Genomic DNA, 224,108 nt, shown 5'->3' with positions numbered 1-224,108 from the left:
CGACGTTGGGCGGGGTGACGGTGATGTAGGGTCTGGCGGACATGGGGGCTCCAAGCAACTTCGCGACGGCCACAACGGCGGATCGTAATGGGGGCGCCATGATGCCATTTCAGACCGCCCAGGCCAAAGCGCCCGTTCTTTAATACCACCCCTATAGGGGCAATGCTTTTTACCTGATACCCCTATTGTCACGAACGGGTCATCAAGGCGGGGTAGTGCTAGCCTTTTTCCGCCAGAGGCCGTTGCCATGTCCCTTATCCGTCCCGATCGTCGTCGCGTTCTGCAAGGCCTGGGTGCCACGCTGCTGTTGCCCGCACTGGGCCAGCGAACCTGGGCCGCACCGGCAGGGCGCCCGGGAATACCCGATGGGGTCCAGGCGGGGGATGTCACCGGCGGGCAGGCGCTGATCTGGAGTCGGACGGATCGTCCGGCGCGGATGCTGGTGGAGTGGGATACCCAGGAGAGCTTTCGCTCCCTGCGCAAGGCGACGGGTCCCGTCACCACGGCGGCCCAGGACTACACGGCCCGCATCGACCTGGCCGGGCTGCCGGCCGATCAGCGCATCTTCTACCGCGTGCGCTTCGAGGACGTAGACAGCGGCGCGCTTAGCGAGCCCGTCATCGGCCACCTGCGCTCGGCACCCAGCCAGCGCGGCGATATCCGCTTCGTCTGGGGCGGCGACACCGTGGGGCAGGGCTTTGGCATCAATCCCGACATCGGCGGCATGCGCATCTACAACGCCATGCGCGAGCGGCGGCCGGACTTCTTCCTGCACAGCGGCGACACCATCTATGCCGACGGCCCGGTCCCGGCCCAGCTGACGGTGGAAGAGGGACGCATCTGGCGCAACCTCACCACCGAGGCCAAGAGCAAGGTGGCGGAAACCCTGGACGAATTCCGCGGCAACTATCGTTACAACCTGATGGACGTCCACCTGAAGAGATTCAACGCCGAGGTACCCCAGGTGTGGCAGTGGGACGACCACGAGACTACCAACAACTGGTCGCCGAGCAAGACGCTGGATGATCGCTACCGGGTCAAGGACATCAATGTCCTGAGCGGTCGGGCCCGCCAGGCCTTCCTGGAATACGCGCCCATGCGGGGCGTCTCGGCCGACGGGGCAGGGCGCATCTATCGACGGATCGCCTATGGCCCCCTGCTGGATGTCTTCGTGCTGGACATGCGCAGCTATCGCGCCGGCAACGACAGCAATCTGGGTAGCGAGGAGGGCGGGCAGGGCGCCTTTCTGGGTCAGGAGCAACTCGACTGGCTGAAGAAGGAGCTGCAGGCGTCCAAGGCGACCTGGAAGGTGATCGCGGCCGATATGCCCATCGGGCTGCAGGTCCCGGATGGCAAGGACGCGCAGGGCCAGGCGCGCTGGGAGGCGATCGCCAACGGCGATCCCGTAGCCCCCAAGGGGCGCGAGCTGGAAACGGCCGACCTGCTGCGCTTCATCGCCCGGCAGGGGATCCGCAACACCGTCTGGCTTACCGCGGACGTGCATTACTGCGCCGCGCACCACTATCACCCGGACAGGGCGGCCTTCCAGGATTTCGAACCCTTCTGGGAATTCGTGGCGGGGCCGCTGAACGCCGGCAGCTTCGGTCCCAACCCGCTGGATGCCACCTTCGGGCCCGAGGTGGTGTTCCAGAAGGCGCCGCCCCAGGCCAACACCTCACCGCTGAGCAACTTTCAATTCTTCGGGGAGGTGGAGATCGACGGCAAGACCGCCGAATTGCAGGTCACTCTCAGGGATCAGGACGGCCGTCCGCAATTTACCCAGAAGCTGCAGCCCCTAAATAGCAATACCACCCCTATGGCATAAATACATTTAGTGATGATCCTCTGCACAGCTATCAAGAAGAGGCCCAAGTTCTTGTAAATGCTACAATCTGGTAGTTATCAGGTTGGAGTTGGCCATGCACGAAGACATCAAGAGCGCGTTCGAAGACCTCAAGCGGAGCATCGCCATCTTCAATGAGCGCTGGCCCGGGAAGGTGATAGCTGCCCGGGTCTGGCGGCTGCCGCTGCTGGCCCAGCAGCGGGTGCCTGACCACATCGCGGCGGAGTCCTTCGAGGGCAGCGCCGCGGTGGAACTCACCCGCGATGCCTTGCTGGCCTTCCATCTGCAACCCGGCCAGGCACCGGGTACGGTCAGCCGACTGCCCGGTTATATCGCCCTGGCCGAGCCGCTGATGGAGGAGATCCTGGCCATCAATACCTGCAAGGCCGCCTTCAGCGCGGCGATCGAGCAGACACGCCTGGAGCTGGAGCTGGCGCCGGAGGCGCGGCCCCGCATCATGCGCAAGGCCCTGGGTGGCGCCTTCAATACCAAGCAGCTGATCCGCAAGGTGCATGGCTTTCCCGATCCGGTCCGGCAGCTGACCTTTACCTGGGCCGGGCACACCGCAGGGGGAGAGCGGGTCAAGGTGGCCAAGGTGCGCGAGCAACTCAAGACCCTGGCCATGGCCCGTGCCGACCGGGAGCGGATCGCCCTGGATCGCACCCCGGAATGGCAGGAACACCAGGCGCTCAATCGCATGGCGGACGATGACATCCTGGTCCGCCACAAGAAGATCGCGCCGCATCCGCGGGCGATGCTCTGGTTCGGCGAGGAGAGTCGCTATGACGCCATGATCCACGCAAACCTGCCGGTGTTCGTGGTACCGGCTCAGGACGGCATGCAGGTCGTCGATCTGCGCGATTTCGACCGGACTCAGCGCGGGGCACTGCGACCCGACATCAAGCCGCGTCGCGAGGTGCTGGCCACGCGGTTGCTGTACCTGCCCACCGATAACCCGGAACGGCCCGCCGCCCAGCGCAACAACGAGGCGACGCTCAAGCGCTCGACCTACAGTCGCTGAGCCCCGATGACGTTACCGAGCGGGTGGATGTCGTAACCAGATCCTTCATGGCCGAGTGAAAAGGTAACGAAATCCTCCGCAACAGTTGCCTGCACACCAGCCTCGAATCAGAGAAACCCAGGATTTTCAACGACTTATGAATGTTGGCACGGCGAGTGCTTTATAACTGGCACAAGAACAACAAGATGCGCCGCTAACCGCCCACAACAAGAACAAGACGGCCAAGGCTCGCGAACCGATCATTTTGGAACGCTCCAGAGCAACCAAAGTAATCTGTTCACTTCCCACCTCGTTGGTGGGGCGTACTAAAGATCGATGACGTCGACGTCCGACAACAAAAACAAGAGGACAGCAGACGTACTTGAACAGGGGAGCCTCGGGGCTCCCTTTTTTCATGCCTGCAAAAAAGTCGCTGGAGGGCAGGGAATGGCCCCTGGCACAGCGCTCAGCGCTCAGCGCTCTGCTCGTGGTCCTCGCAGTACGATTTACCGTCTGGCTTTGGCGCATCTGGCATCCGTGATCTATCGTGAGCGCAGCCCAGCCGCCGCGGATACCTGTCATGACCCTTGCGAAGACCCTGCCTGCCCATTGGCTGAACGAGCCGAGGCGCTGGTCCGATACGGACGGCCTGCTGCATATCAGCACCGATCGCGGGACCGACTTCTGGCAGAAGACCCAATACGGCTTCGAACGTGACAGCGGACATTTCCGGGGTTATGCGGCCGGCGCGGATTTCACCGTGCAGGTGCGGATCACCGGGACCTTTACCGAGCTGTACGACCAGGCCGGCCTGATGGTGCGGCAGGGCAGCGAGCGCTGGTGCAAGACCGGGCTCGAGATCAACGATGGCATCGCCCATCTGGGCAGCGTCCTCACCCTGGGGCATTCCGACTGGGCCCTCGGGCCGATGCCGGATGCGGTCAGGGGATTCTGGCTGCGCATGACGCTGCACGCCGAGGTGCTGCGCCTCCAGTATTCCCTGGATGGCCAGACCTGGCCGCTGTTGCGGCTGTGCCGCTTCGCGAGCGAAGAGGGCGCGGCGCTGCAGGTCGGGCCCTATTGCTGTTCGCCGCAGCGCGAGGGCCTGGAGGTCAGCTTTGCCGACCTGCAGATCGGGCCGGCGATCGTCAAGGAACTGCACGACCTGAGCTGACCGCGCGGCGATCAGCTCATCCAGTTGCCGCCGTCGACGTTGTAGGTCTGGGCCACCACGAAGTCGCTGTCACTGGACGCCAGGAACAGCGCCATGCCGACCAGGTCCTCGGCGGTTCCCATCCGGCCGTAGGGCACGGCTTCGCCGACCAGGCGCTTCTTCTCGCCCAGCGGTCGTTGCTCGTAATGGGCGAAGAGGGCGTCCACACCTTCCCAATGCTCGCCATCGACCACGCCCGGGGCGATGGCATTGACGTTGATGCGGTGCTTGATGAGGTCGAGGCCTGCCGACTGGGTCAGGCTGATCACCGCCGCCTTGGTCGCGCAATAGACGGCCACCAGGGCTTCACCGCGGCGACCGGCCTGACTGGCCATGTTGATGATCTTGCCGCCATGCCCCTGGGCGATCATCTGCCGGGCAGCGGCCTGCAGGGTGAACAGGGGGCCGGCCACGTTGATGGCGAACAGCCGGTCATAGCTTTCCCGCGAGATCTCGACGATGGGCGCCAGGTCGAACAGGGCGGCGTTGTTGACCAGGATGTCGAGCTTGCCGGCGGTAGCGACCACCTGGGCGATGGCCGTGTCGATGGAGGCCTGGTCGGTGACGTCCATGGCCAGGGCGTAGGCGCGCGCGCCCAGTTCCTCGGCCGTTTCGTGGGCTCTTTCGATGTTGATGTCGGCGATGGCCACCGTCGCGCCTTCCCTGAGGTAGGCCTGGGCGAAGGCCTTGCCGATCCCGCGCGCGGCACCGGTGATCAGGGCGCTTTTTCCTTCCAGTCTGTTCATGGTCTTGGCTCCAATCGAGAGAAGCCGACCGCGCGGTCGGCTTCTTGGGGTAGAAAGGGATTACTTGAGATAGCCCGCGCGTTTCATCTCGCGGGTCGTCGAGGTCTGGGCCGCGTTGAGGGCCTGTTCGACGCTCATCTGGCCGGTGAGGGCAGCCGAGAACAGCTTGCCGACCGAGGTGCCGATGGCCTGGAATTCGGGAATGGTCACGTACTGGATGCCCACGTAGGGCACCGGCTTGGCCGAGGGATGGGCCGGGTCGGCGTGCTGCATCATCTCCAGGGTGATCCTGGCGAAGGGCGCAGCGCTCAGGTAGGCCTGGCTGTAGGTGGACTGGCGAGTGCCCGGCGGGACGTTGGAGATGCCGTCCTGCTCGGCCACCAGCTGGATGTATTCCTTGGAAGTCGCCCAGGTGATGAAGGTCTTGGCCGCCTCCTTGTGCTTGGCGCTCGCCGGGATCGCCAGCGACCAGGCATACAGCCAGGACGAGCCCTTGTCGGTGACCTCATGGGGCGAGGCGACGAAGCCGACCTCGTCCGCCACCTTGCTCTGGCTCTTGTCGGTGGTGAAGGAACCGGCGACGCTGGCATCCACCCAGAGCGCGCACTTGCCGCTGTTGAACAGGGCCAGGTTCTCGTTGAAACCGTTGCTGGAAGCCCCGGGCGGGCCGTACTTCTTCATGTTGTCGACATAGAAGTTGGCCGCTGCCGTCCACTCGGGACTGGTCAATTCGGGGTGCCACTGCTCGTCGAACCAGCGCGCGCCGAAGGCGTTGCCCATCAGGCTGAGCAGCGCGACGTTTTCCCCCCAGCCGGCCTTGCCTCTCAGGCAGAGGCCGTATTGCTCCTTGTCCGGCTGGTTGAGCTGACTGGCGAATGCGGCGAGTTGCGACCAGGTCGGCTTGTCGGGCATCTGCAGGCCGGCGGCCTTGAACAGGTCCTTGCGGTAGTAGGTGACGGTGCTTTCGCCATAGAACGGCAGGGCATAGAGATGGTTGTTGACCGACAGCCCCTGGCGGACTGCCGGGAAGATGTCTTCGACGTCATAGCTGGCAGGCAGGTTGTCGAGCGGCTCCAGCCAGTTCTTGGCCCCCCAGAGTGGGGTTTCGTAGGTGCCGATGGTCAGGACATCGAATTGGCCACCACCGGTAGTGATGTCGGTGGTCAGCCGCTGCCGCAGCACGTTTTCTTCGAGCACCACCCAGTTGAGCTTGATGTCGGGGTGCCGTTGTTCGAACACCTGGGACAGCCGCTGCATGCGCACCATGTCGCTGTTGTTGACGGTGGCAACGGTGACCGATTCGACGGCCTGGGCAACACCGGTCAACCCGAGACCGGCCAACAGCAGCAAGGCGATAGGGCGCTTCATCTTCTTCTCTCCGTGACTGCCACGATGGGCAGCTTGTTGTTGTTATGAATGACTGGCCGCCGATATAAATCTGATCTCGACAGCGCAGCTGGAGGGGATTACAACAGCAGGGCCAAGCCGCTGGCTAACCTGGCATTGACCAGTTGCCGATACATTTTTGACCTGGATCGCCGAGCGTACCGACGTCAAAAAAGCATCGATTGCCAGGCCGGCCGGTGCGGGCCTACAAGAACGAGCAGAGGTGCATCATGAAGGCGACCGCCTTCCTCGAGGCGCGGCCGGCAGAGCTGGAAGTGATCTTCGCCGCGCCCGACCAGAGCTTTCGCTGGTACGAGCACGACTATCCCTACGCCTTGGCGCGCTGGAATCATCATCCGGAATACGAGATCCACCTGATCCGCCAGGGCAGCGGCCGGCTGCTGGCCGGCGACTATGTCGGGCCCTTTGCCGCAGGTCATGTGGCCATGATCGGGCCGGATCTGCCGCACGACTGGATCGGTGATCTGCCACCCGGCGAGGTGCTCGCGGGCCGTGACGTGGTCATCCAGTTCAACGGCGAACTGTTGCGCTCGCTGAGCGCCGTGGCGCCGGAACTGGGCGATTATCTGCCGTTGCTGGAACAGGCCCGACGCGGCCTGGAGTTCAGCGGCGACACGGCCCGCGAAGCGGCTGCCTTGATCGAGGCGATCGGCCAGGCCCAGGGCGCCGAGCGGCTACTCAGGCTGTTCGCCTTGCTGGGCTTACTGTGCCGGGCGCCGGGAAGCGAGAGGCTCGTCCTGGCCAGTGCCTGTTATGCGCCGGCGCTGGATGCCCGCAGTTCCGCACGGGTGCATCAGGCCTTCGACTATCTGCTGAGCGAACTCACCGAGGATATCCGACTGCCGGTGATCGCCAGGCGCGTCGGCATGAGCGAGGCGGGGTTTTCACGCTTCTTCAAGAAGGTCACTGGCCACGGTTTCATCGAACTGGCGCGCAAGCTGCGCATCCAGCGGGCCTGTCGGCTGCTGCTGCAGGCGGAGCTGTCCATCGCCGCCATCTGTTTCGAGGTGGGCTATTCCAATCTGTCCAATTTCAACCGGCATTTCCGCAACGAGACCGGACGGACGCCCAGTCAGTATCGCCAGGAGCAGATCGGAACCCGGCGTCAGCAGCCGCATGGGTGAGGGCGGGCGAGGGTGTTTGTGTCCTGGGCCGGTAGGCGCTCATAGAGGTAGGCGTACCTGGCCCCGGAGCGCCAGATACGCCGAACACAGCCTTATTCCGCGCTGGACGGCTTGGCCCAGAGGTTGATGTCGCCTTCGACCGCATGGGTGTCGATCTCGGCCAGTTCCTCGGCGGTAAAGCTCAGGTTGTCCAGGGCCGCGACGTTTTCCACGATCTGTTCGGGCCGACTGGCGCCGATCAGGGCGCTGGTGATGCGCGGATCGCGCAGGGTCCAGGCCAGGGCCAGCTGCGCCAGACTCTGGCCGCGGCGCTTGGCGATGGCATCCAGGGCGCGGACCCGGGCCAGGTTCTCGGCAGACAGATGGCCTTGCTGCAGCGACTGGCCACCGGGCTGATTGACCCGGGCTTCGGCCGGAACGCCATTGAGATACTTGTCGGTCAGCAAGCCCTGGGCCAGTGGCGTAAAGGCGATCACGCCGCTGCCGATTTCCTCGGTCGCATCCAGCAGATCCTTTTCGATCCAGCGATTGAGCAGGTTGTAGGCCGGCTGGTGGATCAGCAGCGGGATCTTCCAGTCGGCCAGCAGCTTGGCCATTTCCCGGGTCTTGGTCCCCGAATAGGAGCTGATGCCGATATAGAGCGCCTTGCCTTGCTGGACCGCGGTGGCCAGGGCGCTGGCGGTTTCCTCCAGTGGCGTGTGTTCGTCGAAACGGTGCGAATAGAAGATGTCGACGTAATCCAGGCCCAGGCGCTTGAGGCTCTGGTCCAGGCTGGCCAGCACGTATTTGCGCGAGCCGCCACCTTGGCCATAGGGCCCGGGCCACATGTCCCAGCCGGCCTTGCTGGAGATGATGAGCTCGTCACGATAGGCGGCGAAGTCTTCGCGCAGCAACCGACCGAAATTGATTTCGGCGCTGCCATAGGGCGGCCCGTAATTGTTGGCCAGGTCGAAATGATTGATGCCCAGATCGAAGGCGGTACGCAGCAAGGCACGCTGACGATCCAGCGGCGTGGTGTCGCCGAAGTTGTGCCAGAGGCCCAGCGACAACGCCGGCAGCACGAGACCGCTGCGACCCACGCGGCGGTATGGAATACGGTCATAGCGATCGGAAGCGGCTTGATAAGCCATTCAAAACTCCTCGGGATGGAATACTTGTTGGAAACCCAGGATATTCGCGCGTGGTGACACAGGCGGAGGCGCGACCATCGAAAAAGAGCTCCGGGAACGGATGCCATCCGATTAAAGCTGTCGACGGCATCTTGTACAAACGGCCGCTGCGGATTTTGCGCTGCAGGTGTGCGGTAAGCGGCGATCTGAATTCCTGAAGCAGTCATGTCTGGCAAACTGGCAAGGCGGTAGCGGATTTCAGAAAGCCGCCAGCGTGAAAAGGCAGACACTCGGTGCAGCGCTCCATAACCACAACTTCGCATAATGTATATTATGTTAAATTGGATATGGACCGAGACTGACAACTGCCCTTTGCCATCCCCTCCAGTCTTTGACCTTATCCCTGATCCGGCCACCTGCTCAGACTCTGACTTCCCTACCCTGGCCCTGTCGATCAGCGATCAGCGATCTCTCGACTGATCACCGGCTGCCATCGAGTCCCTAGTTCGCCAACAGCTGCTCCAGTCGCTGCAGGCGCTCCTTGTACACACGCCGTGCGGCCAACGCGTCTTCCAGGGTTACCGCCACGAATCGCGCCTTCTGGTTGGGCTGCAGCTGGCCGATCAGATCCAGGTCGCTGCTGATGACCGTGCCGATCATGGCGTAGCCGCCGCCAGACACGGCGTCTCGGTGCAGGACGATGGGTTCGAGGCCGGCCGGTACCTGGATCGAGCCGATGGGATAACAGCTGTCGACGATATTGGACGGATCCGAGCCGGCGCCAAAGGGTTGTTCGCGCGGCGTGAATTGCAACGGCCGGCCGCCCTTGAATCTGTAACCGATGCGATCGGCTTCGGAGCCCACCGTCCAGGTATCGGCGAAGAACGCCTCGGCGGCGTCCGCAGTCAGGCGGTGATGATAGAGACCCGGCACGACCCGCAGGGTCACCTCGCCACCGCAAGCCGGCACCAGGTCGACTGGCAACCGGACGCCAGGCTTGGCGCCTGTCGCCGGGGTTCCGACAGTCAGTTCGTCACCCGCGGCGAGCCTTCGGCCCTGGAAGCCACCGAGGCCGCCCAGGGTGTACGTCGAGCGACTGCCCAGCACCTCGGGCACGGCGAAACCGCCCGCCACGGCCAGATAGCCACGGGCGCCGGCCTTGAGGTAATCAAACTTGAGCACCTGGCCGGCGCGCACGCTGAAGGCTTCGTCCAGTGGCATTTCGGCGCCGTCCAGGCGTGGCGTCATGCGCGCGCCGCTCAGGGCAACCAGGGCGTCTTCGGTAAAGTGCAGCTCCGGGCCGAGCAAGGTGCATTCCAGGGCGGCGGCGCCGGGTGCGTTGCCCACCAGCAGATTGGCCGCGCGCAAGGCATAGCTGTCCATGGCCCCGGACGGCGGGATGCCCAGGTGGTAGTAGCCTTCGCGACCAAGATCCTGGATCGAGGTGGCCAGGCCGGGTTTGAGTACCTTGATCATGCCGGCTCCTCCATCAGGGTGCGCGGATAGCCACGGGGATCGTCGAGAAAGGCGTCCAGGGAAAAGTCCACCGGACGGATATTCAGGGTGAAGCTACCCTCCTCTACCTCGGCCAGCATCCGGTCGTATTCGGCGCGGTCGATGGCGCGGAAACGGACGATGTCGCCGGGCCGGAAGAACACCATGTGCTCCTGCAGGTAATCGAGGCGCTGGGCCGGATCGTAGATGGGCGCCGGCGTCACGCCGAACATCTGGTAGCCGCCGGCGCCTCGTACCGAGTAGATGCAGCCGAAGCAGCCGCCGTGGCCGAGGGTCTGCTTGGGCGTGTCGGTGCGGGGTCGCAGGTACTTGGGGACCTGCAGCTGCCGCTCGGCCTCGACCATCTGGAACATGAACGGCAATCCGGCGACGAAGCCCACCATGGAGACGAACCAGGGCGCGCCGCTGTGGGCCTCGATGAAGGCCTCGACGTCGGCCAGGCCGTTGATGCGGGCGGCGTATTCCAGATCGGTAGCGGTCGGATCCTGGTGGCGATCGCGAAAGCGCATCAGCGTCTCGTGGGTCCAGGGGTCGTTGTAGAGCACCGGGATCTCGATCAGCCGCGTGGCCAGTTGGCGCTCGGCCACCGCCTGGTCTTCCACGCCCTGGACGGCGGCCAGCAGCCGGTCGGGCGGCAGGACATCGGGATCGAAGCGGATCTGGAAGGAGGCATTGGCCAGGCAGATGTCGTGGATGCCGGGCAGTTGCAGCGCCTGCACCGCGCGGGTCATGGCCAGGCCACGGAAAAACGCCTCCAGGGACATGCTTTCGGACAATTCGACGAACAGGTGCTCGTCGCCGCCGAAGCTATAGCGGATCGCGGTCGTCATGCGGGAATCTCCTCGGCCAACCAGTGTTCCAGGGTACCGGTGTCGAAGCGGGCTTCGATCACCCAGGGTTCGTCCAGCAGGCGGCGATGCAGACTGGCGGTGGTAGCCATGCCGGTCAGACGCAACTGGTCCAGCGCCTGGCGAGCACGGGCCAGGGCCTCGCCGCGATCGGCGCCATGGGCGATGAGCTTGGCCAGCAGCGAGTCGTAATAAGGCGGCACCCGATAGCCCGCATAGAGATGACTGTCGACGCGGATGCCCGGACCCTGCGGCCAGGCGAGCTGCTCGACGGTCCCGGGGCTGGGAAAGAAATTGCGCGCCGGATCTTCGGCGTTGAGTCTCAGCTCGATGGCGGCGCCCTGCAGATGGATGTCTTCCTGGCGCAGCCCCAGGGATTCACCTCCGGCGATGCGCAACATGGCCTGGACCAGATCGATGCCGGTGACCATCTCGGAGACCGGATGCTCCACCTGGATCCGGGTGTTCATCTCGATGAAGAAGAACTCGCCGCGGGCTTCGTCGAACAGGTATTCCAGGGTGCCGGCGCCCCGATAGCCGAGGCTTTCGGCCAGGCGTACCGCGCTGGCGCAGAGAATCTCGCGCTGGGCAGCGGTAAGGACCGGCGATGGCGCCTCTTCCAGGAGCTTCTGCCGGCGCCGCTGCAGCGAGCATTCGCGCTCGAACAGATGCACGGCGCGCTGGCCATCGCCAAGGATCTGCACCTCTATATGCCGAGCGCGCTCGATGAAGCGCTCCAGATAGAGGGCGCCGCTGCCAAAGGCGGTCTGGGCTTCACGCTGGGCGATGGGAAACTCCCGCGCCAGCTCGGCGGCGTCGCGCGCCAGGCGGATGCCCCGGCCGCCTCCCCCGGCCGATGCCTTGATCAGCAGCGGATAGCCCACCGTCGCGGCTGCCGCTATGGCGGCCTCTATATCGGCCGGTTCGCCGGCAGAGCCCGGTACCACCGGGACGCCAGCCGCCAGCGCGGTCCGCCGTGCCTCGGCCTTGTCGCCCATGCGGCGGATGATGTCACCCGAAGGGCCGACGAAGATGGCACCGGCCTCCTCCACCGCATCGGCAAAGGCGGCATTCTCGGCCAGAAAGCCATAGCCGGGATGCACCGCATCGGCGCCGCTGTCTCGCAAGGCCGTGAGCAGAGCCTCTATATCGAGGTAGCTGCGATCCGCCCGCGCCGGGCCGATCACCACCACGGCATCGGCCTGGCGCGCCGCCAGCGAATCCCGGTCAGCCTCGCTGCAGGCCAGTACCGTCTCGATGTCCAGCGCCTTGGCGGCACGCAGGATACGGACGGCGATCTCGCCGCGATTGGCCACCAGCAGACGGCGGATGCCGCCCCCTGTCGTATTCACGAGGCGGCCCCGTTCAGGGTGGCCAGCAACTGACCCGGCTCGACCGGATCCCCGTCCTCGACGGCAAAGGCCGTCAGGGTCCCGGCGACCTCGGCGTGAACCTCGGAGAATTGCTTCATCACCTCGACCAGGCCGATCACGGTGCCGGCGGTGACGGTTTCCCCGACATCCACATAGGGCGCCGCATCGGGCGTGGGTTTGCGATAGAACGTTCCGGGCAGGGGCGAGAGCACCGAATGTTCGGCCATGACGATTCCTCTTCTGGGCAATGTTGTCGGAAAGGCAGGCGTAGCTAAGGGCAGGAGGACCCGGCATCTTGGCGCCGGTGTCCGCATGGAAAACTAGCCGGCGCCCGGGGCGCGGATGGCGATGCCGGCGGCCTCCAGGCGCTGTCGGATGGCCTGGGCCAGGCCCAGCGCCCCGGGGGTGTCGCTGTGCAGGCAGATGGATTCGAAGGCCACCTCGACCTCGCCCCCCTCCACCGTGGCGACCCGTCCCTGCTGGCAGGCTTTGAGCACCCGGTCGGCCACCGCCTGAGGATCCAGCGCGCCCATGCGCCGGACCAGGACGATGGAGCCGCTGGCGTCGTAGTCCCGGTCGGCATAGAACTCGCGTACCAGGGGCTGGCCCAGCTCGCGACCGATTCGCCAGGTGGCCGAATCGGGCAAGCAATAGAGCAGCAGCCCGGGTTCGAGGCGTTGCAGCGTCTCCACCAGCAGCCGGGCCGCCGCCTCGTCCCGGGCCAGGTGCATGAACAGCGCACCATGGGGCTTGAGGTGCTGCAGCCGCAGGCCATGCAGCCGGGCGAATTCACGCAGGGCGCCCAGCTGATAGACGATATCGGCCACCAGTTCGTCGGCAGGCATCTGCAGGGGCCGACGGCCGAACCCCACCAGGTCGCGATAGCCCGGATGGGCGCCGATGGCCACGTTGCGGGCCTTGGCCTGCTGCACGGTGCGCTGCATGAGGCCGGGATCGCCGGCATGGAAGCCGGTGGCGATATTGGCCGAGCTGACCAGGTCGAGCAGCTGGTCGTCCACGCCGTCGCCCAGCGTCCAGGCGCCAAAGCCCTCGCCCATGTCGGAATTGAAATCCACCTCGATCATTGCGGTATTCCCTGGCAGCGGTGCGTTGTCCTCGACCTTAGGACTGCCCTGCCCCCTTGGGAAGATTTATTATCCAAAGCCCAGTGTTCGGAAAAATCGATACCTCAGGACAGTCGCCATGGCCCTCACCCTGCGCCAACTCCGTTATTTCACCGCGACGGCAGAACTGGGGCAGATCTCCCAGGCGGCCATCCACCTGAACATTTCCCAGTCGGCAGTGACCAGCGCCATCCAGGAACTGGAGGGCCTGCTGAGCACCAGTCTGTTCGTCCGTTCGGCGCAAGGGATGGCGCTGACCGATGCCGGTCGGCATTTCCTCAACCATGCCTATGGCATTCTTCGCGGCGTCGACGACGCCCTCAGCAGCGCCCTGCCCGATCACCGCGCCAGCGGCGAGTTGCGCATTGCCGCCAGCTATACGGTGATCGGCTACTTCCTCCCCCACCACCTGCAACGCCTGGCGCAGCTCTATCCCGAGGTGACGGTGGCGGTACACGAGCAGGAGCGCCAGGCCATCGAAGAGGCGCTGCTGGACAGGCGCATCGACATGGCGGTGGTGCTGACCGCCAACCTGACCCACGAGGACATCGTCTCCGAGACGCTCTTCAATTCCGAACGCCGGCTCTGGCTGCCCAGTGGCCATCCCTTGCGCGATCGACCCAACGTCAGTCTGGCCGATGTCGCCCGCGAGCCCTATGTCCTGCTCACCGTCGACGAGGCCGAACAGAGCGCCATGCGCTATTGGCGCCAGGCCGGTCATGAGCCCCAGGTGCGGTTGCGTACCAGCTCGGTGGAGGCCGTGCGCAGCATGGTGGCCAACGGCAGCGGTGTCGCCATTCTTTCCGATCTGGTCTATCGGCCCTGGTCGCTGGAGGGCAAGCGGCTGGAGACCCGCACCCTGGTGGAGCCCATTACGCCCATGAGCGTGGGGCTGGCCTGGCATAGGGAACATTCGCTGACGCCGGCCATGCAGGCCTTTCGCAGCTACTTCCACAGCGCCTTCCTGGCGCCCCAGCAGTTGGGTGCGCGGCGATGATTGCAGGGATAAATCCTCACGAGCGAAAGGATTCGATCCGTATAACCGTCTGAATAGCTAAAATCCTCACGACCTTGAGGATTGTACCGGCTATCCCTTTGGAGTTAGCCTGATCCTCACACTCGTGAGGATAAATCATGCAGGTGCTACTCAAAAATGCCGCCGACCTCGGTGCCCTCGTCCGCCAGGCGCGCAAGGCCCAGGCCCTGCGCCAGGACGACGCCGCCGGTAGCCTCGGCGTCAGTGAAAACTTTCTCGGCAAGGTCGAGCGCGGCGGCGAAACCGTCCAGTGGGGCAAGCTGTTTCAGGTACTGGAAGGCCTGGGCGTGCGCCTGATCGTGGATCTGCCCCCCGAGGTGGAAGCCCAGCCGGATACCCGGACACCATGAGGCGTGAACTCCTGGCCTGGATCGACGACCAGCTGGTGGGTCGGCTGGCTGACGAGAACGGTATCTGGTCATTCCAGTACGAATCCGGTTGGCAGGCCTTCGGACTCTGTCCGCAATTGCCCTTGCAGCCAGAGCCGCTGATCGATGGCAGTTCGCAGCGACCGGTGCAGTGGTACTTCGACAACCTGCTACCCGAGGAAGGCCAGCGGCAACTGCTCGCCCAGGATGCGCGTCTGGAGGCCGCCGATGCCTTCGCCCTGCTCAGCTGGTACGGCGCCGAGTCCGCCGGCTCCCTTACCCTGCTCGCCGAAGGCCAGCGCCTGCCACCGGGGGATCGCCGCCCCCTGAGCGACGCCGACCTCTCCCGACGGATCAAGGCCATGCCGCAGCTGCCACTGACCCACGAGGCGCACAAGCGCATGTCGCTGGCCGGCGCCCAGCACAAGCTGGCGGTGATCCTTGATGAGCAGGGGCTGCAGGAACCCGTGGGCGCCCTGCCCTCGACCCATATCCTCAAGCCGGACCATCCCCACGAGGCCTTCGCCCATTCGGTGATCAATGAGTGGTTCACCATGCGCCTGGCGGGTATGGCCGGGCTGATCGTTCCTGCCGTCGAGCGCCGCTACGTACCCGAACCGGTCTATCTGATCGAGCGCTTCGACCGCGTCCGCACCCCGGGGGGCTGGCAGCGACGCCATGGCATCGACGCCTGCCAGGTGCTGGGGCTGGATCGTCATTTCAAGTACCAGGCAGGCAGCGTTGAACGCCTGGCCGAGCTGGCCCGGCTGTGCGAGGCGCCCGCCGTGACCCGGACGCGGCTGTTCAATTGGCTGGCGTTCAACGTGCTGGTGGGCAATACCGATGCCCATCTGAAGAATCTGGGCTTTCTGGTCTCACCGCGGGGGCTCGCCCTGGCGCCCTGCTATGACCTGCTCTGTACGGCGGTATACGAGAGTCGCGCCTTCGACCAGCAGCGCTGGCCGGACGCAACCACCCTCGCCTGGCCGATCCTGGGTGAAAACCGGCTGGCGGCCATCGACCGCGAGCGATTGCTGGATACCGCCGAGGTGCTGGGTATCAAGCGCTCGCCGGCTGCGGCCCAGTTGCAACGCCTGCGCCAGCGCCTGCCCTCCCAGGCTCAGCAGTTGCTGGAACAGACCGAGCGGGAGAATCAGGTTCTGGCCGCCACGCGACCGGAGTTGCGGGCAGTCTTCGCCGGCGAGTTGCGCTGCCTGCGGGCGATCAGGGCGCTGATTGCCGAACAGGTCGAGCGGCTGGCCTGACGGACCTGCTGCTGACGGCTACGCTCAAAGCGGCAACACCGCCAGCAGCCGCTCGCGTCTGAGCTGCTGCAGGCGAGCGATCAGCTCGCCCGTAGGCGTGCCGCCCGTGAACCTTTGCAGGCGCTGACCGGCGACCGATCCCAGCCATTCCAGCTCGTTAACGCCTTCCGGCTCGACCGCCAACAGCAGGCAGTCACCGCCCAGCCGGGACAACAACCCCACGATCCGGCTGCGTGGACCCTGCGCCAGCCACTCCTCGTGCAACCCGACGGCGTCCTCCAGCTGCAGCACCGGGAGGTCGCTGCAACCGGGCAAGCCGCTGCGCAGTTCAGCCGTCACTGCAGGGTCGAGATCGCCATGCAGGATGACCAGCGCCACGGCCGGTCGGAGGTCGTCTACCGCTGTCCAGGGTTGGCTCGTCATGCTGGACCTCCTCGTAGCCGGTCGTGGCCTGGGCTCAGGCGAAGGCGTTGTGATAGGCGTTGAGCGCCGGTGCGCCCCCGAGGTGAACATAGAGCACCCGGCTGCCCTTGGCGATCTCGCCACTGCGCGCCATGGCGATCAGACCGGCCATGGATTTACCCTCGTAGACCGGGTCGGTGAGCATCCCCTCCATCTGCGCGGTGTAGCGGATGGCCTCGACGGTGGGGCCATCCGGCAAGCCGTAGTCGGGGCCGCAGAAACGCGGCTCGATGATGACGTCCTCGTCGCGAATCTCCTTGTCCAGGCCAATCATCTCCGCGGTGTTGCGCGCGATCTTGGTCACTGCAGCGCGGGTCATCCCGGCGTCCGCCGCCGTGTCGATACCGATGAGGCGACGCTCGCGCTCCTGGGCGCGAAAGCCCACCACCATGCCGCCCTGGGTCGAACCGGTACAGGTGGCCGTGACTACGGTATCGAAGAAGAGGCCCTGGTCGCGCTCCTGCGCCGCCAGCTCGTCGGCGAAATGGGCATAGCCGAGGCCCCCCAGGGGATGGTCCGAGGCGCCGGCGGGAATGGCGTAGGGCTTGCCGCCCTCACGACGCACTTCGTCCAGGGCGCGCTCCCAGGTCGCCTTCACCGCGGTGGAGTAGCCCTCGCCTTCCAGCAGCGTCTGGGCGCCCATCAGGCGGGACAGCAGGATGTTGCCGACCTTGTCATAGACCGGGTCTTCCCACTTGGTCCATTCCTCCTGGACCAGCCGGCACTTCATGCCCAGCACCGCGGCGACGGCGGCTACCTGGCGCGTGTGGTTGGATTGGATGTTGCCGATGGACACCAGGGTATCGCAGCCCTGCGCCAGGGCGTCGGCGGCCAGCCATTCCAGCTTGCGCACCTTGTTGCCGCCATAGGCGAGACCGGAGGAGACGTCGTCACGCTTGGCCCAGAGTTCGATACCGAGGTCCTTCGACATGCGCTCCAGCTTGTGCAGGGGCGACGGGAAATAACCGAGCTTGACGCGGGGAAAACGTTTTTCGAGATCCAGGGACATAGCAGCGACTCCAGTGGTGAGAGAACGCCTTCAATGCTAGGGAAAACGTTGAAAAAGGTGCTTTCGAATAAGCGGTACGAAATCTGCTTTCCTTTTGGCCATTTCGATTTCTTCCCATAGACGTTCTTCCAGAAACCACTTTTCAAGGAGAATCTTTCGATGAGCGAAGCTGCGGAACTTACCTCGGTCGAACGCAAGATCCTGCGCGCTCTGCAACAGGACGGACGGCTCAGCAATGCCGAGCTGGCGCGCCAGGTTTCCCTGAGCCCGAGCGCCTGCTGGAACCACACGCGCAAGCTGTTCGAGAGCGGGATCATCACCGGTGTCAGGGCCCATGTGGATCCCAAGGCGGTGCAACGGGAGACCGCGGTGCTGGTGGGCGTGGTGCTGGACAGGTCGACCCCCGAATCCTTCCAGGCCTTCGAGGCAGCTGCACGCGCCCTGCCCCCGGTGCTGGAGTGCTACCTGGTGGCCGGCGACGTGGATTACTTCATCAAGCTCAGGGTCAAGGACATCGCGGCTTTCAATCGCCTGCACAGCGAGCGGCTGATCGCCCTGCCCGGCGTGCGCCAGGTGCGCACCTTTTTCGTGCTGAACGAGATCAAGACCGATGGATTGTTGCCCATCTGATTAGGCGGGTGACGCCTAGGGAGGGACGGGTACCGAGCGGCGCCCGTTCAGTACACAGTTGCCTGCGTGCTGTTGGTATCAGTGCCGGGCCCTGACAACCCGTTGGCCGTGGTCTCAGCCAAGAGTGCGTACGGGCCGGAACTCAGGTGATCACTCAAGAACTCCAGGCAGACTCTGATCTTCATCGACCCGGAAGCCCGAATCGTGGTGACGGCGGATACGTCAGCCGGCTGGTAATGTTCAGGTAGGACACGGACAAGCGTGCCATTTCTAATGCTCGGCGCCACGTCCCAGGTCGATGCCATGATGATGCCGAATCCTTCATGGGCCCACTCCCGAACGACATCACTGTGATTGGATGCCATTGGCCCTGTCACCTTTACCGACTCAAGGCCATTTGGCCCCTCCAGCCGCCATACACCGAAACTCTGATCCCTGCCACGAAACAATAGACAATCGTGGCGTTGAAGGTCGCTTAGCGCGGTTGGGCAGCCTCGTTCTTCCAGATAGCTCGGAGCGGCACAGAGAATCCGTTGGCTGTCTGCAATCTTGTGAACAATCAGGTTCTGCTCGTTGATTTCACCCACTCGGATATCGATGTCGAATTGCTCTGCAACCAAGTCAGTTCGACGGTCAACCAGCTCAAGCCAAACCTCCAACTTGGGGTAGCGTTTCCTGAGCAAGGCCAGAACAGGTGCGATGTGAAAGCGCCCCATCCGTTGGCTCGTGCTGATACGCAGCGTGCCTCTGGGTTCGACGCGGTCACCCAGCGACGTTTCAAGCATTCCATTGACGTTTTCCATGATCGTCTGTGCCCAGACAAGCATCGTCTCGCCATCCCTGGTGATCGAAACCCGCCTGGTTGTCCGGTTGAAAAGCTTGCAGCTCAGCGTCTCCTCCAGCGCCAGAACACGCTTGCTGACGTGAGCGGGAGAGATCCCAAGCTCTGTGCCTGCGGCGCTAAAACTGCCGCGTTTGGCGATCACGGAGAACAGGAGCAGATCCCTCAGGAAGGGATCATTGTTCACTAGTGGAGAATTCTGATTTTCCATGACGGACAATTATAGCATTTGGAGTTGATAGTAGCCTTGATCCTAGCAGATCGAATCGCGCCCCCAATTGCGTCGCGATTTACAACAATAACGCTCGCGAAGATCAAAGCATGTCCAAGATCAGAATTGCGGTAGCCGGTGCCGGCCTCATCGGTCGCCGCCATATCGAACTCATCAAGGCGAGTCCTTCTTGTGAACTGGCAGCGGTTGTCGATCCGCTTGAAATCGATGCCCAATACCTGGATTCACTAGGCGTCACGCACTATGCAGATCTTTCTGCCTGCCTCGCCGAAGACAAGCCTGACGGCGTGATTCTTGCCACACCTAACGCTCTACACGTCGAACAGACCCTGCAATGCATTGAAGCGGGTGTTGCCGCGCTGATCGAGAAGCCGGTGGCGCATAGCGTTGCGGAAGGTAAGCGGTTACTCGCGGTCGCCGACGCAACGGGTGCCAGGCTGCTAGTAGGTCATCATCGGGCGCATAGCCCCATCCTTGCCAAGGCGCGAGAGGTCATACGCGACGACATCCTGGGAGACATCGTTGCTGTTCAAGGCAGCGCTTTATTCTACAAACCAGATGACTACTTCGACGCTGCCATCTGGCGGCGCCAGGAAGGCGGCGGCCCCATTCTGATCAACATGATCCATGAAATAGGCAACTTGCGTTCGCTGTGCGGCGAGATTGTTGCCGTTCAGGCGATGCAGTCCAGCGCAGCGCGCGGGTTTCCCGTCGAAGATACCGTGTGTATCGGCCTGCGCTTTGAGAGTGGAGCTCTCGGTTCCTTCCTGCTTTCCGACAGCTCAGGATGCGCCCGCAGTTGGGAACAGACATCGCAAGAAAACGCGAGCTATCCATCCTACGAAGATGAGGACTGCTACGTCATCAGTGGGAAAAACGGCTCGTTGTCAGTGCCCACTATGCGTCTCAAATACTACGAAAGGGTCGAAGACCGATCCTGGTGGAAGCCCTTCCAAACAGGCGTTGCTGGTGTTGAGCGCCACGACCCGCTTGAGATCCAGCTTGAGCACTTCTGCAACGTCATACGAGGCACGGAATCGCCACTGGTTTCTGTGCGCGACGGCCTGCGAAATCTCATCATCACCGAGGCTATCTCAGCAGCCGCGAAGAGCGGCTCGATCATGGAAATCGGCCCTATCTGAGTCTTTGGCATAGCGTCTAGTCATGCGCTGCCTTACGGGTACCACGGCTGTTTTCGCCGCCCTGCCCCATCTATAAAAACAATAACTGGAGCATTCAGTTGACCACGGCAACCGAGACAGAACAGCACCCTACCAAGCAGGCCAGGAAGGCCACCGCGAGTGGTTGGATTGGCTCCGCTTTGGAATGCTACGACCTTTTCATTTATGCCCAAGCAGCAGCATTGATCTTTCCCCAGCTCTTTTTCCCTTCGCCTGATCCGAGCAGCCCTAAACATTGCCAAGAACTGAAGCAGCTCGTCATCAGACCTTTACGGCCAGGGCGAGGATGGTGGCGACCAGCGCCTGGGTGCGCGGAACCAGGGTGTCGAGCACCAGGAATTCGGCATCGGTATGCACCTTGCCACCGACCGGGCCCAGGCCACAGAGGGTGGGCACACCCAGGCTTGCGGTAAAGCCGGAATCGGCGCAACCACCGGTGAACTCCCCCTCCACGCTGAAGCCAAGTGCCTGCGCCTCGCGCTGGTAGAGCGCCAGCAAGTCACGGCTCAGGTGCTCTTCCATGGGCAGGAACAGGCCGGTGATGGTGACGCTGGCCCGGGTTCCCGGCAGCTCTTCTTCGGCGACGATGGCCTCGATGCGCGCCTGCAGTTCGGGCCAGTCGGCCAGGGCGACGAAGCGCACGTCCAGGCGCGCGGTGGCACCGGGCGCGACGGTATTGCTGGAGGTGCCGCCCTCGATGAGGCCGACGTTGGTGGTGATGCCGCGCCCGTAGTCGGTCAGGGCATGCAACTTGATCACCTTGAGCGCCAGGGCCTGGATAGCGCTGGCGCCTTCGGCGTGGTTGACCCCGGAATGAGCCGCCCGCCCGCTGACCTTAATGGTGAGGCTGGCGCCCCCCTTGCGCGCCTTGACCACGTTGCCGCTGACCCGTCCGGGCTCGCAGTTCAGTACCGCCCGGGCCGCGCGCGCCGCGGCTTCCAGATGAGGACGCGCCGTGCCGGAGCCGATCTCCTCGTCACCGGTGTAGAGCACCCGTACCGGGAATGGCAGCTCGCCGGCACGCTTGAGCGCGCGCAAGGCGAAGCAACTCGCCACCAGGCCACCCTTCATGTCCGCGACACCGGGGCCGTAGGCCTGGCGGGCATCCTGGGTGAAGCCGCGGCTGGCCACGGTGCCCGGCGGAAAGACGGTGTCGCGATGGCCCAGCAGCAGCACCGCGGCGCCCGTGGCAGGCCCCACCTGTGCGACGAGGACGTCACCGAAGTCGGTCACCGGCGTCCGGACGACCTCGATGCCATCCTCGGCCAGGGCAGCGGTGAGCACGGCGCCGACTGCATCCACGCCAGCCTTGTCGTAGCTGTTGGAATCGGTATCGACCAGGCGTTGCAGCAGGCGGGTCATCGGCTCGCGCGGGGGGGGGAGCCACTCCAGGGCGGTGGTCTTGGCAAGGGACATCAGCTGCGGCTCCAGCGATCGCCCAGGTCCCAGAACAGCCCGGCCATGAGTTGCAGCCCCTGCCGCACGACCGGGGCCAGGAGATGCTCGTTGGGCGCATGCTGGGAGCAGGCGGGATAGGAATGGGGTACCCACAGGGTGGGCAGTTCGAGGATGTCGGCAAAGATGTCATTGGGCAAGCCACCGCCGAAATTGGGCAGCAAGGCGGGCTTTTCGCCCAGGGTGTGGGTCAGGGACGTCAGGGCCCAGTCCACCCAGGGATTCTCCGGGTCCAGCCGCGAGGCGTGGAGGATCTCGTCCTTGGCCCGGGTGACCCGCACGGCGGCGAAACCCCGCTCGGCCAGGTGCGCCTCGATCAGCGGAATGAAGGTCGTACAGTCGCAGCCGGCGACGAAGCGGATCTGGCAGTGGGCACGGGCAGTGCCAGGAATGGCATTGACCGGTGCCTCGGGATTGCCGGTGGTGAAGGCCAGCAGTTCGAAGGTGTTCCAGCCGTAGACGCGTTCGGCCGGGGTCAGCCCGGGCTCGCCCCAGTGGGGATCGATGGCCGGATCGCCCGGCGCGCCGCCCACCTCGATGTCGGCCAGGGCACGGCGCACCGGTGCGGGCAGCTCGGTGGGCTTGAGCCCCGCGACCTGGATCTGGCCCTGGGCATCCACCAGGCTGGCCAGGGCATGGGCGAGGATGATGCCGGGGTTGGCCAGCAGCCCGCCCCAGTTGCCGGAGTGATGGCCGCCTTCGCGCAGGTCCAGGTGCAGGTCGAAGTTGAAGGTGCCCCGGGCACCCAGGAACAGCGTGGGCCGGGATGCCGAGACCCGCGGACCGTCGGAGGCGATGAACAGGTCGGCGGCAAGGGCCTGGCGCTGCTCCTGGCAGAAGGTGCGCAGGCCGACCGAGCCAATCTCCTCGCCCATTTCCAGCAGCAACTTGACGTTGTAGCCCAGGCGTCCGCCGCGCGCGGCGATCACCTGCTCCAGCGCCGCCAGGTTGAGCAGGTGCTGGCCCTTGTTGTCGGCGGTACCGCGGCCGTACCAGCGTTCGCCCTGCTCCACCAGCGTCCAGGGCGCGAGGCCCTCGCGCCAGCGGCTGGCATCGCCGCGCACCACGTCGCCGTGGCCATAGCTGAGCAGGGTCGGCAGCGTCGGGTCCTCGATCCGCTCGGCGATCAGCAAGGGCCCCTTGCCAGCGACCGGGTTGTCCAGCCGGCGACTGGCGAAGCCGAGACTGGCCACGTAGGGGGCGATGAAGTCATCCAGGTAGCGGCCCAGTTCCGCCTGGCGCTCGGGTTCCTGGCTTTCGGTGGGATGGGCCACGGCGGTGGCGAGCCGGGCACGGAAGGCGCCGCTGTCGAAGTGCGCGGCGGCAAGCTCAAGGGTATGGGTACGGCTGGTCATGGCGGACTCCGGGGTCAGGCGGGTTCGGGCAGGTGGCAGCGCTTGCTGCCGCCGGGGATGGTCTCGCATTCCGGATAGCGCTCGGCGCAGGGGCCGAAGCAGCGCGGGCAGCGGGGATGGAAGGCGCAGCCGCTGGGCGGCGAGATAGGATTGGGAAAGCTGCCGCCCAGGCCCAGCGCCGGGAGCCCCAGCGCCGGATCGGGGGTGAGCACGGCGTCCAGCAGCGCTCGGGTATAGGGATGCGCCGGCTGGGCGAACAGCGCCGCCCGCTCCCGCTCTTCGACGATCTTGCCGAGGTACATCACCGCCACCCGGTCGGCCAGGTGTTCCACCACCGCCAGGTTGTGGCTGATGAGCAGATAGGTCAGGCCGAATTCTCGCTTGAGTTCCAGCAGCAGGTTGAGGATCTGCGCCTGCACCGAGACGTCCAGCGCCGAGGTGGGCTCGTCGCAGATCAGCACGTCCGGGCGCATCACCAGGGCGCGGGCGATGGCCACCCGCTGGCGCTGGCCGCCACTGAGCTGACCGGGATGGCTGTCGGCCGCGCGGCGCGGCAAGCCCACCACGTCGAGCATCTCCGCGACCCGCCGTTGCTGCTCGGCGGGCGTGCCCAGGCCATGCACCTGGAGCGGCAGCGCCACGATCTGGCGCACCGTCTTGCGCGGATTGAGCGACGAATAAGGGTCCTGGAAGATCGGCTGGATGTGCCGGGCCATGCGCTTGCGGTCCACCCCGCGCAGGTGCTCGCCGCCGACCAGGATGTCGCCGCTGGTGGGCGCCAGCAGCCCCAGCAGCAGTTTGGCCAGGGTACTCTTGCCGCACCCCGACTCCCCCACCAGCCCCAGGGTCTCGCCGCGATAGAGTCGCAGCGAGATGCCATCCACCGCCTTGAGGGTGGCGGGCGGGCGGAACAGGCCGCGACCCAGGGTGAATTCGCGGCGGATGTCGCACAGCTCCAGGGCGATCTCGCGGCTCATCGCACACCTCCGACCCGGCGCAGGGGTTCGCTGGGCAGGGCGAAATGACAACGCGCCAGGTGCGCGCCCTCCTCCAGCAAGGGCACGCTGTCGGCGCAGGCCGCCACCGCCTGCGGGCATCTGTTGCGAAAGGCGCAGCCGTGCTGCTCGCCGACCAGGCTGGGTACCAGGCCGGGAATGGCGCCCAGCGGCTGCCCGGGACGGGTCCGGCCCGGAACCGGGATGCTCGCCAGCAGGCCACGGGTATAGGGGTGTCGCGGCGCGGCGAAGAGTTCGGCGGCCGGTGCCTGCTCGACGATCTGGCCGGCATACATCACGGCCACCCGGTCGGCGATGCGCGCTACCAGGCCCAGGTCGTGGGTGATGAAGACAATGGCCGTACCGAATTCCCGCTGCAGGTCGCGCAGCAGGTGCAGGATCTGCGCCTGGATGGTGACGTCCAGCGCCGTGGTGGGTTCGTCGGCGATGATGAGGTCCGGCTCGCAGAGCAGCGCCATGGCGATGACCACCCGCTGGCGCAGTCCGCCGCTGAGCTGGTGCGGATACTGGCGCAGGCGTTCGCCGGCGTTGCTGATGCCGACCTTTTCCAGCATGGCCTCGGCGCGGGCCCAGGCGGCCTTGCGGTCCAGCTTGCGGTGGCGGCGCAGCACCTCGGCGAGCTGGTCGCCGATGCTGTAGGCCGGATTGAGGGCGGTCATGGGCTCCTGGAAGATCATCGCCAGGCGATTGCCGCGCAGGTCGCGCATGCCCCTTTCACCCAGCGTCAGCAGGTCGTGCTCGCCCAGCGTCAGCCGCGCCGCCTGGCGCCGGGCCTGGCGCGGCAGCAGATCCATCAGCGCCAGGGAGGTTAGCGACTTGCCGCAGCCGGATTCGCCCACCAGGCAGAGCATCTCGCCCCGCTCCACCTGCAGGTCCAGGCCGCGCACGGCGTGCAGGGTGTCGTCCCCCAGGGGGATGTCGATGCGCAGGTCTTTAACGTCGAGCAGTGCCATGGTCAGTCCTCCGCTTAGTTGCGCCCGCTGGGCGCGGCAAGATCCCGGATGCCGTCGCCGACCAGGTTGATGGCCAGCACCAGCAGCATCAGGGCGATCCCGGGGATGGCGATCACCCAGGGCGAAAAGAACATGTAGGGCTTGCCTTCGGCGATCATCAGGCCCCAGGACGGCAACGGCGGCTGCACGCCCACGCCGAGAAAGGACAGGGTCGCCTCCAGCAGGATGGCGTGGGCCATCTCCAGGGTGATCACCACGATCAGCGCGCCCAGCAGGTTGGGCAGGATCTCGCCGACGATGACCCGCCAGGGCGAACAGCCCAGGGCCTGGGCAGCGGCGACGTATTCGGCGTCGCGGATCTGCTGCACCGCGGCGCGCACCACCACGGCGAAGCGATCCCACAGCAGGCAGCCGAGCAGGATCACCACCACCTTCAGCGAGCCGCCCACCAGGGAGGCGGCGGCCAGGGCCACCATCACCACCGGCAGGGCCAGGCGGGTGGTCACCAGGTAGCTCACCAGGGCATCGACCTTGCCACCGTAATAGCCGGCGAGCACCCCGAGCAGGGTACCGATGGCGCCGGAAATGAGCGCCGCGGCCAGGCCGATGAACAGCGAGATGCGGGCGCCATAGAGCAGGCGGGACAGGTAGTCGCGGCCGAGCTTGTCGGTGCCCAGCGGATGGGCCCAGGTGCCCTTGGCCATCCATACCGGTGGCTTCATCCGCTGCATCACGTCCTGGGCATAGGGGTCGTGGGGCGCCAGCCAGGGTGCGGCCAGGGCGGCGAACACGATGATGACCAGCAGCACGGCGCCGAGGGCGAAGCCGCGGTGGCCGAACCAGCGGCGCAGCTGGCGACCCAGGGTCGGACGCGGGGGCAGATAGTCGTCGAGCACGAAGGGATTGGCGACGGTCATGGGGCCTCCTAGCGCACGCGAATGCGCGGGTCGAGCAAGGCGTTGAGCAGATCGGCCAGCAGCGTCAGCACGATGTAGATCAACGCGATCAAGAGAACGATGGCCTGCACCACCGGGAAGTCGTTGCGGGCGATGGCGTCCCAGGCCAGCTGGCCAATGCCCTGCAGGGAGAACACCGCCTCGATCACCACCGAGCCGCCCAGCATGAAGCCGAACTCCACCGCGGCCAGGGCCACCACCGGGATCAGCGCATTGCGCAGGGCGTGCTTGAACAGCACCCGTGCCGGACTCAGGCCCTTGGCCCGGGCGGTGCGGATGTAGTCGGCGCCCAGCACGTCGAGCATCCCGGCGCGGGTCAGGCGCATCAGCGAGGGGGTGGCGTAGTAGCCCAGGGCGATCGCCGGCAGGATGAAGTGCTGCCAGCTGGTATTGCCGGACACCGGCAGCCACTTGAGGGTCACGGCGAAGACGACGATCAGCACCAGGGCGAACCAGAAGCTGGGCATCGCCTGGCCAAAGGTCGCCAGGGTCAGCGCCAGGCGGTCGATCCAGGTGTCGCGCTTGACCGCGGCCAGCACCCCGAGCGGGATGGCGATGAGCAGCGCCACCAGCAGCGCGATGGCGCCCAGGGTCAGGGTGATGGGCAGGCGGCTGGCGATGAGATCCCGCACCGACTCCTGGAAGAAAAACGACTGCCCCAGGTCCAGCCGCAGCAACTGCCCGACCCACTCGACGTACTGGGTCGCCAGGGGTTTATCGAGTCCGTGTTGATGACGCACCACCTCGATCTGTTCGGCGGTGGCTTCGGGGCCGGCGATGGCGGTGGCCAGATCGCCGGACAGGTGCAGCAGAAAGAAACTGATGAGGGAAACGGTAAAGGCCACGGCCAGGGCGATACCCAGGCGGCGCAGGAGGTATGCTGACATGCTCGGCTCCTCGGCGAGAGACGCCCCCGTGCGGGGCGCCGGGACGGATCAGTTCCAGTGGGCCAGGGCGAATCGCGGCAACTCGTCCGGATAGGGCTGGAAGGCCAGGTCCGAGGTGAAGGCATAGTTGATGGAATAGTTGAACACCGGCGCCCAGTAGGCCTGCTCGGCGATCCGCTGCAGCGCCTTGCGGTAGTTCTCTTTGCGCACGGCCGGGTCCATGGCGGTGTCGGCCACCTTGAGCCAGTCGATCACCTGGGGATCCTTGGCCACGTCGTCGGCATTGCCCTTGAAATAGACGCCGGTGGCCGCCGAGGCATCGGCGATGGAGAAGGAGCCCCAGGCGAGAAAGGCCATGGGCACCTTGCCGGAGCGCTGCTGGTCACGCAGCGCGGCGTATTTCAGATAGCGCAGCTTGGCGTCGATGCCCACCGCGCGCAGGTCGCCGATCAGCGCCTCGACCACGTCGCGGTCGCGGTAGGCGAAGATCTCGGTGCTGAAACCGTTGGGGTAGCCGGCGGCCTTGAGCAGGGCCTTGGCCTTGGCCGGGTCGTAGGGATAGCCCGGCACCGCCTTGGCGTCGCAACCGAATTGCTCCGGATAGCAGGCCACCTGCAGCGGCTGGCTGCCGCCCCCCATGAGCTGACTGGCGATGGCTTTGCGGTTGATCGCGTAGTTGACCGCCTGGCGCACCTCGGCCTTGGCAAAGGGCGAATCCGGGCTGGAGGCGCCCTGGGCATCCATGCTGAGGAAGCCGATCCTCATGCTGGCCCCGCTCTCCACGGTGAGATTGGGCGCGGCCTTGAGTTGCTCGGCCTGGTCCGGCGCCACGCGCCAGGCCCAGTCGATGCCGCCGGTCATGAGTTCGGCGAGTCGGGTCTCGGCGTCGGGAATCACTCGGAACTGGATATGGCCGATGCGTGGCTGCCCCTGGGGACTGTCCTTGAAGTAGTCGGGATTGCGTTCCAGCGTGACGCCCTGGCCGCTGGTGACCGCGACGATGCGATAGGGCCCGGTTCCCACCGGCTTCTGCGCGAAGCCCGCCAGGCCCACCTTCTGGAAATACTTGCCGGGATAGATGGGCAAGGGATTGGCCAGGTATTCCAGCGCGGCTGGAAACGGCTGCTTGAGATGCAGGCGGACTTTGTATTCGCCCAGCTTCTCGGCGCTCTTGATCCAGTTGACGTTCTGCTGGGTGACCACCTTGCCCTCGGGCGAGGCCACATAGTTGAAGGTGAAGACCACGTCATCGGCGGTGAAGGGATCGCCGTTGTGGAAGGTCACGCCCTGGCGCAGATCGAAGTCGAGGGTCAGCGGATCGACCTGCTGCCAGTGGGTGGCCAGCATCGGCTTGTATTCGCCGGTCTGGGGGTCGCGGTAGATCAGGGTGTCCCAGGCCAGGTGGGCGAGGATGACGCCTTCACGGGCATCGTTGTGATAGGGGCTGACGTTTTCGGGTTCGGTGTCGGAGGCGTAGACCAGGGTGTCGTTGGCCTTGCCGGCGAAGGCCTGGCCCTGGGCCAGGAAGAGAGAAAACGCGATGCCACAAGCGAAACCTTTGAGTCCCATGCCGTCTGTCTCCGGGGCGGTGGTTGGTCAAAGGCAGGTCCGCGAAGCGCGGGGAAGGAGTTCTTGCTGAAGCCTGTTATTGGTCTCTTGACCCGACTCTAGGTCTTGCCATCCCATGCCACAAGCAGAATATTTAGATGCAAGCCATGCCTTTTCGGCAAAGGAGGCTCCATGCAGCCCTACGGAATCCAGTCCACCGCCCTGCGCTATTTCCTCGAGGTGGTGCGTTGCGGCTCCATCAGCGAAGCCTCCCAACGGCTCAATGTCGCGGCCAGTGCCGTGAGTCGCCAGATCGCCAAGCTGGAACGCGAACTGGAGACGCCGCTGCTCGAACGCCGTGCTCGCGGGGTGGTGCCCAGCGCCGCCGGCGAACGCCTGGCGGTGCATGCGCGGAAGGCGCAGCTGGCCAGTGAGCAGGTGGCCGCCGAACTGCGCGGCCTGGCCGACCTGCGCCGCGGCCAGGTGCGTCTGGCCACCACCGAAGGCTTTTCGCTGGACTTCCTGCCCGAGGTGATCGCCGCCTTTCGCCAGGGCTACGCCGGCATCCACTTTTCCCTGGAGGTCTGCGCCCCCGCCGTGGTGACCCGCCGCGTCCAGGAAGGTGATGCCGATCTGGGGCTGACCTTCAGCCTGAGGCCCGAGCCGGATATCCGCGTCGAGGCCACCCTGAGTGGCGCCATCAAGGCGATCGTCGTTCCCGACCACCCGCTCGCCAGCCGCACCGGTCTGGCCCTGGTCGATCTGCAGCCCTATCCCCTGGCGCTGCCGACGCCGGACACGACGATCCGCCAGCTGTTCGACATCTGCTGTGGCGTCCAGGGCCTGTCCTTCGAGCCGGTGCTGGTGAGCAACAACATGCAGGCGCTCTATCGCTTCGCCGCGCTGGGCGCCGGGGTCGGCCTGTTCAGCGAGTTGAGCCTGCGCAGCCGGTTGCGCGAAGGTCAACTGGTGGCCCTGCCCTTGCTGGACGAGGGCCTGGCGGCACGGCGGATCGAGTTGCAGAGCATGGCGGGTCGCGAATTGCCACCGGCGGTCAATGCCTTCCGCCACGCGCTGATCGCGGCGCTGGGGCGCTGAGTCAAAGCGGTGCATCAAGCCACTACGATGCACTGCAACGGGGCGGCGCGACCGATAGCGCAGCGCCGTCATGGCAAAGAACCAGCATGGCACGGGGCCTGGAGGCAACTGGCACGCATCTGGCAAAGACCATAGCGTGCAGGAGCACCGGTCAGCCGGTTTGATGCACCACAATCTGCAATGGATGACTAGGGTTCCGACTCGCTCGTGCGGGTGTCTGGTCCGAGAGTCGTCGACCTCTGATGGGGTTACACGGCGGGACAAAAGCCCGGGAGACACAGCGCCAGTCGCGTGCTCCTGTCCCGTCATCCATCCTATTGGAGGTCCCATGCGCCATCCCCTGCTCGCCTCGCTCGTTCTCGGTTGTTCCCTGCTGCTTGGTGCCACCGCTCAGGCGGCGCCGCGCGACGACTTCAAGGTGTGCTGGACGATCTATGCCGGCTGGATGCCCTGGGGCGAAGCCCAGGCCCAGGGCATCATCGACAAGTGGGCCAAGAAATACGGCATCCACGTCGAGGTCGTGCAGCTCAACGACTACGTCGAATCCATCAACCAATACACCACCGGCCAGTTCGATGGTTGCGCCATGACCAACATGGACGCCCTGACCATTCCGGCCGCGGGCGGCGTGGACAGCACGGCGCTGATAGTCAGCGACTACTCCAACGGCAACGACGGCGTGGTGATGAAGGGCAAGGGCAAGACCCTGGCCGACCTCAAGGGCCAGCAGGTCAACCTCGTGCAATTCTCCGTCTCCCACTACCTGCTGGCGCGGGCGCTGCAGAGCGTGGGGCTGAGCGAAAGGGACCTGACCACCGTCAACACCTCGGATGCCGACATGGTGGCCGCCTTCCAGACGCCTGACGTGCGCAACGTGGTGACCTGGAATCCGCTGCTGGCCGAGGTCAAGGCCCAGCCCGACACCACCGAGGTGTTCGATTCCAGCAAGATTCCCGGCGAAATCCTCGACATGCTGGTGGTGAACACCGCCACGCTCAAGGATAACCCCGCCCTGGGCAAGGCGCTGACCGGTGCCTGGTTCGAGATGATGGCACTGATGCAGGCCCACGATGCCAAGGGCAAGGCCGCCCTGGAGGCCATGGCCAAGGCCTCGGGCACCGATCTCGCCGGCTTCCAGGCGCAGCTGGACAAGACCCGGCTGTTCGCCACGCCCGCCGAGGCCCTGGCCTTCGTCAAGGACCCCGCGCTGCCCACCACCATGCAGCGCATCGCACACTTCTCCTTCGAACACGGCCTGCTGGGCCAGGGCGCGCCCAGCGCCGAGGCCATCGGCATCGCCTATCCGGGTGGCAAGACCAGCGGGGACGCGGGCAATCTCAAGCTGCGCTTCGATCCGACCTTCGTACAGCTGGCCGCCGACGGCAAGCTCTGAGCCCCGCCGCGAGGACGACGCCCATGCGCTTCATCAATCGGCATCCCGATCGGGGTGGCCGGCTCCTGCTGGTCCTGCTGCCCTTCGCCCTGCTCGCCCTGCTCTATCTGGTGGGCTCGGCCACCCGGCTGGCGGAAAATCCCAACGACAAGCTGCTGCCCAGCGTGGCGCAGATGGCCGATGCGGTGCAGCGCCTGGCCTTTACCGCCGACGTGCGCACCGGGGGTTATCCGTTCTGGCAGGACACCCTGGCCAGCCTGCAACGCCTGGGGCTGGGCCTGGGGATCGCCGCGCTGATCGCCCTGGTGGTGGGCATCGCCGCGGGCAGCCTGCCCCTAGTCGGCGCGCCGCTGTCGCCACTGGTGACGGTGCTCTCGATGATCCCGCCCCTGGCGATCCTGCCGATTCTCTTCATCGTCTTCGGCCTGGGCGAACTGGCCAAGGTGATGCTGATCGTAGTGGGAGTCACCCCGGTGCTGATCCGTGAGCTCGACCAGCGTGCCCGGGAGTTGCCCCGCGAGCTGCTGATCAAGGCCCAGACCCTGGGCGCCAACAGCTGGACGGTGATCCTGCGCCTGGTGCTGCCGCAACTGCTGCCGCGCCTGCTCATCGCCCTGCGGCTGCAGCTGGGCGCCGCCTGGCTGTTTCTCATCGCGGCCGAGGCCATCGCCGCCACCGACGGCCTGGGCTATCGCATCTTTCTGGTGCGGCGCTACCTGGCCATGGACGTGATCCTGCCCTATGTGGCCTGGATCACCCTGCTGGCCTGGCTGCTGGACGCCGGTCTGCGCCTGCTGACGCGACGCGCCTTTCCCTGGTACGGGGAGGGTCGCTGATGATCGAGGTCCGCAATCTCTGGCAAAGCTACGGCGAGCAGGTGGTGCTCGAAGGCCTCAACCTGCAGGTGCGCGAAGGCGAATTCTGCGCCCTGGTCGGTGCCTCCGGCTGTGGCAAGTCCACCTTCCTGCGCCTGCTGCTCGGTCAGGAGCGCCCCAGCCGGGGCGAGATCCGCATCGATGGTCAGCCGCTGTCGGCGGAACCGGATCCCGAGCGGGGCGTGGTCTTTCAGCGCTATTCGGTCTTTCCCCACCTGAGCGTGCTGGACAACGTCGCCCTGGGCCTGGAATTGCCCAGGTCCCCGCTGCTCGGCCGGCTGCTGGGTACGGCCAAGCGCCAGGCCCGGGAACAGGCCGCCGCCCTGCTCGAGCGCGTCGGCCTGGGCCAGGCGCTGGGCAAGTACCCGGGGCAGCTGTCCGGCGGCATGCAGCAGCGCCTCGCCATCGCCCAGGCGCTGATCGTCCGGCCGCGCATCCTGCTCCTGGACGAGCCCTTCGGCGCCCTCGACCCCGGCATCCGCAAGGACATGCACGCCCTGCTGCTGGAGCTCTGGCACGAGCGCCCGCTCACGGTGTTCATGGTCACCCATGACCTGCACGAGGGCTTCAGCCTGGCCACCCGGGTGCTGGTGTTCGACAAGGTCCGCCAGGACCCGCAAGCCCCCGGTGCCTATGGCGCCCGCATCACCTACGACCTGCCCCTGACCGCCAAGACCCCGCCCGTACATGCGGCCGGGACGCGGCCGGCCCTTATCTGACGAGGTTGCCCATGACTGAAGAACTGCTCTACCAGGAACGCGTCCCCGGCGGCGGTACCGCCTCCTTCATCCTGCGCCGCGGCCAGACCCTGCGCCTGACCGACGTGGAAGGCGGCGCCAATGTCAGCCTGCTGCTGTTCAATGCCGATGACCGCAGCGAGCGGCTGAATCTGCCGGATACCCTCAAGGGCCAGCACACCGCCCGTCTCACCGCCGGACATTGCCTCTATTCCGACATGGGACGGGTGCTGGCGGCCGTGGTGCGCGACACCTGCGGCTGGCACGACAGCTTCGGCGGCGTGGCCAATGCCGCCGAGGTGGCCGAAAAATACGGCGCGGGCCGTTACCAAGAATTGCGCAACCGCTTCCACCGCAACGGCACCGACAACCTGCTGGTGGAGCTGGCCAAGTGGGGCCTGGGGCTGGAAGACCTGTTGATGACCCTGAATCTGTTCAGCCGGGTGGACGTGGATGCCGAGGGCGCCTTTGCCTTTGTGCCCGGCAACTCCCGCGCCGGCGATCTGGTCGAGCTGTATGCGCCCATGAACACCCTGGTGGTGCTGACCGCCCTGCAGCATCCGCTGGACCCGGATCCAGTCTATGCGCCGCGCCCGGTCGATCTCGCCCAGTTGCGCGCCGCGCCCGAGGTGGCCGAGCGCTGCCGCACCTCGCGCCCGGAAAACGAGCGCGCCTTCCAGAACACCGCCCGCTACTTCCTCTGAGGCCCCGCCATGAATCTGATCGCCAGCACCAAACGCCCGGAAGATGCCAGCTACCGCGCCGTCCTGCCGGCCGGAGCGCCCTACCTCAAGGAGGTCAAGGCCGGCCAGACCCTGCGCATCCATGACCTGGAAGGCAACCAGGCGGTGGACACCCTCTTCTACGCCGCTGCCAATCCCCAGGAACGCTACGATCCCCAGCGCACCCTGAGGCGCCAGGGCCGGGTCTATCTGTCGACCGGCAGCGTGCTCTATTCCAACCTGGGCAATCCGCTGCTGACCATCGTCGCCGACACCTGTGGCCGCCACGACACGCTGGGCGGCGCCTGCTCCCAGGAGAGCAACACGGTGCGCTACGCCCTGGACCGCCGGCAGATGCACAGCTGCCGCGACAACTTCCTCTGCGCCGGTGGCCATGACGGGCGCCTGGGCAAGCGCGACATCGGCGCCAACATCAACTTCTTCATGAACGTGCCGGTGACCGCGGATGGCGGCCTGACCTTCGCCGATGGCATCTCCGGCGCCGGCAAGTACGTGGAATTGCGCGCCGAGACCGACGTCATCCTGCTGATCTCCAACTGCCCGCAGTTGAACAACCCCTGCAACGGCTGGAATCCCACCCCGGCGGAGGTGCTGCTATGGGACTGACCCGCGTACGCCAGCTCTGGCAGTGGCTGCGGCCGCACCTCTATCGGCTGTGTGAAGTCCGCGCCGGACGCTACGGCTACCGCGGCAAGCGCTAGACGCCGACTGACCCACCGCCCTCGCGCGGCCTCTTGGGGACGACCCCGAGAGCTTTTATCTGGCGGGACGGCCCGCCGCCTTCGAGGACGCCTCGAATGTTCACCACCCTGCTCATCGCCAACCGTGGCGCCATCAGCTGCCGCATCCAGCGCACCCTGCGCGACCTGGGCGTCGCCGCGGTCGCCGTCTACAGCGAAGCCGATCGCGCCAGCCGCCATGTCAGCGAAGCCGACCAGGCCTTCAGCCTGGGCGAAGGCGCCGCCGCGGTCACCTACCTGGACACCGCCAAGCTGCTCGAGGTCGCGCGCCAAAGCGGCGCCCAGGCCATCCACCCCGGTTATGGCTTCCTCTCCGAGAACGCCGCCTTCGCCGAAGCCTGCGAAGCGGCTGGCATCGCCTTCGTCGGTCCCACCCCCGAGCAACTGCGCACCTTTGGACTCAAGCACACGGCGCGGGCCCTGGCGCGCGCCCAGGGCGTACCGCTGCTGGAGGGCACCGAGCTGCTGGAGACCCTGGAGGCGGCCCTGGCGGCCGCGCGTGCGATCAGCTATCCGGTGATGCTCAAGAGCACTGCCGGCGGTGGCGGCATCGGCATGCGCGTGTGCCGCACGGACACTGAACTCGCCGAGGCCTTCGACGCCGTGCGCCGGCTGGGCCAGAACAACTTCAGCGACGCCGGCGTCTTCCTGGAGAAATACATCGAGCGGGCGCGGCACCTGGAGGTGCAGGTGTTCGGCGATGGTCAGGGCGAGGTCCTGGCGCTGGGCGTGCGCGACTGCTCGGTGCAACGCCGCAACCAGAAGGTGCTGGAGGAAACCCCGGCGCCCAACCTGCCGGCCGGCATGGCCGAGGCGCTCTGCGCCGCCGCGCTGAAGCTGGCGCGCGCGGTGCGCTATCGCAGCGCCGGTACCGTGGAGTTCGTCTACGACAGCGCCGCCGACCGCTTCTACTTCCTCGAGGTGAACACCCGGCTGCAGGTCGAGCACGGCGTCACCGAGCAGGTCTGGGGCGTGGACCTGGTGCGCTGGATGATCGAACTGGCCGCCGGCGACCTGCCGCCGCTGGCAACCCTCGCCGCGGGGCTGCAGCCCCAGGGCCATGCCATCCAGGCGCGACTCTATGCCGAAGACCCGGGTCGCGACTTCCAGCCTAGCCCGGGCCTGCTGACCCAGGTCGACTTTCCACCGGCGGATGGCCGGGCGCTGCGCCTGGACACCTGGGTCGAGGCCGGCTGCGAGATCCCGCCCTATTTCGATCCGCTGGTGGCCAAGGTCATCGCCTGGGCACCTGATCGCGACGCCGCCCGCCAGCGTCTCGACCAGGCCCTGGCCGCGACCCGGCTCTATGGCGTGGAAACCAATGGCGACTACCTGCGGCAGATCCTCGCCGCCCCGCCCTTCGCCAGCGGCCAGCCCTGGACCCGCTGCCTGGAAGGCCTGACCTACCAGGCCACCACCCTGGAGGTGCTCAGCGCCGGCACCCAGACCACGGTGCAGGACGCCCCCGGACGCCTCGGCTACTGGTCGGTGGGCATTCCCCCTTCCGGCCCCATGGACGACCGCGCCCTGCGCCTGGGCAATCGCCTGCTCGGCAACGACGGCCGCGCGGCCGCCCTGGAAATCACCCTGGCCGGCCCGACCCTCAGATTCAACACCGAGGCCATGGTGGCGGTCACCGGCGCGGCGCTGCCGATCCTGCTGGATGACCAGCCCCAGGCCATGGACAGCGTCTTTCGCGTACCCGCGGGTGCCATCCTGCAACTGGGCGCCGTCACCGGTGCCGGCGCCCGCAGCTATCTCTGCCTGAAAGGCGGTCTGGACCTGCCCGAATACCTGGGCAGCCGCAGCACCTTCACTCTCGGTCAATTCGGCGGCCACGGTGGCCGCGCCCTGCGCGCCGGTGACGTGCTGCACCTGCACCCGCTGACCGACGCGCACACGGAGGCCCGGCTACCCGCCGCCCTGACCACCCAGCTCGCCGAGACCCGCACCCTGCGCGTCATCTATGGCCCCCATGGCGCGCCGGACTATTTCAGCCCGGCCTATCTGGATCTCTTTCTCGCCACCGACTGGGAGGTGCACTTCAATTCCAGTCGTACCGGTGTGCGCCTGATCGGGCCCAAGCCGGAATGGACCCGCGAAGACGGTGGCGAAGCCGGTCTGCACCCCTCCAACATCCACGACAATCCCTATGCGGTCGGCGCCGTGGACTTCACCGGCGACATGCCGGTCATCCTCGGCCCGGACGGCCCCAGCCTGGGCGGCTTCGTCTGCCCGGTCACGGTGATCGAAGCCGATCTCTGGCAACTGGGCCAGCTCAAGGCCGGTGACCGAGTGCGCTTCCTGCCGGTGGACCTGGCCACCGCACGGCGTCTGCAGCTGGCACGCCTGGCCGAGGAAAGCGGCTTGCAGCCGCAGGCGGAGATCGCCATCGCTCCCGAGCGCGGCGATCCCGTGGTGCTGGACCTAGGCCAGGGCGCCGAGCGCCTGGTGGCGCGGCTTTCCGGGGATACCCATCTGCTGCTGGAGATCGGCCCACCGGAGCTGGACCTCGCCCTGCGCTTTCGCGGCCACGGCCTGATGCAGGCGCTGGCCGCCCTGGCGCTGCCCGGGCTGTGCGAGCTCACCCCGGGCATCCGCTCGCTGCAGGTGCACTACCAGCCCGAAGCTCTGCCCCTGGCCGAGTTGCTGGCGGCGGTCAGTCGCTGCTGGCAGGCGCTGGGCGATGCCCAGGACCTGCGGGTACCCTCGCGCATCGTCCATCTGCCGCTGTCCTGGGACGATCCGGCCTGCCGCCTGGCCATCGAGAAATACACCACCACGGTACGCAAGGACGCCCCCTGGTGCCCGAGCAACCTGGAGTTCATCCGCCGGGTGAATGACCTGGAGTCGCTGGAGGCGGTCAAGCGCATCGTCTTCGACGCCAGCTACCTGGTGATGGGCCTGGGCGATGTCTATCTGGGTGCACCGGTGGCTACCCCCCTTGATCCGCGCCACCGGCTGGTGACCACCAAGTACAACCCGGCGCGCACCTGGACCGCGGAAAATTCGGTGGGCATTGGCGGCGCCTATCTGTGCGTCTATGGCATGGAAGGCCCCGGCGGCTACCAGTTCGTCGGGCGCACCCTGCAGATGTGGAATCGCTATCGCGAAGTCGAGGCCTTCCACGGCCAACCCTATCTGCTGCGCTTCTTCGATCAGATCCGCTTTTATGAAGTCTCAGCGGAGGAATTGCTGCGCATCCGCGCCGACTTCCCCCTGGGACGGGTACCCCTGCGCATCGAAGAGAGCGAACTGTCCCTGGCCGACTACCAGGCCTTCCTGGCCCGCGAAGCCGAGGGCATCGCCACCTTTCGCGGGCGTCAGCAGAGCGCCTTCGCCGCGGAGCGGCAACGCTGGATCGACTCCGGCCAGGCGCATTTCGACAGCCAGGAAGCCGCCGTCGAAGCCACCGAAGACGCCCCCCTCGCCAGCCACCAGTTGGCCCTGGAAAGTCCGGTGGCCGGCAATCTCTGGCAGGCCCAGGTGCAACCGGGCGATCAGGTGGAAGCCGGCCAGCCGCTGCTGATCCTGGAGTCCATGAAGATGGAAATCCCGCTGCTCGCCCCCTGCAGCGGCCGGATCCACGACCTGCAGGTCCAGCCCGGCTCGCCGATCCGCGCCGGCCAGCGCCTGCTGGTCATCGACAAGACGTGAAGGAAGCCACCATGACATTCGATCTGCGCCTCGACACCCTGAGCGCCGCCTATGCCGCCGGGACCCGGACCCCGCGTGCGCTCATCGCCGAACTGCGGGAACAGGCCGCGGGCCTCAACCCCGAGTACCGGCTGTTCATCCACCTGCTGACCCCGGCCGAACTGGAGCCCTATCTCGCCGCCCTGGACGACCGCGATCCCGGCGAGCTACCGCTCTATGGCATCCCCTTCGCCATCAAGGACAACATCGACCTCGCCGGCATCCCCACCACGGCGGCCTGCCCGGCCTATGCCTATGTGCCCGAGCGCTCGGCGACCCTGGTGGAGCAGCTGGTCGCCCTGGGCGCCGTGCCCCTCGGCAAGTGCAATCTCGACCAGTTCGCCACCGGCCTCAACGGTACCCGTTCGCCCTATGGCGCCTGCCGCAACAGCGTCCACCCGGACTATCCTTCCGGCGGCTCCAGTGCCGGGTCGGCCCTGGCCGTGGCCCTGGGCGTCGCCAGCTTCGCCCTGGGCACCGACACCGCCGGTTCCGGGCGCGTGCCTGCGGGCTTGAACAACCTGGTGGGCCTCAAGGGCAGCAAGGGGTTGCTGTCCACCGCCGGCGTGGTGCCCGCCTGCCAGACCCTGGATTGCGTGACCTTCTTTACCGCCACCGCCGCCGAAGCCAGCACCCTGCTGGCGCTCACCGCCCGCCTCGATCCGCGCGATCCCTACAGCCGCGCCAATCCGCAGTGGAACGACGCCAGTGCCTTCGGCCGCCCGCGGCCCTTTCGCTTCGGCGTCCCGACCCAGCTGGAATTCCTCGGCTGCCCGGAAAGCCCGGCGCTGTTCGCGGCCGCCAAGGCGCAATTGGAAGTCCTGGGTGGCGAAGCCGTGCCGCTGGATCTTGCGCCCTTCCTGGAAGCCGCGCGCCTGCTCTATGAGGGTCCCTGGGTGGCCGAGCGCTACAGCGTGGCCGGCGCCCTGATCGAGGCCGAGCCGGACGCGGTGCTGCCGGTGATTCGCGCCGTGCTGGACAAGGCGCCCGGCACCACGGCAGTGGACGCTTTTCGCGCCGGCTATCGCCTGCAGGCATTGAAAGCCCAGTGCGATGCCCTGCTGGCCGAGCTGGATTGCGTGCTCACCCCCACCTATCCGCGTCCGGTGACCCTGGCCGAACTGGCCGCCGAGCCGGTCGCCCGCAACGCCGATCTGGGCTACTACACCAACTTCATGAACCTGCTGGACTACGCCGCGGTGGCCGTGCCAGCCGGTGTCATGACCAATGGACTGCCCTGGGGCGTGACGCTGTTCGGCCGGGTCTTCACCGACCAGTACCTGCTGAGCCTGGCCGCGGCCCTGCAGGAAGCCCAGGGCCTACCCCTGGTCGGCGGCGCCCACCCAGGCGCCAGCCTGCCGGCGCGCCCCGCCCGCCATGACCGCGCCCGCCTGGTGGTCTGCGGTGCCCACCTGCAGGGACTGCCGCTCAACGGCCAGTTGCTCGCCCGTGGCGGCCGACGCCTCGCCCTGACCCGGAGCGCGCCGCACTATCGCCTCCACGCCCTGGCCGGCGGCCCGCCGCTCCGTCCGGGCATGGTTCGGGTCGCCGAAGACGGCGCCGCCATCGAGGTGGAAGTCTGGGAGCTGCCCAGCAGCGAACTGGGCAGCTTTCTCACCGGCATCCCCGCCCCGCTCGGCCTGGGCAAGGTGGAATTGGCCGATGGCAGCTGGGAAACCGGCTTCATCTGCGAGCCCTACGGCCTGGCCGGCGCCGAGGACATTACCGACCATGGTGGGTGGCGGGCGTGGTTGGCAAGTCGCAGCGCCGTTTAGGTCGGGCGACGGGCCAGGCGGCGAAGCCACCGTATCCCAGGACGCGCAGCGCGCCGCTACTAGCCGCCGCTGTGCAAGCGGTGGACGGACGCACCCGTCTGCCGTTCATGAGCTTCTCTCAAGCCGCCATGAGCCGCGGGCGCTAGCCGTACCCGTGGCCGCCTGCTATCTAGGGTGTTCGAAGCCGCTGACCGCTGCTGGGCAGTGGCGCCTCCTCGCTTGAAGATCGAAACACCCTCATGCCTCTCTCCTGCACCGACCGCTACGACCTTCCCCTGTCCACCCCTTCCACTCACGCCGCCGAGCGCTACCAGGCCGGTGTCGACCTGCTGCTGTCGCTCTGGCCCGGGGCAGCCGAGGCGCTCGACGAGGCGATCGCGGCCGATCCTGATTTCGCCCTGGCGCTGGCAGCACGGGCGCGGCTGCAGCTGATCGACAACCAGGCCGGCGCGGCCCGGGAGACCATCGCGCGGGCGCAGCGGCTGGTCGAGCGGCTTGGCACGGAGCGCGAGCGCAGCCATGTCGAGGTCCTGCGGCGACTGATCGGCGGGGAAGGCGCGCGGGCGCTGCAGGGCGCGCTGGAACATGCCGAGCGCTGGCCACGCGACATCCTGATCCTTGGCCTGCCTCTGGGGGCCTTTGGCTTGCTGGCGTTTTCCGGGCGGGCCGATCATGACCAGGCGCGGGTCGACCTCTGCGAACGCCATGCCCGCCATTTCGCCGCGGACGACTGGTGGTTCCTGACCTACCGCGGCTGGTCCCATGGCGAGAACGGCGATGTGGTCCGCGGTCGAGTGCTCACCGAGCGGGCGCTCGAGCTGCGCCGTCACAACGTCAATGCGGCCCATGCCCTGACCCATGTCCTGCACGAATCCGGCGACAGTCAGGCCGCGCAGGCCCTGATCGCCGGCTGGCTGCCCGAGTATCCGCGCCATGGCACCCTGCATGGACATATCGCCTGGCACGGCGCTCTGGTGGCCCTGGAACAGGGTGACAGCCAGGGCGCGCTGGACCTCTATCAGCGCTTCGTGGCACCGGCGGCGTCCACCGCCGGCCCGCTCAATCGGGTCAGCGACAACGCCTCCTTTCTCTGGCGCCTGGGACTCTATGGCCATGAGGTGCCCGCCGAGCTCTGGCAGGCCACCGCCGCCAGTGCGGAGGGGCTGTTCCAGCAACCGGGGCTGGCCTTCGCCGACGTCCATATGGCGCTGATCGCCGCGGCGACCGGGGATCGTCTGGCGGTGGAAGCTCGGGTCGCCGGACTGGAAAGTCGTCTGCGCGACGACGCTCTGGCCGCCGGGCCGGTGGTCCCCCTGCTCTGCCGCGCCCTGCTGGCTTTTGCCGAGGAGGACTACCCGGGTTGCGCCCGGCTGCTGGAGCCGCTGCGCGGGGACGTCGCCCGCATCGGCGGCAGTGGCGCCCAGCGCGAGGTCATCGAAGACACCCTGCTGGTCGCCCTGCTGCGCGGGGGTGAACACGCCAGGGCCGCGGCGCTGCTGGACGAGCGGCTTCACCGGCGGCCCTCGACCCGGGATCGGCGCTGGCAGGCCAGCCTGGCGTTCTGAAGCGCGGGGTCAGGCGTGGGTCAGATACCAGCGCCAGTCCTGCTCGCCCACCTCAGCCATGAATTGCCGGTATTCCGCGCGCTTGATGGCGAGGTACACCTCGATGAAGCGCTCCCCCAGTGCCTCCCGGATCCAGCTGGAGCGCTCCAGCGCCTGTAGCGCGGTCAGCCAGTCGGTGGGCAGGAAGTCGGTGGCCTGCTCGTAGCCGTTGCCGACAGTGGCCGGCCCCGGGTCACGTTCGTCACGGATGCCTTCATGGATGGCGGCGAGGATGGCCGCGGCCGCCAGATAGGGATTGGCATCGGCGCCACAGATGCGGTGCTCGATGTGACGACTGCTGGCCGGACCGCCGGGTACGCGCAGGGACACGCTGCGGTTGTTGACCCCCCAGCTCTTGGCCAGCGGCGCATAGCTGTTGGCCTGGAAGCGGCGGTAGGAGTTGGCGTTGGGGCAGAAGATCGCCAGGGCATCCAGCATCCGGTGCTGCATGCCACCGATGGAGTGGCGCAGCAGCGGCGTGCCCTGAGGGTCTTCGCTGGCATAGAGGTTGTTGCCCGCGGCGTCGGCGAGGCTGACGTGCAGGTGCAGGCCACTGCCGGCCTGGTCGCCGAACGGCTTGGCCATGAAGCAGGCCTGCAGGCCGTGGCGGTTGGCGACCCCCTTGACCAGGCGCTTGTAGCGAATGCCCTCGTCGATGGCCTGGAGGGCATCGACGCGGTGCAGCAGGGTCAATTCGAACTGGCCGGGGGCGTATTCGGAGATGGCCGTGCGCACCGGCAGGCCCTGTACCTCGCAGGCGGCGTAGAGGTCGTCGAGAAAGGGCTGCAGCTGCTCCAGTTCGTAGACCCCATAGACCTGCGGCGAGCCGGGTCGTACGCCATTCATCTGCAGCGCCGGTTGCGGCCGGCCCTGGGCGTCGCGGGTGCGGTCGAGCAGATAGAACTCCAGCTCCACCGCCATCACCGGCTGGAAGCCGTCGGCCTGCAGCCGCTCGATCACCCGTACCAGGGCATGCCGGGGATCGGCGGGGGTGGCTGGCAGCCCCTGGGTCGGGTGCATGCTCACCTGCACCTGGCCGGTCGGGGTGCTGCGCCAGGGTTGCAGGGTCAGGCTGCCGGGCAGCGGATAGGTCCAGCAGTCGACATCGGCGACCTCCCAGACCAGGCCGGTGGCCTCGACGTCTTCCCCCTGCAGGGTCAGCGCCAGGATGGAGCTGGGCAGCGGCCGGCCCTCCTCGTAGATGGCCAGCAATTCGTCACGGTGCAGCAGCTTGCCGCGCGGCACGCCATTGGCGTCGATCAGCATGAGTTCGATGCTGCGCACCTCGGGGTGGGCGGCGAGGAAGTCACGGGCTTCCTGGGCGTCGGCGAAGTTCATGGCTGACACTCCCGGGCGCTGGGCAACGCCAGGAGCTCGCCAAGAGCCTGGTCGAGGGTGGCCAGCAGGCGGTCGACGTCCGCCGCTTCGAGATCCGGGCAGCACAGGGTCATGTTGTGGAAGGGGGTGATGAGGATGCCCCGGTTGATCAGGTAGAGGTGCAGCGCCTGCTGCAGGCTGTCGTGGAAGGCGGCCTCCGCCTCGGCGCCGGTGGTGGGCGGCGTGGCGCAGAATTGGAATTCGCAGCGGGCGCCCAGCTCCGTCACCGACCAGGCCAGGCCATGGCGGGCGATCACCTCGCGCAGGCCGGCGGCCAGTCGCGCCGCCAGCGGCAGCATCCGTGCATAGGCGGCCGGGGTCATGACCTCTTCCAGGCTGACGCGCAGGCAGCGCATGGCCAGGGCATTGGCCGACAGCGTGGTGCCCATGCCGCTGTGCCCATGGCCGTGGCTGGTCTCGCTGGCATGCTGCTGCGCCAGACGCATGGCCTGGGCCATCTCGTGGCTGCAGCCATAGGCCGAACAGGGCACGCCACCGGCGATGGGCTTGCCGAAGGTGATGAAGTCCGGCTGGAGATTCCAGGCGCGGGTGCAGCCGCCGGGGCCGGTGGACAGGGTATGGGTCTCGTCGATGATCAGCAGGGTGCCGTACTGCCGGGTCAGGGCGCGAACCTGTTCCATGAACCCCGGGGCGGGCAGCACCATGCCGATGTTGGTCATGGCCGGCTCGCAGATCAGCGCGGCGACGTCGCCTTTCGCCAGTGCCGCCTCCAGCGCCGCGAGGTCGTTGAAGGGCACCGCCCGGCTGGTCTCGGCCAGGTTGTGGGCCTGGCCGATCAGGCCGCCGCGGTGCACGGTACGCCCCTCCTGATGGCGCACCATGACGTCGTCGACGGTGCCGTGGTAGCAGCCGTCGAACACCAGCAGCATCTTGCGATTGGTGATGGCGCGCGCCCAGCGGATGACATAGCGGTTGGCGTCGGTGGCGGTGGTCGCCACCTGCCAGAACGGCAGGCCGAAGCGCTCGGCGAGCAATTCCCCGGCGACCACGGCATCCTCGCCGGGCAGCATGGTGGTGAGTCCGCGGGCGCCCTGCTCGGCCAGGGCCCGGGCGATGGGCGCCGGTGAATGGCCGAACATGCTGCCGGTGTCGCCCAGGCAGAAGTCGATGTACTCGTGGCCGTCGACGTCATGGAAGCGCGAACCCTGGGCATGGCTGACGAACAGCGCACTGGGCATCGACCAGTCGTTCATCCAGTGCATGGGCACACCGCCGAACAGCGAGTGCCGGGCGCGCTCGGCCAGGGCGAGGGACTTGGGATTGCGCGCCAGGAAGCGCTCGCGTTCGGCCGCGACAAAGCTCTGCACGGCGGCTTCGCTGATACCACTGGTGGTCATGTCGAATTCCTCTTGGGGTGGAGGGCGGATCGGCCCGGGCTCAGTGCCCGGCCGAGACGCCGCAATCGATGGCCAGGTCCGCGCCGGTGATGGAGCGGGCGGCGGGTTGGCACAGGAAAAAGGCCAGCTCGGCGACCTCCTCGGGCTGGATGAAGCGCGCCGCTTCACCTTGCGGATACTTGGCCAACAGGTCCTGCAGGTAGGCGGCGGGATTGCCGTCGCCATAGCGCTCGGCCTGAAAGCTCAGCATGGGCGTCGCCACATCGCCGGGGGAGATGCTGTTGCAGCGCACCCCGCTGGGCGCCAGATCCAGGGCCAGGGCCTTGGTCATCAGGGTCACCGCCCCCTTGCTGGCGCAGTAGACGGCGGCATTGCGATTGCCCTGGCGACCGGCATCGCTGCTCAGGTTGACGATGGCGCCCCGGGTGTCCCGCAGCGCGGGAATGGCCGCGGCGCAGAGAAAGAAGCTGGCCTTCAGATTGACGTCCAGCACCAGGTCGAAGTCTTCCTCGCTGAAGGTCTCGGCTGGGCCTTCGCGCCAGACACCGGCGCAATTGACCAGGGCGTCGAGCCGACCGAGGCGGTTGAGGGCGCTGGCGACCACCTCCCGGCTGGCGCTGGCCTGGCGCAGGTCGGCGGCGTGCTGGCCGGCAAGGCCACCTTCGGCCTCGAGCGCCGCCAGGGCCGCGCCATCGAGATCGGTACCGAAGACCCGCCAGCCGGCCTGCAGAAAGTGCGCACGCACCGCCTGGCCGATGCCCCCCAAAACCCCGCTGATCAGCACGACTGGCTGCATGTCAGGCCCCCTTGTTTTCGATGCGGCTGTTGCCACCGTCCACCACCAGGTATTCCCCGGTGATGTAGCTGGCCTCGGGCGAAGCCAGGAAGGCCACAGCCGCGGCGACCTCGGCGGGACGACCGGCGCGGCCCACGGGCACCCGGGTCGCGGCCTGCAATTCTTCCGGCAGGCTGGAGGCGGTCTCGATCCAGCCGGGCGCCACGGCGTTGACCGTGATGCCCTGCCCGGCCACCTCCAGCGCGAGACTCATGTTCATGCCGACCATGGCCGCCTTGGCCGCGCTGTAGGCCGCGGCATGCGGAATGCCCGCCCGGGTGCCGGTGGCGGAACTGACATGGACGATGCGGCCATAGCCGCGCGCCTGCATGCCGGGCAACACGGCGCGGGTCAGCAAGAAGGCCGTGGTCAGGTTGCGCGCCAAGGTCAGATTCCAGTCGGCCAGGGTCATCCGCGCCACCTCGACCAGGGGCTCGGGATTGCCCTGCATGGCCATGCCGGCATTGTTGACCAGGATGTCGATACGGCCCCAGCGCGCCTCGGCCCACTGGCAGAACTCGCCAACGGCCGTCTCCTCGGAGAGATCCAGCGCCCGGCCTTCGGCGGTGAAGCCGGCGGCGCGCAACTCCGCCACCCGCTCCGCGATCCGGGCGCTGCTGGCGGTGACGATCAACCGCGCCCCCGCCGCGCCCAGGCGCCGGGCGATCGCCATGCCGATACCGGATTCGCTGCCGGCACCGCTGATCAGGGCCACCTGGCCCGCCATCGACTCGCTCATGTGGCTGTCTCCGTTGTGGTCTGCTGGACTCTAAGCCGGTCTGGCTGATACAAAAAGACGATCGTTATCAACGAAATTGACAACCATGGCCTTTACCAGCGAAGCGCTCCGGGTCTTTCTCGCCGTGATCGACGAGGGCTCCTTTTCCGCCGCGGCTCGCGTCCTGGGGCGGGTGCCCTCCGCAGTGAACATGGCGATCTCCCAACTGGAGGCCGAGCTGGACCTGGTGCTGTTCGATCGCGCCACCCGCAAGGCCTTGCCGACCCCCGCCGCGCGCGCCCTCGAACCCCAGGCGCGGCAGGTGGCCAGCCAGCTCACGCTGCTCGACGCCCATGCCCTGCAATTGCATGCGGGGCTGGAACGGCGCTTCGTGCTGGTGATGGCGCCGGAGTTGCAGACCGGCGCCTGGAGCCGCCCGCTGATGACCCTGGCCGAGGAATTTCCGGCCCTGGAAATCGAGATCCGCTCGGCCGCCCGCGCCGAGGCGATCCGCCTGCTGCACGAGGGCAGCGTGGACATGGCGCTGATCTTCGAGCGCCCGGGCATCAACGCGCTGGAAGGTTTCGCCGAGGCTGGCAGCCAGTTGCTCACGGCGGTGGCCGCGCCCGGCTATCCCGCCTCCCGCCAGGATCGGCCATTGGGCGAAACGCTGATGGCCGATACCCGCCAGATCGTGGTGGCCGGGGGCGACCGTAATGCCTCGGACCCGCAGATCGTGCTGTCGCAACGGGTCTGGCTGACCGACAGCTACCTGGCGACGCTGGACCTGGTGCAGGCCGGGCTGGGCTGGGCCTATCTGCCCCACCCGCTGGTGCGGCCGCTGATCGCCGCCGGCCTGCTCGAGCAGGTGCAATTCGACAACATGGCCAGCCAGATCCGCCGCTGGATCGACGTCATCTGGATCAAGAATCGCCCCCTGGGCCTGGGCGCGCGCCGCTACCTAGAGTTGTTGCGCGAGCAGATCGGCACCAAGCCGGAATAGCGGCTTCAGCGCCCTTCGGTCAGCCGCTGCAGCAGTTGCGCACGCCGCGCCTGGTCCGCGGCCTCCTTGGCCAGCGCACCGGGCAGCAAGGCTGCGGCCCGCGCGGGCGACAGGACGAACAGGCCATCGTCGTCTCCGAGGGCCAGGTCACCGGGGCAGACGCGGGTCTCGCCGAGCTGGATTTCGACGTTCATTTCGCCCAGCGCCTCGCCACCCTGGGTGGTGACGGCGCTGATACCGCGGTGGAAGACCGGCAGGCCGAGTTGACGAAGCGCCTGGACGTCGGTGATGGCGCCATTCACCACCACACCGGCCAGGCCCTTGATCAGGGCGGCCAGGGTACGCAATTCGCCCCAGCAGGCGCAGTTGGGATCGCCCACGGCCTCGATCACCAGGACGTCGCCCGGGCGACTGGCGATCAGAGCCTCGCGCAACAGGGCGCCATGGGGTAAGGGAATGCGCGCCGTCACCACCCGGCCCAGCAGACGCGTATTGGCCACCACCGGCTTGAGTTCGGGCAGATAGCCCGTGCGCCCGAGATGGCCCAGGGTCGAGGCGGCTACCTCGGCGTACCCGGCGATCAGTTCGGCCGGCAGCTCGCTCAGGGGGCCGGGCATGCGGCCTCCCGGGGGCGGATCAGCGGGCAGTTGCTGCAGTATTCGGCGGGCGCCGTGGCCTGGTAGTAGAAGCAGCAGGTGCGCCGGAAGCGAACGGGGCGCCCAAGGGTGTTGACGGTTGCGGGCCGGCGGAACTGCGCCAGCGGATTGGTCTCCAGCCCAAGTTCCGCCGGCGTCGCCGCCAGCAGCCAGGCGAAATCCTCGGCGCAGCGGGCACGAATGGCCGGATCATCGAGTTCGGCGAGGCGCCGGTCGTACAGCGAATAGAGCCGCACCGCGGCGTTCTCCCAGAGGATGCGGGGCGAGACGCGGCCAACCCGCGCCAGGGTCTCCCAGAGCGGCCGCAGCAGCTCGCCGAACAGGGTGCGGGCCAGCAACGCTCGGGCCGTGGCGTGATCCTCCAAGCCGGGCAGCGGCCGGGTATCGCTGAGCGGCAGGGCCGATCGCCAGCGCCCCTGGACATGGCCATCCTCGATCCAGACATTGCCCGGCGTCAGGTCCAGGCGCCGGTCATAGGCCGACAGGGCCTGGAAGGCGACCCCGGTGGTGAGAAAGCCCAGCCGCTTGGTCAGCAGCGACGCCGCGACCCGCCGGGTAGGCGCTGCCATCCGCGCCGCCAGGTCGTCGAGCAACTCGGCGCAGCGTGCGGCGTCCAGCCAGGCGGCCACCGGCTGGCTGTGCTGCCCGTCGCGCTCACTGGCTTCGCGCAGACCGAAGGTAGAACGCAGCTCGTCCCGCTGGGCGCTGTCGAGGGCGGGCCTCAGGCACATGGCGGTACCTCGCGACCAAAGGGAATGCACAGCGGCGTGCCGAAATAGGGATCGGCGATGATCCGGCATTCCAGGGCGAACACCTCGCGTACCAGGGCTTCCGTCAATACCTCTGCGGGTGCGCCCTGGGCGAAGGCACGACGCTGATGGACGGCGACCAGGTGATCGGCGTAGCGGCAGGCGAGATTGAGATCGTGCAGCACCATGACGATGGTCTTGCCCTCCTCCCGGTTCAGCTGGCGCAGCAGGTCCAGCACCTCGATCTGGTGCGCCAGGTCCAGGTAGGTGGTGGGCTCGTCCAGCAGCAGGCAATCGGTGTCCTGGGCCAGGGTCAGGGCGATCCAGGCGCGTTGGCGCTGTCCGCCGGAGAGGTCGTCCACCGGCCGCTCCGCCAACGCCAGCAGGTCGGTGAGGCGCAGCGCCTTGTCCACCGCCGCGGCATCGTCCGCCGACCATTGGCGCATCCAGTTCTGGTACGGATAGCGGCCCAGGCTCACCAGTTGCCGCACGCTGATACCCTCGGGCGCCACCGGGGTCTGTGGCAGGACCGCCAGTTGCCGGGCCAGGGCGGCGGTGGACTGCCGGTGGATGTCCTGGCCGTCGAGCAGCACCTGGCCCTGGCGCGGTTCCAGCAGCCGGGCGCAGGCCTTGAGCAGGGTGCTCTTGCCGGAGCCGTTGCTGCCGATGAGAACCGAGACACGGCCCGGCGGTAATTCGAGGTCGAGGGCCTCGATGATGGTCTGGGTGCCGTAGCCGAGGGTCAGGCAGCGGCTGGCCAGGGTTGCCATGAAGACTCCTTCAGGGACGCTGCCGGATCAGCAGGTAGAGGAAAAAGGGCGCCCCCAGGGCGGCGACGAAGATGCCGGCCGGCAGATCCAGGGGCAGGAACAGGGTACGACCCAGGAGGTCGGCGAGCATCACCAGCAACGCCCCCGCCAGGGCCGCCATCAGCGCCTGAGCGGCGAAACCCGCAGGCAGCAGGCGGCGGGCGATATGGGGCGCGATGAGGCCGACGAAGGCGATGGCGCCCCCCCAGGCGATGGCGACGCCGGCCAGGGCCACGGCCAGCGCCAGCAAAGCCGCGCGCTGCCGCTGCAGGCGCACCCCGAGGCCGCGGGCCAGGTCGTCGTCGAGTTGCGCCAGCACGGCGTGGCGCGCCAGGGCCGCCAGCGGCAGCAACAGGACCAGCCACCACAGCCCCAGGGCGCGCACCTCCGGCCAGCTGGCGCCATAGACGCTGCCGGTCAGCCAGACGTAGGCGGACAGCGTGGTGGTCAGCGGACTGAACACCAGCAGGAAGGTGGTGGCCGCGGCGAGCATGGCCGACACCCCTACCCCCACCAGCACCAGGCGTAGCGGCGAGGCGCCATGATTCCAGGCCAGGCCATAGACCAGCAGCGCCGCCAGGCCTGCGCCGAGCATCGCGGCCAGCGGCAGGCCATGCGGCCCCAGGCTGCCGGCCAGAACCGCCAGATAGAAGACCGCCCCGGCGCTGGCGCCACTGGTGATGCCCAGCAGGTCCGGCGAGGCCAGGGGATTGCGCACCTGGCCCTGCAGCAGCAGGCCGGACACCGCCAGGGCGCTGCCGACCAGGGCGGCCAGCAACGCCCGCGGCAGGCGCAGCTGGGTGACGATGAAACCCAGGCCACCGCCCTGCCGTTCGACCAGCGCGGCGAACACCTGGGTGGGCGTCAACCAGACCTTGCCCAGGCAGAGGCACAGCAGCAAGGCCGCCAGGGCCACCAGCGCGGCGACGGCCAGCCGCCCCAGGGTGGCCGGGGCCAGGCGGCGGGAGAAACGGCCGAGCCGCCAGACGATCTCAGCGGCCATGACGGCCTCCTCGACGCGCCAGATGGATGAAGAAGGGCCCGCCGAACAGCGCGGTCATGATGCCCACGGGCACCTCCTGGGGCAGGATCACCACCCGCGCCAGGCTGTCGGCCAGCACCAGCAGCAGGGCCCCGCCCAGGGCGCAGCCGGGGACCAGCCAGCGATGCTCGTGTCGCGCGCGGGCCAACAGTCCGCGCACCAGGTGCGGCACCATCAGGCCGATGAAGCCGATGTTGCCGGCCAGGGCCACGGCGCTGCCGGCCAGGCAGATCACCAGCACCCCGGCCAGCAACCGGATCAGCCCGATGGGCTGGCCCAGGCCGCGGGCCAGGTCATCACCGGCGACCAGTACATCGAGCTGCCCGGCCAGGACCACGGCGGCGGCCAGGGCCAGCAGGCTGAACACCAGCAGGGGCGCAGCCGTGGTGAGGTTGCGCTCCCCCACCGAACCGGCCAGCCAGAACAGCACGCTGTCCAGGCCCTCCTGGTTGATCACCAGCAGCGCCTGGCTGAAGGCGGTGAACAGGGCCGCCAGGGCGGCGCCGGCCAGCACGATGCGCAGCGGCGTCAGGCGCGCCTGGCCCCGGTTGCCCAGGGTCCATACCAGGCTGCCGGCCACCGCCGCGCCCAGCAGCGCGCAGAGTATCCAGCTTTCGGTGCTGGACAGGCCCAGCAGGGTGATGCCCAGCACCAGGGCAAAGGTGGCGCCGGCGTTGATGCCGAATAGCCCCGGCGAAGCCAGGGGATTGCGCGTCATGGCCTGCATCAGGGCGCCGGCCACCGCCAGATTGGCGCCCACCACCAGGGCGACCAGCAGGCGCGTCAGCCGGGTGGTGTTGACCAGGGTTGCATCCAGCCCTAGCGAGGGGTCCTGCACCAGGGCCGCCACTACGCTAGTGGGCGCGATCCAGCGGGCGCCCACCGAGAGACTCAGCACGGCGATCAACGCCAGGGCCAGGGCGAGCAGCAGCAGTCTGAGGGGTGCGCTCATGCGGCCCCCTGTTCGGCCAGGACGCGCTGGATGTCGTCCAGCAGCCGATTCGCCGCCAGTATGCCGCCGCCCAGGCTCCAGGCCACCCCATCGACCCGCCAGACCTGCCCGCGCCGGGGGGCGCTCAGGCGTTGCCAGAGCGGATGCTCGAGCAGACGCTCGTAGTTGCGCTGCACCGCAGCCTGGTCGGCACGCAGGAAGACGAAGAAGACGTCGGCCTCTACCACCGGCAGGCTTTCCCGGGAGGTCAGCTTGATCGAGGGCGCGGCGCTGCCCTGGCTGGCCGCCGGCCAGGCGAAGCCCAGCTCGCTGAGTACCCGGCCGGCGAAGCTGTCGGGCAGATAGCTGCGCAGGTGATCGGCGCGCACGTCCAGCACCGCCACCGTCGGCGGCCACTGGGCACCGTAGTGGCGTTGCAGCGCCTCGCGCAGACGGACGATGCGCGCCTGCCAGGCCTGCAGCAGGTCCGTGGCGTCCGCTCCACGCCCCGCGGCGGTACCCAGGGCCAGCAGGGTCTGCTTGAATTCGAAGACCTCCTCCAGCATCACTACCGGGCACAGCTGCTGCAGCAACGGCGCGATCCGGCCATGGCGAAAGCGCGAGGCGACGATCAGGTCGGGCGCCAGCAGTGCCAGGTCCTCCAGACTCGGCTGGGTTTCCAGTCCCAGCGAAGGCACCCCCGCAAGCGCCGGGCGTAGATAGCGATAGACGGGCTTCTCGCTCCAGGACTCCACCACCCCGCAGGGCCTGAGCCCCAGGGCCACGGCGCTGTCGGTGGCGCCCTGGAACAGCGTGGCCACACGGGTTGGCTGAGCGCGGGCCACGCCCGGCTGCAGCGCCAGGCCGGTGGCGAGCACGCCGCCGAGCCCGAGGAGCCGGCGGCGGGTTATTACTGAGGAAACACTAGGGGGCATGGCTCACCTGATGAAAGGGATTGACCACCCTGCCCTTGCCGAACGGCATGCTGCCGGGCCCACCGGCCCGCTCGATCATCGGGCGCAGCAGCCACTTCTGCGGCCAGTCCGGTGCCTCGAACAGCGTCTCCCGAAGCAGTGCCCGGGCCACGGCGTCGAAGTCCAGGGCCGCGATGCGTTCTTCCAGCACCTCGCGCAACAGCGTCCAGGCGGCGGTCAGCGGGATAGCGTAGCAGCTCGCGACGGTCTCGAAGATGGCCCTGAGGTTGACCTGGATGCCCAGGGTCTGGAACCAGAACAGCAGGTCGCGCGGATGCTCGTGATAGAGCGTCTGGGCATGACCGGGCTTGATCCGGTACTGCGGATCGGCCAGCCCCTGGCGCCCCAGCCAGGGCACGTACAGGCGCAGGGAGTCGTGGTCGCGTAGCAGCAGACCCTGGATACGTCCGGCGCGCCAGACCAGCACGGCGTTCTGCCCGTGCACCTCGCCGAGCAGGCCGAGGCGGAACAGCCGCAGGTTGAGGTCGATGAAGCTGTGGCACAGCTCACCCAGCAACAGCAGGACATTGGCCGGGGTCGGCGCCAGCGCCCGGGCCGCCAGCCAGTCGTCGAAGAAATGCCGACGACTGCCCGGCAGCGGCGTACCGAGCGCGGCCATGGGCAGCAGGCGGCAGTCCGGATCGGCCAGCAGCGCCGCGGGATAGCCGCGCACCATGGCCGAGAGATGCCGCGGCGCCTCGTCGAACAGGGTCGCCGCCGGCGGCATGAAGGCCCACCAGCGAGACTCGTCGCACAGGTGCAGGCTCTCGGCGAGCACCGGGTCCAGGGCCCGCGCCTGGCGCAGCAGAGCCTCGCTGCGCGAGCCGTTGATCATCTTCACCGCCGGCAGGTAGCGCGAGGCGCCCAGGGAATGCACCGCCATGGGCAACTTCAGCTGGGCCACGCCCGCGCCCTCCTCCATCAGCATGGATCTCAGCGACGAGGTCGCGTGGCAGCGAGCGCCGGCAAAGTCCAGCTGCTGGCAGACGCCACTGGCGAAGGCCTCGTCCAGCCGACCCGGCAATCCCCTGGCGAGTTGCCAGGGGTGTACCGGCAGCGCCACATGACTCGCCGCCAGGCCGCGCCGCTGCAATTCGGCCTGCAACTCGGCCAGCGCCGCCGGGGTCAGCAAGTCGGCCGCCGGTCCCTGGGAATCGGCCGCCACACTCTCTCCGCACAGCAGCTGATCGCGGCGCACCGCGACCCAGGCCAGGCGCACGGGTTGGCCGAATTCGGCCTGGTAGGCCTGGTAGTCGGCGTCGCTCAGCCCCAGCTTGGCCTTGGCCAGGGGGTGATAGGGTCGATCCCGCAGGGCCGCCCAGCGTTCCAGTTGCAGGAAGGCGGCCTTACCGTCGCCCTCCAGCAACGGCCCCGGGACCAGGGGTTGTTCCAGGGACAGCCGGGTCTGCCGCAGACTGGTGGCCAGGGTCTCGCGCAACAGCGCGATGCCCCGCGCCTGCTCTGGATCGGCGGCCACCTCGGCGAACACCAGGGTAACGAAGGCCTCGGGCGTAAGGGTGCTCCAGGCGTCGCCCTGGCGCGCCAGGATCGGCGTACCGGGCACCTTCACCCAGGCCTGGGTGATGCCCGGGCGCACCCGCGCGGCGATGAAACGCTGCTCGCGGGGATCGCAGCAGCACTCCCAGAGGCGCTCCTCCGGGGCGGCCGGCTGCAGCGCGGCGGGATGTTCCGTGGTCGCGGCCGCCAGGGTCACAGGCATGGGGGCGAAGACGTCTTCGGCCAGCAGGCAGTCGAACAGGTCCTGCAGGATCAGGTCGGTGGCGAGGGTCTGAGCGTTCATGGGGATTCTCCGCAGGAATGGGCGGTCAGGCGGGCCTGCAGGGCCCGAAAGGCGATGCCGCGCTCGTCGCCGAGCACGAAGGTGGTGACGCCCCGGGCGCGCCAGAGGTCGAGGTCCTCCGGCTGCCGGGGGATGGCGCAGTAGGGTGTGCCCTGCCGCTGGGCGGCGGCCCAGATCTGGCGCAGGGCCTCCTGCACCTCGGGATCGGCGAGGCGCCAGGGGTGGCCGAGGGACTGCGACAGGTCCGCCGCCCCTTCGAGCAGCAGGTCCACCCCCGGCACCGCGGCGATTTCCGCCGCCCGGGCGACGCCCGCGGCGCTCTCGATCATGGCGACTATAAGGATCTGCGCATTGGCGCGGGTCACGTAGTCGGCCAGGCTCGCCTTGCCGAAGGAGCCCGGGCGCCCGGCGTTGAGGCTGCGCTCGCCCTCCGGGTGGTACTTGCAGGCGCGCACCGCGGCGGCCAGCACCGCCGGGTCCTCCACGCAGGGCAGCACGATCCCCTGGGCCCCGGCATCGAGCAGGCGCAAGAGGCGCTTGGGCTCGGCGTCCGGCACCCGCACCAGCGGCGTGAGGTCGTAGCTCTCGGCGGTGCGGATCATGTTCTCCAGGGTTTCCGGATTGATCAGCACGTGCTCCATGTCGATGATCACGAAGTCGTAGCCGGCTTCGGCGATCAGCTCGATGCTGGCGGGCGTGGGTAGCGAGGCGAACAGGCCGTGGCTGGGCGTGCCGGCCGCCAGGGCGGCCTTGAGTCGATTGCGCCTCAGCATGCGGCGGGCCGATAGGGATGCAGCGGGTTGGCCACCGCCTTGAAGCGCCGCTCGCCATCGCCCAGCAGGCGCCGCTTGGTCAGCTCCTCCACCTCGAAGGTGGGAGCGAAGACGTCGAACAGCGCATAGCGGTCCCGGTGCTGGGGATGGGCGCGCTGGTAGTCGAGGATGACCGTGGCGGTCGCCCGCCAGAAGTCGGACTCGGCCAGGGCGAAGTGCTGGCGCAGGAACACCGCCAGCTCGCCCAGGGCGATGAAGAAGAAGGCATCGCAGGTGAAGTCGCGGACCGCCGCCACGTCCTCGGTGAGGATGAAGGAATTGCGGTTGAGCCGCGCATGGCTCGCCGGCAAGGGCTCCAGGGTCGGACGCAGTTCCGGGCGTGCCAGGTGGCGCTCGGCGTAGCGCACGCCGTCGTGGAAGTCCTTGAGGGCGATGCGCAGCGGCCAGCCGTCGCGGTGGATCAGCACGATGTTCTGGCCATGGGACTCCATGCCGATGCCTTCGGCGTGGAGCATGTGCATGAGTGGCGTCACCGTGACCCTGAGCAGTTGCCGCAGCCAGGCGTCGAGGCCGTGGCGCTCGATCCAGGCGGCGACGAAGGGCCATGGCGCGCCCTGGCCGTAGCGATTCTCCACCTGGGTCAGGCCGTTGAAGGGTACCGCCTGTTCATCCGCGCGCAGATAGGCATGGATGCTCTCGCGCCAGACGGCGCCGAGGGTGCCGTAGACCTGCCCCGCCCGGCTGACCGGCAACGCACGACTGTCGTAGGCGGCGCCGGCGATCTCGCCGAGCACCACGAAGTCCAGGTCGCGGGCCGTGGCATCGGTTGCGATCAGGCGCTGCAGCCAGTCGGTGATGAGTGGGCCGTTGAGCACCGTGTGGCGCGCCAGGATGCGGGTGCTGGAGGTATTGGTCAGGCACATCGCCAGCTTGACGTAGGGCCGCTCGGGCGCGCTGCGATTGGCCAGGGTGCGGATGGACTGCTGGGCCGCGTACTGGTCGCGGGAGGTGCCCAGGTAGAGCAACTCGCCGCTCACCAGCTCGGGCTGGAACAGCGCGGCCAGGTGTTGCTCCCATTGCCAGGGATGCACCGGGATCAACTGATAGTCGTCCAACGACCGACCCTGTTCGCGCCACTCGGCGGCCAGGGCCGTCCAGCGCTCCACCCCGAACTCCGCGGCGATGAAGGCCGGAAAGTCCAGGCGGCGGGAGTGCCCCACCGAGGCCCGCGCGCGCGCCAGGGCCAGCCAGACCAGCTGGATCGGCTCGCCGAATTCCGGTCCGTAGCGGCGATTCTCCGCCAGCGAGAAGCCGATGCGCGACTTGTAGCAGGGGTGGTAGCCATGGGCGTCCATGAAGTGCCGCTCCAGCTCGTCCACGTCCAGCTCGTGGGCCGGGCGGGCGGGACGGTAGTCCTGGCGGCGGGACTGCAGATCCTTGAGCAGCGTCTGCTCCAGCTCCTGGACGAAGCGCGGCCACAGCGGCGAGTCGCTCTGCTCGCCGAGCAATTCGGCCAGGGTCTCGTGCAGCGTCGGCGCGCGGCTCCCCTTATCGTCCTGGCGCACCAGGCGCTGCGGATCCAGGCGGATCAGGCCGAAGCTGGCATCTGCGGGCGCATAGCCCAGGTACTGCACCGGTGTGCCATCGGCGGCGGTACCGGCCAGGCGATACGCTGCCAGCCCCTCCGCCACCGGCTGGACCTCGGCCTTGAGCACCTCTTCGTAGATCAGCGTCTGCAGCAGCTGCGCCACCACGCGCTGCTCGACCTGGCGATAGAGGGCGGCATCGGCGGGCGACGGCCAGGGCTGCGCGGCAAGTGAAAGCTGAGCGGTCATGAGTACCTCCGAACGGAAAGGGGTTGAGCAGCGGGAAAGCGCCAGGCCCAGGGCAGGGCCAGCAGGATGAACAGGCCGGTGGCGATGAAGGCGTCCTGGATGGCGACGCCGGTGGCGGCCTGGCGCGGGCCCCAGCCGGCCGCTCCGCCCAGGCGCAGTTCCAGCCAGAGGGAGGCGGCCACCACGGCCACCGAGGACACCAGGCGCCGGGCGATGTTGTTCATGGCCGCGCCCTGGGTGACCTGGGCATCCGGCAAGGTGTTGAGCCCGGCGGTGGTGGCCGGCATGTAGGACAGCCCCAGGCCGACGCCGCGGAGCACCATGAGCGCGCAGATCCAGGCCAGCCCGGCATGGCTGCCGACCACACCGAGGGCCAGGGTGGCGAGACCGCTGAGCGCCAGCCCGGTGGCGATCACCCCGCGGGGTCCGCGGCGGTCGAGCAGGCGACCGCCGACCTGGCCGAACAGCGCCGCCGCCAGGGCCGTGCAGAGCAGCGCCAGGCCGGTCCAGAGGGCGCTGTGGCCCAGCACCAGCTGGACCAGCAGCGGCAGCAGCACCAGGCATTCGAACATGCCCACCGCCTGGACCACGGCGATGATGACGCTGGCCCGATAGCCGCGCAGGGCGAACAGGCGCAGCGGCAGCAGCGGATGGCTGCGCTGCAGCTGCAGCCGGACGAAGGCCAGCAGGCAGAGGAGTCCGGCGCCCAGGGCGAGCAGATTGAGGGGGTCGGCCAGCGCCGCCAGCTCGCGCAGCCGGCCGAGGGTTACCAGCAGCAGCCCCAGGCCACTGGCGATCAGTAGGTAGCCGGCCAGGTCGAAGGGCTTGCGTTCGCGGGGGCCATCCGCGGGCAGCACCACCTGCCCCATGGCCAGGGCCAGCAGGCCCACCGGGACGTTGAGCAGGAACAGGGCGCGCCAGTCGAACACCTCCAGCAGCAGACTGCCGCACAGCGGCCCCACCGCCGGCGCCAGCATCACCGCCCCACCCCACCAGCCGGTCACCCGGCCACGCTCCTCCTTGGGATAGACGGAAAAGATGATGCCCAGTGCCAGGGGAATCATCAGGCCGCTGGCCACCCCCTGGACCATGCGCGCCAGCAGCACGCCGGCGATGGAATCGGCCAGGGCGCCCAGCGCCGAGCCGGCGATGAAGGCCAGCAGCCCGAGGCGATAGAGTCGCCGCCGCCCGATGCGCCCGGCGAGAAAGCCGGTCAGCGGCATGGTGATGCCCATGGCCACCATGAAGCCGGCGACGATCCAGCTGGCCAGCAGCGGCCCCAGGTCGAAGGCGGCGATGAAGGCCGGCAGCGCCGGATTGAGCGCGGTATTGGCCAGGCTGACGGTGACCGTGCCCAGCAGCACGTTCACCGCCACCCAGACCCGCGGGATCGCAACGCTCACGCCGGGACACTCCCGTTGCCGGCGAGGAACAGCTGCCGCGGGCGCGGATGGCAGAGGAAATCCGCGTGGGAGATGTTGTAGCCATAGGCGCCGGCCAGGGGCAGCACCAGCAGGTCGCCGACCCGGACCTCACCCAGCGGCTGGCCGCGGCTGAGGATGTCCTTGGGGGTACAGAGCTGACCCACCACTGTCCAGGCCTTGCCTCCAGTCGCGGTCGCCCGCCCCTCGCGGGGCAGGTGCAGCACCGGATGATCGTGCCCCTGGGCCACCGGCAGGCGGAACTGATGGGTCCCGCCGCGACAGACCAGGAAGTGCTGGCCGTGGCTGGTCTTGGTATCCAGCACCTCCATGGCGTAGTAGCCGCAGAAGGCCGCGAGGAAACGTCCCGGTTCGAAGCGGATCAGCGGCGGCTGCGCCTGTTCGGCCAAGCGGGCGCGCAGGTGCCCGCACAGCCGCGCCCAGTCGAATCGCCGGCCTTCACGGTAATCCACGCCAATGCCGCCACCGACGTTGAGCCGCACCACGCTTTCCGGGCGCCGGGCCAGGCCGCGCCAGTGCGGCCAGCGCTGCAGGTAGAAGTCCAGCAGTTGCAGATGGCGCTCCACCGAGTGCTGGTGCGACAGGGCATGCACATGGAAGCCCTGCAGCTGCAGGTGGCTGGCCGCCTCTACCGCCGCCACCGCGGCGTGCAGATCGGCTTCGTCGAAGCCGAAGGGCGTCGCCGTGCCGGCCATGGCCAGAGTGCTGGTCAGCCCGGCCGGCAATTGCGGATTGATGCGGATGTACACCGGCTGCGGCCGTCCCAGGGAAAGCGCCAGGCGTTGCAGGCGCTGGATCTCGCCGAGGCTCTCCAGGTGGATGGCTTCGACCCCGGCGCTCAGGGCGGTGCGCAGGTCGGAATCCAGCTTGCCCGGACCGGAGAAGATGAACGGCTTGCGCTGCGGGCAGGCGGCGAGGCGATCGATCTCGCCACCGGAGGAGATCTCGAAGCCGTGCACCAGCGGCGCCAGGGCCGCCAGGATCGGCGCCTCGCTGTTGGCCTTGATGGCGTAGTACAGCTCCACGCCCGGGGGCAATTCGGCCATCAGCGCGGCGACGTGCCGCCGCAGGGCGTCGAGGTCATAGACGAAGGCCGCCAGGGGATCGCCGGACTGCGCCTGGGCCTCCACCAGGGCGGCGCGGACCGCGGCAGGTAGCTCAGCCATGACGCACCTCCGCGCCCCAGGGGCAAGGCAACTGCACGTAGCCGGCGTGGCGATCGGCCTGGGCGGCGAGGCGCACCTTGAGATTGGTCTTGCAGGGAATCGGCTGGCCGGCGATCAGCGCATCCAGCTCGGGCGCGGCGCGTTGCAGGTCCCGGCGGATGGCGATCAGCTCGGCTTCCACCTGCCGCCACAGGCGCGGCGCCAGGTGCGGACGCTCCCAGCTCAGCGCCAGCACCGCCTCGGCGAGGTTGTTGACGAACAGGCAATAGGCGATGCGCCGCCAGCCCTGGTCGCGACTGTAGAGCAACGACTGGCGCACCCGGGGCTGGACGTGGGCGTCCAGGGCCTCGGCGCCGAGGGTATCGGTCAGCTTGATGCCTTCGAAGTCGCGCAGCAGCAGCCGGACGGGCCGGCCGTTGTCATGCACCAGCACGCAATTCTGCAGGTGCGGCTCCAGCACCACGCCGTGCTCGAAGAACAGCCGCAGCACCGGCCCGAGCAGCAGCCGCTGGTAGTCCTGGAACCAGGCCAGCCGGATTTCGTCGCTGACCGGCTGGTCGCCGCAGCGGCTGAGGAAGTCCTGCAGCAGCGGCTGCAGGCGGGTGTCGCGGGCGAACAGGGTGCCGGCCAGCAGGCAGCAGTCGGCGCCATGCTCCAGGCAGAAATTCTCGCGCAGGATGGCGCCGGTCTGCTCGCGGAACCAGCGCTCGTCCTCGGCACTGGCGGCCGGCGGAGCCCAGCTCAGGGCACCCGGCTCGCGCACCATGTCCAGCCCCGCCACCCGCCCTTGCAGGCGCTGCATGAGGCGGTCGACGATCAGGGTGCTTTGCAGTTCGTACCAGGCGTTCTTGCGCACGCAGTTGGTGATGCGCACGTTGAGCGAGCCCTTGATGAAGAAGGCATGGCCTGGGCGGTACCAGGTGCGCATGGAGGCGGTGGGACTGGCCAGGGCGCCGCTGGCGCCGAGGTCGCGGATCACCCCCTGGCTGACCAGCGCCTGGACCCGGGGATCGCCGAGGAACAGCTGCGCCTGGACCGGGTGCAGCACGATGCGCACCCGCTCAGGGGCGGCCTGCGCCTGGTCCACGAAGCCCTGCAGCACCTGGGCGTCGCTCAGGCCGTTGCCGGCCACCTGCAAGCCGGCGCGGGGCACCTCCAGCACGTGCATGGCGGTGCTGGTGTGCAGCTCCGGGGCATAGGCCTCGGCCGGCAGCGGCTCCGGCCAGCGCCGTGCCTTGGGTGCCGGGTGATTGGGATGGCCGAACCACAGCCCCTGCTCGCTGGCCAGGTAGTCGCTGAGCGGCGCGGGATGGCGCGAGACCTGCACGTGGTCGACGATGGCCGCGGTCAGGTGCTGGCTCTGCAGGACCTGCTGCAGCAATTCGCCATTGTGGGCACCGGCGAGTTCTTCGCAGGCCTCCAGCAGAAAATCGATGAAGGCGGCGAAGTCCGGGCAATGCCAGGCCTGGTCCCCGCGCCGGACATAGATATCGGAGAGATAGCGCTGGCTGCCGAGTTCATCCTGCCGATCGACGACGAGGAAGAACTGGCGATCGCCGGGAAAGGCGATCAGCAGGGGCACGCCGCCGTCTTGCAACCAGCCGAGATAGTTGGCCGGGGCGATACCGCGTCGGTCTTCCGGCCAGGTATAGGCCAGGCATCGTTCCGGCAGGGCGAATTCCTTGATGAGGCAATTCATCAGGGCGTGGGAAGACGCCAGCTCGCTGACGATGCGGGAAAGCAGCGTGGATTCTAGAGAAGTCATGGCAGTGTCCAAGAGGTTGCGCGTCCCTGCGGGCGATCCGGTGTCACGGCACTCGGGTGGTGCCTTGTGCTCAGCCACGGGGCTCGGCCAGGGCCGCCACGAGGGCCGCCTCCAGGCGTTCGAGCAGCACCAGGCAATGGCTTTCCTGGAGGATCAGCGGCGGCAGCAGCCGCACCACGTTGCCGTCCCGGCCGCCGCGTTCGAGCAGCAGTCCCTGGGCGAAACAGTGGCGCTGGATGGCCGCGGCCAGCGCGGGATCGGCCGGCAGGCTGCCGAGCGCATCCGCCGCGCCACCCGCCTCGACGATTTCCAGGCCCAGCATCAGCCCCAGCCCGCGGACATTGCCGATCGCGGGGAAACGCTCGCGCAGCCGCTCCAGATGGCGCCTGAGCCAGCCCCCGAGCTGGGCCGCACGGCTGACCAGGCCGTCGCGCTCGATGACCTCCAGGGTGGCGAGCCCGGTGGCCATGGCCAGCTGGTTGCCGCGGAAGGTGCCGGTATGGCCACCGGGCTCCCAGGCGTCGAACTCCCGCCGAATCGCCAGCAGGGCCAGCGGCAGGCCACCGCCCACGGCCTTGGACAGCACCAGGATGTCCGGCTCGATGCCGGCATGCTGGCAGGCGAACAGCGCGCCGGTGCGGCCGAATCCGGTCTGGACCTCGTCGACGATGAGCAGGATGCCGTGCTCCCGGGTGACCTGGCGCAGGGTCCGTAGCCAGGCCACCGGTGCCGGATTGACGCCGCCCTCCCCCTGCACCGCCTCGACGATCACCGCCGCCGGCCGGCAGACGCCGCTCTCCACGTCGCCGAAGAATCTTTCCAGATAGCGCGCCAGGGCCGCGGCGCCCTGCTCGCCGCCCAGCCCCAGCGGGCAGCGGTACTCGTGGGGATAGGGCAAAAATTGCACTCCGGGCATCAGCCCGGCCACCCCCTGCTTGGGCGAGAGATTGCCGGTCACCGCCAGGGCGCCGTGGGTCATGCCGTGGTAGCCCCCGGAAAAGGCGACCACATTGCTGCGTCCGGTGACCTTCTTGGCCAGCTTCAGCGCCGCCTCCACCGCATCGGCACCGGACGGACCGCAGAATTGCAGGCAGTAGTCTTCCGCGCGGCCCGGCAGCAGGCCCAGCAGGCGCTCGCTGAAGGCGTCCTTGAGCGGCGTGGTGAGATCCAGGCTGTGCATGGGCAGGCCGCTGCCGAGAAAGTCGGTGATGGCCTCGGTGACGGCCGGATGGTTGTGCCCCAGGGCCAGGGTGCCGGCTCCGGCCAGGCAATCCAGGTAGGTCTTGCCTTCGACGTCGGTCACCCAGACCCCGGCGGCCTTGGCGATGGCCAGCGGCAGCTTGCGGGGGTAGCTGCGGACCCTGGATTCGAAGCGTGCCTGGCGAGCGAGAAAGAAGGCGTTGTCGGCTGTTGCGGTATCGCGACTGAGGGATGGTTGAAGCATGGCGTCAGACCTCTGGACGTTTATCTTCGTAAACGATAATCAGTTTCATTCTCATCCTTCAACCGCCATTCCCGAAAAAGATCGAGTCTTTGAAGTCGCGCCACTTTCACCAAAATGCGGGCGATAAAGGGCCCGAACGCCCGGCGGGTCCGCCCTTGAAATCACGTGCCAAAACGCCTGATAGGCAGCTGTTCCCGCTCTGTATGCCGCTCACTCCTGCCTATGAATGACGCCTGAGGGGCCACCGTTCTGCCCCCGTTGGCGATGCGCGGAAGTCGCCCCTGAGCCGGGCGGCGACACGCCTTGCGCAAGGACGGATAACGCCTGCTCAGAACGCCAGGGTGGTGGAAAAGACCAGGGTCCGCGGCGTGGAGATGGTCAGGCCCGGTTCGCTGTCGTCCGAGGCGCCGGCGGAGGCCCAGTAGCGCTCGTTCATCACGTTTTCCACCGAGGCACGCAAGGTCACGCGGGTGGCGTCGACCTTGAAGGCGTAGCGCGCCCCCACGTCGAAGCGATGCCAGGCGTCGATTTCCTTGCTGTTGGCCTGGTCCAGGTACTGGGAGCTGGTGTAGATCCCCCGTCCGGTCAGGGTCAGGCCCGGCACCGCCGGGATGTCCAGTTCGGCGCCGAGGTTGGCATTGAGCCTGGGCGTGGCCGGGGCGCGGTTGCCATCGAAGGAGCCGCCGACGGTGTCCTTGAGTTCGCTGTCGATGTACATCAGGCCGCCGAGCACGCGGAAGCCGGCCAGCGGCTCGCCGAACACGCTCAGCTCCACCCCGTCGTTGACGCGCTTGCCGTTGGGACCGAAGACGCGGCTGGTGGCATTGGTCTCGTAGGCCGGCTGCTTGATGCGGAAGGCGCTGGCGGTCAGGGCCACCGCGCCGAAGTCGTACTTGGCCCCCACTTCCGCCTGGCGGCTGATGAAGGGCGGGAAGATCTCGTCCTCGTTCAGCGCGGTGGACGGCGCGATCTTGCCCTGGCTGAGGCCTTCCATGTAGTTGGCATAGAGCGACAGCCGCTCGGTGGCCTTGAACAGCACGCCCGCCGAGGGCGAGACCTTTTCCTCGTCGTAGGCGGTGGGTTGCTTCACGCCGTCGGACCAGTCGTCCACCTTGACCCGCTGCCAGCGGGCGCCGAGGGTGACCAGCAGGCGATCGTCGAAGAAGCCCAGGGTGTCGGCCAGGGCCACGCCACTGAAGCGGTTCTCGGTGTAGTCCTTGCCGTCGGAGCGGGTCTGGACACCTGGCGCGGGCAGGTTACTGGGGTTGTACAGGTTGCTCGGCCCACTGGCGTAGCGACCGCCGCCGTTCTCGAAGTCCATGTAGAAGTAGTCGGCGCTGACGTTGAGTTCGTGGCTGATTGGTCCGGTCTGCAGCCATTTGCGCGCGCCCAGGTTGGCGGTGCGCACGTTCTCGTCGCGGGTGAAGTCGCGCGGCTGGACGCTGAAATCGCCGGCGTTGTTGGTAATGGAAACGTTGTGGCGGAGGAAGTCGTGATCGCTGCGGCGCGCGCCCACGGCGCCATAGACCATCAGCGAGTCGTCGACGTCGAATTCGCCGCGCAGGGCGCCGAAGGTGTCCTTGGTCTGGGCGCGGGTCCAGCGCTGGGCATAGTTGTGGCGCACGTCGTCGGCATCGGGGACCCGGGCGTTGGCCCCCACCAGCACCCGCTCCTGGGGCGCATCGGTGTCGCGTTCGGTGTGGCCGAGATCGAGGCCCAGTCGCAGACGTTCCACGCGATAGTCCAGGCCGAGCACGCCCATCTGGCGATCGACGTGCTGGTGATCCCAGGTGGTGTCGCCCGCTTGCTTGACACCGTTGAAGCGCATACCGAAGCGATTGTCCTCGCCGAAGCGACGACCGATGTCCACGGCCCCGCCCACCTGGCTGTCGGACGCATAGCTGCCGGTGATCTCGGTGATGGGCTGGTCGGTGGCGCGCTTGGGCACCACGTTGATGCCCCCGCCGACGCTGCCGCGGGGCGAGATGCCGTTGAGCAGCTGGCTCGGCCCCTTGAGGATGTCGACCCGCTCGGCCATCTCCATGTCGATGGAATAGGTCGGCAGCACGCCATAGAGACCGTTGTAGGCCACATCGCTGTTGAACAGGCTGAAACCGCGGATGGTGAATTGCTCGAAGCGCCCACCCGACGGATTGGTGGAGCGCACCGAGGGATCGCTGGCGATCAGGTCGGTCAGGGTGCGGGCCTGGAGATTCTGCACGGTCTGGGCGGTGTAGGACGTCTGGCTGAAGGGCGTGTCCATGAAGTCGCGATGGCCCAGCAACCCCTGGGAGCCTTGCCGCGCGACCTGGCCACCGGCGTAGGGGGCGTCGTCCGCCTGCAGGCTGGAGGCGACGATGGAGGTGCTGGCCAGCTCCTGGACGCCGCTGTCCTGGGGGGCCGGCGCCAGGGTGAAGTCGCGCTCACCCAGCGGCTGCAGCCGCAGCCCCGAGCCGGCCAGCAGCCGGCCGAAGCCCTCCTCCACGCCAAAGTCGCCGTTGAGGCCAGCGCTATTACGCTTGCCCACCAGTCCCGGATCCACCGCCAGGTTGACGCCGGACTCGGCGGCGAAGCGCGTCAGCGCCTGGGCGAGACTGCCCGCGGGAATCTCGTAATGCCGGCGGGCCGCCTCCTGGGCCAGGGCCGAAGCGGCCCACCAGGGAGTACCGCTCAACGCCACCAGCAAGCCCGTGCGCAGCAACGGACGCAATACCAACGTCACCATCGAATCCCCCTCCTTTTGGTTGTCCTATGCCGTTAATGACCGACAGGTACGAAAAAGGGGACAGACTTTTTTCAGACGGTGACCGAACGGGGTATCAGGGTCACCCAGAAGCGGGTACGCCACTGCAGTTCCACCGGTAGCGTCGCGGCCAGCAGCGTCAGTACCCGGTCGGTATCGGCAAGCTGAAAGCTGCCGGTGACCCTGAGATTGGCCACCGCGGGATCCCAGCGCAGCAGGCCAGGACGATAGCGACTGAATTGCTGCAGGAATTCGCCCAGGGGCTGGTCCTGGGCGATCAGCACGCCCTGGCGCCAGCTCAGCAGGGTTGGCGAAAACGGCTCGATGGCGCCGATGCCCAGGGTACTCAGGCGCAACTGCTGGCCCTTGCCCAACGCCAGCCCGAGGCCCATCAGCGGCCGCACCTCGACGCTGCCGCTGACCACGCGCACGTCGCAGCCTTCATCGTCCTGCTGCACGCAGACCTCGGCCTGTTCCACCGTCAGGGTGCCGAAGCGGGTATCCAGCGTCAGCGCCTGGGTACCGGGTACGCGCAGCGAGAGCTCGCCGCGCACCAGGGTCAGGCGCCGCCGGGTCTGATCCAGGTCCACGGCGGTCGCGGTATTGAGTTGCAGCAGGCTGCCATCCGCCAGGGTCAGGCTGCGGCGTTCGCCCGTGGCGGTACTGAGATCGGCGGTCCAGGCGTCCAGCGGCAATTCCCGGCTCAGCCACCAGCCGGTCGGTACCACCACCGCCAGGCCCAGCAACTGGCGCAGGGCGGTACGCCGAGTGCGCTCGGCCGGCTGCAGACTGGCCATGGCCAGCCGCGACGGCACCGCGGCGAAGCGCTGTTGCAGCTGCAGGGCCGCCTGCCAGGCGCGCTCGTGCTCGGGATGGGCCTGGCGCCACGCCTGCAGCTGCTGCCGCTCGCGCTCGCCGGCTGCGCCGGACTCCAGCAGCGCCAGCCATTCCGCGGCCTCGCGGATCGCCCGCCGCCGCCGGTCCTGGCCGCTCAGCACAACTCCGCCAGCAGGCAATGCTCGTAGGCCTGCGCCATGTATCTCTTGATGGTGCGCTCGGAGACGTGCAGGCGTTCGGCGATCTCGCGGTAGGTGAGGTCCTCGAGCTGGCTGAGCAGGAAGGCCCGCCGCACCGCGGCGGGCAGGCCATCGAGCAGCTCGTCCAGCGCCTGCAGGGTTTCCAGCAGCAGCCAACGCTGCTCGGGCGACGGCACGCAGGCTTCGGGCAATGCCATCAGGGCATCGAGGTAGGCCTGCTCGAGGCTCTTGCGCCGCTGGAAATTGATCAGCAGGCGTTTGCCGATGGTCACCAGATAGGCCCGCGGCTCCTGCAGTTCACCGAGCACTTCGGGATTGCGCAACAGCCGCAGAAAGGCTTCCTGGCTGAGATCGGCCGCATCCCATTCGCTGCCCAGCCGCCGGCGCAACCAGGCCTGCAGCCACCCGCTGTGGTCGAGATAGAGCCGATGAAGGTGACGCGTGGACGCGAGAGCCATATCACTCATGACGGGTGCTACCTGCTCGTCGATGCTTAGATGATATTGATTCTACTTTACATGGATCATCCAGGACCAGTCCGGAGCCGTCTATTCCCTGCGCTTTCGCCCGAAAGCTGGGCAATGGCCAGCATGGGCCTCAGCCCACCAGGCTTTCCACGGGCGCAGGCGAGAGATCGACGCTCCGGCAATAGTCCATGAACAGCCGCGTCGCCTTGGTCGGTTCGTTGTTGCGCAGGTAGGCCATGATGAAGGTGGAGGCCGGCATGTCGTCGTGGATGTTGACCTGGGCCAGGCGCTTGCCGTCGTAGGTCAGGTCGGTGGTGGGCCGGGTCACCAGCACGGAAAAGCCCAGGCCCTGCCCCACCATGCAGCGCACCATCTCGATGGAGGGCGAGCTGTAGGCCACGGTGGGGTGGTAGCCCTTCTCCCTGAAGATGTCGATGAAGTAGTTACGGCTGGGCACCACGTCCAGCAGGATCATGGGCTCGCGACTCAGCTCCTTGAGGGTCACCGCCTTCTTGCCGGCCAGGGGATGGGCGATGGGCAACAGCGCATAGGGCTTGTGCGGTGCATTGAGCTTTTCCTTGGTGATGGAATCACCCAGCTCCAGGTCGTAGAGAAACACCAGGTCGAAGCGTCCGCGGTGCACCCCGTGCATCAATTCGTGCTGCTCGCCATCGTGCAGCTGGATGGTGATCTCGGGATAGAGCCGCTTGAAACCTGCGACCAGCTTGGGCAGATAGAGCGGCGCCGCAGATTCGAAGCAGCCGATGGCCACGGTGCCCGAAACCAGCTCGTTTTCCGCCTTGGCGTTCTGTTCCAGTTCCTGGGACAGCCGCAACAGTTCCTTGGCCTTTTCATACAGCCGACGGCCACTGGCGGTGAGCGAAACGCCCTGGGCGTGATGGCGAATAAACAACTTCTGCTCGAAACTTTCTTCGAGGTTCTTGATGGCGACGGAGATCGACGGCTGGGATATATGCAGTTGTCGCGCGGCCTCGACGATGCTGTCTTCCTCGACCACCGCGACGAAATAGCGAAGTTGCCTCAGGGTAAAACGCGTCATGGCTCATCCATAGGATAAAACTTTGCAGAACGCATATCTGCATAGCGCAATCTACTGAAGCGAAAGCCATGCCATCCGCCTGAATGTCACCGCGCGGCCTGTGCTTAGCGGTACTGCACGCGCGGTGGCGTGCCGACGAAAGTCCCTGCCGCACGGGTTAAAACGCACCAAAAGACTGCACTTCGAGTGCTTATGATTGCATCTTGCCCTGCCTTGGGGCGTATAGCGCGCAGAACAAGATGCCGCCTTACACTACTTAGGAAAAGGCTATGCAACGACCTGTAATTTGTTAATTGACGATGAGTCTGGCGGCCGCCAATTCTGTTTCTGGCAACAGTGCGAACGCTTCAGGAAAGTTCGCACTTTCTTTGAAATGGCGACGGGTTGGCTCACCATGACTTTCGACTGGAACTACATGTTCAGCCTCATTGGCGACACTCAATTCTGGCTGGCAACCTGGACGGTCATCAAACTCAGCACCCTCACCTGGATCATCAGCATCGCCCTGGGCTTCTTCATCGCCCTGGCGAAACAGTCACGGTATCCGGCGCTCAGCCTGCCTGCTCGCGGTTACATCTGGTTCTTTCGCAGCGTGCCGCTGCTGGTGCTGCTGATCTTCATCTACAACCTGCCCCAGGCGCTGCCGGCGACCTCGGTGGTGCTCGCGGATCCCTTCTGGGCCGGCCTGATCGGCCTGGTCATCAGCGAAACGGCCTATGTCGCCGAGATCCACCGCGGCGGCCTGCTGTCGATTCCCAAGGGCCAGGGCGAGGCGGCCCGGGCGCTGGGCCTGCGCTTTCTCGGCACCCAGTGGCGCATCGTCATCCCCCAGGCCCTGCGCGTGGCCCTGCCGTCGCTGGCCAACGAATACATCTCCATCGTCAAGCTCAGCTCGCTGGTCTCGGTGATCTCCCTCACCGAGATCCTGATGGTCGGCCAGCGGCTCTATTCGCAGAACTTCCTGGTCATGGAGACCATGGTGGCGGTGGCCTTCTACTACGTGCTGATCGTCACCCTGTTCGACTTCCTGCTCAAACGCCTGGAGCGCTTTCTCGACGTCACCCAGCGCAAGGTGGTGCGGACCCCCGATGCCCAGGTGCTGGCCCTGGCCAACCAGGCCTCGACCGCCAGCGCCAGGCCGCAGTGGGATGCCGGCACCCCGGCGCTGCAGGCGGCGCGGCTGCACAAGGCCTACAACGACGTCGAGGTGCTGGGTTCGGTCAACCTGCGCATCCAGCCCGGCGAGGTGGTCTCGGTGATCGGCCCATCGGGCTCGGGCAAGACCACCCTGATCCGCCTGCTCAACGGCCTGGAGCAACTGGACAACGGCGAGATCCGCATCAACGGCCAGCCCTTCATCCACCTGCGCAAGGACGGCGCCCAGAAGCCCCGCTTCGTCGAGCACAGCGAGCATCGCCTGGACATCGGCATGGTGTTCCAGAGCTTCAACCTCTTCCCCCACCTGACGGTGCTGGACAACCTGCTGCTCGCGCCGCGCTATCACCGCCTGGATGCTCCCGCGGCGCTCAAGCAGCAGGCCTATGCCCTGCTGCACAAGGTCGGGATGCTCGACCACGCCTGGAAGTATCCGCACCAGCTGTCCGGCGGCCAGCAGCAGCGCGTGGCCATCGCCCGGGCGCTGATGATGCGACCGCAGATCATGCTGTTCGACGAGCCCACCTCGGCGCTGGATCCGGAAAAGGTCAACGAGGTGCTGCAGGTGATCGAGGCCCTGGCCCAGGAGGGCATCACCATGGTGATCGTCACCCACGAGATGAACTTCGCCTTCAAGGTCTCGGACCGCATCGTGTTCATGGAAAAGGGCCGCGTGGTCTGCGACGACGCGCCCGCGGTACTGCGTAACGGCCAGCATCCGCGCGTTGAGGCCTTCCTCAAGGACGTGTCCCTGGCTTGACCCCCACCCTTGGCTTCTGGAGAACAGAGATGATCGAGCAAGCGCAAATAGACAGCTTCCACCGAGACGGCTACCTGGTGGTCGAGAACCTGCTGACCGCCGACGAGATCGCCACCCTGCAGGCCGATTTCGACGGCTGGGTGGCAGAGAGCCGCAGCCACGCCGAAGCCTGGGGCGAGACCCAGGATGGCCGCGCCCGCTTCGACGTGGAGCTGGACCACCGTCCCGACCACCCCTCCCTGCGTCGGGTCAGCTCGCCGACCGAGATCTCCGCGGCCTATCGCCAGGTCGCCTTCACCTCGCGGATGGCCCAGGTCGCGGCTCAGCTGATCGGTGGCAGCGGCACGAGATTCCACCACAGCAAGATCAATTCGAAGCTGCCGCACACCGCCACCCAGGTGAAGTGGCACCAGGATTTCCTGTTCACGCCCCATAGCAATGACGACGTGGTCACCGCGCTGCTGATGGTGAGCGAGGTGACCCCGGAGAACGGTCCCCTCACCGTCATCCCCGGCAGCCACCGGGGCCAGCTCTGGTCGCACTGGCAGGACGGTCGTTTCACCGGCGCGGTCGACGACAACGTGGTGGCCGAGCAATGCGGCGAGCCCGTGGCCTGCTTTGGCCCGGCCGGCTCGGTGTGCTTCATGCACACCCGCCTGCTGCACGCCTCCAGCCCCAACCAGACCGAATTGCCGCGCACCCTGTTCATCAGCGTCTACGCCGCCGAGGACGCCCTGCCCTTTGGCGAGAATCCGCTGCCCAGCGAGCACGCCGGGGTGCTGGTGGCCGGCGAGGAAAGCGGGCTGGTGCGCAGCGTGGCCAACAGCGTGCGACTGCCGCAGAAACCCCGCGGCGCGTCCTTCTTCGTCCAGCAGGCCGGGCTCGACCAGGCTGCCGTTTGATCTTTCCTACCGCTCAAGGAGTTTCGCCATGCAAAGATTCAGCAGCGCCTCGCTTCGCATCCTCTCCACCGCCGTACTGGGCGCCGGCCTGGCGCTGGTCTCCAGCCTGGCCTCGGCCGACTTCCTGCAGCCGGGCAAGCTGGTCGCCGGTTCCGACCTGACCTTCTTCCCCTACGAATACGTGCAGGACAACAAGCCGGCCGGCTTCGACATCGAATTCGTCGACGGCCTGGCGAAGTTCATGGGCCGCTCCGTGGAGACGATCGACACCCGCTTCCCCAACCTCATCACCGGGCTGCAGGGTGGCCGCTTCGACATCACCAACTCCTCGATGTACATCACCGCGGACCGCCTCAAGGTGATCGACATGATCCCCTACCTGAAGAGCGGCGAGTCGATCATCGCGCTAAAGGGCAGCAGCTATCAGCCCAAGAAGCCGGAAGACTTCTGCGGCCACAAGATCGGTTCCATGGGCGCCACCTCCTGGCTGCAGCAGCTGCACAAGCTGTCCGACGAGTACTGCGTGAAGAACGGCCTCAAGCCCATCGCCGTGAGCGAATACGGCACCGATCCCCAGACCACCCAGGCACTCCTGTCCAAGGCCGTGGAGGCGCAGATCACCGACGCCGCCGTGGCCCGTGGCCTGGTGGAAAAGCTCGGTAATCGCGTGGTGATCTCTTCGGACACCCTGATCTATCCGGTGCTCAACGGCTTTGGCGTGAAGAAGGGCAACGACGCGGTCAAGACCGCCCTGGTGGATGCGCTCAAGCAATACAGCGCCACCCCGGAGTACGCCGCGCTGCTGAAGAAATACAACTTCCAGGCGCCCACCGAGGCGGACATCGCCGCCCTGATGCCCAAGCCCTGAGCCCTGAGCCCTGAGCCCTGAGCCTTACGGAGTCACGACCATGGCACTTTCTCACGAGGAACGGCTGCGCATCGATCTGGCGGCGACCTTTCGCGTCATCGCCCACCTCGGCATGCACGAAGCCGTCGCCAACCACTTCAGCGCCGCCGTTTCCGCCGACGGCAAGCGCTTCCTGATCAATCCGAAGTGGAAGCACTTCTCGCGCATCCGCGCCAGCGACCTGCTGCTGCTCGATGCGGAGGATCCGCAGGGCGCCGAGCGGCCGGACGTGGATCGGACGGCCTGGTCGATCCACGGGCAGATCCATCGCCTGCTGCCGGAGGCCCGGGTGGTGCTGCACCTGCACCCGGTCTACACCACGGCGGTGGCCTGCCTGGCCAGGCCCGAGGTGCCGCCCATCGACCAGAACACCGCGCGTTATTTCAACCGCCTGGCGGTGGACGAACTCTATGGCGGCATGGCCGACACCGAGGCCGAGGGCGCGCGCCTGGCCGGGTTGCTGGATGGCAAGCAGCGGCTGCTGATGGGCAACCACGGCGTCATGGTGATCGCCCCCACCATCGGCCAGGCCTTCGACGACATCTGGACCCTGGAGCGGGCCTGCCAGATCCTGGTCACCGCCTGGTCCACCGGCCAGCCGCTCAAGGTGCTGTCCGCCGAGGTCGCCGAAAAGACCGCCCGCGCCTGGGAAGGCATCACCGACTTCTCCGAGCAGCACTTCGCCGAGATGAAAGAACTGATGATCCAGCAGGACCCCTCCGTGCTGGATTGATCGCCGCGGAGCCTCTGCGCTCCGCCTTCCTACTGCTTAGATGACGGCCGCGCCCTGCGGAGCGGCCGAAGGGTACCCGCATGTCCACATTACCGACCACGATCGACACCCTGGTGATAGGCGCTGGCCAAGCCGGCGTCGCCATGAGCGAGCACCTGGGGCGCCTCGGCATCGAGCACCTGGTGCTGGAAAAGAACCGCATCGCCGAAGCCTGGCGCACCGGTCGCTGGGATTCCCTGGTGGCCAACGGTCCGGCCTGGCATGACCGCTTCCCCGGGCTGGAATTCCAGACGCCGCCGGATGGCTTTCCCGGCAAGGACGAGATCGCCGCCTACTTCGAGACCTATGCCCGGCAGATCGGCGCGCCCATCCGCACCGGCGTCGCCGTCACCCGGGTGACCCGCCAGGCCGGCCAGGCGGGCTTTCTGGTGGAAACCTCGGCGGGCAGCTTGAATGCCCAGCGGGTGGTGGTGGCCACCGGCCCCTTCCAGAAGCCGGTGATCCCGGCCATCGCACCTGCGGACGAGCGGCTCTACCAGATCCACTCCGCCCATTACTTCAATCCCCAGCAACTGCCCGACGGCGCGGTGCTGGTGGTGGGCGCCGGCTCCTCGGGAGTGCAGATCGCCGAGGAACTCTTGCTCGCCGGCAAGCGCGTCTATCTCTCGGTAGGCCCGCACGACCGGCCGCCACGGGCCTATCGCGGGCGCGACTTCTGCTGGTGGCTGGGCGTACTCGGCCTGTGGGACACCGAGACCATGCAGCCGGGGCGCGAGCACGTGACCATCGCCGTCAGCGGCGCCCGCGGCGGCCACACCGTGGACTTCCGCCGCCTGGCCCAGGCCGGCATGACCCTCGTCGGCCTCACCGACACCTTCGCCGACGGTGTGGTGCGCTTCCGCCCGGATCTCAAGCAGAACCTCGACGCCGGCGATGCCAACTACCTGGCCCTGCTCGACGCCGCCGACGCCTATGCCGCCCGCCACGGTCTGGACCTACCCGAAGAACCCGCGGCCCGCGAGCGGGTGGCGGACGCCGCCTGCATCCGCGATCCCCTGCAGGAGCTGGATCTGAAGGCCGCGGGCGTGACCTCGGTGATCTGGGCGACTGGCTACGCCACCGACTTCAGCTGGCTGCAGGTGGATACCTTCGGCGACAACGGCAAGCCCAAACATCAACGCGGGGTCGGCGCCGAGCCGGGCATCTACTTCGTCGGTCTGCCCTGGCTCAGCCGCCGCGGCTCGGCCTTCATCTGGGGCTGCTGGCACGACGCCCGCCATGTGGCCGACCAGATCGCCATCCAGCGCCGCTACCAGGACTACCGCCCGAGCGTCGAGACGACCGTCCACACCCAGCAGTCGCGTAGCGCCTGACGCCCTTATCGAGATCCGGAGACACCCCGCATGGCCACCCCGACCCATACCCGCATCCGCATGTTCAACACCAAGGACACCTACCCCAACCAGAGCCTGGACAACGACCTCTGCCAGGCCGTGCGTGCCGGCAACACCGTCTATGTGCGCGGTCAGGTGGGTACCGACTTCGACGGCAAGCTGGTCGGCCTGGGCGATCCCCGCGCCCAGGCCGAGCAGGCGATGAAGAACGTCAAGCAACTGCTGGAAGAAGCCGGCAGCGACCTCAGCCATATCGTCAAGACCACCACCTACCTGACCGATCCGCGCTATCGCGAGCCGGTGTACCAGGAGGTCGGCAAGTGGCTCAAGGGCGTCTTCCCCATCTCCACCGGTCTGGTGGTATCCGCCCTGGGACAGCCCCAGTGGCTGATGGAGATCGACGTCATCGCCGTGATCCCCGACTGAGGCGCCGCCATGACCTTTTCCCTTACCGCCCGCTGCGCCGCGACCGGCCAGTTCGGCATCGCCATCAGTTCGTCGAGCATCGCCGTGGGCGCCCGCTGCCCCTGGCTGCAGCCCGGTGTCGGCGCGGTCAGCTCGCAGAACATCACCCTGCCCGCCCTGGGGCCGCGCACCCTGGAGCGCCTGGCGCAAGGTCTGACACCCGCCGTGGCCCTGGCCGAGAGCCTGGCCGGCGATGGCTACGCCGAATATCGCCAGGTGACGGTCATCGACGCCCAGGGCCGCAGTGCCCATCATAGCGGGACCCATACCCTGGGCGTGCACCAGGCCTTGAGCGGCCTGAACTGCGTGGGCGCCGGCAACATGCTGGCCAGCCCCGCGGTGGTGGAGGCGCTGGTGGCAAGCTTCGAAACCAGCCAGGGCGCCCTCGCCGAGCGCCTGCTGCTGGCCATGCAGGCGGCGATGGCCGCCGGTGGCGAGGCCGGTCCGGTGCACTCGGCGGCGCTGCTGGTGGTGGGCGAGCCCAGCTGGCCCATCGTCAATCTGCGCGTCGACTGGGCCGAGACCGACCCCATTGGCGAGCTGGCGGCCCTGTGGCGCGCCTATGAACCCCAGTTGCAGGACTATCTCGACCGCGCGGTGCGTCCGGATCTCGCCCCCGGCTACGGCGTGCCGGGAGACGACCGATGAGCGCCAGCCAGGAGTTGCTGGCGCAGCTGGTGGCCTTCGACACCACCAGTCGCGAATCCAACCTGGCACTGATCGACTTCGTCGCCGGCTACCTGGATGGTTTCGGCGTACCCTATGAGCTGATCCATAACGCCGAGGGCACCAAGGCCAATCTCTTCGCCACCCTGGGACCGGCCGACGTGCCGGGCATCGTGCTCTCGGGGCATACCGACGTGGTACCGGTGGACGGCCAGGCCTGGACCCGCCCCGCCTTCGAACTCAGTGAAGAAGAAGGCAGGCTCTATGGCCGCGGCACTGCCGACATGAAGGGCTTTCTGGCCTGCCTGCTGGCGCTGGTGCCCGCGGCCAGCCGCGCGGCCCTGCGCCGCCCGCTGCACCTGGCGCTGTCCTATGACGAGGAAGTCGGCTGCCTCGGCGTGCGTAGCCTGCTGGACCAGTTGGCCCAGCGCCCGGTCAAGCCGCTGCTGTGCCTGATCGGCGAACCCACCGAGCTCAAGCCCGTGCTCGGCCACAAGGGCAAGGTGGCCATGCGCTGCCAGGTGCACGGCGCGGCCTGTCATTCGGCCTATGCGCCCCAGGGCGTCAACGCTGTCGAATACGCCGCGCGTCTGGTCGTCGAACTCGGCCGGCTCGGCGAGGCGCTCAAGGCCTCGGAAGACCAGGATCCACGCTTCGATCCGCCCTTCTCCACGGTGCAGACCGGGCTGATCGCGGGCGGCCAGGCGCTGAATATCGTGCCCCAGGATTGCACCTTCGATTTCGAGATCCGCGCCCTGCCCGCCCAGGATCCCTATCAGGTGATCAACCAGCTCCAGGCCCATGCCGAAGCGATCCTGCTACCGGCCATGCGCGCCATCAGCGGTCAGAGCGCCATCCGCTTTACCGAGCTGTCGAGCTATCCCGGCCTGGACACCGCCGTCGAAAGCGAGGCGGCCGAATGGGTCGCGCAATTCTGTGGCTCCCACGACTTCGGCACGGTGGCCTTCGGCACTGAAGGCGGCCTGTTCGCCGCGGCCGGTATCCCCACCGTGGTCTGCGGCCCCGGCAGCATGGCCCAGGGGCACAAGCCCGACGAATTCGTCACCCAGGCACAACTGGAAGGCTGCGATACCATGTTGGAGCGGGTGTTGGCCTTCACCTGTCGTTAGCGATCATTCCATTTTGCGGAATGCTGAACTGACGAGAAGGCCGATTCCCACGAAAGCCATCTGATCCCAAGCTGGTAGCACGAATCGGGACCACCCTCGGCCCGATGCCTGCCAGGAGTTGGATCATGAAGCTCTACCACCTGCCGTTATCCGGTCATGCCCATCGCGCCGTGCTGTTCGCCTCGTTGCTGGGCCTCGCGCCCGAACTGGTCGAGGTCGATCTCGCGGCCGGCGAGCACCGCACCCCGGCGTTCCTCGCCCTCAACCCCTTCGGCCAGGTGCCGGTGCTGGAGGACGATGGCGTGATCGTCGCCGACTCCAACGCCATCCTCGTCTACCTGGCGAAGAAACTGGGCCGCACCGACTGGCTGCCGGAAGACCCGGCCGGGACCGCCGCCGTCCAGCGCTGGCTGTCGGTGGCCGCGGGCGAACTGGCCTATGGCCCGGCAGCGGCGCGGTTGATCACGGTGTTCGGTGCCCGTCTGAATCCCGAGGAAGTCATCGCCCGCGCCCACGTCCTTCTGGAGCGGCTGGAGGCTCAGCTGGCGAACCGCGACTGGCTGGCCGCCGATCACCCGACCATCGCCGACGTCGCCCTCTACAGCTACCTGGCCGGAGCGCCGGAAGGCAACGTGGACCTGGCGCCCTATACCGCTGTGCGGGCCTTCCTGCAGCGGGTGGAAGCCCTGCCGGGCTTCGTGCCCTTTCCGCAGACGGCTGCCGGTCTGCGCGCCTGAAGCAGCGGGATCACCTGCCTTCCCCCATCGCGAGGAGCCACCTCGATGAGCACGCCCCTGAACGCCCTGCCCACCTGGCACCCCGGCGAAACCGCCCTGCAGGAGCGCGTCGGCGTCCGCCAGCGGATGGCCGAGGTCGGCCCGCGGGTGATCCGCAGCTTCATGCCCGACCAGCATCGCGCCTTCTACCAGCAACTGCCCTTCCTGGTGCTGGGTAGCGTGGATGCGACCGGCGCGGCCTGGGCGACGATCCTGGAAGGCGCGCCGGGCTTCGTCAGCGCTCCGACGCCAACGCGGCTGGACATCACGGCCAGCCTAGCGGCAGGGGATCCGGCCGGCACCGGCCTGGCGGATGGCGCCGCCGTGGGATTGCTGGGCATCGAGCTGCACACTCGGCGGCGCAACCGCGTCAATGGCGAGGTCGAGCTGACGCCCCGGGGCCTGCGGCTGACCGTGGACCAGAGCTTCGGCAACTGCCCGCGCTACATCCAGCTGCGCGACCTGCAACCCAACCAACCACCGGATCAGACGCCCGCTCCGGCCGTCGAACCCCTCGAGACGCTGGATGAGGCGGCACGCCAGCTGATCGAAGGGACCGATACCTTCTTCGTCGCCTCCTATGCCGAGCAGGACGGACGGCGCCGGGTGGACGTTTCCCACCGTGGCGGCAAGCCGGGCTTCGTCCGGGTGGATGCCGAGGGCGTGCTGACCATTCCCGACTTCAACGGCAACCTGTTCTTCAACACCCTGGGCAACATCGCCGTCAACGGCCAGGCCGGACTGCTGTTCGTCGACGACGAGCGCGGCGATCTGCTGCAGCTGAGCGGCACCGCCGAGGTGCTGTTCGACTCGCCGGAGATCGCCGCCTTCGAGGGCGCCGAACGCCTCTGGACCTTTCGCCCGCAGCGTATCGTCCGTCGCCGAGGCGCCCTGACCCTGCGCTGGCGGGCGCGGGCCGGGGGCGAGTCGGACAGCAGCCAGCTGACCGGCAGCTGGGCGCAGGCGCGCGAGCGTCTGCTGAGCCGGGAACTCGGCAACCGCTGGCGACCCTTGCGCGTCATCCGCATCGTCGAGGAGAGCGCCACCATCCGCTCCTTCCATCTCGCCGCGGCGGACGGTACCGCCTTGCCGCCCGCCCAGGCCGGCCAGTTCCTGCCGGTACGCCTCACTCCGGTCGCCGGCCAGGCCCCGGCGCTGCGTAGCTATAGCCTCTCCAGCGCGCCGGCCGACGGGCACTACCGCATCAGCGTCAAGCGCGAGGGGCTGGTGTCCACCTGGCTGCACGACCGGCTGCGCGAGGGCGATCTGCTCGACACGCGTCCGCCGGCGGGAGAGTTCACCCTGACCGCCGCCGACCAGTCCCTGGTTCTGCTGGCGGCCGGCATCGGCATCACCCCGCTGCTGGCGATGCTCAGGCACCTGGTCCACGAAGGACGCCGGACCCAGCGCCAGCGCCCGATCACCCTCTTCTACGGCGCCCGGTCGAAGGCCGAGCGCGCCTTCGATGCGGAACTGGCCGAATTGGTGGCCACCGCCGGAGGCTCGCTGCGCCTGGTGCGGGCGCTGAGCGATACCCGCGGGGCCGTGGCGGATACCGACTACGAGGTGGCCGGACGGATCGACCTGGGCGTGCTGGGCCGCTTCCTGCCCTTCGGCGATCACACCTTCTACCTCTGCGGCCCGGCGGCCTTCACCCAGGCACTGTACGACGGCCTGCGTGGTTACGGCATCGAGGACGCCCGCATCCATGCCGAAGCCTTCGGTCCGGCGGCGCTGCGCCGCAGTCAGCCCCTGGAAGCGGCGGCTCCCGTGCGTCCAGCCGCGGCCACGGACAGCGTGCCGGTGGTCTTCACCGCCTCGCTCAAGGAAGCGCGCTGGACACCCGCGGCAGGCTCGCTACTGGAGCTGGCCGAAGCCCGAGGCCTCGACCCCGCCTTCAGCTGCCGCGAAGGTCATTGCGGCAGCTGCCGGACACGGCTGCTCGGCGGCGCCGTCACCTATGCGCGGGAGCCGGTGGCGCGGGTCGCCGACGGCGAGGCGTTGCTGTGCTGCGCGGTGCCGGCGGCTGGCACCGACCGCCTGGAGCTCGATCTGTGATCCGCGCCGCCTGAAGTTGACTACCATGGAGCCTGGTCGACAAGACAGGACGGCGAGGCAGATGGATCGTTGGCAGGCGATGCGCGTGTTCGTGAAGGTGGCGGAAACCGAGAGTTTCGCCCGTACCGCCCGGGAGCTGCACCTGAGCGCACCGGCGGTGACCCGCCTGGTGGCCGCGCTGGAGGAACTGGTCGGTGCGCGCCTGCTGGTGCGCACCACCCGTTCGGTCAGGCCCACCGAAGCCGGCGCCCGCTACCTGCAGGATTGCCGACGCATCCTCGCCGACATCGCCGAGGCGGAGCTGGCCGCGGCGGGACACTACGCCAAGCCGGTCGGCACCCTGACCATCACCGCCCCGCTGCTGTTCGGGCAGCTGCACGTGCTGCCGCTGCTGCTGGACTATCTCGAGCGCTATCCGCAGATGCGCGCCCGCACCTTTTTCGTCGACCGGCCGGTGAACATCGTCGAGGAAGGCATGGACGTCGCCCTGCGCATCGGTCACCTGCCCGATTCGGGCTTCACCGCCATCCAGGTCGGGCGCGTGCGCCGGGTGGTCTGCGCCGCCCCCGACTATCTGCAGGCCCAGGGCGTGCCCGCTACCCCTGCCGCGCTGCGTGAGCACCGCATCCTGGTGTCCCACAGCGCCTGGTCATCACCGGAATGGCGCTTCGCCGGTGGGCAACGGGTGAGCGTCGATCCGCTGCTGCACTGCAACACCAACGAGGCCGCCATCAGCGCGGCCAAGGCCGGTCGCGGCCTCACCCGGGTCCTGCACTACCAGATCGCGCCGGCCCTGGCCGAAGGCGCGCTGCAGATCGTCCTCGCCGAGCACGAGGAAGCGCCGCTGCCGATCCACCTCATCTACCCCGAAGGTCGCCAGGCACCGGCCAAGGTAAGGGCCTTCATCGACCTGGCGGTGGCGGCGCTCAGGGACAATCCGCTTTTCGCCTGACACCCTCAGTGGCCGAGGATCGCCTTGGTTTCCAGGTACTCCTCCAGGCCGTGGACGCCATATTCGCGCCCGTTGCCGGAACGCTTGTAGCCGCCGAAGGGTGCCCAGGGGTTCCAGGCCGGATAGTTGAGATGGACCTGCCCGGCGCGCAGACGGGCCGCTACCGCGGCGACCTGGTCAGGGTCCCGACCCTGGACGTGGGCGCTGAGGCCATAGCGGCTGTCGTTGGCGATGGCGATGGCCTGGTCGAGCGAGCTGTAGGGCAGCAGGCAGAGCACCGGCCCGAAGATTTCCTCCTGGGCGATGCGCATCCCCGAGGTGACCGCCGAAAACACCGTGGGGCGCGCATAGAAGCCGGTGGTGCAGCCATCCGGGCGCCCCGGTCCGCCGCAGACCAGCCTGGCGCCCTCTGCCAGACCGCTCTCGATCAGCGCCTGCACCCGGGCGAACTGGGCGCCATTGGCCAGCGGGCCGAGGGTCGTCGCGGGCGCCTGGGGGTCACCGACCACGAGGCCCGCCACGGTGGCTGCCGCCAGGCGCTCCACCTCGGTCAACTGGGCCTGAGGCACCAGCATCCGCGTCGGCGCGCTGCAGGATTGGCCGCTGTTGCGGAAGGCCGCCAGCACGCCCTTGGCCACCGCCTCCGGCAGATCGGCATCGGGCAGCAGCAGGTTGGGCGACTTGCCGCCCAGTTCCTGGGTCACGCGCTTGACCGTAAGGGCGGCGGCCTGGGCCACCTGGACCCCGGCGCGATTGGAGCCGGTGATGGAAATCATGTCGACATCGGGATGCTCGGCCAGCGCCGCGCCGACGGTGGGGCCGTCGCCGTTGACCAGGTTGAACACCCCTGCCGGGATCCCTGCGTCATGAACCGCCTGAGCGAACAGCAGGGCGCTCAGCGGCGCCAGCTCGCTGGGCTTGAGCACCACCGTACAGCCGGCGGCCAGCGCCGGCGCGACCTTGGCGGTGATCTGGTAGAGCGGCCAGTTCCAGGGCGTGATGAGCGCGCAGACGCCGATGGGCTCACGCCTGAGACGCAAGGCACCGTCGGCGCGCTCGAAGGCGTAGTCGCTCACCACCTCGCGTGCCACGCGCAGGTGTTCCAGGGCCAGGGGCACCTGCAGGGCCCGGGCCGCGGCGAGGGGCGCACCCATCTCCCGTGAAATCACCTGGGCGAAGGTGTCGGCACGCTGTGCCAGCAGGGTCTGCAGGCGCTCCAGCCGTTGGGCGCGAGCGGCCGGCGTCTGCCCGGACCAGGCGTCGAAGGCGCCGCGGGCGGCCTGCACCGCCTGGTCGACTTCCGCGGCGCCGCCAAGGGCCACCTCGGCGAGCGCGCGTTCGGTCGCGGGATCCGTCACCGTGGCCCGGGCGGCGCCAGGCACCGGCACCCAGCGGCCGGCGAGATAACAGCAGCGGGTCACTTGGGGATCGATCAACGTTTGCAACGAAGGGTCCAGCAGCATGAGGGGAGCTCCCAGATGGCGACGGGCGATCAGTCGGCGCGCGCCAGCGCCTCGATCTCGACGAGATAACCATGGTGCAACTGCGGCACCGGCACCACCGCCCGCGCCGGCCGGTGTTCGCCCAGGAATCCGGCATAGAGGCGGTCGAAGGTAGGCCAGTGCTCGATGCCGACAACATAGACGGTCACCTTGAGCAGATCCTGCGGCCCCCGCCCTGCCGCGGCCAGGATGGCGCAGAGGTTGTCCAGGGCGATCTGGGCCTGCTCAGCGAAACTCGCCGCGACCACATGGCTGCCGTCGGGTCGTACCGGCAGTTGCCCGGATACATGGAGCAGCCCCTGGTAGGCCACCGCCTGGGAATAGTGGCCGCCCGGTAGCGCCGCGGCCGCGGTCTGGATGAAACGCGTATCAGCGGCCATGCAGGCGACTCCAGGGGGTGACAGCGCCGCTGGCGTCCACGGCGTGATAGCGCTCGAACTGGCCGCCGGTGGCGCAGGCATGGTTGGGCAGGATGCGCAGGCGGCTGCCCACCGGGAAGCGCTGCTCCAGATCATCTGGGCAGCCCCCGGCGAAGCTGACGATGCCATGCTCCTGGTTGGCACCGGTCAGCAGGGCCCCTTCGAGCCAGCGGCCGTCCAGGGTGCAGACCTGGCCATAGCCGAAGTCACGCCGCTGCCGCTGGGTGCCCCGGTCGCGACTCAGGGCCATCCAGCCGGCGTCCACCAGCACCCAGCCTTTCTCCACCTGATGGCCGATCACCGTGGTCAGGACGCTCAGCGCCAGATCCTCGGCCTGGCAGATGCCGACGTTGAGCATCACCAGGTCCTGGAAGACGTAGACCCCGGCGCGGACCTCGGTAACCCCGGTCAGATCCAGGGCCGACAGCGCCGTGGGTGTCGAGCCGATACTGACCTGCGGACAGGCCAGGCCCTGGGCACGCAGCCGCTCGGCCGCTGCCACGCAACAGGCGCGCTCCTGCTCGGCCAGGGCCTGCAGCGCCTGGGGGTCGTCCAGCGCGTAGCTGGAGCCGGCATGGGTGAGCACCCCCGCCAGGCGCATGCCGCCCGCGCTCAGCAGCTCGGCGATCTGCACCAGCCGGGGATCGTCCGGTTGCAGGCCCGCGCGATGCCCATCGCAGTCGATCTCCAGCCAGACCTCGAAGACTTCGTCGTAGCGCTGGCCGGCCGCGACGATGGCCTGGGCCCCGGCCAGGCTGTCGGTCAGGATGCCTAGCCGACAACCCTGCCGCCGCAGCGTGCTGACCTGTTCCAGCCGCGCCGGGGCGATGGTCACGGCGTAGAGCACGTCGGTGATGCCCAGGGCGAAACAGGCCTCGGCCTCCTGGAGAGTGGAGACGGTCACGCCCTGGGCGCCCGCCGCCAGTTGCCGGCGGATGACCGCCTCGCTCTTGCTGGTCTTCACATGGGGCCGCAGGCGGACGCCGAGGGCGTCCATGCGCGCCTGCATGAGGTGGATGTTGTGCATCATCCGGGCTTCGTCGATGAGCGCGGCAGGGGTATCGAGGGTGAGCAGGGAAAGGGTCATGGCAAGGACTCGACCGGTGGGCAATGGGCGAACTGTAGCCGCCCTTCGTTAACCTGTGATTCAATCCTGCTGATGCATTCCTTTAGTCCAGATTAATGATCGCCATTGAAGACCTGCGCCTGGTGGTACTCCTGGCCCGCTGTGATTCCCTCAGCGCGGCGGCGCGCGCCCTCAACGTCTCGCCGCCCGCGCTCTCCACCCGCCTGCGCAAGCTGGAGGCACGGCTGGGGGTGGCCCTGGCCAATCGCGATGCCCGGCGGCTGAGTCTGACCCCCGACGGCGAGCGCTTCGCCCAGCAATGCAGCGAACTGCTCGAACGCCTGGAGGCCTTGCCCGACACCTTCGCCCGCCAGGATCGGCAGCTGGTGGGCACCCTGCGCCTCGCCGCGCCCTTCGGCTACGGCCGCCAGCGCATCGCCCCGCTGCTGGCGCGCTTCGCCGTGTTGCATCCGCAGCTACGCCTGCAACTGGACCTGCGCGAGACCCCCTGGCCCGACCGGCACGACAGCGATGCGGTCATTCATATCGGCGCCATCGACGACAGCTCCTGGATCGCCAAGACCCTGGCCCACAACGAACGCTGGCTGTGCGCCAGTCCGACCTACCTGGAGCAGCACGGCCTGCCGCAGGGGCCCAGGGCGCTGCTGCAGCACCGCTGCATCTGCATCCGCGAGAACGACGAGGACGTGACCCTCTGGCAACTGCGCAACGACCAGGAGCGCCAGACGCTGCGCATCGAACCGGCGCTGCTCACCAACGATGGCAGCGTGGCCCGACGCTGGGCCGAACAGGGTCTGGGCATCGTGCTGCGTTCCCAGTGGGACGTCGCCGATGCCATCGCACGCGGCGCCCTGGTCCGGCTGCTGCCGGAGTGGCGCTTCGACAGCGCGCCCATCACCCTCTTGGTCCCCGCCCGCAAACAGCGCAGTGCCCGCCTCCAGGCGCTGGCCAACTTCCTCGACCTGGCGGTGAAGGGGCTGGACGCGGGCGCTGACCCTCAGTAGCGGCAGGCCAGGAAGCCACCGCAGAAAGTGCGGCAACGTCGCCGCGAACGCGTTCGGCGCCGGGTCACAGCGGTCGATTTCGGCATTCGCCACCGCCACCCCTCCCTAGACTCAGGGCCTGACCTGCCACTGGGAGCGCCACCATGCCGCTGCACCTCGATCTGCGGGATCCCCGCCTGTTCAAAGCTTCCGCCTATGTCGACGGCCACTGGATCGCCGCCGACAACGGCGCCACCTTTGCCGTGGACAACCCCGCCACCGGCGAGACCCTCGCCCAGGTCGCCGCCCTGGAGGCTGGGGAAACCGCCCGTGCCATCGCCGCGGCGGAAGCGGCCTGGCCGGCCTGGCGCGAGCGTCCGGCCGCCGAACGCGCCGCGCTGCTGGAGCGCTGGCATGCGCTGATGCTGGAGCACCAGGACGACCTGGCCCTGCTGATGACCCTGGAACAGGGCAAGCCGCTGGCCGAGGCCCGTGGCGAGATCGCCTATGGCGCCAGCTTCGTCAAATGGTTCGCCGAGGAAGCCCGACGCAGCTTTGGCGACATCCTGCCCGCACCGGCCCGGGATCGCCGGGTGCTGGTGCTGCGGCAACCGGTGGGGGTCGCCGCCGCCATCACCCCCTGGAATTTCCCCAACGCCATGATCACCCGCAAGGCCGCCCCGGCACTCGCCGCCGGCTGCCCGGTGGTGATCAAGCCCTCGGACCTCACCCCGCTGTCGGCCCTGGCGCTGGCCGAACTGGCCGATCGCGCCGGCTTTCCGCCCGGCGTATTCAACGTGGTCACCGGGATGCCCGCCGGCATCGGCGGTGAACTGACCGGAAATCCGGCGGTGCGCAAGCTGTCCTTTACCGGCTCCACGCGCATCGGCCAGCTGCTGCTGGCGCAGTGCGCGGCCACGGTGAAGCGCACCAGCATGGAACTGGGCGGCAATGCGCCCTTCATCGTCTTCGATGACGCCGACCTGGACCTGGCCATCGCCGGGGTGCTGCAGAGCAAATTCCGCAACGCCGGCCAGACCTGCGTCTGCGCCAACCGCATCCTGGTGCAGGACGGCATCCACGACCGTTTCGCCGGGCGGCTCGCTGCCGAAGTGGCCAAGTTCAAGGTGGGCAACGGCCTGGAGGCCGGCGTGACCCTCGGTCCGCTGATCAATCGCCTGGCGGTGGACAAGGTCGCGCGTCATGTCGACGACGCCCTGACCCAGGGCGCCAAGGCCCTGTTCGGCGGCTTGCCCAGCGGTCGCGACCAGTTCGTCGCCCCTACTGTGCTCACCGGCGCCACGGCGGACATGCTGCTGGCCCGCGAGGAGACCTTCGGCCCGGTGGCGCCGCTGTTCCGCTTCCGCGACGAAGCCGAGGCGCTGGCGCTGGCCAATGCCACGCCCTATGGCCTGGGCGCCTACTACTACACCCAGGACCTGCGCCGCGCCTGGCGCGTCGGTGAACAGCTGGAATTCGGCATGGTGGCGCTCAACACCGGCACCCTGTCGATGGAGGTCGCGCCCTTCGGGGGAGTGAAGCAATCCGGCCTGGGCCGCGAAGGCTCGCACCTGGGGCTGGACGAGTACCTGGAAGTGAAGGCCTGGCACCTTGGCGGCCTCGACTGAAAGCCACCGGCGGCAGGCAACCGAAAATGCCGCCGCTCCCAAGCAAAACAGCCGATCACGATGCCGGGGCCGGCAACTTCAGCGTTACCGACCCTGCGGCCTGCGTAGGCTGGAACTCTCGCCCCTGCCTGGAGTATCGCTGCATGAATTCCGCTGCCAAAGCCACCGACCGCCTGCTGGGTCTTCGCGAACAAGGCGTTCCCCGCGGCATCATCACCGCCCATCCCGTCGTGGTGGCCCGCGCCCAGGGCAGCGAAGTCTGGGACGTGGACGGTCGCCGCTATCTCGATTTCGTCGGCGGCATCGGCGTGCTCAATGTCGGTCACAACCACCCACGGGTGGTGGAGGCCGTGCGCCGTCAGGTCGGGGAGATCTCCCACGCCAGCTTCCAGGTAATGGCCTACGAGCCCTACCTGGAGCTGGCCAATCGTCTCAACACCCTCATCGGCAACGGCGAAGCCTACAAGACGCTGCTGCTGACCTCCGGCGCCGAAGCCGTGGAAAATGCCATCAAGATCGCCCGCGCCCACACCAAAAGGCCCGGGGTGATCGCCTTTCGCGGCGGCTTCCACGGTCGCACCCTGCTCGGCGTGACCCTCACCGGCTTCGCCCAGCCCTACAAGCAGAACTTCGGCCCCTTCCCCGGTGACATCTACCACGCGCCCTACCCCGATGCCTTCCGCGGAGTGGATAGCCAGCAGGCCCTGGCCGGCTTGCGCGAGGTCTTCGCCACCCAGGTCGCGCCCGACCAGGTGGCCGCGATTCTGATCGAACCGGTGCAGGGCGATGGCGGCTTCCGCCCGGCGCCGGTGGAATTCCTCCAGGCGCTGCGCGCCCTCTGCGACCAGCACGGCATCGTGCTCATCGCCGACGAGATCCAGACCGGCTTCGGCCGCACCGGCAGCCTGTTTGCCTTCCAGCAGACCGGCGTCCAGCCCGATCTGGTGACGGTGGCCAAGAGCCTGGCCGGGGGCCTGCCGCTCTCCGGAGTGGTCGGGCGCGCCGCCATCATGGACGCGCCCCTGCCCGGCGGTCTCGGCGGCACCTATGGCGGCAACGCCCTGGCCTGCGCCGCGGCCCTGGCGGTGCTGGACGTATTCGAGGAAGAGGACCTGGTCGCCCGTGGCGTCGCCCTCGGCGAGCAGCTGCGCAGCGGTCTGCTCGCGCTGCAGCGACGGCATCCACGCATCGGCGAGGTGCGCGGCCGCGGCTTCATGCTGGCGGTGGAGATGGTCGGCGCCGATGGCCACAGCCCGGACGCTGCCCTCGCCCAGCAGGTCATCGACGGCGCCCGCCAGGCGGGCCTGCTGGTGATCAAGTGCGGTGTCGAACGCAACGTCATCCGCTTCCTGGCACCGCTGGTGACCACCGAGGCACAACTGGCCGAAGCCTTGCACATGTTCGGCCAAGCCCTCGCCCAGGCCGGTGCCTGAGGTCGAACGTAACGCCGCCCGGCCTGATGGGCGCGGCGCCAAGGGGAAACCGACCATGAGAATCACGCGTTACCAGGCCATAGGCTTTTCCTGCTACGGCACCCTCGTCGACCGCGAAGGGGGCATCCTCGAAGCCCTGCGCCCCCTTGTGGCGCAGGCGGGCCTCAGCACCCATCCCGACTGGCTGCTCGGCAGCTATCACCGCCTCGCCCGCGAGTTGCGCCAGGCCACACCCAACGCCAGCCAGACCAGCCTGCACCTGCGTATCCACCAGCGTCTGGCGCAAGAGTTGCAGCAGGAAGCCGACCTGGATGCCAGCGTGGCCTTTGGAAACGCCACGTCGTGCTGGCCGGTGTTCGAGGATGCGCCGGGCGCGCTGCAGTACCTGAGCAAGTTCTATCGATTGGTGTTGCTGGCCTCGCCCGATGACGGCGACGCCGCAGCGGTCACGGCGCGGCTGCCCGAGGTGTTCGCCGCCGTGATCCCCAACCGCGGCGGTGATCTGCGCCTGGCGCTGGACAACACCCTGGAGGAGCTTGGCCTGGCGCGCGGGGATCTGCTGCCGGTAAGAGGCAGCGAACCGGACGACCCCTGGAACCCCCTGGTGGATTTTCCGCTGTGTACCTTGCGCCGTGATCGCTCGCGGCCCTGGAACCTTTCACGGCAGGCCCTGGATGGCACGCGGTGCGAGTACGCGAGTCTCGCCGATCTGGTGCATGCGCATCAGACCGCCCTGCGTGCCTAGCCTGACGTTCACGACTGCGAGGAACGACGATGGACGCCGCAACAAAACTGGACCGCATCGACATCAACATCCTGGTGCAACTGCAGAAGGATGGCCGGATGACCAATGTCAGTCTCGCCGAAGCCGTGGGCCTCTCCCCCAGCCCTTGCCTGCAGCGCGTCAAGCGCCTGGAGGCAGCCGGCTACATCAGCGGCTACGAAGCCCACGTCAACCTCGCCAAGATCGCCAACTCGGTGACGGTCTTCACCGAGGTCACCCTTTCCGACCACAAGCGCGCCGACTTCGTGAAGTTCGAGTCCTTCATCCGCGGGGTCGACGAGATCCTCGAATGCCACCTCATCAGCGGCGGTTACGACTACCTGCTGCGCTTCATGTGCAGCAGCATCGGCCACTACCAGGAGCTGATGGAATCCATCCTCGACCGCAACGTCGGTATCGAGAAGTACTTCAGCTACATCGTCATCAAGTCGCCGGTGGTCAAGAACGCCCTGCCGCTGCGCAGCCTGATCAAGGCCGGCTGACCTCCCTCGCCGCGGCGCTCCGCCAGCATCCCGCTGCCGGAGCGCCCTCTTCTCAGCGCAGGATGCAATACAGCTTGCGCACCCGCTCCCGGCTGTCCCAGGCCATGGCCGTTTCCGCCGGTACCAGCACCGCCTCGCCCGCGTTGACCGTGCAGGTCGCTTCGCCCTCGACCGCGAGGGTCACGGCGCCGGCATAGAGCAGCATCAGCTCGCAGTGGGCATTGCTCACCGCCTTGCGCGTATAGGCCGTGCACTCCCACATCCCGACCCGCAGGGCCCCGCCACCGCTTTCGAACAGGTCGCAGCCGGTGGCCGTGGGCTCGGGACTCAGCAGCACGCTGGCCGCTGGCGGCGGCGAGGGTTCGCGCGGCGCCGAGGGATCCAGCAGCACGGGTGCCTGAGGCATGGGGCCTTCGCTGGCCCGGCCGGGAAAGGCCATGAACAGACGCCGCAATTCGCCGCCGTGACGCCAGCGGCAGCTCAGGCCACGCGGCAGGATGAAGGCATCGCCGGCCTTGAGGTGCAGGGCATTCCCCTCCCATTCCAGCTGCAACTCCCCGGCCTCGATGAGGCTGACTTCCACCCAGGGGTAGTCGTCCAGCCGGCAATCGGCGGAATGGGCGACGGCGCTGCCCATCACATAGCCCAGGTGGCCATCGTGCAGGTGCAATTCGCGGCCGGCGGCCAGGGGATCATCGTGCAGCGGCTGGAGCGCCCGGGGCAGCTGGCGGTCACCGGGCGGCTGGCAATAGTGCAGCAAAGGCATGGCGGATCCTCACGTCGAGAGGCGCGGCAGGGGCGCCGCGGACCCGGCCAGTATCGACTCGCAGGGCACCGGGGTTATGGCGTTTGCGCCCTGGGCCGGCACAGAAGCTGCCGTTTTTCCCAGATGCGGCGCAGTTTCCACCGCACCACCGATCATGGCGGCGGCAGCGGAGAATTCGGGACAAACTACCGCACGCTTGCGCCATCCTTGAGCTTTGCCGGAGACCTCCCCATGACGCTGCTCTACAAGGCCGATCCCGAACGTGGCCAGGCCTGGCGACGCCTGTTCCAGGAACGCGCGCCCGATATCGCCTTCCGCCAGTGGCCGGACGTGGGCAATCCCGAAGAAGTCCGCTACCTGGCCTGCTGGCAACCGCCGGAAGACCTGGCCAACCGCTTTCCCAACCTGGAGGTGCTGTTCGCCACCTCGGCCGGCGTCGACCAGTTCGACCTGAACCTGTTCCCGCCAGCGCTGCCCGTGGTGCGGATGCTGGATCCTGGCATCGTCGCCGGCATGGTGGAGTACGCCACCCTCATGGTGCTGGCGCTGCATCGCCAGTTGCCCCTCTATCTCGACCAGCAGGCCGCGGGACGCTGGCAGGAACATGCCCTGGTAACGGCGAACAACAGACGCGTCGGCGTGCTGGGTCTGGGCCAGATCGGCCAGGCGGTGCTGGAGCGGCTCGCCACCTTCGGCTTCCAGCTCTCGGGCTGGTCGCGCTCGCCCCATGAGCTGCCGGGGGTGCGCTGCCATGCCGGCGCCGAGCAGCTGCCGGCGTTCCTGGCCGATTGCGAGATCCTCATCTGCCTGCTGCCGCTGACCGGGGAGACCCGCGGCATCCTCGACGCCCGCCTGTTCGCCGCCCTGCCCCGCGGCGCCAGCCTGATCAACCTCGGCCGTGGCGCCCAGCTGGTGGAAGCCGACCTGCTGGCGGCGCTGGACAGCGGTCAGCTGAGCCAGGCGGTGCTGGACGTGGTGGAGCCGGAACCGCCGGCAGTCGACCATCCCTTCTGGCAGCATCCGCGGATCTGGCTGACGCCCCACGTGGGCGCCATGACGGTGCCGGAAACGGCGTTCACCGTGCTGCTGGACAATATCCGCCGCCATCAGCGCGGTGAGCCCATGCAGGGTCTGGTGGATCGCCAGCGGGGCTACTGAAGAGACCGGGTGGCCTCAACCCAGGGCCACCCGCAACCGCCCAAGCAAGGCGTCACAGGCGGCGAGCTGGCTCAGTTCGACATACTCGTCCGGCTTGTGCGCCTGCTCGATGCTGCCGGGGCCGCAGACCACCACCGGGGTGTCCAGCCGGCTGGCGAAAAGGCCACCCTCGGTGCCGAAAGCCACCTTGAGCTGGGTGGTGCCCGGCTCGACCAGGGTCTGCAGGAAGCGCACGGCTTCGACGCTGGGATGGGTATCCAGGCCCGGATAGGCGTTGACCGTCTCGATCTCGATGGCGGCCTTGGCCGAGGTTTGCCGTGCCTCCCGGACCAGGCTGTCCGCCGTTTCCTGCAGCGCGGCGACCAGGATGGCGGGATCGTCCGCCGGCAGGTGACGGATCTCGAAGTCCAGGGTGCAGAGGTTGGGCACGATGTTCAGCGCCTTGCCGCCCTCGATCCGCCCGACATGCAGGGTGGTGTAGGGGATGTCGTAGGCCGCGTCGTGGGCGCCCTCTTCCGCCAGGCGCCGCTGGCTGGCGCGCAGGGCGCCGACCAAGTCGCTGGCCAGGTGGATGGCGTTGACGTGCAGCGGCGCCAGGGAGGAATGGCCCTCCTGGCCATGGCAGTGGGCGCGCAGCGCGGCCTTGCCCTTGTGGCCGAGGGCGACCTGCAGGTCCGTGGGTTCGCCGACGATGCAGAGGAAGGGGCGCACCGGCGCCAGTTCCAGCACATCCAGCAGGCGGCGCACCCCGACGCAGCCGATCTCTTCGTCGTGGGAAAGGGCCAGTTGCAGCGGTCGCTTCAGGGGCTCACCCCGGGCGGCGGCCAGCAGGGCCACCACGGCGCAGGCGACGAAGCCCTTCATGTCGCAGGCACCGCGCCCATAGATCCGGCCGTCCTTCAGGGTCCCCTCGAACGGTGGCAGGGTCCAGGCCTGGCCGGCCACGGGCACCACGTCGGTATGCCCGGAGAGCAGCACGCCGGGCACGTCGCTCGGGCCGACGCTGGCGAAGAGATTGGCCTTGCGCCCGCTCTCGTCGAGCACCAGGCGGCAGGCGATGCCGGCGGCCTCCAGCAGACCCTGCACATGTCGGATCAGCGCCAGGTTGGAGTCGGCGGAAACGGTGGGAAAGCCGATCAGGGTGCGCAGCAGGTCCTGGCTGTTCATCCGGCGAGGCTCTCGCTGCGGGGTTGCGCGAAGCGGCCGATGTCGAAGGCCGCCAGCGGCGTTTCGGTACGACCGGTGGCGATCAGCTCGGCCATGGTGTCGCCCACCCCCGGGCCGAGCTGGAAGCCGGCGCCGCAGAAGCCGAAGGCGTAATAGAGACCGTCCACCTGGCTGCTCGGGCCCATGATCGGCAGGTCGTCGGCGATATAGCCTTCCACCCCGCTCCAGGTGCGGATCACGTTGACCCTGGCCAGGGCCGGCGCCAGGCGGCGCAGCTGGGTGAGCTGATTGAGCAGGCCATGGGGCTCGGCGCGGGCCAGACGGGTGTCCAGATCCGGGCGGGAGCGGAAGCAGCCGCCGAAGATCACGTTGCCGCGCGGGATCTGGCGGAAGTAGATGGTCTCGCTCACCAGCGGCGAAGAGACGCCCACCGCTTCCTTGAAGGCATAGGGCAAGGGCTCGGTGACGCCCATCTGGGGGCCATGGGTCTCGATGGGCACCGGCTCGCCGAACTGGCTCGACAGCCGACTGCCCCAGGCTCCGGCGGTGATCAGCAGCCGCGGCGCCTGGTAGCGGCGGCCGTCGGCGGCCTGCACCAGGAAATCGCCATCCGGCTTGGTGACCTGGGTGATCTCCACCCCTTCCTGCAGATTGACGCCCTCGCGCACCGCGGCGCGGGCAAAGGCCGGCGCGGCCAGGCGCGGATTGGCATGGCCATCGTGGGGCGCATAGGAGCCGGCCACCACCTCGGGGCCCAGGTAGGGAAACTTCTCGTGCAGGGCCGCGCCTTCGAGCACCTGCAGATTGAGGGCGGCGGTCTCCGGCGCCCGGGCATACTCGTGCAGCATGGCGATGCGACCGGGATCGTAGACCACCCGCAGATGGCCGCCGGGGATAAATTCCAGGTCATCGCCGATCAGCTCGGGCAGGCGACCCCAGATACCGCGAGAACGGTTGGACAGCGCCACCTGGGTCAGGTAGCGGCCCTGCCGGCGGACGTTGCCGAAATTGGTGCCGCTGGCGAAGCGCCCGACCTGATCGCGCTCCAGCAGGAGCACCGACAGGCCCCGGCGGCGCAGAAAGAAGGCGCTGGCGCTGCCCATGATGCCGGCGCCGACGACGATGACGTCCGCGCGGTTGGCGGTCTGGTTCATGACGAAAGCTCCTCTTCGCTGGTGACGATGCCCAGCGGCAATGGCCGGACCGGTGCCTGGCCGCGCAGGCGGCCAACGGTTTCCACCGGCACCCCGGATTCGGCGGCGATGATCTCGGCGCCGGCCTGGGCGCAATAGCGACCCTGGCAGCGACCCATGCCGACGCGACTGAAGGCCTTGGCCCGATTGGCTTCCTGGGCACCCTTCTCGCGCACTACGGCGCGCAACTCTCCGGCGGTGATGCCCTCGCAGCGGCAGACCACCGCGGTATCCGGCAGGCTGGCCATCTGTTTCGCGGGCCAGGGAAAGGCCTCGGCCAGGCCCAGGCGAAAGCGCTCCTGCACCGTCAGCGCCTCGCGGCAGCGCTCGGCGAGGCCAGCGGGCGGGGTGCGACCGAGATCGGTCAGGACCGCGCAGGCGGCCAGTTGCCCGGCCAGCTCCGCCCCGTCGGCGCCCCGTACCCGGGCGCCATCGCCGGCGGCATAGACCCCCGGCGTGGAGGTGCGGCCGTCGGCATCCAGTTGCAGCACCCATTGGCCAGTGGCGCGCTCGAATTCGAAGGCGCAGCGGGCGAGATCGCCCAGCTGGGTCTCGGGGCGCAGGTGATAACCCAGGCCCACGGCGTCGCCCGCCACCTCCTGGCGCAGGCCACGTGCATCGGCGAAGGCCACGCCGCGCACGCCCTGTTCGGCATCGCCAAGGATCTCCAGCGGGGTGACGCCAAAGTGCAGCGGCACCCCGGCGCGCTTGAGCGAGGCCATGAGTTGCACGCCCTTCCAGGCCACGCCCGGGCGGGCCAGCAGTTTGGGCGTGGCCTGGGCGCGCAGGCGCAGCGGCGCGGTGTCGAGGACCGCGGCCACCGTGGCGCCGGCCTGCTGGTATTGGGCGGCGACGAGGTAGAGCAAGGGGCCGCTGCCCAGAAAGATCACCCGCCGGCCAATGGATACCGCCTGGGCCTTGAGGGCAATCTGGGCGCCACCGAGGGTATAGGTACCGGCCAGGTTCCAGCCCGGCACCGGCAGCAGGCGGTCACCGGCCCCGGTGCAGAGCACCAGGGCATCGAAGTCCAGGGTGCGCTGGCGATTGCCCTGCACCGTGTAGAGGGTGCGCTCGTGCAGATGCCAGGCCAGGGTATCGGGGCGGTAGTCGAGGCGTCCGCGCACGCCGTCGAAGGTGCGGTGGAGGCTTTCGGCCTTGCCCGCCTCGCTGCCGTAGAGAGTGGCATAGGGACGCTGGAAGCCCTCGGGCTGGCGCCGATAGATCTGGCCGCCGTCGCGGCGATTCTCGTCGATCACCACCGGGGTAATGCCGGCAGCCAGCAGGGTTTCCGCGCAGCGCACGCCGGCCGGACCGGCCCCGACGATGACCACCCGCGGCGGGTTGCCGCCCCCTTTCGTTAGGCCCGATTCCATACCGCCTCCGGTTGCGTGGTGAGGATCTGCAGGCCCTCGCGGACCTCGGTGCCGCAGGCGCGCAGGCGCTCGCCGTCGGCGGTCCAGACCCAGCAATCCTGGCAGGCGCCCATCAGGCAGAAACCGGCGCGGCGCTCGTCGCCGAATTCCGACCGGCGCAGTGCCGGGCCGTTGGCCAGCAAGGCGACCATCAGGGTGTCGCCGGCCAGCGCCGTGACCGGCAGGCCATCGACGCTGAGGCTGACCTGGGGCCGGCCGGTCTCGCCGAGTCGCTGAAAGCGGGAAGTCATGCGCGAACTCCTTGGGTGTGCAGCAGGGCGCCACCCTGCAGGCGCTGCAGGGTCTCGCCATCATGATGACAGAGGATGCGGTTGCCCCCGGCGAGGGTCTGGGGCCGGGGCGGCACCCGGTCGCAACGGCCTTCGAGCCGTACCGGGCAACGCTGCAGGAAGCTGCAGAGCCGGCCACTGACGGGCGGCGACGAAACCAGGGGGACCGCCGTGCGGATGGGTTGCTCTTCCAGCCAGCCCTGGCGCAGCGCCGGTACCGAGGCGGTGAGCAACTCGGTGTAGGGATGCAGCGGCGGATGTTGCAGCGTGGTCGGGGTACCCAGCTCCACCGGCTGGCCGGCATAGAGCACCAGCACCTCGTCGCAGAGACTGCGCACCGTGGAGATGTCGTGGCTGATGAACAGATAGGCCAGCCCCAGCTCACGGCGCAATTCGGCGAGCAGATCGAGGATGGCGGCGCCGACCACGGTATCCAGCGCCGAGGTGACCTCGTCGCAGAGGATCAGTTCGGGTTCGGCGGCCAGTGCCCGAGCCAGGTTGACCCGCTGCTTCTGGCCACCGGACAACTCGCCCGGACGCCGGCTGGCGAGGCTGGCCGGGAGTTGCACCCGGTCGAGCAAGTCGCGGACCTTGCGCTGGCGGGTAGCCTTGTCGAAGGCGTGATAGGTCTCCAGCGGACGCATGAGGATGCGCTCCACGCTGTGGGCCGGATTGAGCGCTGTGTCGGCATTCTGGTAGACCAGCTGCACCCGGCGGAACTGCTCGCGGGTGCGGCCGTCCAGACCCGGCGGCAGCCATTCGCCACCCAGGCGCACGCTGCCCTGGGCCGGCGGCAGCAGGCCGGCGATCACCCGCGCCAGGGTCGACTTGCCCGAACCGGATTCGCCGATCACGCCCAGAGCCTGGCCAGCGCCGATGCGCAGGTCGATGCCCTCCAGCACCCGATAGCGCGGCAGGCCATCGGCGCCGATGGGGCCGTAGCCGGCCACCAGGTCCTTGACCTCCAGCACCGGGGCGGCGGTCTCCACGGTGGGCAGGCCACGTTCCGCCAGGGGTTCCGGCCGGGCCGCGGCCAGCAGGCTGCGGGTGTAGGGATGGCGCGCATTGGCCAGCAGGCGTTCGGTACGGCGATTCTCATAGACCTCGCCGCCGTTGAGCACCAGGATGCGATCGGCCATCTGGGCCACCACGGCCAGGTCGTGGGAGACGTAGATGGCGGTTACGCCCCGCTCGCGCACCACCTGCTTGAAGACGCGCAGTACCTCGATCTGGGTGGTGACGTCCAGCGCCGTGGTGGGTTCGTCGAGGATCACCAGGGTCGGATCGGTGATCAGCGCCATGGCCGCCATCAGCCGCTGCAACTGGCCGCCCGAGACCTGGTGCGGATAGCGCTGGCCGATGTGCTCGGGATCCGGCAGCGCCAGCTCCTTGAACAGCTGCAGCGCCCGCGCCTCGGCTTCCCGACGCGTCAGGACGCCATGGATCAGCGCGCTTTCGATGATCTGCTCCATCAGCCGCCGCGACGGATTGAAGGCCGCCGCCGCGCTCTGGGCGATGTAGGCCACGGTGCGGCCACGCAGCCGGCGCAGGCCCGCGGCGTCCAGCTCCAGCACCTGGGTGTCGCCGACGCGGATAGAGCCGCCGGCCAATCGGCAGCCGGCGCGGGCATAGCCGAGCAGCGACAGGGCGATGGTGGTCTTGCCCGAGCCGGATTCTCCGATCAGCGCCAGCACCTCGCCCTTGGCCAGGTTGAAGCCGACATCCTTGACGATGGTGGTTTCGCTGCCGTCTTCGCCCTGGGCGACCACGCGCAGGTCTTTGACCTCTACCAGCAATTCCATCTCAGCGCCCTCCCCGGCGCCGCGCGCCGAACCGGTCGATGAGCAGGTTGACGCCCACGGTCAGGGTGCCGATGGCCAGCGCCGGCATCAGCACCGCCGGAGCGCCGTCGGCCAGACCGCCGATGTTTTCCCGCACCAGGGAGCCGAGGTCGGCGTTCGGCGGTTGCACGCCGAGGCCGAGAAAGCTCATGCCGCTGAGCAGCAGCACGATGTAGACGAATCTCAGGCCCAGGTCGGTCAGCAGCGGCAGGCGCATGTTGGGCAGCATCTCGCGCAGGGCGATGTACAGCCGGCCTTCGCCACGGGTGCGGGCGACCTGGACGTACTCCAGCTCGGTGAGGTTCATCGCCAGGCTGCGGGCGATGCGATAGCAGCCGGGGGCATAGCCCACCACCGCCATGACGATCAGCAGTGGCACCGAGGAGCCGAAGGCCGAGACCATCACCAGCGCCAGCATCTTGCTCGGCAGCGAGATCAGCGCATCGATCAGCCGCGACAGCGGCTCGTCCACCCAGCGTCCGGACAGCGCCGCCAGCAGACCGAGGCCGGTACCCAGGACGCAGGCCAACACCGCCGCCACCAGCGCCAGCCCCACGGTGAAGCGGGCGCCGTCGAGGATGCGACTGAGCACGTCGCGGCCCAGGTAGTCGGTGCCCAGCAGGTGCGCAGGGCTATAGCTGGCCAGCACCGCGCTGTCGCCCAGGGCGCCCGGGTCATAGGGCGCCAGCCAGACGCCGAACAGGGCGATGAACAGCCAGAAGGCCACCAGGACGCCGCCGATGATGCCGGTCAGGGACCAGCGGGTGCGCCGACGGGTCCGCGGCGGTGACAGCTGGGCGTCGAGCGTCTTGCCATCCACCGGCACGACGGACGCGGCACGTACGGGAATCACGGGTCGGGTCATAGCGTTCTCAGCCTCGGATTGGACAGGATGGCGCAGAGATCCGCCAGGGTCATGAGCACCAGGTAGGCGCAGCAGAACAGCATGGCGCAGGCCTGGATCAGCGGCAGGTCGCGACTGGCGACGCCGTCCACCATCAGCTGGGCGATGCCCGGGTAGTTGAAGATGGTCTCGACGATCACCACCCCGCCCATCAGGTAGGAAAGACTCAGGGCGATGGAATTGGCGATGGGCCCCACGGCATTGGGCAAGGCATGGCGCAGGACGGCGCGCACCGGACCGACGCCCTTGAGTCGGGCCATCTCCACATAGGGACTCTGCAGTTGCTCCACCAGGGCGGCGCGGGTCATCCGCGCCATCTGCGCGACGATCACGCAGCACAGGGTGCCCACCGGCAGCGCATAGGCGCGCAGGAAGTCCAGGGGGCCGTCGATGTCATGGGCGAAGGTCAGCGCCGAGGTCCACTGCAGGTGCACGGCGAAGACCAGCACCGCCAGGGTCGCCACCAGGAATTCCGGCACCGCGACGATGCCCAGGGTAAAGACGTTGAGGGCGCGGTCCAGGCGACCGCCGGCGTTCATCGCCGAGACGATGCCCAGACCCAGCGCCAGGGGTACCGACACCAGGGCGGTGACCCCGGCCAGCATCAGGGAGCCGCCCAGTCGATCGCCGATCATGGTGGAGATGGGCATCTGGCTGGCCAGCGACTGGCCGAGATCACCGTGCAGGAGGCCGCTCAGCCAGCGGACGTAGCGCAGCAGCGCCGGCTGGTCGAGGCCCATCTGGGCCCGCAGCGCGGCGACCTGCTCGGGCAGCGCGAACTGGCCCAGCGCCTGCTGCGCGGCATCGCCCGGCAACAGCGCGGAGACGAAGAACACCAGCAACGAGACGATGAGCAGGGTCAGCAACCCGCCCCCGAGGCGTCTGGCGATGAGGGAAAAGACGGAAAGGTCCAAAGCCACCTCCTGCTTGAGCGTGGAGCGGCGAGCCGGTCGCTGCGGAGCGACTCGCCGTGAGGCAACGAGCGTCAGGCCTCCAGCCAGACGTGCTCGGCGAACATGTAACCCATGAAGCCGCCGATGGGGATGATTCCGTAGCCACCGAGCTTGGGCGAATGGGCATCGATGGAGCTGGTGAAGATCGGCAGGCCGATGCCGCTGTGCTGGTGGATCAGCAGCTGCATGTCGGCGTACATCTGCTTGCGCTTGGCGACATCCGTCTCGCCGCGGGAGGCCACCAGCAACTGGTCGAACTGTTCGTTCTTCCAGCCGGATTCGTTCCAGGGCGCATCGGACTTGAAGAATTGCGACAGCAGGATGTTGGCGGTGGGCCGGGCGTTGATGTTGCCGAAGCCCAGCGGATCCTTCATCCAGTGGTTGTCCCAGTAGCCGTCGGCGCTGACCCGATTGACCATCAGGTTGAGGCCGGCCTGGCGCGCCGACTGCTGCAGCACCAGGGCCATCTCGTTGGCGTTGTCGGCGGCGGTGGAGGTCACCAGCGGCATCCGTGCGCCGGCGATGCCGGCCTTCTGGAAGAGGAACTTGGCCTTGTCCGGATCGTAGGGCCGCTGGGGCAGATCCGCCGCGTAATAGGGTGTGCCCGGCATGATCGGCTGGTCGTTGCCGATGGTGCCGTAGCCGAGGAACACCGACTTGAGGATCTGCTCGCGGTCGAACAGCAGCTTCATGCCCTCGACCACGTTGGGATCGTTGAACGGCCGGTTGGGAATGCGCATGATCAGGTCGGTGTAGCCACCCGAGGTGTTGGCCACCACCTTGAGCTTGCCGCTCTGCTTGAGGCGCTCGGCGGAGCGCGGATCCACCGACACGGTGAGCTGGACGTCGCCGGCCAGCAGGGCATTGACCCGCGAGGGCTCGTCGCCGATGCCGATCAGCTCGATCTCGTCCAGATAGGGCTTGCCGGACTTCCAGTAGTTTTCGTTGCGCACGCCCACGGTGCGCACTCCCGGCTTGAATTCCTTGACCTTGAAGGGCCCGGTGCCGTTGGCGGTGGAGAAATCCTTGGTGCCGTCGGCGATGATCAGGAACGGCGAGATGGCCAGCACCGCGGGCAGCTCGGAGTTCGGCGACACCAGGCGGATGCGCACCTCGTCGGGGGCCACCGCGGTGACCTCGGCGAACTGGTCGGCCAGGGCCTTGACCTTGGAACCCACCGCCGGGTCCTTGTGGCGCAACAGCGAGTAGACGACGTCGGCGCTGTCGAAGGTCTTGCCGTTGTGGAATTGCACACCCTGGCGCAGCTTGATCGTCCAGGTCAGGGCGTCCTGGGTATCGAAACTGGTGGCAAGCGCCATCTGGGGTTCGAGGTGGCTGTCGAAGACGGTCAGGCCGTTGTAGAAGAAGTATTGCCGGGCATAGTCGCCGGAGAAAGCGCCGCGGGCCGGATCGAGCGTATCGGCGGTGGACGACCCGGCCGCTGCGGCGCGCACCCGACCGCCACGGCGCGGGGTGCCGCTGACCGCATCTTCTGCGGCGAACGCCTGGCCGTCACGGCCGAGCAGACCACCCACCCCGGTCGCCAGCAACCCGGCGGCGCCCAGCAGGCGCAGCGCATCGCGCCGCGACAGCCCCCGATGCAGGGCCTCGAAGGCCCGAACGCTTTCAGCAGCTCCTATCAGGGGACTTCCAGTCTTTTTCTCGGTCATGTCGGCTCGCTCGTTGGGGGCTCGGTCACCAGTCCGTACACCCCTCCCCGGGCGCACGGCGCTGTCCTCTTGGCCGCCTTGTCATGCGGCCTGGTTCATTACAGCACCGGCCCCTCGCCGATTACCGTCGAATTGCCCCTGCGGCGAGACAGAAAAGACCGTTTTGACCAAGCCGCTCAGCATTGTTTGCGGTGTGCGTCGCGACGGCGCATCAGGGCCCGCCATGCCCGTCTTTGGCGCGCTGGCGCGGCGTTTCGCTTGGGGTGGCGGAGCGCGGTGCGGACCGCGACGGGAGACTGGATGGCTGCGAAAAACCTGCGGTGGCAGCAGGTTCTGCGCAGCGCCGCCGGTTTGCGCCCGCCGGGCTGCGGAAACGCAAAACCGCCCGCGCGGGCACTGCGCGTGGCAGGACCCGGGCGGGCGGTTGCGGGAGCGACGGCTAGTGCAGGCGATCCTGGACCCGGTAATACAGCCCTACCAGCGGCAGGAACCACGGCTTGCCGAAATGCCCGGGAATGGCCGGCCAGTCCAGTACCCGCCAGGGATTGGCCTGGCTGCGGCCCTCCAGCACCTCGGCCATCACCCGGCCCATGTGCACCGACATCTGCACCCCGTGGCCGCTGTAGCCCATGGCGTAGAACAGGCCATCCTGCTCGCCGGCGCGGGGCAGGCGGTCGGCGGTCATGTCCACCAGGCCGCCCCAGCAATAGTCGATGGGCGTCTGGGCCAGGCTGGGAAACAGCTGGCCCAGGGCGTTGCGCAGCACGGCGCCGCTCTTGGCGTCCTGGCGCGGATCGGACAGGGCGAAACGCGCCCGCCCGCCAAAGATCAGCCGGTGATCCGGCGTGGTGCGGAAATAGTTGCCGATGATGCGGCTGGTGACATAGGTGCGCCGATTGGGCAGCAGTTCGTCCAGCTGCGCCTTGGGCAGCGGCGCCGTGGCGATGATGAAGCTGCCCACCGAGGCGATGCGGCGGCGAAACCACTGGAAGGGGCCGACGCTGGCGTTGCCCGTGGCCACCAGCACCTGGCGGGCGCGCAACTCGCCCTTGGCGCTGATCACCCGAAAGCTGCCATCGGGCAGGCGCTGCAGATCGCTCACCGCCGCGCCCTCGTAGACCTGGGCGCCCCGTCGCACCGCCGCATCGGCCAGCCCTACGCCGAAGCGCCCCATGTGCATCTGGGCACCGTTGTGCTGCAGCAGCCCCCCATGGAAATCAGCTGACGCCACCTCGACCCGCACCTGGGCGGCGCTGAGCAATTCGACCTGCGGATCCACCTCCTGGCGGATCAGTTCGCAGGTACGCGCGAGGTTGTCGTAGTGCTGCGGCTTGGCCGCCAGCTTGAGCTTGCCGGCCTTGTGGAAGTCGCAGGCGATGCCCTCTTCGGCGATCACCGCCTCGACGCTGGCCACCGCATCGGCATAGGCCTGGTAGAAGGCCCGGGCCTTTTCGGCGCCCAGGCTGGCGTGCAGGGCCGCGTAGTCCTGGGCGACGCCGGTGTTGCAGTGGCCGCCGTTGCGCCCGGAGGCTTCGCCGATCACCCGACCGGCCTCCAGCACCGCCACGCTGGCACCGCGCCGGCGCAGGGCGACGGCCGCGGAGAGCCCGGTGAAGCCGCCGCCAATGATGGCGACATCCACCTCGCCCGCCACCGGCCCCGGGGTGGCCCCGGTAAAGCCCGGCGCGGTCGCGAGCCAGTAGGAATCGGACGATGCTGGGCCAAGACTCATGGGCGGGCGCTCCGGCAGCTCAGGGGGTTATTCGAGACCGACGACCGCGGCCAGGCCGCCGATGTCCTTGATCTCGGTGTTGCGGTAGAATGGCGTGCTCGGCTCATGGCCGCGATTCACGAACACCTTGTTCTTGATGTTCATGTAGTCGGCCGGAATGAGGTCGTAGCGAAAGCTCGACGACACGTGCAGCACGTCTTCCGGGCCGCAGCCGAGGTTGTCCAGCATGTATTCGAAGGCCTGCAGGCGCGGCTTGTAGGCCTGGCCCTGCTCGGCGGTGAAGACCCGGTGGAAGGGCACGCCCAGCTTGTCGACGTTGGACATGATCTGCTCGTCGGCGGCGTTGGAATAGATCACCAGCGGGATCTTGTCGGCGATCTTGGCCAGGCCCGCGGTCACGTCCGGATGCGGCCCCCAGCTCGGCACCGCCTCGTAGTAGGCATTGGCCTCGGCGTCGGTGAAGGAGATGCCCCAGCGCTTGCAGGTACGCTCCACCGCCGAGTACAGCACTTCCGAGTAGGGTTTCCAGGCGCCCAGCACCTCGTCGAAGCGATAGCCGTTGAAATCCTTGCAGAACTGGTCCATCGCCTCGGCCGGAATGCGGTCGGCGAACATCTCGCGGGCCATGTCGGACATGCGGAAACGGGTCAGGGTGCCGTAGCAGTCGAAGGTGATGTACTTGGGCCGAAAGGCGGTCATGGCAAGAGTCCTTTGACAGGGGTCGTGAGTGAGAGACCGGGGCGCCAGTGGCGTCCCTGGCAAGCATTACAGCACCGGCGGGCCTGACAGTTGTCCGCTTTCAGGCGCCGCGGGAGACAGAAAAAACCGTTTTAGCGGTAGGGCCCAGCATTGTTTGCGGCGACCTCAGGCTTTGGCCGAAAAGTGCCTGCGCTCGGCCATGCTGCGTTAAAAATCATCTCGGAATGCTCATTTACCATTCGTAAACTCCGCTTCCTCGCTGATTTTTGCCTTGCCTGACCATCGCTCAGCGACTTTTCGGCCAAGCCTCAGGAGTGCTCCAGATCGATCAGTACGCTCTTGCTGCGCAGGGTCGCCTCATAGGCGGCGCGGCCCAGGTCCTTGCCGATGCCGGAGCGCTTGTAGCCGCCGGTGGGAATGATCCAGTCGTGGCTGCGGCCATAGCGATTGACCCAGACGGTACCGGCTTCCAGCGCTCGCGTCAGGCGCAACGCCCGGCCGAGATCAGCGGTGTGCACCCCGGCGGCCAGGCCGTAGGTGGGGTGGTCGGCCAGCGCCAGGGCCTCGGCTTCGTCGTCGAATACCTGCACGGTCAGCACCGGGCCAAAGATCTCTTCGCGCACCGCGGGATTGTCCGCCTCGACCCCGGTGATCAGCGTCGGCTGATAGTAGGCGCCGCCCATGCCCTCCTCCAGGGCACCACCAACCAGGATCTCCGCGCCGGCCGCCCGACTGCGCGAGACGATGTCCTGGATGCGCTGGCCCTGGCGGTGGGAAATGATCGGCGCCAGGGTGGCCTCCGCCGACCAGGTCGGCCCCGGGCGCAAGGCGGCGAAGGCCGCCTGGATGCCCTCCAGCATCGGCTCCAGGGCGGCCCGTTGCACCAGCAGCCGTGAGCCCGAGACGCACACCTGGCCGGCGTTGCCGGTGATGGCGGCGGCCACGCTGCGGGCGGTACGGGCCAGATCCGGGGCATCGGCGAACACCAGTTGCGGACTCTTGCCGCCCAGCTCCAGGGTCACCGGCTTGGGCCCGCTCTCGGCGCAGGCGGTCATGATGGCGGTACCGGTTCCGGTGGAGCCGGTAAAGGTGACCTTGCCGATGCGCGGATGGCGGCACAGGGCGTCGCCGGTGGTCCGGCCATCGCCCTGGACCACGCTGAGGATGCCGGCCGGCAGACCTGCCAGGACGGCCAATTCGGCCAGACGCAGAATGGAGAACGGCGTCAGCTCCGACGGCTTGATCACCACGGCATTGCCGGCGGCGAGCGCCGGCGCCATCTTCCAGCCGGCCATGCTCAGGGGGAAATTCCAGGGCGCGACGGCGCCCACCACGCCATAGGGTTCGGTGACCTGCAGCCCCAGGTGACTGGTGGCGGTGGCCGCCACCTCGCCGCCGTGCTTGTCGGCGAATTCGGCGAAGAAGCGGATGCCCTCGGCCACATAGGGGATGTCCCAGGCCAGCACCTCGCGCAGCGGACGGGTCGAACCCACCGCTTCCAGCGGGCCGAGGATCTCGCCGTCGGCTTCGACCAGATCGGCCCAGCGGCGCATCACCCGCGCCCGCTCGCGCGGCGGCCGGCTGGCCCAGTCGCTGGCCTTCCAGGCACGCCAGGTGCCCTCCACCACCTCGTCCACCAGGTCGGCCGAGGCGCACGGCAGACCGCTCTGGAAACCGCCATCGGAAGGCCGGAACACCTCCAGTTCGGCGCGGGCGTCGCGGATGCGCCCCTCGCTGAAATGGGCACAACGAACCGCTATTGCTCTGGGGTCGAACGAGGCCATGGCGCGCTCCGCTAGGGCTGTGGGCTTGGCCCCATGCTAGGCGCGCGGGTCGCCATCTTTTGCCGAACTGGCAGGGGCCTTCGGCGCCGCGCAGTGGCGCGTCCACCCCTCGGCAACCGAATCTGCCGTCGCGGCTTGCTAGGCTGACGCCTGAATCAGCCAGACCCGAATCGGAGCCCTGCCGTGTCCCACGCCACCCTAAGACCCCTGCGCGAAACCGACCTCGCCACCGCTCACCAGCTGTCCCAGGCGCTGCACTGGCCCCATCGCCCGGAAGACTGGCAGTGCCTGTTCCACACCGGCGAAGGCCTGGTGCTGGAAGACGACCAGGGCGTGTTCGGCACCGGGTTCTGCGTGCCCCAGGGCGACTTCGCCACCATTGGCCTGGTGATCGTCGCCGACAGCCACCAGGGCCAGGGCCACGGCCGCCGCCTCATGGACGGCCTGCTGCAACTGGCCGGCAACCGCACGCCCCTGCTGGTCGCCACCCTGCGCGGCGCCCCGCTCTACCGCAGCCAGGGCTTCGATTCCTATGAGCGCATCTATCAGCACCAGGTGGCGAGTCTGCCGGCCATGGCTGAACGTCAGCCACTGGAAGACCAGGTCCGCGAGCTGAGTCCGGCAGCGGCGCCGCAGCTGGAGACCCTGGCCCAGGCGGCTACCGGCCTGGACCGCAGCGCCCTGCTGCAGGAATTGCTGCCCCAGGCCGAGCGCATTGTCGGCTTTGAGCAGGAGGGCCAGTTGCGCGGCTTCGCCCTGCTGCGCCCCTACGGCCGCGGCCTGTCGGTCGGCCCGGTGATCGCCGAATCCACCGAACAGGCCAAGGCGCTGATCCTCGCCCTGCTGCGCCACACCGAAGGGCGCTACGTGAGATTCGACGTGACGGCCCGCAGCGGTCTCAATCCCTGGCTGAGCGAAATCGGCGTTCCCCAGGTCGATGAGGTCGAGCAGATGGCCCGGGGCAAGGCGCCGCTGTCCCGCGACGGCCTGGATCAGTTCGCGCTGCTGACTCAGGCGCTGGGCTGAGCGACCGTGGCCTCGCGCGAGCGGTATCCCCGCGGCAGGCGGCGCGGCCGCCTGACCGCTCTGCCGGGCGCAATCGGCGACCATCCCCTCACCCGTCCAGTCCCGCAGGCGCCCTCAGGGCACAGCCGTCCGCACCGTCAGGCCAGGGTTCCAGACGCTGGCTAGCGTCCTTCCTCCGCCCAGCTGGGCCGCTCATTGACGAGCGTTTCCAATGGATAGCCGCCTTGGCGAAGGGGCTGGCGCAGGACGATGCGGCTGGCAAATTTCTCGATACCGATATTGTCCTCCAGCAGTCGATCCATCAGGGCCTGCAACCAGTTGATGCTCGGCACCACGATCTTGAGCAGATAGTCGTAGCCGCCACTCACGTTGTGGCACTCGACGATCTCCTGATACCGGGTGATTCCGTCTTCAAAGGTGCGAAAGTCGGCAGGTCGATGGCTGCTGAGGGTGACCTCGGAAAAGACGATGACATGACTGCCCACCTTCTCCAGGGCGATATCGGCGTGATAGCCGCGGATCACCCCGGTATCCTGCAGTCGCTTGGTGCGAAGCAGGCAGGGACTTTCGCTCAGCGATATCGCGGAAGAAAGCTCGACATTCGAACAGCGTCCCTCGCGTTGCAGATACACGAGAATCTTGATATCGAACGCATCGAGGGACGCCGGAGGTTGCATGGGGCTGCCTTGAACGGTGAGCGCTAGACGCGGGGAACTGCAGAGTGCGCTTCGGTCAGCGCCGCGTCGAGCGTCTCTATCACCAGGCCGGCCTGTTCCGCGGTGAGCACCAGGGGGGGGCGAATCTTCAGTACGTTGTGGCCCATGGCGCAGCCGCTGAGCAGGACACCCTTGTCGCGCATCAGATTGACCACCCGGGTCGTCAAGGCTCGATCCGGCTCTCGGGTCAGCCGATCGGACACGAGCTCCACGCCGACGAACATGCCTACCCCCCGCACATCGCCGATGGCCGCGTGCCGGTGGGCGAGCGCCGCGATACCCTCTCGCAGGAGCGTGCCCACCTCGGCGGCATGCTGCACCAGGCGTTCCTTCTCGATCGTGTCGAGCACCGCCAAGGCGGCGGCGCAGGACACGTTATTGCCCCCGAAGGTATTGAAATACCGGGAGTTCCTACCAAACTCGGCGAGGACGTCAGCGGTGGCCAGCAGCCCGGCGACCGGTTGTCCGTTGCCCATCGGCTTGCCCAGGGTGACGATATCCGGGATCACACCGTGACGCTGAAAGCCCCACAGGTGCTCGCCGGTCCTGCCAAAGCCCGGCTGGACTTCGTCGGCGATGAAGATACCACCGGCCCGCTTGATCGCCTCGACCGCGCCCTTCAGCAGACCCGCCGGCTCGGGCAGGATGCCATCGCTGGTAAAGATCGAGTCCACAATCAGCGCCGCTGGCTTGATGCCGTGCCGTTGCAGGTCGCGGATCGCCGCCTCGACGTCGCGGGTAAAGCGCTCAGCGACATCCAGCGCGCCGGCGTGGTAGGCGCGCGGCGCCGGTACCAGTCGCACGTGGGCGCCGAGGTCCACCGTGACGCCCAGCGACGGCGAGAACTTCGCGACCGCATCGGTGAAGCCGTGATAGGCGGTCTCGGTGACGATCACGCCCGTGCCCCCCGTGCGCACCTGGGCGATCCGATAGGCGACGTCGTTTGCCTCGCTCCCGGTGCAAGTCAGCATGAGGTGCGCCAGCTCGGTCTCGGGCACGGTGGCGAGCAGGCGCTCGGCCAGTTCGAGAATGGTGTCGTGCAGATAACGGGTATTGGTGGCGAGGGTCTGCACCTGCCGACAGATCGCCTCGGTCACCGCGGGGTGGCAATGGCCGAGGGAGGCGACATTGTTGTAGGCGTCCAGATAGCGGCGGCCCGCGGGATCGATCAGCCAGGCGCCCTCGCCCCGCACGATATGCAGGGGATGCTCGTACATCAGCCGATAGGCCGGCCCGAGCAGGGCGTCGCGGCGTTCGATCAGGGCCGCCGTCGCGGCGTTCAGTTTGACGCGGCCCGGTATGTAGGCGTTGACCATGTTGAGGTCAGGGGTGCTGTTCATGGCTTGGTCCTGTGCATACGTCGGTAAGTAACAGCTCGCGTGCCTGATCTCGAGACAGATCGGCCAGCAAGGTCAGTGCCTCCCACGAGGCCGCGTTGTGGCGCATGATGTAGTCGTAGTTTTCCGGATAGCGCCTGGCCCGCCACTCCGAGATCAGCACGGTGATCAGGTGACGCGTCGCCATGAGGTCGGCAACGATCTCCTGCTCGCTTTCGTCGAGCGGCAGCGTGGCGTGATAGGCGCCGAGGAATTGCGCGGGGCCCAGGAGTGGATCGGCAGGGCCACTCATGTGGAAGGCCGCGGCGGTGGCGACCTCGCCCACCAGGGGCGCATGCAGCATGTCGCCGAAGTCTATGACTCCGACGATGCGCTCGTGGTCCTGGGGCGCGGCCAGCACGTTGTAGAGGTGGTAGTCGTTGTGGATGACCTGGGCCCTCAGGTGCGGCAACAGCGGCAGCACGTGCCGGTTGAAACGCGCCATGAACGTCCTGACCAGGGCGCGGCGCGGGCCTTCTTCGATGCTATCGACCTTAGCCGCCAGGCGATGGGCCGTGGCAACGTTCCACAGCAGATCGTGGGTCGCGGACGGGTGCTCGAAGTCGCGCAAGGCGAGGTTCAATTCGGCCAGGAAGGTGCCCATCGCTTGGCGCTGGGTAGCGGTACGGCGGGTATCGCGGACCTGCACACCGTCGAGATAGGTCAGCATCCGCACAGAGGTCGCCGATCCGTCCGGGAGCACCAGGGTAGCGTGCGTCTGCCCTCCCAGCGTCCGCACCACCCGAGGTACCGGAAGGCTGGGCGCCACGCAGCAAATATGGTCGAGCGCGGCGATCTGAAAATCCACTACCGCCAGGGATTCGGACGGATTGCTGATCTTGACCACGTAGCGCTCGCCCGCCGCCGTCTCCACACGGCAATTCTGATCCCGCTCACCCAACAGCAGGTCGACCCGGCCATCGATACCGTAGAGACGCCGAACGAGCTGCTGCACCTCGTCCGGCGCGAGGGTCGGTGGTGGCGTCTCCATGGTCGCCGAGACGCCTGGCTGTGCGGTGGCGACCATCATCCCTGCCTCGGCGAGGCGGTCTCGGCGAGGCCTGGCAGACCGAGCAGCCCCGGAAGTTGGCGGATATCGGTCAGGCGCTCGACGCCATAGCCGTCGCAGGCCGGCTCATGCCCGCGGTCGATGAAGGCCCTGGCCATGAAGCCCAGATCCGCAGCCGTCATCAGGTCGTAACGGAAGCTCGAAGAGACATGCATCATGTCCTGCGGCCCGCAGCCCAGTTGCTCGAACATGTACTCGAATACCTGCGCCCTCGGCTTGTAGGCGCGCGCCTCTTCCGCCGTGTAGACCGCGTGAAAATCCGCCTGCAGGTGGGCGACGCTGGCGGGAATCAGATCGACCATGGAGTTCGACAGGATCACCAGCGGTACCTGCGGGGCGATGGCCTTGAGCGTCTCGACGACATGCGGATGCGGCTGCCAGGTGGGCACGGCCTGGTACAGAGCCAGCGCATCGGCCGCGCGATAGTCCACGCCGTGCTTGGCGCAGGCGCGCTGAATGGCGTTTTCCACTACCTCGAAAAAGGGCTTCCAATCGCCCAGGACTTCATCGAGGCGATAGAAACGAAAACTGTCGAGGAAGGCTGGCATCCGCTCGCTCGGCACACGATCCGCGAACAGCCGCTTCGCGGTGGGTCCCATTTCGAAGTTGATGAGCGTGCCATAGCAGTCGAAGCTGATGAATTTCGGCTTGTACGTCATGTGTCGCGAACTCCAGCGCCTGGGTGAGGGGTGATGCCTCAAGCTTAGGGAGTTCGCGCCCGCTGGGATGCTCTACAACAGGGACGCTCAGGCAGATTCCTGCGCAAATCGGCGCCTGCTGGCAGGATCTGCGGGGGGCTTTCCGACGACTCGCCGGTCAACGCCACTCGCACCCCGCCACACGGTTGCAACTGGTGCGGGCACGGTCGCCCTGGGACGTGGAAAAGCGACTGATGACGTTCCAGCCCAGCTGCCGGGTGCGGCCCAGCCAGAGATTGCCGTCGCTGGTCAGGCCGCTGAAGAACTGCAGTCGTCCCAGGCGGGTGCTGGTCTGCGCCCATGACAGACCCGAAACCGGATCGTAGCCCCGCATCAGGGTGTCGTTGCCCTGGACCGCCACCCCGTACCAACCCCCCTGCCCGTCCTGGCAACGCAACACGAAGGCGCTGCGCACGCAGGTGTTGGCCGGTTTGAGACTGGGAATGGCCGCCTGGACGGCAGGTACCAGCAGCAGAGCCGCGGCCAGCAGGCCGGTACGCAGGAGCGCAGACGAGGTCATGGCGGTAATCGGTCGGGAGCGGGACGCCCAGCATGAGGTAAATCCCGCAGCCCGACCAGCACTGGCGTGCTAGAGCGCCTTGCGACCCAGACTGGACAGGGCCGGCTCGGCCATCGCCACGCCTTCCTGAGCCTCCGGCTCCGAAGCGGGAATTGCCTGGCCATCCAGCGCGGCGTTGAGCCGTCCCATGTCCAACGCTCCCACCCAGCGCGCGATAACCAGCGTGGCTACGCCATTGCCAATGGTATTGGTGATCGCTCGAGCCTCGGACATGAAGCGGTCTACACCCAGTAGCAGCACCATGCCGGCCACCGGGATGGTGCCAAGACTGGCGAGGGTCGCCGCCAGGGTGATGAAACCGGAACCGGTGACGCCGGCCGAACCCTTGGACGTGAGCATCAACACAGCCATGATGATGAGCTGGTCGGTCAGGCTCAGCGGCGTGTTGGTGGCCTGGGCGATGAAGGTCGCGGCGGCGGTGTAGTAGATGGCCTGGCCGTCCGGGTTGAAGGTCAGGCCGGAGGGGATGACCATGCCGGCCACTGGCTTCGAACAGCCGGCGTTTTCCATCTTGCGGATCATCTGCGGCAGTACCGATTCCGACGAACTGGTGCCCAGCACGGTGAACAGCTCTTCCTTGAGGTACCTGAGCAGCTTCCACAGGCTGAAGCCGGCGACGCGGCAGATCGGGCCCAGCACCAGGGCGACGAACAGGATGCAAGTAATGTAGAAGCAGGCCATCAGCTTGCCCAGGGAGAACAGCGAGCCGAAGCCGTACTTGCCGATGGTGAAGGCGATGGCGCCAAAGGCCCCCAGCGGCGCCAGGCGCATCACGATGTTGACGATGCCGAACATGCCGTGCATCAGGCTATCGAGGGTGCGGATGATCGGCTTGCCCTTGTCGCCACAGCGCGCCAGGGCCACGCCGAGCAGGATGGAGAACAACAGGATCTGCAGGATGTTGCCCTTGGCGAAGGCATCCCCGAGGGTGTTGGGGATGATCTGCATCATGAAGGCGATGAAGGATTCATGCTTGGCGGCCTCGGTGTAGCTGGCGATGGCGGAACTGTCGAGGGTGGCTGGATCGATGTTCATGCCAGCGCCGGGCTTGAAGGTATCGACCACTACCAGCCCGACGATCAGCGCCAGGGTCGAGACCACCTCGAAGTAGATGAAGGCGCGGATGCCCACCCGGCCCAGCTCCTTCATGTCGTTCATCTTGGCGATACCGGTGACCACGGTAAGGAAGATCACCGGCGCGAGCAGCATCTTAATCAGCTTGATGAAGGCATCGCCGATGGGTTTGAGCGAGGTGGCGAAGTCCGGATAAAAGACGCCGAGCAAGGCGCCGGCAATGACCGCGATGACGACCTGGACGTAGAGTTTTCCGAGTAGGCGCTTCATGGGATATCCATTGTTGTTCTTGTAATGGAAGCGACCGCGCCGGCGGGCGGTCGCCCGTGAAAGTGCTGAGGCCTTCCCACCCGCTGGCTCGCCGCGGGTGGGAACGCCGAGCTAGCGGGCGATCAGCTCCAGCACGGCGTCGGTGACCTGGCGCGTGGTGGCCGTACCGCCCAGGTCTGGGGTGTGCAGGCCGCTGGCGGTGACCTCCTCGATGGCCCGCATCAGATGGGCACTGGCCTCGCGCTCGCCTAGGTGGTCGAGCATCAGCGCCGCGGTCCAGAAGGTAGCGATAGGGTTGGCGACGCCCTTGCCGGTGATGTCGAAGGCTGAGCCGTGGATGGGCTCGAACATCGAGGGAAAGCTCCGGTCGGGGTTGAGATTGGCGGTAGGCGCGATACCCAGGCTGCCGGAGAGCGCTGCAGCCAGATCCGAGAGGATGTCGGCGTGGAGGTTGGTGGCGACAATCACGTCCAGGTTGCCGGGCTTGAGCACCATGGTGGTGGTCACCGCATCCACCAGCTCACGGGTAGTGCGCACGTCCGGATAATCCTTGGCCACCTCGGCGAACACCTCGTCCCACAACACCATGCCGTGGCGTTGGGCGTTGGACTTGGTGACCAGCGTCAGGTGCTTGGCCGGGCGGCTGCGGGCCAATTCGAAGGCGAATCTATGGATACGCTCGACGCCAACGCGGGTGAAGGTGGAGACCTCGGTGGCTACCTCAATGGGCAACCCCTGGTGGACCCGACCACCGCTGCCGGAGTATTCGCCCTCGGAATTCTCCCGCACGATCACCCAGTCAATGGTCTGCCCGTTGGTCAGCGGACTTTTAACCCCGGGTAACACCCGCGCCGGCCGCACGTTGGCGTATTGGTCGAAGCCCTGGCAGATCGGCAGCCGCAGGCCCCAGAGGGAAATGTGATCCGGCACCTTCTGGCTTCCTACCGCGCCGAAAAAGATGGCATCGGCCTGCTTGATCTCGTCCAGCCCCCCTTCCGGGATGTAGTGACCATGCTGGAGGTAGTACTCCGAATCCCAGGGGTAGTGGCTGACATCAAAGGCGAAACTGCCCAGGCGCCTGGCCAGGCCTTCGAGGACCTCGAGGCCGGCGGCAATGACTTCGACCCCGATACCGTCTCCGGGAATGGCTGCGATCTTGTAGTTCTTCATGGCTGGGCCCTGTGCTCTGGTTCGTTGGGTAAGACGCCGACTGGCAGCGCTGGGCCGAGTATAGGTAGTGAAACCTGAGCTAAGATTCACCTGAACTCATCACTTACGTGAACTGAGGTTGATAATGAGTCGCCCCCAGGATTTGACCTTTTTTCACCAACTGGCCCAGCAGGGCAACCTGGCCGCCACGGCTCGCGAGCTGGGCATCACGCCCTCTGCAATCAGTAAACGACTGACCGCACTGGAAAAACGGCTAGGCGTTCGGCTCGTCAACCGGACCACTCGCTCCCTGGGTCTCACGCCCGAGGGTGAACTTTATTTCCGCCATGCCGGACGCATTCTCGGTGACATCGAAGCAGTGGAAGACATGGTCGCCAGTCGCCGGAGCCAGCCCAAAGGCCTGCTGAGGATCAACGCTTCCCTGGGCTTTGGCAGACGCTACATAGGCCCGGCGCTGGCAGCCTTCATCGACCGCTACCCGGAGGTGGAGACCCAACTGCTGCTCAGCGACCATCCCATGGAACTGGCTGCCCATGGTCTGGATCTGGGCATCCGCTTCGGCGTGGCCCCGGATGCGGGCTATCACGCCCGACGCATCGCCAGCAATCGCCGATTGCTCTGCGCCTCACCGCTTTATCTGGAGCGCTACGGTGCACCGCAACGGTTGCAGGATCTGGCAACGCACAACTGCATCTTCCTGCGACAGAACGACAGCATCCACGGCGTCTGGGAGTTTCTCGAAGGGTCGCGCACCCGCAGCATCAAGGTCCGCAGCAACCTGAGCTGCAACGATGGTGAGGTGGCGCTGAACTGGGCACTCGAGGGCCGCGGCATCCTGCTTCGGGCGGAATGGGACATCGCCCGCTACGTGCGTAGCGGGCGGCTACGTCGGGTTCTGGAGGACGCCAGACCGCCTTCGGCAGATGTTTATGCGGTCTATTCCGAACACCATCACCTATCGGCCAAGGTGCGCCACTTCATCGACTTCCTGGTGGAACGCTTTCAGCGTATCGACCACCTCGAAGACCCGGCCAGCGAAGTCGACTGATCGCTCTCAGCTCTGCGCCGCCTGCCACAGCCGACCGATATCGCGAGCGGTGCGTTCCAGCAGCCCTTCGGCCTGGGCCAGGGCCTCTTCCAGGCTGAGCGGGCCCGGTACCAGACTAAAGGCAGCGGCGAGGCCCTGTTGATAGAGGGCGTCGTAGCCTTCGCCCAGCGAGCCGGCCACGGCCACCACCGGCACGCCGTGGCGCTGGGCCAGGCGCAGGACGCCCGCCGGGGTCTTGCCCCTCAGGGTCTGGCCGTCCAGCCGCCCTTCCCCGGTCACTGCCAGATCGGCGCCCTCCAGGGCTTTTTCCAGACCTACCAGCTCCGCGACCACCTCGATGCCGGGCCGAAAGGTGGCCTGGAGAAAGGCCAGGGCGGCAAAGCCGACCCCACCGGCGGCGCCGGCACCCGGCTGCTCGCTGACATCACGGCCCAGGGTCGCGGCGGTGACCGTGGCGAAATGCGCCAGGGCCGCGTCCAGCTCCCGCACCTGCTCGGGGGAGGCGCCCTTCTGCGGCCCGAAGATCTGGCTGGCTCCCTGGGGACCACAGAGCGGATTGTCGACGTCGGCGGCGATGACCACCTCCACCGCCGCCAGGCGCGGATGCAGGTCCGTCAGGTCCAGGCTGGCCAGGGAGGCCAGCGCCGCACCGCCCGGTGCCAGCGCCTGGCCCTGCCCGTCCAGCAGCCGGACGCCCAGGGCCTGGAGTACGCCCGCGCCGCCGTCGTTGGTGGCGCTGCCACCGATGGCCAGCACCAGGCGCTCGGCGCCGGCATCCAGGGCGGCGCGCAGGAGCTCGCCGGTCCCGTGGGAGGTGGCGACCCGCACGTCGCGGCGGGCCCTGGGCACCAGTTCCAGACCGCTGGCACTGGCCATCTCGACGAAGGCGGTGCGCTGCTCGGCCAGCCAGCCCCAGCGGGCAGTCACCGGCTCGCCCAGGGGACCGGTCACCCGCACCTCGCGCACCTCGCCGCCGGTCGCGGCGAGTACGGCATCCAAGGTGCCTTCGCCGCCGTCGCCCAGGGGACATTCGCGGATTTCCGCCGTTGGCAGCGCCTGGCGCAGGCCACGGGCCAGGGCGCTGGCGACCCCGGCGGCGGACAGGCTTTCCTTGAAGGAATCGGGAGCGATGACGATTTTCATGGGGCGATTCTCCGTTGTTATGCGCCGAGTGTTTCCTGGATCGGGCACGGCAGCAACAGGACAGACGCCCAGTCTCGACAGGTCAGGACTGTGAATTCGCCCAGCCCTGATCCCATAGCAGCAAGGCGCAATACAGTTCGGCGGCGTCGGCGAAACGGCGTGGATCCCGTCCGGTCAGCGCCTGGATCCGCTCCAGTCGATGCCGCAGCCCATTGCGATGCAGCCCCAGCGCCTCGGCGCAGGCCTGGGGGCTGGCGTCCTCGGCGAACCAGCTGCGCAGCGTCGCCAGCAGCTGGCCGTCGCGATCGGCGCGGCGCAGTCTTGCCAGCGGTTCCAGCAGCCAGGCGCCGCGAGCGCACTCGGCCTGGCCCTGCAGCCAGGTCGGCAGGGCCAGGTCGTCCAGCGTCACCCGGATGAGGTCGGGCAGCAGGCGCCTGGCGACTGCCAGCAGGTCCAGCGCCCGCCGGGTCGTCTCGGCCAGCCCCGTCCAGGGTCGCGGCTCGGGGATCCAGACGCTGCGCTGCAACGACCAGCCCTGCCCCGGCAGTTCCTCCAGCAGCGCCTCGGGCGCCTGCGCGCCGGGTCGATACCACAGCCATTGCCGCTCTTCATGGGGCAGGCACCAGCTATGGACACTGCGCTGCTGTGCCCAGTCGCCAAAACCCGGCGCCGGCACGGCGAACTCCAGCAGCAGCACGTCCCGCGGCAGGACCGGCTTCAGGCCGAGCAGCGTGGCATGGCGCCCCAGTTCGGGTGCGGCGCCGGGCGCGAGCAGCTGCCGCAGCAGCGGCGTGGTCATGCGCGCGGTCGCGGGCGGCTGCCCTGCCGCCTGCTCAATCAGCATTTCCGCGGTCAGGCGCAGGAGTTCGGCAGGTAGGCGCAACTGCTCGGCGTCCTCCCCGGACACGCCAAGCACGCCGACCAGTTCGCCCTGGTGATACAGCGGCAGATTGATACCGGCCTGGGCCCCCGCCAATTCCGCGGCAGCGCTGGCATCCAATGCCACCGCGCGGCCTTCGGCGATGACCTGCCGCGCCCCCGCATGGTGGCTGAACAGCCGCGCCGGATCGCCCGAGCCGATGATCAACCCGGACGCATCCATGACATTGACGTTGCCGGGCAGGATGCGCATGGCGCGTTCGACGATTTCCTGCGCCAGGGTCTGGCTCAGCTCCATGGCCACCTCGGAGGTTGAAGGACGCCGGCATGGCGCGCCGTCACCTTAGAGGCGCCTCCACCGCTGGGCAAGCCGGTGGAGCTACGGGAGGGGCTACTCCGAGGTGCTCAGCACGCCACGGCGCACCTGGTCGCGCTCGATGGATTCGAACAGGGCCTTGAAGTTGCCCTCGCCAAAGCCGGTATCGCCCTTGCGCTGGATGAATTCGAAGAATACCGGCCCCAGCAGGGTCTGGGAGAATATCTGCAGCAGCAGGCGACGCTCCCCACCTTCGGAGGTACCGTCGAGCAGGATGCCGCGGGCTTTCAGCTCTTCCACCGGTTCGCCATGGTTGGGCACCCGGCCTTCGAGCATCTCGTAGTAGGTCTCCGGCGGCGCGGTCATGAAGCGGGTACCAGAGGCCTTGAGCCGATCCCAGGTGGCCACCAGGTCATCGGTGAGAAAGGCCACGTGCTGGATGCCCTCGCCGTTGAACTGCATGAGGAATTCCTCGATCTGCCCGGCCCCCTTGGAGGATTCCTCATTGAGCGGGATACGCACCAGGCCGTCCGGCGCGGTCATGGCCTTGGAGGTCAGCCCGGTGTACTCGCCCTTGATGTCGAAGTAGCGCAACTCGCGGAAATTGAACAGTCGCTCGTAGAAGTCTGCCCAGTAGGCCATGCGCCCGCGATAGACGTTGTGGGTCAGGTGATCGATCACCTTGAGACCAGCCCCCACCGGCTTGCGCTCGACTCCCTCCAGGAACACGAAGTCGATGTCGTAGATCGAGCTGCCCTCCTCGTAGCGATCGATGAGGTACAGCGGCGCGCCGCCGATACCCTTGATCGCCGGCAGGCGCAATTCCATCGGCCCGGTGGGCATGTCCACCGCCTGGGCGCCCAGCTCCAGCGCCTTGGCATAGGCGTGGTGGGAGTCGCGGCAGCGAAAGGCCATGCCGCAGACCGAGGCGCCGTGTTCGGCGGCGAAATAGGCGGCATGGCCGGTCTTTTCGCGATTGACGATGGCGTTGATGTCGCCCTGGCGAAACAGCACCACGTCCTTGGAACGGTGGTTGGCGACGTGAGTGAAGCCGAGGCTTTCCAGCACGGGTTCGATGACATTGGGCGTGGGCGAGGCGAATTCGATGAACTCGAAACCCATGAGGCCCATGGGATTTTCAAACAGATCGGCCATGATTGGCTCCTTGACGGGTGACGTGACGGACGTTGCCGATAACGCGGGCTAGCAACCCGTCAAGGGCGGCGCGCAGGAAATGCCACGCACGCTACGCGCCAGGAAATCACCCAGGATGAGCTGACAGCCGAGCAGCTTCATGAGGCCACCCGCACCGGGGCATCGGACTGCGCCTCGGGGTGTGCCTGCTGCAAGGCCGGATGCGCGCCGGCCAGGGCCTCCACCCGCTGGACGCGTGGATAGGACGCCAGGTCCACCTGGAAACGCCGCGCCGCATAGAGTTGGGGCAGCAGATAGACATCCGCCAGCCCCACCTCACCGAAACAGAAGCCACTGGAGCCGATCTGCGCCTCCACTGCCGCCAGGCCCTCGCCGATCCAGTGCGAGATCCAGTCGAGCACGGCCGGCTCTTCCAGGCCCAAGCCGCGCAGGCGGTTGAGCACCGAGACGTTGTGCAGCGGATGGACATCGCAGGCGATCAGGGCGGCAACACCCCGATGGCGGGCGCGCAGCAGCGGATCGGTCGGCAGCAAGGGCACGGCCGGATAGCGCTCTTCCAGGTATTCGAGGATGGCGGGCGACTGGATCAGCACCTCGCCGCTGTCGAGGCGCAGGCTGGGCAGCCGCCCCTGGGCATTGAGCGCCCGGTAGGCCGGCTGGTGCTGCTCGCCGGACAGCAGATTGACCGGTACGGCTCGGTAGTCCAACCCCTTCAGCGCCAGGGCCAGGCGGACCCGATAGGACGAGGTGGAACGGTAATAGGTAAAGAGGTCCATCGAAACTGCCCCACGCTTGCCTGTCGGCTTCTTATTATGCGTAAGCTGATTACGTTACGTGGAATCTGCGCCGGCCCGGATGGCTTGTCAATGCCGCCTGGGTCGGCCAATACCCGCTCGCCTAGTCTGCAGCCACTACCCGACCGCGACATTCGCCGAAGCCGATCGTGGGCAGCCCGGGCCGCTGGCAGCGCGCCCGGAGGATGACCTCATCACCGTCTTCCAGAAAGGTACGGGTCTCGCCGCCTGGCAGCTGCAGCGGCTGCTTGCCGCCCTGGGTGAGCTCCAGCAGGCTGCCGCAGCTGTCGGCGTCCGGCCCGGACAGGGTGCCCGAACCAAAGAAGTCGCCGGGCTGCAGGGCGCAGCCATTGACGGTGTGATGGGCCACCATCTGCGCCACCGTCCAGTACATGTTCAGGGTGTTGCTCAGGGCGATCCGCTGGGCGGGGTGCCCCTGCTCCGCCATGCGCGGCGTGCGCAGCAGCACTTCCAGCTCGATGTCCAGGGCCCCCTGGGCCTGGTCATGCTCGTCGTACAGATAGGGCAAGGGCTGGGGATCCCCGGCGGGTCGTGCCGGCTGCGCCTGGCGATAAGGGGCCAGGGCTTCCGCGGTGACGACCCACGGCGACAGGGTGCTGGCGAAACTCTTCGACAGGAAAGGCCCCAGGGGCTGGTATTCCCAGGCCTGGATATCCCGCGCCGACCAGTCGTTGAGCAGGCAGAAGCCGGCGATATGCTCGGCGGCGTCACCGATGGCGATGGACTCGCCCTGGGCGTTGCCCGGGCCGATCCAGATGCCCAGCTCCAGTTCGTAGTCCAGCCGCCGACAGGGGCCGAAGACCGGGGCGTCCTGTCCGGGCGGCAGCGTCTGGCCCTTGGGTCGCCGGAACGCCTCGCCAGAGACCCCAAGCGTCGAGGCGCGGCCGTGGTAGGCGATGGGCACGTGCTTGTAGTTGGGCAGCAGCGGATTGTCCGGACGGAACAGCCGGCCGATCTGGGTGGCGTGGTGGATGCCGACATAGAAGTCGGTGTAGTCGCCGACCCGCGCGGGCAGGTGCATCCGGCAGGCGCTCTGGGGCACCAGCAGGTGTTCGCCCAGCTCTTCGAGGTGCTCGCGTTGCGGATGGTCGGCGCGCAGCAGCGCCTGCACGGCCTGGCGCAAGGCGACCCGCGCCGGCCGGCCGGCGGCGAAGAAGGCATTGAGCGTCTCCCGGGCGGCCAGTTCGGCGGCCCGCTGGGCCTCGCCACGGAACAGCCCGGCTTCGAGGGCGAAGCCCAGGTCGAGGATGAAGTCACCCACCGCCACGCCGCCGCGGGGCGTCTCCTCGCCGCGACTGAACACACCCAGCGGCAGGTTGTGCAGGGAGAAATCCGCATGGCCGTTGGCTGAGGCCACCCAGCTGGGCAATTCGTGGGTCATGCCGATTCTCCCGCGCCGGGCGCGACAAAGGTCTTGGTGAGGCCTGCCCAGCAGACGTCGTAGTCGGGCTGCAGCAGCGGCGAGGCCAGGGCGTGACGGGTCGGCCGCAGGACGCGGCCGGTTTCGAACATGAAGGCCATGGTGTTCTCGATCCTGTGCGGCCGCAGATCGGCGGCGATGGCGTTCCGGGTGGACACCTCGTCCGGGCCATGGGCGCTCATGCAGCTGTGCAGGGAGGCGCCGCCCGGCGCGAAGCCATCGGCCTTGGCGTCGTAGGCGCCCTGGATCAGGCCCATGAATTCGTTCATCAGGTTGCGATGGAACCAGGGCGGCCTGAAGGTGTTTTCCGCGACCATCCAGCGTGGCGGAAAGATCACGAAGTCGATATTGGCCACCCCTTCGCTGGCGCCCGGCGCCGTCAGCACGGTGAAGATCGAAGGATCGGGATGATCGAAACTCACCGTACCCAGGGTATTGAAGTGGCGCAGGTCGTATTTGTAGGGCACGTTGTTGCCATGCCAGGCGACCACGTCCAGCGGCGAGTGATCCAGCTCGGTCTCCCAGAGTTCGCCGAGGAATTTCTGCACCAGCCGGGTGGGTCCCTCCAGATCCTCGAAGCGGGCCACGGGTGCCTGGAAATCCCGCGGATTGGCCAGACCGTTGCTGCCGATCGGGCCCAGCTCGGGCAGCCGCAGGGATCGCCCGTGGTTTTCGCAGACATAACCCCGTATCGGTTCGCCCGCCGCTACCTCGACGCGGAATTTCAGGCCGCGTGGAATCACCGCGATCTCCAGCGGTTCGAGGCGCAGCAGGCCCAACTCGGTCACCAGCTCCAGACGTCCCTGCTCAGGCACGATCAGCAATTCCCCGTCGGCGTCGTAGAAGACGCCGGTCATGCTGGCATTGGCGGCATAGCGATAGAGGCTGACGCCTTCGGCCTGATCGGCTGCGGCGGTGGCGACGATCCGCTCCAGGCCGGCGAGAAAATCGGTGGCGACTGCCGGCATCGGCAAGGGATTCCAGCGCAGGCGATTGGGCGTGGGGGCGCCCAGTTCCGCGCCGGTCAGCTGGACGGTGCAGCGCTGAAAGCGGCCATGGGCGGCCGACGGCCGGAGCCGATACAGCCAGGAGCGTCGGGCCTCGTGGCGCGGCACGGTAAAGGCCGTGCCGGAAAGTTGCTCGGCATAGAGACCGAAGGGCGCGCGTTGCGGCGAGTTCTGCCCGATGGGCAGGGCACCCGGCAGCGCCTCGGAGCTGAAGTGATTGCCAAAGCCGGACTGGTAGCTCACTGGCGGTGCTACTTGTTCTTGTTGGCTCAACGGGGCCACCCATTATGCGTAACAGGTTTACGCAAAAAGTAAATTGAACCTGGCGGAGCGTCAAGCTATAACGCTGCCTTTCCACGGCGATCGAATCGATGACAGACATTCCTAAAGCAGCACCCCCACGGCGGCAGAAGGTGCAGGCGGCCGAGGTCGGCACCGATATCCTCAAGGCCCTCGCCGAGCTGGCACCCTCCACGTCCCTGTCGCGCCTGGCCAGCCACCTGGACATGCCCGCCAGCAAGGTGCATCGCTACCTGCAGGCGCTGATCGCCAGCGGTTTCGCCGAGCAGGATCCACGAACCAATCACTACGGACTCGGCCAGGCGGCCCTCTTCGTCGGCCTGGCCGCCCTAGGTCGACTGGATGTGGTGAAGCTGGCGGCGCCGGTGCTGGCCGACCTGCGCGACGAGGTCGGCGAGACCTGCTTTCTGGCGGTCTGGGGCAACAAGGGCCCGACGGTGGTGCTGGTGGAACAGGCGGTGCGCGCCGTCACCCTGGTGACCCAGGTCGGTTCGGTGCTGCCGCTGCTGGGCTCGTCCACGGGCCTGGTGTTCAACACCTTCCTGCCGGATGCCGAGACCGCGGCGTTGCGTGCGGAAGAGTTGCGCCAACCGGCTGCGCCCAGCGCCGCGACCCTGGCGGAGGCCGCGCGCCAGCTAAGGGAAACCCATATCCAGCCGGTGCACGGCCTGCTGATGGCGGGGGTCAATGCCCTCTCCGCGCCGCTGCTAGGAGCCGGCGGCCGGCTGGCCGGCGTCCTGACCGTGGTCGGTGCCGCGCCAGGCTTCCAGGCCGAGGTCAAAAGCGCCGCCGCGCTGCATCTGCGGGCAGCCGCCCAGGCCATCAGCGGGCGGCTGGGTGGAAAGCTCTGACGATTGGCGTCGCAGTGCAGCTTTCAGGAGCGCCGATGGTCCCGGCGGCGCTCCGCTTGATCCTTTCTACCCTCCATTCGGCTAAAGGATCCCCCAGACTGGCCGTTTGCCATTAAGCTTACTGTTAGCGCGTTTATCATTGGCGCACTGCTTTATGGTGATCCCTTCATGACTGCTCTTTCCTATCGTGATCGCAACCAGGCTCTCAACGACTCCCTGGGCAAATTCTGGCAGGTCGCCAAACCCGTGGTTCAGGCGGCCATGGCCATTCATGTGGCGTTGCTGGTCGTTTTCATCCTGCTCGACCAGATCCTGATGGCCTGGGCCAACGTGCTCAGCATCGCCGCCTACGTGGGCTGCCTGACCGCCCTGCGCCAGCGGCGCTATCGCATCGCCAGCCTGACCATGAGTTGCGAGATCGTCGCCCACGCCTGGATCGCCACCTGGCAACTCGGCTGGGACAGCAACTTCCACTACTACGTGCTGTGCATCCTGCCGATCGTCATCTACAACTACCGCACCGCGCCGATCCGCCATCTGCTGCTGGTCTCCGGCATCCTGGTGACCCTGGCGGGCGGCTATCTGTTGCACCCACCCGCCACCCTCGCGCCCCTGGCGATGAAGCTGTTCGGCACCATCAACATCATCAGCGCCCTGGGGCTGCTGCTCTACGGCACCGGCGCCTCCTTCCACCACAGCACCAAGATGCAGCTGGACCTGCTGCACTCCGCCAGCCACGACAGCCTCACCAACCTCTACAACCGGCGGCGGATTCTCGACCAGGCGGAAAAGCACAGTGGCGTGAGTGGCAGCCTCATCCTCTTCGACGTCGATCACTTCAAGCACATCAACGACCGCTTCGGCCACGACTGCGGCGATCTGGTGCTGCAGGGGATCGCCGACGTCATCCGCCGCGAGGTACGTCATTCCGATCTGGCGGCGCGCTGGGGTGGCGAGGAATTCCTGGTGCTGCTGCCCCAGGCGCGAACCGAGGTGGCCTGGGGCGTGGCGGAACGCATCCGCCAGCGCCTGACCGAGGTCACCGAATCACTCGAACGCGGTCCGGCGCGGGTCACGGCCACCCTGGCGGTCTGCGAGATTCGCGACTGCGAAGCCTTCGCCAGCGCCCTGGAGCGTGCCGATCAGGCGCTCTACCGGGGCAAGCAGGAAGGCCGCGACCGGGTGATGCTGGCGGCCTGAGCCCCGTCCGCCCTAGACCACGAAGCGCTGCAGGGCACCGTGCAGATCGGCGGCCAGGGCAGACAGCTGCTGGCTGCTGGCACTGGTCTGCTGGGCGCCGGCGGCGGTCTGGTTCGCCGCGTCGCGGATCAGCGTCAGATTGCGATCGACCGCCGCCGTGGTAGCCGTCTGCTCTTCGGTGGCCGCGGCGATGGCGTCATTGCGCTGGCCGATGGCGGTGATGGCCTGAGTGATGCCTTCCAGCACCTGCCAGGTGGCCTGGGCCTGGTCGCGGGTATGGCTGGCCTGGAGGCGACTCTGATCCAGGGCGATCACGGTCTTCTCGCTGACCTGCTGCATGCCGCCGATCAGGCCTTCGATCTCGCGGGTGGAGTCGCCCGTACGGCTGGCCAGCCCACGCACCTCGTCGGCCACCACGGCAAAGCCACGCCCGGCTTCCCCGGCACGGGCCGCCTCGATGGCGGCGTTGAGCGCCAGCAGGTTGGTCTGCTCGGCGACGTTGCGGATCACGTCGAGCATCTTGCTGATGCCCTTGGACTGCGCGGCCAGCTGGTCCGCCTGGTTGGCCGCATCGTCCACATTGCCCACCAGCTGGGTGATGGCGGCCAGCGTCTGCTTGACCTGCGCCTGCCCCTGCTTGGCCTGATCGACGCAGCGCTGCGATTCGGCGGAGGTGGAGGTCGCGTGCTCGCACACCGCCTGGACCGCCTGATTGAGCTGGGTGACGGCATTGGCCGCATGCTGGATATCGGTCGTCTGCTGCTCCAGGTTGCGGCAGCTGTCATCCATCACGGCGCTCACCTGGGTCGAGGCCGAGGCCAACTGCTCGGAGGCATTGCCGGTGTGGGCCAGCACCTCGCGCAGATTGCCCTGCATGCGCTCCAGCGCCAGCAGCAGCATGGCCGCCTCATCGCGTCCCTCGGGCTGGATGTTCTGCCGCAGGTCACCCGCGGCGATGCCGCCGGAGATGTCCAGGGCCTGGCGCAGCGGCTGCACCACGCTGCGGGTCAGGCGCCAGGCCAGCAGCAGTAGAAGCAGAATGGCACCACCTATGACCGACCAGACGATGGCGCGGGCCTGGACGAACTGGGCGTTGGCCACCTCCTTGGCCTGGGCGGCGCCCTGCTTGTTCAATTCGCGCAGGAGTTGCACCTGCATGTCCATCAGATCGCCCTTGAGGCCGACCACGGTATCCAACTGTACCCGCGCGGCCGGGATCTGCTGCTGCTCGATTAGCCGCACCTCCTCGCGCAGCCCTTCCACAAAGGGCTGGTAGGCGTCGTGCAGCGCCTTGATCGAGTCACCCTCGGTCGCGTCGGTGACGACCGGCGCATAATCCCGGAACAGCTGGTCGGTCTCGTTGACCAGTTGCTCCAGGGTGACGCGGCTCATGGCCACGGCGCCCGGATCCTCGGCATTGAGCAGCACCACCGAGGCCTGGTTGCGCAACTTGCCGAGGTTGATCGCCAGGGAATCGGCAATGGCGATACTGGGCAGCCAGTCCTGCTCCATGCTCAGGGCCTGTCGGCGCAGCTGCTGCATTTCCCACAGCGAAAAGCTGCCCAGCCCGGCGAGCAGCACGGCGGCAAAGGTAAAGGAACACAGCATCCGCGGGCCGGTCTTGAGCGTTCGCAACCAGGAGCGGCGGGACAGAAGGCGAAAGGGGGCAAGGATACGAAGCATGGGGGCGTCACTGCATGAAGACGGTCAAGCACAGGAGCCTAGGCAAGCAAGATGTCGGACTGATTACAAAATGCCTTCATCCAGATAAATCTGACGATTGCGACAAAAGATAACTGGGGCTAAGGTCCGCCCCTCTGTCCGCCAACCTGCCCGCCGCTGTCATGACTACCCCTACCGCCAAGGCTTCGTCCTTCCAGATCCTGTTGCTCGGCATCGCCCAGATCCTCGTCTGGGGTGGCTCCTTTTTCATTCTGGCGGTGCTCGCCGATCCGGTGGTCCGGGAAACCGGCTGGTCCCGGCAGTGGGTCTATGGCGGACTTTCCCTCGGGGTGCTGGTGTCCGGCCTGCTGGCACCGGCGTGCGGCCGCCTGATCGCCCGCCAGGGGGGCCGCACCTTGCTGTCGCTGAGCGGCCTGGGGGTGGCGGCCGGGCTGGTGCTGATGGCCAGCGCCCAGCAGTTGCCGGTGTTTCTGCTCGCCTGGGTGGTGATGGGCATCGGCATGGCCGCGGGTCTGTACGATGCGCTGTTCGCCACCCTGGGCACCTGCTACGGCACCCAGGCCCGTTCGGCCATCAGCGGTATCACCCTCGTATCGGGCTTCTGCACCGCCATCACCTGGCCCGTAGCCGCCTTCCTGGTCAGTCACCTCGGCTGGCGCGGTGCCTGCCTGGCCTATGCGGCCGTCCTGCTGCTGACGATCTGGCCGCTCTATCGCCGCGCCCTGCCCGCACCGGTCCTCGCCACCCAGGCACCCCGGACCGGCCAGGCGGCATCGGCCGTGCCGGTCAACCGGGCGCTCTACAGCGTGCTCACGGCACTCTTCACCCTGGGCGCGATGCTGATGACGGCAATTTCCGTCCAGCTGATCACCCTCCTGCAGGGGCTCGGCTACAGCCTGGCGAGTGCGGTGGCGCTGAGCACCTGCCTGGGGCCGAGCCAGGTGGCCTCGCGGATCATCGACCTGCTCAACCGCAATGGTCACCCGCTGTGGACGGCCCTGGCCTCGGTGGTCTGCACGGCCGCCGGCCTGCTGCTGGTGACCCTGGGGCCTGGCCTGGTCTGGGTGACGGTCGTGGGTCTGGTGATCTTCGGTGCGGGCAATGGCCTGCGGGCGATCATTCGGGGCGCCCTGCCGCTGGCGCTCTGGAATCCGGCGGAATACGCCACCGTCCTGGGCCGCATGGCGCGCCCGGCGCTACTCGGCCAGGCGGCCACGCCCCTGCTCTGCGGCTATGTGCTGGAACATCACGGCCCCCAGGCGGTGCTGGCCCTGCTCTGCCTGCTGGCGCTGATCAACGTGGCCCTGGTCGCCTGGCTCAGAGCGCTATTCAGCCGTGCCCCGGCCTAGTCGCAGGCGATTTCCAGAGGGACCAGGCGCAGCTTGATACCGGTGCGGCGCAGGGTAAGGATATCGCCCTCGCGCTGTCCGACCTCGTCGCCCAGGGTACTGCGGAGCGTCTCGCCGAGCAGCCGCGCATAGGTCCGCGGGTCCTCGCCTTGACAGCTCTCGGCGATATGCAGCTCGCCCTGGAGCAACTTGCCGGCCGTGCGCCCGCTGGTGAGATCCACAAGCAGGTAATCCTGGTCGGGCTGATAGTTGAAGGTCATACGAATTCCCCGGCGACTGTAGCCATGGGAACCGATCAGGGCGGGTTGGTTCAGGACGTCGGGTTGCCTTCCTCGTCCAGGCGGTTGCGCAACATGACCAGGGTCTCGCGCAGATCGTCCAGCCCGGCATCGCCCAGCGCGCAGACCTGCCGCACCCGGCTGTTGACGCCGTTGGCCTGGTCACGCAGCGAGCGACCCGCTGGCGTCAGTTCGATCGACAGGTTGCGCTCGTCCTCGGCGCTGCGCCGACGCGTGACCAGCCCGGCCGCTTCCAGGCGCTTGACCACGGGGGTCAGGGCACCGGAATCCTGCCGCAGTCGATTGGACAGTTCCTTGAGCGTGAGGCCGTCATGCTCCCAGAGCACCAGCATGATCAGGTACTGCGGGAAGGTCAGGCCCATGCTCTCCAGCAGGGGTTTGTAGAGTTGCGTCATCGCCAGCGAAGCCGAATACAGGGAAAAGCACAGTTGCTGGTCAAGGAGCAGTGGATCTTTGGCTGTCATGGGATCTGCCATTACAAAACGTGAAAAGAGTGGAAGGTGCAAGCGCCCCAACGCGAGCCGAAAGGCCGCCTGGCGTGAGTTCGGTTGCCGGAAACATCCGGTAACTGGCACTGGATTCCGATACCACAGGATGCCACAGTGAGCGGCTGGACATAAATAATAAGGGTAATACCTGCATGGCCGTTTCCTCTGCCACGCCAGCCGTTCCTGGCGAAACCCCCACCGCCGCCCTGCCCGGCGCCTCGCCGATGGTGGCGGGCATTCTGGCCTCCTGTGCTCTGGCCCACCTGATCAACGACCTGATCCAGTCCGTCCTGCCCTCGATCTATCCCATGCTCAAGGATAGTTATGGTCTGACGTTTACCCAGATCGGTCTGATCACCCTGGCCTTCCAGATCACCGCCTCCCTGTTGCAACCCTGGATCGGCTTCCATACCGACCGCCATCCTAAACCCTATCTGCTGCCCGCCGGCATGGTCTGTACCCTGATTGGTGTACTGCTGCTCGCCTTTGTCGGCAGCTTTCCCGCGATCCTGGCCGCCTCGGCGCTGATCGGCGTCGGCTCCTCGACCTTCCACCCGGAAACCTCGCGGGTAGCGCGCCTGGCGTCGGGCGGTCGCTTCGGCCTGGCGCAATCCACCTTCCAGGTCGGCGGCAACGCCGGCACCGCCATCGGCCCCCTGCTGGCCGCCGCCATCGTCATTCCCTATGGCCAGACGCATGTCGCCTGGTTCGCGCTCTTCGCGCTATTCGCCATCGGCGTGCAGTACGGGCTGTCGCGTTGGTATCGCAATCACCTGCGCAGCGCCAAGGGGCGCAAGGCCGCCGCGGTCAGCCATGGCCTGTCGCGCGGTCGGGTGACCTCCGCGCTGATCGTGCTGGCGCTGCTGGTGTTCTCCAAGTACATCTACATGGCCAGCATCACCAGCTATTTCACCTTCTATCTCATCGAGCGCTTCGGCCTCTCGGTCGCCAGCTCCCAACTGCACCTCTTCCTCTTCCTGGGTGCGGTCGCGGCCGGTACCTTCTTCGGCGGCCCCATCGGCGATCGCATCGGCCGCAAGGCGGTTATCTGGTTCTCGATTCTGGGCGCGGCGCCCTTCACCCTCGCCCTGCCCTACGTCGATCTGTTCTGGACCAGCGTGCTCAGCGTCATCATCGGCTTCATCCTGGCTTCGGCCTTTTCGGCGATCGTGGTGTACGCCCAGGAACTGGTCCCGGGCAACGTGGGCATGATCGCCGGCATCTTCTTCGGCCTGATGTTCGGCGTCAGTGCCATCGCCGCCGCGGGCCTGGGCAACCTCGCGGACCACCACGGCATCGAATACGTCTACCAGCTGTGCTCCTACATGCCGCTGCTCGGGATCCTCACCCTCCTGCTGCCCTCCACCCGCCGCAAGGCGGCCTGAGGTGCAGGCCACGGGAGCGCGAGGCTCCCGTGGCGAAGCGCTGCGCCACCCGCTACGCTGGCCGCCCCTGAGCCTTTCGCCGAGTCGCGATGAAGAGTCCCCTGCACTACCTGGTCCGTTATCCTTCCGCCAACCTGCTGTTCATCCAGCTGCTCGGTCTGCTGCTCTACCCGCTGGTGGAACAGGAAGAGCATGGCCGCGCCATCATCGGCGCCTTCGGCATCATCGTCCTGGCCACCGCTCTGCGCATGGTGCGGCGCAGTCCGACCATCCAGTGGCTGGGGTTCATCCTCGCCGGCTGCATCCTGGTGCTCACGGTGCTGGTGGAATGGCACGGCAATCCCCACCTGGTGGTATCCCTGGCCATTCTTGACTCGATCTTCTACTTCTATGCGGCAGGCAGTCTTATCGCCTACATGATGGAAGACCAGCGCGCGACCACCGATGAACTCTTTGCCGTGGGTGCGACCTTCACCCTGCTGGCCTGGGCCTTCGCCCACGCCTACTCGGCCTGTCAGATCCTGCAGCCCAACAGCTTCACCGCGGCCAACGACCCCCTGGCTGCGCGGACCTGGACCGAGCTGCTCTATGTCAGCTTCGCCATCCTCTCCGGCGTCGGCCTGAGCGATATCTATCCGGTCAAGCCGATGGCGCGCTCGCTGGTGATGCTCGGCCAATTCTCCGGCGTCATGTACATCGCCCTGGTAGTGACGCGGCTGGTCACCCTGACTGTGCGCAGCCGCTAGCCGAATCGCGCCAGGCTGAAGCTGTCGAGATCGATGTCGCTGCGGCCGGTGGTCACCCGCTGGGCGAGCGCCTCGCCCAGCGCCGCCGAATGCTTGAAACCATGCCCCGAGCAGGCGCTGACCACGGTCACGCCCGGCAGCGCCGGATGTTCGTCGACGATGAATCCGAAGTCGGGTGTCACGGTGTAGGCGCAGACCGCGCTGCGCACCGCCCGGTCTGCAAGACCGCCAACCCACCTCCCGACTTGATTACCGAACAGCTTGCTCGATTCTTCCGGGTGAATCGATCGATCCATGCCTACAGGGGTGGTATTATCCTGGTACTGCTCCGTGGCGACCTTGACGGCGTTTTCGCCTGGCAAGGGAGGAAAGCCGTAGAAGAGATCGCTGTCGCCACTGCCATGGGCAAGGATGAAGCTGGGTGAATCCGCCGGAAAGAGCCCGGGCCTGGCGATTTCGAACCAGTGCAGCGTCTGCCGACAGACGCGCAGCAGCCGGTCGAAAGGTGCGCCCAGCAATTCAGCGCTCCACATGCCGGCAGCGACGATGACCCGCTTCGCCCGCCAGCGCCCTTGCGCCGAATGCAGCAATACGCCCTGCTCGTCCGCTTCCAGGCGCTCGATGACGGTATCGGTATGGACCTGGGCGCCCCGCTCGCGCGCCCCGTCCAGTTGCGCCTGGATACAGGCTTCCGGATAGAGATAACCGCCGCCTGGTTCGAAATAGCCCAGGGCATCGTCTGCCACGCGAAATTGCGGAAAGCGCTGGCGAATGGCGACGCCGTCCCAGGCTTCATGAGGGATCCCGTACTGGCGCGCCAGCTCCAGGGTGGCCCGGGTGAAATCCGGGCGGCCATGATGGGAGGTCGCCGTCGCGGTGGCGGTCATGATCAGCACCCCGCATTGCTCGAACAGCCGGGCGCCCCGCTCCGCCTCCAGCTCGCGCCAGAGGTGCTGCGAACGGATCGCCAGCGGTACATAGGCCGCGCCCTCGCCCACGGCCTGGCGGGTGATGCGGGTGACGCCGTGGCTGGAGCCCAGGTCATGGGGTGGCGCATAGCGATCGATGCCCGCGACCCGGACCCCACGCTTCGCCAGCTGGTAGAGCGTGGCCGCCCCCATGGCGCCCAGGCCCAGGACAATGACGTCATGAATCGCGCTGGTCATCTTACCCCCTGCTCTTTTTCGCTTATCGAGCGGCGAACGCTAGCAGGGCGAGCTGTCCGGGACCAAGGGCGGAATCAGCAATGGGCGGTCATCGTCCCCATCAGGTGTTCGCGCGAAGGAGTCGAACGGTAGAAGTTCACCCCCCTATAGGGGTGGTATTAAGTGATGAACGATGCAGGGCCGTGTAGCGACGAGGACGGTTCCGGCCCATCGTGCTATGCGTGGTGCCGCCTCAACCACCAGGTGAGGAGTCCGGTTGCCGGACTCTTCACCTGGTCACCCTCCCCGACCTCAGGTCATGCCCAACCAGTTCGGCAAGGCCAGGGACAGATAAGGTACATAGGTCACCAGGATGAGGAAGGCCAGCATCACCAGCAGCCAGGGGGAAACGGCCCGGATGGTCGTGGTGAGCGGCATGCCGGTCACCGCTGAGGTGACGAACAGATTGAGGCCCGTCGGCGGCGTGATCAGCCCGATCTCCATGTTGACCACCATGATGATCCCCAGATGGATCGGATCGATCCCGAGCTGCACGGCGATCGGGAACAGGATGGGGGCCAGGATCAGGATGATCGCCGACGGCTCCATGAAGGTGCCCGCGATCAGCAGCACGATGTTCACCACGATCAGGAATTCCATCGGCGAGAAGCCCTGGTCCACCACCCAGCGGGTGATCGACTGGGGAATCTGCTCGGTGGTCAGGACATGGGCGAAGAGCATGGCGTTGGCGATGATGAACATCAGCACCACGGACAGCTTGGCCGCGTCGATCAGCACCCGATGGCACTGCCGCAGCTGCATGTCCTTGTGCACGAAGACCGCGACGATGGCGGCGTAGATCGCCGAGACCGCCGCCGCTTCCGTGGGCGTGAACATGCCGGAATAGATGCCGCCAAGGATGATCACGATCAGCATCAAGCCCCAGATGGCGCGCCGTCCGGTCCGCAGCACCTCCTTGAAGGAAGCTCGCGGTAGCGCCGGAATGTTCTTGATGCGGGCGATGATGTAGATGGTCACCATCAGCACCAGGCCCAGCAGCAACCCCGGCACCACCCCCGCCATGAACAGCTTGCCCACCGAGGATTCGGTGGCCGTCGCATAGACCACCATGACGATGGAGGGCGGGATGAGGATCCCCAGGGTGCCGGCATTGCAGACGATGCCGGCGGCGAATTCGCGCTTGTAGCCCGAACGGACCATGCCGGCGATGACGATGGAGCCCACCGCGGCCACGGTGGCTGGCGACGATCCGCAGAGGGCGGCGAACAGCATGCAGGCCAGGATCGCGGCGATGGCCAAGCCGCCCCGGATATGGCCGACGCAGGCGTTGGCGAACTCGATCAGCCGATGAGCCACCCCGCCCGTGGTCATGAAGGCTCCGGCCAGGAGAAAGAACGGGATCGCCATCAGGGTGTAGTGCTCGCTGGTCTCGAACAACTTGATGGCCAGCGAGCGCACCGAGTCGTTGCTGAACAGCAGGATGGTGAGGGCACCGGAAAGCCCCAGGGAAACGGCCACCGGAATGCCGATGAACATGAGGGCGAACAGCGCCAGGAACAGGAAGGTAATGGTCATGGCTGGCGCTCCGTGCCGTGCTGGCCGTCGACGAGTCGGAGGGCATCCTCGGCTTCGCTATGGCCCCCGAAGCCGCTCTGCTCGTTGCGCAGAATGCGCAGGAACACCTCGACGAAGCGGATGAGCATCAGGGCGAAGCCGATCGGCACGATCATGACGATATGCCACTGACGCAGACCGAAGCGGTCGAGGTCCTCGGCGCCGATGTTGGCGTTCATCAGCGCCGCCACCCATTGTTGGCTGGAATAGGTCATCAGTCCGCAATAGAAGATACAGATGCCGACCGCCAGCAAGGCCACCGCCTTGCGCAAGGCGGGTGGAAAGGTCTTGACCAGCAGATCGACCCCCAGGTGAGCGCCGATGCGCACGCCCCAGGCCAGACCGATAAAGATCAGCCAGCCGAACACCGCCTTGGTCAGGGCGATGCTCCAGGTCATTTCCTGGGAGACGAAGAGCAGGCCGTCCCCCATGGCCAACAGGGGTTCTTCCAGAAAGGCGCTGCGATCGGCCAGATAATAAAAAACGGCGTATACGTTGTTGACCACCACGTAGACGAAGGTGATCAGGGTCATGACCGCCAGCAGGAAGGCGACGAGCGCTTCCTCCAGCCGGCACCAGAGACGGGTCACGGCAGACATACGAACCTCCAACAGGCACTGACAGGGGGCGAAAGAAGGACGCGCTCGCGGATCTTCAGCTGGCCTTGTTGGCGTTGACGGCTGCCTCGATCACCTCGCTGCCGATCTCTCCTTCGAACTTCTTCCAGACCGGCTGCATGGCCTTGCGCCACTCCTCGCGTTGCGCGGGAGTCAGTTCGATGATCTCGCTGGTGCCGGCTTTGGCGATGGCGCCGCGAGCCTCGTCATTGAGTGCCTTGGCCTGACGGTTCACCTCCAGGGTGACCTCGTCCATCACCTTGTTGAGCTCGGTGCGCACGTCCTCGGGCAAGCCCTGCCAGAACGTGGTGTTGGTGATCACCATGTAGTCGATCAGGCCGTGGTTGGACTCGGTGAAATAGGGCTGGACCTCATGGATCTTCTGGCTGAAGTAGTTGGACCAGGTGTTTTCCGTGCCATTGACGACCCCGGTCTGCAGGCCCTGGTACACCTCGGCGAAACTCATCTTGCGCGGCGCGGCGCGCAAGGCCTTGAACTGCTCGTCGAGGACGGCGGAGGCCTGGACCCGGAACTTCAGACCGCGGGCATCCCTGGGTTCACGCAGCGGCTTGTTGGCCGAGAGGACCTTGAGGCCGTTGTGCCAATAGGCCAGACCGGTGATGCCCTTGCCCTCCATGCTGGTCAGCAGCGCCTTGCCCTGGGGCCCGGCCTGGAAGCGGTCGACCGCCGCCATGTCATCGAACAGGAAGGGCAGATCGAAGACCTGCACCGCCTTGGCGTAATGCTCGAATTTGGCCAGCGAGGGGGCGAGCATCTGGACGTCGCCCAGCAGCAGGGCCTCCATCTCCTTGCCGTCGCCGAACAGCGAGGAGTTGGGGTAGACCTCCACCTTCACCCGGCCGGGCAGGCGCTCTTCCGCCAGCTTCTTGAACAGCACGGCCCCCTGCCCCTTGGGCGTGTGCTCGGCGACCACATGGGCGAACTTGATGGTGATGGGCGCTTCATCCGCCGCGTACAGCGAACCGGCGAAGGAAAACACGGCGGCACAGAACAGCGTCTTGAACGGAAACGTGGGCATGGCGACACCTCATCTTGTTTTTGTAATCAGGTCGGGTTATTAAACGCGCCCCCTCCACGGGGCGGAATTCAGCATTGCCCAACAGGGCCTTCAGCTCCGCCTAACACGGGAGCCGCCTTTTCCAGGCGTCCGAGCAGACGGCGCGCGCGCCCTATCACGGGCGCATCGATCATCTTTCCGTCGACGACGAAGACCCCCTGCTCATCCTGACTCGCTGCGATCACCCGCTGCGCCCAGTCGATTTCCGTGGCCGTCGGCGCCAGGGTGCCATGCACCACGGCGACCTGACGGGGATGAATGCACAACAGCCCGGCGAAACCCTGGTCGCGGGCGCTGGCGGTGGCCGCCGCCAGCCCGGTCAGGTCATCGATGGCCGGAAAGACGCTGTCCAGGGGTGCGGGCAACCCGGCCAGTCGGCCTTCCAGCAGGAGTCGAAAGCGTGCCTGGTCCAGCAGCCGTTCCGCTGCCGGGGTACCGCTTTCCCAGCCGAGATCCAGGCCCAGATCCAGGCCACCGAGCACCAGGCGCTCCACCCCGGCAGCCCTGGCGATCTCCTTGAGTCGATCCAGACCCCGGGCGCTCTCGATGATCGGCCAGACGGGCTTGCCCGTCTCGCCATGGACGCGCTCGACCTGGGCGGCGCTTTCCGCCTTGGGCAGGACGATTCCGCGCACCTGCCGGAGGCGTTGGCACAGCGCCAGGTCGTCGCCATGCGCCGGGTGGGCGGCGGCATTGATGCGGATCCAGACCCGGAAGTCCGGCGCGGCGAGCAGTGCCTGTTCGAGGGCGTCACGTGCGGCCGTCTTGGCGGCTTCGGCGACTGCATCCTCCAGGTCCACGATCACCGCATCGGCGCCACTCGCCAGGGCCTTGGCGATTCGCTCCGGGCGCGTCGCCGGGAGGAACAGGGCGGAACGAGGATCGGCGGGAAGCGTGTCGGCGCCGGGGGTCATGGCGCACCTCGCTGTTGCGCCGCGTCCAGGGCAGCGGGGTCATAGCCCAGCTCCTGCAACACCGCTTCGGTGTGCTCGCCCAGCGCGGGAATCGGATCCATCCGCGGCTCGAAGGCACTGTTGCTCGCCGGCGGCAACAGGGCGGGCAAGGGACCGGCCGGGCTGCCCACCTCACGCCAGCGATCGCGCTCGCGCAGCTGGGGATGCGCCCACACCGCCGCCATGTCATTCACCTGGGCATTGGCGATCTGCGCCCGCTCCAGACGGGCGATGACCTCTGCGGTCTCGAGCTGGGCGAACGCCTCGACGATCAGGTCGCGCAGCGCGCCGCGATTCGCCGAGCGTTTGAAGTTGGCGGAAAATCGCGGATCCGTGGCCAGTTCCGGTTGCAACAGCACCTGCTCGCAGAAGAGCTGCCACTCCCGCTCGTTCTGCAGGCCCAGCATCACCGTGCCGCCATCGCCCGCGGGAAAGGGCCCGTAGGGGTAGATGGTGGAATGGGCGGCGCCGGCGCGCGCGGGCGGCGGCATGCCGGCATAGGCGTAATACAGCGGATAGCCCATCCACTCCACCAGGCTCTCCAGCATGCTGACCTCGACGCGACTGCCCTCCCCCGTCCGCTCCCGCAACAGCAGCGCCGACAGGATGCCACTGTAGGCATACATGCCGGCCGCGATGTCGGCGATGGAGCAGCCAGCCTTGGCCAGCTGGTCATCGCCAGGTCCCCCCGTCACCGAGAGAAAACCTGCCTCGCTCTGAATCAGCAGGTCGTAGGCTTTCTTGCGTTCATAGCTGCCACCGCCGCCATAGCCGGACACGTCGCAGACGATCAGCCGAGGAAAGCGCGCGTGCAGGACGTCGAAATCCAGCCCCAGCCGACTGGCCGCGCCCGGCGCCAGGTTCTGCAAGAGGACGTCCGCCTTGGCGAGCAGCCCATCCAGCACGGCGAGGGCGGCGTCCTGTTTGAGATCCAGGGCCACGCTCTCCTTGGAGCGATTGGTCCAGACGAAGTGGGAGGCGAGCCCGGCGACACGCTCGTCGTAGCCGCGGGCGAAATCGCCACTGCCCGGCCGCTCGATCTTGATGACGCGGGCGCCCAGGTCGGCCAGTTGCCGGGAGCAGAACGGGGCCGCGATCGCATGTTCGAGACTCACGACCGTGATGCCATCCAGAGGACGAGGTTTTTCGACAGCCATCTTGGTTCACTCCAGGTCAGGTGAAGCAGTAGAGATCCACGCACTCGTGCAGCCGCCAGGCCCGGGCGATCAGGGCCTCGGCATCGGCGGGCGTGCGCTTGCCGGCGAAGGCGACCAGCCGGCGGAATTTGTCTTCCAGTTCAGCCCTGTCGAGGGTATTGCCGGGATCGCCCTTGGGCTCGTCGATCCGTCCCTGCAGAACAGCGCCCTGGCGGGTCGTCACCTCGACCCTGCCCAGCCAACGCTGGGGATAGGCGGCGTCGACCTCGGGGTCCAGCCGCATGCCGACGCGTGCGCGGAAGGCCGCGACCGCGGGATCGTTCAGCGCGGCAGTCGCGAAATCACCCAGTTGCGCCTGGCCGTGGACGGCGATCAACCCCAGTACCGTGCCCATGGAAAACTTCGCCTGGTGCACGGTACGCGGCACCTCGACGCGACCGAGCACGTCCAGGGCGCCCTGGTGGACCCGCGCGGTCACCTGGGCGATGTCTTCGGGCGCCAGGCGTTCGCGCTGCATCAGGTCCAACAGGGCATCGGCCGCAGGGTGGGTATGGCGGCAGGACGCATGGAACTTGAAGGAGGTTTCCAGCAAGGCCCAGCGCTGCCCCAGGCGATCGCTCAGCCGGCGGGCGTCGGCGTCAGTGGAGAGACCGGCGGCCAGGCCCTGCTCGCCCTCCAGGATGTTGCGCGCACCGGTCAACCCCTGCGCCGTGAGATAGGCCGCCAGCAGCCCATCCGCCGCCGCCTTGGCGGTATGCAGCTGCTTGGAATCCGCCGCGTCGCGCAGGAACTCCCAGAGCCCTGCCGCCTGGGTGCCCGCGTTGCCGAGCACCTGGATGAACTGCTCCCGGTCGAAGTCCAGCAGCTTGCCCACCGCCACCGCCGCGGCCAGGGTGCCCACGGTGGCCGTGGTATGGAAGATCCGATAGTGCGAGCGCCCGAGGAATTCACCGATGCGGATACCCGCCTCATAGCCGGCAACCGCGGCGAGGATCAGCTCCTGTCCGCTCTTTCCCAGGTCCTGGGCTGCGGCCAGTGCGGCGGAAAAGACTACCGTGGCCGGATGCAGCACCGAGCTGTTGTGCAGATCATCCTGCTCCACCAGGTGAGAGGCGGCGCCATTGACCAGCGCGGCGAAGTAGGCCGAGGTGCCGTAGGGCGCGACCAGTACCCGGGCACGCCCCTCGGGGGGGCCCATGCTCTGCGCATAGGCATGGAACAGCGGTATGGGATGGCTGCCATCGCTGGCCAGCGCCGAGCCCAGCCAGTCGAGAAACAGTTCTTCGGTCCGCGTCACGACGCTGGCCGGCAGATCCGCATAGGCCAGCTCGCCGAGAAAGGCCGCCAGACGTTCGGTATGGGTCATGGCGGTCACCCTAGAAGGAGCGCGGCAGTTCGAGCAGGTGCTCGGCCACGTAGGAAAGAATGAGGTTGGTGGAGATCGGAGCGACCTGGTACAGGCGCGTCTCGCGAAACTTGCGCTCGACGTCGTACTCGGTGGCGAAGCCGAAGCCTCCGTGCGTCTGCAGACAGGCGTTGGCCGCCTCCCAGCTGGCCTTGGCCGCCAGGTACTTGGCCATGTTGGCCGCCGCGCCGGCGTTTTCGCCGCGGTCGTACAGGTCGCAGGCGTGCCAGCGCATCAGATCCGCGGCTTCGATTTCGATATGGGCCTCGGCGATGGGAAACTGCACGCCCTGGTTCTGCCCGATGGGGCGACCGAACACCACCCGGTCGCGGGCATAGTGACGGGCCTTGTCGACGAACCAACGGCCATCACCGATGCATTCCGCGGCGATCAGGGTGCGTTCGGCATTGAGACCGTCGAGGATGTAGCGAAACCCCCTGCCCTCCTCCCCGACGAGGTTGCTGGCAGGAATTTCCAGCTCGTCGAAGAACAGCTCGTTGGTCTCGTGATTGACCATGTTGGGGATGGGCCGAACGGTCAGCCCCTTGCCGATGGCCTCGCGCAGATCCACCAGAAAGATCGACATCCCCTCGGACTTGCGCTGGACGGCTTCCAGCGGCGTGGTCCGCGCCAGCAGGATCATCAGATCGGAATGCTGCACCCGGGAGATCCACACCTTCTGCCCATTGATCACATAGCGATCGCCCCTGCGCACCGCCGTGGTCTTGATCTTGGTGGTATCGGTGCCGGTGGTGGGCTCGGTGACGCCCATGGACTGGAGGCGCAGCTCGCCGCTGGCCAGCCGTGGCAGATAGGCACTCTTCTGCTCGTCGCTGCCGTTTCGCAGCAGGGTGAACATGTTGTACATCTGCCCATGGATGGTGCCGGAATTGCCGCCGCAGCGATTCACCTCCTCCAGGATGATGGACGCCTCGGCCAGGCCCAGCCCCGAGCCGCCATAGGCTTCCGGAATCATGGCGGACAGCCAGCCCGCCTCGGTCATCGCCCGGACGAAGTCCTGGGGAAAGCCCTTCTGCTCATCGATCCTGCGCCAGTACTCGGCCGGGAAGCCGGCGCAGAGGCCACGGACGCCGTCGCGAATGGCGGAGAATTCTTCTTGTCGTTCGTCCAGCATGGGAGTTTCTCTCTTGTCGTTATAGGGGCACCGCTGTCACTCGAATCGCAGCCGAGCCACCTGGGCTGCACCGTCGCCATTTCCGGCCCACAGCTCCGCCTCGCCGGGCGCGATGACCTGACCACTGAGCGTGAAGGGAGCGGGCGCGATCAGCGGACGAACGCCGCGATAGCTGAACTGCCGTATCCGCGCGGTGGGATGAGCGCGACGGAAGCTGCGCAGCGACAGGGTCGCGATGAGCGGGCCATGGACGACCAGACCGGCATAGCCCTCCTGCTGGGTCGCGTAGGGCCAGTCGTAGTGGATGCGATGACCGTTGAAGGTCACCGCCGAATAGCGGAAGAGCAACGTCGGCTCGGGTACCACAGACTCCGCCCAGCTGCCGAGCGCGATGGCTTCGCCGCTGCCGGCCTTGGGCGCACCCGGCTCGCGATAGACCAGGTCCTGCTCTTCGCGCAACACCAGTTCGTCCTGTTGGAAATAACGGTGCTCCACGGTCACGAACAGCAGGCTGCCGCTACGGCCCGTCTTCTCCTCGACGCGCAGCAGCGTCGAGACGCAGCGCGCCCGCTCGCCAACGTGCAGCTCGCCGAGAAAGTCCAGGCGCCCGCCTGCCCACATGCGATTACGCCCTTCCGCCGGCGGCAGGAAGGTACCGCGCGCCGCATGCCCATCGGGCCCGAGCTGGGCCCCTGCCACCGGGTTGTCGAAGAAGGCCCAGTGCCAGAGCGGCGGCAGCGCCTCGCCCGCCGCCAATGGCGGTTCATCGAAGGTGTGGGCGATGCGCGCGACCTGGCGTTGCCCCAGAAAATCCTCTGTTTCGAGGGTTCGTCCCACCCAGGCAGTGGCTGGCGTCGCGTTCATGCTTGACTCCCATCGATAGGCTCATCGCCAGCTTGCGGGGAGTTGTTTCGTTCTGTGAATTTACATTTGCGTAAGCCGGCATTCGGCTAGGCTGAACGCCAAAAAACGCACGGAGCACGCGAGCATGCATTTCGACCTTGCTGACCTGCGGCTTTTCATCCATATCGCCGAGTCGCCCAGCCTGACCCAGGGCGCACGCCGCGCGGCCCTGTCGCCGGCCGCCGCCAGCGCGCGAGTGAAGGCCCTCGAAAGCCAGTTCGGCATTCGCCTGCTCTACCGTGACAGTCGCGGCGTCGAGCTCACGCCAGCGGGCCAGCGCCTGCTGCAGCATGCCCGTCTCATCATGCGCCAGGTCGACTTTCTCAAAGGCGAATTCACCGAGTACCGCAGTGACGCCACCGGCCATATCCGCATCTTCGCCAACACGACCGCGGTCACCGAGTTCCTCCCCGGATTGCTGGCCGTCTATCTCGCGGATCGCCCGGGCGTGACGGTGGATCTGCAGGAGCGCCTCAATCGTGACATCGTCAGGGGGGTGATCGACGGGGCAGCGGATCTGGGCATCACCGCCGGACTGATCGAAGCGAGCAATCTGCAGATCCTGCCCTACAGCATGGATCGCCTGACGCTGGTCGTGCCCACCGGGCATCCCCTGGCCAGCCAGCCCCAGGTCACCTTGCGGGAGACCCTGGACTATCAGCACATCTGTCTGCGCGAGGGCACCAGCCTGCTGAATTTCCTGCGGGATCAGGTGGAACGTCTCGGTGCCACCCTGAATCTGCGTATCCAGCTCTCCAGTTTCGAGGCCGTGTGCCGCATGGTCGAAGCCAAGGTGGGCATCGGCATCCTGCCCGAATCCGCCGCCCGGCATCATGGCCGAAGCATGGCGATCCGGACGGTGAGGATCGAGGAACCCTGGGCGGTTCGCGAGCGAAACATTCTGGTCAGGGATCTGGAGGCACTACCGGAAAGCGTCCGCGCCCTGGTCAGGCTCCTGCAGGATTCCGCGGGGAGTTCCGACGCCCCACGACCTCTGTAAGCGCGCTCCTTCCCCAGGCGCCAACAGGTTTCCCAGGCAGCGGCTGGCGCCCGAACTGGCGGCGCTGCTCCATCGGCCCTTCTGAACGGCCCGGCATCGCAACGATCTGGCTTGGTCTCGCCTTGATTACCCGGGCAGGGAGAACCAGTCCCAAAGCGATCCAAAACACAGGGGTGGTATTATCTAGCGGCAGGCAGATACGATGAAGGCTGACCGGCCGGGAGATGGCTGGGAGGCCTTGCGTCAGCGCCGGGATGCCTGGGTGCGTCCACGGCTCGCCAGGCGAAACGTCGACCCAGCTCGCGATAGCCGGAAAACACGAAACCTCCGCTGCGCGCCTGATAGGCACTGCGCCTGGCGCGGTAGACCCGCGGAATCAGATACCAGGGCAAGCCCGGCAGATCGTGGTGGACCAGGTGCAGGGTATTGTTGAGAAACAGCCAGCGCAGCGCCCCGCCGCTCTCGTTGAGCACGCACCTTTGCGCCGGATCCAGCGCCGGGCGGTGTTCGTAGAAGGATCTGATCAGCGCCAGGGCCAGCGCTGGCCAGGCCACCCCCAGCACATAGACCAACAGGGGCATGCCAGACACATCGTGGATCATCAGGAGCAGCCCTGCGCAGAGGGTCAGGTGGATCAGCCAGACACCCAGCACGACCCGCTCGCCACGCCGGCAGCGGCGGACTTCGAGTTCCAGCATGCCGTGCAGCGACAGCACCGGTCCCACCAGGACACGCCCGAGCAAGGTCTTGTCCAGCCAGAGCAACGCCCGTCCGGCCTGCCCTCTTCGCTCCCAGACCTCGCCATCCACATAGCGGCTCTCGGGATCGAGGTCCGGGTCGGTGAGGTTCTCGCGCCGATGGTGCGCCAGATGGCTGTCCCGATAGAGCGGAAAGGGAAACCAGAGGCCGAGGGGTGGATAGGCCAGCAGGGCATTTACCCGGGGCCAGCGCGTGGGATGACCGTGAATCAACTCGTGCTGCAGCGACTGGTGCAGCACGACGACCAGAATCAGCGGTGGCAGGGTCCAGTAGCCAAGCAGCGGCCAGGCCAGGACGAGCAGGAGCCAGCTTGCGTAGACCCCTGCGACCAGCCCCCAGGTAGGCCATTCGCTGCGGGCGGTGAACGTATGCAGGAGCAATTTGACCAGGCGGCGATGCCGCGTATCGAGATAGACAGTCACCACAGGGCCCTGATAGCCAGAAATCAAAGCCGACCTTAGAAAAAGAGCATCCCGAAGTGAAATATCGTTAAGGCATTACTTCATGAACAAGTGGTTGTCCGCTGACTTCAGCCATGCAATGGCTCGATATTCAACGTCTTGCCGCGATAATTCCGCAGCCCATCTAACGATCATTCAAGCGACCAATAAAATCATAAGCTTATAAAAATTATCCACACCAAGACCCAACTGTTGCGGGAACAACACTTCTGGCAAGGAATAATTCGAGACATATCCTTAGCACTTTTGACAACTGGCCAATGGCTCGAAGTGCCTTCTAGACTTGAGCCAACTCTGCACTTGTCAAAGTCCGCCATGCTTGTATCCAACAAGATGCTCCGTACGGGTGAACCTGCACCCACTTCCCCGATAAGGACTCATGCAAGGCCGGCGGGCAGGCAGCAAGACGAATGGGCTCCGTCCACCCGATACCGTCCCGCAGCGCCGGTAGCGGTCCTGAAAACCTTGGGCCGCCGTCTGCTGGCGGCGATCGCCCTGATCAGCCACACCCGCGCCGCCCAGGCCGAGATGGCCCGTCTCGGTCTCGCCCGTACCGAATCTCTCCCGACAGCATTAGAAGGATCTCCATTCCCATGAGCATCATTTCCGCAGGCTGGGGCGCCGGCCCTTCCGCGCGCCATGCCGACCTCTCCGCGCGCTTTCAGCCGCTGTTCCAGCGCGTCCGCGCGGGCGCCATCCAACGCGAGGTGCAGCGGCGGCTGCCGGTCGAAGAGCTGGACTGGCTGAAGGCGGCGGGCTTCACCGCCCTGCGGCTGCCGGTCGAGCACGGCGGCGCAGGCGTCACCCTGCCGGAACTGTTCGCCCTGCTCATCGAACTGGGCGAGGCGGATTCCAATCTGGTCCAAGCCCTGCGCGGCCACATGGGCTTTGTCGAGGGCCTGCTCAACAGCGACGACCCGGCGCGCCGCAGCCGCTGGTTCGCGCGCATCGCTGCCGGCGAGACAATAGGTCCGGCGTCCAGCGAAGTCGGCGATGCCCGGCGCGCCGAGTTCAGCACCCGCGTACGCCGCGAGGGCGACACCCTGCTGCTCTCCGGTACCAAGTTCTATACCACCGGTTCGCTGTATGCCGACTGGATCGACGTAGGCGCCACCGACGAGGCCGGCACCCGCGTCATGGTCACCGTCCGCCGCGATGCCCCCGGCGTCGAGGTGGTGGATGACTGGAATGGCTTCGGCCAGACCCTGACCGCCAGCGGCACGGCGACCTTCACCAATGTGCGCGTAGAGCCTGCGGACGTGGTGGCGGTGGGCGAGCGCTTCCGCTATTCACCCGGCTTCTTCCAGGTCTTTCACCTCGCCAATCTGGCGGGCCTGGGACGGGCCATGAGCAGCGAGGTAGCGGCCGCGGTCGCCGCTCGCACCCGCACCTTCACCATCGGCAACGCCGACCGTGTCAGCCAGGATCCCCAGGTGCTAGCCGTGGTCGGCCAGGTGCGCAGCGCGGCCTACTGCGCCGGGGTGATCGCCCTGAAGAACGCCGAGGCCTTGCAACGGGTGCATGACCTCAGGCAGACGGACGACCAGGCCGCCGAGGATCGCGCGGTGGCGCTGGCCGAACTGGAAGTCTGCCAATCGCTCAATGTGGTGACGGACCTGATCATCGAGGCCTCCGGACGCCTGTTCGACGCCCTGGGCGCCTCGGCCACGCTGAGACCCCAGGGGCTGGATCGCTTCTGGCGCAATGCCCGCACCCTCGCCTCCCACAATCCGCGCATCTACAAGGATCGAATCGTCGGCGACTTCGCGGTCAACGGCACCCCGCCACCGCCGCAGTGGAAGATCGGCGTCGCCTAGGCCGCCGAACCGGCCGGAAACCCCGACGAGAGCCGCCCTGCCCCGCTGGCCGCCGCCCCCGGCGATGCTTTAAGCTCGCCGGCCTTACCCCCTGGAGCGGTGTCATGGAAAGGTCTCGCAGCAATCGTCAGGCCATGTGGAAGGCCATCAAGGATCCGCGCTTCATCCCGGTGGCGGTGGCGGCCGTGTGCATCGTGCTGTTCTTCGTATTCGGGCTGATCGACGTCCTGGGCAACTGATCTTCCGCCGGGACGCCGGCCTATCCCTGCTGCGGACAGGCCATCATCCCTGCTCGCCCGGCCCGCGGGGACGGTCGCCCAGGATGGTCGCCCGGTGCATCACGCGCCGCTGCGGACGATAGTCGTCACAGGCGTAGTGCTGGGTGATGCGGTTGTCCCAGAAGGCCAGATCGCCCGCCTGCCACTGCCAGCGCACCTGGAATTCCGGTCGGGCGGCATGGGCGAACAGCAATTGCAGCAGCGCCTCGCTCTCGGCTTCTGCCAGCTCGACGATCCGGTTGGTGAAGCCGGCGCTGACGAACAGCCCCTTGACCCCGGTCTCCGGGTGCACCCTCACCACCGGATGACGCACCGGCGGGTTGGCCGCGCGTGCCGCATTGAAACGCTGCAAGCCTTCCGGCGTCTGGCCGAAGCGCTCCAGCGGAAAGGATTTGCTCAGGTCGTGCCAGGCACTGAGACCGTCGAGCAACTCGCGAAGGGGTGCGGACAGCGCCGCATAGGCCGCGGAATTGCTCGCCCAGAGGGTATCGCCGCCATAGGCAGGCACCTGGCGCGCGCTGAGCAGCGACCCCAGCGGCGGCGTCTGGATGAAGGTCACATCCGTATGCCAGAGCGCGTTGTCCCTCAGGTCGTTCAAGTCGGTATCCAGCACCAGGATTTCCGGCTGCTCGGGATGCTTGGGATAGATCGGGTGGATGTGCAGATCGCCGAAATGGGCCGCCACGTCCCGTTGCTGGCGTGGCGTCAGCAACTGGTCACGCAGAAACAGCACCTGATGCTCCAGCAGCCCCTGGTGGAGTGCCGCGTGGCTGGCGGCGTCCAGGGGCTCGCGCAGATCCAGGCCATGGACGCGCGCCCCGAGGGCGGGGCTCAGGCGTTCGAAGGTAAGGGTCATGGGCGTTTCCCTACTGCCAGCCGGCATAGCGCCGCTGCAGGGCGCGCAGCCCCAGTTCGATGGACAGGGCGATGCTGGCGATCAGCAGGATGCCCACCACCACCACGTCGGTGGCCATGAACTGGGCGGCCGATTGCACCATGAAGCCCAGGCCCCGATTGGCCGCGATCAACTCCGCGGCCACCAGGGTCGACCAGCCCACCCCCAGGGCGATCCGCAGGCCGGTGAGGATGTCGGGCAAGGCACTGGGAAGGATGACGTGCCGCACCACCTGCGCTCGCGAGGCGCCCAGGCAGCGCACTGCCTGGCGTCGCGCCGGATCGACCCGGCGCACCCCACCCACGGTGGCGATCAGCAAGGGCGCGAACAACGCCAGATAGATCAGCAGCACCTTGGACAGCTCGCCGATGCCGAACCAGATCACCATCAGCGGCAGGTAGGCCAGCGGTGGAATCGGCCGATAGAACTCCACCAGGGGGTCCAGCGCGGCGTTCAGGGTCGGGTTGAGGCCCATGGCGATGCCCAGGGGTACCGCGGTCAGCACGGCCGCCAGTAGCGCCGCCAGCACCCGCAGCAGGCTGGTGCCCAGGTGCTGCCAGAGGCTGGCATCCAGATAGCCGTCGGCGAGCAGTCCCTGCAGGGCGACCAGCAGTTGTTCGGGCGACGGCAGGAACAGGGTATCCACCCAACCCAGATGGGTCGCGCTCCACCAAAGCGTCGCCACGCCTGCCAGGGTGCCCAGCGCTGCCACGCGGCGGCGGTCCAGGTGCAGTCGACGGCGTTCCCGGGTATCGCGCAGGGAGGTTGTCAGGGTGTCAGAGGACATGATCGGGAGACTCCTGCAGAAAGAGGTCGAGCAACTCCTGGCGCAGCTCGGCGAAAAGGGGATCGGCCTTGATCGCGCGAACGGGCTCCCCCGCCAGATGGCGGCGGGCGAAAGGCACCTCCAGGCGGCGGACGATGCGCGCGGGCGGTCCGTCCAGCACCAGCAGCTCGGTCGCCAGAAACAGCGCCTCGTCGACGCTGTGGGTGATGAGGAACAGGCCCTTGCCGGTGCGTTTCCATACGTCCAGCAACAGCACCTGCATGCGTTCCCGGGTCAGGGCGTCGAGGGCGCCGAAGGGTTCGTCGAGCAGCAGGAAATCCGGGTCCACCGCCAGGGCGCGGGCCAGACCCAGGCGTTGGCGCTGGCCACCCGAGAGTTCGCCGATGGCGTGCTCGGCGTGCTGTGGCAGCCCCACCAGCTCGAGCATCTCGCGGGCCCTGGCCTCGCGCTCGGCACGACCCAGCCCGCGCAGGCGCAGGCCCAGGGCGACGTTGTCGAGCGCATTGAGCCAGGGCATCAGGGCGTCGTCCTGGAACACCACGCCGCGTTCGCCGCCCGGCCCTGCCAGGGTCCGGCCATCGAGCTGCACGCGCCCTTCATCCAGCGATTGAAAACCGGCGAGCACGTTGAGCAGGCTGGACTTGCCGCAGCCGGACGGACCCAGGACGACCAGGGAGGCGCCCTTCTCCACCGCGAGGTCGAGACGCTGCAGGATCGGTTGACGACGGCCACGGCGGACGAATCCGAGGCTGGCCTGTTCCAGGGTGAGTCGACTCATGACCGGCTCCTGTCGGCTGGGAAAAAAAGCCCCTCCGGAGAGGGGCGAATCGTGGCGTGAAGGGGATCGCTATTGGGCCTTGCGGACGTATTCGGCGCTGACATAGGGCGAGTAGTCGTCGAGCACCGTGGGAATGCGCTTCTGTTCCTTGAGGAATTCGGCGGTGCGGGCGATGGCCTTGGCCGTGCCGCCACCGAGCAGATCGGGCCCGAGTTGCGCCTGGGCATCCGGATAACGTGAGCCGGCCAGTAATTCGGGGATGTCCGCGGCATCGGCGCCGGTCAGGCGAGCGATCTTCCTGGCCTGCTCGGACTGCGCATCCCATGCCTTGCCATGGGCCTGGTAGTCGGCGAAGGCCTGCAAGGTGACCTTGGCGTACTGGGCGATGACCTCGGGATGCTTTTCGGCGAAGTCCTTGCGCGCCACCCAGACCTCGAAGGTTGGCGCACCCCAGCTGCCCACCTGGGCGGCATCGGCGAGCACCTTCCCGTTCTTCTTGATCTCGCCCAGCGCGGGTGACCAGACGAAGGCGCCATCGATATCACCGCGGCGCCAGGCAGCGGCGATCTCGGTGGGATTGAGGTTGACGATCTTGACCTTGGTGGGATCCACGCCCCAGTGCTTGAGGGCTCCCAGCAGGCTGTAGTGGGAGGTGGAGACGAAGGGCGTGGCGATGGTCTTGCCGACCAGTTGCTCGGGTCTGTCGATCCCGCTGCCATCGCGTACGACCAGGGCTTCGGCGGAATCGATTTGCGCGGAGACGAGGAAGGTCACCAGCGGCAGCTTGCGCGAGGTGGCCGCCGCCAGTGGGCTGGAGCCGAGATTGCCAATCTGGACATCACCCGATGCCAGCGCGGCGACGACCTCGGGACCGCTGTTGAAACGGCGCCAGTCGATCTTCTGGCCAATCGCCTGGTCGTAGCGGCCATCGGCCTGGGCAACCTTGGAGGGATCGACACCGGTCTGGTAGCCGACCACCAGATCGGCAGCGGTCGCCTGCACCGCGAGCGTTGCCAGGCCTGCAGCCAGCGCCAGGGACTTGAGCAGTGAATTCATGAAGGCCTCCTTGTCGGCAGGCACGCCGGAGCGCGCCCTCGGCATCGACTCGATGCCCGTTGGAGGCCAAGCTAAACGATCTAAGTATCGTCAGATAAATAACGAAAAGGAATCAGCTTAGGCACGGTGCTGGACGGTTGCGGACACCACCTGCTTCCACCAGAAAGGAGAACACGGCCTGGAACCAGGCCGCGAGAGGCAGCAATCAGCCCTTGCGCTGATTGAGGAAGCGGAAGCAGCCAGCCAGCAGGTCGTCGAAGCGCCAGGGCTTGGGCAGGTAGTAGATGTCCGGGGCGCGCTCGGGCTGCAGCTCTTCGAAATAGCCCGAAGAGACGATGATGGGCAGACCCGGCAGCTGCTGCTTGACGCGGCGCGCCAGCTCCAGGCCGTCGATGGCGCCTGGCATGCGGACGTCGGTGATCAGCAGATCAGGCGTCGGACGCGCACTCGACAGGTATTCCCAGGCTTGATCCGCAGTGCCGAAGGTGTGCACTTGAAAGCCTTCGCCTTCGAGCACCTCTTCCATCAGCCCGAGCAACATGTTCTCGTCTTCGACGACCACTACCACTGGTTTCATAAATCCGTCTCGATCTCCGCAGGTCCGCCATCTGACTGGACGTATCTCGTTGGGGCGCGAATTCTACTCCTATCCGGCGTCGGCTGCGCACTCTCCTCTGAGCTTAGACGCGAGGTGCGACATCCTGCCCCACTGATCAACAGAAAAAAGCCAGCACCGCGCAACAGGCATCCCACCTATCGGGGTGGTATTACCACCCTGGGACCGTTTGCCGGACATTCGGGGAACCGTGGCTAAGCCCCTCAGTCGGAAAACAGGTGTCTCGAAAGGCTCCCCGCGGTTCCGGCGCGTCAGCTTTTCTGGATCACGGGGAGCCGTCTGCCTGAGGAAATTGCGCATGACGGCCATCGACTGGACGGGTTGGCTCAACGCCCCCTGGATCACCACGCTGATCGCGGCGGGGGTCGCCCTGCTGATCAGCAGCGTCGCCCTGACCCTGGCGTTCGCGGCCATCCGCCGCCTGGCCAATCCCTTCCTGCTGGCGCGCAACCTGGTCAAGTACGCCGAGAAACCCGCGCGCCTGGCCGTGCCCCTGGTGGTGTTGCAAGGTGTCTGGAATTCCGCACCCGATGCCCTGCCGCTGTTGCGTGCCGTACAGCACCTCACCGGTCTGCTGAGCATCGCCGCCTTTACCTGGCTGGGGCTCCGGGCGGTCAAGGCCGTCGGCGCGACCATCGCCCTGCGCAATCCCGTGGATGTGGCGGACAACCTGCGGGCCAGGCGGATCCAGACGCAGAATCGGGTGCTGGTGCGCAGCCTCAGCTTCATCGTCCTGCTGGTGGGCATCGCCCTGATGCTGATGACCTTCCCGGCGGTTCGCCAGGTGGGTGCGAGCCTGCTCGCCTCGGCCGGGGTCGCAGGCCTGGTCGCGGGTATCGCTGCGCGACCGGTCCTGGGCAATCTCATCGCCGGCCTGCAGATCGCCGTGACCCAGCCGATCCGGCTGGACGATGTGGTCATCGTCGAAGGCGAATGGGGCCGGGTGGAAGAGATCACCGGCACCTACGTGGTGGTCCGCATCTGGGACGACCGCCGGCTGGTGGTCCCGCTGCAATACTTCATCGAGACGCCCTTCCAGAACTGGACGCGCTCGTCTTCCAGCCTGATCGGGTCAGTCTTCATATGGGTTGACTATTCCCTGCCCCTGGCACCCATCCGCACCGAATTGGAACGCGCCTGTGCCGAGGTGCCCCATTTGTGGGATGGCCGTGTCTGCGTGCTGCAGGTGACCGATGCGTCCCACGATTCCATCCAGCTGCGCGTACTGGTGAGTTCGGGCGATTCCTCCAAGAACTGGGACCTGCGCTGCTTCGTGCGCGAGCGGCTGATCACCTACATCAATCGCGAATTCCCCCTCTGCCTGCCCAAGCTGCGGACCGAACTGGGACGCCGTGACGTGCACCCCGCGCCACTATCCGACGAAAGGCAAGAGCCGGTCGTTCGTCAGCCAGAAGTCTGATTTTTCGGCCAATTGTCGCGATCAGGTGACCATCAAGCGGTTCACCTGGCGGTTATTCAGAGGTGCCGGCCCGAACCGCGACGGCTTTCGGGCATGCATCTGGCAATACGAAGCAAGACCGCAACATTCGAGCGGGAAACTTGTGACGTTGTCCGTGAGTCAGTGCGAGAGCAATCTGGAAATCCGCGAAGCAGTTCTCGCCCAGATCCAGACATCTCAAGAAGAGGTGACCGGCAAAAAGGCTGTAGCAGCTCGGCTGTAGGCGTTTTTGAACCAGGAGCATCGAGCTTCAGGAAAGAAGCAATCAGGTAAACCTCAGTCTCGAACTTGCTGCATTGGGAGCGCACCATGGCAAATGCCGTCGTGGGGAAATTTGGGGCTCTGGAGCCCGTTGAAACTGCCACTCGCACCACCAGATCCAGCTCTCTCCGCAAGCGCACGGACGAGCCTCAGCTGACGCTGAGCTCCGTCGTCGAAAGTCGCAAACGCATTCTCTTCGTGACCCCGGAAATTTCCGACTTCGTCAAGGCCGGTGGCCTGGGCGAGGTATCGGGTGCCCTGCCGCGCGCCCTCGCCGCCTCCCACGACGTCCGGGTGTTGATCCCCGGCTATCGTCAGGTGATGGCCGCGATCAAGGATCGCGTGCAGATGGTCGGCCGCATCGCCGCCCGCGCCGCCATGCCGGCCTGCGAGATCGGTCGCGTCAATCTGGAAGACGGCCTGGTCGTCTATGTACTGATCTGCCCCGAACTCTATGAGCGCCCGGGCAACCCCTATGGCGACCTGAACGGTGCCGACTGGGCCGACAACCATATCCGCTTCGGTCGGCTGGCCAGCGCTGCCGCCGATTTCGCCCTGGGCGACGCCTCCATCCGCTGGGTGCCGGACCTGCTCCACCTCAACGACTGGCAGACCGGCCTCGCCGCCGGCTACCTGCGCTGGAAGGGTGCCAGCACCCCGTGCCTGACCACCATCCACAACCTGGCGTACCAGGGCCTGTTCCCGGCGTCGGTCATGGCCGACCTGGACATCCCCGCCCACGCCTTCCAGATGGAGGGCCTGGAGTTCTGGGGCAAGGTGTCCTTTCTCAAGGCCGGTCTGGTCTATGCCGACCACATCACCACCGTCAGCCACACCTACGCCCAGGAAATCACCACCGCGGAATTCGGTTGCGGCCTCGAAGGCCTGCTGCAGGTCAAGGCCCGTGACGGCAAGCTGACCGGTCTGCTCAACGGTATCGACGATGGCTGGAGCGCCTGCAGCGACCCGCACCTGTGCCAGCAATTCACCGAATCGGACTGGGACGGCAAGGCGGTCAACGCCGCGCGCATTCGCGAGGAATTCGGCCTGGAGCCCTCCAACGGCCCGTTGTTCGCCGTGGTCTCCCGACTGGTCCAGCAGAAAGGCATCGACCTGACCATCGAGGCGGCCGATCACATCGTCGCCCGCGGTGGCCAGCTGATGATCATCGGTTGCGGCGAGCCGCACATCGAGCGCCAGGTACGGGCCCTGGCCCTGCGCCATCCCGGTCGGGTCAGTGCCCACATCGGCTTCTGCGAGACCGAGGCACGGCGCATGTACGCCGGGAGCGACTTTTTGCTGATGCCCTCGCGCTTCGAGCCGTGCGGCCTGAGCCAGATGTACGCCCAGCGCTTCGCCTCCCTACCGATCGCCACCCGCACCGGTGGCCTGGCCGACAGCATCGAGGACGGCACCACCGGCTTCCTGTTCGCCCCGCTGTCGCTGGAAAACTACATCAGCGCCATCGACCGCGCCCTGGGTGTGTTCGAACGTCAGGACCTCTTGCTGGCCATGCGTCATCGCGCCATGCAGGGCCCGTTCTTCTGGTCCGAATGCGCCAAGCCCTATGCCTCGCTGTACCTCGATCTGCTCCAGACCACCGCTCACCAGGAGCGTCAGCTCGGCGCCTGAGGCGCAACCTGACTACCAAGCGCTTTTCCCTCGGCAAAAGGCCGACGAAAAGCGCTTTCCCCGCCTAACTTTGCGCAACTCTCACCGGTCATAACAGCAACTGCGGCCAACTGGGCCGCAGCGTCTTTTCTGCCGTCCGGTTTCGGGAGTTCTCTATCCATGACTGATATTTCGCGCGACGCAGCCGCGGTGACCGGGGGCTATGCCTGGCAGACCCGTGCCGGTGCCACTCTGGTGAACAAGGAACGCACCCTCTTCCACTTCTGGGCGCCCAGCGCCGACGCCGTGTCGGTGGTCCTGGAAGGTGGCATGACCCTTCCCATGGAAGCCGAGCAAGACGGCTGGTTCGCGGTGGAGGCCCAATGCGGTGCCGGCACCCGTTATCGCTACCAGATCAAGGACCTGCTGGTCCCCGACCCGGCCTCCCGCGCCCAGGCCGGCGATGTGCACGAGCCGAGCATTGTCATCGACCCGACCACCTACCACTGGCAGACCGTCGAGTGGCAGGGCCGTCCCTGGCACGAGAGCGTCATCTATGAATTGCACGTCGGCACCCTGGGTGGCTTCGCCGGCGTCGAGAAGCTGGTGCCGCGCCTGGCGGCACTGGGCGTCACCGCCATCGAGCTGATGCCGCTGTCGGAATTTCCCGGCGATCGCAACTGGGGCTATGACGGCGTGCTGCCCTATGCGGTGGAAGCCTCCTATGGCACCCCGGACGACCTCAAGTCGCTGATCGACACCGCCCACGGCCATGGCGTCATGGTCTACCTGGACGTGGTCTACAACCACTTCGGACCGGACGGCAACTACCTGCACGCCTATGCCGAGCGCTTCTTCCGCGAAGACATCCATACGCCCTGGGGCGCGGCCATCGATTTCCGCCAGGACGCGGTACGCCGCTACTTCATCGACAACGCCCTGATGTGGCTGATGGAATATCGCTTCGACGGCCTCAGATTCGATGCCGTCCACGCCATCAACGACAAGGGCTTCCTCGAAGAGATGGCCGAGGAGATCCGCAGCACCGTCGAGCCGGGTCGCCACATCCACCTGATGCTGGAGAACGAGGACAACACGGCCACGCTGCTGGGTGGCAAGCACTACAACGCGCAGTGGGCGGACGATTGGCACAACGTCATCCACCCCATGCTGACCGACGAGAACGAAGGCTACTACCAGGACTTCACCGAGGACGCCACGGCCAAGCTGGTACGCTGCCTGGGCGAGGGCTTCATCTACCAGGGCGAGCAGACCCGCCATGGCAAGGCCCGCGGTGAACCCAGCAAGGACCTGCCGGCCTCGGCGTTCGTCATCTTCCTGCAGAACCACGATCAGGTCGGCAACCGCGCCTTCGGTGAACGCCTGACCCGTCTGGCGCCCGAGCCGGCGCTAAAGGCCGCCACTGCCCTGCTGCTGCTCAGCCCGATGATTCCGCTGCTGTTCATCGGTGAGGAATGGGGCAGCCGCCAACCCTTCCTGTTCTTCACCAGCCACAACGATGAGCTGGCCGAGCTGGTCCGCGACGGCCGTCGCAACGAATTCAAGGACTTCGATTTCTTCACCAGCGAAGAGCATCGCCAGCAGATCCCCGACCCGAACGCCGCCAAGACCTTCGAAGATTCCAAGCCCAATTTCGGCGAGGCCGATCAGCCCGATCACGCCGCCTGGCTGGGGCTGTATCGCGAGCTGCTGGAAATCCGCCGCCGCGAACTCTTCCCGCGTCTGGAAGGCGCTCGCCCCCTGGGCGCCGAAGCCCTGGCCGAGCGCGCCGTACGGGCACGCTGGAGTCTCGCCGACGGTAGCCGCCTGACCATCGAACTCAACCTGAGCGACAAGGCCGTGCCGGTGGACGAGGCTCCCCAGGGCGAGCTGCTGCACAGCAGTGACGCCAGCGCAACGCCGACCCGCCAGGACGGCACCCTGGCCGCTCACTCGGCACTGGTCTGGCTGGAGAAAAAGGCATGAGTGGAGATCTTCTGGAACAACTGGCGGAGGCCGCGGGCATCGCCATCGAATGGACCGCCTACGACGGCAAGCGCCAACGGGTGAGCCCCGAGGCCCTGCGCAATCTGCTCAAGGCCATCGAGTTGCCGGCGGACAGTGACGACGAGATCGACACCAGCCTGCGCAAGCTGGCCGAGGTGGGCGACAAGCACCATCTGCCGCCGCTCATCACGGCGGTGGTCGGCAAGCCGGTCGGGGCGCCGGACCAGTTCAAGCGTGGCGTCCGCTACCAGGTGCAGCTGGAAGACGGCGAGCGTCTGGACGGTCAGGTCGACGAGCGCGGACAGCTGACGCCGATCAGCGCCGCCGGTTATCACCAGGCCGAGGTCGATGGCGAAGCCCTGACCCTGGCCGTCGCGCCGGAACGCTGCTTCACCATCGCCGATGCCACCGGCAACGAGCAGGCTCGTCTCTGGGGGCTGGCCGTGCAGCTCTATAGCCTCAGGCGCGAAGGGGGCAGCGGCGCCGGCGATCTGCAGGGCCTGGTGCACTTCGCCAAGGCCGCAGGCAGCAAGGGCGCCGACGCCCTGGCCATCAGCCCGCTGCACGCCATGTTCAGCGCCGACGGCAGTCGCTACAGCCCCTACTCCCCGTCGAGTCGGGTGTTCTTCAACGTGCTCTATGCCGCGCCGGAGCTGGTCCTGGGTGCCGAGCCGGTGCGCCAGGCCATGCAGCGCGCCGGCCTGCAGGCCGAAGCCGAGCGCCTGGAGCAACTGGAACTGATCGACTGGCCGGCCCTGGCCAGGCTGCGGCTGCGCTTGCTGCGCACCCTGCACCTGGATTTCCGTACCGCTGGCGGTGAGCTGCGCGAGCGCTTCGAAGCCTTCCGCCGCGACGGTGGCGACGCCCTGGAAAACCATTGCCGCTTCGAAGCCCTGCATGCCTCCTTCACCCAGGGCGATGCCTCGCCCAGCTGGCAGCATTGGCCCCAGCAGTATCGCGATCCCAAGAATCCGGCCGTGGCCGAATTCGCCGAACGCCATGCCCAGGACGTGGAGTTCTATGCCTTCACCCAGTGGCTGGCCAGCGAAGGACTGTCGGCGGCCCAGGCGCAGTGCCGCGAAGCAGGCATGAAGATCGGCCTGATCGCCGACATCGCCGTAGGCGCCGACGGTGGCGGCAGCCAGGCCTGGAGTCGCCAGGAAGAGCTGCTGGCCTCGGTCACCGTGGGTTGTCCGCCGGATCTGCTCAACCAGAAGGGCCAGGGCTGGGGCATTTCCGCCTTCTCCCCCACCGGCATGGTCAAGCATGGCTTTCGCGCCTTCATCGAGATGCTCAGGGCCAACTTCGCCCATGCCGGCGGCGTGCGCATCGACCATGTGATGGGGCTGCAACGTCTCTGGCTGGTGCCCGAGGGTGCCTCCCCGGCCGACGGTGCCTATCTCTCCTATCCGATCGACGACCTGCTGCGGCTGGTGGCGCTGGAATCCTGGCGCTATCGCTGCGTGGTCATGGGTGAAGACCTCGGCACCGTACCCGAGGGCTTTCGCGAGCGACTGGCCGAGCGCGCCATCATGGGCATGCAGGTGCTGTTGTTCGAGCGCGATGGCGACGCCTTCAAGCCGGCCGCGCAGTGGTCGGACACGGCCATGGGCATGCCCACCACCCACGACCTGCCGACCCTCACCGGCTGGTGGCAGGGTCGCGACGCCGATTGGCAGGAAGAACTCGGACTGCTGCCCGACGGCACCTCGCGCCAGGACCGTCTCGACGAGCGTGCCAAGGATCGCCAGCAGCTGGCCAAGGTGCTGGAACTGGACGACACCAGGGAAAGCAATGTCGAGTCCGCCGTCGATGCCGCCATCGACTTCATCGGCCGCACCCCGGCGCCGCTGATCATCCTGCCGGTAGAAGATGCCCTGGGTCAGCTGGAACAGGCCAACCTGCCCGGCACCACCAACGAACACCCCAACTGGCTCCGCCGCTGGGACGACCCCGCCGAGCGCCTGCTGGATGCCGCTACCCCTGAACGACGCCTACGCGTGCTGAGCACTGCTCGTAACAATCCGGAGAACACTCGATGAGTCGCTTGCGCGCTACCGTACGCCTGCAGTTCCACAAGGACTTCACCTTCGACGACGCCCTGCCCTTGGTGGAGTACTACGCCAAGCTGGGCATCAGTCATTTCTATGCCTCGCCCATCACCACCGCACGCGCCGGTTCCGTGCACGGCTATGATGTGGTCGATCCGACCCGGGTCAACCCGGAACTGGGCGGCGAAGAGGCGCTGCGGCGCCTGGTCGCCCGCCTGCGCGAACACGGCATGGGCCTGATCGCCGACTTCGTGCCCAACCACACCAACGTGGGCGGCTCGGAGAACGCCTGGTGGCTGGACATCCTCGAATGGGGTCGCCAGAGCCGCTACGCGGGCTTCTACGACATCAACTGGTACGGGCCCGACCCGGATCTGCAGGGCCAGGTGCTGCTGCCCTTCCTCGGTGACGCCTATGGCAACGTGCTGCAGGCCGGCGAACTCAAGCTGGTGTTCGACGCCGAGCAAGGCGCCTTCCGCGTCGAGTACTACGCCCACCACTTTCCGATCAATCCGGGTACCTACGGCCAGATCCTGCGCGAGAGCGACCTGCCCCAGCTGAGTCTGTTCGCCGATGCCTTCTCGGCACGGGCCAAGGACCTGGAAGAAGCCCGTGGCGCCCAGCGCCAACTGGCCGATGCCGCCAAGGACCCCGCCGTCGCCGCCGCCATCGACAAGGCGGTCGCCGCCTTCGACGGTAGCCAGGCCGCCAACCAGGAGCGGCTGCACGCCCTGCTGGAGAGTCAGCACTATCGCCTGGCCAGCTGGCGCACCGCCTCGGACGACATCAACTGGCGGCGCTTCTTCGACATCACCGAACTGGGCGGCCTGCGCATGGAGCGCCACGAGGTGTTCGAAGAAACCCATTCGCTGATCTTCCGCCTGATCAGCGAAGGTCTGCTCGACGGCCTGCGCCTGGATCACATCGACGGCCTGGCCAATCCGCGCGCCTATTGCCGCAAGCTGCGCCGCCGCGTCGACGACCTCTGCGCCAGCCGCAGCGGCGGCGCGCCGGAGGACGGCTTCCCCATCTACATCGAGAAGATCCTCGCCGAAGGCGAGCAGCTGCGGGAAGGCTGGGGCATCGACGGCACCACCGGCTACGAATTCATGAACGAGGTGTCGGCGGTGCAACATGCCGCCAGTGGCGAAGCCCCGCTGCGCCAGTTCTGGGCCGAGCGGACCGGTCGCACCGAGGACTTCCTCGAAGAGGTGCGGGAAGCGCGGCGCCTGGTGCTCACCACCGCGCTGAACAGCGAATTCGAATCGGCCGTGCATACCCTGCACCTGCTGGCGCAGCAGGACTGGCGCACCCGCGACACCAGCCAGGGCGCCATCCGCCGGGTGCTGCTGGAGCTGATCGTGCAGTTCAAGGTCTATCGCACCTACGCCGGCGCGGCGGGCTTCGTCGGCAACGACGCCCAGTGGTTCGATACCGCACTGGAAGCTGCCCGCCCCCACGTCAGCGAGGCGGAGCAACCGCTGCTGGAACAGCTGCGCGCCTGGCTGGGTGGCGACGCCCCGCGTCACAAGCCCGTGGGCAGCGTGGCCCGCCGCGAGCAGCGTCGTGCCATCACCAAGTTCCAGCAACTCACCTCGCCGATCGCCGCCAAGGCGGTGGAAGACACGGCCTGCTATCGCTCCGCGCCGCTGCTGTCGCGCAATGACGTGGGCTTCGATCCGCAGCATTTCGCCCAGCCGGTCAGTGCCTTCCACCAGGCCAGCGGTTGGCGCGCCGAGCACTTCCCGCGCAACATGCTGACCACCGCGACCCACGACCACAAGCGCGGCGAAGACACCCGCGCGCGCCTGGCCGTCGTGTCGGAACGCCCGGACGCCTATATCGCCCAGGTCAGTCGCTGGATGGAACAGGCCGCACCGTTGCGCGGCCAGTGGAACGACGCCCCGGCGCCGACCCCGGGCGATGAACTGATGCTCTACCAGACCCTGCTCGCCAGCTGGCCGCTGCAGCTCCAGGCCGATGACCAGCAGGGGCTGGAGGCCTATCTGGAGCGCCTGCTGCAATGGCAGGAAAAGGCCCTGCGCGAAGAGAAGCTGGAGTCCGATTGGTGGGCGCCGAATGGCGACTACGAGGCGGCCTGCAAGGCCTTCCTGGAAGGTCTGCTCACCGACGACAACTACCGCGCCCTGCGCAGCGAGATCGTCACCGCGGTCCGCGAACTGGCTCCGGCCGGTGCGCTTAACGGCCTGGTGCAGATGCTGCTGCGCAATACCGCGCCCGGCGTGCCCGACCTCTACCAAGGCGGTGAATTCTGGGACTTCAGCCTGGTGGAGCCCGACAACCGCCGTGCCGTGGACTACGCCCCACGGCAGCAGGCGCTGGCCAAGCACGCTTCCGTCGAGGCTGCCCTGGATGCCTGGCAGACTGGCGAGATCAAGCAACAGGTACTGGCTGCCGTCCTGCAGCTGCGCAAGCAGCAGCCGCAGCTGTTCACCGAAGGTCGCTACCTGCCCCTGACCGTAGTGGGTGCCCATGCCGATCAGGTGCTGGCGTTCGCCCGTACCTGGGAGCAACAGGCGGTGATCGTCATCGTGCCGGTGCATGCCTCCGACCTCATGCAGAACGATGGAAATCTCCGCTTTTCCGCAGAGGCCTGGCAGGACACCCGGATAAAACTTCCGGAAACCTTGTCCATGTACCGTTTTGGGGAAACTTTTGCCCCGGCATCTGTCCATGACCAGAAGAAAGAGCTTTCTGTCGGCGAGGTTCTGGCACGTTTTCCGCTTGGATTGCTCAGCACACAAGACATCACTCAAGGAGCCGCACCGCAATGACCCAAAAAGACGAACGCATCCAGCAGCTCGCCTATCAGATCTGGGAGTCCGAAGGACGGCCGGCCCACGAACACGATCGCCACTGGGAGATGGCGACTCGACTGTACGAAGCCGAACAGGAAGGCGTGGCCAAGAAGACCGCGGCCAAGAAGCCTCGCGCGACCAAGGCTGCGGCAGCGAGCGCGGACAAGCCCGTCGCCAGCAAGCCCCGCACCACCGGCAAGACCAAGAGTGGCAGCGAGAAGGCCGCTACCGAAGCCGCAGCGGCCGGTGAGTCGGTAACCGAGAAGGTGGAATCGGCGGCCAAGAAGGTTGCCTCCAAGGTCAAGCAGGCGGTCAAGCCCAGTGCAGGCAAGACCGGCGCGAGCAAGACCACCGCCAGCAAGGCCAAGGCCGATGCCAACGTCGAGGCAACCGGCGTAGGCGTGGCGCCGGCCACGCCGAAGAAGCCGCGCGCGTCCCGCGCCAAGGCGGCCACGACCAAGCCCGCCGCCACCGAGTGATGTGATGTTTCGGCCTGGCCGTCCGGCCAGGCCTTCCCCCCGCCGCCTCGCTGCGGTGTCTGCGTTATCACTGTTTTCCTGGTTTTTTCCTGAAAAAACAACGCTTTGTCGGTTCGCCATCAGGGCTCGGAACTGCGCTGCGTCGGGCCTTTCATATGCAGGTAGCCGGATCTGTATCGATTCAGCCACCGGCAGGTATTGAGAGCCGAGTCAGAGCTACTTCCTTCCTAGCTATCCCGAGAGCGTCGAAATGACTTCAACCGAGTCCAACAAGCCGTTAACCGAAGCGACCACTTTCATCAGCAAGTCCAAGTCTCGTGTTCGTGAAGGGCTGCCCTACCCCCTGGGCGCCACCTGGGACGGCTCCGGCGTGAACTTCGCCATCTTTTCCGCCAACGCCACCAAGGTGGAACTCTGTCTCTTCGACGACGAAGGCAAGGAAGAAATCGAGCGTATCGAACTGCCGGAATTCACCAACGAGATCTGGCACGGCTATCTGCCCGACGCCCGTCCCGGCACCCTCTACGGCTATCGCGTGCATGGCCCGTACGAGCCGCAGAATGGCCATCGTTTCAACCACAACAAGCTGCTGATCGATCCCTATGCCAAGCAGATCGTCGGTGAGCTGGAGTGGAACGACGCCCTGTTCGGCTACACCATCGGCCACCCCGATGGCGACCTGTCCTTCGACGAGCGTGACAGCGCGCCCTTCATGCCGCGCTGCCGCGTCATCGACCCCGCCTTCACCTGGGGCAACACCACCCACCCGCGGGTCCCGCGGGATCGCACCGTGTTCTACGAGACCCACGTCCGTGGCTACACCATGCAGCACCCGGCTGTCCCGGAAAGCGCCCGGGGCACCTTCTCCGGTCTGCAGGAGAGCGAGGTCATCGACTACATCAAGTCGCTCGGCATCACCTCCGTCGAACTGATGCCGATCCACTACTTCCTCGATGACAACCACCTGCTGGAAAAGGGCCTGAGAAACTTCTGGGGCTACAACACCTTGGCCTTCTTCGCCCCGCACTCGCGCTACATGGCCAGCCAGTCCATCGGCGAATTCAAGGTGATGGTCGCGCGCATGCACAACGCCGGCCTCGAGGTCATCCTCGACGTGGTCTACAACCACACCGCCGAAGGCAACGAGATGGGCCCGACCCTCTCGCTCAAGGGCATCGACAACGCCAACTACTACCGCCTGATGCCCGATGATGCCCGCTACTACATCAACGACACCGGCACCGGCAACACCCTGAACATGAGCCACCCCTGCGTGCTGCAGATGGTGACCGACTCGCTGCGCTACTGGGCCACCGAGATGGGCGTGGACGGCTTCCGCTTCGACCTGGCAACCATCCTGGGTCGCGAGCCGGACGGCTTCGACGAGGGCGGCGGTTTCCTGCACGCCTGCCGTCAGGACCCGATCCTGGCCGAGATCAAGCTCATCGCCGAACCCTGGGACTGCGGCCCTGGCGGCTATCAGGTAGGCAACTTCCCGCCCGGCTGGATGGAGTGGAACGACACCTTCCGCGACACCGCCCGTGCCTTCTGGAAGGGTGACGAAGACAAGATCGGCGACTTCGCGAAGATCTTCTTGGGCTCCGGCGACAAGTTCAATCGTCGCGGTCGCAAGCCCTATTCGTCCGTGAACTTCGTGACCGCCCACGATGGCTTCACCCTGGCCGATACCGTGTCGTACAACGACAAGCACAACGAGGCCAACGGCGAAGACAACAACGACGGTCACTCCCACAACCTGTCGTGGAACTGTGGCGCCGAAGGCGAGACGGACGATCCGGAAATCATCGAGCTGCGCTATCGCCAGATGCGCAACCTGCTGGCCACCCTCTTCCTCTCCCAGGGCACGCCGATGCTGCTGGCCGGCGACGAATTCGCGCGGACCCAGGGCGGCAACAACAACGCCTACTGCCAGGACAGCGAGATCGGCTGGGTCAACTGGGAGATCAGCGAGAAGAGCGCCGAACTGCAGGAATACGTGCGCAACCTGATCGACCTGCGTCGTCGCTATCCGCTGCTGCGTCGTAGCCGCTTCTTCACCGGCGCCTACAACGAGGAACTGGGCGTCAAGGACGTCACCTGGCTGCAACCCGGTGGCACCGAGATGGGCGACGAGCAATGGCAGGACGGCAGCAACAAGTGCATGGGCATCCTGCTCGATGGCCGGGCCCAGCCGACCGGCATTCGTCGCAAGGGCGCGGATACCTCGCTGCTGATTCTGGTCAATGCTCATTATGACGTGGTGGATTTCACCCTGCCGGAAGTGCCCATGGGCGAGCATTGGTCCCTGCAGCTGGACACCAATCAGCCTGATCTGGATGCCGGCGACGTATTCAATTTCGGAGATACCTATCAGGTCACCGGACGCTCGGTATTGCTGTTCGAGCTGACCCAGACCAAGCGGAGGAAGCGCCAGGCATGACGGACGCGCAACAGGGTTTTTCGTTCAAGGTCCTGACCATCAACACGCACAAGGGCTTCACGTCCTTCAACCGCAAGTTCATCTTGCCGGAATTGCGCGAGGCGGTGCGGACGGTGTCAGCGGACATTGTCTTCTTGCAGGAGGTGTTGGGTACCCACGAAAAGCACCCGTTGCGCTTCGAGAACTGGCCGGCGGCGCCGCAGTACGAGTTCCTGGCCGATTCCATGTGGACCGATTTCGCCTACGGGCGAAATGCGGTCTACCCGGATGGCCATCACGGTAATGCGGTGCTGTCGAAGTTTCCCATCGTCAGTTACGACAACTTCGACATTTCCATCGCCGGACCGGAAAAGCGCGGGATGCTGCATTGCGTCCTGCGTGTTCCGGATCAGGGCGTGGATCTGCACGTGATCTGCGTGCACCTGGGGTTGCGGGAAAAGCATCGCCAGATGCAGATGAAGCTGATCTGCGAACACATCAATTCCCTACCCAGCGACGCTCCCGTCGTGGTGGCGGGGGATTTCAACGACTGGCGCCAGAAGGCCAACGACATCCTTGGCCAGGGCGCGGGCCTCGAAGAGGTGTTCATGAAGACCGCGGGGCGCCTGCCCAAGACCTTCCCGGCGAAGCGTCCCCTGCTCTGCCTGGATCGCATCTATACCCGTAACGTCAGTGTCGGGCGCCCACAGGTGCTGGGCAATCAGCCGTGGTCGCACCTCTCCGACCACGCTCCCTTGGCTGCGGACTTCCACCTATGAACTTCGAATGGCGGGACGGAAACCGCATCGCCTTGCTGGAAAACGGCGAGGACTTCTTTCCACGGGTCTTCGAGGCGATTCGCGAAGCCGAGCGCGAGGTGATCATCGAGACCTTCATCCTCTTTTACGACAAGGTCGGCAAGGCCTTGCAGGAGGAATTGGTCGCGGCGGCCAAGCGCGGCGTCCAGGTGGACATTACCGTGGATGCCTATGGTTCACCGGACCTGCCGCAGGCCTTCATCGACGAGATGGTCCATGCCGGGGTGCGCTTTCGCTACTACGATCCGCGCCCCCTGGTTATGGGCATGAGGACCAACCTCTTTCGCCGCCTGCATCGCAAGATCGTGGTGGTGGACGCCCGCCTGGGTTTCATCGGCGGCATCAACTATTCCGCCGAGCACCTGGGCGACTTCGGGCCCGAGGCCAAGCAGGATTATGCCGTCGAGGTCGAAGGCCCCATCGTCAATGACATCCATCGCTTCGCCCGCGACGCCATCAACTCCCCGGAAGAGACCCACCGCTGGTGGGGCAAGCGCTCGCAGAAACCGGCCGACAATCGCAATCCCGGCAATGCCCAGGCGCTGCTGGTGTTCCGCGACAACGACGAGCACCGCGCCGATATCGAAAAGCACTACCTGGAGATGCTGCGCAACGCCAAGCGCGAGGTGGTGATCGCCAATGCCTATTTCTTCCCCGGCTATCGACTGCTCAGGGAGATGCGCAATGCGGCGCAACGCGGCGTCCGCGTGGTGCTGATCGTCCAGGGCGAGCCGGACATGGCCATCGTCAAGGTCGGCGCCCAGATGCTCTACAACTATCTGGTCAAGGCCGGAGTGGAGATCTACGAATATTGCCTGAGACCCCTGCACGGCAAGGTGGCGACCATGGACGAGCACTGGTCCACCGTGGGTTCGAGCAATCTCGACCCCCTGAGTCTTTCGCTCAATCTCGAATGCAACCTGATCTTCCACGACCATGCCTTCAACCGTGAATTGCGCGGTCGCCTGGAAACCCTGATCCAGAACCACTGCGAGCACGTCGACAGCAGCAAGGTGCCCAAGCGCACCTACTGGCACCTGGCCAAGACGATGCTGGTCTTTCACTTCCTGCGCCACTTTCCCGCCTGGGTCGGCTGGCTGCCCGGTCATACCCCCAAGATCGAACTGGTGAGTCCGCCGGTGCAGCCCGAGCTCGAAACCCAGGACCGGGTCGATTCCTCGATCTCAAGGTATCCGCAACGATGAGCAGCCACAGCGACACCCTGGACCACGCCGACGACGAGGCGGACCAGCAGGCCGCCGACAAGCCACAGAACAAGCACTGGGTGCTGGCCAAGAAGATCCTGACCTGGGTGTTCCTGATCGCGGTGGTGGTGCTGCTGGTGATCTATGCCCGCAAGGTCGACTGGGGCGAAGTCTGGAAGGTCTTCACCGGCTACAAGTGGACCACCCTGGCCATGGCCGGCGGCCTGGTGGTGCTGTCCTACATCATGTATGGCTGCTACGACCTGATCGGGCGCGCCTATTGCGGCCACAAGCTGGTCAAGCGCCAGGTGTTTCTGGTGTCCTTCATTTGCTACGCCTTTACCCTGACCCTGAGCACCTGGGTCGGCGGCATCGGCATGAGGTATCGCCTCTATTCGCGGCTGGGCCTCTCCAGCGGCACCATCACCCGGATCTTTTCCCTGAGCATCGCCACCAACTGGCTGGGATATGTCCTGCTCGCCGGCGGCATCTTCGTCAGCGGCGTGGTGGACATGCCGCCCAACTGGTTCGTCGGCGACACCACCCTGCGCCTGATCGGCTTTGGCCTGCTGGCCTTCATCGTCTTCTACCTGGGCGTCTGCGCCTTCGCCAAGCAGCGCGAATGGACGGTGCGCAAGCAGCGCCTCGCCCTGCCCTCGTTGCGCATGGCCTGCCTGCAGCTGCTGGTGTCCTCGATCAACTGGATGGCCATGGCCGCCATCGTCTACCTGTTCCTGGGCCGCCAGGTGGACTATCTGCATGTGCTCGGCGTCCTGCTGCTGTCCAGCATCGCCATGGTCATCGTGCATATCCCGGCCGGGGTCGGGGTGCTGGAGACGGTGTTCATCGCCCTGCTGGCCAACGACGGCCTCTCCCAGGGCAAGATCATCGCCGCCCTGCTCGGCTACCGGACGCTGTACTTCATCGTCCCGTTGCTGATCGCCGCCGTGCTCTACTTCGCCCTGGAGAGCCGCGCCAAGAAGCTCAAGGTCAGCAACGACCGCCGCGAAGAGCGCAAGCAGCAGGAAAAGCACGCCACCTAGGGCGTGCTCTATCTGTTATTGGGCTGGTGCATGGAAATCAGCCGGTAGAACAGCACACGCCCGCCCTCGGTGGCGGGCCCTTCCCCATCGCGCAAGCGGGCGCCCGCCTTGAAATACAGGTGATGGCTGCTCCAGGCGCTGTCCAGTTGCAGACCCAGGTCTCCATTGCGCGAACCGGCGCCATGGGCACGTACCGTGAGCACCCCGGTACGCGCCAGCTTGATGTCATAGCTGAAGCGACTGTTGAGCGGTAGATGCTCCAGCAGGATGACGTCCTTGGGACTGTCGGTGGGGCTTTCCCGCAACCGGGCGATGAGTTGGCCCTGCTCGACCTGTCCCTTGGCAGTGGCCGCGCTTTCCACACGGTAGACCAGTTGCAACAGTGCCTGGGACGCTTCAGGCGCGGCGGTCTGGTCCTCAATCTGGCTGATGATGACCTCGGGGCGTGAGGGCACCTGCTGCACCGCCGCTTCGGCCTGCAGCAGGGCATCGGCCTCGCGATACTTCCAGGCATAGGCGCTGCCATCCGGACGCGTTTCGCGCAACTCGGTGGCGGGATAGCTGTTGAAGGGTTGCGGGGTACCGGTCACGGGGACCCAGAACAGCAGCGACCCTCCCTCACCACGCATGAGATAGGGGCTGCGAAAGGCGCTGCTGTTGAGTTCGGCGGTCTGTACCTGGGCCACGGGCATGGGTACGGGAACCGTCAGATTCCATTCGGCGAGATCGATCATGGTGCTCTCGGTTGCCAGATGCCTGACAAGCATCGCCCAGAACGGGGATGCCTGTCAGCGCAGCGCGTCCCTTGCGGGACGCTCCCGGATCAGCCCTGCGGCTTGAACACCAGCACACCGAGGGGTGGCAACTGCAGATTCAGCGAGGCCGGCTGACCATGGGCGCCGATCTCCTCGGCGTTCACCCCACCGCCGTTGCCCAGGTTGGAACCACCGTAGCGCTCGGCGTCGCTGTTGAAGATCTCCTGCCAATGGCCCAGCGAGGGCACGCCCACCCGGTAGTCATGCCGCGGTACCGGCGTGAAGTTGGCGATCACCAGCAAGGGCCGCTGCTGGGCATCCTTGCGCAACCAGGCGAAGACGCTGTTGCCATTGTCGTCGCCGACCACCCAGTCGAAACCCTCGGGCAGGTGGTCGCGCTCGTGCAGTGCCGGCTCATGGCGATAGAGCTGGTTGAGATCGGCCAGCAATTGCTGCACACCGCGGTGGGTGCCGTGCTCCAGGAGGAACCAGTCCAGCTCGCGGTCATGACTCCACTCGCGCCACTGGCCGAACTCGCAGCCCATGAACAGCAGCTTCTTGCCCGGGTGGGTCCACATGAAGCTCAGGTAGGTACGCAGGTTGGCGAACTTCTGCCAGACGTCCCCTGGCATCTTCTCGATCATCGAGCCCTTGCCGTGCACCACCTCGTCGTGGGAGATGGGCAGCATGAAGCGCTCGGACCAGGCGTACACCAGGCCAAAGGTCATCTGGTGGTGATGGTACTGGCGATAGACCGGATCCTCTTCCACATAGTGGAGGGTGTCGTTCATCCAGCCCATGTTCCACTTGAAGTCGAAGCCCAGGCCGCCTTCACTGACCGGTGCGCTCACACCCGGCCAGGACGTGGATTCCTCGGCGATCACCAGCGCACCCGGCGCCTCCTCGTGGACCACCTCGTTGAGGTGACGCAGGAAGGCGATGGTTTCCAGGTTCTCGCGACCGCCGTGGATGTTGGGGATCCACTCGCCGTGCTTGCGCGAATAGTCGCGGTAGAGCATGGAGGCCACGGCATCCACCCGCAGGCCGTCGATGTGGAAGTGCTTGAGCCAGTGCATGGCCGAGGCCAGCATGAAGCCGTGCACCTCATGGCGCCCCAGGTTGTAGATGTAGGTGTTCCAGTCCTGGTGGAAGCCTTCGAACGGATGCTCGTATTCATACAGCGCGGTGCCGTCGAAGCGAGCCAGGCCGTGTTCGTCGGTGGGGAAATGCGCCGGCACCCAGTCGAGGATGACACCGATGTCGGCCTGGTGGCAGGCGTCGACGAAGGCGGCGAAATCCGCCGGGGTACCGAAGCGCGAGGTGGGCGCGAACTGGCCGAGCGGCTGGTAGCCCCAGGAACCGCTGAAGGGGTGTTCCATGATCGGCAACAGCTCGATATGGGTAAAGCCCATCTCGCGGACATAGGGAATCAGGCGCTCGGCCAGTTCCCGCCAGTTGTACTGGCGCCCCTCGTCACCGCCTTCGCGGCGCCAGGACCCGGCGTGCAGTTCATAGACCGAGATCGGCGCTTCTACACCCTGCAGTTCGCGGCGGCGGGCCATCCAGTCCTGGTCGTGCCAGGTGAAGGGCTTGTTGTCGGCCACCACCGAGGCAGTGCGCGGCGGCAATTCCGCGGCCAGGGCGATGGGATCGGCCTTGAGCGGCAGTACGCCGTGCTGGCCGAGGATCTCGTACTTGTAGGAAGTACCGACCGGCAGGCGCGGCACGAACAGCTCCCAGACGCCGCTGTTGGCGCGCAGGCGCATGGGCAGCCGGCGGCCGTCCCAGCTGTTGAAGTCGCCGACCACCGAGACGCGGCGGGCATTGGGGGCCCAGACCGCGAAGCGCACGCCCTCGACGCCGTCGACCTGGCAGCGCTGGGCGCCAAAGGCCTCGCCGAGGTTGCGGTGGCGGCCTTCGTTGAACAGATAGAGGTCGGTCTCCCCCAGCAGCAGACCGAAGGAATAGGGATCCTCGGTTTCCTGCACGCCACTGGGCCAGCGAATGACCAGCTTGTAGGGCGCGGCGTATTCCAGCCGCGCGACGAACAGCCCGGGCACCCGCCCCGGCTGCATCTGGGCCAGGGGCCGACCGCTGACGCGATCGACCAGCTCCACGCCCAGGGCGTTGGGCAGGAAGGCGCGGACGATCACGCCCTCGCCATCGGGATGGGGACCGAGCACGGCGAAGGGATTGCCGTGCTCGCCGCGGGCCAGCGACTCGGCTTCGGCAGCCGAGAGCCGGGCGTCGTCCAGGGGAGCGACGGGAGCGGTGTTGTGATCGGTCATGCGCGGGCTCCGGACAAGAGGGTCTCGACGATGGCAGCGACGCCACGTAGCGGGATGTTGATCCAGGTGGGTCGGTTGGCAGCCTCGTAGCCTATCTCATACACCGCCTTCTCCAGGCTGTAGAGATCCAGCGCCGCCTGCTCGCCGCGCTCGCCCCACTGGTGGCCGATACCGGCCGCCGCAGCGCGATAGCCTTCCAGAAAGGCCGCGTAGGAGGCATTGCGATAGGTCTCCGCCGCCTTGGCACGCAGCTGTAGATGCTCTTCCGAGGTATCGGCGCCGGCGTTGCTCGACTGGGTGACCATGGCCGCCGCGTAGTCGAAGGAGCGCAGCACCCCGGCGACATCCTTGTGCGGACCGTACTTGCCGCGCCGCTCTTCCAGCGACCGCGCCGGCTCGCCTTCGAAGTCGATGAGGATGGCGTCGTCCTGGGCCACCAGCACCTGACCCAGGTGCAGATCGCCATGGACGCGGATGCGCAGACCGCCTTCGACATCCGCGGCCAATGCCTCGATGCGCTTGGCCAGGGCTTCGCGCTTGCCGACCAGACCCTGCAGCAGCCCCTTGCCGGTGGCATCGAGCTTGTCGCTCATGCCCTGCAGGGTGTCCAGAGCACCGTCCACCTGGAGGCGAACGCGGTGCGCCAGCTCCTTGGCCGCCTGGGCGTCCACGGTTTCGGGCGCGAAGGCCGCGTCTTCGGTGGGCTGTGCCAGCACCAGGTGCATCTCGCCCAGGCGCTTGCCCAGCACGCCAGCGAAGGCCGCCAGATCGCCCATGGCGGTGAACTCGTTCTCCACATCGGAGATGCCGCCGCTGAGCAGATCGCGGGTGACGCGATCCAGACCGTCCAGGCTCCAGGTCCAGGCATCGCCCTGGTTGTGGATGTGCTGCTGCACCAGCATCAGCACGTGCGGCGTGCCATCCGGCGCGATGCGCTGGGCCACGGCATGAGTCGCGGCGATATTGGCGAAGCCAGCCTGGGCCAGGTAGCGCCCCATCTCCACTTCCGGATGGATGCCCGGCGCCACCTTGCGGATCAGCTTGAGCATCAGGTGGTCGCCGACGATCAGCGAGCTGTTGGACTGCTCGACGCCCAGGTGCTTGATCTCGATGTCCGGATCCAGCGCGAAGTCCTCGGGCTGGTCATAGACCTCGAAGCTCAGCTCGCCGGACGGCGAAGCGATCCTGGCGCCCTTGCGGAAGGCGTCAAACACGCCATGGACGAAGCTGGTTAGGGCGAAGGCATCGGTCACCAGGCCCACGCGCCGCACGTGGCGGATGCGCGACAGGGCCAGCTGGGTGGCCAGCGGACTGCAGTGCTGGTCCTCTTCGGCGAGGAAGCCCAGGGGCAGTGCATAGCGCTCTTCGCCCTTGGCATTGGTCACCACCACCTCGCTGAACATCACCGGCAGCTTGGGCGTGTTGATCTGGGCCGCATAGTCCAGGCGCACGCTGGTGATGGCTTCGTCCTTGGAACCGAACCAGCGACGCTTGGGCAGATAGACCGGCAGCACCTCTTCGAAGATGCGGCGCGGCTCGCCCTCCAGCAATTCCTGCAGGTGCCGCTTGATGACCACCGTCTGGTAGTCGGGCATTGGCGCTGGCGGCTCGGTGTGCCAGGCGGGCATCTGCTCGTTGCCGGCCAGGTAGAACCAGTAGAAGCCATAGGGCGGCAGGGTCAGCATGTAGGGCAGCTGGCCGATGGGCGGGAAGGCGCTGCCCCCGATCATCTCCACCGGGACTTGGCCGGCGAAGCTGGACAGGTCCAGTTCCACCGCCTGGGCGGCGCGGGAGACGTTGGCCACGCAGAGGATGGTCTCGTGTTCGCCTTGGGCGTTGGTGAAGTCGCGCAGGTAGGCCAGGATGCGTCTGTTGGTGGGCGACAGCATCTTCAGGGTGCCGCGACCGAAGGCCTTCTGCTGCTTGCGCACGGCAAGCATGCGCCGCGTCCAGTTGAGCAGCGAATGGGGATCGCGGGACTGGGCCTCGACGTTGATCGCCTGGTAGCCATAGAGCGGATCCATGATCGATGGCAGCACCAGGCTGGCTGGGTCGGCGCGGGAGAAGCCGCCGTTGCGGTCGACCGACCACTGCATCGGGGTACGCACGCCGTCGCGGTCGCCCAGGTGGATGTTGTCACCCATGCCGATTTCGTCGCCGTAGTACATCGTTGGGGTGCCGGGCATCGACAGCAGCAGGCTGTTGAGCAGCTCGATACGCCGACGGTCGCGCTCCAGCAGGGGCGCCAGACGGCGCCGGATGCCGAGGTTGATGCGCGCGCGGCGATCCGAGGCGTAGTAGTTCCACAGATAGTCCCGCTCGCGGTCGGTCACCATCTCCAGGGTCAGTTCGTCGTGGTTGCGCAGAAAGATCGACCACTGGCAGTTGGCCGGGATCTCCGGGGTCTGGCGCAGGATGTCGGTGATGGGGAAGCGGTCTTCCTGGGCGATGGCCATGTACATCCGCGGCATCAGCGGGAAGTGGAAGGCCATGTGGCATTCGTCGCCATCGCCGAAGTACAGCTGGGTGTCTTCCGGCCACTGATTGGCCTCGGCCAGCAGCATGCGGTCGGGATAGTTGGCGTCGATCTCGGCCCGGATTTCCTTGAGCACCGCGTGGGTCTCGGGCAGGTTCTCGTTATTGGTGCCGTCGCGTTCCACCAGGTAGGGGATGGCGTCCAGACGCAGGCCGTCGACCCCCATGTCCAGCCAGTACCTCATGATGGAGATCACCGCCTTCATCACCTGGGGATTGTCGAAGTTCAAGTCCGGCTGGTGCGAATAGAAGCGGTGCCAGAAGTACTGGCCGGCGACCGGGTCCCAGGTCCAGTTGGACTTCTCGGTGTCGAGGAAGATGATGCGGGTGCCGTCGTACTTCTGGTCGTCATCGGACCAGACGTAGAAGTTGCGTGCCGCCGAACCTTTCTTGGCGCGGCGGGCGCGCTGGAACCAGGGGTGCTGGTCGGAGGTGTGGTTGATGACCAGTTCTGTGATCACCCGCAGGCCACGGGCATGGGCCTCGGCGATGAACCTCTTGGCATCGGCCATGGTGCCGTAGTCGGGGTGGATGCCGCGGTATTCGGCGATGTCGTAGCCGTCGTCGCGCCGCGGCGAGGGATAGAACGGCAGCAGCCAGATGGTGTTGACGCCCAGACTGGCGATGTAGTCGAGCTTCTCGATCAGGCCGGGAAAGTCGCCGATGCCATCGTTGTTGGAGTCGAAGAACGACTTGACGTGCACCTGATAGATGACCGCGTCCTTGTACCAGAGCGGATCGTCGATGAAGGCAGCGGGTTTGCGGGAACGAGCTTTATTGGGTTTTGCCATGTCGTCAGGTCCTTAACAGGGCGTCTGAATCGAATGCGTGTACCGGTCGTCCTTGCCGCCCGGCAGTGATGACGGCCGGGCCAGGCGGTGCGGATCTGTCCGCACCGCCTGGCCCGTGCCGCCCGAGGTAGCGCTAGTGGCCCGCCTGGATGCGCCAGATGCCGAAGGGCATCGACGGCTCCAGGCGCGTCCACTGGGTCTTGCCGTGCCAGGCCCAGCGGTGCCCGGTCATGAGGTCCTCGCCGTAGGTGGTGGCGTGGTCGTCGAGACCCAGCTCCCACAGCGGCAGTTCGAAGTGGCCTTCCTGGGCGTTGAAGGGATCCAGGTTGACGGCGATCAGGATGAAGTTGCCCAGGTCGTCGGTGCGCTTGCCGAAATAGAGGATCTGGTCGTTCCAGCAGTTGTAGATCTTCAGCCCCAGGTGGGTCTGCAACGCCGGGTTCTGCCGGCGGATGCGGTTGAGCTGGGCGATCTCGCCCATGATGTTGCCGGGGGCATAGAAGTCGCGCGGGCGCAGCTCGTATTTCTCCGAATCCAGATACTCCTCCTTGCCCGGCGTGAGCGGCGCGCCCTCGCAGAGTTCGAAGCCGGCGTACATGCCCCACAGGCCCGAGCCCATGGTGGCCAGGGCGGCGCGGATCAGGAAGCCGGGCCGGCCGCTGGTCTGCAGGAAGCCCGGGTTGATGTCCGGCGTGTTGACGAAGAAGTTCGGCCGGTAGCAGTCACGCAGCGGGGCTTCGTTGAGCTGGGTGAAGTATTCAGTCAGCTCGGCCTTGGTGTTGCGCCAGGTGAAGTAGGTGTAGCTCTGGCTGTAACCGACCTTGCCCAGGCGCGCCATCATGGCCGGCTTGGTAAAGGCCTCGGCGAGAAACATGACATCGGCGTCACGACCGCGGATATCGGCGATCAGCCATTCCCAGAAGGGCAGCGGCTTGGTGTGGGGGTTGTCGACGCGGAAGATCTTCACGCCCTGCTCCACCCAGTGCCAGACCACGTCGCGCAGCGCCAGCCAGAGATCCGGCACGGCATCCTTGGCATAGAAATCGACGTTGACGATGTCCTGGTACTTCTTCGGCGGATTCTCCGCATAGCGCATGGAGCCGTCCGGCCGCCAGGAGAACCAGCCCGGATGCTCCTTGAGCCAGGGGTGATCTGGCGAACACTGGATGGCGAAGTCCAGGGCGACCTCCAGGCCATGGTCGGCAGCCGCCGCCACCAGGGCGCGGAAGTCGTCCAGGGTACCCAGCTCGGGATGCACGGCGTCATGGCCGCCATCCGGGCTGCCGATGGCATAGGGACTGCCCGGCTGGTCCGCGCCCGCCCCCAGGGTGTTGTTCTTGCCCTTGCGGTGGGCCAGGCCGATCGGATGGATCGGCGGGAAATACAGCACATCGAAGCCCATGTCGCGTACGCGCGGCAATTCGCCGATCACGTTGCGGAAGGTGCCATGACGCTGGGGGTCGTCGGTGATGGAACGCGGAAAGAGTTCGTACCAGCTGGCGAATTCGGCGCGCAGGCGCTCGATGTCCAGCGGGTATTCGATGCTGTGGGTCAGGTGAACATAGGCATCCACTGGCGCCATGGCCTGGCTGGCCTCGCCGGCCAGGAGCACGGCGACCTTGTCGCCCTCGCTGCCGGCCTGGTCCAGCCGCTGCAGCAGCGCCTCCAGGGGACCGCGCTGCTCGCCTTCGGCGCGGGACAGGGCCTGCTCGACATGGATGCGGCCTTCCTGCAATTCCAGGTTCAGCCCCACACCCGCGGCGTACTTCTTCTCGATTTCGTAGCGATAGGTGCCCCAGACATCCCACCAGGCCTGGACCAAGAATTCGTAGCGACCCACCGCGGGCGGAGTGAAGCGGCCGCGCCAGAGATCGTTGGTTTCCAGGGTCAAGGGAGCCTGTTGCCAGTTCTCCTCGCCCTCCTGACGCCAGAGCACGCTGGCCGCCAGCTTGTCGTGGCCATCGGCGAAGATCTTGGCGGTCACCTCGACGACGCGCCCGGCGATGCCTTTGGCGGCGAACTGGCCATTGTCCACGGCCGGCGTGACCGACTCTATGGCGATGCGCGGGGTCTGGGCAGCGGTAGCGGGATCGAGGGAAAGCGTGGAAAAAGAACCGGGGAGATCGGTGTTCGACATCGAGCCTGACTCCATCTTGGGACGCGTGAAAGGTCGCAACGCGCAAGCGCTGCGACCTTGGTCATGGACCCGCTACTGCTTGGCTTGCCGCCAAAGAGGCCCGGCTGGCCGAACCCCTCAAGGGAATCGGTAACCCGTAGTGACACCCCTAGGGATGCCACTCCAGACAGCCGCGGCTCTACTGCAACCGGAAGCACTCACGCGGGTGTGTCTGAAAGAGTCTGAGCGCCGACGACGCGCAAAAGTTCAGCCAAACCGCAATGAACGACAGGCACGTAAAACCGGCCAAAGCCCATAAATATCAGTTACTTAAAGTCAATAAATGAAGCTATCTCTAACTTATTGACCAGCGCTACGGTGCTTGTTGAAGAGCACCGTAGCGCAAGCCGGAGTAAGGATCGCCCTCAAGCCAATATTCGATAAACCACTTGAGCTACGATCTATAACCCCATGATTTCACTGATAAGGCGTATAGGGGAGATCGCGCTTGTGGGCACTACGCCGGTAGGTATTGAGAATGATCTCCAGCGTGGCCGGGCTCACCGCCTTGCCTTCCAGAAAATCGTCGATCTCGGCGTAGGTGATGCCAAAGGCATCTTCATCGGCCTTGCCGGGCGACAGGGATTCCAGATCGGCGGTCGGCACCTTGTGCACCAGTTCGTTCGGGGCGCCCAGCCATTCGGCCACCGCCCGCACCCGCCGCTTGTTGAGACCATGCAGGGGCGTGAGATCGCAGGCGCCATCGCCGAATTTGGTATAGAAGCCCATCAGGGCTTCCGCCGCGTGGTCGGTGCCTATCACCAGACCCCGGCGCGCGCCGGCCACCGCGTACTGGGCGATCATGCGCTGGCGCGCCTTGATGTTGCCCAGCGTGAAATCCTCGTGCAGTTCGTCATCGAAGGCCACGCGGGCTTCGCGCACCGAGGCGAGCATGGCGTCGCTGGCCGGCTTGATGTTGACGGTGTGGGTCTCGTCGGGCTGGATGAATTGCAAGGCGCGCTGGGCATCCGCCTCGTCACGCTGTACGCCATAGGGCAGGCGCATGGCGATGAATCTCAGGCGCGCATTGCCGCTCTCCTCGCGCGCCCGCTCCACCGCCAGCTGGGCCAGGCGACCGGCCGTGGAGGAATCCACGCCGCCACTGATGCCCAGCACATAGCTTTCCTGGCGGCTGTTCAGCAGATAGTCCTTGAGAAACTGGATGCGACGCTCCGCTTCCTCGGCCGGATCGAAATGCTCGGGTACCTGCAGGGCCTGGATGATGTCGCGCTGAAGGGCTTCGGTCATCGGGCGTTCTCCTCTGATTCGCGTTCGAGACGTTGATGATAGGGCACCACGGCGCCGAGGCTGTGCCGGGCCGCCGCCAACTGCACGGCCTCACGGTCGCCAGAAAAATGCTGGGTTTCAGAATAGAGCACGATGTCGTCACCGACGCGGTAGCCCCAGGCAAAACAGACGGTCCCCTGGGGAATGCCGTCCGCCCCGCCCGGTCCGGCCAGCCCGGTATTGGCGATGGCCACCTGGGCCGGACTGTCGCGCAGGGCGCCAGCAGCCATCTCCCGCGCCACTTCCTCGCTGGTGAGGTTGTGCCGCTCGATGGTTTCCGGCCTGACGCCCAGCAGGCGCTGCTTGGCCTCGGGCGAATAGACGACGTAACCGGATTCGATGCAGCTGCCGCTGCCGGGTATCTCGGACAACAATCCCACCACCTTGCCGGCCGTGCAGGATTCGGCCGTGGTGAGTTGCAGTTCGCGTGTCTTGAGATAGTCCAGCATGGACTCGATTTTGTTCATGAGTGCGTGTCCCCAAAAGCAGTTCTCCTCCGTTGGAAGAACGGCGAAATGGGGAAGTTCTCGGGTCAGTTGCCGGGTATTTTCCAGGTCGGCGGGCGTGTCGATGTCGCGATGGATACCGGCGTCCGCGATCTCCCGCTCTAGTACCGAACCCTCGCGCAGGAGCCGTTTCGCTCCCTCGTCGCCCGTGAGTTCGCCCAGCGCAGCGGCAAAATTCCGACCAAAGAGCACGGGATGGCCGCGCCGGCCCTGGTAAGCAGGGACGACGATGCGCTCGGGATGATGCAGCTCCAGCAGCTGGCGGGCCGTGGCGGGCTGCACGAAGGGCATGTCGCCCAGGGCGACCAGCCAGCCGGACGCCTCGGGCGTCCTTCGCACGGCCGCGGCCAGGCTGTCGCCCATGCCGGTGGTGGGCAGGCTGAGTACCGCCAGGCCTTCCTGCCGCGCCAGCGCGGCGCGCCAGGGGGCGCTGTCCGATACCACGGCCAGGCACGGCAGACCCAGGCCTCGCCACAATCGAAAGGTCGCCTGCAACACCGTCAGCTCGGACGGACCGGGCAAGATGGCCTGCAGCTTGTCGCCTCCGCCGACGGCGCGGAACCGGCTTCCGGCACCCGCCGCGAGGATCAGCACCTGAATGCCGGGCATCCCTAGGCGACCTGCTCCACCGCCACCAGGGCGCGCTTCTTCTGGGTCAGGGCGATGCCGTTCTTGACCGCCACCACCTCCGCCAGCAGCGACAGGGCGATCTCTGGTGGCGTATGGCTGCCGATGTGCAGGCCGATGGGCCCGTGCAGGCGATTGATCGCCGCCACCGGCACCTCCAGCTGCAGCAGCCGCTCCCGCCGCCGGTCGTTGTTGCGCAGCGAACCCAGGGCGCCAACGTAGAAGGCGTCGGATTGCAGCGCTGTCAGCAGCGCCAGGTCATCCAGGCGCGGATCGTGGGTCAGGGCCACCACCGCGGTGCGCTCGTCCGGGCGGATCGCCAGCACGGCATCGTCCGGCATGCCCGGGATGAAACGCGCCTGGCGCGTCTCCCAGCCCTGGCGGAATTCCTCGCGGGGATCACAGACCAGCACCTCGAAATCGAGCATGGCGGCCATGTCGGCGACATAGAGCGACAGTTGACCGGCGCCGATCAGCAGCAGCCGCCAACGCGGTCCGTGTACCAGGCGCAGGCAGTGCTCGTCCAGGACGACCGGCTCGTCGCGGGTGGTGCCGGAGATCCGCACCTCGCCGGTGGCCAGGTCCAGCTCGCGCAGGGCCAGTTCGTGGTCGTCACAGCGTTGCAGCAGTTGCTCGACCCAGCGCCAGTCACCGACCTGCTCCTGGACCAGGCGCAGGGTGCCCCCGCAGGGCAGTCCGAAGCGGGCGGCTTCGTCACCCGAGACGCCATAGGTGATGACCTCCGGACGCTCGCCAGCGAACTGGCCGGCGTGCAGCCGGGCGATCAGGTCGTCCTCGATACAGCCACCCGACACGGAGCCGCATACCTGGCCGTCGTCACGCAGGGCCAGCATGGCGCCCGGCGGCCGCGGCGAGCTGCCCCAGGTCTGGACCACGGTGAACAGGCTGACGCCATGCCCTGCCCGTCGCCAGGCCAGGGTCATGCGCAAAACTTCTTGATCGACACTGTCCACGCCCTGCTCCTCTCTACCTTGCACCTGCGACGGCAAAATCGTCGTTCCGGGGGTAGAACCCAACAGCGGAGCGGGGTTCCCCAGGGCGGAACCCGGTGGATCGCCGGCCTATCCATAGGGGACACCCCAAGAGGAGAACGTCCATGCCCCGCTCGATCTGGAAAGGCGCCGTCAGCTTCGGCCTGGTGCACATCCCCGTGTCGGTCGTCTCGGCGACCCGGCAATCGGGCATCGACTTCGACTGGCTGGATGAACGCAGCCTCGACCCGGTGGGTTACAAGCGCATCAACAAGACCACCGGCAAGGAGGTGCCCAGCGAACACATCGTCAAGGGCATCGAGCACGGCAAGGGCAAGTACGTGGTGCTCAGCGAAGACGAGATCCACAACGCCCTGCCCGAGGCCACCCGCACCATCGACATCCTCACCTTCGTCGAGGCGCGAGAGATCTCCATCCTGCACTTCGAGAAGCCCTACTACCTGGCGCCGGACAAGAACGGCGAAAAGGTCTATGCCCTGCTTCGCGACACCCTGAGCGCCGCCGGCAAGGTGGGCGTGGCCAACCTGGTAATGCACTCCAAGCAGCACCTGGCGGTGATCATGCCGCTGGGCGATGCCCTGGTGCTCAACACCCTGCGCTGGGCCGACGAGGTGCGGTCCGCAGAAGACGTCGGGCTCGAGGGGCTGGACGCCAAGGTCAGCAAGAAGGAAGTGGACATGGCCCAGCGCCTGGTGGACGACATGACCGAGCAATGGGACCCGGAGCAGTACCACGACACCTTCAAGGACAACGTCATGGCGCTGGTGGAGCGCAAGCTCAAGGACGGCAAGCTCGAAGCCGTCGCCGAGGAGCCCGAAGCCGAGGACAGCGGCGCCGACGTCATCGACCTCACCGAATTGCTGCGCCGCAGCCTGGGTGGCAAGAAGGACATGGCCAAGGAGACGCCCAAGTCCAAGAGCTCCGGCCGTTCGACCACCCGGCGTAGCCCTGCCGCCAGCCGCACCCGCAAGGCCAAGTGAGGAGCGCCGCCATGGCCAGCTCGACCAGCGAATACAACCGCAAGCGCAACTTCGACATCACCGCCGAGCCGCGTGACGACGGCAGCTCCCGCCGGCGCAAGGCCAAGGGGGCCCTGACTTTCGTCATCCAGAAGCACGACGCGCGCCGCCTGCACTACGACTTCCGCCTGGAGCTGGATGGCACCCTCAAGAGCTGGGCGGTGCCCAAGGGTCCCAGCCTCGATCCCGGCGAAAAGCGCCTGGCGGTGCAGGTGGAGGATCACCCCCTCGCCTACGGCAGTTTCGAAGGCAGCATTCCCGAAGGCCAGTACGGCGCCGGCGATGTCATCGTCTGGGATCGTGGCGAGTGGGAGGCGGATGGCGATGCCGCCGAAGGCTATGCCGCGGGCAAGCTCAAGTTCGAACTCAGGGGTGAAAAGCTGCGCGGTCACTGGACCCTGGTGCGCACCCGGCTGCAGGGCCACAGCGACAAGCCGCAGTGGCTCTTGATCAAGGAGCGCGACGACCAGGCCCGCGACACCGCCGACTACGAGGTGACCGCTGCCGAACCCGACAGCGTGCTGAGCGACAAGACCCTGCCTCGGCTGGCGCAGTCCAAGGCCAAGGGCAAAACCTCCGCCAAAGCCAAGGCGACCAAAACGCCGACCCGCCAGCCCACCGCCAAGGCGCGCAAGGCCAAGCTGCCCGAGATCCTGGAAGCCCAGCTGGCCACCCTGGTCGACAGTCCGCCGGCCGGCGACTGGCTGTACGAGGTGAAATACGACGGCTATCGGCTGCTCGCCCATATCGAGGGCGGCGAGGTGCGCCTCTTCACCCGCAGCGGCAACGACTGGACCGAGCGCCTGCCAGAGCAGGCCAGGGCCCTGGCCGCGCTGGGCCTGGAAAACGCCTGGCTGGACGGCGAGATCGTGGTCAACGACGCCCAAGGCGTCTCCAGCTTCCAGGCGCTGCAGAATGCCTTCGAGACCGGCAAGGCGACCCGCATCACCTATTACCTGTTCGACCTGCCCTATCTCAATGGCGCGGACCTGCGCGAGGTGCCGGTCGAGCAACGCCGCGAGTTGCTCGGCAAGCTGCTGGAAGAGAGCAACGACAGCGAGCTGCTGCGCTTCTCCGCCGCCTTCGAGGTGCCGGCCGATCGCATCCTGGCCAGTGCCTGCGAACTCGGGCTCGAAGGGGTCATCGGCAAGCGCCTGGGTAGCCCCTACCGTTCGCGGCGCAACAAGGACTGGATCAAGCTCAAGTGCGCCCACCGCCAGGAATTCATCATCGTCGGCTACACCCCGCCCAAGGGCGGCCGCCAGCACCTGGGCGCGCTGCTGGTGGCGCTGCACGATGACCAGGGCCAGCTGCACTATGCCGGCAAGGTCGGTACCGGCTTCACCGCGGCCGTGCTCAAGCAGCTGCACGCCCGCTTCCAGCCGTTGATCGTCGATGAGCCGCCGGTGGTGGATCCGCCCAAGGGCGCCGCCTATCGCGAAGTGACCTGGCTGCGGCCCGAGCAGCTGTGCGAGATCGCCTATGCCGAGCTGACCCAGGACCGCATCGTCCGCCAGGGTGTCTTCCACGGCCTGCGCGATGACAAGCCGGCCGAGGGCATCGGCCTGGAAGAGGCGACACCAGCCCGCGAGGCCGAGGCGCCGCGCCCGTCCGCAGCACGCCGCCCGTCTGCGGGCAAGCAGCAGGACGCCACCGTCGCCGGGGTGCGCATCAGTCATCCCGAACGGGTCATCGACGAAGCCAGCGGCGCTCGCAAGCTCGACATCGCGGGCTATTACGCCGCCGTCGCCGACTGGATCCTGCCGCACCTGGCCGACCGACCCGTGGCCCTGGTCCGGACGCCCGAGGGTATCGCCGGCGAGCAGATCTTCCAGAAGCACAAGCAGACCCTGGCGATCCCCCATATCCGCGAACTCGATCCGGCACTGGACCCGGGGCATGCGCCGCTGATGGTCATCGACAGTCGCGAGGCCCTCATCGGCGCGGCCCAGATGGGCACGGTGGAACTCCATACCTGGAACGCCACCGCCGACCGCATCGACCGGCCCGACCGCTTCATTCTCGATCTCGACCCTGATCCCGCCCTGCCCTGGTCGCGCATGCTGGAGGCGACGGGGCTGGTGCTGACCCTGCTCGACGAGCTGGAGCTGCAGGCCTTCGTCAAGACCAGCGGCGGTCGCGGCCTGCACCTGGTGGTGCCGCTGGATCGGCGCCAGGACTGGGACACCGTCAAGGCCTTCGCCCAGGCCGCGGCCCAGCACCTGGCCAACACCCTGCCCAAACTCTTCGCCGCCAAGATGGGCGCCCAGAATCGCCAGGGGAAGATCTTCGTCGACTACCTGCGCAATCGCCATGGCGCCACCACGGTCAGCGCCTTTTCCCTGCGCGCCCGTCCCCACCTCGGCGTTTCGGTACCCATCGCCCGGGATGAGCTGGCGACCCTGGAGGCCAGCGACCAATGGCGCTTCGACTCCCTACTGGAACGCCTCGAAGGGCTCAAGGACGACCCCTGGGCCGGGTATGCCGAGATACGCCAGAGCCTTACCGCAGCGCGGCGCAAGCGGCTCGGCGTAGCGTAGCGATGCGCCTGCCGTCGGCAAGCGTACCGCCTAAGCGAAACCCCTTATCGCTGCCCGTGGTCTGCACTAACGAGCGCTGTCGTGGACAGCGCCGTCGCCAGCCACGGGATGGAGCCGATGTCGATCGATCTGGATAGCCTCCAGGACACCCTGGACGAGTGGGCCTATGACGAGGTCACTCCCGCACTGCTGCAACACCGACTCCAGATTCTCAACCAGCGCGACCTCGACCGCCTGCCGTTGCCCGGCCAGGGTCAGACCCTGGACCGTTGGCGCGCCCTGGCCCAGGTCGCCCATCATGACCTGGGCCTGGTCAAGCTGTACGAAGGCCACACCGATGCCCTGGCCATCCTGAGCGAACTGGAGGGCTACGCGCCGCCCGAAAGCCTCTGGGGCGTCTGGGCCGCCGAGCCGCCCGATGCCCGCCTGCTGGTGCGCTACAGCGCCGACGGCGTGGTCACCCTGCACGGCCGGAAGTCCTGGTGCTCCGGCGCCTCCCTGGTCAGTCACGCCCTGGTCACCGCCTGGATGGACGATCATCCGATGCTGGTAGCGGTGGAAATGAAGCAACCCGGCGTCGAAGTCACCCAGGACGGCTGGCGGGCCATCGGCATGCAGCACACGGGTAGCGTCGACGTGCTGTTCGACGGGGCCGCCGGCGTGCTGGTCGGGGCGCCCGGTCGCTACCTGCAGCGTCCCGGCTTCTGGCATGGCGGCGGCGGTATCGCGGCCTGCTGGTATGGCTCCGCCACCGCCCTGGCCGATACCCTGCGCGCTCACTGCAAGCGTCATCGCGAACCCCATGCCCTCGCTCACCTGGGCCATGTGGACGCCGCCCTGCTCGGCGCCGCCACTGCACTGCGCCAGGCCGCCGAGTGGCTGGACCTCAACCCCGAGGCGGACGCCCGTTATCCCGTCTGCCAGCTGCGGGCCCTGGTCGAGCAGTGCGCCGAAATCGTCATCCGCCATACCGGCCGCGCCTTTGGCGCCGCGCCGCTGTGCCGCGACGCCTATTGCGCCCGCCACATGGCGGACCTCCCCGTCTACCTGCGCCAGAGTCACGCCGAACGCGACCTGGCGGTGCTGGGTGACCTCAATCTGCTGGAGGGTGCCCCTTGGCAACTGTAGGCGATCGTCAGATTCAAGGAGCTGGCACCGCGCCCGAGGCGTGGCTGCAGTGGTCCGGCTTCGCCGAGATGCCGCCAATCGAAGCCTCGCAACTGGTCCCGCCCGGCCATCGCGCCGTAGTCGTCGCCCCGCACCCGGACGACGAGATCCTCGGCTGCGGCGGCCTGCTCTGCCAGTTGGGTGAGCTGGGGCGTCGTCTGGCACTGGTGGCGGTCACCGACGGCGATGGCAGCCATCCGCAATCCACCCTCTGGCCGGCCACCCGCCTGCGCAATACCCGTCCACTGGAGACCCGCGAAGCCCTGCGCCGCCTGCATCTGGAGCGCGCCACCGTGACCCGCCTGGCGATACCGGATGGCCAGGTGAGCGAGCAGGAAGCCGCCCTGCAGCGGCGGCTGGTGGAAATCCTTACGCCGGAAGACGTGGTCTTCGCCACCTGGCGATTGGATGGCCATCCCGATCACGAGGCGACCGGCCGCGCCGCCGTGGAAGCCTGCCGCCTGCGCGGTGCCCGCTGCATCGAGGTGCCGGTCTGGACCTGGCACTGGGCCGCCCCGGGCGATCCACGCGTGCCCTGGGAACGGGCGCGGCGCCTGGATTTGGAGGAAGACGTCCTGGCGCTGAAGAAGCGCGCGGTGAATGCCTTCGGCAGTCAGCTGACCGAGGACACGAGCACGGGACAGGGACCCATCCTGCCGCCTGCGGTAGTGGCCCGTCTCACCCGTGCCTGGGAGGTCTATCTGACGTGACCGTCTCCATGAGCTATTTCGATTCGCTGTACGCCAGCAGCGACGATCCCTGGGACTACCGCCATCGCTGGTACGAAGCGCGCAAGCGCGATCTGACCCTGGCCATGTTGCCGCACCGTCGTTACAGCCACGGCTACGAGCCTGGCTGCTCCACCGGTGAGTTGTCCCGGCGGCTGGCCGAGCGCTGCGAGCGGCTGCTGGTCAGCGACGGCAATGCCTCCGCGGTCGCCACCGCTCGCGAGCGCCTGGCCGATCAGGCTCATGTCGAGGTGCATCACCTGCTGCTGCCGGACGCCTGGCCGGCCGGCGCCTTCGATCTTATCGTCATCAGCGAGATCGGCTACTACCTCGGCGAGCCCGGCCTGGCTGCCCTCTTGGATCGCGCCCACAGCGCGCTGCTGCCCGGAGGGGTACTGCTCGGCTGTCACTGGCGCCATCCCATCGAAGGCTGCGCCCTGACCGGCGACCAGGTTCATGAGCGCATGGCCGCCCTGCCCGGCCTGCATCGCCTGAGCCACCTCGAAGAATCCGATTTCCTCCTCACCCTCTGGTCTTCCGACCCCACCTCCGTCGCCCGCCGGGAGCAGCTTCTATGATAGGTGCCGTGATACCCGCCCATAACGAAGAGCAACACGTCGAACGCTGCCTGCAATCGGTCCTGCGCGCCGCGCGGCATCCGGCCTTGCTAGGTGAACCCGTCGAGGTCGTCATCGTGCTGGACAGCTGCACCGACGGCACCGCCGACATCGTTCGCCGGCTGCCGGTCACTGCCCTGGAAGTCTGGGCCTGCAACGTCGGCCTGACCCGGGCGACCGGCGCTGCCCACCTGATCCAGCTGGGCGCCCGCTGGCTGGCCTGCACCGATGCCGACTCCGAGGTGGCGCCGGACTGGTTCGCCGCCCAGCTCGCCTATGGCGCCGATGCCGTCTGTGGCGTGGTGGAGGTGGACGACTGGACCCCGCATTCCCCCGGCCTCAGGGCTCGCTACGAGGCGGCCTATCACGACCGCGAAGGCCATCAGCACATTCACGGCGCCAACTTCGGCATCTCCACGGCAGCCTATCTCCAGGCCGGCGGCTTTCCGTCCATGACGGTGGACGAGGACGTGACCCTGGTTACCGCGCTCCAGACCCAGGGTGCGCGTATCGCCTGGAGCAACAGCGTGCGGGTGCGCACCAGCTCGCGCCTGGACTGCCGGGCCCGCGGCGGTTTCGGCGACTACCTGAGCCTGCTCGGCGCCACTGCCTGACTAAACGCCCAGGGCGAAGGCCCCGGGCGTCGCGCCGAATTGCCGGCGAAAGGCGGCGATGAAGGCCGATGGGGAGTTGTAGCCGCAATCCAGCGCCACCTCCGTCACCGCAGCGCCCTGTTCCAGGCGTTCCAGGGCGCTGATCAGGCGCAACCGCTGGCGCCAGGTTCTGAAGGTCAACTCGGTATCGCGCAGGAACGCCCGGCTCAGGGTCTTTTCCGAGGCGCCCAGCACCCCCGACCACTGCGCCAGGGTGCGATCGTCCGACGGATTGGCCGCCAGGGCCTCGCACAGCAGACGCAGCCGGCCATCCTGGGGCGCCGGCAGCGACAGTCCGACCTCGGGTGCCGCCTGCAACTGATCCAGCATCACCGACACCAGCCTTCCCTCGGGCCCCGCCTCGTCATATTCCCGGGCGAAGCCGCTGAAGGTCTTGATCAATTCGCGAATCAGCGGACTCACCGCCACCACCCGACACCGCTCGCCCACATAGGGCGCCGCCTCGGCCCCGACATAGAGGCTGCGCATCTCCGCCCTAGGCGAGGAGCGCACCTGATGCTCGACATCGGCGGCGATCCACACCGCCCGCTGCGGCGGTGCCACATAGCTGCCCTCGGCGGTGGTCACCGTGAGCACCCCCTTGATGGCATAGGAAAGCTGGCCCCAGGGATGCCGGTGCCAGGGTGTCCAGGCCGGTTGGGCCAGGGATTCCACGCGGGCATAGAGGCGCCGCGGCAGGTGCGCGAGTTCGGGCACGGGGCGTTCGACCGCAGACTGTCCGTTTGACGACATCATTGGGGCTTTTCGCGTTAGTCGGCTAGGTCAGGAGACGATAGCCTTGGGGCTATCCGCAGACAACCCGAGAGAGACCATGGCTCGTCCCCGCCTGATGCCCGACAATTTCACGCTGCTGCTGGTCGCCACGGTGATCCTGGCCAGCGTGCTGCCCTGCCAGGGCCTCGCCGCCCAGATTGCCAACGTGGTCACCAACATCGCCATCGGCCTGCTGTTCTTCCTGCACGGCGCCAAGCTGTCGCGCCAGGCACTGGTGGCCGGCATCACCCATTGGCGCCTGCACCTCCTGGTGTTCGCCTTCACCTTCGTCAGCTTTCCGCTGCTGGGCTGGGCGCTGCAGCCGCTGCTGGCTCCGCTGGTGACGCCGGAGCTCTATCTCGGCGTGCTGTTCATGTGCGCCCTGCCGGCCACGGTGCAGTCGTCCATCGCCTTCGTCTCCATGGCCCGCGGCAATGTCTCGGCCGCGGTCTGCAGTGCGTCCCTGTCAAGCCTGCTCGGGATCTTCCTCACCCCACTGCTGGTCCGGCTGCTGCTGGACGCCCACGGCGGCTCGGACGGCCAGAGCACCCTGGATGCCATCGTCAAGATCTGCGTCCAGCTGCTGCTGCCCTTCGTCGCCGGCCAGCTGCTGCGTCCGGTGATCGGCCACTGGGTGGATCGCCACAAGGGCAAGCTCAAGTTCGTCGACCAGGGCTCCATCCTGCTGGTGGTCTACACCGCCTTCAGCGCCGCGGTCATCGAAGGCCTGTGGCGCGAGACGCCAATCCTGTCGCTGGTGGGCCTGGTGTTCATCTGCGCCACCCTGCTGACCCTGGTCCTGCTCGCCACGCGCTACAGCGCCCGGCTGCTGGGCATGAGCAAGGAAGACGAGATCACCGTGGTCTTCTGCGGCTCCAAGAAGAGCCTGGCCACGGGGGTGCCCATGGCCAAGGTGCTGTTCGCCGGCAGTACCATGGGACCGGTGCTGCTGCCGATCATGCTGTTCCACCAGATCCAGCTGATGGTCTGCGCGGTATTGGCGCAGCGCTACGCCAGGCGCGAGACGGTGGAGGCCGCGCCCGTGGCGGCGGCCCCCGTGGCGAAGTGATCCCCGCGGTGGCGAGGCGCCCGTCTAGCGCGCCTCGTCCTCGCGAACCGGCTTGCGCATGGTGACCCACTCTTCCGCGGCGGTGGGATGGATGCCCAGGGTGTCGTCGAAGCAGGCCTTGGTCGCGCCCGCCTTGAGGGCGATGGCCAGGCACTGGATCTGCTCGCCGGCATCCGGCCCCACCATGTGGCAGCCCAGCACCTGGTCGCTGTCGGCATCCACCACCAGCTTCATCAGGGTGCGCTCCTGGACATCGGTCAGGCTGAGCTTGGTCGGCCGGAAGCTGCTCTGGAAGATCTTCAGCCGATGGCCACGCTCACGCGCCTCTTCTTCGCTCAGGCCGATGCTCGCCAGATTGGGCAGGCTGAAGACCGCGCTGGCGATCAGGTCGTAGTTCAGCGGGCGATAGCTGTCGGGATCGAACAGATGGCGCGCCAGGGTCATGCCCTCGGCCAGGGCCACCGGGGTCAGCTGCACCCGGCCGATGACGTCGCCGATGGCGTAGATCGAAGGCTCCGCGGTCTGGAAGGTCTCGCCGACCTTGATGAAGCCCCGGTCGTCCAGGGCGACACCGGTGTTTTCCAGGCCCAAATCGTCCAGCATCGGTCGGCGGCCGGTGGCATAGAAGACGCAATCGGCGTCCAGCATCCGACCGTCCTTGAGTGTCACCTGCAGGCTGCCATCGGCGGCCTTGTCGATCCGCGCCACATCGGCGTTGAATTGCAGGTCATGGCCGCGCCTCTGCATCTCGTCGCGCAGGTGCTCGCGCACGCCCCGGTCGAAGCCGCGCAGGAACAGCTCCCGGCGATACAGCAGGGTCGTCCTGGCGCCCAGTCCCTGGAAGATGGAGGCGAATTCCACGGCGATGTAGCCGCCCCCCACCACCACCACCCGCTTGGGCAGCTCCGGCAGGTAGAAGGCCTCGTTGGAGGTGATGGCATGCTCGCGGCCGGGGAAGTCCGGCACGTCCGGCCAGCCCCCGGTGGCGATGAGGATGCGCTCGCAGCGATAGCGCTGGCCTTCCACCTCGACGGTGTGGGGATCGAGGATGCGGGCATGGGCTTCCAGCAAGGTCACCCCGCTGTTGACCAGCAAGGCCCGATAGATGCCGTTCAGCCGGCGGATCTCGTGGTCCTTGCTGGCGACCAGGGTGTTCCAGTCGAAGGCCGGAACCTCGGCATCCCAGCCATAGCCACGGGCCTGGCGGAATTCATCGCGAAAGGAGGCGCCGTAGATGAAGTATTTCTTGGGCATGCAGCCCACGTTCACACAGGTCCCGCCGAGGTAACGGCTTTCCGCCACCGCCACCCGGGCACCGAAGTCGGCCGCGAAGCGCGCGGCCCGTACCCCGCCCGAACCAGCGCCGATCACGAAGAGGTCGAAATCATAGGTCGTCATGGAGCTCTCTCTTTTTGCTGCTGGCGACCAGCATAGCGCAAGGCCACCCTGGGCAGCGGCCCGGCTGGCCAATCGCCAGAAACGACAAGGCCACCCGCAGGTGGCCTGGTCGACTGCACGTCAGGCTTACAGCGCCTTGTACAGGTTCTCGAAGCAGAAGTTGGTGGCTTCGACGAAGCCTTCCGCGCTGCCGCAGTCGAAACGCTGACCCTTGAACTTGTACGCCAGTACGCAACCGTCCTGCGCCTGCTTCATCAGGGCGTCGGTGATCTGGATCTCGCCACCCTTGCCCGGCTCGGTCTGCTCGATCAGGTCGAAGATGTCCGGGGTCAGGATGTAGCGGCCGATGATCGCCAGGTTGGAGGGAGCGTCCTCCGGCTTGGGCTTCTCGACCATCTTGTTTACGCGGTAGATGTCGTCGCGGATCATCTCGCCGGCGATGACACCGTACTTGTTGGTCTCGTTGGCCGGGACTTCCTGGATGGCCACGATGGAGCAGCGGAACTGGTTGTACAGCTTGACCATCTGCTTGAGCACGCTGTCGCCTTCCAGGTTCAGGCAGAGGTCGTCCGCCAGGACCACGGCGAAGGGCTCGTCACCGATCAGCGGGCGGCCGGTCAGGATGGCGTGGCCCAGGCCCTTCATCTCCACCTGACGGGTGTAGGAGAAGGTGCAGTTGTCGATCAGCTTGCGAATGCCGACCAGGTACTTTTCCTTGTCGGTGTTCTTGATCTGGCTTTCCAGCTCATAGCTGATGTCGAAGTGGTCTTCCAGCGAGCGCTTGCCACGACCGGTAACGATCCCGATCTGATGCAGGCCCGCCTCCAGAGCTTCCTCCACGGCGTACTGCACCAGCGGCTTGTTCACAATGGGCAGCATTTCCTTGGGCATGGCTTTGGTCGCAGGGAGAAAACGAGTGCCATAGCCGGCTGCCGGAAACAGACATTTGGTGATCATGGGAGTCCTTTGATCTGTACGTGAAGGCAAAACGAACGGCGGTCTATCCAGCCGCTTGTCGCATACAATGCCCGAAGCGCGCGACGCTGGAAATAGCCAGGCATGGGCGCTCTGTGGACGTGCGGATACGACTCCAGGATTGCCTTCCGGTTCTGCGCAAAGCCGCAAAGAACTGCTATCGTCCAAAGTTTGGAACCAGCGTCACGACTCCGCGGATAGATCTCGACATGAAGAAATGGATGCTCCCGTTGCTGTGTGTTTCCCTCGCCGGCTGCTCCCTGGGCGGTCATCACGAGGCGGCGGAAACGCGGCCGCTCAGCGCGGAACAGACCACCCTGCTGCGCCAGAACGACCTCTTGCAGGCCAAGCTGCTGGTCCTGGGTGGCAGCGAAGAACAGCTCAAGCTTGCGGATGCCCTGCTGCTGCGCAATGGCGGAACCAGCGCCGATGGCGAAGTGGAGTTCTATCGTGCGGTGATCGCCATCAAGCAGGGCCCGCAGACCGATGACGTCTTGGAATTGCTGAACGCCTCCGCCGATCATCGCTATCCGCTGGCCTATGCCCTGCTCTATCGGATGTATACGGATCCCTTCCTGGTGCCCGAGGCCGACCCGATCCAGGCGCAGACCTACAAGAGCGCCTACGGAGAGCTCGCGGTGGCCAAGAGTGGCTATCCGTCCTTCGACAAGGCCGTGGAAGTCACCCGCCAGCTGGCGCCCTGAACCCGCCTCTCTAGTCGGCCGCTTTGCGGCCGTTCACAGTCTGGCGCTGGCGAATGAGCAGCCGTTGACCTTTCCTGGATGTGAATGATGTCAACTGGCCGCATGACGGTAGCATCGAGCCTCTACCGTCCGCCGCCCAGAGCCATCTCCATGTCCTCGCTTGGCAAGCTGTCACCCGATATCGTTGCCGTCCGGACCGTGACGCAGCGGCTCGTCCTGCTGCTGATCGGGTTCTTCGCGCTGGCCATCCTGCTGACGCGGCTGCCGACCTTCATCAACGCCGCCAGCGGCGAGACCTGGCAGATTCGCGGCGGCCAGATTCCGCTGATGCAGTATCCCGCCATGCCGGAGCGCAGCGTGGTCGCCAACCGCCAGCTGATCGCCATGCTCAAACCGGGCGATCGCATCCTGGTCCTGGACAGCGCCCCCTTTCGCCCCTGGAAGAAGGTCATGCTGATCGGCGAAGACAGCCGCATCGGCTGGATCCGTGTCACCCCGGCCCTGGGCGCGATCCGCCTGGAGTGACGCCAGGGCCGGAGCGGGTCGACAGCAGGCGCATGACCCGGGTGTCATGCCAGCGATACCAATGCGCCTGACCCAGCCGCTGCGCCTGCCGATGTTCCGGATGGGCGCCCCAGGCCGCGACCGCGGCCTGGTCGGTCCAGTAGGACAGGGTGATGCCCAGGCCATCGGTGCCCCGTACCGATTCCATGCCCAGAAAGCCTGGCTGCCCCTGCGCCAGCTCCACCATGCGCGCCGCCATGGCCTCATAGTCGGGATCGTCGTAGGCGCGTTGCGAGACGAAGGCGATCATCACACAGTCCTCGGGCAATTCCGGCCGCTTCATGTCCCCAGGTTCCGCGCCGCGACCACCGCGTCCAGCCAGGCGCGCACCGCCGTGGGGACCCGACCGGCCAGCGCCTCGCGCTCGGGCTGATAGAGGGTGCCGAAATAACAGGGATGGGTCGTCAGCTCGAAGGCCACTGGCAGCTCTTCCTCATCCCAGGCGAGGACGCGCCAACCCGCAGCGAGCAACGTCGGCAGGTAGTCGGGGTTCACGCCGAAGCGACCGCGATAGGTGGCCTCGACCCGTTCGGCGCCGGCCGCCTCCGCCAGGCGCGACCCTGGCAGCAATCGGAGTTGATTCTGCACCTCGATGCGGGCGCAGCTCAGGGGCGTGAGCACCGCGCGGCTGGCCGACGGATCGTCTTCACCGTGGGCGGCGTCCGTCCAGCCCAGCACGGACTGGACGTACTCCAGCAACGCGTACTGCAGCCCGCCACAGGTCCCGAGAAAGGGAATCCGCTGTTCGCGCGCTGTGCGCAAAGTCGCCAGCACCCCTTCGCGATGGCGATAGGGACTCCCGGGTACGCACCAGAGGCCGTCGCAGTCGGCAAGGACGCCATCGGCCTCGACCGTCGGCAGCCAGCGTGTTTGCAGCGTGACACCCAGCGCCGTGGCGGTCAGCGCCAGGGCCTGGGGGATGGCCTGGTGGGCCACGATGGAAGGGTCCTGGTCACCCAGGAGCACGATTTCGTACGACGTCATGACGGACACCTGCAGGCGTGGAAGCTCCGACCGACTCTAGGCCCTTGGGGCCGCGGTTTTAATAGGCGTTGCGGACAGCAGCCCTTGCGTCCCTGCCCTGTCGGTCACGGCCGCCTTTCGCCAGGCGCAAGGAAACGCCCGGTACAGCGGCTGTACCGGGCGCCGGATACCAGACGATCAGGGTGCCGGGTTGGGCTGGTCGACGTGGATGGCTTCGATGGCGGCCAGGGTTTCCTGGTCCAGCACCAGCTCGCTGCTCGCCAGATTGCTTTCTAGCTGGGAGAGCGAGGTGGCGCCGATGATGTTGCTGGTCACGAAGGGCCGACTGGTGACGAAGGCCAGGGCCATCTGCGCCGGATCCAGATTGCGCTCCCGGGCCAGTTCGACGTAGGCCTGGGCCGCGCGCTGCGTCTGGGGATTGCTGTAGCGCTGGAAGCGTTCGAAAAGGGTCAGTCGCGCCCCTTCCGGACGGGCGCCGTTCAGGTACTTGCCCGCGAGCACACCGAAGGCCAGCGGCGAATAGGCCAGCAGCCCCACCTGCTCGCGGATGGCCTGCTCGGCCAGGCCCACTTCGAAGCTGCGGTTGAGCAGATTATAGGGATTCTGGATCGACACCACCCGCGGCCAGCCACGGGTCTCGCTCAGGTGCAGGAAGCGCTGCACGCCCCAGGGCGTTTCGTTGGACAGGCCGACATGGCGGACCTTGCCTGCCTTCACCAGACCGTCGAGGGCCTCCAGGGTCTCCTCGATGGGCGTGAAGTCGGCATCGTTGTGCACATAGCCCAGCTGACCGAAGTAATTGGTCCGCCGATCCGGCCAGTGCAGCTGGTAGAGATCCAGGTAGTCGGTGTTGAGTCGCTTGAGACTGGCCTCCAGCGCGGCGGTGAGATTGGTCCTGGTAAAGGCCAGGCCGCCGTTGCGGATGTAGTCCATGTCGCGGCCAGGACCGGCCGCCTTGCTGGCCAGCACCCAGTCGGCACGGTCGCCGTGCTGGCGGAAATAGTTGCCGATGATGGTCTCGGTACGGGTGTAGGTCTCGGCGCGCGGCGGCACCGGGTACATCTCGGCGGTATCCAGCAGGTTGACGCCGGCCGCCTTGGCGACCCGGATCTGCTCGAAGGCTTCTGCCTCGGTGTTCTGCTCGCCCCAGGTCATGGTACCCAGGGAAATGGCGCTCACCTTCAGCTCGGTTCGGCCCAAGGATCGATAGTGCATGGCAAGCCTCTTTCGCGGTTGAAACCGCAACGTTAGCAGGACTCCCAAGCGCAGCCCAACTCGTCTGACGATTTGAACTCTCGTCCGCTTGCCGATGCCCTCCCCTTGAGGCGACAGCCCAGGCTGCTCGCTGCTAGGGAAGACGCCCATCTACCCAAGCGGGTGCCCGTAGAGGACCGACGCGACACTCCGGAGTGCACATCATGAAAGCTGTGGTTTACCAGGGCCCACGCGACGTCGCGGTCAAGAACGTAGCCGATGCCCGCATCGAAAAACCCACCGACGTCCTCGTCAGGATCACCACCACCAACATCTGCGGTTCCGACCTGCACATGTACGAAGGCCGCACCAGCTTCGAAAGTGGCCGGGTCTTCGGCCACGAGAATCTCGGCGAGGTGGTCGAGGTCGGTCTCGGCGTCGATCGCATCAAGGTTGGCGACCGGGTCTGCCTGCCCTTCAACATCGGCTGCGGATTCTGCGAGAACTGCGAGCGCGGACTGACCGGTTTCTGTCTTACCGCCAACCCGGGCGTCGCCGGTGCGGCCTACGGCTTCGCCGACATGGGCCCCTACCAGGGTGGCCAGGCGGAGTTGCTGCGGGTGCCCTACGCCGACTTCAACTGCCTGGTACTGCCCGAAGATGCCGCGGAACGCGAAGACGACTACGTGATGCTGTCCGACATCTTTCCCACCGGCTGGCATGCCACCGAGCTGGCCGGTCTGCGCCCGGGCGAATCCATCGCCATCTATGGCGCGGGCCCGGTCGGCCTCATGGCTGCCCACTCCGCCATGATCCGTGGCGCCTCCGAGGTCTATGTGGTCGACGACCAGCCGGATCGCCTGGCACTGGCGGAAAAGCTCGGCGCCAAGGCCATCCACGCCAAGGAAGGCGATGCGGTGGAGCAACTGCTCAACCTCACCCATGGGCGCGGGACCGATCGCGGTTGCGAGTGCGTCGGCTACCAGTGCTGCGATCACCACGGGCACGAAGTCAATCACCTCACCATGAACAACCTGGTGGCGTCGACCCGCGCCACAGGTGGTATCGGGGTGGTCGGGGTGTTCGTGCCCCAGGACCCGGGCGGCCGGAACGACCTGGCCAAGCAAGGCAAGATGGCCTTCGACTTCGGCAACTTCTGGTTCAAGGGCCAGCAGATCCGCACCGGCCAGGCCAACGTCAAGAACTACAACCGCGAGCTGGCGCGGTTGATCCATGCGGGCAAGGCGCGACCCTCGCAGATCATCTCCCATCGCCTGAGCCTGGCCGAGGCGCCGGACGCCTATCGCCATTTCGATGCGCGGGATGATGGCTGGACCAAGGTGGTACTCAAGCCGGCCGCTTGAGGCGGTTCACCTTCCCAGGGAGCGCTCAGGAAGAGCCGCTCCCACCCGCCGGGCGCCGCCTGCAGCCAATCACTGGTGATAGGCCCCGGCTTTGGGCTAGGATGGCGCCGCCCCGAATTCCGGGGCCTGGGTTCCCTCACCCCAGGCACTTTCAAAAAGGCCCTCTCATGCTCGAACGTATCGCTTTCGCGCGCCGCACGGCGGTCGCCGCGCTCGTCGCCTTCCATATCCTCATCATCATCGCCAGCAACTACCTGGTGCAGTTACCGCTGCAACTGTTCGGCTGGCACACCACCTGGGGCGCCTTCAGCTTTCCCTTCATCTTTCTCGCCACCGACCTCACCGTGCGGCTGATGGGCAAGGCGCCCGCCCGCCAGGTGATCGCCCGGGTAATGATTCCGGCCCTGGTGGTTTCCTATGGGGTCTCGGTGCTGTTCCAGCACGGCAGTTTCCAGGGCTGGGCGGCGCTGGCCGCGGTCAACATCTTCGTGCTGCGCATCTCCCTGGCCAGCTTCTGTGCCTATGTGCTCGGCCAACTGCTCGATATCCAGGTGTTCGACCGCCTGCGGCGCTCGCGCCACTGGTGGCTGGCGCCCACGGTCTCGACCCTGTTCGGCAACGCCCTCGACACCCTGGCCTTCTTTTCCATCGCCTTCTGGCGCAGCGACAACCCCTTCATGGCCAGTCACTGGCCGGAGATCGCCCTGGTCGACTACGGCGTCAAGCTGACGGTCAGCCTGCTGCTCTTCGTTCCGCTCTATGGCGTGCTGCTGCGTTCGCTGGTGCCCCAGGCCTGGGCGCGGCGTCCGGACCTCGCCTGAGGGCAGGATTGCCGCCAGGCGCGGCTTGGCCCTAGAGTGATGCCCCCTTCAATTGCCTCGGGTTCCGCCATGCTCGCCACCGCCCTCGCCCGCTTTCCGCGCCTGACGCTGCAGCCCTCGGTGACCCCGCTGGAGATCCTGCCGCGGCTGTCGGCGGAGCTGGGCCGCGCGGTCTACTGCAAGCGCGACGACACCACCAGCCTGGCCCTGGGCGGCAACAAGGTGCGCAAGCTGGAATACCTGGTCGCCGCGGCGCTGGCCGCCGGCGCCGACACCCTGGTGACCGCCGGCGCCATCCAGTCCAACCATGTGCGCCAGACCGCCGCCGTCGCCGCGCAACAGGGCCTGGCCTGCGTCGCCCTGCTGGAAAATCCCATCGCCACCACAGACCCCGGCTACCTGCACGGCGGCAACCGCCTCCTGCTCGAACTCTTCGGCGCCGAGAGCAGAGCCGTCGCGGCGCTCGATGATCCGTTGCGCCAGCTCGAAGCCGAAGCCGAGCGCCTGCGCCAGCAAGGGCGCAAGCCCTGGGTGATCCCCATTGGCGGCTCCAGCGCCCTGGGCGCCCTCGGCTACGTCCGTGCGGCCCTGGAACTGGACGCTCAGCTGCAGGAGCTGCAGTTGCAACCCGCGGCCGTCATTCTCGCCTCCGGCAGTGCCGGCACCCAGGCCGGGCTGGACCTGGCCCTTCATCATTTGCGGCCAGAGCTGCCGGTGATCGGCGTCACCGTTTCCCGCACCCAGGCCGAGCAGCTGCCCAGGGTCGCCCTGCTGCGGCAGCAGCTGGCCGAGCTGTTGGGCATTGCTCTACCCGAGAATCCTCCGCTCCTGCGTGACAGCTACTTCGGCCCGCGCTATGGCGAGCCCAATCCCGGCACCCTGGCCGCCATCCGCCGCCTGGGCCGGCTCGAAGGCCTGGTGCTGGATCCGGTCTACACCGGCAAGGCCATGGCGGGCCTGCTGGATATGGTCGCCAGCGGGGACCTCCCACCCGGCCCCCTGGTATTCCTGCACACCGGCGGCGCCCCGGGCACCCTCGCCTATGGCGACTGGTTGGCGTGATCGGCTAGCCAAGCCACAGGACGATGGCATAACGTCAGCAGTTTTCGGACTTGGGATGTCAGAACAGACACCCTCATAGTGGCGCACCCTCATAACCACAAGGATCTCTTCCATGCGCAAACCCCTCCCTCAGCGTCTGCTCCGTAGCGCCGCCCTGTTGCTCGCCCTGGGCCTGGCCCACCAGGCCACCGCCCAGGCCGAAGACCTCCTGCAGACCGTCAAGCAGCGCGGCGAACTGATCGTCGGCCTGGAGGGCACCTATCCGCCCTTCAGCTTTCAGGATGAAAACGGTCAGTTGACCGGCTTCGAAGTGGACTTCGCCAAGGCCCTGGCCAAGGAACTGGGCGTCGACGCCAAGATCCAGCCCGGCAAATGGGATGGCCTGCTGGCCGCCCTGGAATCCCGGCGTCTGGACGTGGTGATCAACCAGGTCACCATCAGCGAGGAGCGCAAGAAGAAATACGATTTCTCCACCCCCTACACCGTCTCCGGCATCCAGGCCCTGGTGCGCAAGGACGACGTCGACAGCATCAAGACCGCCGCCGACCTCGCCGGCAAGAAGGTCGGCGTCGGCCTGGGCACCAACTACGAGCAATGGCTGCGCCAGAACGTACCCAAGGCGGACGTGCGCACCTACGAAGACGATCCGACCAAGTACCAGGATCTGCGCGTCGGCCGCATCGACGCCATCCTCGTCGACCGCCTGGCCGCCCTGGAACTGCTGTCCAAGACCAAGGACAAGCTGGCCCTGGCCGGTGAGCCCTTCAGTCGCCAGGAGTCGGGCATCGCCGAACGCAAGGGTGATCCGCAATTCCATGCCGCGGTCGACCAGGCCATCGCCAAGCTGCGCGCCGATGGCACCCTGGCCAAGATCTCCGAGAAGTGGTTCAAGGCCGACGTCACCCAATGAGCGACACGCTACAGCTCCTGCTCGATTCGCTGCCCTTCCTGCTGAAGGGCGCGATCTGGACCGTGGTCCTGAGCCTCGGCGGCATGTTCTTCGGCCTGCTGCTGGGCTTCGGCCTGGCCCTGCTGCGCCGCTCGCCGAGCCTGCCGCTGCGTAGCCTGGCGCGGCTGTACATCTCGTTCTTCCGGGGTACGCCGCTGCTGGTGCAGCTGTTCGTCATCTACTACGGCCTGCCCGAACTGGGCCTGCAGCTCGATCCGCTGCCGGCCGCCCTGATCGGCTTTTCGCTGAACATGGCCGCCTACACCGCGGAGATCATCCGCTCGGCCATCGGCGCCATCGACCGCGGTCAGTGGGAAGCCGCCGCCAGCATCGGCATGACGCCGCTGCAGACCCTGAGGCGCGCCATCCTGCCCCAGGCGCTGCGCATCGCCCTGCCGCCACTGGGCAACAGCTTCATCTCGCTGGTCAAGGACACCTCGCTGGCGGCCACCATCCAGGTGCCGGAGCTGTTCCGCCAGGCCCAGCTGATCACCGCCCGCACCTTCGAGATCTTCAGCCTCTACCTGGCCGCGGCACTGCTCTACTGGGTCCTGGCCAGCCTGCTGTCCACCCTGCAGAACCGCCTCGAACGGCACTACGGGCGCCACATCAACGAACGAGGTCAGTCATGATCGAGGTGCAGGGGCTGTCCAAGTCCTTCCGGCAGCAGACAGTGCTGCAGTCCATCGACCTCGAGGTGGCCCAGGGCGAGGTGGTCGCGATCATCGGCCCCAGCGGTTCGGGCAAGACCACCCTGCTGCGCTGCCTCAATCTGCTGGAGACCCCGGAGGCCGGCAGCATCCGCCTGGGCGACCTGCGCATCGACGCCAGCCGACCGCTCAAGGGCCAGCAGCACGCCATCCGCCAGCTGCGCCAGCGCATGGGCTTCGTCTTCCAGAACTTCAATCTGTTTCCCCATCGCACCGCGCTGGAGAACGTGATCGAGGGCCCCATCATCGTCCAGGGCGAGGCGCGCGACACGGCCATCGCCCAGGGCCGTGAATGGCTGGCCAAGGTCGGCTTGGCCGACAAGGCCGATAGCTATCCCGGACAGCTATCGGGCGGCCAGCAGCAGCGGGTCGCCATCGCCCGGGCACTGGCCATGCGTCCCCAGGCCATCCTCTTCGATGAACCCACCTCGGCGCTGGATCCCGAGCGGGTCGGCGAGGTGCTGGAGACCATTCGCGGGCTGGCCCAGGAGGGTCGTACCCTGGTCATCGTCACCCACGAGATGGCCTTCGCGCGTGACGTCGCCCACCGGGTGCTGTTCATGGACGGCGGCCGCATCGTCGAACAGGGTCTGGCGGCCGAGTTGTTCAATCGGCCGCGTGAAGAACGCACCCGGCGCTTCCTGGCCAAGTTCGTTCGTGACAACGCCGCCGACTACTCCTGAGCCAGACCGGCGCAGCCCTGCAGGCTGGCCTGGCTGACGTTGCTGTTGGCCGGCACGCCATGGGTCAGCCAGACGTTGCCGCCTATGGTCGAGCCCTGGCCGATGGTGATGCGCCCGAGGATGGTCGCCCCGGCATAGATCACCACATCGTCCTCGACGATCGGATGGCGCGGGTGGCCCTTCTTGAGGTTGCCCTCGGCATCGGCCGGGAAGCGCTTGGCGCCCAGGGTCACCGCCTGGTAGATGCGTACCCGGTCGCCGATGATGCAGGTCTCGCCGATCACCACACCGGTGCCATGGTCGATGAAGAAGCCCTCGCCGATCTGGGCACCCGGGTGGATGTCGATCCCGGTCGCCGAGTGCGCCCGCTCGCTGACCATCCGCGCCAGCAACGGCAGGCCGCTGCGATAGAAGTGATGGGCGATGCGGTGATGGATCATGGCGTAGATGCCCGGGTAGCAGAGCAGCACCTCGTCCACGCTGCGCGCGGCGGGATCGCCCTGGTAGGCGGCGATCACGTCGGTGTCCAGCAGGCGCCGCAGATCCGGCAGGGCCAGGGCGAAGGCCTGCACCAGCCGACGGGCCTCGTCGGCGCGATTGACGCCGTTCTCGCCACGCTGCTTGGCGAAATAGTCCAGTTCCAGCTTCGCCTGGATCACCAGGGCATTGAGCGCCCGCTCCAGTTCGAAACCGACATAGAAGTCCTCGCTTTCCTGGCGCAGCTGATCCGGCCCCAGGCGTAGCGGAAAGAGCGCACCGCTGAGGGATTCGATCACGCTGGCCATGACGCTGCGCGAGGGCAACTCGCGGCCGCTGAACTCGCGGAAACGCCCATGGGTCTCGCGCCATTGGCTGCGCGCCTCATGCAGTTCCCCGACGATGCGCCCGAGTTGCCAGTCGTTGCCGCCCGTGGATTGCCCGTTAAGTTCGCTCATAAGTCATCTATCCAGTTACCAGGCTGACGAGGATAAAGTATCCGCCGATCCCTGACAGCCCACGTCGCGCCGGGCGCGGTAAGCTGTCGTCCTTTGCCCATCAAGGAGCGCCACCCATGATCGCCTCCCCGCTGGTCACCGCTGCCTGGCTGCAGGAGCAACTCGGCCGTCCGGATCTGCTGATCCTCGATGCCAGTCTCTACCTGCCCAACGAACCCCAGATCGCCGACGAGACCTATCGGCAGCAGCACATCCCCGGCGCCCTGCGCTTCGATATCGAACACTTCTCCGATCCGGACACCGCGCTGCCGCACATGGTCCCCAGCGCGGGACGCTTCGCCCGCCTGGCTGGCGAATTGGGCGTCACCCCGGAGACCACCCTGGTCGTCTACGACCAGAAGGGCCTGTTCTCCGCCGCCCGGGCCTGGTGGCTGTTCCGCCTGTTCGGCCATGACCAGGTGATGGTGCTCGATGGCGGCCTGCCGCTCTGGCGTGAACAGGGCCTGCCGCTGGAGACCGGTGAAAACTTGCCCAACCCGCAGCCGCCCTACCCCGTCATCTTCAACAATCGCCTGCTCTGCGGCCTGGGCGATGTGCAGACCGCGCTCAGCGTGGGCCAGACCCAGGTGCTCGACGCGCGTGGCGCCAAGCGCTTCACCGGCGAAGTAGCGGAGCCGCGCACGGGCGTCGCCTCCGGGCATATGCCCGGCAGCCAGAATCTGCCCTACGACAGCCTGCTGAACGAAGACGGCACCCTGCTGCCGCCCCAGGAGTTGCGCCAGCGCTTCCAGGCCCTGGGCATCGACGGCCTGCATCCAGTGATCACCAGTTGCGGCAGTGGCGTCACCGCCGCGGTCCTGCTGCTCGCCTTGAGCGTCGCAGGCCTGCCGGATGGTCGACTCTACGACGGCTCTTGGAGCGAATGGGGTCAGCATCCGGTCACGACCAAGGCGCTGGGCCCGGCCTGAGCCGAGCTAAGCCGCTGATTTTATTAAATACCTGTAGTATCCGATAGAGACGCCCAATCGCCGACATCGCCTTTAACAATGAGATGAATCGTCAAAATGCGATTAGTATGCGTCCTATCGATTTCAACCCTGACTTAAACCCATCAAGGAGTCATCAATGTCCCTGATCAACACCGAAGTGAAGCCTTTCACCGCGACCGCCTACCACAACGGCAAATTCGTCCAGGTGACCGAGGCCGATCTGAAGGGCAAGTGGTCCGCCATCGTGTTCTACCCGGCCGACTTCACCTTCGTGTGCCCCACCGAGCTGGAAGACCTTGCTGACCTGTACCCCGAGTTCCAGAAGCTGGGCGTAGAGATCTACGGCGTATCCTGCGACACCCACTTCGCGCACAAGGCCTGGCACGACACCTCGGAAGCCATCAAGAAGGTCAACTACCCGCTGGTAGGCGATCCCACCGCTCGCCTGGCACGCAACTTCGAAGTGCTGATCGAAGAAGAAGGCCTGGCCCTGCGCGGCACTTTCCTGATCAATCCGGAAGGCCAGATCAAGCTGTGCGAAATCCACGACAACGGCATCGGCCGTGACGCCAGCGAACTGCTGCGCAAGGTCCGCGCCGCCCAGTACGTCGCCAACCACCCGGGCGAAGTCTGCCCCGCCAAGTGGAAAGAAGGCGAAGCGACCCTGACCCCCTCGCTGGACCTGGTCGGCAAGATCTAACACCCGCCTGATCTAGCCCGAGCGCCCGGGCGCCTTGCCCGCGCGCTCTTTTTTTGCCCATTTTTTACGGAAGCCACGTCGCCATGTTGGACGCCAATCTGAAAGCCCAGCTCAAGACCTACCTCGAACGCGTCACGCGCCCCATCGAGATCGTCGCGTCCCTCGACGATGGCGCGAAGTCCCGTGAAATGCACAGCCTGCTGCAGGATATTGCCAGCCTGTCCGATCAGGTCAGCCTCAGCACCGACGGCACCGATGCCCGTCGCCCCTCCTTCGCCCTGCTGACCCCCGGTCAGAACATCGACCTGCGCTTCGCCGGTCTGCCCATGGGCCACGAATTCACCTCCCTGGTACTGGCCCTGCTGCAGGTGGGCGGTCATCCGTCCAAGGCCAGCCAGGACGTCATCGAGCAGGTCAAGGCGCTCGACGGCGACTACCAATTCGAAACCTATTTCTCCCTCTCCTGCCAGAACTGCCCGGACGTGGTGCAGGCCCTGAACCTCATGGCCGTGCTCAATCCCCGGGTCAAGCACGTCGCCGTTGACGGCGCCCTGTTCCAGGACGAGGTCGAGCGCCGCCAGATCATGGCCGTGCCCAGCGTCTACCTGAACGGCGAACCCTTCGGCCAGGGCCGCATGGGTCTGGAAGAGATCGTCGCCAAGCTCGACACCGGCGCCGCCGCTCGCTCCGCCGACAAGCTCAATGCCAAGGACGCCTTCGACGTCCTGGTCATCGGGGGTGGCCCGGCTGGCGCTGCCGCTGCCGTCTATGCCGCACGCAAGGGCATCCGTACCGGCGTCGCCGCCGAGCGTTTCGGCGGCCAGGTACTGGACACCCTGGCCATCGAGAACTTCATCTCCATCAAGGAGACCGAAGGGCCGAAGCTGGCCATGGCGCTGGAAGAGCACGTCAAGCAGTACGAAGTCGACATCATGAACCTGCAGCGCGCCGAGCAGCTGATTCCGGCCCACGAAGCCGGCGGCCTGCACGAAGTCCGCTTCACCGATGGCGGCTCGCTCAAGGCCAAGACGCTGATCCTGGCCACCGGCGCTCGCTGGCGCGAGATGAACGTCCCCGGTGAGCGGGAATACCGCAACCGCGGCGTGGCCTACTGCCCGCACTGCGATGGCCCCCTGTTCAAGGGCAAGCGCGTCGCCGTGATTGGTGGCGGCAACTCGGGTGTCGAGGCGGCCATCGACCTCGCCGGCATCGTCGCCCAGGTCACCCTGATCGAGTACGACGGCCAGCTGCGTGCCGACGCCGTGCTGCAGCGCAAGCTGTTCAGCCTGCCCAACGTGACCGTCATCACCAGCGCCCTCACCAGCGAAGTCAAGGGCGACGGCCAGAAGGTCAACGGCCTGGTCTACAAGGATCGCAACTCCAGCGAGTTCCACCACCTCGACCTTGAAGGCGTCTTCGTGCAGATCGGCCTGGTGCCCAACACCGACTGGCTCAAGGGTACCGTCGAGCTGTCGCCGCGCGGCGAGATCGAAGTGGACGCCCGCTGCCAGACCTCCCTGCCCGGCGTCTTCGCCGCGGGCGACGTCACCACCGTGCCCTACAAGCAGATCGTCATCGCCCTGGGCGAAGGCGCCAAGGCCTCCCTGGCCGCCTTCGATCACCTGATCCGCACCAGCGCCTGATCGATCTCACGCCCCCTTTCCCGCCCGGCATCTGCCGGGCTTTTTTTCGTCCGCCGTTTTCTGCGTCCACCTTGGCATGTTTCTCGCTGCGACCTAACCAGGCGTCATAAAGATGGGCACGAACGGTCTAGGAGTTCCTCCCGGACTTTCGTTAGGATCTCAGGGCCGGGTTCCTGAACCTGGCAGCTTCAGCGGTAGAGGACCAGGCGGCATATGCACAGACAGATTTCTTCCAGCATCCACGATTCCTATCCCCCCAAGCTCGCACCCGCCACGCCGCTCACCCCTCCCGAGCTGGTGGCCTCCCTGGAAGCCACCCTGGCTCAACGCCAACCCGGCCCGGTCTGGCTGTTCGCCTACGGCTCGCTGATCTGGCGCCCCGAGTGCCCCGCCGTCGCCGTGCGCCGGGCGCGGGTGCACGGCTACCACCGCGGTCTCTATCTCTGGTCCCAGCTGCATCGCGGCACCCCCGAGCAACCCGGCCTGGTACTGGGTCTGGATCGCGGCGGCTCCTGCTCGGGCTTCGCCTACCAGTTGCCGGATGACCAGCTGGACGACCACCTGCTGGCCCTCTGGAAGCGCGAGATGCCGGATGGGTCCTACCGCCCCCGCTGGCTGCAATGCCACCTGGAAGACGGCAGCAAGGTGCAGGCGCTTGGCTTCGTGCTGAAGCGCAATCTGCCCTGCTACGCCGGCAGCCTGCCCGATGACATCCTCAATCGCGTCCTGACCGAGGCCTGCGGCCATTTCGGCACCACCCTGGAATACGTCGAGCGCACCATCACGGCGCTCAGGGCCCACGCCATGCCCGATCGCAACCTGGAAGCCCTGCTGCAGCGCTATCGCAGCGCCCCGCTGCTGGAGGCCATGCAGGGATGAAGCAACGTCAGATCAACCCCCACAAGCTGCTGCTCAGCAAATGGACGGCCGTCCAGCCACGCGAACGGCAAAAGCACTTCATCGTCACCCGGGTCCATACCCCGGAAGTCGAGACCGACCCCATCTCGCAGATAGATCTGCAAGCCGTTCTCACTCGTCGTACCTGGACGCTGGACTGGCACGAGTTGCAGGATGCAGAATGCTGGCTGCAAGGCTGGCAATGAAACTCCGAAAGCAGGGCCGGGATTTTGCGACTAGCATCGCGATATGACGGCACTTTTCTGCAAAGGTGAAACCCTGTAGCAGCCAATGCTGTCACAGTGCCACCTTTGAACAGGAAGCTTTTCCGGATGACCCTCTATGTCGAACTCGCCAGCGCCTTCAACACCCTCAAAGGCGGATTCGAGCCGTTGCGCTGCGTGATATCCACGCGTGATCAGCGCGCCTACGATGTCGAGGTCTTTTCCCGCAGCGGTCAGTCGGTACTGAATCGCCCTATCGCCCGCACCGAATTGCTCGACGCGGCCATGCTCGAAGCCTTCATCCTCGACAGCCGCTCACGTATCGAACGCGATGCGGATGAAACGCCCTACTGGACGATTCCCTCCTGAACGAAAAAGGCCACTCGAACAGGAGTGGCCTTTTCATTTGGATGGTGCCCGAGGCCGGAATCGAAAAACCCTCTAAACACCCTACCCCACCTGCATCCTGCCCCAACACCTACTCGTCCTTACCCCTATTCTTACCCCTAAATCGCCAAGTACCTTCAGGTGACCGGCGGTGCGATCTGCCTACTGAACTGCGAAACGTGTTCCTTATCACTCATTAGACTAACTATTAAGAGCGCACAAAGCGCCGCCACTGATGGCTACGTCGATAAGGACATCTAATGACACTCCCTCCGGCAGTTCGCGTTGCATTCGTATCAGCCCTGCTGCTCCTATCTGCTTGCTCCGTGAAGCGGGACTTCTACGCGATCGGGGGTAGCCGCGCAGACGGCACGATTGATCTCGCTTACGACTTCAAGATGTTCGAAAAATCAGTGGTCAACAACGACCAAGCTTTCGCTATGGCGAAGTCGAAGTGTGGCCGCTGGGGCTACAACGATGCTGAGCCATTCGGTGGGCAGGTCGAGTCCTGTCAGGCAAGAAATGGTTACGGCGACTGTCTTCGTGGGCAGGTGATCGTTAAGTTTCAGTGCCTTGGATCGCTTGAAGCGGCTGCCAGACCCTCCCCTCTAGCGCTTCCGGCAACAGTATCAACCCTCGGTACGCCCATGAGCGCGGACCAGTACAAAGAGGCCCAAATTCAGGCACTTATGCAACAAGGACTGCCGTATGAAGAGTACAGCCGTCGGTATAAAGCCATTGTGGGCCAGTAATCCAAAAAAAGTATCTGTATAGCCCTATGACCACAAGGAGGTTATCCATGGCTCAAATGGACCTGCCCGTTATTCCGCATGAAATGTCTGGAAACCTAATTCACCAGCGCGCTGCTGATGGATATATAAATGCCACAGCAATGTGCCAGGTAGCCGGAAAAAAATTTAGCCACTATCACTCAACAAAGAATAATTCGGATTTTTTAGCAGCACTCTCAGGCTCTCTGAAAATACCTATACCAATACTGGTACAGTCCATCAAAGGGGGAAACTACCAGGGGACGTGGGTTCACCCTCAGGTTGCCCTACATCTTGCCCAGTGGCTTTCCGCAGACTTCGCAGTTCAAGTTACTGCTTGGGTAACAGCATGGATGGCAGGTGGTGTCTCACCACAGGCTGCACAGCGCATCCCTGTGCACCTGCAAAGATACATTGCAAATCGTAGCCAGATCCCGCATACGCACTTTTCAATGCTAAATGAAATCGTACTTGCACTGATCGCCCCTCTTGAGGCTGAAGGCTATGTACTGCCGGAGAACCTCATACCTGATATTTCTAGCGGAAAAATGTTTTCAGCATGGCTTAGGGAGAAAAAACAGATTGAGCCAAAGCATTTTCCAAACTATAAGCACACATATCTCGATGGAAGAGTGGTTGACGCTCGACTCTACCCCATAGAGCTGCTAGGAGACTTTAGAACGTATTTTTACGAGACGTGGATACCTAAAAGATGTCATGGCTATTTTTTAGAAAAAGACCCTTTGGCGCTACAGTACCTACCTGCGCTACTTGCTAGATTTTAGCTGCGGAACCGATGCCGGTATTCCGGCATCGGCTGTCCTCTGAGCCTTACGACGGGCACCCTACGTGTGCGATATGTAGCGGCGAGCGCTATGTCGATCGGGCCAGTCACAACAGATTGACTGGGAGCTCCATAGCTCCGTTGACAGCCTAAGCAGAATCGCGCATTCCTAGTAACTGCAGCTGTTACTGCCACACAGGGCCATACAGCTAAGATCTGCGTACTCTTGAATCGAAAGTCTATTATCTAGAGCAGCGCCACGGGACGACTACCAATCGCCTGACAAAAGCGACAAGATTGCAAAACTATTCAACCGAAATTAGCGTTCTTTTGTAAATATCTTTCTTCGAGACCGAGTCCCAATACTTCGAAGTCTCAACGTGCAAAGTAGCATTTGATCGAATCTTCAGCCTTTGGACCTGATCAGTAAGGCGCATCGGAAACCTTATTGACGCTTTACCGGACGCGGTCCTGATAGACAACCGGCCCGTATCAGTTATACCGGCGACACTCCCACTAACAACTTCTGGATATCTCTCAGGCTCAGTAATTGAAGCGAGCAAATTTCGAACCCTGCTAATCTCGTCAGGACGTCCCTCCCAAAGCCTAGCACCGTCTAAAGACTTCCAGGAAAACTGGATAGCAAAGCCTCCTTTATCCAACGCCTTCATAAACTCCTGCAATTGATGAGCTGACTTTCCCCCCACTGCATCAACGGCGTCATAGAAGTCTGTCTGGCTTGCATTTAGCAGACGAAACGTCTGTTTTAGAGTCTCCTTCAGCAGACTGTCACCAGTTAAATCAGGCTGAGCATTGCCCGTTATAAAAATATGCGTAGACCCCGGAGCCAGGCCTGCCAGCTTAAAATTCAAAGCACTAACCACATCTTCGGCAACCGCTCGATGAGCTTCTACGCCATATCTCAAACGATGCGCTGCATTCTTCCAGGCTTTTGTCAGCGGTGATATGGCCTCAACAAACCAGTCAAGCGGAATGCTTCCATTTGCTCTCGGGCCAATAAGTCTAAGATCAATGAGCTCGCCGAGCCTCTCTGACTCCTCAAGACAAGCTTGCCTCTCCACAGATCGAGCAAAGCTCTCTTGGTTGCGAGCTGCTAACCGGAGAAAAAAATTATCCGGGTCTGCATTAGCTCGAACCTTCGTCTGCTCTGCGAAAGTCTTGAGATTTTTTGCGTGATCGCGAAGAAAACTGTCGCTCATAAGGTTATCTCCGCAAATCCCTTGGCCGTGACTCGGTCATGACAAAATCCAAGGATGCCCCGCCAGTACGCTTCACGATGAAACATCTCTTGTGCATCCGGGGCCTCCAGGTAGAAATCTAGACCGTACAAAGCCTCCGCAGTCGCATGGTCTGTCAGGCGTTCTACCTCAACCTGAGCACGCTGATCTACCGTGTTCGGATCATGCCAGTAAGGGTTCCATAGGACACAATCAATGTCACCCGGCCCGACCTTTTCGGTGAGGAACGACCCATCGAGCCACAGCGTACCTTTGACACCATGCCCCCTCATCGCGTTGACCCAAACGTCAAATTTTTGGAAAAGCTGCGCTCGTTGCACGTCAGCGTGGAACGGCTTCACGGCCAGACTATGAAGCTGGCTTAGCGTGAGATGATGCATACCTGGCGCTAGTAGAGGGGGAGAATCTGACTTAGGCATCCGTTCCTCGTCGAATATGGAATCTTCAAGCTGGGTTGTAATCGTCATCGGCACCGATAGGTAAAGCTTTACCTCAACCCAGCTCACATGCCTGCGATGTGCATACGTTGAGCGCTCCCGGAATACCTCCCAAGGCTTAGCGCCTGCCCTCGCAACGTAAATACGTGCAATTGCCGTCAGGAGTACACCGCTCCAGGCTCGTGCTCGCCCTTTTCGCTTGGCTAGTCGTCTGCTCGGAACAGTCTAGCTCTTCGAAGCCAAGCGAGCCACAGACGGACGATTTCAAACTGCCTCAGACCGAACCTCATCGGCGAGGTCTAGCGCTTGGTCTAGTAGAGCGCTTCGCCGGGCTTCAGCGACCTTTCCAAGCCCAGCTGTGGCTGGCTCAACCTCGTTACTCCCATCCCCCACCACAGTAGTGACGTCCTACTCAATGCGCTCTACCAGCAAAGAGGGCATTTCTACCACCACGATCACCTTGGCAGAATCGAACCCCTTAAACGTAACGGTAATATCGCCATCTGCGAGCTGATGCGCCAATGCTTGCAGGTCTGCGTCCGGGACGACCGAAAGCACCAGTCGCTCGCCCTCGCCCAAAAGCATCAAATTTTCTTGATGCTTTTTTTGGGCTTCAAGTCTTCGAATCGTGAGGAACAGAAACGCGAAAAACGCTGAGCCATAGGTAAGGCCGTTGAATAGCTGAATGCATAGGAAAAACACCTCTTTACGCTGCATCGGCTCCTCGTTTGTGAGGAAGGCACTGACCCATATCCAAACGCTCACAACCACCGCGGCACAAACCATCGTTATTGCGAGAAACATGCTTTTCAGGACCAGCCACCTAAGGTGCGGGGCCATTGCAGATAGCGTCCCGGCCAGCCATTCCTTGAAAGCTGCCCTTTTGGCCGCGCCAGCGGAGCCATATGCCCAGCACGCCCCCACCACCGCGATGATCGATGACAAGACGATATCCATAGCTCTCCCTGCTTGATGGTTTACACCCTGCACATCAGTGGCGTAACGAGGGGCTAGAGTTTACGGACCTAGGCTAGTAAGGAGAATGGTGGCTATGACGCAGCATACGACGGTCCTCAAGCTACTTACGCCTGCAGAGTTAGCCGTCCTCGCCGGGTCAACGCGCTCCAATACTCAGGCCGCCTGGCTTCTTGCGAATGGCATTCCTTACCTGGTTGGCGCTGATGGCAAGGTCAAAGTCTTAGCGGCTGAAATCTATAGCCGGCTCAGCTCTGAGAGACCTGCCCGGAATGTCGGTGAGGTGGTTCGCGTTGGATCTGTCTCATCACTCATGACAACCGAACTAGCCCCGACAGACAAGCTGACCGAAATGCAGATGGCGGATGAGCTAGGGACAAGCCTGAAGGCATTGCAGCATCGTAGGTACCGTGGGCAGATCCCTGAAGGTGTCTGGATGAAGCATGGTCGGACGATCTATTACAGCTTGCAGCGATACGACGAGTGGCTGGAAAGCGTTTGGAAACCGGCATTACCGCCGCAGATCCGAACGGAGCTTCGGCCTCCTAAGCCACGCCGCAACGGGTCAGCTACCTATCCACTGCTGCGATGATGACGGAACGTAAGCCGCAGATAGCAGCCCTCGTATTGGAGTAAAGCCAATCATTGGCCGGACTCGGGCGCGGTTTTGACCTTAGCAAAACTTAGCATGGGTGGTGCTTGCCGCTTCCTTCCAGGCTTCGCCTTGTGGTGCTGGCCGTCCACGTACTCGCGCAGAAACTTGCGCACATCCTCCCTCAGCCAGGCGTGCTTGCCCGCGATCTTCGTTCCCTTCGGCAGCCACTCAACGCCCCGGCGAATGCCTTCCCTGATAGACGCCTCGGTCTTTCCGTACATGCGAGCGAGATCCGCAATGTAGATGACCTCGCTGTCGTCGCTGACGTAGGGCATTTCGAGACCTGCAATGGGGTGCGGACGGAGAGACTCCAACGGCCGGATATCTAAATGGTAGATTGATTGCCGTTGATTCATCTGTTTTTCAGATCAGTTTCGTGCCGGCTGCGAACTGTTCGCTGCTTCCCTAAGGCCATCCAGATTAGCCTCCAAGCTCCGCATCTGATCTTCGGTTTCACGGAGTCTGGCATCCACTCCATCCGTCCTAGATTGCAGCCTGGAAATGCTGACGTCGTGCTCGATCGTCCAGGTCTCGGTGGCATCGATTATCTGATAGGCGCGGGCGAGCAAAATGATGGTTACAGCTTGGCTCAGAACCAAGGCTACAGTGACTGGGTGACGCTTGATCAGGTTGGTAGCAAGCATTGGCGGTATCTCACGTTGAAGGCCTTTTTTTATGGCGTCTGAAAATTCACCGGGCCCTTTTTATGGACTCTAAAAACTCCGCGGCGGGGTGCCGAGAATGGCACTAAGGACGTGCCGGGAATGGCACTCTGTGCTGTTTTTAGCTGATGCATGCCCACCCTCACCGCCGGCCTCACCTGGTGCGTTTACAGCCCAACTGCCCGGTCAGCCATGCGCCTGGCTTGTATTGGGCAACCTCTCTTTTTTACCGAGTACGAAAATTCCTTTTTACGGTGGCCGAAAACCCAGCGCTTTTTTCGGACTCAAGAAATTTCACGGGCTCACTCCGAGCTTATCCGCTCGCCATCGCTTGCCTTTAGGGCCTGACAAAATTCCTGTGTAGCCCTTTTTACCGAGTCACAAAATTCGCTGAACAGATGGCCGACGCACGTATTGTGCAAAAAATTCTTCGCTACCGAGTTTTTTCGGAGGGGAGCGCATCTCTTTTTACCGAGTAAGAAAACTCATCGGCCGCAAAGGCCTCGCGCGCGTACTGGTCACGAAACTCCTTTTTGCCGAGTATGAAAATTCGGAATGGAAAGGATGCGGCCTGACCCGAATCATCCGCTATCCCCGACCGGCCCGCTTCAGGTAGTCGATGGCATCGATGAATTGCTTGGCATCAGCAGCATTACGAAACCTCACATGCCTGATCACAGAGTCGTCAGTTCGCCGGAGAATTACCGTGTATCTCCCTTCCCGATTCTTGCTGGTGTAGAGCTTTGTCGAGCCGATACTGCTGTAGTAAATCCGGGCTTCATCAAGCGCGGTTACTGAGGTACCGGAAGCCAGAGCAATGCCACCTTGAGCCACCCCTGCCGCCTGGCTCCGTGTCACCAACCCGTTCGAGAGCAACAGGTAGTCTCGAGTGACAGTCATGGATGAAACCCTTGCTTGGCCGTAATCTTCGTAGAACGACTTTTCAATTACCTGCTCGGCCTGGGCCCTGCTGGTGATGGCATTTGTTGAGGGTTGATAGTCGATCTGGCGAGAGCCACAGCCAGCGATGATGAGCGTGAGGACTAGCAAAAACGCGCGATGCATATCGAACTTCCTTGTGATCGAGCCTTGCGGGGTGATCACAGTTTAGGATCGTGAAGGTATGGGCCTGCCGGCACATCTGGCCGACGGCATTGATTTCCGGACGAAAGAAAGCCCGCCGAAGCGGGCCTCTGCTGACTAGTTCGAAGGAGTTTTGCCGGTGAGCAAGGCTTTCCATAGCTCAGCTGCGTCTTCGGGTTCCTCTTCCCCGGTGGCGATCTCCCAGAGATACGCTCCCTGCTTGGTGATTGGCTTCACCGGCACGCCGAGCAGATAGCCCCCGGCGGTTATGGCCGACTTCAGAACCGCGCCGGCTTCCTTATCACCGCTGACCGCGCCACCCACCGCCGAACCAAGCTGACGGCCCGAGTTGATCGCCTGCCAGGCCGGCGACATCGATCCCGGATGGCCGCTCAGTGCGGCACCGAGGGTATCGCGCAGTACCGGGAAGGCCGACACGCCAAAGCCCAGGGTGCTCTTGGCCATCCATGCAGTAGTGCTCTCGTCTTCGTCCGGCCCTTTCCCGGTGAGCAGATCACCCACCAAACCCTGGAAGAACGCCAACGCCAGCATCGATGCCGCGGCACCGGCGACCGTGCGGGTGCCCTGGCGAGCCTCGAAGGCCAGATCGCGGTTCTGGTTGTAGTAGGCGCTGAACGGTGTGTAGAACATCGTCAGCAGGCGCATGGCGGCGCCCTGATCCTTGCGCTGGATGGCGGCGATGTCCATCGCTCCGGTAGCGCCCTGGGATTGCCGCACGGCCTTGTCGCCGTCGAGCACCGCCCCTGCCTCGTCCTTGCCGGCGGCCAGGGCGTCGCGATAGGCGCCCAGCCAGATCGCCCCGGAGATCCCACGATCCACGTAGCCGAACAGGTTGAAGGCGAAACGCACCAGGTCCTGGCGCTTCCGGTAGAAGGCATTCCGCCCGATCAGCTCGTTCAGGCTCGACTGCAGGCGACCATCTTCGGTGTCCCAGCGCAGGCGCATGGCCGGCGATGCCTCGGTGATCATCCGGTAGGTCTCTGCAGGCGCGCGCAGGCCCTCCAGTAGCGCCGCGGCGATGGACTGTGGCCGGACGTACAGCATGCCCGGGATCACGCCGCCCAGCTGCGCCATGAGCGACGACAGCGACAGCCCCAGGCCGACCACGGACGTGTTGGTCCGCGCCGCGTCCAGGAACTGATTGAAGTTGCCCGTCTCCGGTGGATTGCGGTCGTTGGCGATGGCCTTCAGCCAGGGCAAGAAGGCATCGGCGCCGCGGGCGCCCAGCTTGTCGATCAGCACCGCCCGCACCTGTGGGTCTTTGGTCAGCCGGTGGGCGTCCTGCAGTGCCTCTCGGTGGGTCAGGTCGTGAATGTGCTGCGCCAGGCGCTGGGGGACGGCGGAGAGGTCCAGCAGCAGTGGCCCTGCCACACGCTCATCGCGTTGGTTGGTGAAGCCATTGGCTGGCAGCGCCCCCTCGAAGCCTTCGTTGAACAGCTCGCCGCCCACTGCCGCCGGTGGCGCGCCGGGGCGCTTGCGGTCGTAGATGATCGGGAAGTAACCGCCACGAAACTCGCCAAACGCCGTCTGCACCGGGATCGCCTCGATGCGGGGCGGCTCGACGCCGGACAGGCGCTTGTACATGGCCGCGATGTCCGGCCAAAGGTTATCGAAAGCATCCCACACCGATTGCACCAGCTCCCAGTCCTGGCGATCCAGCTTGCCCAGCATCTCGGCCAAGGCCGCGTCGTCGAGTCGATTGCCCTTGAGCAGCTTGGCGCGGTTCGAGGCATTGCCGGTGTTCAGGGCATGCATCAGCAGCTCGCGGCGATTGAACGACTTACCGAGGGCCTGGATGTGGAAGCGGTCGGCCAATCGGTCGGCGTTCATGCCAGCGAAGGTCTCGACGATCCCACGAATGCCGGCGTTGAACAGCTGGCGCTCGTGCGCCTGGGCTTCGGCCAGAGGGTTCCAGACCAGTTGATGCCAGGGCCCTTGGGTATCGCGGCCATCGAGTCTGTTGATGACGTTCTCCATGCGCGTGAGCGAAGCATCCAGGCCGGCCAGGGCGTTGGTGGCCGTGTCCTTCCAGGTCGCACTGCTCTCCGACACCGGCGCCTGGCGGGCACCCTGGGGAACGTTCACGTTGGCGGCGCCGATCAGATCCGCCCGCGCCTGCTCGTAGTCGCGCTTGTCCTTGCGGTTGAGCAGCTTGTTCTTCAGCCGCGCCAGGTGCTCGATGTTCGCCACCGCATCATGCAGGCCGCCCAGCTCTTCGAAGGTCAGGTCGCGATAGTTGGTCCGGGCGCTCTGCTCGATCAGATGCTGCGGGACCGAGACGATGTTGCCGGCGGCCTCCTGCTGCGCCACGAACTGCGCCAGGCTTCGGCGGCGCTCGATCTGCGGACCAGAGACGCGGCGGATCTCGTACTGATCGAGCAAGGCCTCCACCTGTTCCAGGTAATCGCCGCCAGCCTTGCCCAGGCGCTCGCGGGTGCTGGGCTTCTCGAAGCGCCGCAGATAGGTGTAGATCCGCTCTTCCTCCTTCCGCGCTGCGGTCGCCTCGCGATAGAGGTAGTGGTTCAACAGCTCGCGCTGCTTGGCCTCGGCGGCGTCCTGCCAGCGGCCGGCGGCGACCAGGTCGAAGGCCTGGCGGTTGGCCTTGCGCTCGGCGTTGAGGTACAGGTGCGGCTGGATCTCGCGCACCACCTTGTCGGCGATCACCTGGCGCGCCACGCTGCGTACCGCGTCCAACGGCGGGATCACGGCGAAGGCCGCAGCTCGGGCGTCACGCTGCTCGCCGGCCTGGGCGCGCTGGACACGTTCCACCTGGCGCTGCAGCCGGTCGATGGCGCGTAGTTCTTCCCGCACCATCTGGGCGCGCTCTTCGTTGTGCACCGCCTCCAGCGCCCGGTCGGCCAGGCTGCCTTCGTTGAGCAGGTCGCCGTACTCGGCACGCATGCGGGCGTCGGTCTCGGCTTCGATCAACTGACGGCGATTCCGCGCACCTACCAGGGCCTGCACCATCTCCTCACCGGAACCGAAGCCGAATTGCTCGGCCACCAGGTCCGGGTGGATGCCGTCCTCGGCGGTCATGCCGCGCAGACGCGAGACGATGGGCTGACCGTAGCGCTCCACCAGCGCTCCGCGCGCCAACTTAACCGGCTCGCCCTGACTGCCATCGGTTTGCACGCCCTTGCGCAGGTAGTCCTGCAGGCGATAGACCGGCTGCTCGGTCACTTCGGCGGCTACCTGGCCCCGTAGCATCGCGCGGGCGTCCTTCCACCACTTCTGCTGCTCACGGGTCAGCTCATCCAACATCTCGCGTCCCAGACGCTCCTGGGCGGCCTGGCTGGCCTGTTCGGCGGTGGCGCGATAGGCGGTGAACTCCCGTTCGCTCATGCCGGCGGCCTGGGCATCGGCGAACAGGGCGCGATACGGCGCCTCGGCTGCGGCGATTTCGTCGTCGGTGGCCAGCAGCCGGTCAAACACCCGGCGCACGTCGTCGTTGAGGCGCACGTTCAGCCGGCTGGCGTCGCGATACAGGTGTAGCAGCCACGCCTTGAAGCGGGAGAACGCCGACTGCAGCGCGGTGCTGGGCGCCTTACCCTCGCGCAGATAGGCCTCGAAGCCGCGGGCGAACTGCTCGTGCTGTTCGGTACCGATGGCGTCACGCCCTTCCACACCGAACCAGCCCAGCAAGGTCTGATAGTCGTTGCGGATCTGCTCGGGCGCGTTGTCACGAGCGGCTAGGTCGCCCAGCACCTCGAGGTAGAAATGCCCTGTCTCGTGCAGCAGGGTCGACAGGTTGGCGCGCTCGGTGAGTTTGATCTCGAAGCGTCGGTCATCGCCGAACTGGATGAAGCCACGCGGCTGGTCGCCATCCTGTTCCAGGCGCACGGCACCTTCACCCAGCAGCGCGCGGCGCGCTGTGGCGTTGTCGGCCTCGCGCAGGTTCAGCCCGGCCTGATCCAGTGTGCGCTGCAGCTCATTGAGCATGCCGCGGGCGTTCACCTGCTGAGCATCATGATTGGCCGGCGACGACAGGCGTTCGCCGCGCAGCTCCCGATCCATGCCGGCCAGCAGCATGTCCGGTGTAGCGACACCGGTCGGACCGAAGTAGCCGGCCTCGGCGGCCTGCTGGGCCATATCGTCCAGGGTGCGACCGTTCTTGCGCGCCAGCCGCTGGTTGCCACGTCGGCCGACATCCACGTCACGCGCTTTCAGCTCGCCGCCATCATCGCGAATGCCGCCCCGTTCGCGGATGAAGTCCATCAGCGAGGGACCATAGGCCTGGGCATCGCTGGGCACGTCACCGGTGCGCAGGCGATCCAGCAGCAGGTCCAGCTCGTCGGCCCGGGTGGCGCTGCGAAGCACCTCGGGCAGGTCGCGCCCGATACGCAGCCCATAGCCGCTGTACAGCTCGAAAGGGTCGAGGCCGGCGCGCTGCCCCAGGCTACGGAAGGCCGACTGGTACAGCGCCGCCTCACGCTCCGCGGTGGGGGCATCACGCCCGAGGGCCAGCAGTTGGCCGTGGACGTCATCGAACACCCGGCGATCACTGGCCTGGGTGACATCCTGCTCTACCCGCTCGCGCAGCCGGTCAAGCTCGGCAGGCGCTCGCTGCTCAAAGTCGGCCAACTCGCGCAAGGTCATGGCGTCCGGGGTAGCCCGGATGTCCTGTTCCAGGCCGCGGTGATGGCCATCACGAGCGATCACGGTCGCCCACTTCTCCAGGGGAATGGACAGATCGCCTCCAAGCGTCAGGGCTTCACCCAGGGCCTCCGGATTGCCGGTGGCCGCGGTGGCGAATTGCTCGGGGTCCAGGTTCTGCTCCTGGAAGTATCGCTGGAACTGCTCGGCCGGCACCAGGATGTCGCTCACATCCCCCCCGGCCTGCTCCTTGAGACGCGCCACCAGGTCTTCGGCGCGCCGCGGCGAGCGCTTGAACAGCTTGGAGCCCTGGACCATGTCGCCCAGCGCCTGGACAGCGGCAAGGTCCTGCTGGATCTGCCAGTAGCGGCGACCGGAGCTGGCGCCCGCTATCGCCACGTCCAGTGGTGACGTGGCCAGGCCCATCGCTCCATTGAGCAGCATCTCGCCGCCGGACGCCTCTTCACCCACTGCAGCGGCCCCCGCCGCCACACCTCCCGCGCCACCGGCTCCCTGCGCCAGGCCCTCGGCAGCGATGTTGCCCAGCCGCCCCGCCAGACCCTGGCCGGCGAAGGGAATCGGCAGCATCCCGCCCAAGGCGTTGACCGCGCCCTCGGCCAGGGTGCGCTTGAGGCTGTAGGCATAGCTCTCGTCCAGATCGCCGGTTTTGCGGTAACCCTCGGCGAGATTCTGGCCCGCACCCCCGGCCACGCTGGCGCCCAAATTCACGCCACCGACCAGAGCGGCCTTTTCGGCCCAGCTCTGGGCGAAGGCACTGGTGAGGCGATTACGCGCGAAGCCTGCCAACGGCGCCCCGGACAGGCCACCGACCGCGCCGCCCACCATCAGGCTCGGCAGGCTCTCCACCAAGGCATTACCTAAGGCGCCCGGATTGCGCAGCGCGTACATCCCCGCATCACCAGCCGCGCCCGGTACGGCCTCACCGTTCGCCCGTGCTTGATCGTACAGCTGGGCGGCGAAGCCCAGGCGCTGATCCCGCGGCATGGCGTTGTAGCTCTTCACTGCCTCGACCAGGCGTTGCTGCCCGCGCTGATCGCTCCTATCCAGGACGTTGTTCAGCCCTTCCTCCAGGGGCTTCGGCACCAAGGGGTTGATGCTAAGCAGGAAGGAGCCCACCCGCGACAACACCCGATCGGTCATCAAGCTGGAAGCTCTGCCGGTGATCTCCAGCCCGGAGACCCCGCGGCGAAGAGCATCGGCTGGGCTGGTGGACTGCTCAACACCGGATTGCTTCACGAAGGCATCGAAGGCGGTCTCTACGTTGAAGAGTTGGTCGATGTCGTCATGGGCGACGCCGGCATTGTTCGGATCGGCCAGGAAGCCATTGGTGACCGGTGCCTTCTGCAAGAGGGCATCGTAGTCCACCGCGGCGAGCTTGGCTTTGCGTTCCACCTGGTGGGTATTGCGCGCCACCAGATCCGGCGGCAGACCGGTCAGGCTGGATAGCCGGTCGATATTGGCCTGCTCGTCTGGATTGCGGTCGGCGGTTACGCTTAACGCCATTCGCGGGTTGGGCTGGGCTGATTTCTTGGTGAGCAGATCGTCATAGCGATTCAGGTCCGGGTTAGCCGACTGCTCGCTGGTGAGGAGATTGTCGTACTTGTTCATTGGTTGGCCTCGTTGAACAGGCGAAGGATTTCGGCATCGGTAGCCTTGCGGCCGGCACGTTGGAGGGCGGCGACGATCTGCTGCTTTTCGAGACGAGGGACTTGCCCGATGTCGGTGACATTGAGTGCTTCGCCCGGTGCTCGATCGAAGTTGTGTTGGGTAGTGCTGAAGAAACCGAGGAAGCCGGAGCCCGGCACCTTGCCTTCGATGAAGGCGTTATCGATTACCTGCTGTACCTGCTCGCGGGTGGCCTTCTTGCCGCCAGCCTGTTCAAGGGCCTGAATCTGCGTATCGACGTAGCGTCTAGCTGACGCGACCTTCTTGGCGTCTGCTTTCCCAGCTTTGGCGTTGGGATTGATCCCGGCGGTACGCAATGCGTCCTTGAACATCTCATCAGTAGTGCCGATCGCCGAAGTAGCCTCAGCGCCTCGCTGCCGTCTGTCCTGCTGCAGGCGCGTGAGCTCCTTGAAGTCGGTATCTGAAAGCTTTCCGCGCATTCCCAGCAGATTCACTTCTGAGCCATCAACGACGAGATCCCGGGCGCGGTAGTAAACCTCTGGGTCAGAGGTGGTTACCGGGCGGTACTCCATCAGGTCCTTACGTGCCTTCGCCGGTAGTGCCGACCACACTTGGGAGGGGACTGCTGCATAGCTCTGTCCCTGCAAAACAACGTTCCAAGCCTGTTCCAGGTTCTGATCGTCCGTCTGCTTCTGCTCGGCCTTCATCCACTCCAGGCGGTCCTTGGCCGCGGACAGGGCGTATTGCTTCTGGGTAAGAGTCAGATCCGTGCGGCCGTCGATGGCTTGGGCAATCTCTCCAAAGCTAGGCTCGTGCTGCCGGGCTGCTTGACCGAGCACATTGGTCACGTAGTCGCGTGTCTCCTGATAGGGGATCTTGTCGAGAAAAACCGCCTCGCTTATCTCTCCCTTGCGCGGATCGCCGTATTGCTTGATCCACTCCTGAACCTTGCCCGGCCCGGCGTTGTAAGCCGCAACCGCCAGCAAAGGCGAGCCGAAGTTGTTCAGCTGCTTGGTGAAGTAGGCTTGGCCTAGGGCACGGTTGTAGTCCGCGTCATGCTGGAACCGCTCCTGATCCCAGGGTAAGTCCGCCAGCTTCGCTGCCTCGGGACCGGTTGCAGGCATTACCTGGGCGATACCTACAGCTCCCGCCTTGGATGTGAGTGGCACTCCCCTGGCATCGAATTGCCGCCCAGCGCTTTCTGCCTGGATGATCGACGAGAAGATCCGATCCGATGGCGCATTGCTGCTGCCAATCGCGCTAACGCCGGCTTGGGTACCGACCTGCCGGTCCACCAGCGGCTGCAGCATGGTGCGAACCTTGAGCTGATCGTCACCGGTCATGCCCAAGGAGTTATCGAGGAAGTAAGTGCGCGCCTGTGAGGGGTCACGGCTTGCGAGTTGGTCTACTACCGCCGTATGCAGGCGACTCGTAGAGGCTAGCCGCTGCTGTTCTGCCAGCTCTGCGGGCAAACCCTTGCGCTGAGCTTCTGCGCCCTCCACCGCCTGCAGCTTGCTGAGGTTGTAGGCGACTTGGCCAGGCTCGCCGGCGTACAGCTTGGCGTTCTGGATCGCGGTCTGTCGTTGCCCTTCAGCTACCTCGTCGTAATACTGCTCGCGCTGGCCAAATTCGTACTTAGCCAGTTCGTTGCTCAACGCCTCACGCTGGTTGCGCTTGATGATGCTCCAGCGCTCCCGCTGAGCTGGGGTCCTAAGCCCTTCCTCAAGCTCCGACACCTTTTGGTCGAACGCTGGAAGGGTCTGGCCGGTGATATCGAGCGCCTGGCCGCCTCTGCGGGTGTAAACGCCATCTGTGCCGAACAGAGTTTGCTGCTTCCACTCGGCCAGCTGCTGGTCAGCAGACATCAGTGCAGCGGTATCGGCCTTCGCGCGTTCTTCCAGCGCGATCTGTGTTGCAGCGCGCGTAGCGTCATTTAGGCCCTGGGTGAGGCCAGACGTATCGGCGATGTCCGGCTGTATGCGTGGAGCGCTGATTGGAGCTGTTGATAGTTGTCTTTGGTAGACAGGGACTCGTGCCATTGCGGTAACTCCAGACTGAATCGGAAAGTGATCTCAGGAAATCTGGAGCTGTCGGGCGGCGCACGGGGGAGAGAGAAAACCCAGCGAAACCCAGCCGGTTTGTCTTGGGTTTTCGAGGAGTGGTCGCGAGCGAGCGGCGAGGCACAACCTAGGCGATGCCAAGCATCAGCCCAAGCGCGAGTGTGTTGAAAACGCCACACTGTGTCGAAAACGACACTCTGGATGCCCAGTTGTGCCCTTTGGGCAGGACCAGTTGAGCCCAGGGGGCAGGACAAGTTGTGCTCTTTGGGCAGCAGATCGACTCGGCCATCCGCTACAGTCTCGCCAAGAGGCGACAGTGTTGATCCGACTCGGTCAATCCAGCGCGACCTATACGTCTCAGTGAGACCAAAACGTCTCACCCGTGGGCTGCCAGCATTGATCGACTGATCAAGCTCGACCAAGCGCACAACTCGACGGTTGCCGCGCGCACTTTGAGCGCTTTTTGAGTGCAGGGAAGAAGAGGTAGAAGACAGATAATCAGGGTGTTGCCCTGGTATATCTAAGAAGGAGTACAGTTTCTGTACCAAGTAAAACCGTCTGGTGCGTACAGTTTCTGTACCGATGAGCGTGATTTTCATCATCGGTCAGGTCCCCGTGCGTACACTTTCTGTACGCTGTGGGTACAGTTTCTGTACCGGGTTTTCCGCTCGCTCGACGCTGAATTTGCGTGTTGGAGTGATGGTCGCGGCGACCTCCAACTTGCCGTCACATTCGTTGATCGGTCGCCAGGTCAGCGCATACAGCGCGCAGCAACCACCAGGCTTGGTGAATCGGCCCTCGCGGGTCTTGAGGATTAAGCGACCCTCCTGCAGCTCCTCCAAGGCCTTTGCCAAGGTCGATTTGCTGCCCACTCCCCATTCCTTCGCCTGGCCGTGCGACGCACTCAGGTCACCGTTGTTCGATCCGCGGTATTGCCGCAGTAATCCAAGCAAGACCTTCAATGCACCTCCGGACAGGCAGCGAAAGTCCTCGCTGTCCATCACTACATGCGGAAGGGCGGCGAAGGTGTTCGCCGGATTGCGCGCCTTTGATCGTCTACGCGACTGGGCCATGAGAGAGCTCCACTATCACGCGCACGTCCGCGCTGGCCCGAAGGCCAACGAAGGCGTGATTGACTGGCCATGACGCGGCAGAAGGCCCGCAAAAGTACTCTCTAGCGATCGCGTGCTGATTACCGCCGAGCGCTCTCAACGCAATCTGCAGGCAAGCCGATCCCAGCAGCGCCGAAAGGCACTGTCGAAAACTGGGCATGGTCAGGCCCTCGTTTGTTTGGGCTTAGCGTTGCCGCTAGAAGAGTCGAGCCGATGCAGAGTGGCTTGTTTGCTTCCACTCGCACTCATGGCCGATCCCGTATCTTCAAAATCCTGCAAGCCGCGGAGCGATGCCAGGACCAACGCCTGCGCTGACTCTATGAGGAAGTCGATTCCGCCCAGAGCTATGTAATCAAGCCCTCGCTGTTCCTCTGCAGCACTGCCAGTCAACTGCTGCGCGGCAGAGAGCAACCTATCTGCCTTCGCCAATGCGCTAGCAATGTCGGAACCAGCAACGGTTTCGAATAGAAGCCCATCGGCGTCGATGGCGAACGCGGTGGCGGTGGTAGTCGGCTTTTGAATGGGATTAGCGCTGGCCATGACGCACCTCCGAGGCTTCAAGAGCCTGCAGCGAGCGGGCGACGCTCATATGGCGGTTGTAGCGTTTGAGGCGTGAGGACAGAGACGAATCGGCTGAGAGAGCGGACATCGCCATGGCGCGGTGCGCGGCGGCACGTGCCTGGAGTGCAGACGGATTGCGGGTAGTGATCATCGGTAACGCTCCTTGATTCGTAGGAGCTGCCACCAACGTCGCCAAACGAAGGGAGGCAGCCGTGCGCGGGTTGGCGAACCGGGAATCAAGGAAACCGGCAGACCTTTCGGTCTCCCACGCACGACTGCCATAACACGGTCTTACGAGCACAAAAAAAGCGCCTGCAATCGAGTTATGGGCGCCTGTGCGCCTTGATATTGTCGGGTCGCCAAACCCGGCCGCTGAATTTGCAGCGACGGCCTGACTGTATACCGGGCTGATTAGGGACGCAATAGGGCCTCGCATATCACGACCCTCCGACAAGGAAACGCAGTAGGTGAGTGGGTACCTCTACCGTTTCGGCGCCTTTGGTCTCGGCCTCCATAACCGCCCAATGAAGCGCCTGAAATTCACCTCTGAGAGGTTCGAGGCGTTGCAGCAGCGCAGCCGCAGGCGCGGCGCAGTACCGAGCCTCAGGAGTTGAAAGCGCAGCGCGAGCCACTACGTCTGCAAGCTCACCAACGAGCGTGCGACGGTCGATATAGGTGGCCAACTTCATGCTGCCACCTCGCTACCTACACTCAGGTAGTACACGGCAACCCGAGAGTGGCGGCGCCCCTGATCGTCGTAGAGATTCCGCAGGTGGGTCACGATCGGATGGCCGAGGGCGCGCAGCTCCTTCACCCGAGCCGCTGGCATCATGATATTCAGCCGAGAGCGCGCCTCGATCGTGGTGATCGGTCCATCTAAGAGGGCGTCCAGCAGTCGTGCACGCTGAGCCTGGGTGGTGGTATTCTCGATGCCTGAATGCTTGGGGCTGGCCTGTTGGTCGGCCTTTTTTTTGTCCATTAGGCGGCCACTCCCCTAGCTGCGTCACGCTCGACGACCTTACGCTGTAGCCAGGCCTCGACCTCGGCGACGACGAAGTACGCTGCGGCTTGGCGATTCTCTACGTTCTTGAGTGGGGAGGGGAACGACGGATCGCGCTTCTTAAGCTTATCCAGGCCGCTCGAAGTGATGCCGAGCTGTTGGCAGAGCTTGGCCTTTCGGATAAGGCCCTTGGTGAGGATAGGTTCTTTCGAGTGCATTTGAGTAGCTCCAAATGAGTACGGAGCTAGTCTCAAATTAGATATGCATCCAGTCATTCCAATTGGAAAATTGGAAATCCCAATTGGAATTGCTAGGCGTATCAGATTGCGGCTTTGCGCACCTCACGGAGCAGCTTGTTAGCCTCTGCAAAGATGGTCTTCGTGGTGGTGGGGCCTAAGCCTCTAACGCCCTTAAACCGCTCTTCGATCTCCATTGCCAAGGCCTCTTGGTTCATGCGCCTAGGCTTGCTGTCGGTAATAATGTCCAGCAGGGCGCCGATAAGCAGCTTGTTCGAAGGCCTATCGCCCTCTGGCTCCTTTTGCTGGTGCATGTGCGCGCCCATCCGATTGTCCGCGTGGTAGCCGCCAGGTATTCCGCATATCTCGGTCACGTACAGCAGATTGAGCAAACTTTCGTAAACAAGCACTCTGTTGGAAATATCTTCGATGATTGCAGGCTTTGCAGGATCGTTAGCAATATCTGCTATCCGCTTTAGCTCATAGGTCAGAAATGCCTGATTTTCTCTAGAAAAAGGATCAAGGCTTTCAAGCTGAGTAATGTCATATCTCCGCCTGACTCTTCTTTCACCACTTACGACATCCCTAGCCACCTTCGCGAAGAAGTAGTAGTCACGGCCTATGTCACAGGCAATCGCAAATTTGAAGGTTTCTTCCCCCAACGCATAAGCCGTATCAGACACGGCTGGCACGCCAATATAGCTGATAACCGACACTTGCCCGTCATCGCCATCCATGAGTTTTTCAGCTTCATCGGAGGTAAAGCCAACAAGTATGTCGTTACTTCCAACTATTGGGTTCAGGTATTCATCAGATATCAGTGATTCAAATGTGCGCTCACTTAATTCCTCCTGCGCCAACTCTGAAAGGTAGCTCATTGCCTCCTGTTCGTTCAGCAGCTTCTTGAACTTAGCAAACTTCATCATGGCGCTGTTTTCCGTAGGCCGATCACGTTATTTCCAGCAGGCCGTGCATATTCGAATGGCGTTACTGGCGATTCTCGGTTGGCGTCTAAAAAGTTTCCCCACCAGTTCAGCATGAGCCGGCGCTCTTCCAAGTGCTCAGCCCGGTGGATGTACGCAGCCCTGACGCCGTTGCGCTCCTTATGGCTCATCTGGCGCTCCACTGCATCCTTCGACCAGAGACCCGACTCAACCAGAGCCGAACAGGCCATGGTGCGGAAGCCATGCCCACAGACTTCGGTCTTGGTGTCGTACCCCATCCGCCTGAGCGCCGCATTGACGGTGTTCTCGGACATCGGCTTGCTGGCGTAGGCATCGCTGGGAAACACCAGTTCGCCATACCCGGTAATCGCCTTGATCTGCTCCAGCGTGGCCACGGCCTGGGCCGACAGCGGCACCAAGTGCTCATCGCGCATCTTGCTGCCGCGGGTCGAGTGCTTCACGCCGGGCAACGCCTCTCGCTGGGGCGGGATGATCCAGAGGGCCTTCTGCAGGTCTATCTCCTGCCAGCGCGCCATCCGCAATTCGCTTGAGCGCACGAAGACCTGAAGCGTCAACTGCAAGGCCAAGCGGGTGAGCAGTCGCCCAGGATAGTGGTCGATCCTTCCCAGCAGCTCGCCGATGCGGTTCAGCGGCAGCGCCGGTCGGTGAGTGGCTTTGCGGGTTGCCAGCGCGCCATCCAGGTCGTGGGCAGGGTTGTACTCGATCCGCCCGGTTTGGGTCGCGTGACGCATCACCAGACAGACGCGCTGCTTAAGCCTTGAGGCAGTGTCCAATGCCCCACGCGCCTCTACCACATGCAACGGCACGAGCAGGTCTCGAGTCTTCAGCGCCTCGACGGGACGGCGTCCCAGCGAAGGGAACAGGTACGCCTCCATTTCGCTGAGAACGCGCTCGGCGTGGCCGGATGACCACTTGCCGCGCTTCAGCTGAGAGCTGTGCCACTCGCGGGCGATGGCCTCGAAGGTCGTAGCGTTCTGTGCCCTCTCCTCTTCCTGGCGCGCATGCTCGGCGGGGTCAATGCCCTGGGCAAGCAGATCTCGGGCTTTCCTACGCTCTTCCCTGGCTTTGGCGAGACTCAGACCCTGGCGCCCGTACTCGCCGAACGTCAGCGTATTCTCCTTGCCGTTGGGGCGGTGGTATTTCATCCGCCAGACCTTAGACCCGTTCGTTTTCACAAAAAGGTACAAGCCTTGGCCGTCGGACAGCTTGTAGGGTTTTTCCCTCGGTCTAGCTGCGTCGCACTTAGCGTCGGAAAGGGGGGATACGGTTCTGGCCATAGGGGCACATCTGCAGGCAGACGCACACCCATGTCTCTAGTAGCAGGGACAATGGGGTACGCGTAGATGGAAGTACGGGTGTCGTACCCCTATTTGTACCCCGAAATTAGGGGTATGTGTAGGCGCATATAGGATCATTCGGGCACAAAAAAACCGGCGCAACGGCCGGTCTTTCTGGCTTCTGTGACCATATGCAGTCACAGGTAAGCATGCTATTGGTGCCCGAGGCCGGAATCGAACCGGCACGACGGTTAAGTCGAGGGATTTTAAGTCCCTTGTGTCTACCAGTTTCACCACTCGGGCAGAACCGAACCCTCAGACAAGCGGATTCGTAGAACCTGATCCAGTATTCATACATCCCTGGATGATGAAAAGCCCCGTAGACCTGGGATCTACGGGGCTCTCAATAGTGGAGGCCGAGGTCGGAATCGAACCGGCGTACACGGATTTGCAATCCGCTGCATGACCACTCTGCCACCCGGCCTCAAACCTGAATGCCTTGCGACACTCATGTAAAACATGGAGCGGGAAACGAGACTCGAACTCGCGACCCCGACCTTGGCAAGGTCGTGCTCTACCAACTGAGCTATTCCCGCTTGGTGACGGGCGCCATTCTATCTGAGCCACCCTTCATGTCAAGCCATTGATTCAAAAAACTTATTTCTTTTTCTCGGCGCTCATCAGATGCGGCCACGCCGCCATCAGATAGGTGCACATGGACCACAGGGTCAGGGCTGCTGCGACGATGAGCAACGCATAACCACTGATGACCCAGAAGGTCATCTGCGGCGGGTTGGCCAACAGGATGACCAGCGCTAGCATCTGCGCCGCCGTCTTCCACTTGCCCAGATTGGACACCGCGACCTGGGCCCGGGCGCCCAACTCGGCCATCCACTCCCGCAGCGCCGATACCACGATCTCGCGACCGACGATGATGACAGCGGGCAGCGTCAGCCAGGCATTGGCGTGCTCCTGCACCAGCAACACCAGGGCCACGGCGACGATGAGCTTGTCCGCTACCGGATCCAGGAAGGCACCGAAGGGCGTGCTCTGCCCCAGGCGCCGCGCCAGATAGCCATCCAGCCAGTCGGTCGCACAGGCGATGGCGAAGATGGTGCTGGCGGTCCAGTAACTCCAGTGGACTGGCAGATAGAACAGGATGACAAAGAGCGGAATGAGGAAGACGCGCAGTACGGTAAGCAGATTTGGAATATTCATTGGCGCGGCTGTTGGTGAACGTGAGGCGATTCTACTCGCTGTGCAAGGCCGCATAAATCTGCTCGGCCAGCTTTTTGCTAATGCTTGGCGCTTTGGCGATCTCTTCGATGCTCGCACGCTGCAGCTCACGGAGTCCGCCAAAGTGCTTGAGAAGCTCCTGCCGCCGCTTGGGCCCGATTCCGGCAACCTCCTCCAGCGATGACGTCCGGCGCGCCTTGCCGCGGCGTGCGCGGTGTCCGGTGATGGCGAATCGGTGCGCCTCGTCGCGAATCTGCTGAATGAGATGCAGCGCGGGCGAATGAGCCGGCAGGGTGAATTCGTTGGACGGATCGTCCAGATAGAGGACTTCGAGACCCGGCTTGCGGGTGACGCCCTTGGCGACGCCCAGCAGGACCAGATCCGGCACCGCCAACTCCCTGAGCACCTCACGGGCCATGGCCAGCTGGCCCTTGCCTCCATCCACCAGCAGGATGTCAGGCAGCTTGCCCTCGCCCGCCTTGAGCCGGCTGAAGCGGCGGGTCAACGCCTGATGCATGGCGGCATAGTCATCGCCGGCGGTTACACCCTCGATGTTGTAACGACGATAATCCGACTTGAGCGGTCCTTCCGGCCCGAAGACCACGCAGGACGCCACGGTCGCCTCGCCACTGGAATGACTGATATCGAAACACTCCAGCCGCTGAGGCGGTTCCGGCAGATCCAGCGCCTGCACCAGGGCATCGAAACGTACCCCCATGTGCTGCCGATTGGCCAATCGCGTATTCAGCGCCTGCTCCGCATTGGTTACCGCCAACTGCTGCCAGCGGGCTCGGGTCCCCCGGACGCGATGAGCGATGACCAGCTGCCGCTTGTGAACCTCGGCAAAGGCATCGATCAGGGTAGCGAAGTCCTCGTGGACGGAATTCACGATGATCTCGTCCGGCAGATCCCGCTCCAGGTAGGCGAGGTAGTACTGCTCCAGGAAGGCGGCCAGCACTTCGCTGGAATCCTCCTCGATCCCTACCTCCGGGAAGAAATTCTTGCTTCCCAGCACTCGCCCGCCGCGTACGCTGACCAGGTGCACACAGGCACCGCCCGGATTGACGAGCGCGGCGATGACATCGACATCACCGGTGCCTCCCTCGATGCTCTGCTGATCCTGAACGCGTCGCACCAGGGCCACCTGATCACGCAACTCCGCTGCCCGCTCGAACTGCAGATTGACCGAGGCGCTTTCCATCTTGGCTTGCAGCTCTTCTGCCAGGGCATTGCTACGCCCTTCTAGAAACATGGCCGAATGACGGACGTCCTCGCCATATTCCTGCTCGCTGACGAGCGCCACGCAGGGGCCCTTGCATCTCTTGATCTGATACTGCAGGCAGGGCCGCGTACGATTGCGAAAGTAGTTGTCATCGCATTGCCGTACCTGAAAGGCTTTCTGCAGCAGATTGAGACTTTCGCGGATGGCACCGGCGCTGGGATAAGGACCGAAGTAGCGCCCCTTCCCTCTCTTCTCTCCACGGTGAATGGTCAGTCGCGGATACTGATCCTCAGTCGAGAGATAGACATAGGGATAGGACTTATCATCCCTCAACAGGATGTTGTAGGGCGGGCGCCACTGCTTGATGAGATTCTGTTCCAGCAGGAGCGCTTCGGTCTCGTTGCCGGTGATGGTGGTCTCGATCTGAGCGATCTTAGACACCATGGAAGCCGTCTTGGGTGCCAAGCCGGTCTTTCTGAAATAGCTGGAAAGTCGGTTCTTGAGATTCTTGGCCTTACCAACATAGAGGAGCTTGCCGCCCTCATCGAACATCCGATATACACCCGGACGTCCACTGCAACCGGATAGAAAGGCTGCAGCATCGAAAGATTGACTCATATCAACTCGTTGCATCTACCATGCCGTGGCGAACAGCCAACATGGCTAGTTCGACATCGCTGGTAATCGATAATTTCTCGAAGATCCGATAGCGATAGGTGTTGACGGTCTTCGGCGACAAACAGAGCTTGTCGGAAATGACCTGGACTTTCTGGCAACCTGCGATCATCAGCGCGATCTGAATCTCTCGCTCGGACAGCTGATCGAAGGGCGACGCTTCGGCCTTGGACTGAAAGGGTTTCAAGGCCAGCTGCTGGGCGATCTGCGCACTGATGTAACGCCGACCGGCGAAGGCCTGCTTGATGGCGGTGATCATCTCTTCGATGTCGGCACCCTTGGTCAGATACCCTGCAGCACCCGCCTGGAGCAGACGCGTCGGAAAAGGATCTTCCTCGCAGGCCGTGACGACCACCACCTTCAGGTCGGGTCGGCTGCGCAGGAGCTTGCGGGTAGCTTCCAGCCCACCGATACCGGGCATCCGGACGTCCATCAGGACTACATCCGGCTCGAGCTCACGGGCCAGCATCAGTGCATTTTCGCCACTGTCTGCCTGGCCGACGACCTGGATTCCTGCCACATCCGCCAACATCCGTACGATGCCGGTACGAACAAGATCATGATCGTCGACAACTAGCACCTTGATCAAAATCGAATCCCCTTCGCTTGCGCTTTCATCGCTTGCGTCACCTAAACAACTATCCGCTGGCCCTACCCGTTAAGGAATAGGATCCTAGGCTACGCTATAAATTTGATTGGTCATGCAAAGAAAAAAGGGGTACGACGCTTCGCACCCCTTGCCTGCCGGCCTTAGGCCATTGGGCATTGTATACCGAAAAGAGCTGGAGAAATGAAGCAGATCGGAATCATTCCCGGTCAGGTTACCAATGGTTCGCCGAGGTGTTGGCTCAATCCGCAAGATCCAGGCCTGATCGTCGAAGGCCTCCCCGCTCCCCTGCGCGCCACCCTGATAGCCCGCAAATCCTGAACCCAAAAAGCCCGGCATCTGCCGGGCTTTTTCTTGCTCTTGTAACGCTGCGGTAGGTTGGGTTGAGCGCAGCGAAGCCCAACATCAAGCTGATCGCGGCCATGGGCCGCTCCTACGGCATGACTCCTTGTAGGAGCGGCCGCATCATGGCCACAACAGCCCGGCGCAGCCGGGCTGTTGTAGCTCCTTTGCTCTTTGCGGAATGCCAGCAGCACACATCTGGCAGCCCTACTCCAAACTCTTTACCACTCCGCTCCTGGTCCCCTCTCCCCCCGGGAGAGGGCTAGGGTGAGGGCCACCTCAGCGACCTAGCCCCAGGCTTTCTCTGGCCGATTCTCTGCTCCCAGCGCCTAGGCGCCCTACCTCAGCCAAACTTTTCCCGCCCCAAAGACAACACCCCCGCCAGAATGAACTGAGCGGGGGTGCTGGGTGTTAGGCGCTTGACGATGACCTACTCTCACATGGGGAAGCCCCACACTACCATCGGCGATGCATCGTTTCACTTCTGAGTTCGGGAAGGGATCAGGTGGTTCCAATGCTCTATGTTCGTCAAGCAATTCGGTTGGCTGGCCAGGTGATGAAGCA

Annotated in this window: 199 protein-coding genes, 3 tRNA genes, 1 rRNA gene, 3 pseudogenes and 1 riboswitch (1 of these 207 running past the window's edge); of the genes and pseudogenes, 83 read left to right on the top strand and 123 right to left on the bottom strand. The window is 66.0% G+C overall.

The annotated features are described in order from the left end of the window. Window positions 1-43 carry the 5' portion of a 3-phosphoshikimate 1-carboxyvinyltransferase gene (locus PSK12I2_RS0117345; protein WP_027599357.1) on the bottom strand. It extends 1,226 nt beyond the left edge of the window, so 43 of the gene's 1,269 nt are visible here — the first part of the coding sequence; it begins with the start codon at window positions 41-43; its stop codon lies off the left edge, out of view. Between the two features lie 204 nt (window positions 44-247). Here PSK12I2_RS0117345 and PSK12I2_RS0117340 point away from each other — a divergent pair, with 204 nt between their 5' ends. The 3 genes from PSK12I2_RS0117340 to PSK12I2_RS0117330 all read left to right on the top strand — a co-directional run bounded on the left by PSK12I2_RS0117340 (window position 248) and on the right by PSK12I2_RS0117330 (window position 4,017). After that, the gene (locus tag PSK12I2_RS0117340) at window positions 248-1,825 is read left to right on the top strand and encodes an alkaline phosphatase (protein ID WP_027599356.1); all 1,578 of its coding nucleotides are present in this window, start codon (window positions 248-250) and stop codon (window positions 1,823-1,825) included. Window positions 1,826-1,919: 94 nt separating this feature from the next. Continuing rightward, complete coding sequence (locus tag PSK12I2_RS0117335) at window positions 1,920-2,864, top strand: DNA replication terminus site-binding protein (protein ID WP_017640218.1); 945 nt, start codon at window positions 1,920-1,922, stop codon at window positions 2,862-2,864. A gap of 559 nt (window positions 2,865-3,423) precedes the next feature. Then, the gene (locus PSK12I2_RS0117330) at window positions 3,424-4,017 is read left to right on the top strand and encodes a DUF1349 domain-containing protein (protein ID WP_027599355.1); all 594 of its coding nucleotides are present in this window, start codon (window positions 3,424-3,426) and stop codon (window positions 4,015-4,017) included. A gap of 11 nt (window positions 4,018-4,028) precedes the next feature. Here the strand turns inward: PSK12I2_RS0117330 and PSK12I2_RS0117325 are convergent, their stop codons facing one another. Continuing rightward, the gene (locus tag PSK12I2_RS0117325) at window positions 4,029-4,802 is read right to left on the bottom strand and encodes an L-iditol 2-dehydrogenase (protein ID WP_027599354.1); all 774 of its coding nucleotides are present in this window, start codon (window positions 4,800-4,802) and stop codon (window positions 4,029-4,031) included. Between the two features lie 60 nt (window positions 4,803-4,862). Further along, entirely contained in the window at window positions 4,863-6,170 is a 1,308-nt protein-coding gene (locus tag PSK12I2_RS0117320; protein WP_027599353.1) for a sugar ABC transporter substrate-binding protein, read from the bottom strand. A gap of 248 nt (window positions 6,171-6,418) precedes the next feature. Here PSK12I2_RS0117320 and PSK12I2_RS24035 point away from each other — a divergent pair, with 248 nt between their 5' ends. Next, the gene (locus tag PSK12I2_RS24035; protein ID WP_037007812.1) at window positions 6,419-7,333 is read left to right on the top strand and encodes an AraC family transcriptional regulator; all 915 of its coding nucleotides are present in this window, start codon (window positions 6,419-6,421) and stop codon (window positions 7,331-7,333) included. Window positions 7,334-7,425: 92 nt separating this feature from the next. On the opposite strand, the gene mgrA is transcribed toward PSK12I2_RS24035, so the two are convergent. The 6 genes from mgrA to PSK12I2_RS0117285 all read right to left on the bottom strand — a co-directional run bounded on the left by mgrA (window position 7,426) and on the right by PSK12I2_RS0117285 (window position 13,263). Beyond that, complete coding sequence (gene mgrA, locus PSK12I2_RS0117310; protein WP_007161728.1) at window positions 7,426-8,463, bottom strand: L-glyceraldehyde 3-phosphate reductase; 1,038 nt, start codon at window positions 8,461-8,463, stop codon at window positions 7,426-7,428. 480 nt (window positions 8,464-8,943) lie between these two features. Next, complete coding sequence (locus PSK12I2_RS0117305; RefSeq protein ID WP_027599352.1) at window positions 8,944-9,918, bottom strand: biotin-dependent carboxyltransferase family protein; 975 nt, start codon at window positions 9,916-9,918, stop codon at window positions 8,944-8,946. Continuing rightward, window positions 9,915-10,787: an allophanate hydrolase subunit 1 gene (locus PSK12I2_RS0117300; RefSeq protein ID WP_027599351.1), complete on the bottom strand. Its 873-nt coding sequence runs from the start codon at window positions 10,785-10,787 to the stop codon at window positions 9,915-9,917. The genes PSK12I2_RS0117305 and PSK12I2_RS0117300 overlap by 4 nt, the downstream gene beginning before the upstream one ends. Then, window positions 10,784-12,157 carry an acetyl-CoA carboxylase biotin carboxylase subunit gene (locus PSK12I2_RS0117295; protein WP_027599350.1) on the bottom strand — a complete coding sequence of 458 codons (1,374 nt, stop codon included), beginning with the start codon at window positions 12,155-12,157 and terminating at the stop codon, window positions 10,784-10,786. Before PSK12I2_RS0117295 ends, PSK12I2_RS0117300 begins: the two co-directional genes overlap by 4 nt. After that, window positions 12,154-12,405: an acetyl-CoA carboxylase gene (locus PSK12I2_RS0117290; protein ID WP_027599349.1), complete on the bottom strand. Its 252-nt coding sequence runs from the start codon at window positions 12,403-12,405 to the stop codon at window positions 12,154-12,156. The genes PSK12I2_RS0117295 and PSK12I2_RS0117290 overlap by 4 nt, the downstream gene beginning before the upstream one ends. A gap of 93 nt (window positions 12,406-12,498) precedes the next feature. Continuing rightward, window positions 12,499-13,263 (bottom strand): 5-oxoprolinase subunit PxpA, encoded by a 765-nt coding sequence (locus tag PSK12I2_RS0117285; RefSeq protein WP_027599348.1) that lies wholly within the window; start codon window positions 13,261-13,263, stop codon window positions 12,499-12,501. 118 nt (window positions 13,264-13,381) lie between these two features. On the opposite strand from PSK12I2_RS0117285, the gene PSK12I2_RS0117280 reads away from it, so the two are divergent. The 3 genes from PSK12I2_RS0117280 (at window position 13,382) to PSK12I2_RS0117270 (ending at window position 15,971) form a co-directional block, all read left to right on the top strand. Beyond that, window positions 13,382-14,299: a LysR family transcriptional regulator gene (locus PSK12I2_RS0117280; RefSeq protein WP_027599347.1), complete on the top strand. Its 918-nt coding sequence runs from the start codon at window positions 13,382-13,384 to the stop codon at window positions 14,297-14,299. Between the two features lie 137 nt (window positions 14,300-14,436). Then, window positions 14,437-14,688 carry a helix-turn-helix domain-containing protein gene (locus PSK12I2_RS0117275; protein WP_007161735.1) on the top strand — a complete coding sequence of 84 codons (252 nt, stop codon included), beginning with the start codon at window positions 14,437-14,439 and terminating at the stop codon, window positions 14,686-14,688. Further along, a complete protein-coding gene (locus tag PSK12I2_RS0117270) occupies window positions 14,685-15,971 on the top strand; it encodes a HipA domain-containing protein (protein ID WP_027599346.1) in 1,287 nt (428 codons plus the stop codon). The genes PSK12I2_RS0117275 and PSK12I2_RS0117270 overlap by 4 nt, the downstream gene beginning before the upstream one ends. A 24-nt stretch (window positions 15,972-15,995) precedes the next feature. Here the strand turns inward: PSK12I2_RS0117270 and PSK12I2_RS0117265 are convergent, their stop codons facing one another. Both PSK12I2_RS0117265 and PSK12I2_RS0117260 read right to left on the bottom strand, forming a co-directional pair. Then, window positions 15,996-16,394: a hypothetical protein gene (locus PSK12I2_RS0117265; protein ID WP_027599345.1), complete on the bottom strand. Its 399-nt coding sequence runs from the start codon at window positions 16,392-16,394 to the stop codon at window positions 15,996-15,998. Window positions 16,395-16,428: 34 nt separating this feature from the next. After that, window positions 16,429-17,442 carry a 1-aminocyclopropane-1-carboxylate deaminase gene (locus PSK12I2_RS0117260; RefSeq protein WP_007161738.1) on the bottom strand — a complete coding sequence of 338 codons (1,014 nt, stop codon included), beginning with the start codon at window positions 17,440-17,442 and terminating at the stop codon, window positions 16,429-16,431. Between the two features lie 159 nt (window positions 17,443-17,601). Between PSK12I2_RS0117260 and PSK12I2_RS0117255 the strand changes: the two genes are divergently transcribed. Then, a complete protein-coding gene (locus tag PSK12I2_RS0117255) occupies window positions 17,602-18,072 on the top strand; it encodes an Lrp/AsnC family transcriptional regulator (RefSeq protein ID WP_027599344.1) in 471 nt (156 codons plus the stop codon). A 47-nt stretch (window positions 18,073-18,119) separates the two neighbouring features. Here the strand turns inward: PSK12I2_RS0117255 and PSK12I2_RS24030 are convergent, their stop codons facing one another. Continuing rightward, on the bottom strand, window positions 18,120-19,100 hold the full coding sequence (locus PSK12I2_RS24030; protein WP_007161740.1) for a LysR family transcriptional regulator: 981 nt from the start codon (window positions 19,098-19,100) through the stop codon (window positions 18,120-18,122). 134 nt (window positions 19,101-19,234) lie between these two features. On the opposite strand from PSK12I2_RS24030, the gene PSK12I2_RS0117245 reads away from it, so the two are divergent. Beyond that, window positions 19,235-20,287: a Gfo/Idh/MocA family protein gene (locus PSK12I2_RS0117245; protein WP_027599343.1), complete on the top strand. Its 1,053-nt coding sequence runs from the start codon at window positions 19,235-19,237 to the stop codon at window positions 20,285-20,287. A gap of 98 nt (window positions 20,288-20,385) precedes the next feature. Beyond that, window positions 20,386-20,547: pseudogene (locus tag PSK12I2_RS24905) on the top strand (MFS transporter); the annotation flags it as partial. Window positions 20,548-20,587: 40 nt separating this feature from the next. Here PSK12I2_RS24905 and PSK12I2_RS0117240 read toward each other — a convergent pair. From PSK12I2_RS0117240 to PSK12I2_RS0117210, 7 genes are read right to left on the bottom strand one after another with little or no spacing between them, the layout of a single operon-like run. Next, entirely contained in the window at window positions 20,588-21,742 is a 1,155-nt protein-coding gene (locus tag PSK12I2_RS0117240) for a M20 family metallopeptidase (RefSeq protein ID WP_027599342.1), read from the bottom strand. Continuing rightward, on the bottom strand, window positions 21,742-23,136 hold the full coding sequence (locus PSK12I2_RS0117235) for a M20 family metallopeptidase (protein WP_027599341.1): 1,395 nt from the start codon (window positions 23,134-23,136) through the stop codon (window positions 21,742-21,744). Before PSK12I2_RS0117235 ends, PSK12I2_RS0117240 begins: the two co-directional genes overlap by 1 nt. Before the next feature lie 14 nt (window positions 23,137-23,150). After that, window positions 23,151-24,113 (bottom strand): ABC transporter ATP-binding protein, encoded by a 963-nt coding sequence (locus tag PSK12I2_RS0117230; RefSeq protein ID WP_027599340.1) that lies wholly within the window; start codon window positions 24,111-24,113, stop codon window positions 23,151-23,153. After that, window positions 24,110-25,105, bottom strand: coding sequence for an ABC transporter ATP-binding protein (locus PSK12I2_RS0117225; protein ID WP_007161745.1), 996 nt, complete (start codon window positions 25,103-25,105; stop codon window positions 24,110-24,112). Before PSK12I2_RS0117225 ends, PSK12I2_RS0117230 begins: the two co-directional genes overlap by 4 nt. 14 nt (window positions 25,106-25,119) lie before the next feature. Next, entirely contained in the window at window positions 25,120-26,022 is a 903-nt protein-coding gene (locus PSK12I2_RS0117220; protein WP_027599339.1) for an ABC transporter permease, read from the bottom strand. 8 nt (window positions 26,023-26,030) lie between these two features. Then, entirely contained in the window at window positions 26,031-26,948 is a 918-nt protein-coding gene (locus PSK12I2_RS0117215; RefSeq protein WP_007161747.1) for an ABC transporter permease, read from the bottom strand. Between the two features lie 48 nt (window positions 26,949-26,996). Further along, window positions 26,997-28,517: an ABC transporter substrate-binding protein gene (locus PSK12I2_RS0117210; RefSeq protein ID WP_027599338.1), complete on the bottom strand. Its 1,521-nt coding sequence runs from the start codon at window positions 28,515-28,517 to the stop codon at window positions 26,997-26,999. 171 nt (window positions 28,518-28,688) lie between these two features. On the opposite strand from PSK12I2_RS0117210, the gene PSK12I2_RS0117205 reads away from it, so the two are divergent. The 9 genes from PSK12I2_RS0117205 to PSK12I2_RS0117160 all read left to right on the top strand — a co-directional run bounded on the left by PSK12I2_RS0117205 (window position 28,689) and on the right by PSK12I2_RS0117160 (window position 41,118). After that, window positions 28,689-29,594 (top strand): LysR family transcriptional regulator, encoded by a 906-nt coding sequence (locus PSK12I2_RS0117205; protein ID WP_027599337.1) that lies wholly within the window; start codon window positions 28,689-28,691, stop codon window positions 29,592-29,594. Window positions 29,595-29,771: 177 nt separating this feature from the next. Continuing rightward, window positions 29,772-29,871: riboswitch (guanidine-I (ykkC/yxkD leader) on the top strand. Window positions 29,872-29,922: 51 nt separating this feature from the next. Then, the gene (locus PSK12I2_RS0117200) at window positions 29,923-30,987 is read left to right on the top strand and encodes a putative urea ABC transporter substrate-binding protein (protein ID WP_042134133.1); all 1,065 of its coding nucleotides are present in this window, start codon (window positions 29,923-29,925) and stop codon (window positions 30,985-30,987) included. 23 nt (window positions 30,988-31,010) lie between these two features. Next, window positions 31,011-31,823 carry an ABC transporter permease gene (locus PSK12I2_RS0117195; RefSeq protein ID WP_027599335.1) on the top strand — a complete coding sequence of 271 codons (813 nt, stop codon included), beginning with the start codon at window positions 31,011-31,013 and terminating at the stop codon, window positions 31,821-31,823. Continuing rightward, window positions 31,823-32,581 (top strand): ABC transporter ATP-binding protein, encoded by a 759-nt coding sequence (locus PSK12I2_RS0117190; RefSeq protein WP_027599334.1) that lies wholly within the window; start codon window positions 31,823-31,825, stop codon window positions 32,579-32,581. The genes PSK12I2_RS0117195 and PSK12I2_RS0117190 overlap by 1 nt, the downstream gene beginning before the upstream one ends. 11 nt (window positions 32,582-32,592) lie before the next feature. Next, window positions 32,593-33,303 carry an urea amidolyase associated protein UAAP1 gene (locus PSK12I2_RS0117185; RefSeq protein WP_027599333.1) on the top strand — a complete coding sequence of 237 codons (711 nt, stop codon included), beginning with the start codon at window positions 32,593-32,595 and terminating at the stop codon, window positions 33,301-33,303. A gap of 9 nt (window positions 33,304-33,312) precedes the next feature. Then, entirely contained in the window at window positions 33,313-33,948 is a 636-nt protein-coding gene (locus PSK12I2_RS0117180; RefSeq protein ID WP_027599332.1) for an urea amidolyase associated protein UAAP2, read from the top strand. A gap of 191 nt (window positions 33,949-34,139) precedes the next feature. Beyond that, the gene (uca, locus tag PSK12I2_RS0117170; RefSeq protein ID WP_027599331.1) at window positions 34,140-37,739 is read left to right on the top strand and encodes an urea carboxylase; all 3,600 of its coding nucleotides are present in this window, start codon (window positions 34,140-34,142) and stop codon (window positions 37,737-37,739) included. Between the two features lie 11 nt (window positions 37,740-37,750). After that, window positions 37,751-39,553, top strand: a complete 1,803-nt coding sequence (gene atzF / locus PSK12I2_RS0117165) for an allophanate hydrolase (protein ID WP_027599330.1) — start codon at window positions 37,751-37,753, stop codon at window positions 39,551-39,553. A gap of 239 nt (window positions 39,554-39,792) precedes the next feature. Further along, complete coding sequence (locus tag PSK12I2_RS0117160) at window positions 39,793-41,118, top strand: tetratricopeptide repeat protein (RefSeq protein ID WP_027599329.1); 1,326 nt, start codon at window positions 39,793-39,795, stop codon at window positions 41,116-41,118. Window positions 41,119-41,127: 9 nt separating this feature from the next. Here PSK12I2_RS0117160 and PSK12I2_RS0117155 read toward each other — a convergent pair whose 3' ends face one another. The 4 genes from PSK12I2_RS0117155 to PSK12I2_RS0117140 are packed head-to-tail and all read right to left on the bottom strand — an operon-like array spanning window position 41,128 to window position 45,466. Continuing rightward, window positions 41,128-42,495, bottom strand: coding sequence for a glutamine synthetase family protein (locus tag PSK12I2_RS0117155; protein ID WP_027599328.1), 1,368 nt, complete (start codon window positions 42,493-42,495; stop codon window positions 41,128-41,130). Beyond that, window positions 42,492-43,892, bottom strand: coding sequence for an aspartate aminotransferase family protein (locus PSK12I2_RS0117150; RefSeq protein ID WP_027599327.1), 1,401 nt, complete (start codon window positions 43,890-43,892; stop codon window positions 42,492-42,494). The genes PSK12I2_RS0117155 and PSK12I2_RS0117150 overlap by 4 nt, the downstream gene beginning before the upstream one ends. 40 nt (window positions 43,893-43,932) lie before the next feature. Further along, window positions 43,933-44,688, bottom strand: coding sequence for an SDR family NAD(P)-dependent oxidoreductase (locus PSK12I2_RS0117145; RefSeq protein ID WP_027599326.1), 756 nt, complete (start codon window positions 44,686-44,688; stop codon window positions 43,933-43,935). A gap of 1 nt (window position 44,689) precedes the next feature. Continuing rightward, window positions 44,690-45,466, bottom strand: coding sequence for an SDR family NAD(P)-dependent oxidoreductase (locus tag PSK12I2_RS0117140; protein WP_027599325.1), 777 nt, complete (start codon window positions 45,464-45,466; stop codon window positions 44,690-44,692). 85 nt (window positions 45,467-45,551) lie between these two features. Here PSK12I2_RS0117140 and PSK12I2_RS0117135 point away from each other — a divergent pair, with 85 nt between their 5' ends. Beyond that, on the top strand, window positions 45,552-46,448 hold the full coding sequence (locus PSK12I2_RS0117135; RefSeq protein WP_027599324.1) for a LysR family transcriptional regulator: 897 nt from the start codon (window positions 45,552-45,554) through the stop codon (window positions 46,446-46,448). Window positions 46,449-46,453: 5 nt separating this feature from the next. Here the strand turns inward: PSK12I2_RS0117135 and PSK12I2_RS0117130 are convergent, their stop codons facing one another. The 17 genes from PSK12I2_RS0117130 to PSK12I2_RS0117050 form a co-directional block, all read right to left on the bottom strand. Next, window positions 46,454-47,065, bottom strand: a complete 612-nt coding sequence (locus PSK12I2_RS0117130) for an RraA family protein (protein WP_027599323.1) — start codon at window positions 47,063-47,065, stop codon at window positions 46,454-46,456. Then, window positions 47,050-47,835: an IucA/IucC family C-terminal-domain containing protein gene (locus PSK12I2_RS0117125; RefSeq protein WP_027599322.1), complete on the bottom strand. Its 786-nt coding sequence runs from the start codon at window positions 47,833-47,835 to the stop codon at window positions 47,050-47,052. The genes PSK12I2_RS0117130 and PSK12I2_RS0117125 overlap by 16 nt, the downstream gene beginning before the upstream one ends. Beyond that, window positions 47,826-48,623, bottom strand: coding sequence for an ABC transporter ATP-binding protein (locus PSK12I2_RS0117120; RefSeq protein WP_027599321.1), 798 nt, complete (start codon window positions 48,621-48,623; stop codon window positions 47,826-47,828). The genes PSK12I2_RS0117125 and PSK12I2_RS0117120 overlap by 10 nt, the downstream gene beginning before the upstream one ends. Before the next feature lie 10 nt (window positions 48,624-48,633). Then, window positions 48,634-49,665: an iron chelate uptake ABC transporter family permease subunit gene (locus PSK12I2_RS0117115; RefSeq protein ID WP_027599320.1), complete on the bottom strand. Its 1,032-nt coding sequence runs from the start codon at window positions 49,663-49,665 to the stop codon at window positions 48,634-48,636. Further along, window positions 49,655-50,656: an iron ABC transporter permease gene (locus tag PSK12I2_RS0117110; RefSeq protein ID WP_027599319.1), complete on the bottom strand. Its 1,002-nt coding sequence runs from the start codon at window positions 50,654-50,656 to the stop codon at window positions 49,655-49,657. Before PSK12I2_RS0117110 ends, PSK12I2_RS0117115 begins: the two co-directional genes overlap by 11 nt. Then, the gene (locus PSK12I2_RS0117105) at window positions 50,653-51,570 is read right to left on the bottom strand and encodes an ABC transporter substrate-binding protein (RefSeq protein WP_027599318.1); all 918 of its coding nucleotides are present in this window, start codon (window positions 51,568-51,570) and stop codon (window positions 50,653-50,655) included. Before PSK12I2_RS0117105 ends, PSK12I2_RS0117110 begins: the two co-directional genes overlap by 4 nt. Further along, entirely contained in the window at window positions 51,560-53,410 is a 1,851-nt protein-coding gene (locus tag PSK12I2_RS0117100; protein ID WP_027599317.1) for an IucA/IucC family siderophore biosynthesis protein, read from the bottom strand. Before PSK12I2_RS0117100 ends, PSK12I2_RS0117105 begins: the two co-directional genes overlap by 11 nt. After that, window positions 53,407-54,183 (bottom strand): HpcH/HpaI aldolase/citrate lyase family protein, encoded by a 777-nt coding sequence (locus PSK12I2_RS0117095; RefSeq protein WP_027599316.1) that lies wholly within the window; start codon window positions 54,181-54,183, stop codon window positions 53,407-53,409. The genes PSK12I2_RS0117100 and PSK12I2_RS0117095 overlap by 4 nt, the downstream gene beginning before the upstream one ends. Further along, complete coding sequence (locus PSK12I2_RS0117090; protein WP_027599315.1) at window positions 54,177-56,018, bottom strand: IucA/IucC family siderophore biosynthesis protein; 1,842 nt, start codon at window positions 56,016-56,018, stop codon at window positions 54,177-54,179. Before PSK12I2_RS0117090 ends, PSK12I2_RS0117095 begins: the two co-directional genes overlap by 7 nt. Next, on the bottom strand, window positions 56,015-57,421 hold the full coding sequence (locus PSK12I2_RS0117085; protein WP_027599314.1) for a DHA2 family efflux MFS transporter permease subunit: 1,407 nt from the start codon (window positions 57,419-57,421) through the stop codon (window positions 56,015-56,017). Before PSK12I2_RS0117085 ends, PSK12I2_RS0117090 begins: the two co-directional genes overlap by 4 nt. Continuing rightward, window positions 57,418-58,626 (bottom strand): type III PLP-dependent enzyme, encoded by a 1,209-nt coding sequence (locus PSK12I2_RS0117080; protein WP_027599313.1) that lies wholly within the window; start codon window positions 58,624-58,626, stop codon window positions 57,418-57,420. The genes PSK12I2_RS0117085 and PSK12I2_RS0117080 overlap by 4 nt, the downstream gene beginning before the upstream one ends. Then, complete coding sequence (locus tag PSK12I2_RS0117075) at window positions 58,619-60,391, bottom strand: IucA/IucC family siderophore biosynthesis protein (RefSeq protein ID WP_027599312.1); 1,773 nt, start codon at window positions 60,389-60,391, stop codon at window positions 58,619-58,621. The genes PSK12I2_RS0117080 and PSK12I2_RS0117075 overlap by 8 nt, the downstream gene beginning before the upstream one ends. Window positions 60,392-60,461: 70 nt before the next feature. After that, window positions 60,462-61,835 (bottom strand): diaminobutyrate--2-oxoglutarate transaminase, encoded by a 1,374-nt coding sequence (locus PSK12I2_RS0117070; protein ID WP_027599311.1) that lies wholly within the window; start codon window positions 61,833-61,835, stop codon window positions 60,462-60,464. A gap of 328 nt (window positions 61,836-62,163) precedes the next feature. Continuing rightward, the gene (locus PSK12I2_RS0117065; protein ID WP_027599310.1) at window positions 62,164-64,560 is read right to left on the bottom strand and encodes a TonB-dependent receptor; all 2,397 of its coding nucleotides are present in this window, start codon (window positions 64,558-64,560) and stop codon (window positions 62,164-62,166) included. A 71-nt stretch (window positions 64,561-64,631) separates the two neighbouring features. Continuing rightward, window positions 64,632-65,576: a FecR domain-containing protein gene (locus PSK12I2_RS0117060; RefSeq protein ID WP_042134220.1), complete on the bottom strand. Its 945-nt coding sequence runs from the start codon at window positions 65,574-65,576 to the stop codon at window positions 64,632-64,634. Beyond that, window positions 65,570-66,082, bottom strand: coding sequence for a sigma-70 family RNA polymerase sigma factor (locus tag PSK12I2_RS0117055; RefSeq protein ID WP_027599308.1), 513 nt, complete (start codon window positions 66,080-66,082; stop codon window positions 65,570-65,572). The genes PSK12I2_RS0117060 and PSK12I2_RS0117055 overlap by 7 nt, the downstream gene beginning before the upstream one ends. A gap of 130 nt (window positions 66,083-66,212) precedes the next feature. Beyond that, entirely contained in the window at window positions 66,213-67,142 is a 930-nt protein-coding gene (locus PSK12I2_RS0117050; RefSeq protein ID WP_027599307.1) for a LysR family transcriptional regulator, read from the bottom strand. 394 nt (window positions 67,143-67,536) lie between these two features. Here PSK12I2_RS0117050 and PSK12I2_RS0117045 point away from each other — a divergent pair, with 394 nt between their 5' ends. The 11 genes from PSK12I2_RS0117045 to PSK12I2_RS0116995 all read left to right on the top strand — a co-directional run bounded on the left by PSK12I2_RS0117045 (window position 67,537) and on the right by PSK12I2_RS0116995 (window position 79,040). Next, window positions 67,537-69,057 carry an amino acid ABC transporter permease/ATP-binding protein gene (locus tag PSK12I2_RS0117045; protein ID WP_027599306.1) on the top strand — a complete coding sequence of 507 codons (1,521 nt, stop codon included), beginning with the start codon at window positions 67,537-67,539 and terminating at the stop codon, window positions 69,055-69,057. Between the two features lie 29 nt (window positions 69,058-69,086). After that, on the top strand, window positions 69,087-69,959 hold the full coding sequence (locus tag PSK12I2_RS0117040) for a phytanoyl-CoA dioxygenase family protein (protein WP_027599305.1): 873 nt from the start codon (window positions 69,087-69,089) through the stop codon (window positions 69,957-69,959). Between the two features lie 28 nt (window positions 69,960-69,987). Next, entirely contained in the window at window positions 69,988-70,827 is an 840-nt protein-coding gene (locus PSK12I2_RS0117035; protein ID WP_027599304.1) for an ABC transporter substrate-binding protein, read from the top strand. Between the two features lie 40 nt (window positions 70,828-70,867). Further along, window positions 70,868-71,599, top strand: a complete 732-nt coding sequence (locus tag PSK12I2_RS0117030; protein WP_027599303.1) for a class II aldolase and adducin N-terminal domain-containing protein — start codon at window positions 70,868-70,870, stop codon at window positions 71,597-71,599. Between the two features lie 80 nt (window positions 71,600-71,679). After that, window positions 71,680-72,972, top strand: coding sequence for an NAD(P)/FAD-dependent oxidoreductase (locus PSK12I2_RS24025; RefSeq protein ID WP_051398742.1), 1,293 nt, complete (start codon window positions 71,680-71,682; stop codon window positions 72,970-72,972). A 30-nt stretch (window positions 72,973-73,002) separates the two neighbouring features. Then, the gene (locus PSK12I2_RS0117020) at window positions 73,003-73,419 is read left to right on the top strand and encodes a RidA family protein (RefSeq protein WP_027599302.1); all 417 of its coding nucleotides are present in this window, start codon (window positions 73,003-73,005) and stop codon (window positions 73,417-73,419) included. Window positions 73,420-73,428: 9 nt separating this feature from the next. Then, window positions 73,429-74,106 (top strand): DUF1028 domain-containing protein, encoded by a 678-nt coding sequence (locus PSK12I2_RS0117015; protein ID WP_027599301.1) that lies wholly within the window; start codon window positions 73,429-73,431, stop codon window positions 74,104-74,106. Then, window positions 74,103-75,254, top strand: a complete 1,152-nt coding sequence (argE, locus tag PSK12I2_RS0117010; protein WP_027599300.1) for an acetylornithine deacetylase — start codon at window positions 74,103-74,105, stop codon at window positions 75,252-75,254. Before PSK12I2_RS0117015 ends, argE (PSK12I2_RS0117010) begins: the two co-directional genes overlap by 4 nt. A 125-nt stretch (window positions 75,255-75,379) precedes the next feature. Further along, complete coding sequence (locus tag PSK12I2_RS0117005) at window positions 75,380-75,991, top strand: glutathione S-transferase family protein (protein WP_027599299.1); 612 nt, start codon at window positions 75,380-75,382, stop codon at window positions 75,989-75,991. A gap of 45 nt (window positions 75,992-76,036) precedes the next feature. Then, on the top strand, window positions 76,037-78,088 hold the full coding sequence (locus tag PSK12I2_RS0117000) for a pyridoxamine 5'-phosphate oxidase family protein (RefSeq protein ID WP_027599298.1): 2,052 nt from the start codon (window positions 76,037-76,039) through the stop codon (window positions 78,086-78,088). Window positions 78,089-78,149: 61 nt separating this feature from the next. Further along, entirely contained in the window at window positions 78,150-79,040 is an 891-nt protein-coding gene (locus PSK12I2_RS0116995) for a LysR family transcriptional regulator (protein ID WP_027599297.1), read from the top strand. 5 nt (window positions 79,041-79,045) lie between these two features. Here PSK12I2_RS0116995 and PSK12I2_RS0116990 read toward each other — a convergent pair whose 3' ends face one another. The 3 genes from PSK12I2_RS0116990 to PSK12I2_RS0116980 are packed head-to-tail and all read right to left on the bottom strand — an operon-like array spanning window position 79,046 to window position 82,048. Then, window positions 79,046-80,503: an aldehyde dehydrogenase family protein gene (locus PSK12I2_RS0116990; protein WP_027599296.1), complete on the bottom strand. Its 1,458-nt coding sequence runs from the start codon at window positions 80,501-80,503 to the stop codon at window positions 79,046-79,048. Between the two features lie 29 nt (window positions 80,504-80,532). Then, window positions 80,533-80,922 (bottom strand): RidA family protein, encoded by a 390-nt coding sequence (locus PSK12I2_RS0116985; protein WP_027599295.1) that lies wholly within the window; start codon window positions 80,920-80,922, stop codon window positions 80,533-80,535. After that, entirely contained in the window at window positions 80,912-82,048 is a 1,137-nt protein-coding gene (locus PSK12I2_RS0116980) for a DSD1 family PLP-dependent enzyme (protein WP_027599294.1), read from the bottom strand. The genes PSK12I2_RS0116985 and PSK12I2_RS0116980 overlap by 11 nt, the downstream gene beginning before the upstream one ends. A 95-nt stretch (window positions 82,049-82,143) precedes the next feature. Here PSK12I2_RS0116980 and PSK12I2_RS0116975 point away from each other — a divergent pair, with 95 nt between their 5' ends. From PSK12I2_RS0116975 to PSK12I2_RS0116955, 5 genes are all read left to right on the top strand, one after another. Continuing rightward, a complete protein-coding gene (locus PSK12I2_RS0116975; RefSeq protein WP_027599293.1) occupies window positions 82,144-83,052 on the top strand; it encodes a LysR family transcriptional regulator in 909 nt (302 codons plus the stop codon). Between the two features lie 143 nt (window positions 83,053-83,195). Continuing rightward, entirely contained in the window at window positions 83,196-84,659 is a 1,464-nt protein-coding gene (locus PSK12I2_RS0116970) for an NAD-dependent succinate-semialdehyde dehydrogenase (protein WP_027599292.1), read from the top strand. Window positions 84,660-84,802: 143 nt separating this feature from the next. Then, window positions 84,803-86,092: a 4-aminobutyrate--2-oxoglutarate transaminase gene (gene gabT / locus PSK12I2_RS0116965; RefSeq protein WP_027599291.1), complete on the top strand. Its 1,290-nt coding sequence runs from the start codon at window positions 84,803-84,805 to the stop codon at window positions 86,090-86,092. 55 nt (window positions 86,093-86,147) lie between these two features. Then, window positions 86,148-86,837 (top strand): haloacid dehalogenase, encoded by a 690-nt coding sequence (locus tag PSK12I2_RS0116960; protein ID WP_027599290.1) that lies wholly within the window; start codon window positions 86,148-86,150, stop codon window positions 86,835-86,837. Between the two features lie 29 nt (window positions 86,838-86,866). After that, a complete protein-coding gene (locus PSK12I2_RS0116955; protein ID WP_007161776.1) occupies window positions 86,867-87,358 on the top strand; it encodes an Lrp/AsnC family transcriptional regulator in 492 nt (163 codons plus the stop codon). A gap of 52 nt (window positions 87,359-87,410) precedes the next feature. Here PSK12I2_RS0116955 and PSK12I2_RS0116950 read toward each other — a convergent pair whose 3' ends face one another. Next, window positions 87,411-88,124 carry a cupin domain-containing protein gene (locus PSK12I2_RS0116950; RefSeq protein ID WP_027599289.1) on the bottom strand — a complete coding sequence of 238 codons (714 nt, stop codon included), beginning with the start codon at window positions 88,122-88,124 and terminating at the stop codon, window positions 87,411-87,413. 231 nt (window positions 88,125-88,355) lie between these two features. Between PSK12I2_RS0116950 and PSK12I2_RS0116945 the strand changes: the two genes are divergently transcribed. After that, the gene (locus tag PSK12I2_RS0116945) at window positions 88,356-89,282 is read left to right on the top strand and encodes a glyoxylate/hydroxypyruvate reductase A (protein ID WP_027599288.1); all 927 of its coding nucleotides are present in this window, start codon (window positions 88,356-88,358) and stop codon (window positions 89,280-89,282) included. Between the two features lie 15 nt (window positions 89,283-89,297). Here the strand turns inward: PSK12I2_RS0116945 and argE (PSK12I2_RS0116940) are convergent, their stop codons facing one another. From argE (PSK12I2_RS0116940) to PSK12I2_RS0116890, 11 genes are all read right to left on the bottom strand, one after another. Next, window positions 89,298-90,449 (bottom strand): acetylornithine deacetylase, encoded by a 1,152-nt coding sequence (gene argE / locus PSK12I2_RS0116940; protein WP_027599287.1) that lies wholly within the window; start codon window positions 90,447-90,449, stop codon window positions 89,298-89,300. After that, window positions 90,446-91,603 carry an FAD-binding oxidoreductase gene (locus PSK12I2_RS0116935; protein ID WP_027599286.1) on the bottom strand — a complete coding sequence of 386 codons (1,158 nt, stop codon included), beginning with the start codon at window positions 91,601-91,603 and terminating at the stop codon, window positions 90,446-90,448. The genes argE (PSK12I2_RS0116940) and PSK12I2_RS0116935 overlap by 4 nt, the downstream gene beginning before the upstream one ends. Continuing rightward, entirely contained in the window at window positions 91,600-93,015 is a 1,416-nt protein-coding gene (locus tag PSK12I2_RS0116930) for an NAD(P)/FAD-dependent oxidoreductase (protein WP_051398741.1), read from the bottom strand. The genes PSK12I2_RS0116935 and PSK12I2_RS0116930 overlap by 4 nt, the downstream gene beginning before the upstream one ends. Next, complete coding sequence (locus PSK12I2_RS0116925; protein WP_027599284.1) at window positions 93,000-93,305, bottom strand: (2Fe-2S)-binding protein; 306 nt, start codon at window positions 93,303-93,305, stop codon at window positions 93,000-93,002. The genes PSK12I2_RS0116930 and PSK12I2_RS0116925 overlap by 16 nt, the downstream gene beginning before the upstream one ends. Beyond that, window positions 93,302-95,146: an ABC transporter ATP-binding protein gene (locus PSK12I2_RS0116920; protein ID WP_027599283.1), complete on the bottom strand. Its 1,845-nt coding sequence runs from the start codon at window positions 95,144-95,146 to the stop codon at window positions 93,302-93,304. The genes PSK12I2_RS0116925 and PSK12I2_RS0116920 overlap by 4 nt, the downstream gene beginning before the upstream one ends. Window position 95,147: 1 nt before the next feature. After that, window positions 95,148-96,050, bottom strand: a complete 903-nt coding sequence (locus PSK12I2_RS0116915; protein WP_027599282.1) for an ABC transporter permease — start codon at window positions 96,048-96,050, stop codon at window positions 95,148-95,150. Next, the gene (locus PSK12I2_RS0116910; protein WP_027599281.1) at window positions 96,047-97,003 is read right to left on the bottom strand and encodes an ABC transporter permease; all 957 of its coding nucleotides are present in this window, start codon (window positions 97,001-97,003) and stop codon (window positions 96,047-96,049) included. Before PSK12I2_RS0116910 ends, PSK12I2_RS0116915 begins: the two co-directional genes overlap by 4 nt. A gap of 71 nt (window positions 97,004-97,074) precedes the next feature. Then, complete coding sequence (locus PSK12I2_RS0116905) at window positions 97,075-98,712, bottom strand: ABC transporter substrate-binding protein (protein ID WP_027599280.1); 1,638 nt, start codon at window positions 98,710-98,712, stop codon at window positions 97,075-97,077. 439 nt (window positions 98,713-99,151) lie between these two features. Next, window positions 99,152-100,444, bottom strand: coding sequence for an FAD-binding oxidoreductase (locus PSK12I2_RS0116900; RefSeq protein ID WP_027599279.1), 1,293 nt, complete (start codon window positions 100,442-100,444; stop codon window positions 99,152-99,154). Between the two features lie 27 nt (window positions 100,445-100,471). Then, window positions 100,472-101,143, bottom strand: a complete 672-nt coding sequence (locus PSK12I2_RS0116895) for a haloacid dehalogenase type II (RefSeq protein ID WP_027599278.1) — start codon at window positions 101,141-101,143, stop codon at window positions 100,472-100,474. A gap of 308 nt (window positions 101,144-101,451) precedes the next feature. Next, the gene (locus PSK12I2_RS0116890) at window positions 101,452-102,927 is read right to left on the bottom strand and encodes an aldehyde dehydrogenase (protein ID WP_027599277.1); all 1,476 of its coding nucleotides are present in this window, start codon (window positions 102,925-102,927) and stop codon (window positions 101,452-101,454) included. 183 nt (window positions 102,928-103,110) lie between these two features. On the opposite strand from PSK12I2_RS0116890, the gene PSK12I2_RS0116885 reads away from it, so the two are divergent. Continuing rightward, window positions 103,111-103,953: a GNAT family N-acetyltransferase gene (locus PSK12I2_RS0116885; protein WP_027599276.1), complete on the top strand. Its 843-nt coding sequence runs from the start codon at window positions 103,111-103,113 to the stop codon at window positions 103,951-103,953. 161 nt (window positions 103,954-104,114) lie between these two features. Here the strand turns inward: PSK12I2_RS0116885 and PSK12I2_RS0116880 are convergent, their stop codons facing one another. The 7 genes from PSK12I2_RS0116880 to PSK12I2_RS0116850 all read right to left on the bottom strand — a co-directional run bounded on the left by PSK12I2_RS0116880 (window position 104,115) and on the right by PSK12I2_RS0116850 (window position 110,906). Further along, window positions 104,115-104,630, bottom strand: coding sequence for an Lrp/AsnC family transcriptional regulator (locus tag PSK12I2_RS0116880; protein WP_027599275.1), 516 nt, complete (start codon window positions 104,628-104,630; stop codon window positions 104,115-104,117). Between the two features lie 23 nt (window positions 104,631-104,653). After that, complete coding sequence (locus PSK12I2_RS0116875) at window positions 104,654-106,009, bottom strand: aspartate aminotransferase family protein (protein WP_027599274.1); 1,356 nt, start codon at window positions 106,007-106,009, stop codon at window positions 104,654-104,656. Next, on the bottom strand, window positions 105,993-107,075 hold the full coding sequence (locus tag PSK12I2_RS0116870) for a phosphotransferase (RefSeq protein ID WP_156930157.1): 1,083 nt from the start codon (window positions 107,073-107,075) through the stop codon (window positions 105,993-105,995). The genes PSK12I2_RS0116875 and PSK12I2_RS0116870 overlap by 17 nt, the downstream gene beginning before the upstream one ends. Next, on the bottom strand, window positions 107,072-107,773 hold the full coding sequence (locus PSK12I2_RS24020) for a haloacid dehalogenase type II (RefSeq protein ID WP_042134277.1): 702 nt from the start codon (window positions 107,771-107,773) through the stop codon (window positions 107,072-107,074). The genes PSK12I2_RS0116870 and PSK12I2_RS24020 overlap by 4 nt, the downstream gene beginning before the upstream one ends. A gap of 157 nt (window positions 107,774-107,930) precedes the next feature. After that, the gene (locus PSK12I2_RS0116860; RefSeq protein WP_027599272.1) at window positions 107,931-108,332 is read right to left on the bottom strand and encodes a hypothetical protein; all 402 of its coding nucleotides are present in this window, start codon (window positions 108,330-108,332) and stop codon (window positions 107,931-107,933) included. 69 nt (window positions 108,333-108,401) lie between these two features. After that, a complete protein-coding gene (locus PSK12I2_RS0116855) occupies window positions 108,402-109,736 on the bottom strand; it encodes a dicarboxylate/amino acid:cation symporter (RefSeq protein WP_027599271.1) in 1,335 nt (444 codons plus the stop codon). Window positions 109,737-109,847: 111 nt separating this feature from the next. Further along, window positions 109,848-110,906, bottom strand: coding sequence for a tartrate dehydrogenase (locus PSK12I2_RS0116850; protein WP_027599270.1), 1,059 nt, complete (start codon window positions 110,904-110,906; stop codon window positions 109,848-109,850). Window positions 110,907-111,030: 124 nt separating this feature from the next. Between PSK12I2_RS0116850 and PSK12I2_RS0116845 the strand changes: the two genes are divergently transcribed. After that, a complete protein-coding gene (locus PSK12I2_RS0116845) occupies window positions 111,031-111,954 on the top strand; it encodes a LysR family transcriptional regulator (protein ID WP_027599269.1) in 924 nt (307 codons plus the stop codon). A 6-nt stretch (window positions 111,955-111,960) separates the two neighbouring features. Here PSK12I2_RS0116845 and PSK12I2_RS0116840 read toward each other — a convergent pair whose 3' ends face one another. From PSK12I2_RS0116840 to hmgA, 6 genes are all read right to left on the bottom strand, one after another. Then, on the bottom strand, window positions 111,961-113,097 hold the full coding sequence (locus PSK12I2_RS0116840) for a glycerate kinase (protein ID WP_027599268.1): 1,137 nt from the start codon (window positions 113,095-113,097) through the stop codon (window positions 111,961-111,963). Between the two features lie 82 nt (window positions 113,098-113,179). Continuing rightward, window positions 113,180-114,274: a sugar diacid recognition domain-containing protein gene (locus PSK12I2_RS0116835; RefSeq protein ID WP_027599267.1), complete on the bottom strand. Its 1,095-nt coding sequence runs from the start codon at window positions 114,272-114,274 to the stop codon at window positions 113,180-113,182. 93 nt (window positions 114,275-114,367) lie between these two features. Then, window positions 114,368-115,447, bottom strand: a complete 1,080-nt coding sequence (hppD, locus tag PSK12I2_RS0116830) for a 4-hydroxyphenylpyruvate dioxygenase (RefSeq protein ID WP_027599266.1) — start codon at window positions 115,445-115,447, stop codon at window positions 114,368-114,370. A 137-nt stretch (window positions 115,448-115,584) separates the two neighbouring features. Continuing rightward, complete coding sequence (maiA, locus tag PSK12I2_RS0116825) at window positions 115,585-116,223, bottom strand: maleylacetoacetate isomerase (RefSeq protein ID WP_027599265.1); 639 nt, start codon at window positions 116,221-116,223, stop codon at window positions 115,585-115,587. Window positions 116,224-116,344: 121 nt separating this feature from the next. Further along, window positions 116,345-117,643 carry a fumarylacetoacetase gene (fahA, locus tag PSK12I2_RS0116820; RefSeq protein WP_027599264.1) on the bottom strand — a complete coding sequence of 433 codons (1,299 nt, stop codon included), beginning with the start codon at window positions 117,641-117,643 and terminating at the stop codon, window positions 116,345-116,347. Beyond that, the gene (gene hmgA / locus PSK12I2_RS0116815) at window positions 117,640-118,962 is read right to left on the bottom strand and encodes a homogentisate 1,2-dioxygenase (protein WP_037007804.1); all 1,323 of its coding nucleotides are present in this window, start codon (window positions 118,960-118,962) and stop codon (window positions 117,640-117,642) included. Before hmgA ends, fahA begins: the two co-directional genes overlap by 4 nt. Before the next feature lie 98 nt (window positions 118,963-119,060). Between hmgA and PSK12I2_RS0116810 the strand changes: the two genes are divergently transcribed. Further along, window positions 119,061-119,840 carry an IclR family transcriptional regulator gene (locus tag PSK12I2_RS0116810; protein WP_027599262.1) on the top strand — a complete coding sequence of 260 codons (780 nt, stop codon included), beginning with the start codon at window positions 119,061-119,063 and terminating at the stop codon, window positions 119,838-119,840. 168 nt (window positions 119,841-120,008) lie between these two features. Beyond that, window positions 120,009-121,040 carry a diguanylate cyclase gene (locus tag PSK12I2_RS0116805; protein ID WP_027599261.1) on the top strand — a complete coding sequence of 344 codons (1,032 nt, stop codon included), beginning with the start codon at window positions 120,009-120,011 and terminating at the stop codon, window positions 121,038-121,040. Window positions 121,041-121,052: 12 nt separating this feature from the next. Here PSK12I2_RS0116805 and PSK12I2_RS25595 read toward each other — a convergent pair whose 3' ends face one another. Both PSK12I2_RS25595 and PSK12I2_RS25590 read right to left on the bottom strand, forming a co-directional pair. Next, on the bottom strand, window positions 121,053-121,829 hold the full coding sequence (locus tag PSK12I2_RS25595; protein WP_371100803.1) for a methyl-accepting chemotaxis protein: 777 nt from the start codon (window positions 121,827-121,829) through the stop codon (window positions 121,053-121,055). Window positions 121,830-121,907: 78 nt separating this feature from the next. Then, a pseudogene (locus PSK12I2_RS25590) lies at window positions 121,908-122,723 on the bottom strand (MCP four helix bundle domain-containing protein); the annotation flags it as partial. Between the two features lie 161 nt (window positions 122,724-122,884). On the opposite strand from PSK12I2_RS25590, the gene PSK12I2_RS0116795 reads away from it, so the two are divergent. After that, window positions 122,885-124,072 (top strand): MFS transporter, encoded by a 1,188-nt coding sequence (locus PSK12I2_RS0116795; protein ID WP_037007801.1) that lies wholly within the window; start codon window positions 122,885-122,887, stop codon window positions 124,070-124,072. Here the strand turns inward: PSK12I2_RS0116795 and PSK12I2_RS0116790 are convergent. Continuing rightward, the gene (locus tag PSK12I2_RS0116790) at window positions 124,069-124,332 is read right to left on the bottom strand and encodes a hypothetical protein (protein WP_027599258.1); all 264 of its coding nucleotides are present in this window, start codon (window positions 124,330-124,332) and stop codon (window positions 124,069-124,071) included. The two genes, PSK12I2_RS0116795 and PSK12I2_RS0116790, sit on opposite strands and share 4 nt — an antisense overlap. Before the next feature lie 50 nt (window positions 124,333-124,382). Beyond that, a complete protein-coding gene (locus PSK12I2_RS0116785; protein ID WP_007161805.1) occupies window positions 124,383-124,835 on the bottom strand; it encodes a MarR family winged helix-turn-helix transcriptional regulator in 453 nt (150 codons plus the stop codon). A gap of 176 nt (window positions 124,836-125,011) precedes the next feature. Between PSK12I2_RS0116785 and PSK12I2_RS0116780 the strand changes: the two genes are divergently transcribed. Both PSK12I2_RS0116780 and PSK12I2_RS0116775 read left to right on the top strand, forming a co-directional pair. Continuing rightward, entirely contained in the window at window positions 125,012-126,244 is a 1,233-nt protein-coding gene (locus PSK12I2_RS0116780) for an MFS transporter (RefSeq protein ID WP_027599257.1), read from the top strand. 89 nt (window positions 126,245-126,333) lie between these two features. Beyond that, complete coding sequence (locus PSK12I2_RS0116775) at window positions 126,334-126,990, top strand: ion channel (RefSeq protein ID WP_027599256.1); 657 nt, start codon at window positions 126,334-126,336, stop codon at window positions 126,988-126,990. Here PSK12I2_RS0116775 and solA read toward each other — a convergent pair. The 9 genes from solA to PSK12I2_RS0116730 all read right to left on the bottom strand — a co-directional run bounded on the left by solA (window position 126,987) and on the right by PSK12I2_RS0116730 (window position 136,979). Then, complete coding sequence (gene solA / locus PSK12I2_RS0116770; RefSeq protein ID WP_027599255.1) at window positions 126,987-128,156, bottom strand: N-methyl-L-tryptophan oxidase; 1,170 nt, start codon at window positions 128,154-128,156, stop codon at window positions 126,987-126,989. The genes PSK12I2_RS0116775 and solA overlap by 4 nt on opposite strands. 291 nt (window positions 128,157-128,447) lie before the next feature. Further along, the gene (gene dctM / locus PSK12I2_RS0116765; protein ID WP_027599254.1) at window positions 128,448-129,731 is read right to left on the bottom strand and encodes a C4-dicarboxylate TRAP transporter large permease protein DctM; all 1,284 of its coding nucleotides are present in this window, start codon (window positions 129,729-129,731) and stop codon (window positions 128,448-128,450) included. Further along, entirely contained in the window at window positions 129,728-130,369 is a 642-nt protein-coding gene (locus PSK12I2_RS0116760; protein ID WP_027599253.1) for a TRAP transporter small permease, read from the bottom strand. The genes dctM and PSK12I2_RS0116760 overlap by 4 nt, the downstream gene beginning before the upstream one ends. A 55-nt stretch (window positions 130,370-130,424) precedes the next feature. Further along, window positions 130,425-131,426: a TRAP transporter substrate-binding protein gene (locus tag PSK12I2_RS0116755; protein WP_027599252.1), complete on the bottom strand. Its 1,002-nt coding sequence runs from the start codon at window positions 131,424-131,426 to the stop codon at window positions 130,425-130,427. Window positions 131,427-131,494: 68 nt separating this feature from the next. Continuing rightward, complete coding sequence (locus tag PSK12I2_RS24015; protein ID WP_051398740.1) at window positions 131,495-132,379, bottom strand: CoA ester lyase; 885 nt, start codon at window positions 132,377-132,379, stop codon at window positions 131,495-131,497. Further along, a complete protein-coding gene (locus tag PSK12I2_RS0116745) occupies window positions 132,376-133,575 on the bottom strand; it encodes a CaiB/BaiF CoA-transferase family protein (RefSeq protein WP_027599251.1) in 1,200 nt (399 codons plus the stop codon). Before PSK12I2_RS0116745 ends, PSK12I2_RS24015 begins: the two co-directional genes overlap by 4 nt. Window positions 133,576-133,591: 16 nt before the next feature. Then, window positions 133,592-134,941 (bottom strand): MmgE/PrpD family protein, encoded by a 1,350-nt coding sequence (locus tag PSK12I2_RS0116740; RefSeq protein WP_027599250.1) that lies wholly within the window; start codon window positions 134,939-134,941, stop codon window positions 133,592-133,594. A 10-nt stretch (window positions 134,942-134,951) separates the two neighbouring features. Continuing rightward, on the bottom strand, window positions 134,952-136,115 hold the full coding sequence (locus tag PSK12I2_RS0116735; RefSeq protein WP_037007799.1) for an acyl-CoA dehydrogenase family protein: 1,164 nt from the start codon (window positions 136,113-136,115) through the stop codon (window positions 134,952-134,954). Between the two features lie 36 nt (window positions 136,116-136,151). Further along, window positions 136,152-136,979 (bottom strand): MaoC family dehydratase N-terminal domain-containing protein, encoded by an 828-nt coding sequence (locus PSK12I2_RS0116730; RefSeq protein WP_027599248.1) that lies wholly within the window; start codon window positions 136,977-136,979, stop codon window positions 136,152-136,154. 124 nt (window positions 136,980-137,103) lie between these two features. Here PSK12I2_RS0116730 and PSK12I2_RS0116725 point away from each other — a divergent pair, with 124 nt between their 5' ends. Next, entirely contained in the window at window positions 137,104-138,018 is a 915-nt protein-coding gene (locus tag PSK12I2_RS0116725; protein WP_027599247.1) for a LysR substrate-binding domain-containing protein, read from the top strand. A gap of 179 nt (window positions 138,019-138,197) precedes the next feature. Here the strand turns inward: PSK12I2_RS0116725 and PSK12I2_RS24010 are convergent, their stop codons facing one another. After that, window positions 138,198-139,199 (bottom strand): fatty acid desaturase, encoded by a 1,002-nt coding sequence (locus PSK12I2_RS24010; protein WP_084222128.1) that lies wholly within the window; start codon window positions 139,197-139,199, stop codon window positions 138,198-138,200. 632 nt (window positions 139,200-139,831) lie between these two features. Here PSK12I2_RS24010 and PSK12I2_RS0116715 point away from each other — a divergent pair. Together PSK12I2_RS0116715 and PSK12I2_RS25295 are read left to right on the top strand one after the other, a co-directional pair. Beyond that, window positions 139,832-141,055 (top strand): acyl-CoA dehydrogenase family protein, encoded by a 1,224-nt coding sequence (locus PSK12I2_RS0116715; protein ID WP_027599246.1) that lies wholly within the window; start codon window positions 139,832-139,834, stop codon window positions 141,053-141,055. Window positions 141,056-141,159: 104 nt separating this feature from the next. After that, entirely contained in the window at window positions 141,160-141,294 is a 135-nt protein-coding gene (locus tag PSK12I2_RS25295; RefSeq protein ID WP_255211796.1) for a hypothetical protein, read from the top strand. Window positions 141,295-141,337: 43 nt separating this feature from the next. Here the strand turns inward: PSK12I2_RS25295 and tauD are convergent, their stop codons facing one another. The 5 genes from tauD to PSK12I2_RS0116685 all read right to left on the bottom strand — a co-directional run bounded on the left by tauD (window position 141,338) and on the right by PSK12I2_RS0116685 (window position 145,426). Beyond that, window positions 141,338-142,189, bottom strand: a complete 852-nt coding sequence (gene tauD, locus PSK12I2_RS0116705) for a taurine dioxygenase (protein ID WP_027599245.1) — start codon at window positions 142,187-142,189, stop codon at window positions 141,338-141,340. 10 nt (window positions 142,190-142,199) lie between these two features. Continuing rightward, window positions 142,200-143,015 (bottom strand): taurine ABC transporter permease TauC, encoded by an 816-nt coding sequence (gene tauC / locus PSK12I2_RS0116700; protein ID WP_027599244.1) that lies wholly within the window; start codon window positions 143,013-143,015, stop codon window positions 142,200-142,202. After that, window positions 143,005-143,793, bottom strand: a complete 789-nt coding sequence (locus PSK12I2_RS0116695) for a taurine ABC transporter ATP-binding protein (RefSeq protein ID WP_027599243.1) — start codon at window positions 143,791-143,793, stop codon at window positions 143,005-143,007. Before PSK12I2_RS0116695 ends, tauC begins: the two co-directional genes overlap by 11 nt. Before the next feature lie 69 nt (window positions 143,794-143,862). Then, a complete protein-coding gene (tauA, locus tag PSK12I2_RS0116690) occupies window positions 143,863-144,849 on the bottom strand; it encodes a taurine ABC transporter substrate-binding protein (protein ID WP_051398739.1) in 987 nt (328 codons plus the stop codon). Window positions 144,850-145,054: 205 nt separating this feature from the next. After that, entirely contained in the window at window positions 145,055-145,426 is a 372-nt protein-coding gene (locus tag PSK12I2_RS0116685; RefSeq protein WP_027599241.1) for a response regulator, read from the bottom strand. A 337-nt stretch (window positions 145,427-145,763) separates the two neighbouring features. Here PSK12I2_RS0116685 and PSK12I2_RS0116680 point away from each other — a divergent pair, with 337 nt between their 5' ends. The 10 genes from PSK12I2_RS0116680 to PSK12I2_RS0116635 all read left to right on the top strand — a co-directional run bounded on the left by PSK12I2_RS0116680 (window position 145,764) and on the right by PSK12I2_RS0116635 (window position 161,637). After that, window positions 145,764-146,885 carry a mechanosensitive ion channel family protein gene (locus PSK12I2_RS0116680; RefSeq protein ID WP_037007798.1) on the top strand — a complete coding sequence of 374 codons (1,122 nt, stop codon included), beginning with the start codon at window positions 145,764-145,766 and terminating at the stop codon, window positions 146,883-146,885. Window positions 146,886-147,233: 348 nt separating this feature from the next. After that, window positions 147,234-148,817, top strand: coding sequence for a glycogen synthase GlgA (glgA, locus tag PSK12I2_RS0116675; RefSeq protein ID WP_051398771.1), 1,584 nt, complete (start codon window positions 147,234-147,236; stop codon window positions 148,815-148,817). 159 nt (window positions 148,818-148,976) lie between these two features. Continuing rightward, on the top strand, window positions 148,977-150,782 hold the full coding sequence (gene treZ, locus PSK12I2_RS0116670; RefSeq protein WP_027599238.1) for a malto-oligosyltrehalose trehalohydrolase: 1,806 nt from the start codon (window positions 148,977-148,979) through the stop codon (window positions 150,780-150,782). Next, window positions 150,779-152,845 (top strand): 4-alpha-glucanotransferase, encoded by a 2,067-nt coding sequence (gene malQ / locus PSK12I2_RS0116665; RefSeq protein ID WP_027599237.1) that lies wholly within the window; start codon window positions 150,779-150,781, stop codon window positions 152,843-152,845. The genes treZ and malQ overlap by 4 nt, the downstream gene beginning before the upstream one ends. Further along, a complete protein-coding gene (gene treY, locus PSK12I2_RS0116660) occupies window positions 152,842-155,649 on the top strand; it encodes a malto-oligosyltrehalose synthase (RefSeq protein WP_027599236.1) in 2,808 nt (935 codons plus the stop codon). The genes malQ and treY overlap by 4 nt, the downstream gene beginning before the upstream one ends. Beyond that, window positions 155,646-156,152 (top strand): DUF2934 domain-containing protein, encoded by a 507-nt coding sequence (locus PSK12I2_RS25290; protein WP_027599235.1) that lies wholly within the window; start codon window positions 155,646-155,648, stop codon window positions 156,150-156,152. Before treY ends, PSK12I2_RS25290 begins: the two co-directional genes overlap by 4 nt. Window positions 156,153-156,402: 250 nt before the next feature. Then, window positions 156,403-158,592, top strand: a complete 2,190-nt coding sequence (glgX, locus tag PSK12I2_RS0116650) for a glycogen debranching protein GlgX (RefSeq protein WP_256203991.1) — start codon at window positions 156,403-156,405, stop codon at window positions 158,590-158,592. After that, window positions 158,589-159,350 carry an endonuclease/exonuclease/phosphatase family protein gene (locus PSK12I2_RS0116645; RefSeq protein ID WP_007161821.1) on the top strand — a complete coding sequence of 254 codons (762 nt, stop codon included), beginning with the start codon at window positions 158,589-158,591 and terminating at the stop codon, window positions 159,348-159,350. The genes glgX and PSK12I2_RS0116645 overlap by 4 nt, the downstream gene beginning before the upstream one ends. Next, a complete protein-coding gene (clsB, locus tag PSK12I2_RS0116640; protein ID WP_027599233.1) occupies window positions 159,347-160,594 on the top strand; it encodes a cardiolipin synthase ClsB in 1,248 nt (415 codons plus the stop codon). The genes PSK12I2_RS0116645 and clsB overlap by 4 nt, the downstream gene beginning before the upstream one ends. Then, the gene (locus PSK12I2_RS0116635; protein ID WP_037007058.1) at window positions 160,591-161,637 is read left to right on the top strand and encodes a YbhN family protein; all 1,047 of its coding nucleotides are present in this window, start codon (window positions 160,591-160,593) and stop codon (window positions 161,635-161,637) included. The genes clsB and PSK12I2_RS0116635 overlap by 4 nt, the downstream gene beginning before the upstream one ends. An 8-nt stretch (window positions 161,638-161,645) precedes the next feature. Here the strand turns inward: PSK12I2_RS0116635 and PSK12I2_RS0116630 are convergent, their stop codons facing one another. From PSK12I2_RS0116630 to PSK12I2_RS0116600, 8 genes and pseudogenes are all read right to left on the bottom strand, one after another. Continuing rightward, window positions 161,646-162,371, bottom strand: a complete 726-nt coding sequence (locus PSK12I2_RS0116630; protein WP_027599231.1) for a polysaccharide lyase family 7 protein — start codon at window positions 162,369-162,371, stop codon at window positions 161,646-161,648. Between the two features lie 89 nt (window positions 162,372-162,460). Further along, complete coding sequence (gene glgB, locus PSK12I2_RS0116625; RefSeq protein WP_027599230.1) at window positions 162,461-164,680, bottom strand: 1,4-alpha-glucan branching protein GlgB; 2,220 nt, start codon at window positions 164,678-164,680, stop codon at window positions 162,461-162,463. Further along, window positions 164,677-168,006, bottom strand: coding sequence for a maltose alpha-D-glucosyltransferase (gene treS / locus PSK12I2_RS0116620; protein ID WP_027599229.1), 3,330 nt, complete (start codon window positions 168,004-168,006; stop codon window positions 164,677-164,679). Before treS ends, glgB begins: the two co-directional genes overlap by 4 nt. A gap of 133 nt (window positions 168,007-168,139) precedes the next feature. Beyond that, window positions 168,140-170,143: an alpha-1,4-glucan--maltose-1-phosphate maltosyltransferase gene (locus tag PSK12I2_RS0116615; RefSeq protein WP_027599228.1), complete on the bottom strand. Its 2,004-nt coding sequence runs from the start codon at window positions 170,141-170,143 to the stop codon at window positions 168,140-168,142. 456 nt (window positions 170,144-170,599) lie between these two features. Further along, window positions 170,600-171,430, bottom strand: a complete 831-nt coding sequence (gene nadE / locus PSK12I2_RS0116610) for an ammonia-dependent NAD(+) synthetase (RefSeq protein ID WP_027599227.1) — start codon at window positions 171,428-171,430, stop codon at window positions 170,600-170,602. After that, complete coding sequence (locus tag PSK12I2_RS25285) at window positions 171,427-171,936, bottom strand: CinA family protein (protein WP_027599226.1); 510 nt, start codon at window positions 171,934-171,936, stop codon at window positions 171,427-171,429. The genes nadE and PSK12I2_RS25285 overlap by 4 nt, the downstream gene beginning before the upstream one ends. Window positions 171,937-172,101: 165 nt before the next feature. Continuing rightward, a pseudogene (locus PSK12I2_RS25280) lies at window positions 172,102-172,584 on the bottom strand (NTP transferase domain-containing protein); the annotation flags it as partial. Window positions 172,585-172,586: 2 nt separating this feature from the next. Beyond that, window positions 172,587-173,576 carry an XdhC family protein gene (locus tag PSK12I2_RS0116600; protein WP_027599225.1) on the bottom strand — a complete coding sequence of 330 codons (990 nt, stop codon included), beginning with the start codon at window positions 173,574-173,576 and terminating at the stop codon, window positions 172,587-172,589. Window positions 173,577-173,719: 143 nt separating this feature from the next. Between PSK12I2_RS0116600 and PSK12I2_RS0116595 the strand changes: the two genes are divergently transcribed. The 6 genes from PSK12I2_RS0116595 (at window position 173,720) to PSK12I2_RS0116570 (ending at window position 180,300) form a co-directional block, all read left to right on the top strand. Then, the gene (locus PSK12I2_RS0116595) at window positions 173,720-174,595 is read left to right on the top strand and encodes a Ku protein (RefSeq protein ID WP_027599224.1); all 876 of its coding nucleotides are present in this window, start codon (window positions 173,720-173,722) and stop codon (window positions 174,593-174,595) included. A gap of 11 nt (window positions 174,596-174,606) precedes the next feature. After that, window positions 174,607-177,174, top strand: coding sequence for a DNA ligase D (ligD, locus tag PSK12I2_RS0116590; protein WP_027599223.1), 2,568 nt, complete (start codon window positions 174,607-174,609; stop codon window positions 177,172-177,174). A 117-nt stretch (window positions 177,175-177,291) separates the two neighbouring features. Beyond that, window positions 177,292-178,302, top strand: coding sequence for an acyl-CoA dehydrogenase (locus PSK12I2_RS0116585; RefSeq protein WP_371100801.1), 1,011 nt, complete (start codon window positions 177,292-177,294; stop codon window positions 178,300-178,302). Further along, window positions 178,290-179,051 carry a PIG-L deacetylase family protein gene (locus PSK12I2_RS0116580; RefSeq protein ID WP_256203990.1) on the top strand — a complete coding sequence of 254 codons (762 nt, stop codon included), beginning with the start codon at window positions 178,290-178,292 and terminating at the stop codon, window positions 179,049-179,051. The genes PSK12I2_RS0116585 and PSK12I2_RS0116580 overlap by 13 nt, the downstream gene beginning before the upstream one ends. Window positions 179,052-179,059: 8 nt before the next feature. Next, window positions 179,060-179,647 (top strand): trans-aconitate 2-methyltransferase, encoded by a 588-nt coding sequence (locus PSK12I2_RS0116575; RefSeq protein WP_077173015.1) that lies wholly within the window; start codon window positions 179,060-179,062, stop codon window positions 179,645-179,647. After that, window positions 179,644-180,300, top strand: a complete 657-nt coding sequence (locus PSK12I2_RS0116570) for a glycosyltransferase family 2 protein (protein WP_027599219.1) — start codon at window positions 179,644-179,646, stop codon at window positions 180,298-180,300. The genes PSK12I2_RS0116575 and PSK12I2_RS0116570 overlap by 4 nt, the downstream gene beginning before the upstream one ends. Here PSK12I2_RS0116570 and PSK12I2_RS0116565 read toward each other — a convergent pair whose 3' ends face one another. Then, window positions 180,301-181,095, bottom strand: coding sequence for a helix-turn-helix domain-containing protein (locus tag PSK12I2_RS0116565; protein ID WP_007161837.1), 795 nt, complete (start codon window positions 181,093-181,095; stop codon window positions 180,301-180,303). A gap of 76 nt (window positions 181,096-181,171) precedes the next feature. Here PSK12I2_RS0116565 and PSK12I2_RS0116560 point away from each other — a divergent pair, with 76 nt between their 5' ends. After that, on the top strand, window positions 181,172-182,182 hold the full coding sequence (locus tag PSK12I2_RS0116560) for a bile acid:sodium symporter family protein (protein WP_027599217.1): 1,011 nt from the start codon (window positions 181,172-181,174) through the stop codon (window positions 182,180-182,182). A 24-nt stretch (window positions 182,183-182,206) separates the two neighbouring features. Here PSK12I2_RS0116560 and gorA read toward each other — a convergent pair whose 3' ends face one another. Next, on the bottom strand, window positions 182,207-183,580 hold the full coding sequence (gene gorA / locus PSK12I2_RS0116555) for a glutathione-disulfide reductase (RefSeq protein WP_027599216.1): 1,374 nt from the start codon (window positions 183,578-183,580) through the stop codon (window positions 182,207-182,209). 126 nt (window positions 183,581-183,706) lie between these two features. Continuing rightward, a complete protein-coding gene (gene galU, locus PSK12I2_RS0116550) occupies window positions 183,707-184,537 on the bottom strand; it encodes a UTP--glucose-1-phosphate uridylyltransferase GalU (protein ID WP_027599215.1) in 831 nt (276 codons plus the stop codon). Between the two features lie 239 nt (window positions 184,538-184,776). Here galU and PSK12I2_RS0116545 point away from each other — a divergent pair, with 239 nt between their 5' ends. Further along, window positions 184,777-185,259, top strand: coding sequence for a hypothetical protein (locus PSK12I2_RS0116545; protein ID WP_223855430.1), 483 nt, complete (start codon window positions 184,777-184,779; stop codon window positions 185,257-185,259). A 150-nt stretch (window positions 185,260-185,409) separates the two neighbouring features. Beyond that, complete coding sequence (locus PSK12I2_RS0116540) at window positions 185,410-185,784, top strand: hypothetical protein (RefSeq protein WP_007161842.1); 375 nt, start codon at window positions 185,410-185,412, stop codon at window positions 185,782-185,784. On the opposite strand, the gene PSK12I2_RS0116535 is transcribed toward PSK12I2_RS0116540, so the two are convergent. The 3 genes from PSK12I2_RS0116535 to PSK12I2_RS0116525 form a co-directional block, all read right to left on the bottom strand. Then, entirely contained in the window at window positions 185,750-186,106 is a 357-nt protein-coding gene (locus PSK12I2_RS0116535; protein ID WP_027599214.1) for an antibiotic biosynthesis monooxygenase, read from the bottom strand. The genes PSK12I2_RS0116540 and PSK12I2_RS0116535 overlap by 35 nt on opposite strands. Continuing rightward, the gene (locus PSK12I2_RS0116530) at window positions 186,103-186,807 is read right to left on the bottom strand and encodes a gamma-glutamyl-gamma-aminobutyrate hydrolase family protein (RefSeq protein WP_027599213.1); all 705 of its coding nucleotides are present in this window, start codon (window positions 186,805-186,807) and stop codon (window positions 186,103-186,105) included. The genes PSK12I2_RS0116535 and PSK12I2_RS0116530 overlap by 4 nt, the downstream gene beginning before the upstream one ends. 177 nt (window positions 186,808-186,984) lie before the next feature. Beyond that, window positions 186,985-188,022 (bottom strand): NADP(H)-dependent aldo-keto reductase, encoded by a 1,038-nt coding sequence (locus tag PSK12I2_RS0116525; protein ID WP_027599212.1) that lies wholly within the window; start codon window positions 188,020-188,022, stop codon window positions 186,985-186,987. A 203-nt stretch (window positions 188,023-188,225) separates the two neighbouring features. On the opposite strand from PSK12I2_RS0116525, the gene PSK12I2_RS0116520 reads away from it, so the two are divergent. The 6 genes from PSK12I2_RS0116520 (at window position 188,226) to tcyN (ending at window position 193,590) form a co-directional block, all read left to right on the top strand. Then, window positions 188,226-189,365, top strand: a complete 1,140-nt coding sequence (locus PSK12I2_RS0116520) for a glutathione-independent formaldehyde dehydrogenase (protein ID WP_027599211.1) — start codon at window positions 188,226-188,228, stop codon at window positions 189,363-189,365. A 167-nt stretch (window positions 189,366-189,532) separates the two neighbouring features. Next, on the top strand, window positions 189,533-190,186 hold the full coding sequence (locus PSK12I2_RS0116515) for a 7-cyano-7-deazaguanine/7-aminomethyl-7-deazaguanine transporter (RefSeq protein ID WP_027599210.1): 654 nt from the start codon (window positions 189,533-189,535) through the stop codon (window positions 190,184-190,186). 69 nt (window positions 190,187-190,255) lie between these two features. After that, window positions 190,256-191,248, top strand: a complete 993-nt coding sequence (locus PSK12I2_RS0116510) for a D-cysteine desulfhydrase (protein ID WP_027599209.1) — start codon at window positions 190,256-190,258, stop codon at window positions 191,246-191,248. Between the two features lie 112 nt (window positions 191,249-191,360). After that, window positions 191,361-192,158, top strand: a complete 798-nt coding sequence (gene tcyJ / locus PSK12I2_RS0116505) for a cystine ABC transporter substrate-binding protein (RefSeq protein ID WP_027599208.1) — start codon at window positions 191,361-191,363, stop codon at window positions 192,156-192,158. Next, window positions 192,155-192,829 (top strand): cystine ABC transporter permease, encoded by a 675-nt coding sequence (gene tcyL, locus PSK12I2_RS0116500; protein ID WP_027599207.1) that lies wholly within the window; start codon window positions 192,155-192,157, stop codon window positions 192,827-192,829. Before tcyJ ends, tcyL begins: the two co-directional genes overlap by 4 nt. Continuing rightward, a complete protein-coding gene (gene tcyN, locus PSK12I2_RS0116495) occupies window positions 192,826-193,590 on the top strand; it encodes an L-cystine ABC transporter ATP-binding protein TcyN (protein WP_027599206.1) in 765 nt (254 codons plus the stop codon). The genes tcyL and tcyN overlap by 4 nt, the downstream gene beginning before the upstream one ends. Here tcyN and epsC read toward each other — a convergent pair. Further along, entirely contained in the window at window positions 193,581-194,525 is a 945-nt protein-coding gene (gene epsC / locus PSK12I2_RS0116490; protein ID WP_007161852.1) for a serine O-acetyltransferase EpsC, read from the bottom strand. The genes tcyN and epsC overlap by 10 nt on opposite strands. Window positions 194,526-194,641: 116 nt before the next feature. Here epsC and sseA point away from each other — a divergent pair, with 116 nt between their 5' ends. The 8 genes from sseA to PSK12I2_RS24650 all read left to right on the top strand — a co-directional run bounded on the left by sseA (window position 194,642) and on the right by PSK12I2_RS24650 (window position 200,920). After that, window positions 194,642-195,493: a 3-mercaptopyruvate sulfurtransferase gene (sseA, locus tag PSK12I2_RS0116485; RefSeq protein WP_027599205.1), complete on the top strand. Its 852-nt coding sequence runs from the start codon at window positions 194,642-194,644 to the stop codon at window positions 195,491-195,493. Window positions 195,494-195,650: 157 nt separating this feature from the next. Then, complete coding sequence (ahpC, locus tag PSK12I2_RS0116480) at window positions 195,651-196,214, top strand: alkyl hydroperoxide reductase subunit C (protein ID WP_007161854.1); 564 nt, start codon at window positions 195,651-195,653, stop codon at window positions 196,212-196,214. A gap of 83 nt (window positions 196,215-196,297) precedes the next feature. After that, window positions 196,298-197,857, top strand: coding sequence for an alkyl hydroperoxide reductase subunit F (ahpF, locus tag PSK12I2_RS0116475; RefSeq protein WP_027599204.1), 1,560 nt, complete (start codon window positions 196,298-196,300; stop codon window positions 197,855-197,857). A 213-nt stretch (window positions 197,858-198,070) separates the two neighbouring features. Further along, on the top strand, window positions 198,071-198,736 hold the full coding sequence (locus PSK12I2_RS0116470; protein ID WP_007161856.1) for a gamma-glutamylcyclotransferase: 666 nt from the start codon (window positions 198,071-198,073) through the stop codon (window positions 198,734-198,736). Further along, window positions 198,733-198,960: a TIGR02450 family Trp-rich protein gene (locus PSK12I2_RS0116465; RefSeq protein ID WP_007161857.1), complete on the top strand. Its 228-nt coding sequence runs from the start codon at window positions 198,733-198,735 to the stop codon at window positions 198,958-198,960. Before PSK12I2_RS0116470 ends, PSK12I2_RS0116465 begins: the two co-directional genes overlap by 4 nt. Before the next feature lie 126 nt (window positions 198,961-199,086). Beyond that, window positions 199,087-199,347, top strand: coding sequence for a hypothetical protein (locus tag PSK12I2_RS0116460; protein ID WP_007161858.1), 261 nt, complete (start codon window positions 199,087-199,089; stop codon window positions 199,345-199,347). A gap of 278 nt (window positions 199,348-199,625) precedes the next feature. Beyond that, a complete protein-coding gene (gene yecR / locus PSK12I2_RS0116455; protein ID WP_027599203.1) occupies window positions 199,626-200,117 on the top strand; it encodes a YecR family lipoprotein in 492 nt (163 codons plus the stop codon). Between the two features lie 47 nt (window positions 200,118-200,164). Further along, window positions 200,165-200,920, top strand: coding sequence for a KilA-N domain-containing protein (locus PSK12I2_RS24650; RefSeq protein ID WP_084222105.1), 756 nt, complete (start codon window positions 200,165-200,167; stop codon window positions 200,918-200,920). Window positions 200,921-201,224: 304 nt separating this feature from the next. On the opposite strand, the gene PSK12I2_RS24645 is transcribed toward PSK12I2_RS24650, so the two are convergent. The 3 genes from PSK12I2_RS24645 to PSK12I2_RS0116445 form a co-directional block, all read right to left on the bottom strand. Next, window positions 201,225-202,139: a hypothetical protein gene (locus PSK12I2_RS24645; protein WP_084222104.1), complete on the bottom strand. Its 915-nt coding sequence runs from the start codon at window positions 202,137-202,139 to the stop codon at window positions 201,225-201,227. Next, window positions 202,136-202,645 (bottom strand): hypothetical protein, encoded by a 510-nt coding sequence (locus tag PSK12I2_RS0116450; protein WP_156930156.1) that lies wholly within the window; start codon window positions 202,643-202,645, stop codon window positions 202,136-202,138. The genes PSK12I2_RS24645 and PSK12I2_RS0116450 overlap by 4 nt, the downstream gene beginning before the upstream one ends. A 378-nt stretch (window positions 202,646-203,023) precedes the next feature. Further along, window positions 203,024-203,572, bottom strand: a complete 549-nt coding sequence (locus PSK12I2_RS0116445; RefSeq protein WP_027599201.1) for a hypothetical protein — start codon at window positions 203,570-203,572, stop codon at window positions 203,024-203,026. Window positions 203,573-203,666: 94 nt separating this feature from the next. On the opposite strand from PSK12I2_RS0116445, the gene PSK12I2_RS24640 reads away from it, so the two are divergent. Next, complete coding sequence (locus tag PSK12I2_RS24640) at window positions 203,667-204,182, top strand: DUF4224 domain-containing protein (RefSeq protein WP_177324653.1); 516 nt, start codon at window positions 203,667-203,669, stop codon at window positions 204,180-204,182. Between the two features lie 50 nt (window positions 204,183-204,232). Here PSK12I2_RS24640 and PSK12I2_RS24005 read toward each other — a convergent pair whose 3' ends face one another. Continuing rightward, window positions 204,233-204,520: a hypothetical protein gene (locus tag PSK12I2_RS24005; RefSeq protein WP_051398738.1), complete on the bottom strand. Its 288-nt coding sequence runs from the start codon at window positions 204,518-204,520 to the stop codon at window positions 204,233-204,235. Between the two features lie 237 nt (window positions 204,521-204,757). On the opposite strand from PSK12I2_RS24005, the gene PSK12I2_RS24900 reads away from it, so the two are divergent. Further along, a complete protein-coding gene (locus tag PSK12I2_RS24900) occupies window positions 204,758-204,931 on the top strand; it encodes a hypothetical protein (protein WP_156930155.1) in 174 nt (57 codons plus the stop codon). Window positions 204,932-205,495: 564 nt separating this feature from the next. Here PSK12I2_RS24900 and PSK12I2_RS0116430 read toward each other — a convergent pair. From PSK12I2_RS0116430 to uvrY, 16 genes are all read right to left on the bottom strand, one after another. Beyond that, complete coding sequence (locus PSK12I2_RS0116430) at window positions 205,496-205,972, bottom strand: hypothetical protein (RefSeq protein WP_027599199.1); 477 nt, start codon at window positions 205,970-205,972, stop codon at window positions 205,496-205,498. Window positions 205,973-206,107: 135 nt separating this feature from the next. Next, entirely contained in the window at window positions 206,108-212,233 is a 6,126-nt protein-coding gene (locus PSK12I2_RS0116425; RefSeq protein ID WP_027599198.1) for a hypothetical protein, read from the bottom strand. Then, a complete protein-coding gene (locus PSK12I2_RS24400; protein WP_084222102.1) occupies window positions 212,230-214,290 on the bottom strand; it encodes a transglycosylase SLT domain-containing protein in 2,061 nt (686 codons plus the stop codon). The genes PSK12I2_RS0116425 and PSK12I2_RS24400 overlap by 4 nt, the downstream gene beginning before the upstream one ends. 626 nt (window positions 214,291-214,916) lie before the next feature. Then, window positions 214,917-215,384: a hypothetical protein gene (locus PSK12I2_RS0116415; protein ID WP_027599197.1), complete on the bottom strand. Its 468-nt coding sequence runs from the start codon at window positions 215,382-215,384 to the stop codon at window positions 214,917-214,919. A 201-nt stretch (window positions 215,385-215,585) separates the two neighbouring features. Further along, window positions 215,586-215,963, bottom strand: a complete 378-nt coding sequence (locus PSK12I2_RS0116410) for a hypothetical protein (RefSeq protein ID WP_027599196.1) — start codon at window positions 215,961-215,963, stop codon at window positions 215,586-215,588. Further along, window positions 215,950-216,135, bottom strand: a complete 186-nt coding sequence (locus PSK12I2_RS0116405; protein WP_037007795.1) for a hypothetical protein — start codon at window positions 216,133-216,135, stop codon at window positions 215,950-215,952. Before PSK12I2_RS0116405 ends, PSK12I2_RS0116410 begins: the two co-directional genes overlap by 14 nt. A gap of 534 nt (window positions 216,136-216,669) precedes the next feature. Next, window positions 216,670-216,963, bottom strand: a complete 294-nt coding sequence (locus tag PSK12I2_RS0116395; RefSeq protein ID WP_027599194.1) for a helix-turn-helix domain-containing protein — start codon at window positions 216,961-216,963, stop codon at window positions 216,670-216,672. Next, a complete protein-coding gene (locus PSK12I2_RS0116390; protein ID WP_027599193.1) occupies window positions 216,963-217,202 on the bottom strand; it encodes a transcriptional regulator in 240 nt (79 codons plus the stop codon). Before PSK12I2_RS0116390 ends, PSK12I2_RS0116395 begins: the two co-directional genes overlap by 1 nt. Before the next feature lie 101 nt (window positions 217,203-217,303). Further along, window positions 217,304-218,146 carry a hypothetical protein gene (locus PSK12I2_RS0116385; RefSeq protein WP_027599192.1) on the bottom strand — a complete coding sequence of 281 codons (843 nt, stop codon included), beginning with the start codon at window positions 218,144-218,146 and terminating at the stop codon, window positions 217,304-217,306. After that, window positions 218,143-219,462, bottom strand: a complete 1,320-nt coding sequence (locus PSK12I2_RS0116380) for an integrase arm-type DNA-binding domain-containing protein (RefSeq protein WP_027599191.1) — start codon at window positions 219,460-219,462, stop codon at window positions 218,143-218,145. The genes PSK12I2_RS0116385 and PSK12I2_RS0116380 overlap by 4 nt, the downstream gene beginning before the upstream one ends. Before the next feature lie 216 nt (window positions 219,463-219,678). Next, window positions 219,679-219,765: transfer RNA gene (locus PSK12I2_RS0116375), tRNA-Leu, on the bottom strand. A gap of 107 nt (window positions 219,766-219,872) precedes the next feature. After that, window positions 219,873-219,946: transfer RNA gene (locus tag PSK12I2_RS0116370), tRNA-Cys, on the bottom strand. Between the two features lie 36 nt (window positions 219,947-219,982). After that, a tRNA-Gly gene (locus tag PSK12I2_RS0116365) sits at window positions 219,983-220,058 on the bottom strand. Between the two features lie 61 nt (window positions 220,059-220,119). Continuing rightward, window positions 220,120-220,680, bottom strand: a complete 561-nt coding sequence (pgsA, locus tag PSK12I2_RS0116360) for a CDP-diacylglycerol--glycerol-3-phosphate 3-phosphatidyltransferase (RefSeq protein ID WP_007161859.1) — start codon at window positions 220,678-220,680, stop codon at window positions 220,120-220,122. Between the two features lie 31 nt (window positions 220,681-220,711). Next, on the bottom strand, window positions 220,712-222,538 hold the full coding sequence (gene uvrC / locus PSK12I2_RS0116355; RefSeq protein ID WP_027599190.1) for an excinuclease ABC subunit UvrC: 1,827 nt from the start codon (window positions 222,536-222,538) through the stop codon (window positions 220,712-220,714). 1 nt (window position 222,539) lies between these two features. Then, on the bottom strand, window positions 222,540-223,184 hold the full coding sequence (uvrY, locus tag PSK12I2_RS0116350; RefSeq protein WP_027599189.1) for a UvrY/SirA/GacA family response regulator transcription factor: 645 nt from the start codon (window positions 223,182-223,184) through the stop codon (window positions 222,540-222,542). Between the two features lie 201 nt (window positions 223,185-223,385). Between uvrY and PSK12I2_RS24895 the strand changes: the two genes are divergently transcribed. Then, a complete protein-coding gene (locus PSK12I2_RS24895; RefSeq protein WP_156930154.1) occupies window positions 223,386-223,523 on the top strand; it encodes a hypothetical protein in 138 nt (45 codons plus the stop codon). 438 nt (window positions 223,524-223,961) lie between these two features. Here PSK12I2_RS24895 and rrf read toward each other — a convergent pair. Beyond that, a 5S ribosomal RNA gene (gene rrf / locus PSK12I2_RS0116340) occupies window positions 223,962-224,077 on the bottom strand. Between the last annotated feature and the right edge of the window lie 31 nt (window positions 224,078-224,108).

Source organism: Pseudomonas sp. MOIL14HWK12:I2 (assembly GCF_000510745.1).
Taxonomy (GTDB): Bacteria; Pseudomonadota; Gammaproteobacteria; order Pseudomonadales; family Pseudomonadaceae; genus Chryseomonas; species Chryseomonas oryzihabitans.
Note: the sequence above shows the minus strand (reverse complement) of the source record. Positions and strands in the feature narration are given on the sequence as shown.

Excerpts from the sequence above, each read along its gene's own strand:
- PSK12I2_RS0117070 (WP_027599311.1), bottom strand. The coding sequence starts at position 61,835 with ATGCTTCAACCATCCCTCAGTCGCGATACCGCAACAGCCGACAACGCC.
- PSK12I2_RS0116925 (WP_027599284.1), bottom strand. The coding sequence starts at position 93,305 with ATGACTTCCCGCTTTCAGCGACTCGGCGAGACCGGCCGGCCCCAGGTC.
- PSK12I2_RS0117205 (WP_027599337.1), top strand. The coding sequence starts at position 28,689 with ATGCAGCCCTACGGAATCCAGTCCACCGCCCTGCGCTATTTCCTCGAG.
- uca (WP_027599331.1), top strand. The coding sequence starts at position 34,140 with ATGTTCACCACCCTGCTCATCGCCAACCGTGGCGCCATCAGCTGCCGC.
- PSK12I2_RS0117040 (WP_027599305.1), top strand. The coding sequence starts at position 69,087 with ATGATCGAGCAAGCGCAAATAGACAGCTTCCACCGAGACGGCTACCTG.
- PSK12I2_RS0117065 (WP_027599310.1), bottom strand. The coding sequence starts at position 64,560 with ATGGTGACGTTGGTATTGCGTCCGTTGCTGCGCACGGGCTTGCTGGTG.
- PSK12I2_RS0117135 (WP_027599324.1), top strand. The coding sequence starts at position 45,552 with ATGGCCTTTACCAGCGAAGCGCTCCGGGTCTTTCTCGCCGTGATCGAC.
- tauA (WP_051398739.1), bottom strand. The coding sequence starts at position 144,849 with ATGAATTCACTGCTCAAGTCCCTGGCGCTGGCTGCAGGCCTGGCAACG.
- PSK12I2_RS25290 (WP_027599235.1), top strand. The coding sequence starts at position 155,646 with ATGACCCAAAAAGACGAACGCATCCAGCAGCTCGCCTATCAGATCTGG.
- PSK12I2_RS0117300 (WP_027599351.1), bottom strand. The coding sequence starts at position 10,787 with ATGACGACCGCGATCCGCTATAGCTTCGGCGGCGACGAGCACCTGTTC.
- PSK12I2_RS0117340 (WP_027599356.1), top strand. The coding sequence starts at position 248 with ATGTCCCTTATCCGTCCCGATCGTCGTCGCGTTCTGCAAGGCCTGGGT.
- tcyJ (WP_027599208.1), top strand. The coding sequence starts at position 191,361 with ATGCGCAAACCCCTCCCTCAGCGTCTGCTCCGTAGCGCCGCCCTGTTG.
- PSK12I2_RS0117110 (WP_027599319.1), bottom strand. The coding sequence starts at position 50,656 with ATGAGCGCACCCCTCAGACTGCTGCTGCTCGCCCTGGCCCTGGCGTTG.
- PSK12I2_RS0116405 (WP_037007795.1), bottom strand. The coding sequence starts at position 216,135 with ATGATCACTACCCGCAATCCGTCTGCACTCCAGGCACGTGCCGCCGCG.
- PSK12I2_RS0116685 (WP_027599241.1), bottom strand. The coding sequence starts at position 145,426 with ATGAAACCAGTGGTAGTGGTCGTCGAAGACGAGAACATGTTGCTCGGG.
- PSK12I2_RS0116840 (WP_027599268.1), bottom strand. The coding sequence starts at position 113,097 with ATGAAAATCGTCATCGCTCCCGATTCCTTCAAGGAAAGCCTGTCCGCC.
- PSK12I2_RS0117305 (WP_027599352.1), bottom strand. The coding sequence starts at position 9,918 with ATGATCAAGGTACTCAAACCCGGCCTGGCCACCTCGATCCAGGATCTT.
- PSK12I2_RS0117235 (WP_027599341.1), bottom strand. The coding sequence starts at position 23,136 with ATGACCAGCCGTACCCATACCCTTGAGCTTGCCGCCGCGCACTTCGAC.
- PSK12I2_RS0116585 (WP_371100801.1), top strand. The coding sequence starts at position 177,292 with ATGTCGATCGATCTGGATAGCCTCCAGGACACCCTGGACGAGTGGGCC.
- PSK12I2_RS0116900 (WP_027599279.1), bottom strand. The coding sequence starts at position 100,444 with ATGAGTCTTGGCCCAGCATCGTCCGATTCCTACTGGCTCGCGACCGCG.
- yecR (WP_027599203.1), top strand. The coding sequence starts at position 199,626 with ATGACACTCCCTCCGGCAGTTCGCGTTGCATTCGTATCAGCCCTGCTG.
- argE (WP_027599300.1), top strand. The coding sequence starts at position 74,103 with ATGAGCGCCAGCCAGGAGTTGCTGGCGCAGCTGGTGGCCTTCGACACC.
- PSK12I2_RS0116860 (WP_027599272.1), bottom strand. The coding sequence starts at position 108,332 with ATGACCTCGTCTGCGCTCCTGCGTACCGGCCTGCTGGCCGCGGCTCTG.
- PSK12I2_RS0116525 (WP_027599212.1), bottom strand. The coding sequence starts at position 188,022 with ATGCACTATCGATCCTTGGGCCGAACCGAGCTGAAGGTGAGCGCCATT.
- PSK12I2_RS0117155 (WP_027599328.1), bottom strand. The coding sequence starts at position 42,495 with ATGAACTTCGCCGACGCCCAGGAAGCCCGTGACTTCCTCGCCGCCCAC.
- PSK12I2_RS0116725 (WP_027599247.1), top strand. The coding sequence starts at position 137,104 with ATGCATTTCGACCTTGCTGACCTGCGGCTTTTCATCCATATCGCCGAG.
- PSK12I2_RS0116425 (WP_027599198.1), bottom strand. The coding sequence starts at position 212,233 with ATGAACAAGTACGACAATCTCCTCACCAGCGAGCAGTCGGCTAACCCG.
- PSK12I2_RS24020 (WP_042134277.1), bottom strand. The coding sequence starts at position 107,773 with ATGACGTACAAGCCGAAATTCATCAGCTTCGACTGCTATGGCACGCTC.
- PSK12I2_RS25285 (WP_027599226.1), bottom strand. The coding sequence starts at position 171,936 with ATGAACAAAATCGAGTCCATGCTGGACTATCTCAAGACACGCGAACTG.
- PSK12I2_RS0116760 (WP_027599253.1), bottom strand. The coding sequence starts at position 130,369 with ATGTCTGCCGTGACCCGTCTCTGGTGCCGGCTGGAGGAAGCGCTCGTC.
- glgX (WP_256203991.1), top strand. The coding sequence starts at position 156,403 with ATGACTTCAACCGAGTCCAACAAGCCGTTAACCGAAGCGACCACTTTC.
- PSK12I2_RS0116545 (WP_223855430.1), top strand. The coding sequence starts at position 184,777 with ATGCTCCCGTTGCTGTGTGTTTCCCTCGCCGGCTGCTCCCTGGGCGGT.
- PSK12I2_RS0116615 (WP_027599228.1), bottom strand. The coding sequence starts at position 170,143 with ATGTCGAACACCGATCTCCCCGGTTCTTTTTCCACGCTTTCCCTCGAT.
- PSK12I2_RS0116805 (WP_027599261.1), top strand. The coding sequence starts at position 120,009 with ATGACTGCTCTTTCCTATCGTGATCGCAACCAGGCTCTCAACGACTCC.
- PSK12I2_RS0117180 (WP_027599332.1), top strand. The coding sequence starts at position 33,313 with ATGAATCTGATCGCCAGCACCAAACGCCCGGAAGATGCCAGCTACCGC.
- PSK12I2_RS0116775 (WP_027599256.1), top strand. The coding sequence starts at position 126,334 with ATGAAGAGTCCCCTGCACTACCTGGTCCGTTATCCTTCCGCCAACCTG.
- maiA (WP_027599265.1), bottom strand. The coding sequence starts at position 116,223 with ATGGACCTCTTTACCTATTACCGTTCCACCTCGTCCTATCGGGTCCGC.
- PSK12I2_RS0116445 (WP_027599201.1), bottom strand. The coding sequence starts at position 203,572 with ATGGATATCGTCTTGTCATCGATCATCGCGGTGGTGGGGGCGTGCTGG.
- PSK12I2_RS24005 (WP_051398738.1), bottom strand. The coding sequence starts at position 204,520 with ATGCCCTACGTCAGCGACGACAGCGAGGTCATCTACATTGCGGATCTC.
- PSK12I2_RS0117140 (WP_027599325.1), bottom strand. The coding sequence starts at position 45,466 with ATGAGCGAGTCGATGGCGGGCCAGGTGGCCCTGATCAGCGGTGCCGGC.
- PSK12I2_RS0116845 (WP_027599269.1), top strand. The coding sequence starts at position 111,031 with ATGAGTCGCCCCCAGGATTTGACCTTTTTTCACCAACTGGCCCAGCAG.
- PSK12I2_RS0116935 (WP_027599286.1), bottom strand. The coding sequence starts at position 91,603 with ATGAACCAGACCGCCAACCGCGCGGACGTCATCGTCGTCGGCGCCGGC.
- PSK12I2_RS0117125 (WP_027599322.1), bottom strand. The coding sequence starts at position 47,835 with ATGTGCCTGAGGCCCGCCCTCGACAGCGCCCAGCGGGACGAGCTGCGT.
- PSK12I2_RS0116410 (WP_027599196.1), bottom strand. The coding sequence starts at position 215,963 with ATGGCCAGCGCTAATCCCATTCAAAAGCCGACTACCACCGCCACCGCG.
- PSK12I2_RS0117325 (WP_027599354.1), bottom strand. The coding sequence starts at position 4,802 with ATGAACAGACTGGAAGGAAAAAGCGCCCTGATCACCGGTGCCGCGCGC.
- PSK12I2_RS0116540 (WP_007161842.1), top strand. The coding sequence starts at position 185,410 with ATGTCCTCGCTTGGCAAGCTGTCACCCGATATCGTTGCCGTCCGGACC.
- PSK12I2_RS0116740 (WP_027599250.1), bottom strand. The coding sequence starts at position 134,941 with ATGACCCATACCGAACGTCTGGCGGCCTTTCTCGGCGAGCTGGCCTAT.
- epsC (WP_007161852.1), bottom strand. The coding sequence starts at position 194,525 with ATGAGCGAACTTAACGGGCAATCCACGGGCGGCAACGACTGGCAACTC.
- PSK12I2_RS0116450 (WP_156930156.1), bottom strand. The coding sequence starts at position 202,645 with ATGACGATTACAACCCAGCTTGAAGATTCCATATTCGACGAGGAACGG.
- tauC (WP_027599244.1), bottom strand. The coding sequence starts at position 143,015 with ATGTCCTCTGACACCCTGACAACCTCCCTGCGCGATACCCGGGAACGC.
- PSK12I2_RS0116460 (WP_007161858.1), top strand. The coding sequence starts at position 199,087 with ATGACCCTCTATGTCGAACTCGCCAGCGCCTTCAACACCCTCAAAGGC.
- PSK12I2_RS0116520 (WP_027599211.1), top strand. The coding sequence starts at position 188,226 with ATGAAAGCTGTGGTTTACCAGGGCCCACGCGACGTCGCGGTCAAGAAC.
- sseA (WP_027599205.1), top strand. The coding sequence starts at position 194,642 with ATGATCGCCTCCCCGCTGGTCACCGCTGCCTGGCTGCAGGAGCAACTC.
- PSK12I2_RS0116890 (WP_027599277.1), bottom strand. The coding sequence starts at position 102,927 with ATGGCCTCGTTCGACCCCAGAGCAATAGCGGTTCGTTGTGCCCATTTC.
- nadE (WP_027599227.1), bottom strand. The coding sequence starts at position 171,430 with ATGACCGAAGCCCTTCAGCGCGACATCATCCAGGCCCTGCAGGTACCC.
- PSK12I2_RS0116855 (WP_027599271.1), bottom strand. The coding sequence starts at position 109,736 with ATGAAGCGCCTACTCGGAAAACTCTACGTCCAGGTCGTCATCGCGGTC.
- PSK12I2_RS0116975 (WP_027599293.1), top strand. The coding sequence starts at position 82,144 with ATGATCGCCATTGAAGACCTGCGCCTGGTGGTACTCCTGGCCCGCTGT.
- PSK12I2_RS0116430 (WP_027599199.1), bottom strand. The coding sequence starts at position 205,972 with ATGCATCGCGCGTTTTTGCTAGTCCTCACGCTCATCATCGCTGGCTGT.
- PSK12I2_RS0117220 (WP_027599339.1), bottom strand. The coding sequence starts at position 26,022 with ATGACCGTCGCCAATCCCTTCGTGCTCGACGACTATCTGCCCCCGCGT.
- PSK12I2_RS0117190 (WP_027599334.1), top strand. The coding sequence starts at position 31,823 with ATGATCGAGGTCCGCAATCTCTGGCAAAGCTACGGCGAGCAGGTGGTG.
- PSK12I2_RS24650 (WP_084222105.1), top strand. The coding sequence starts at position 200,165 with ATGGCTCAAATGGACCTGCCCGTTATTCCGCATGAAATGTCTGGAAAC.
- PSK12I2_RS0116735 (WP_037007799.1), bottom strand. The coding sequence starts at position 136,115 with ATGCTGGACGAACGACAAGAAGAATTCTCCGCCATTCGCGACGGCGTC.
- tcyN (WP_027599206.1), top strand. The coding sequence starts at position 192,826 with ATGATCGAGGTGCAGGGGCTGTCCAAGTCCTTCCGGCAGCAGACAGTG.
- PSK12I2_RS0117130 (WP_027599323.1), bottom strand. The coding sequence starts at position 47,065 with ATGCCCGGCCCCCTGAGCGAGCTGCCGGCCGAACTGATCGCCGGGTAC.
- uvrC (WP_027599190.1), bottom strand. The coding sequence starts at position 222,538 with ATGAGTCAATCTTTCGATGCTGCAGCCTTTCTATCCGGTTGCAGTGGA.
- ligD (WP_027599223.1), top strand. The coding sequence starts at position 174,607 with ATGGCCAGCTCGACCAGCGAATACAACCGCAAGCGCAACTTCGACATC.
- PSK12I2_RS0117045 (WP_027599306.1), top strand. The coding sequence starts at position 67,537 with ATGACTTTCGACTGGAACTACATGTTCAGCCTCATTGGCGACACTCAA.
- PSK12I2_RS0116730 (WP_027599248.1), bottom strand. The coding sequence starts at position 136,979 with ATGAACGCGACGCCAGCCACTGCCTGGGTGGGACGAACCCTCGAAACA.
- ahpF (WP_027599204.1), top strand. The coding sequence starts at position 196,298 with ATGTTGGACGCCAATCTGAAAGCCCAGCTCAAGACCTACCTCGAACGC.
- PSK12I2_RS0116385 (WP_027599192.1), bottom strand. The coding sequence starts at position 218,146 with ATGATGAAGTTTGCTAAGTTCAAGAAGCTGCTGAACGAACAGGAGGCA.
- PSK12I2_RS0116875 (WP_027599274.1), bottom strand. The coding sequence starts at position 106,009 with ATGAACAGCACCCCTGACCTCAACATGGTCAACGCCTACATACCGGGC.
- PSK12I2_RS0116635 (WP_037007058.1), top strand. The coding sequence starts at position 160,591 with ATGAGCAGCCACAGCGACACCCTGGACCACGCCGACGACGAGGCGGAC.
- PSK12I2_RS0116715 (WP_027599246.1), top strand. The coding sequence starts at position 139,832 with ATGAGCATCATTTCCGCAGGCTGGGGCGCCGGCCCTTCCGCGCGCCAT.
- PSK12I2_RS0116835 (WP_027599267.1), bottom strand. The coding sequence starts at position 114,274 with ATGGAGCTGAGCCAGACCCTGGCGCAGGAAATCGTCGAACGCGCCATG.
- PSK12I2_RS0117330 (WP_027599355.1), top strand. The coding sequence starts at position 3,424 with ATGACCCTTGCGAAGACCCTGCCTGCCCATTGGCTGAACGAGCCGAGG.
- PSK12I2_RS0116510 (WP_027599209.1), top strand. The coding sequence starts at position 190,256 with ATGCTCGCCACCGCCCTCGCCCGCTTTCCGCGCCTGACGCTGCAGCCC.
- mgrA (WP_007161728.1), bottom strand. The coding sequence starts at position 8,463 with ATGGCTTATCAAGCCGCTTCCGATCGCTATGACCGTATTCCATACCGC.
- PSK12I2_RS0116680 (WP_037007798.1), top strand. The coding sequence starts at position 145,764 with ATGACGGCCATCGACTGGACGGGTTGGCTCAACGCCCCCTGGATCACC.
- solA (WP_027599255.1), bottom strand. The coding sequence starts at position 128,156 with ATGACCAGCGCGATTCATGACGTCATTGTCCTGGGCCTGGGCGCCATG.
- PSK12I2_RS0117030 (WP_027599303.1), top strand. The coding sequence starts at position 70,868 with ATGGCACTTTCTCACGAGGAACGGCTGCGCATCGATCTGGCGGCGACC.
- PSK12I2_RS0117035 (WP_027599304.1), top strand. The coding sequence starts at position 69,988 with ATGCAAAGATTCAGCAGCGCCTCGCTTCGCATCCTCTCCACCGCCGTA.
- PSK12I2_RS0117005 (WP_027599299.1), top strand. The coding sequence starts at position 75,380 with ATGAAGCTCTACCACCTGCCGTTATCCGGTCATGCCCATCGCGCCGTG.
- PSK12I2_RS0117290 (WP_027599349.1), bottom strand. The coding sequence starts at position 12,405 with ATGGCCGAACATTCGGTGCTCTCGCCCCTGCCCGGAACGTTCTATCGC.
- PSK12I2_RS0117215 (WP_007161747.1), bottom strand. The coding sequence starts at position 26,948 with ATGTCAGCATACCTCCTGCGCCGCCTGGGTATCGCCCTGGCCGTGGCC.
- PSK12I2_RS0117015 (WP_027599301.1), top strand. The coding sequence starts at position 73,429 with ATGACCTTTTCCCTTACCGCCCGCTGCGCCGCGACCGGCCAGTTCGGC.
- PSK12I2_RS0117275 (WP_007161735.1), top strand. The coding sequence starts at position 14,437 with ATGCAGGTGCTACTCAAAAATGCCGCCGACCTCGGTGCCCTCGTCCGC.
- PSK12I2_RS0117095 (WP_027599316.1), bottom strand. The coding sequence starts at position 54,183 with ATGCTGAGGCGCAATCGACTCAAGGCCGCCCTGGCGGCCGGCACGCCC.
- PSK12I2_RS0116785 (WP_007161805.1), bottom strand. The coding sequence starts at position 124,835 with ATGACAGCCAAAGATCCACTGCTCCTTGACCAGCAACTGTGCTTTTCC.
- clsB (WP_027599233.1), top strand. The coding sequence starts at position 159,347 with ATGAACTTCGAATGGCGGGACGGAAACCGCATCGCCTTGCTGGAAAAC.
- PSK12I2_RS0116905 (WP_027599280.1), bottom strand. The coding sequence starts at position 98,712 with ATGACCGAGAAAAAGACTGGAAGTCCCCTGATAGGAGCTGCTGAAAGC.
- PSK12I2_RS0117335 (WP_017640218.1), top strand. The coding sequence starts at position 1,920 with ATGCACGAAGACATCAAGAGCGCGTTCGAAGACCTCAAGCGGAGCATC.
- hppD (WP_027599266.1), bottom strand. The coding sequence starts at position 115,447 with ATGGCCGATCTGTTTGAAAATCCCATGGGCCTCATGGGTTTCGAGTTC.
- PSK12I2_RS0116970 (WP_027599292.1), top strand. The coding sequence starts at position 83,196 with ATGCCGCTGCACCTCGATCTGCGGGATCCCCGCCTGTTCAAAGCTTCC.
- PSK12I2_RS25295 (WP_255211796.1), top strand. The coding sequence starts at position 141,160 with ATGGAAAGGTCTCGCAGCAATCGTCAGGCCATGTGGAAGGCCATCAAG.
- PSK12I2_RS0117080 (WP_027599313.1), bottom strand. The coding sequence starts at position 58,626 with ATGGCTGAGCTACCTGCCGCGGTCCGCGCCGCCCTGGTGGAGGCCCAG.
- PSK12I2_RS0116870 (WP_156930157.1), bottom strand. The coding sequence starts at position 107,075 with ATGATGGTCGCCACCGCACAGCCAGGCGTCTCGGCGACCATGGAGACG.
- PSK12I2_RS0116955 (WP_007161776.1), top strand. The coding sequence starts at position 86,867 with ATGGACGCCGCAACAAAACTGGACCGCATCGACATCAACATCCTGGTG.
- PSK12I2_RS0116560 (WP_027599217.1), top strand. The coding sequence starts at position 181,172 with ATGGCTCGTCCCCGCCTGATGCCCGACAATTTCACGCTGCTGCTGGTC.
- PSK12I2_RS0117075 (WP_027599312.1), bottom strand. The coding sequence starts at position 60,391 with ATGACTTCTCTAGAATCCACGCTGCTTTCCCGCATCGTCAGCGAGCTG.
- PSK12I2_RS0116915 (WP_027599282.1), bottom strand. The coding sequence starts at position 96,050 with ATGACCCGACCCGTGATTCCCGTACGTGCCGCGTCCGTCGTGCCGGTG.
- gabT (WP_027599291.1), top strand. The coding sequence starts at position 84,803 with ATGAATTCCGCTGCCAAAGCCACCGACCGCCTGCTGGGTCTTCGCGAA.
- PSK12I2_RS0117285 (WP_027599348.1), bottom strand. The coding sequence starts at position 13,263 with ATGATCGAGGTGGATTTCAATTCCGACATGGGCGAGGGCTTTGGCGCC.
- gorA (WP_027599216.1), bottom strand. The coding sequence starts at position 183,580 with ATGACGACCTATGATTTCGACCTCTTCGTGATCGGCGCTGGTTCGGGC.
- PSK12I2_RS0117020 (WP_027599302.1), top strand. The coding sequence starts at position 73,003 with ATGGCCACCCCGACCCATACCCGCATCCGCATGTTCAACACCAAGGAC.
- PSK12I2_RS24645 (WP_084222104.1), bottom strand. The coding sequence starts at position 202,139 with ATGAGCGACAGTTTTCTTCGCGATCACGCAAAAAATCTCAAGACTTTC.
- PSK12I2_RS0117270 (WP_027599346.1), top strand. The coding sequence starts at position 14,685 with ATGAGGCGTGAACTCCTGGCCTGGATCGACGACCAGCTGGTGGGTCGG.
- argE (WP_027599287.1), bottom strand. The coding sequence starts at position 90,449 with ATGAACAGCCAGGACCTGCTGCGCACCCTGATCGGCTTTCCCACCGTT.
- PSK12I2_RS0117100 (WP_027599317.1), bottom strand. The coding sequence starts at position 53,410 with ATGAACGCTCAGACCCTCGCCACCGACCTGATCCTGCAGGACCTGTTC.
- treY (WP_027599236.1), top strand. The coding sequence starts at position 152,842 with ATGAGTCGCTTGCGCGCTACCGTACGCCTGCAGTTCCACAAGGACTTC.
- PSK12I2_RS0116810 (WP_027599262.1), top strand. The coding sequence starts at position 119,061 with ATGACAGACATTCCTAAAGCAGCACCCCCACGGCGGCAGAAGGTGCAG.
- PSK12I2_RS0117000 (WP_027599298.1), top strand. The coding sequence starts at position 76,037 with ATGAGCACGCCCCTGAACGCCCTGCCCACCTGGCACCCCGGCGAAACC.
- PSK12I2_RS25595 (WP_371100803.1), bottom strand. The coding sequence starts at position 121,829 with ATGGATGACAGCTGCCGCAACCTGGAGCAGCAGACGACCGATATCCAG.
- PSK12I2_RS0116575 (WP_077173015.1), top strand. The coding sequence starts at position 179,060 with ATGAGCTATTTCGATTCGCTGTACGCCAGCAGCGACGATCCCTGGGAC.
- glgA (WP_051398771.1), top strand. The coding sequence starts at position 147,234 with ATGGCAAATGCCGTCGTGGGGAAATTTGGGGCTCTGGAGCCCGTTGAA.
- PSK12I2_RS0117195 (WP_027599335.1), top strand. The coding sequence starts at position 31,011 with ATGCGCTTCATCAATCGGCATCCCGATCGGGGTGGCCGGCTCCTGCTG.
- PSK12I2_RS0117255 (WP_027599344.1), top strand. The coding sequence starts at position 17,602 with ATGAGCGAAGCTGCGGAACTTACCTCGGTCGAACGCAAGATCCTGCGC.
- PSK12I2_RS0116880 (WP_027599275.1), bottom strand. The coding sequence starts at position 104,630 with ATGCAACCTCCGGCGTCCCTCGATGCGTTCGATATCAAGATTCTCGTG.
- PSK12I2_RS0116790 (WP_027599258.1), bottom strand. The coding sequence starts at position 124,332 with ATGACCTTCAACTATCAGCCCGACCAGGATTACCTGCTTGTGGATCTC.
- PSK12I2_RS0116645 (WP_007161821.1), top strand. The coding sequence starts at position 158,589 with ATGACGGACGCGCAACAGGGTTTTTCGTTCAAGGTCCTGACCATCAAC.
- PSK12I2_RS0117055 (WP_027599308.1), bottom strand. The coding sequence starts at position 66,082 with ATGAGTGATATGGCTCTCGCGTCCACGCGTCACCTTCATCGGCTCTAT.
- malQ (WP_027599237.1), top strand. The coding sequence starts at position 150,779 with ATGAGTGGAGATCTTCTGGAACAACTGGCGGAGGCCGCGGGCATCGCC.
- PSK12I2_RS0117225 (WP_007161745.1), bottom strand. The coding sequence starts at position 25,105 with ATGGCACTGCTCGACGTTAAAGACCTGCGCATCGACATCCCCCTGGGG.
- PSK12I2_RS24015 (WP_051398740.1), bottom strand. The coding sequence starts at position 132,379 with ATGACCCCCGGCGCCGACACGCTTCCCGCCGATCCTCGTTCCGCCCTG.
- PSK12I2_RS0117240 (WP_027599342.1), bottom strand. The coding sequence starts at position 21,742 with ATGTCCCTTGCCAAGACCACCGCCCTGGAGTGGCTCCCCCCCCCGCGC.
- PSK12I2_RS0116795 (WP_037007801.1), top strand. The coding sequence starts at position 122,885 with ATGACTACCCCTACCGCCAAGGCTTCGTCCTTCCAGATCCTGTTGCTC.
- PSK12I2_RS0117145 (WP_027599326.1), bottom strand. The coding sequence starts at position 44,688 with ATGCAGCCAGTCGTGCTGATCAGCGGGGTTTTGGGGGGCATCGGCCAG.
- atzF (WP_027599330.1), top strand. The coding sequence starts at position 37,751 with ATGACATTCGATCTGCGCCTCGACACCCTGAGCGCCGCCTATGCCGCC.
- PSK12I2_RS0116895 (WP_027599278.1), bottom strand. The coding sequence starts at position 101,143 with ATGACCGCCTTTCGGCCCAAGTACATCACCTTCGACTGCTACGGCACC.
- PSK12I2_RS0117280 (WP_027599347.1), top strand. The coding sequence starts at position 13,382 with ATGGCCCTCACCCTGCGCCAACTCCGTTATTTCACCGCGACGGCAGAA.
- PSK12I2_RS0117150 (WP_027599327.1), bottom strand. The coding sequence starts at position 43,892 with ATGACCACCAGTGGTATCAGCGAAGCCGCCGTGCAGAGCTTTGTCGCG.
- PSK12I2_RS0117210 (WP_027599338.1), bottom strand. The coding sequence starts at position 28,517 with ATGGGACTCAAAGGTTTCGCTTGTGGCATCGCGTTTTCTCTCTTCCTG.
- PSK12I2_RS0117185 (WP_027599333.1), top strand. The coding sequence starts at position 32,593 with ATGACTGAAGAACTGCTCTACCAGGAACGCGTCCCCGGCGGCGGTACC.
- PSK12I2_RS0116980 (WP_027599294.1), bottom strand. The coding sequence starts at position 82,048 with ATGACCCTTTCCCTGCTCACCCTCGATACCCCTGCCGCGCTCATCGAC.
- treS (WP_027599229.1), bottom strand. The coding sequence starts at position 168,006 with ATGGCAAAACCCAATAAAGCTCGTTCCCGCAAACCCGCTGCCTTCATC.
- PSK12I2_RS0116515 (WP_027599210.1), top strand. The coding sequence starts at position 189,533 with ATGCTCGAACGTATCGCTTTCGCGCGCCGCACGGCGGTCGCCGCGCTC.
- tcyL (WP_027599207.1), top strand. The coding sequence starts at position 192,155 with ATGAGCGACACGCTACAGCTCCTGCTCGATTCGCTGCCCTTCCTGCTG.
- PSK12I2_RS0116780 (WP_027599257.1), top strand. The coding sequence starts at position 125,012 with ATGGCCGTTTCCTCTGCCACGCCAGCCGTTCCTGGCGAAACCCCCACC.
- PSK12I2_RS0116755 (WP_027599252.1), bottom strand. The coding sequence starts at position 131,426 with ATGCCCACGTTTCCGTTCAAGACGCTGTTCTGTGCCGCCGTGTTTTCC.
- PSK12I2_RS0116960 (WP_027599290.1), top strand. The coding sequence starts at position 86,148 with ATGAGAATCACGCGTTACCAGGCCATAGGCTTTTCCTGCTACGGCACC.
- PSK12I2_RS0117050 (WP_027599307.1), bottom strand. The coding sequence starts at position 67,142 with ATGACGCGTTTTACCCTGAGGCAACTTCGCTATTTCGTCGCGGTGGTC.
- PSK12I2_RS24895 (WP_156930154.1), top strand. The coding sequence starts at position 223,386 with ATGAAGCAGATCGGAATCATTCCCGGTCAGGTTACCAATGGTTCGCCG.
- PSK12I2_RS24400 (WP_084222102.1), bottom strand. The coding sequence starts at position 214,290 with ATGGCACGAGTCCCTGTCTACCAAAGACAACTATCAACAGCTCCAATC.
- PSK12I2_RS0116920 (WP_027599283.1), bottom strand. The coding sequence starts at position 95,146 with ATGGAATTGCTGGTAGAGGTCAAAGACCTGCGCGTGGTCGCCCAGGGC.
- PSK12I2_RS0116630 (WP_027599231.1), bottom strand. The coding sequence starts at position 162,371 with ATGATCGATCTCGCCGAATGGAATCTGACGGTTCCCGTACCCATGCCC.
- PSK12I2_RS0117160 (WP_027599329.1), top strand. The coding sequence starts at position 39,793 with ATGCCTCTCTCCTGCACCGACCGCTACGACCTTCCCCTGTCCACCCCT.
- PSK12I2_RS0117265 (WP_027599345.1), bottom strand. The coding sequence starts at position 16,394 with ATGACGAGCCAACCCTGGACAGCGGTAGACGACCTCCGACCGGCCGTG.
- PSK12I2_RS0116565 (WP_007161837.1), bottom strand. The coding sequence starts at position 181,095 with ATGATGTCGTCAAACGGACAGTCTGCGGTCGAACGCCCCGTGCCCGAA.
- glgB (WP_027599230.1), bottom strand. The coding sequence starts at position 164,680 with ATGACCGATCACAACACCGCTCCCGTCGCTCCCCTGGACGACGCCCGG.
- galU (WP_027599215.1), bottom strand. The coding sequence starts at position 184,537 with ATGATCACCAAATGTCTGTTTCCGGCAGCCGGCTATGGCACTCGTTTT.
- PSK12I2_RS0116380 (WP_027599191.1), bottom strand. The coding sequence starts at position 219,462 with ATGGCCAGAACCGTATCCCCCCTTTCCGACGCTAAGTGCGACGCAGCT.
- PSK12I2_RS0116395 (WP_027599194.1), bottom strand. The coding sequence starts at position 216,963 with ATGGACAAAAAAAAGGCCGACCAACAGGCCAGCCCCAAGCATTCAGGC.
- PSK12I2_RS0116985 (WP_027599295.1), bottom strand. The coding sequence starts at position 80,922 with ATGGCCGCTGATACGCGTTTCATCCAGACCGCGGCCGCGGCGCTACCG.
- PSK12I2_RS24640 (WP_177324653.1), top strand. The coding sequence starts at position 203,667 with ATGACGCAGCATACGACGGTCCTCAAGCTACTTACGCCTGCAGAGTTA.
- PSK12I2_RS0117090 (WP_027599315.1), bottom strand. The coding sequence starts at position 56,018 with ATGACCGCTCAGCTTTCACTTGCCGCGCAGCCCTGGCCGTCGCCCGCC.
- PSK12I2_RS24035 (WP_037007812.1), top strand. The coding sequence starts at position 6,419 with ATGAAGGCGACCGCCTTCCTCGAGGCGCGGCCGGCAGAGCTGGAAGTG.
- PSK12I2_RS0116745 (WP_027599251.1), bottom strand. The coding sequence starts at position 133,575 with ATGGCTGTCGAAAAACCTCGTCCTCTGGATGGCATCACGGTCGTGAGT.
- PSK12I2_RS0117105 (WP_027599318.1), bottom strand. The coding sequence starts at position 51,570 with ATGCCCCCTAGTGTTTCCTCAGTAATAACCCGCCGCCGGCTCCTCGGG.
- PSK12I2_RS0117115 (WP_027599320.1), bottom strand. The coding sequence starts at position 49,665 with ATGGCCGCTGAGATCGTCTGGCGGCTCGGCCGTTTCTCCCGCCGCCTG.
- tauD (WP_027599245.1), bottom strand. The coding sequence starts at position 142,189 with ATGACCCTTACCTTCGAACGCCTGAGCCCCGCCCTCGGGGCGCGCGTC.
- PSK12I2_RS0116990 (WP_027599296.1), bottom strand. The coding sequence starts at position 80,503 with ATGCTGCTGGACCCTTCGTTGCAAACGTTGATCGATCCCCAAGTGACC.
- PSK12I2_RS0116570 (WP_027599219.1), top strand. The coding sequence starts at position 179,644 with ATGATAGGTGCCGTGATACCCGCCCATAACGAAGAGCAACACGTCGAA.
- PSK12I2_RS0117120 (WP_027599321.1), bottom strand. The coding sequence starts at position 48,623 with ATGGCAACCCTGGCCAGCCGCTGCCTGACCCTCGGCTACGGCACCCAG.
- ahpC (WP_007161854.1), top strand. The coding sequence starts at position 195,651 with ATGTCCCTGATCAACACCGAAGTGAAGCCTTTCACCGCGACCGCCTAC.
- fahA (WP_027599264.1), bottom strand. The coding sequence starts at position 117,643 with ATGACCCACGAATTGCCCAGCTGGGTGGCCTCAGCCAACGGCCATGCG.
- PSK12I2_RS0117320 (WP_027599353.1), bottom strand. The coding sequence starts at position 6,170 with ATGAAGCGCCCTATCGCCTTGCTGCTGTTGGCCGGTCTCGGGTTGACC.
- PSK12I2_RS0117245 (WP_027599343.1), top strand. The coding sequence starts at position 19,235 with ATGTCCAAGATCAGAATTGCGGTAGCCGGTGCCGGCCTCATCGGTCGC.
- PSK12I2_RS0117230 (WP_027599340.1), bottom strand. The coding sequence starts at position 24,113 with ATGAGCCGCGAGATCGCCCTGGAGCTGTGCGACATCCGCCGCGAATTC.
- PSK12I2_RS0117260 (WP_007161738.1), bottom strand. The coding sequence starts at position 17,442 with ATGTCCCTGGATCTCGAAAAACGTTTTCCCCGCGTCAAGCTCGGTTAT.
- dctM (WP_027599254.1), bottom strand. The coding sequence starts at position 129,731 with ATGACCATTACCTTCCTGTTCCTGGCGCTGTTCGCCCTCATGTTCATC.
- PSK12I2_RS0116535 (WP_027599214.1), bottom strand. The coding sequence starts at position 186,106 with ATGAAGCGGCCGGAATTGCCCGAGGACTGTGTGATGATCGCCTTCGTC.
- PSK12I2_RS0116930 (WP_051398741.1), bottom strand. The coding sequence starts at position 93,015 with ATGGAATCGGGCCTAACGAAAGGGGGCGGCAACCCGCCGCGGGTGGTC.
- PSK12I2_RS0117200 (WP_042134133.1), top strand. The coding sequence starts at position 29,923 with ATGCGCCATCCCCTGCTCGCCTCGCTCGTTCTCGGTTGTTCCCTGCTG.
- PSK12I2_RS0116530 (WP_027599213.1), bottom strand. The coding sequence starts at position 186,807 with ATGACGTCGTACGAAATCGTGCTCCTGGGTGACCAGGACCCTTCCATC.
- PSK12I2_RS0116465 (WP_007161857.1), top strand. The coding sequence starts at position 198,733 with ATGAAGCAACGTCAGATCAACCCCCACAAGCTGCTGCTCAGCAAATGG.
- PSK12I2_RS0116695 (WP_027599243.1), bottom strand. The coding sequence starts at position 143,793 with ATGAGTCGACTCACCCTGGAACAGGCCAGCCTCGGATTCGTCCGCCGT.
- PSK12I2_RS0116995 (WP_027599297.1), top strand. The coding sequence starts at position 78,150 with ATGGATCGTTGGCAGGCGATGCGCGTGTTCGTGAAGGTGGCGGAAACC.
- PSK12I2_RS0116470 (WP_007161856.1), top strand. The coding sequence starts at position 198,071 with ATGCACAGACAGATTTCTTCCAGCATCCACGATTCCTATCCCCCCAAG.
- PSK12I2_RS0116415 (WP_027599197.1), bottom strand. The coding sequence starts at position 215,384 with ATGGCCCAGTCGCGTAGACGATCAAAGGCGCGCAATCCGGCGAACACC.
- PSK12I2_RS0116595 (WP_027599224.1), top strand. The coding sequence starts at position 173,720 with ATGCCCCGCTCGATCTGGAAAGGCGCCGTCAGCTTCGGCCTGGTGCAC.
- PSK12I2_RS0116945 (WP_027599288.1), top strand. The coding sequence starts at position 88,356 with ATGACGCTGCTCTACAAGGCCGATCCCGAACGTGGCCAGGCCTGGCGA.
- treZ (WP_027599238.1), top strand. The coding sequence starts at position 148,977 with ATGACTGATATTTCGCGCGACGCAGCCGCGGTGACCGGGGGCTATGCC.
- PSK12I2_RS0116390 (WP_027599193.1), bottom strand. The coding sequence starts at position 217,202 with ATGCACTCGAAAGAACCTATCCTCACCAAGGGCCTTATCCGAAAGGCC.
- PSK12I2_RS0116850 (WP_027599270.1), bottom strand. The coding sequence starts at position 110,906 with ATGAAGAACTACAAGATCGCAGCCATTCCCGGAGACGGTATCGGGGTC.
- PSK12I2_RS24025 (WP_051398742.1), top strand. The coding sequence starts at position 71,680 with ATGTCCACATTACCGACCACGATCGACACCCTGGTGATAGGCGCTGGC.
- PSK12I2_RS0116950 (WP_027599289.1), bottom strand. The coding sequence starts at position 88,124 with ATGCCTTTGCTGCACTATTGCCAGCCGCCCGGTGACCGCCAGCTGCCC.
- pgsA (WP_007161859.1), bottom strand. The coding sequence starts at position 220,680 with ATGAATATTCCAAATCTGCTTACCGTACTGCGCGTCTTCCTCATTCCG.